Raw genomic sequence first — 230,686 nt, 5'->3', positions numbered from 1 at the left:
CACGAAATATCTTTCCAGAACCCAAGAATACGGTGATGCAAACCCGGAAACCATCAAGCTGAAAAGGGAAGAAACGAATACTGCCTATTATGCATTAAGGGACAGGATTGATGCGCTTCATCTCCTGGTGGAAACTCCGCCTTCGCCATATGCTACCGTTATCAATCAGCTTAACGCATTAACGGATCAGTACAATAAGCTTTTGGTGAACAGAACGGAAAGCTCCAATTTAGGGAATGCGGAAAACCCGTCTGTTTAAATACATTCGCCAAATCTCGTGATGTATATTTTCAAACTTCTTATTTTTTGACTTTATTCGTCGCTTCGAATAGATTTTGAAAAATTGTATTGAGAAGTTTATTGAATGAAGAACGTCATCTGTTCACTGGTTCTCGATACATCCCGATTTCATCGGACACCCAAACTGACGTTCATGTTTTCAAACAAATTGACATAAAAAAAGCTCCGCCCGCATCGAAGATGCGGGCGGAGCTTAATAATATACAAAATTAAATTACTTCAATTTCTTCTTAACAGCTACTTCTTCGTAAACTTCCAGAATATCACCGGTTTCGATGTCGTTATATCCTTTCAGGTTCAATCCACATTCGTATCCTTTTGTGACTTCTTTCACATCGTCCTTGAAACGTTTTAAACTTTCAAGCTCACCATCGAATTTCACAATGCCATCTCTCAGTAAACGTACTTTGGACTGTCTCGTAACTTTTCCTGTAAGAACCATACATCCTGCAATAGTTCCCACTTTGGAAATTTTGAATACTTCACGTATTTCCACATTACCGATTACCTGCTCCTGAATTTCCGGAGAAAGCATTCCTTCCATCGCTTCTTTTACCTCATCGATAGCTTTATAGATTACAGAATAGGTTCTGATCTCGATTTCTTCTCTGTCTGCAAGATCTTTGGCATTAGCACCGGCTCTTACGTTGAATCCGATAATAATCGCATCAGATGCTGCCGCTAAGTTAATATCAGATTCTGTGATCTGACCAACCCCTGAGTGAAGAATTTTAACACTGATCTCTTCTGTAGATAATCTCTGTAACTGGTCAGAAAGTGCTTCTACCGAACCGTCCACATCACCTTTAAGGATAATATTCAATTCTTTGAATTCTCCTAGAGCAATACGTCTGCCTAATTCTTCAAGAGTCGTATGTTTTTTAGTTCTGATTGATAGTTCTCTCTGTAGCTGTTCTCTCTTGTTGGCAATGGCTTTACCTTCACTTTCATCAGCATAAACCCGGAATTTATCACCTGCTGTAGGTGCTCCATCCAGACCTAAAATAGTTGCCGGAATGGAAGGACCTGCTTCAGAAAGATTTTTACCCCTTTCATCAAGCAAAGCTTTTACTTTACCGTGATTTTTACCTGCCACCACATAATCTCCAACTCTTAAAGTTCCGGTTTGCACCAACATCGTTGCTACATAGCCTCTACCCTTATCAAGAGAAGCTTCAATAACCACTCCGTTTGCAGAACGATCAGGATTTGCTTTTAATTCAAGTAATTCGGCCTGTAATAAAACTTTCTCAAGCAATACATCCACATTGTTACCAAATTTAGCTGAAATTTCCTGTGCCTGAACATTTCCACCCCATTCTTCTACCAGGATATTCATCCCGGAAAGCTGCTGACGAATATTATCAGGATTTGCATTCGGCTTATCAACTTTGTTGATGGCAATAATCATTGGTACCCCTGCAGCCTGTGCATGGGAGATTGCTTCTTTTGTCTGAGGCATTACATCATCATCGGCAGCAATTACGATAATTGCAATATCAGTAACCTGTGCACCTCTCGCTCTCATCGCCGTAAACGCTTCGTGACCCGGTGTATCTAAGAATGTAATTCTCTGTCCGTTTTCCAGTTTCACATTATAAGCACCGATGTGCTGCGTAATTCCTCCGGATTCACCGGCAATTACGTTGGTTTTTCTGATATAGTCAAGTAAAGATGTTTTACCGTGGTCAACGTGACCCATTACGGTTACAATCGGAGCTCTTGGAAGAAGATCTTCTTCAGAGTCGATTTCCTCTTCTGCATCAGATTCTCCAAGATCAGCATCTGAGAATTCAATTTTATAACCGAATTCGTCTGCTACTAATAATAAGGTATCAGCTTCCAGTCTCTGGTTCATCGTAACCATAACTCCTAATGAGAAACATGCAGAGATTACTTCTGTAGGAGACACGTTCATTAAACTTGCCAATTCACCAACCGTGATGAATTCAGTTACCTTTAATGTTCTGTCTGCTGCATCAATTTCCTGCTGACGTTCGTCCTGCTCTCTACGGAAGTTCCTTTTATCTTTTCTGTGTTTTGCAGATTTGGATTTACCTCCTTTATTCGTAAGTTTTTCAAGGGTTTCCTTGATTTGGTTTTTTACTTGTTCATCAGTTAATTCAACAGGCATTGTTCTTTGACCAGGTCTGTTTCCGCCTTGTCCGCCTCTGTTGAATCCACCTCTGTTTCCTCCTTGGCCTCCTTGTCCTTGAGGACGGTTTTGACCACCTTGATTATTGTTTCCAAAACGGTTTCCACCTTGGCCACCTTGTCCCTGAGGACGGTTTCCTTGTCCGCCACCCTGGTTATTGTTTCCAAAACGGTTACCGCCTTGTCCACCCTGACCCTGGTTACGGTTTCCACCCTGACCTCCTTGACCTTGCGGACGATTTCCCTGACCTTGGTTATTACCTCCCTGTTGGTTATTGTTTCCACCTTGTGGGTTTTGTCCCGGCTTCTCAATTCTTTTTCTCTTCTTTTTAGCACCTGCGCCTTGTTTAGGAGCAAACTGCGTTAAGTCGATTTTTTCCCCAACGATTTTAGGTCCGTCAAGCTTTTGGTAAACGGTTTCAATTTTCTGAGGTTCCTGTTGATCATCATCCTGCTTTGGAGCTTCCACTTTCGTTTCTACAGGTTTTGGAGCCACTTCCTCAGCTGGTTTAGGTGTTTCTTTCACCGCTTCAGGTGCTTTTTCCACAGGTTTTTCCTCTTCTTTTTTATCTTCTGTTTTCGGTTTGTCTTTTTTCACGGGTCTGTTTCGGGACTCGATCTGAGACAAATCTATTTTATCCAGAACTTTGAATTCCTGCTTTTCAGGTGTTGCTTTAACTTCAGGAGCAACTTCTTTTTTCTCTTCAGCCACAGGTTCCGGCTTTGGAGCAGGAGTTTCTTCCACTTCAGGTTTTTTAGCCTCTAAGTCTATTTTCCCTAAAATTTTAGTTTCCGGTTTATTAGCTTTAGCTCTTATTACTTCAGGGGTTTTCTTTTCTTCAATTTCCAGTTTTTCTTCCGGAACTTTTGTGATCACCACCTCATGGGAAGCCTTGCGCTGTTCGCCGTCCTTGGCAAACTCAGCCTCCAATGCAGAATATGCCGCTTCTTCTAATTGAGCGTTAGGATTGCTTTCAACCTCAATGCCTTTTGACTGTAAAAATTCTACTAATCTGGACATGGAAATGTTGAATTCCTTAACCGCTTTATTTAATCTAATTTTTGGCATCTATATTATTTACTGTTTTTTAATTCTTAAAATTAAAGTATTTCTTTTTTACTGTTTATTAAAATTTATTTACAAATCTTAATCTTCAAATTCTTCTCTCAGAATACGTTTCACTTCTTCAATGGTTTCCTCTTCAAGATCTACCATATTCAATAAACTTTCGGTTTCTTTATCCAAAACCGATTTTGCAGTGGTAAGCCCCACTTTCTTGAATTCATCAATAATCCACTGATCAATATCGTCATTGAATTCTTTCAGTTCAACATCATCATCTTCACTGGCTTCTCTGTGTACATCGATCTCATAACCTGTCAGCCAAGAAGCAAGTCTGATATTCTGACCTTGTTTTCCGATTACTTTGGAAATCTCTTCAACCGGAGTGTATACTAACGCATACTGTTGTTCCTCGTTGATGTCAATTTTATTGATGGTAACATTTCCTAAAGCTCTCTTTACCAAAATTTCAGGGTTTTTAGACCACTGGATCACATCGATATTTTCATTTCTCAATTCTCTTACCACACCGTGAATTCTTGATCCCTTCACCCCTACACAAGCTCCTACCGGATCAATTCTGTCGTCGTAAGCATCTACTGCAATTTTTGCTTTCTCACCAGGAATTCTCACTACTTTTTTCAAAATAATCGTTCCGTCCTGGATTTCAGGAATTTCCAGTTCTAATAATTTCTCAAGAAATTTAGGTGCAGTTCTGGAAATAATAATCTGTGGTTTTGACCCTTTGAAATCTACTGTTTCTACAATAGCTCTGATATTTTCTCCTTTTTTAAAGAAATCGGAAGGAATCTGATTTTCTTTGGGAAGTATAAATTCATTTCCTTCATCATCAAGCAGAATTACGTGCTTGTGGCGAATATGGTGAATTTCTCCTACAACAATCTCTCCGATTCTGTCTTTGAACTGCTCATACAGCATAGCATTGTTGTGCTCCTGCAATTTCGTAGCCAAAATCTGCTTCAGGGTAAGAATATTTCTTCTTCCCAACTGTGCAACAGGAATTTCCATGGTAAAATCTTCTCCTACTTCAAATGTTGGATCGATCTTTTTAGCTTCGGAAATTTCTATTTCAAGATCATCGTCTTCAGACATCTCGTCTTCTACAATGGTTTTATTTAAAAATATCTGAAAATCTCCTTTATCAGGATTCACAATCACATCAAAATGATCATCCGAATCGTATCTCTTTCTTAAAAGAGTTTTCAGTGAATCTTCAATAATTGCCATAAGATCAATCTTACTGATTCCCTTTTCGTCTTTAAAATCACCAAAGGATTCAATCAACGCTATATTGTCCATGTATTCTTTTTTCTTTTAAAATTTAATTGTTACTAATGCTTTTTTAATGTCTGAGTATGGAATTTCCTTTTCCTCCTCTACATCTACTTTACCTTTACCAATATCTTTTGGTTTGCGATACCGCAGGATAAGTGTAATCTTTTCTTCGTCTGCTTTTACCAGCTCTCCTTCAATTTTTGAAGAGTCATTCATTAAAACTTCAATCTCTCTTCCGATATTTTTAGCAAACTGTCTCTGAGTGGCAAGCGGCTCACTCAGACCGGCAGACATTACCTGAAGACTGAAATCATGTTCTTCACGGTCCATATTGAATTCTATTGCACGGCTTGCATCAAGGCAATCCTGCAGAGAGACTCCGTTGTCGCCATCCAAAATCACTGTAATATCATCTCCGGGAGAAATTTTCAGATCTATAAGAAATAAATCTTTTCTGGTTTCCAGAAAATCATTTAATAATTCTTCAATTCTTTTTCTAAACTCCATATGTTATTTAAAATGATGATTTACCCGTACGAAAAAAGGCTTTCTTCCGAAGGCCTTCCCATTTTTTTCCGTAAATCCAATGCAAATATACGAATATTTCTCAGAAATGCAAAATATCTTATTATCAATACAATAAGTTAATTATTATTTAAAACATTACCATGATGGTATTTTTATTACTTTTGTACTAATTTTAAAAATACATTTACTTTGAATATTACTATTGTAGGAACAGGTTATGTAGGATTAGTCACAGGAACGACTTTAGCAGAACTTGGAAATTCAGTATACTGTGTAGATATTGATGAAAAAAAAGTTGAAGGGATGAAAAACGGCATAGTTCCCATTTATGAGCCGAATCTTGAGGAGATGTTTTTAAGAAATATTCAATCCGAAAGATTATTTTTCACAACCGATTTAAAAAAAGCATTAGACAAAAGCGAAGTAATCTACCTTGCTTTGCCAACCCCGCCGGGAGAAGACGGATCTGCAGACCTTTCTTACGTTCTGAAGGTTGCTTCCGATATCGGAGACATGATGACCGGTTATAAAGTTATTGTAAATAAAAGTACCGTTCCTGTAGGTACTGCCGATAAAGTAAGGGAGGTTATTGAATCTAAAACCCAAATTCCTTTTGACGTGGTTTCCAATCCGGAGTTCCTGAGAGAAGGTTTTGCCGTTGAAGATTCTATGAATCCTTCAAGAGTGGTTGTAGGCTCTAGTTCGGAAAAAGCAAAGGATATTATGGCAAAAATCTATCAGCCATTTACCAACACCGGGATTCCTATTATATTTATGGATGAAAAATCATCCGAACTCACAAAATATGCAGCCAATTCATTTCTTGCCGTAAAAATTACCTTCATGAATGAAATTGCCAACTACTGTGAAAAGGTGGGAGCAGATGTAGATAAAGTTCGTCTGGGAATGGGAAGTGATGACAGAATAGGCCACAGATTCCTGTTTCCTGGAATCGGGTATGGTGGCAGCTGTTTTCCAAAAGATGTAAAGGCTCTGATAAAATCAGGAAAAAATGAAGAGTTTGACTTTCAGATTCTGGAGGCAACTGAAAAAGTGAATGCCGCACAAAAAGTAATCCTAGTTGGAGAAATTGAAAAATATTTCGGCGGAAGCATTGAAGGAAAAACAATTGCAATGTGGGGCTTGGCTTTTAAAGCAAATACCGACGACATCCGCGAGGCGTCTTCACTTGATAATATTTCCATTTTATTGCAAAAAGGCGCAAAAATTGTTGCGTATGATTCCGTTGCAGAAAATAATGTAAAAAAAATTCTTGGGAATAAAATTCATTTTGCCAAAACCATGTACGAAGCAGTGGAAAACGCAGATGCCTTATTCATTGCAACGGAATGGCCCGAATTCAAAAATCCTAATTTTGAACTCATGGCTAAAAAAATGAAAAACAAAGCTGTTTTTGACGGAAGAAATATGTATCCTTTGGAAATTCCCGAGCAAAACGGATTCTATTATAAAAGCATTGGCCGCAAAACCATTATAAATTAAAAAAATGAAAAATATAATCATTACAGGCGGTGCCGGATTCATCGGTTCGCATGTGGTAAGAGAATTTGTAAAAAATAATCCTGAGATTACCATTATCAATCTGGATGCGCTTACTTATGCAGGAAATCTTGAAAACTTAAAGGATATTGAAAATGAGCCTAATTATGTTTTCGAAAAAGCAGATATTACCAATCCTGAAGAATTAAGAACAGTTTTTGAAAAATATAATCCTGATGCGGTTGTACATCTGGCAGCAGAAAGCCATGTAGACAGAAGCATCACGGACCCAATGGCATTCATCAATACCAACGTAAACGGTACGGCGAATCTTTTAAATTTATGTAAAGAATTCTGGACACTTAATCCCGACCACACCCATGGAAGATTCCCGAATGAACAAAGAAAAAATCTTTTTTATCATATTTCTACCGACGAAGTGTATGGAAGTTTGGGTGAAACCGGATTCTTTTTAGAAACAACGCCGTACGATCCACAGTCTCCTTATTCAGCTTCAAAAGCAGCATCCGACCATCTGGTGAGAGCTTATGGAAACACCTACGGAATGCCTTTTATCGTATCAAACTGTTCAAATAATTATGGTCCCAACCATTTTCCTGAAAAGCTTATTCCACTTTGTATTTCAAATATTATCAATGAAAAACCTTTGCCAATTTACGGTGACGGTAAATATACCAGAGACTGGCTTTTTGTAATTGATCACGCAAAAGCAATCCACCAGATTTTCAATAAAGCCAAAACGGGAGAAACCTACAATATCGGAGGATTCAACGAATGGCAGAATATTGATCTGGTAAAAGAACTTATCCGACAAATGGATGCAAAACTGAACAGACCGGAAGGTTATTCTGAAAAGCTGATCACGTTTGTAAAAGACAGACCGGGCCATGATAAACGCTATGCTATCGATGCTACGAAACTGAATAAAGATCTGGGATGGAAGCCGTCGGTAACTTTTGAAGAAGGATTGGCCAAAACCATCGACTGGTATCTGGAAAATAAAGAGTGGCTGGAAAATGTAACAAGCGGAGACTATCAGAAATACTACGAAAAACAATATCACTAAACACAATACAATGAAAGGTATTATTTTAGCAGGAGGTTCAGGTACCAGACTTTATCCTCTTACCATTGCAGTCAGTAAACAACTGATGCCTATTTATGACAAGCCGATGATTTATTACCCGCTGTCTACTTTATTATTAGCCGGGATAAAGGATATTCTGATTATTACAACACCCCATGATCAGGAAGGTTTTATCAAGCTTTTGGGTGACGGCTCACAAATAGGATGTAACATCCAATATGTAGTGCAGCCAAGCCCGGACGGACTGGCACAGGCCTTCATTCTGGGCGATCAGTTCATTGGAAACGACGCCGCGGCGTTGGTTTTGGGTGATAATATTTTCTATGGCTCCGAGATGGGAACTTTGCTTAAAAATAAAACTAACCCGGAAGGTGGGGTTGTTTTCGCATACCACGTCTCAGATCCTGAACGGTATGGAGTGGTAGAATTTGATGATGATTTTAAAGCGGTTTCCATTGAAGAAAAACCACTGAAACCAAAATCCAATTATGCTGTTCCAGGATTATATTTTTATGACAATGAGGTTGTTGAAATTGCAAAAAACATACAGCCTTCCACGAGAGGTGAACTTGAAATCACCGATGTAAATAACGTTTATCTTAATAAAGGAAAGCTTGAAGTAGGCGTTTTAGACAGAGGTACTGCATGGCTTGATACCGGAACTTTTGAGTCTCTGAATGATGCGTCGGAATTTGTTCGGGTAATTGAAAAAAGGCAGGGATTTAAAATCGGTTGCATTGAAGAAATTGCCTTCAGAAACAAATTCATCAATGAAGAAAAGCTGTTGGAAACAGCGGTAAAATATGGAAAAAGTGGCTACGGCGAGTATTTAAAACAGCTGGTAAATAAATAAACGGAATAAGTCCACCAAAAACAGCATTTTAATTGGTTTTCACAATATAATATGTTCCCATATTGAAGATAACCTTTAATTTTTTTAACCTAATAATAAATTTTTAAGAATAAATATACTACATATAAGAAAATAATATAAATTTGCAATAAACATAACACAAATGAATGAACCACAAAAAAAGTGGACCGAAATAATTGAAGCCCGGCATTCTCTGCTCGATTTAAAATTAAAAGAGGTATGGAATTACAAAGATCTCGTTTACATGTTTGTAAAAAGAGATTTCATATCTGGTTTTAAACAGACAATTTTAGGTCCCATCTGGTTTTTTATAAACCCTATCTTTACGACAATTACTTTTCTCATTGTTTTTGGCAAAATAGCACGGCTGCCTACAGATGGCGCACCACCTTTGTTATTTTATCTTTCGGGGGTCACCCTCTGGAATTATTTTTCTTCGTGCCTTCTGGGTACATCTTCCACTTTCGTAGGAAACGCAGGCATTTTCGGAAAAGTATATTTCCCAAGACTTGTAACGCCTGTATCTATTGTTATTTCAAATCTTATGCGTTTCGGGGTACAGTTTCTGTTATTCCTTATGGTCTGGATATATTATTTATTTAAGGGAGCAATTCATCCCAATATATGGATGCTGGCAACACCATTCCTTATTATTCTTATGGCGTTTTTTGCATTAGGCACAGGAATGATATTCTCTTCCCTGACCACAAAATACAAAGACCTCAGCATGCTTTTGGTATTTGGAGTGAGCCTGTACATGTATGCAACTCCTGTAATCTATCCTACGTCATCCTTACCCGGATTTTTTAAAAAGCTGGCTTTTTACAATCCATTAACAGGGATTTTTGAGTGTTTTAAACATGCATGGCTGGGAACAGGAGACTTTTCTCCTCTAATGCTTGCAGTAAGCACATGTATTATTCTTTTACTTTTGATGGCGGGAACCCTTATATTCAATAAGGTGGAGAAAACTTTTATGGACACCGTTTAAAAAAATTTTATTAACATTCCCAATACTATTATTATGCTGGCTTTAAAAGCAGAAAATATATCGAAACAATACAGATTAGGACAGGTAGGCACCGGGACTCTCTCTCATGACCTCAACCGTATGTGGTACAAAATCAGAGGAAAGGAAGATCCTTATCTAAAGATCGGCGAGGCAAATGACAGAACTATACAAGGTGAATCTGACTATGTATGGTCTCTGCAGGACATCAATTTTGAAATTGAGCAGGGCGACGCTGTAGGTATTATCGGAAGAAACGGTGCCGGCAAATCTACTCTTTTGAAATTATTAAGCAAAGTCACCAAACCTACAACAGGAAAAATATATACCCATGGTCGAATTGCATCGCTGTTAGAAGTAGGAACAGGTTTCCATCCTGAAATGACAGGCAGAGAGAATGTATTTCTGAACGGCGCCATCCTCGGAATGACCCGAAAAGAGATTTGTAGAAAATTTGATGAAATAGTGGATTTCTCCGGAGTGGAAAGATATATTGATACTCCCGTAAAAAGATATTCGTCCGGGATGTATGTACGCCTTGCTTTCGCAGTTGCTGCACATCTGGAATCTGAAATTCTGATTGTAGATGAAGTTCTGGCAGTAGGAGATGCAGAGTTTCAAAAAAAATGCCTTGGGAAAATGGGAGATGTAACGAAAGGAGAAGGAAGAACCGTACTTTTTGTAAGCCATAACATGACGGCCGTGAAGCAGCTTTGCACATCCGGAATATTGATGAAAAACGGCAAGATAGCTCATCGGGGAGACATCAACAGTGTATTAGAAAATTATATTATCAATGAACTGTCCCCTAATATTGAATTTAGATACATAGAAGACCTTAGCAAAAAAGCCCAGATTAAAAGAGTTAGGATATATAATAATAAATCTGTAGAGACAACGGAGTTTGGCCATAATGAAGATATTAATCTTGATATAAGCTTCATTAACAGGGATGTAAATAAAGGCATTAGAGTAAATATTGCCATTTTAGATAAATTTGAAAATGTAATATTCATTACAAGAAAAGTTTTCGAAGAAAAAAATGAAAACAATTTTATTTTAAAAATAGAAGGCGGCAAATTAATCCCAAATACTTATCTGCTTTCCTTGGCAATAGATACCCCTTCAGTAGAACTTTACGATATTGTAGAGGGAGGTATCCAGCTTAATATCATCGAAACAGGACATGAAAATTTTCTTGCCGGAGACACAGACAATGGCATTATAACTCCCCCTGTAATATGGATGTAATAGCAATGGATAAAAAAAATATATTAATACTTTCAACAGGTGATGTAAATGGCGCATATGAAGCCGCTTATAAAGTTGCCCATATTATCAAAAATATGGGACATGATGTCGTCATGTGTGTAAAGCATAAAACAAAGAATGAAAATTTCATAAAGCAATACAGGCATTTATCTCTTTCATCAGCGAAGGCCAATCTTGTTATGAGAATTGTGAATAAAATCAAAAATAAGATCAGTCCTGTAGAGCCATCAAAAGTCATCAGTACAGATATGAAATACTCCTTTTTGAGCAAAAATGAAGCATCAGAAAATATACATATTGAAAGTATGCTGAAAATTGTAGGTTTTACACCTGATTTTGTCTTTACAGGAATGACAATTGATTTTCTCAACAGTACAGATATGCTTAATATATATAATGCGACCAAAGCGAAAATATACAATATTACGGTAGATATGAATCATTTTACAGGAGGATGCCACTATTCCTGGGGATGTGAAGGCTACATCAAAGGATGTGGTAAGTATTGCCCTGCAATTACAAAAGAACATGAAAAAATAACAGCCAAAAATAATTTTGAAAGAAAATATGAAAATGCTCAAAAAGCCAATTTTCAAATTATCGCTGGTTCAGGGCTAACCTTACTCCAAGCCCAAAATTCAAAAATATATAAAAGCCAGAAAACAATTCATAACATTAATAGCCTGATTGATACAAAACTGCTTAACAGTAAAAATAAATCCATTGCCAAAAAAGTATTTTCTCTATCCAATGATTGCTTTTATATTTTAACAGGAGCTCAAAATATGGAAGATCCAAGAAAAGGATTTTCTTATCTTCTTCAGGCGCTTGAAATGCTAGACATAGAACTGCCAATGCAAAAGAAAGAAAAAATAGTGCTTTTGGTGGTTTCCAATAGTGTAAATGAAGAATTTGGCAGAGTTACCTTTAAAAAACAGAAAATAGATTATATAAAAGATTACAGACTATTATCCTTATTATATCAGGCTGCTGACCTTTTTATTAACACATCTATTGAAGATTCAGGCCCTATGATGGTATCTGAAGCTCTCGCCTGTGGAACACCTGTAGTAGGCTTTGATACAGGAATTCTTACCAACATGGTGATAGATGATTATAACGGGTATAAAGCTCCTGTAATGGACAGCAGAAAATTAGCAGAAGGAATAAGAAAAGTCTTTGAACTCAATAAAGATGATTATGAAAATTTTTCTAAAAATGCTGTAAGGCAGGTTGAAGAATTTTCTTCTTACGAATATGCTGAAGAGATTTTCAAGCAAATTCTTGAACAATAAAAGATGAAAAAGGTATTAATTTTCGGAGCTAACAGTTTGCTTACAGCCTATCTTCTAAAACAACATTCGGAAGATCATGTTTCTGTTGTTTATCATAGTCAGCCATCTCGATTGACAGATAAAAACCATCCACTTTCTGATTTTAAAAAAATTGATCAGAATCAAGATGTTGTATACATTTTAAGCGCGTTGATATCCAATGATCCTGAACAGCTGGATAACATATTAAATATTAACATTCTTCTCATTAAAAACATTACAGAACATTTTGCGAATTCTAAAATAGTGTATTTTTCGAGCGTTGCTATATATGATGGAATACATAGTGGCACCATAAATAATGGTACTACTCCATCACCATCATCATTATATGGCTTAAGTAAGCTTTTTGCTGAAAAAATAGTTGAAAAATGTTCAAAATATGCTATTCTCAGAATTTCATCGATATATGGCTTATCCATGAAAGAAAATACTTTTTTACCAAAAATTGTTACTTCCGCAATAGAAAACAATAAAATTGAACTTTTAGGTAAAGGCGACAGAAAGCAAAACTATATTCACGCAGAGGATGTTGCTCGTTTGGCAAAAAAACTATCGCTTGAAGATAAAAATAAAATCATATTGGCAATATCACCCGATAATTATACGAACCTTGAAGTTGCTGACTTTATCAAGGAACTAACAGGCTGTAAAATTACTTTTCATGGGAAAGACTTTTCAAGATCTATAGAATATTTTGAAAATGACCTCAGTGTCAGCAGTCATGCATTTATACCAATAAAACAAGGATTAAAGGAATTAATTGAATGGAAAAAAAAATAGTTTTAGTTACAGGGATCGGAGGAAATGTTGGCCAGGGAATTTTGAGAAACATTAAAAAAACTCAATTTCCCATAAAGATTATTGGTTGTAACGTCACTGATTTTTCTGCCGGCAATTATCTTTGTGATACCTTCTATAAAGTACCTTATGCAATGGATGAGGATTATATATCCGCCATTAACTCTATTGTAGAAAATGAAAAAATTGATCTGATCATTCCTTCCACGGATTATGAGGTTTATTATCTTTCTTTATACCAAAATAAGCTAAAGACTAATGTGGTTGTAAGCGGCCTAGAAACTTCAAAAAATTATTTAGATAAGTATTTAACATTTCTGCATCATAAAAAAAACAATCTCCCTTTTGCGCAGTCATATCTGCCTGGTGATTATGAAAAAGGAAAATTTGAAAATTATATTATAAAGCCCAGAGAAGGCAGAGGTTCAAGAGGAATCCACATCAATCCTTCTGATATCAAATCTTTTGATGACAGTTACGTTGTGCAAGAATTAATAACAGGGAGAGAGATTACCACCGCTTTTTATGTTTCGAAAGAAAAAACTTTACATGGATTTATTACTCTTGAAAGAAAATTGGAAAACGGTGCTACAAATGAATGCTTTGTAAACCGGATGTATGATAAGCAACTTCAGGATATTTTAGAAAAAATGATTTCCTGCAATCACTTTATAGGAAGCGCAAATCTTCAGTCTATGGTAAGGGAAAACGGAGAAATTGTTCCTTTTGAGATTAATTGCAGAATATCCGGAACCAATTCTATCCGTTCTAATTTTGGCTTCGAAGACATTAAATATACTTTAGAAGAGCATTTGTATCAGATTCCCCCTTCTGAACCAAATATTACCGATGGTAGTGCCATAAGAATCATGTTGGATATCATTTATCCTCACAACAGTAATATTAGCGAATTAAAAGACAATTCATCACAACATTATATTTTTTAAATGAACAAAATAACCCGAATAATTCTTTTTGATGCAGCCAATACGCTAATTTACAAACCTACCCTGTATTATAAAATACAAAGCGTTCTGGCAAAGTATTCATATGAAATTGAAGAAGCAAAACTTCAGTATCATCATAAGCTTTTATCGGAAATTATAAACTTTCCCGACAGAACGTCAAAAGAATTTTATAAAGACTTCAACACAGAACTTTTGTTATCGTTAGGTATTATTCCTTCAGAAGAAATATTAAATGAGATTTTTACTGCATGTTCATATTTAGAATGGAAAGCTTTTGATGATTTATCCATATTGAATGAGCTTCCGATAGAAAAAGCCGTTTTATCCAATTTCAACAGTAATTTAGGCAGTATACTTGATCAGTTGATAGGCCGGAACATCTTTTCTGAAATAATAATTTCTGAGAATGAAAATTATAGAAAGCCTTCTTTAGAGTTTTACGAATTAGCTCTAAAAAAGTTAAATGTGAATCCAGAAGAAGTTCTTTATATCGGAGACTCTTTAAAATTGGATATTATTCCTGCCAAAAAACTGGGTTTCAAAACCTTATTAATTGACAGACAACATATATTTTCCAACTTTACGGATAGAATAAGCAATATGAAAGATATTATTAATTATTTATGAAACAGATCGCAATCATAGGTTCAGGGCATTTAGGCCAGCAGATTCTGTATCACATACATTCTGATACAGAGCATAAAGTTGTTGGCTTTTTTGATGATTTTCAGGAAAAAGGAAGCACCATAAAGAATATCCCAATATTAGGAAACACTAATGATGTTGAAGATATTTTTAAACAGAATATTTTTGATGAACTGATTATTGCCATTGGTTACAAACATCTAGAATTTAAAAAACAACTCTTTGAAAATTTCAAAAATAAAATCCCTTTCCACACTTTTATACACTCAACAAGTATCGTTGATCCTACAGCCAAAATAGGTCAGGGAACCGTTATATATCCTAATTGCATGATTGATCAGGATGTTGAAATAGGTGACAATGTCATGATCAACATTTCATGCTCTGTTGCCCATGATTCGGTGATAAACAAACATTGTTTCTTATCTCCATCAGTAAGCATCGCCGGTTTTGTAAATATCTCAGAACTTTGCATTCTTGGGATCAACAGCACCGTTATCGACAATATAAACATCTCAGAAAAAATCCAGCTGGGAGGAGGCACCGTAGTAATAAAAAATTTAGATACACTAGGATTGTATGTTGGTAATCCTGCAAAATTTATAAGATAGATATGATCCCATTCAATAAGCCATTTATCATAGGCAAAGAGCTTTCGTATATCGAAGAAGCGGTAAAAAGCGGTAAAATATCCGGTGACGGAATATTTACAAAAAAATGCCAAAATTTTTTTGAACAGAAATATGGCTTCCCGAAAGTGCTGATGACGACATCCTGTACAGATGCACTGGAAATGGCCGCTATTTTATGTGATATAAAGCCGGGTGACGAGGTAATTGTGCCCAGCTATACATTCGTCTCTTCAGCCAATGCTTTTGCCCTTCGTGGAGCCAAGATAATTTTTGTAGACTCTTACCCAAACAATCCTAATATAGATCCTACAGAAATAGAAAAGCATATCACCGAAAAAACCAAAGTGATAGTGCCCGTACATTATGCAGGGATAGCCTGTAATATGGAAAAAATTATGACTCTTGCGCATAAATATAATTTATTTGTAGTGGAAGATGCAGCACAGGCAATTGATAGCTACTATACATTTTCGGATGGAACCAGAAAAGCTTTAGGCTCTATAGGTCATTTTGCCGCTTTTTCTTTTCATGAGACCAAAAACATCATTGCCGGCGAAGGAGGAATGCTCGTCATTAATGATTCCCAATATTTTAACCGTGCTGAGATCATTCGGGAAAAAGGCACCAACAGAAGTGCATTCTTTCGGGGAGAAGTTAATAAATATGGCTGGGTAGATCTTGGTTCATCATTTTTACCATCCGAAATTATTTCTGCTTTTTTATATGCTCAGCTTGAAAATCTGGAGATTATCCAGAAAAAAAGATTAGAGATATGGAATAGATACAAATCCGGACTCATTTCTTTACAGCAAAAAGGATTTATTTCTTTACCTGACTTGCCTTCTTACGCAACAAATAATGCTCATATGTTCTATATTGTTTTTAACAATTACGAAGAGAGAACCCGTGTGATTCAGTATTTAAAAGAAAAAGATATTCATCCCGTATTCCATTATTTAAGTTTAAATAAAAGCGACTTTTTCCTAGCCGATAACCCTGAAATGGACATTCCTCATTCGGATCATTTTACAGATTGTCTTCTGAGGCTTCCCTTTTATTATGAATTATCGGAAACTGAGCAGGATAGAATTATAGAACTGATAAACAGCTATTTTATAAGATAATCGAAAAAAGCATCATTACAATATCATAAATATGAATTTATTAAAAAAACATATTATCAATTTTTTATTTGATGTACTGAATTCCGGTGCATATAAAAGGCATGTACAAAATAAAATAAATGAGTGGGCAAAGAAAAGCTTTAAAAGTTTCGGAGCAAATTCCATATTACCGGAAGAGCATTGGATAAAAAACCCAAAATACATTTCAATAGGTAAAAATTTCAGTTCATTATATCATCTGAGGCTTGAAGCCTGGGATCGATTTATGGGAGAAACTTTTACTCCAGAAATAACCATTGGTGATGATGTAATTTTCAATTCTGATGTTCATATTGGAGCTATAAATAAGATTGTTATCGGTAATAATGTTCTTATGGCAAGCAGAATATATATCTCCGATCATTCCCACGGAGATATAACCGTAAATGACCTTGAAAACTTCCCGGCACAAAGACCTTTATATTCTAAAGGTCCTGTCGTTATCGAAGACAATGTATGGATAGGTGAAGACGTATGTATTCTTCCAGGCATTACCATTGGCGAAAACAGCATTATCGGGGCCAACTCGGTCGTCAATAAAAGTTTTCCGAAAAATTCAGTCATCGCGGGGATTCCTGCAAGACTTATTAAAACACTTTAAAAAACAAATGATGAAAAAAATAAAGCCCCTTGCTTTTTACCTCCCTCAATACCATCCTGTTCCCGAAAATGACGAATGGTGGGGTAAAGGTTTTACAGAATGGACCAATGTCACAAAAGCGAAACCTCTTTTTAACGGCCACGAACAACCCATATATCCGGCAGATCTGGGATATTATGACCTGCGTGTTCCGGAAGTAAGAGAACATCAGGCGCAGATTGCAAAAGAACATGGAGTTTATGGGTTTATCTACTATCATTACTGGTTTGGCAACGGAAAACAATTACTGGAACGTATTGCTAATGATGTCCTTACATCCAAAAAACCAGATTTTCCTTTTTGTTTCTGCTGGGCAAACGAAACATGGTCCGGTATATGGCATGGTCTTGCAGAGAAGATTCTGGTAGAGCAAGTCTATCCGGATGAACAGGATTTAATAGATCATTTCAACTACCTTCTTCCATTCTTTAAAGACGAAAGATATATCAAGGTAGACAATAAGCCTCTTTTTATAATTTACCATCCAAACCATTTACATGAAGGAGATCCTCACTACATTTCAAAATTTAGGGAGTTAGCAAAAAAGAACGGATTTGATGACTTATATATCATGGCATCCAATAAACTCCGAGATGATACTGATTTAAAATCAATGGGGTATGACGGCAAAATATCCAATGCATTTCAGAAAGCATGGATCCCATATATTAAGAAAGGAGAATATATTTCCCATTACCAATATTATAAAAATAGAATAACAGAACTACTCGGATTTAAGAAAAAAATTAAACCGAAAGTCCTGACTCAGGATGCCAAAGCTATTGTTAATGATCTACAGTTTGTAGAAAGCAATGTTGCTACTTACCCATGCATTCTACCTAATTGGGACAACACGCCCAGAAGTGGCTATAGAGGAGTTGTACTTACTGATACATCACCGGAATTATTTGAAAAGCAGATTGAAAAAGCGATTGATTATCTTGAGGATAAAAATGATTATCCCGAACAGTTATTGATTATCAAATCATGGAATGAATGGGCAGAAGGTAATATTCTGGAGCCAGACAGAAAGTATGGCTTCGGATACTTGAATACATTAAAAAGTATATTGGATAAATATAATAAATAAGAACATATTTTAGGTCTTATTTATTATGTATAAATTAAAAACCCTGAGGAATGATAAGTAAAATTTCAATTATAGTTCCCTGCTTTAACCATGCTCTGTATTTAGAAGAATGCATCGCCTCTATTATGGCTCAATCCTATACAAATTGGGAATGTATTATTATAGATGATGGCTCTACAGATAATTCATCAGAGGTCGTTCAAAGACTCATTAATCATAAAATAAGATATATATATCAGAAGAACAAAGGAGTATCCTGTGCCAGAAACAATGGAATAAAGCACGCAAAAGGAGACTATATTTTGCCTCTTGATGCAGATGATACGCTAAACCCTTTAGCACTAGAGAAAATGTTAGAAGTGTTTACTAAAAATAAGGAAACAATGATTGTTTTTTCAGATACGATAATGTTTGGTCATATCAATAATAAATCAAAAGTAGAGGAAAGATTCAGTATCAAGGAATTATTACTGCAAAACAAATTATTTTGTACTTCCATGTTTCCAAAAAAATATTTCGATCAGGGTATAATGTATGACGAAAAACTTACATATGGTCTTGAAGACTGGGAGTTTTGGATACAGCTTATTTCTTCTCATCGCAATCTTCCTGTTACCAAAATAGAATACCCGGTTTTCAATTATAGATCTCATCCCGGTAGTTCAAGAAACAATGATGTTTTTAGGGATGATCATAAAAAAGAAATTATCTATCAAATGATTTACGAAAAGCACAAAGCTCTTTTTCATGAATTTTACCCAAGCTATATCTCACTTTTAAAAAGAAAAACCTTTTATGAAAAAAAACTAGAGAATATATACAACAGTAAACTATACAGGATATATGACTTTTTAATCAATTTATTTAGATAAATCTGTTTATACAGGCAAAGTGCCCCTCTGTAATGAATTTTGTGAAGGATATTGAAGAATTAAAAAAAACAAAGCCTCAAATTAAAGGTTGAAAAATGGTTAAAATAATTATTGTAAATTATAATTCCACCAAATGGATTGATCGTTGTTTATCATCCATTGATCAGGCGGGATTAATTGAGCACACTATTATCGTTGATAATGCTTCTACCGATGATAGTATTCTTATCATTGAGCAAAAATTCCCACAGGTAGAGCTTATTAAGCTTCCTGCCAATTCAGGTTTCGGAAAGGCAAATAATATCGGAATTAAAAAAGCGTACGAACAGGGTTTTGATTATATATTTTTAATGAATCAGGATGTTTATATAACACCCGGTACTATTGACTATTTGGTTAAAATCGCAAAAAAAAATCCTGATTTCGGCATTCTGAGCCCGATGCACCTTAATGGAAATGGCTCCGAGCTGGACTTTAGTTTTTCAAATTACATCATTCCTTTAAAATGTGAAAAATTATATTCGGATATATTTTTACAAAATTTAGCGCCACTGTATGAATTACCTTTTGTAAATGCCGCTGCCTGGTTGTTGACAAGACGTTGTATTGAAAAGGTTGGCGGTTTCAGTCCTTCATTTTACCATTATGCAGAAGATGACAATTACTGTCAGAGGGTATTATTTCATAATCTGAAAATAGGTGTTGTACCAGAAGCAATTATCTTCCATGACAGAGAAAAAAGAACTGAAAATAAGTATTTTGATAATACCGCTCTGCTTTATGAAAGAAAATTAATTATGATGCTTTCAGATCCTTTTAATAATAAACTGTCGATAAGGGAAATATATATTAATTCTTGTAAAATGATGATAAAATCTCTATTAACATTCAGGCTGAAATCGCTTGAAGAGCATTACATCAAAATTAAGATCTGTCATTCATTGAACTGGAAAATGATTTTTCATAACAAAAAACAATCTCTTAAAGAAGGAAAAAGTTTTTTATAAACAATCGGATTATCCGAAAGCTGATCTGTCGTAATCAGATTATAGGTGTGATAATCTTAGGTGGTTAAAAGAACTGGAAAAAACAGACCTGGATTATTAAATTTAAAGTATCCTGCCTTTTTTAAGTCTTAAATAACAAATGATGAAAAAAAATTATGATTATAGGTAATGGAATTATGGCAAATGCCTTACAATTTTATGATAAAGAAGATGTTGTTTTCTTTGCATCAGGAGTTTCCAATTCTCTTGAGAAGAAATTATCTGAATTTGAGAGAGAAACTTCACTTCTGAAATCTGTTATCAGCCAGAATCCTGACAAAAAACTTGTCTATTTTTCTACCTGCAGTATTTATGATCCTACGAAAACTGAAAGCTATTACGTAATTCATAAATTAAATATTGAAAAACTGATTGCAGAACTCTGCAGCAACTTTATCATCTTCAGAGTAGGAAATGCAGTAGGACATGGCGGCAATCCTAATACATTAATCAATTTTCTGAAAAAATCAATCCTTTCAGAAAATAAGCTTATGCTGCACAACAATGCAAGACGAATCCTGATCGGCACAGAGGATATTGCATCATTTATTAACCGGTATTTGAAAGATTTTAATAATGAGATTGTTAATCTGGCATATCCCTATCAATTTACATTGTATGAAATTTTATCACACCTGGAAAAATATCTGGGCAAAAAAGCATGTTATGAAATAATAGAAGAAGGTTCTTTTTATAGAATAGAATTCAACAGGTATACTGAGGATTTTTTCTCAGAAATACCGCCGGGAGAATATCTAAAAAAACTGTGTTCATCGTATCTATAAATGAATTGCCAATACCTCTTTTTATTAATTAAAACACATATCAAATGAAAATATCAGTCATTATTCCCGTATACAACGCAGAGAAATATGTTTCCCAGGCTGTAGAGTCTGCACTTCAGTTCGAAGAAGTATTTGAAGTCATATTGGTAGAAGACAAATCTCCCGACAATGCACTGCAGATATGCCGGGAACTTACTAAAAAATACAGCCGGGTAAAGCTTTATCAGCATCTTGACAAAGGAAATCATGGAGCAGGAGCCACCAGAAACGTAGGAATAACTATGGCAGAAGGTGATTTCATTGCTTTTCTCGACGCGGATGATTATTATCTCCCCAACCGTTTTGAAGCAGAAAAGAAGCTATTGGTGAACGAAGACGTAGAGGGAGTTTATGGAGCAATAGGTGTTCATTATTATTCAGAAAAAGCAAAAAAACAATATTATAAAATATTCGGTGACCGGCTGACTACCGTTTACCAAAAACATCCGCCGGAAGATGTTTTTCCCGGGCTGCTGAACATGAAAGGAACATTCGGATTGTTCAGCATTGATGCACTTACCATACGGAGGAGCGCGCTAAAGAAGGTAGATTGCTTTTTTAAAACTCATTTAAAACTTCATCAGGACACCGAATTTTTATTCCGTATCTCCTATTATCTCAATCTCCATCCCGGAATACTCGACAAGGCAGTTGCCGTACGTGGTGTTCATGAGAACAACAGGATCACCAAAGTAGATGCAAGAGAAATCAGGCCCGCCTCAACAAGGGTTATTTTATGGGAGGAAGTTAACAATTGGGCAAAGACCGAAAGCAGCATTCCCGATGATGTCAAACTGCATATTACAAGAGTATACCGAAGCTTCCGTATTGCAAATTCGCATTTTCTGAAAAAATGGGGAATGATCGTAAGGTATCTCTTTACCGACTACCAAAGCATCTGCTCCGGATTGTACAATATAAATTTCCGGAAGGATCTTTTTTGATATTCCGGTTTAATTGAATTTATTTTTAAACTAAATTTATCGGTAAGCTAATTTATCGCTTTAAAAAACTTGCTTTCCTCAGATAATCACGCATTGGCTTTTCAATAAACTGATAAAAGCCAGCCGAAACGACCATTAAAACCGGCATGTAGATCCAAAACAATGTATTATTTTCAGATATTTGGAAATAATCCCATAAAACCGATCTTACAATATATAAAACAGGGATATGGATAATATAAATGGCATAACTGATTTCTCCAAGAAATTCCAATGGCTTAAGGGCAAAAACTTTAGTTATAATACCGTTATTACAGGAAATTAGGTAAATTACAGGAACAAAGAAAACAGCCATTAGCCCATTATGAAAATTCAACGGAATGAAAATTAAAGACAGGATAATTGCAATAAAAAATACAACAACTGCCAGATCATAATTCTTTTCTTTACGGTTTTTCACAAAGAGTAAACCTGCTATATTTCCTATTAAGAACTCGTTGATATGCCAAAGCGGGAAATAATGACTGAATTCATGGCTCTCAGTATGCGGACCTTTATACGCAGGAGAATTAATATACAAATTGGAGAATACCTGAGTCCCGATCCAGATCAAAACGGCAATAATCCAAATGCTTTTATTTCCTTTAGAATATAAATAATTATACAGCCAGGGAAAAATCAGATAAAACAAAAACTCTACAGAAATAGACCAGCCCGGAAAATTCAGAATTAGGGCTTTTCCGGGAATCCAGCTCTGAATGCCGAAAAGATATAAAAAAGTTTTATAAAAACTGACGTCAGAATATCTGGTAAAAAAATAAAGCAGCAAGCCGACAATATATAAGGGATAAATCCTGGCTACCCTGTTTCGGTAAAAATCCAGATACTCTATTTTTTCCTTTCTGTGATAGGCGACAATCATTATAAAACCGGAAAGAATAAAAAAATAACTCACCCCCACGTTGGCGCGGAGAAAAATATCCGAAATAAACCTGATCTTATATAGAAACAAATCTTTATTAAAATGAGAAATAACAATCGCCATTGCAGCGATAAAACGGGTAAATGTAATCTGACTAATCTTCACAGAATCGCAACATGCTTTACTTTATTCAAAAGCGCTTTCATATTCGAAAACTTGATATAAAGTGTTAATTTTAAGGCACAAAAATAAGATTTATTCTTATAATTATGTAAAACAAATTATATTTGTATGATACAAATGAGAAAAAAATTATTATGCTTAATGAAATTTTAGCAAAAATCCAGAGAAGGAATCAAATTTCTCTCCTCAAAAGACATCCTAATGTTTCTTTCAAAGAAATAAGGCTGGGAATCAATGACCATTTCATACTCCATGAAAATTTAAATAAAGTTACCATAGGAAGCGATGCTAACTTTAGAAATTATGTACATATCCTTGTAGAAAAGAATTCCACATTAGAAATCGGGGATCATTTTTTCATGAATAACTTCTGTTCCATCAATTGCCTGGAACATATTTCCATAGGCGATCATACGTTGTTCGGAGAGAATGTAAAGCTGTATGATCATAACCACCTTTATCAGGCTCAACCGGAATTTAAACTGTTTCATTCAGAGTTTACCAAAGCGCCGATCAGAATTGGCAGCAATTGCTGGCTCGGCAGTAATGTTACGGTATTGAAAGGAGTCACCATTGGTGACAACAGTATTATTGGAGCAGGATGTGTTATTTACAAGGATATTCCAGCCAATACAACTGTAGTCAATCATCAGGATTTAATGTTAAAAGAACAGTCATGAAGTTTTCCATTCTTATTGCACATTATAACAATTCTCATTTCTTCAGGGATTGTTACGAAAGTATAATTCAGCAGACATACACAGATTGGGAGGCGGTTATTCTGGATGATGCTTCTTCAGAAAACGAGAAAAATAAAATACGGGAAATCATTTCAGGAGATTCCAGATTTAAGTTTTTTGAAAATGATAAAAATTCCGGCGTAGGCGTCACTAAAAGTAAGCTTATTGATCTGGCTGAAGGAGAAATCTGCGGATTTGTAGATCCCGATGATGCCATTACTCCCACTGCTATCCAAAAATCAATAGAATTGTTTCAGAAACAAGATACCGTACTTACTTATTCCAGGTTTATGACCTGTGATCAACATCTTAACCCAATTGCACCCTTCAGATCTGCCATGCAGGTACCGAACGGCAACCCCTATTTTTTTAACTTTCCCATTCAGATTGCACATTTTGTAGCATTCAGGAAAACAATTTATAACAAAACGGAGAAAATAAATCCGGAATTAAAAATAGGTGAAGATCAGGATCTGTACCTGAAAATGTATGAAAAAGGAAAAGTGCGGTTCATTGATGAAACCAATTATCTTTACAGAACCCATGAAGGAGGAATTTCACAAAATGAGAACAAAAAGAAATCTCACGAATATTTTGCAAGGGTCATTTTCAATACGATGAAAAGAAGAGGACTTACAACCATCAACGGAAAAAAAATCCCTGAATTTTACAACAGTGCCGACGAAATATTTGATCTGCTTCAATATCAGCATCAAATGCCTTTCAGAATCAGAAAAAAAATACAGATTACCTTACAATCAATCTTCGGATAATGTCAGAAAAAAAAATTAAAATATTATTCAGGCACCGTTCCATGGAAATGGGAGGGGTAGAAAAAGTATTGCTGAGCTTACTTAACAATCTCGATCCTGATAAATTTGAAATGACTGTATGTCTTACGCTCAACCAGGGTAAACTGCGTGATGAAATTCCCGGACACGTAAGAAAAATACATCTTACCCCGGGAAAAGAAGATTTCTCCCGCAATTCCCTGTTGAAAAAAATCCAGCTTGCAGGAAGAAGGTTAAAACTGAAAAAGCTGAAAAACAATCCCGTCATTGCAGACAGAATTATCAATGATATTTTTGACGTGGAAATTGGCATGGATTATAGAGATTATGATGCAATACTTAATTCAACCAACAAAAATTCAAAGAAAATAGGATGGTTTCATTCCGAAATTAATGTTCCTAAATTTCAGCCTTTGGTACCGGAAATATTAAAAAGTTTCCCCAAATTTGATCATATGGTCTATTGTTCTCATAAAATTAAGGATATGATGCATCATTACTATCCCAATCTTAAGTATCCGGCCGAAAGTGTAATTATCAATCCTATCCCTGTTGAGGAAATTAAACATAAGGCAAAAGAAGAACCTGATGTATTTCCGGAAGGCCCCGTTTTTGTTTCGATCGGCAGGCTGCATTCAAGAAAAGGATACCATAAACTTATTGAAGCCCATAAAAAACTTATTGATGAAGGATTTCAACACAGTATCATTATCATAGGTGATGGCGATGAAATGAAGAACCTGACTTCACAGGCAGCAAAATACAATGTTGAAAAAACCTTTATTTTAAAAGGAAATCAGATGAATCCTTATCCTTACATCAGAAAAGCAGATTACTTTATTCTTCCCTCAGAATCTGAAGCCTGGCCTCTTGTAATCGCGGAAGCATTAATCCTCAGGAAACCTATTATTGCTACCAATGTTGGCGATGTGGGACTCATGATCAAAGACCGGAAAACAGGATACCTCATCAGTTATGAAACGGATGAAATGTATTCTGCAATAAAAACGTTCCTTACTGATCCTGAACTTGTTGCTGAGATCAGAGCAAATCTTACAGATATTGAAAGCCAGTTTGATAATCAAAGAATATTTAACATGATTGAAGAAATGATCACTACAATCTGTAAAAGCTGATTACTGAACAGAATATCCTCCGTCAACCACCATATTTGTTCCAGTGACCCACTTTGAAGCATCAGAAAGCAGGAAAATACAGGCATTTGCCACGTCTTCAGGATTTCCTATTCCCAAAGGATGTTTCCTGATAATTTCCGAAGAGGCTTCTTCGCCGATCTCTTGAAACATCTTTTCTAAAATCGGGGTATTTACCATCGCAGGGCTTATACTGTTGACACGTATATTGCTTCTACAGAGCTCCATCGCCAAAGAGCGTACACCGGAAATTACCGCTCCTTTACTTGCCGAATAGGCTGCTTTTCCCGGCTCTCCCACTATTCCGGCAACCGAAGAAATAAATACAAAGCTGGAAATTTCATCTTTATACTTTTTTAGGGATAAAATTTTAGCAATTTCAAAGCCGGCTATAACATTGATCTCAAATATATCGCGATATAGTGTCGCACTGTGCTTTTTTAGCGGCAATGTCTTTTCAATTCCCGCGCAATGTATAAATCCTGATATTTTGCCTAAGTCCGCAACCTTATCTGCTATCATCGCTTCCAGATTTCCAGTTTGTGTAATATCTGCAGCAATAATCTCGGCTTTAGTTTCGGGAGCAAGCAGGGATACCGTTATCATCAGTTCGTTATGGTTTCTTCCCACAAGAATAAGATCCGCTCCTCTTTTGCTGCATTCCACAGAGCAGCTTCTTCCAATGCCGGAAGAAGCTCCTGTAATAAGAATTACTTTGTTTTTTAATGAAAAAGGATCCATTAATCTTCAAAATTTTCTTTCCCGATAACATTCATAAGATCCGAAACCTTTTCTATATCTTTAAAATGTTTGGTATCAATTTTCTTATTGAAATTTTCATCCACAAAAGCAATAATGGAAAGCAGGCTTATTGAATCGTAGCTTTCTAAAGATTTAAGGTTGGTCTCTGTAGTTAAGGTTTCATCTTCTTCGAGTTCCTCCTGTAGTTTTTCTAAAAAAACAGATGTTTTCATTGGGTATAATTTAAAATTTGTTTTACATTTCCATGACGGTGGCTCCCCAGGAATATCCTACACCAAAACCAGCCATAAGGATTTTATCTCCTTCTTTTAAGATTCCTTTATCCATCATATTTTTCAGGGCAATCGGAATAGTAGCAGATACGGTGTTTCCTGTTTTTTCCATATCAATGTAGAATTTATCCGCCGGAATTTTCGTTTTTTTCCGTAAATAATTCAGCATAAAAGAATTTGCCTGATGAAAAACAAAATGGTCAATATCATCCATGTCCATTCCGTTCACCATCAAGGTCTCTTTTACCAGCCCGGGAATATTTTCAATCGTAAAATTAAAAATTTCAGGACCATTCATGTATATATTTTCAGGATTAAATTCATGTTCGGGGTTGAGTTCAAAATCTTTTTTAAACGCTCCTTTTTTTACAATAAGATTTTCAGCACCGCCTCCGTCCGTGCCCAGGCAAAACTGGTAATCACGGGAATTTTCTGCCTTTTCTACAATAACCGATGCGGAGGCGTCCCCGAATATGCTCCGATTTCCCTTATCTTCCGGATGAATATGTTTACTGTAGGTTTCTGAGGTTACTAGAAGAATACTTTTGGCAATTCCTGCTGAGATCAGGCCTTTGGCAAAAGCCAGTCCGTAAACAAAACCTGAGCAGCCGAGATTAAAATCAATAGCGCCAATATTTTTTCTCAGTTTCAGGCGGTCCTGAAGAAGGCACGCGGTTGTTGGAAGAAAATAATCAGGGCTTTGGGTACAGAATAAAATAAAATCTACCTTGCTGCGGTCGTAATTCTCAAAAATTTTTTCAGAAGACTTTACAGCCATATCCAAAACCGTTTCATTATCAGAAGAAATGTGGCGTTGCGAAATTCCTACTTTTTCGTGGATTCTTTCCGAACTCCATTCCGGAAACAGTTTTTCAAGATCATCATTAGTCAACACAGACTGAGGAAGATAATATTCTATTTTAGAAATTTTTATCATGTTAATAAATTTTCTTTCTTTGCAAAAGTAACAAAACAAATGTACACTTGTGATGATTTTTTTATTTAGAGTTTTAATAAAAACGCATGCCCTCTGCCATTCCCTCCTCAATAGAGCCAGTCTTGCGGTTGCCAGATATAAAGGGATGAAGGTGGGCCGGAATTTCAACATGCCCGATAAAGTTTTTTTCGGAACCGAACCCTACCTTATTGAAATTGGAGACCATGTAAATATTGCTGCCGGCGTCAGGTTTGTAAATCATGGCGGAACCACTACCTTACTGAGAAAACTTCCCGGCTATGAAGATGCCAGAATCCTGGGAAGGATAAAAATAGGAAACAACTGCACCATCGGCCTGAACTGTGTGATTATGCAGGATGTGCAAATTGGAAACAACTGTATTCTGGGAGCCAATTCCGTCTTGTCGCAATCGATGCCTGATAACACGGTATTTATCGGAAATCCTGCACAGTTTCTCTGCACAATAGAAGATTACGGAGACATCGTTTTAAAAAACAATCCGGAATATCCCAGGGAACTGGAAAAGGACAGAAAAAAACTTGATGCTTACATCAAAGAAAATCTTCCTCATAAGTACAAGAAAGCGAGAAAAATTAAATAACTTAGTTCTTGTAAACACAAAAGAAAAAAAACAAATTGAAAAAGAAAAAAATCCTCATTCGAATAGGCTCGCTGCGTCATGGCGGCGCAGAAAAAGTATTGGTTAATTTCCTGAAAAACCTTCCCCCGGATAAATACGAAATTGATCTTCTCCTGAATCTATACTCGGGACTGTACATACAGGAAATTCCTTCATGGATAACGCTGCACTACCTCATAAAAGGAGAGATGATTACTACCAACAGACCGAAAGATATTCCCGTAAAAGCATTCAGGGTACTTTATGAGAAAATGTTTCTTTGGTTTCCTGTTCTGCTCTACCGGTTTATTTTGAAAAATAAAAAATATGATGTAGAAATTGCAGCCATCCATGCGATGTACAGGGAAATACTTTCAAGTCCGCAGAAAAATTCAAAGAAAATTATCTGGGTACAGAATGATATTTTCAACGTAAAAGGCTATACATCAAAGGTAATCCGTGAATTTTTCAGGTTTGACAAAATCCTCGTAATTTCCAATAAACTCCGTGACGGAATGTGCGACCTGGCAGAAAATGAAACAGAAAAAGCTTCTGTTATCAAAATATTCAATCCGATCGACAGGAATGATACGCTGAAAAAAGCAGACGCTGAAATCAATGATTATCCTTTTACTGAAAATCTTCCAACATTTGTCACCGTAGGTACGGTATATCCGCAGAAAGGCTATGACCGGCTGCTGAATGTTCATAAAAAACTTATTGATGAAGGATTGAAACACCAGCTGCTAATCATTGGTGACGGTTATGATTTTAATAATATTAAGGATCAGCTAAACGAGCTTGGCCTTCAGGAAACGGCAAAAATGTATGGTTTCAGCAGTAACCCTTACCCTTATCTGAAAAAAGCAGATTTTTATATTATGTCATCGAGGCATGAAGGGTTCCCTACCATTATTGCAGAAGCGCTTATCCTCAACAAACCTGTTTCAGCAACCGATATTTCAGGGATACGGGATCTTCTTCAGGACGGCAGGCTGGGAACCATCACTCCAAACTCCGAAGAAGGAATTTATGAGGGAATGAAAAAATTTCTTACCGATCCAAACATTGCTGAAGAATATAAAAACAGAATTGCAAAGACTGAGCTTCCGTTTGTTTTGGAAAAATCGGTGGAACATCTTCAAAAAATTATTGACGAAGTCTAAAAGCAAATATCATGGCAGATCACTCCATCATTCAGAAAGATTTTTACCGGGAAAGCGGAAAGTGGCTCTCCAGAATTGAAATCTGGAAAAAATGCATCAATCCCAATCTTCACTTTATTTATATTTTGAGGATGGCTCAGAAATATCAGAAAATAAGATTTTTAAATATATTTTGGAGAATGGTTTTACGGCATTATCAGATTAAGTATGGTTTTCAGATTTATCCTGAAACACAAATTGGGGAAGGTTTCTATCTTGGCCATTGGGGAAGCCTGGTCATCAATCCGGATACGATTATCGGAAAAAACTGCAATATTGCCCAAGGTGTTACCATCGGGCAGCAGAACCGCGGTAAGAATGAAGGCTCTCCCGTTATCGGCAATGAAGTGTGGATCGGTACTAATGCGGTTATTGTAGGAGCAGTGACGATTGGAAATAATGTACTGATTGTTCCCAATTCTTATGTCAACTTTGATGTTCCTTCCAACTCCGTTGTACTTGGAAACCCCGCTAAAATCATTCCGGCAGAAAATGCTACAGAAGAGTATATCAACCGGAAAGTATAGATTTGAAAATTTACCAAACAAAAGAAAACACAATATCATGCTAAAAAAAATAATTCCCGCACTTATCATTTTACTTTACCTTACAGGTCTTTTACTTTCTTTTCAGTTTATTTTTCAAAAACTTTTCGATAAGGAAAGGTTTGAAAGTATCCGGAATATTCTGGAATATGGAATCATGTTCTTATCTTTTCTTGTCTTTAATGCTCTTCTATTCAAAAATAAATATAGTGCTGTATTATCAGTCATATTATGCTTATTGCTAAGTGTTAACTTTCTTATTTCCGTATCCTGTTTTTTTGTTTATCATTCAGGGTTCAATGTGGGAATGGCCATAAGTATCCTGGAAACGAATATGCACGAGGCTTTCAGTATGTCTTACATGTTTATTCTTCCAGGTATCCTTTTTATCATTTTTTTCGGATTGTTATTGTATTCTGTTATTTATCTTAAAAACAGTACCGTCAGATTCAACGGTAAATTTATTTTTATTGCTTCGTTATGGATTATAATGCCATTTGCTTTTTATCTTAAACACCGATATATAAGCAATAAGGGAGGCGGAAAAATGATTAAGAACGTGTATTATCATCTATCTGATTTTAATGTGGCAATGAAATTACAGCAGGATATTGATGCCATTAAAAAAAATACTCCTGTATTTAACAGCAGGAAAATACAGCAGGGAGTAAAAAATGTAATTCTCATCATAGGAGAATCCGAAAGAAAACAGAATATGTCTTTATATGGATACGGAAAAAAACGACTCCAAATGCAGAACAGCAGGCCAAGGATATGATGATTTTTGACCATGCCGTTTCCCCCGCGGGAATAACCAACCTTAGTGTTCCGCTGATGCTCTCCAGTATCCATCCGGATGAATTTAAACAACGCTATGACAAGCTTTCATATAATGTTATTAACCTTGCCAATCAAAGCGGATACAATTCTTTCTGGCTTAGTACTCAGGCCAGCTCCAGAGGAATAACGGCAATTGCTTCACTCTCTAAAAATAAAAAATGGATCAACGGATATGATGAGGTTATTATTCCGGAACTTAAGAAAGTTATTCACGGTTCAGAAAATAAATTTGTGGTTCTGCATATCATGGGAAGCCACCCTAATCCGTGCAACAGATTACCTTCAACCTGGAATTCCGAAGGATTGAACTGCTATGACAGCTCTGTAAAATATACGGATTATGTTCTCGGAAGTATTTTCAACATGCTAAAAAATACAAATTCAGTTGTCATTTATGTTGCCGATCATGGGCTGAAAGTACAGGGCAGTAAGCTGTTGCACATAGACTCTAAAGAATCTACCCAGGTTCCTTTTTTTATCTGGTTCGGTGATAAAGTACCTTCGGTTTACAAAATTACAGGCCGGGAAGCTTTGCAGACGCAGACCACCTATATTTATCCGTTAATTATGAAATATATGGGATTGGAAGCACCTTCCACTTATAAAAACCAAGAAAATAAATATTTAAATCTGGAAATGGAAAGTATCAATTACAGTAAACTTCCGGAGTAAAAAAAATTAATTTATGATTGAATTTTTTAAAATGATTTAAGCTTAAACATTTTTCAACATTAGTACTAATTTTCTGATTTTTACTTTGTAATTTTATTTAATCTAAATTATTTGTATGAATCGTGGTAATGTCACATGATTTTAAGCATATTTTAATATTAAACTTTGTTAAAAATCGTTGATTTTTCACTAAAAATTCTATTTTTGTAGCATTATTGATTTAGTCTATTGATTTTAAAAATAATTTACACGAAATAAATAATTATACCAATAAAATTATGTCACAATCGTACGAAGTTATTTTTGAAAACAACAAAAAATGGGTAGCGTCTAAACTGTCAGACAATCCGGAATTCTTTCATGATCTTGCAAAGACCCAGAATCCAGATTATCTGTACATAGGATGTTCAGACAGCAGGGCAACCGCTGAAGAGCTGATGGGAGCTAAACCCGGCGAAGTTTTTGTCCACAGAAATATTGCCAATATTGTTAATACATTGGATATGAGTTCAACAGCTGTTATTCAATATGCTGTAGAACATCTGAAAGTAAAACACATTATTGTCTGCGGCCATTATAACTGCGGTGGAGTAAAAGCAGCCATGACACCTGAAGATCTCGGATTACTGAATCCATGGCTCAGAAATATCCGTGATGTTTACAGACTTCATCAAAGCGAGCTGGATTCTATTGAAGATGAGAGCCGACGTTATGACAGGCTGGTTGAACTGAATGTTCAGGAGCAGTGCATCAACGTTATCAAAATGGCCTGTGTACAGGAAAGATACATTCTTGAGGAGTATCCTGTTGTCCACGGCTGGGTGTTTGACCTTAGAACAGGTAAGATTATTGATCTGGAAATTGATTTTGAGAAAATCCTCAAAGACATCCAGAAAATTTACAACCTTACGAGTTCCGACTGGGTTATGAGCAGAAAAACCAAATAGTTTTTCTTAAAAAAATGTGAAATGAAACTTTGGAGTATTATTACATTACTGTTTTTTCTGAACTTCACGGCTTTACCGGGTATAGCTTCGGTAGTGGGCTGGGATCTCACGAGGACCAATGTTGTAATTAATGAAGAAGAACCACATTCTCATCCTTCATCTTTTATTGTTTACGAAAAGACCCTTCCCAAAACTCTGGATGTATTTGATTATCTGAAGTTTTTCGAGCCTTCTCTGGAAGAAAAATCTTTTGTACCTGTGGATGATTCCTTTCATCTGTCGCCTTTATTATCTATATTTTCTCCGCCTCCGGAAGCTTAATTTTTTAGTTAATTTTTTATCACTATTCATATCATTTGATATTGAACAGGATGTACTATTTATAAAATTAAATTTCCAATTTTTTGTAATTGATTATTAAAGAATAATAATCAGTTCTATTCACAGCAGTTTATCATGAAAAAAACATCATTAATAGGAGGAATAAAGGAGAATTTCCCTTCAGGACTCGTAGTATTTTTAGTAGCGCTTCCCCTTTGTTTAGGGATTGCTCTTGCTTCAGGAGCACCCCCTTTATCCGGAGTCATTGCGGGTATCGTGGGAGGCCTGGTCATAGGATCAATCAGTAATTCCAATATTTCTGTATCGGGTCCGGCAGCCGGATTAACAGCCATTGTACTTACCGCGATCACAGACCTTGGTGCATTTAATATTTTTCTTTGTGCCGGAATCATTGCCGGAATTATTCAATTAGTTTTAGGGTTTATACGAGCAGGAAGTATTTCAAATTATTTTCCCAATAACGTTATTGAAGGAATGCTTGCAGCCATCGGGATCATTATTATTTTAAAGCAGATCCCGCATGCTTTAGGATTTGATAAAGATTACGAAGGTCATCAGTCGATTTTTGATAACGGACTGAACTTCGGATATTTTTCAGAGTTATTCGGAGCCATTCATCCGGGAGCCATTATTGTAACGCTTGTTTCTATATCTATATTAATCACCTGGGATAAAGTTCATTTTTTAAAAAGAATAAAAATGCTACCTGGAGCGCTTGTAGCAGTAGTTGCAGGTATAGTCCTGAATGAAATTTTTAAAATGACAGGCAGCTCACTGGCAATACAAACCCAACATCTGGTGTCTCTTCCGGTACCACAGTCGCTGGATGATTTTAAAAACCTTATTACCACTCCTGATTTCAATGGCTTTATGAATCCGAAAGTCTGGATTGCCGGAGCAACAATTGCTATCGTAGCTTCTATCGAAACGCTGCTTTGTATTGAAGCTTCCGACAGACTGGATGTACAGCGAAGAATTACAGATACCAATCTGGAATTAAAGGCCCAGGGAATAGGAAATCTGGTAAGTTCATTTATCGGCGGACTTCCAATGACCTCGGTAGTAGTCCGAAGCTCTGCGAATGCCAATGCAGGAGCAACTTCGAAAATGTCAACCATTATCCACGGGATCCTCCTGTTAATTTGTGTTTTATCAATTCCTGTTATTTTAAATCTTATTCCTTTATCAACATTGGCGGCGGTATTGATTATGGTTGGATACAAGCTTGCTAAACCGGCCACTTTCAAACATTTCTGGCAATTGGGAAAATTCCAGTTTATTCCTTTCGTGGCAACTGTAGTTGCCGTTGTGGCAACGGATTTGCTGAAAGGAGTAGGAATAGGTCTTGCGATCTCCGTTTTCTATATTCTGCAGGGAAATATGAAACGAGCTTACTATCTGAGCAGAGAGAAGCTTGATGATGCAGATGAAATAACGATTAAACTTGCCGAGGAAGTTTCATTTTTGAATAAAGCAGCCATTAAAAAAACATTGAAAAATATAAAGCCGAATTCTACCGTTACCATTGACGCAAGAGGAACCTCTTATATTGCCACCGATGTCTTGGAGATGATTCAGGATTTTGCTAATATCAGAGCCAAAGAAGAAGACATTAATGTAGAACTTTTAGGATTCAAAACTTCATACAGAGACTATGAAAGAGACGAAAATTCTCATATTGTAGTCACTCATAAAAGAGCTATGTAAGCTCAATTTAATAATTTTTTTAACTTTAAAATATAAACAGATTATATGAAAGCACACACTCACGAAACTCAGTCTACCATCACCCCTGAAAAAGCATTAGAGTTTTTAAAGGAAGGAAACCAGAGATTTGTAAATAACCTTAAAGCCAACAGAGACCTTCTGGAGCAGGTAAATGCTACCCGTGAGGGACAGTGGCCATTTGCCGTAGTGTTAAGCTGCATAGACAGCCGTACTTCCGCCGAACTTATTTTTGATCAGGGTCTTGGGGATATTTTCAGCATCAGAATTGCCGGAAATTTTGTAAATCAGGATATTCTGGGTTCTATGGAGTTCGGATGTAACGTAGCGGGTTCCAAACTGGTGGTCGTATTGGGACACACCAAATGCGGAGCATTGAAAGGCGGACTTGATGCAGCACAAATTGAAGGTCTTGGAATGGATAACCTGAACCATCTTATCAATCACTTCGACCCGATCATTAAACAGGTAATAGAAGACGGCGAAGAGCGTTCTTCAAAAAACAGCGATCTTTTAGAAAGATTAAATCATCAGAACGTAAAAAGCGCTATTGAAGATATTCGCAAGCAGAGTTCAACACTCAGAAAACTTGAGGAAGAAGGCAAGATTAAAATTGTAGGCGCTAATTATGATGTGGAAACTGGAGCCGTAAGCTGGTTGTAAGCATCTCTATCTTTCAGTCGCTTGGCGGAAAGACAATCAATCAATATGTTATAGTTAGATAGATCGGAAATTAAATTTTAAAAGTACATCAGAAGGCCATCAAATTCGATGGCCTTTTTATTGTAGATTACCAGAAGTAAATATCTTTAATAATAAAACATACATAGATCAGTCAGATTATTCCGGAAATTCTTACTTTTGAACAGTAAAATCCTGAAATCAACCATGCCTGTATCAACAAAATTGCTTCTTTGTGTATTTCTCTGCCTCCTTAATGGTTTCATTAAATCTCAGGAAACGTCCGGGAAAAAGGCGGTATCGGATACGCTGTCTTATGTTAAAAAATTTGAAATCAATAAAGAAAAATACATCGGGAAACCTTTTTCTCTCCTGCTAAAGGATATGACTCAGATGCAGCCTAAAAAAAATAAATCCGAGTTTAGAGAAGACACAACGAACCCTCTCCCGAGCACTTCTTTCTCATTTTCGGATAAAGACATCAATTCCGTAAACAATGTTACAATGACCATCAAATGGAAGGCTGATGACAGAGCAACAACTCCGTTGGAATTTTTTGAGCAGGAACACGATTACCGGTTTACGCCCAATGAAAAGAATTTTCTTGAGAAAAAAATTGTGATGGACATTACGGTATATAAGCGTTAATTGTTTAAAAATCCTGCCTTGTATATCATTTCCCGTTGAAAGCAGACATGGTGTTATTGATTCCGGCAAATACAAATGACAAACTTGCTTTGGAGAACTTTTCAATTCTTTCCGGAAGTGTTGCGTTTTCTTCTTCAGTCCAGGTTCCAAGGACATAATCTACCTGCCGCCCTTCGGAAAAGTCTGCCGAAATCCCAAAACGAAGCCTGGCGTAATTCTGTGTCTGAAGAACTTCATTGATATTTTTAAGTCCGTTATGCCCTGCATCAGATCCTTTTCCTTTCATTCTTAATGTTCCGAAAGGAAGTGCAAGATCATCCGTTACGATCAATATATTTTCCAAAGGAATATTTTCTTTTTGCATCCAGTATCTCACAGCATTTCCCGAAAGGTTCATATACGTATCCGGTTTTAAAACCAATACTCTTCTCCCTTTGTACTTCCCGTCTGCCATCCATCCGAAGTTGGTGCTGTTAAAAGGAGCTTCCAATGTTTCAGCAATTTTATCCGCCACTTTAAAACCTATATTGTGGCGAGTATTTTCGTACTCTGAGCCTTTATTTCCGAGGCCTACTATCAAATATTTCATTGAGAAATTTTTTGCAAAATTAAGGTATTAAAAACAAAAAACTCAATCTGTAACAGATTGAGTTTAGTAATATTTAAAGATTATTTTTATAGCGGTTTGTAAATGTAGTTTACGCCGTATCCTTTTCTCATATACGTTTGGGCGTCATAATTGTAATCTGTAGATACAACTACTGGTACCGGTACCGGCTGCATCAGATCAGAAACGGATTTTCTTTTAGGACTGTTTGGAGATAGGATCCAGCTTTCCATGTCATTTTGCTCAGTGGATAACAATCTGGAAATTTTATAAGCCAGTGGCAATAGCGTAAACGGATTGATCTGGGCATCATAATTGGAGTACTCATAGCCATATTTTGTGTTTACTGCACCGAATACACCTCCTGCGATAGGTCCGTAACCTCTTATTACTTTTGTTACATTATCTCCCGAATATTCATAGGTTGTTTCTGAAAAATTGCTGTACGCAAAAGGAACACCTATTGTTTCGTTTCCGGTCTGCATAACAATCTTGGCAAGTTTTGATGTTGTAGAATTGTATGTAAGATTATAAAGTGTTTTTGATTTTCTAAGAATCGTCCAAGGTCCCGGAGTTGTTGATGGCGGAACCGGGGCTGTTCTGTTGTATACGGAACGTGTCTCGGAAATAATTTCTAATCTTCCCGTATTGCCATAAGTGAACTGTTGTTCGTATGAGGTACTGTCTGCATCAGGTGTACCGTTATTATCAGCATCCAGAAAACCTTTGAAGGTTACCCTGCTTATCTTATCCCCACTATACTGTACATCTGTTACTGAAGCCTTTCTCGTATCCACTCTGGACACCTGGAGGCCATTATAATGATAGGTTGCCAGTGTATCAGCATCAGTGATTTCTCTGTAAAGTGCACGTGCACCGATAAGTCCGGTATTATTGTTAATATCCAGCAAAGGATTTCCGTCTTCATCCGATAAATCTTTACAAGAATGAACTGCAGAAATACCTACTAAAAGCAAAACAAAATAAAAAAGTCTTTTCATTCCAAGGTGGGATTATTTATTTTTCCACAAATATAGTTTTTTTTTGAATAAAAATCATGTTTTTATTCCTTTTCAAACAAAACTAATAAAGATAAAATGTAGTTATAAAGGCTTATACACATATTTAACAATCTGTCCGGGATCTGAAACCGGATAATTTTGAGCATCATACAGATAAGATTTCGGCACGCTGGTCTGCGGCGCACCCGAGCTTATTAAAGTGATCTTTCCCGTATTATTAGATGACAATGCATTAAAATTAATCGGGAATAAAGTACCCGTAACCATAAAATATTCTTTCGGTAGAGTGGTATAAGGATTTATTTTGTTATCATAATTATCATATGCATATGACATGGTAGTTGAGGTTGAAGGATCCGGATTTCCACCATTCATGAGCATTGTTGTATAATCAAGCTTTGCCACGTTACCTGCAGCGAAGGTAAACTTATTTTCCACGTAATGGGTATAAGTGGCACTGCCTCCCATTTTTTTCTTCTCTACAATTCTGTATAACTGTCCGTTTGCATCATAATAGACGGTGAAATCACTGTGGTTTGCGGAAGAAACCAACGTTTGGTCCATTGTTATTTCAGACAATTTTCCTCCGGTGTATGAGAGCGTATAGAGATGATTAATAACATGAGGATTTACATTATCCAGATATTTGATTTTTGAAATCTTGTCGCCGGAATAGGTAACCGTAGCGGTAATGGTATTGTTGCTTCCCGCATCTCTGATCAGCGCCTGAGAAAGAACTCCTGCATTCGTAATATACTCTTCCTGGTCAATATTTCCGTTTGTGATTTTACTCAAAATCCTTGGGCCTGTAATGGTTGTTCCACCCGAATTATTATTATTTTGGTTAGGAGGATCTTCTGTAGTGTTATCACAGGAAACAGAAAAACTTAATGCCAAAAGAGCAAGAGATGAAATGAAGTATTTCTTTATCATACGTTATTAATTTTTAAGCTCTCAAATATAATTGAATTTCTTTGATCGGAAAACTAAATTTCGAGATAAATATTAAAGCAAAAATCTAAAAAAGCTGTTTTCTTTAGATTTAATTACATTTCATACCATCTAATAAGGCTGCAATACTGAAGTTGTAAATACAGATTGTGCCATTGCAGCATTAAGAAAAGAAGTATTAACAGGAAAGCCTATTCCCAACGTTCCTGAATTTATATTCCTTTTAGTACACGCTACTTTTACAGAATAATTGTTTTTAGGAACAATATCAGTAAGTGTTGCATTCAGGTTGAAAATTTTGTAAGTCCCATCCGTACCCAGTACGACATCTGTTCTTACAGCCTTTAGTTTATCATCCAGAAAAACACCACATGCAAATCCTGATGAAGAATTGCCATTTCCTGTTTTTTGTGCAGTTGTCTGAAATGAAAATACGACTTTGTTAGTAGGTTTACTGATTGAAAAAGTATCCTGCGTTCCGGATAGTACGGTCCAGGTATTATCAATTACAGAGTCTTCCGTATATGGAGTGGTAGCGCCGTTGGATCCGTTAAACGTTGCCCCGGACTGATCTATTAAAGTATTGATGAAGAAAATAGACATGCTGCCTTGTCCGTCAGCAATTTTTATATTTTTCCAGTCGTTTACCGTAAGATCGGAACTATTATGAAAAATCATCCCCGCTGTGCCTGCGTTTCCCTTTACAGTATTTGTTCCTCCTGTTCTCAGCTCATTTCGTACGTTAAGATCTCCGTTAATATCCAGGGTACCCACCGGAGTAGCCATATTTATACCCACCTGGGCATATGAGCCAACCGAAGATAGTGAAATTATGATGATAAATATTTTCTTCATGATTTAGTTTGTTACTGGGTTAAATACTTCAGGAACTTCATAAGCGTCCACTTTAAGGGATGACTGGGCAATAAAGCTGTCAATATTGGAGGCTACATTAATTCCTATACCAAGTGTTGCCGTAGAATTATATGATTTTAATCTAGCACAGGCTACGCTTACCGTATGATTACCTTTTGAAAGATTTTCTGAGATACCTATCTGATTGTGAGTGATAAATGTATTGGTTCCGGAGCTTGCCTTAATATTTCTTTGTCTTAAATTGACCAGTTTATCATCAACAAAAATTCCGCATGCATAATCTATGGAGATATCCGGATTGCCATTGGAAGGGAAATCTGCCTGCACCACAGTTTCAAACTGAAAATACATTTTGCTTGTAGCACTATATAAAGTAAACGGCTGAGATAATGATGAAATTTTTCTGAACAAGTTTAATGTACTGATGTTTACATTTTTTACAAAGGTAGTCGATATTGTTGCAGCATTGGAAGATTCTTCCGAAGAGGTGAATTTTACGCCTGTCCTGTCTGAAAATGAGCTGCTGAAAATGAGATAAAACTTATTCTGTTCATAGTCAGGAATACGTAAAGTTTTCCAGATGGGAGGATACCCTTCACCCTGAGAAACAAGTACCTGATCATTGATCCCGGTAGTGATCTGGTTATTGGTGGTATTCAATACAGATAATTTTCCTCTTAGATTCACATCTCCGTTTACATCAAGAACAGATTTGGGAGATCTTGTATTGATCCCCACCTGAGCACAAAGATAAATTTGGGTTACTGATAACAAGATTATTAATAGTTTTTTCATAATTATATTTAGTAAGTTACAAATTCAATGATATCTAATTTAAATACAGATTCTAAAGTAAATGCATTGGAAATTGTATTGCTATTAGAAATATTCCTACCTATTGTGAATTCAGTAGTCAGACTGGAAGAATCTATCTTACGACAGGCTATTTCTATTTTCTGATTACCTGCAGGAATATTCTGTTCCGTGTAATTAAGTGTGAAAATATAATCCTGAAGCCCTTGCTTGGTGCTATTATTATTGGAAGAAATTTTATCGGGTCTTACTGCTACAAGCTTTCCGTTTCTGAAAACAGCACATGTAAAAGTAATATTTTGCGAAGTTGTTGCAGCCGGCGCTTTCATTTCAACGCCTGTCTGAAATTGGTAATTCAGCTTATTTTTACTGTTTTTAATGACAAAGTTGTTTTCCAGACCTGTAATTTTTACCCATTTTCCTTTAGTAATATCTGTAATATCATCTCCTATATTGCTTTGATATATTCCATCAGCAGCAACATTGGCAGAAAGACTTGTTATACCAACCTGATCTGTAGACAAATATGAATTAATTAACTTATACTGTCCTTCTTCCACAAAAGACACGTTCAAAGACTTCCAGACTGGAGGCAGACCCTCGCCCTGAGAAACCAAAACCTGGCCATTAAGCCCGGCGCTACCCACTTGACTGGCAGTGCCTCCAACTCTGAGTTCTTTCCTTAAGGAAGCTGTTCCATTAACATCCAGCACAGCATTTGGATTTTGTGTTTTTATTCCAACCTGTGCGTTAAGCGTCACATAAAAAAACAACCCGGCTATACATTTGTGTTTATTTTTTTTCATGGATACAAATATAAAAAAAATTCACACCGAGTTGATATACTTTAAAAAAAATAAAAAAACAAACTGTCTAAAATATGATATTAAAGAATTAACCTGCCTTAAGCATTGATTTTAAAAGAGAATTTACCTCATCAACATTCCTTACTTTATCCTTCCGCATCATCAGTTGGTTGCCTTCTTTACCGGTTTTTTCTTTAAGCTGTGCTTCTGCCGGGTTTTGGGTAAGATAACTGATGATATGTCTGAATTTGTCTGTCTGATAAAATTTATCCTGTGGGTTACCCGGGAAATACCCCAGAAATACACCGTTCTTCATAACAATTTTCTCAAATCCGATTTCCGATGCCAGCCATTTTAAACTGACACTTTTAAGCAAATTCTTTGCTTCCTCGGGCAGATTTCCAAAACGGTCTTTCAATTCAGATTCAAATTTCTCGAGGTTTTTTTCGTTATCAATATCAGCAAGCTTCTGGTAGAGTAATAATCTTTCTTCCGTATTGGAGATATACGAATCCGGCAGCATCAGCTCAAGATCCGTATCAATATTAATATCTTTTGTTGTTTTAAAGAGCTTATTTCTTTCCTCCTCATTTTCAAATAAATTTTCAAATTCCTGGTCATCTTTCAGCTCCTCCAGTGCTTCCTGCATTAATTTCTGATAGGTCTCAAATCCCATTTCATTAATAAATCCACTTTGTTCAGCTCCCAATAGATCTCCTGCACCACGGATTTCAAGATCTTTCATAGCAATCTGGAAACCACTTCCCAAATCAGAAAACTGTTCGATGGCCTCCAGCCTTTTCCTGGCATCAGAGGTCATCATATCATAAGGCGGTGTAATGAGATAACAGAATGCTTTTCTGTTGCTTCGTCCTACCCTCCCTCTCATCTGATGCAAATCTGCCATTCCGAAACGTTGTGCATCATTAATGAAAATAGTATTGGCATTAGGAACATCCACTCCACTTTCAACAATCGTCGTAGAAACCAGCACATCATATTTTCCTTCCATAAAATCAAGGACATTTTTCTCCAGCTGCTTCCCTTCCATCTGCCCATGTCCCGTAATAACCTTTGCATCCGGTACCAGACGCTGTATTAATCCCGCAATTTCTTTCAGGTTTTCAACTCTGTTGTTGATAAAATATACCTGGCCGTCACGCTGGAGCTCATAGGAAACAGCATCCCGGATTATTTCTTCATTAAAGCCTACCAATTGTGTTTCCACAGGTTGTCTGTTCGGCGGTGGAGTCTTGATTACCGAAAGGTCTCTTGCAGCCATTAATGAAAACTGTAATGTTCTCGGAATAGGTGTAGCCGTAAGCGTGAGCGTATCAACATTGCTTTTAAGCGTTTTTAATTTATCTTTTACGGAAACTCCGAATTTATGTTCTTCATCGATAATCAGCAATCCCAGATCTTTAAACTTCACGGAACTGCCCGCCAGCTGATGCGTTCCGATAACAATATCAACCTTACCGTTTTTAAGTGCTTCCAGAGTTTCAGATTTTTGCTTGGCCGTTCTGAAACGGTTGATATATGATACATTTACCGGAAAATCTTTAAGTCTTTCTTTAAAACTCCTGTAATGCTGAAAAGCCAGAATTGTGGTAGGAACCAATACGGCAACCTGCTTTCCATCTGTTGCCGCTTTAAATGCAGCCCTGATCGCTACCTCCGTTTTCCCGAAACCTACATCCCCGCAAACCAGCCTGTCCATTACCATATCTGCCTCCATATCTTTTTTCACATCAATGGTTGCTTTCTCCTGATCCGGAGTATCTTCATAAATAAAGCTCGCTTCCAGCTCGTTCTGCAGATAAGAATCCGGAGTGTAGGCAAAACCTTTGGCTGTCTTTCTTTGAGCATAGAGTTTTATAAGATCAAAAGCAATTTGTTTTACTTTCGCTTTTGTTTTCTGTTTTAAAGATTTCCAGGTTGGTGATCCGAGCTTACTCAAAACCACTTCACGTCCTTCAGGACCATTGTATTTTGAAATTTTATGAAGTGAATGAATGCTTACATACAAGAGATCCCCGTTTTTATAGGTAAGTTTAAAACATTCCTGAATTTTACCGTCATTATTTACCTTTACCAACCCCATAAACTTTCCGATTCCGTGGTCGATATGGGCAATATAATCTCCTATTTTCAGAGACATTAAATCTTTTAAGGTAAGCTGTTCCGATTTTGCAAATGTATTTTTTGCCTTATAGCGCTGATATCGGTCGAAGATCTGATGATCTGTATATACAAGCAATTTATGGTTATGATCTACAAATCCTTCATGAAGTTCAGATTTAAAACTTTTAAAAGGAAGCTCATGCTCCAGTTCTTCAAATATAGATTCAAGCCTTTCTTTCTGCTTTTCTCCCGTAAATGAAATCCAGGTATCAAAACCGTTACTCTGTTTTTCTTCAAGATCTTCTATCAGCAGTTCAAAATTTTTATGAAACGACGGCTGTGGAATCTGATCTATTTTGATCTCCTCCAGATCAATAAGACCTTCAATAGAAACGCTTCCGAAATCTACCGTGGTAAATTTTTTGTAATCGAATAAAAATTCCTGATCGGAGATAAAAAGTTCCTGAGGCGCTCTGTGGGCAATATCCTTACTTAAAGTATCATATTTTTCCAACGCTTTCTCATAGAACGTTTTAAGCTTCTGCATTCCGATAATCCCGTTTTTGGAAACCACCATACTTTCCTTTGGCAAGAGCTGAAGAAGAGAAACCCGGCTTCCGGTTACCGTAAAATTCATATTGGAAACCAACTGGAAATCCTCAACCTTATCTACAGAAAGCTGTGTTTCGATATCGAACGTTTTGATGCCTTCAATTTCATTCCCGAAAAAAGTAATACGGTAAGGCTTTTCATTAGAGAAAGAGAAAACATCTACAATCCCTCCTCTTACAGAAAACTCTCCCGGTTCAGAAACAAAATCGGTCTGTTGGAAATTATAATGGTTCAGAAGTTCATCCACAAAATCAAAATCAAGCTGATCGCCCACTTTTATATGATGGGAAATGGCTTTAAAATCCTCCTTTTTAAGCACCTTTTCCGAAAGCGCACCAGCGTAGGCCACAATTACTTTCGGAGATTTCCCCGATGTAATTTTATTAATAGCTTCTGTTCTTAAAACAAGATTTGCATTTTGGGTTTTCTCCACCTGATAAGGCTCAAGATGAGTTGCTGGAAAATACAGCACTTTATCTTTTCCCAGAAGGTCTTCCATCTCCGTATTGACATACAGTGCGTCTTCTTTATCATCAACGATATAAAGAACAGTCTTTTTACGGGTGAGAAAAAGTTCGGCCACAACTATAGAAACGGCTGATCCTGCACTGCCTTTTACGGATATATGTTGATGGTTTTCCAGGTGAATGAAAATTTCTTTCCCAAATTCCTTCTGAAGGAGATCCGGAAGGAATTTTTCGTTAATGGTTTTTAATTGCATAAAAAATGGTATAAACGACAAAAGCGATTTCGGGAGTTTTCCGAAACCGTTTGATCTTTACAAAGATACAACTTAATTTCCATTCCAGAATCACGCCAATTCTTCGTAAACAAAGTGTTTAAAGATAAAAATCTTAATTTTTTATTAAAATCTCAAACAAAAAGTTAAAATGAACAATCATTTTCCAAATGGCACATTGTTTGGAAATTCAAGACTACCAAAATTAAAGAATATTATTATGAAAAAAACAATCAAAATTTTAGGAATGTTCGTGTTATTATTTTTTGTAGTCACGACAATTACATCATGCAGCGACGACGACGATCCTGCCAACAATGATTTTTTTGCAGGAACTTACAGAGGTAGCGTAGGCTATACAGATGGAGACAACAACATCAGCTCGAATGACGGGAGTGTATTCGTAACAAAAATTGCAAGCGGAACCAAATACAACTTCGCTTTCTCAAACGGAATTCCTGATCTTAACGGAGTAGAATTTAACCAACAGGGCGATAATACTCTGGTAATGGTAGGATCTACAGCGACATCTTACATCAGAATTGATAATAATGAACTAAAAATATTATATTTAAAGGACGGAAAATCGTGGACGGCTAACTGTACCCGATAACCAACTTTTCATACATTATGTTAGAGCCTGCTTTTCTTTATTAAGGAAAGCAGGTTTTGTATTCTAAAAGACTTCTCTGAAAGGATGTTTAATGTTTTTTTAAGCTGTGATAAACTTTAGTTAAGGTTCTGAAATTGAGTTTTTTCAGTAAAAATTTTATATACCTTTGATTCAAGAAACAAGAAAAAAAAGTTCTTATGAAAAAATTCTTATCCGCAATGTCAATCGCACTTGGACTTGGCCTTGCAACCGCTCAGCAAACTGCTCCGGCAACTGCCGCCAATAATCACCAGCCAGCAAAAACAGCACAGGCTTCAAAGCCGGCCAAATCTGCAGCAACGGCTACACCAGCCAAAGCTGAAGCAGCTCCGGCAGCTGCGAAAATGAAAAAGGACGGAACACCGGACAAACGTTATAAGGAAAACAAAAAAATGAAAAAAGACGGTACCCCGGATAAGAGGTACAAAGAAAACAAGTAATACTCAACAATAGTTGTTATTTTCATAATCAAATTTCGAGAACCGATGACCACTCATTCATCGGTTTTTTGTTGGATATTGCTCATAAAGTTTCAAAGATTCTTCAGTTATTTATAAATTTGAAGAATGATAAACTTTCTTAAGAAAAATATCGCATTGCTTTGGGCAAAAAAACATGTGCGCAAAGCTGAAGAATTCAAAAAAAATGCTGAACAAAACCAGGAGAAATTATTACTTTCCCTTGTGGATACTGCTAAAAAAACGCTTTTCGGAAGAGAACATGATTTTGAAAACATCAGATCCGTTAAAAATTTCCAGGATAAGGTGAAAATTTCGGATTACGAAGACCTAAAACCTTATATTGAAAGGGTAAAAAAAGGACAGGCAAACATCCTTTGGACTGATGTTCCGGAATATTTTGCAAAAACTTCAGGAACAACTTCAGGCTCAAAGTATATTCCTATTTCCAAGGAAGGAATGCCATTTCAGGTGAAAGCTGCCCAAAGCGCTCTTTTTCATTACATTGCTAAAAAAAACAATGCCGATTTTGTAAACGGCAAAATGATCTTTCTTCAGGGGAGTCCTGAACTTGAAGAAGTGTTCGGGATTAAAACCGGCCGTCTTTCAGGAATTGTAGCCCATCATATTCCCAAATACCTTCAAAAAAACAGGCTTCCGAGCTGGGAAACCAATATCATGGAAGACTGGGAGGCCAAGGTTGACAAGATTGTAGAAGAAACGGAGAAAGAAAATATGACTCTCATTTCCGGGATTCCGCCATGGCTGATTATGTATTTTGAAAAGCTAGTGGAAAGACATAGCAAAAAAATCAAACAGATATTCCCAAATCTTCAACTGATTGTGACAGGAGGCGTAAATTATGAGCCTTATCGCGACAAAATGGAAGAACTTCTCGGAGGAAAGGTAGATATCGTACAGACATTTCCGGCATCTGAAGGTTTTTTTGCCTTTCAGGATGACCATACAAAAGAAGGACTGTTGCTTTTAACCAACCACGGAATATTCTACGAATTTGTTCCTTTGGAAGAATATGGCAAGCCTGATGCGAGAAGATTAACTTTAAAAGATATTGAGCTTAACAAAGACTATGCTTTGATTTTAACTACGAATTCAGGATTATGGGCGTATTCTATCGGCGATGTAGTGAGATTTACCGGTAAAAATCCACACCGGATACAGGTAAGCGGCAGGACGAAACATTTTACGTCTGCCTTTGGCGAACACGTTATTGCGTTTGAAATAGAGGAAGCAATGAAAGCAGCCATAGAGAATTGCCCTGCACAGATTACCGAATTCCATCTTGCCCCGCAGGTGAATCCTGAACATGGCCTTCCCTATCATGAATGGTTTATTGAATTTGAAAAACAACCTGAAAATCTTGAGCTGTTCCGGGATGAACTGGACAATCAGCTTAGAAAACGCAATACTTATTATGATGATCTTATTTCAGGAAATATTCTTCAGAAACTTTATATTACGGTTTTAAAGAAAAACGCTTTTCAGGAATATGCAAAATCACAGGGAAAACTGGGCGGACAAAACAAAATCCCCCGACTTGCCAATGACAGAAAAATTGCAGATTTATTGAAAATATATAAACTTTAAGCACATTTTTTCAATTCCGGAAACATATATTCGAAAAAAATTATAAATTTGGAAAACTAAAAAATAATAATGAAAGCATCTGTACTTTTAAAATCATCTTTATTAACGTCGTTATTTGTAATTTCATCTTGTGCAACCACAAAATATAGTATGGATACTGCTAAAAATGATTATTCCAATCTGGAGGCAGGAAGAACGTATACTGTAATGATGAGAGACGGTTCAGAAAATCAAAAAATATTATTCCGTAATGTAGATGGAGATAATATCATTGGGACTGCCGGCAAAAAAGACAGTACAGTTGTAACAATACCGAAGGCCAATGTTGCTGCCGTGAAAGACAGCAGAAAAGCAAAAACGGTAATAGGAGCTTCAATCATCGGAGCCGCTGGCGTTGCAGCCTTAGTGATCAGTGCATCACGTGCAGACAACTAAATAGATTTTATCTTTTAGGAGTCATTCAATTTTTCATTTAAAAATTTACCATATACATAGCCTTAAATCCATATTTGAGGCTATTTTTGTGGAATGATTTCTTTGACCCCGCTACAGACATTAAAAAATGTCGAGTTCAGAAACCTTCTTACGGGAAGATTTTTTATAGTTCTAGCATTCAGAATGCTCGCCACTTTATTGGGATGGTGGGTGTACCAATTAACAAAAGATCCGTTTTCAATAGGCCTCATCGGTTTCTCAGAGGTAATTCCGGCAGTAAGCTGTGCACTCTATGCCGGCCATGTGATTGATATGAACGAAAAGAAAAGATTATTACTGATTTGCAATTATGCTTATATTTTTTTAATCGGACTGCTGCTAATTCCCGCTTTTTTTAATGTAGAAATGCATTTTACGGGACATCAGATTACTTATTTTATCTATGGTGTAATTTTTTTCACCGGTATTGCAAGAGCTTTCATAGGACCTATCGTCCCCTCTATGATTCCTAAAATTGTAAAAAAAGACAACCTCCCGAATGCGGTTACTTTAAATCAGGCAACATTCCTCATTTCCTCTGTTTGCGGTCATGCAGCAGGCGGATTTCTCATTGGCTATTTTGGAGTAAAATGGACTCTTGTTGTAATTATTTCACTCATCTTTTTGGCATCATTATTTTTTTTCCAGCTAAATAAACAACATTCCGAATACAAAAAAGAGAATATTAACGTTATAGAAAGTATGAAAGAAGGAATTTCTTATATATTAAAAACAAAAGAAATTCTTGGTGCTCTTTGTCTTGATATGTTTGCCGTACTCTTTGGTGGTGCCGTTGCCATGATACCGGTGTACGCTACCGATATACTTAAAGTTGGTGCTGAAGGATTCGGATTGCTGAATGCAGCTTCAGACATTGGTTCTATGTGCATCATTACCATTTTGTCCGTAGTTCCGCTGCGAAAAAATCAGGGTAAAATCCTGCTGGCGGTGGTTACAGGGTTCGGACTTTGCATTATCGGTTTCGGATTGTCACGATTATACTGGCTTTCCTTTCTGTTTTTAATGATGAGCGGAATGCTGGATGGCATCTCTGTTGTGATCAGAGGAACCATTGTACAATTGAAAACCCCGGATAATATAAGAGGAAGAGTGCTTAGTGTGAATTCAATATTCATCATGTCAAGTAATGAAATGGGGCAATTTGAAAGTGGGCTGATGGCTAAATTGCTAGGAGTTGTACGCTCTGTGGTGTTCGGCGGAACAATGACTGTTTTAATTGCACTAGTCGTAGGAACCACCAATAAAAAATTGAGAAAAATGCAATATTAAGACAATAAAGATCAATTTATTAAATTAATTTTAAAAACTTTAATTTAAATTTAATAATTTTTTATATTTGTGATATAAAATTCCCTTACATGAAAAAAACTCTACTTATTTGTTTTTTGGTAATTGGTTTTTGCCTAAATGCTCAGAACTATACCGAAAAAGACTTCAAACAAACTGTTTCGCAGGTAAATAATGCTAAAACAGAAAACGACTTCGACAATGCTTTTCAAAAGCTTTCCAGGTACACTTCTACAAAACCTACGGAAAAATGGGAAGCGTATTATTATGCGGCAGTAGCCATGTATATGAAAGCAGAACTGCAGCTTAAAAAAACGCCATCCCAGGATGTTTCTGAAATCAATGCACTTGCCAGAAAATATGGAAAAGCAGCTTATTCAGACAACAAGCAGAACAATGCAGAAGCAGACATACTGCTAGGTTTGATCGCGCTTCAAAGATCTCAGATCAGCGGAACAGATGCTAAAAAAGATCTGGAAGCGGCTTCGCAATTCATTGCAAAAGCTGAACCCAATGCACAGAACAATCCCAGACTGGCTATATTGAAAGCCAAATTTCAGGAAAGATCCGGCAATAAAGGAAATGCCGAAAAACAATTTCAGAACGCATTGAAAGCATTTGAAAATAAAAATGCTTCTACCGGCTCAGCAACATGGGGCAGAATACTGATTCCATCTATGAATTAATCTAGCATTGCAAACTTTAAAACAACTAAAATGAAAAAAGCTCTATATATTTTTTTAATTTTAATTTCCCAGACCATTTTCGCACAATCCAGTTCAGATTGCGGCGGAAACGTACAGGTTTGCGGAAATACACCTATTTCTTTTACACCAACAGGTCCTGGTAGCGTAATGGAAACCCTTGGAGGATGTTTAGGCACTGAACACTTCTCCATTTGGTACACTTTTACCATTGCGACATCAGGTACATTAACGTTTGTTATCAACCCGAATAATTTCAGTGATGATTATGACTGGGCTGTATATGGGCCTAATGTTACTTGTGGAAATTTAGGAGGACCTATCAGATGTAATTATTCTGCTGACGATGGCCCAACAGGACTTAACACAACCGCAACCAATACCTCTTCAGGCGCAGGAGGCTCTGCATTCTGTTCCAGCATGAACGTAGTAGCAGGACAAACCTATTATCTCCTTGTAGATAACTTCTCATCGAGCGCTAATGGTTTCGTATTGTCATGGGGAGGTACTGCTACACTGGTCTCACCTTTCAACAGTGCATTCCAGCCATATCCTTTCATGGAGCCGGGAACTCCAGGACCTACACCAAACTCTCCAAGAGAAGTTGTAGTATGTTCAAATCCTGCTGTTTTTGATTTTACAACGCTTTCAGCCGGTATTGTAAACAATAACCCGAACTTTAATGTATCATATTATTATAATCAAAATGATGCGATCTCGGGAAACAACCCTATTACGACACCTATTACCGTAAATACTACCAGTACCTATTTCTATGCAATTACCTATTCGGTTCCGGGGGCTCCGGCTACCGCTATTAACAGATGTAGAATTCCGGGTAGTTTCAAATTCATACAAAAAGCCATTACCGGGACCAATGTAACGCTAACGAAGTGTAACAATAATAACCAAGGGACTGCTGTTTTTGATCTTACGACGGCTAACGTAAATGCCGATCCTACGGTAACCCGAAAATATTACCCGACATTAGCGGATCTTAATGCCGGAACCAACGAAATCACAAACCCTTATCAATATGTTTCCGCTGGTGGTAGCGTGTATGTATTGCTCACTTCACCATTTGACTGTAAAGCAACTGCAATAATTACATTAGCATTCTTCCCGGTAGTAACGGTAACAGAAGCAACGCTTAGATCTTGTTTCATCGAAACAAATCCTGCTACGGCTTCATTCGATCTTACAGTAGCACCAGTTACGACACAAACAGGAGTTAAAACGTATTATCCGTCAATGGCTGATGCAGTAGCAGGAACCAATCAGATTGCCAACCCAAGCACCTATATCTCTCCGAACGGCGTGGTATTTATAAAAGTAACGGATGGAAACGGATGTTACGGAGTCGCTAAAGTAAATCTTGTTGTTTTACCACCGGTATATTCAAATACGCTGGATGATAAGATCATTTGTATAGAAGATACAACAACGCTGGATGCAGGACCAGGATTTACAGGATATAAATGGAGCACAGGTGCTACAACACAGACCATTAATAACGTAACTGTAGGTACTTATTGGGTAGAACTGAAAACAGGAGACTGTATTACAAGACAAACCGTAAAAGTATATCCTTCTGATCAGCCTGTCATTTCCGGTATTGATATTGCCAATAATAGCGTTACTGTGAATGTTGTAGGTGGAACCGCACCTTACAAATATTCTCTTGACGGAATCAACTGGCAGGATTCTAACATTTTTACAAATGTTCCAAGAGGTGACAATTCAATATATGTAAAAGACGGATATGACTGCGATCCTATTACAGTTACTGTAGTTGTTCCGAATCTCGTAAATGTTATTACTCCTAACGGAGACGGTGTGAATGACGTAATTGATTATTCCGCATTGGCAAGTAAGCAAAATCTAATACTAAGTATTTTTGACAGATACGGTGTAAAAGTAGGACAAGCCGATAAATTCAACGGATACAAATGGGACGGAACCACAGGTGGCAAGAAAGTACCTACCGGAACTTATTGGTACACCGTAACATGGAATGAAAATGACAAGAAAAATACGCCATTCAAATTCTCCGGATGGGTGATGGTGAAAAATAGAGAATAAAGTAATAAAGAAAACCGCTTTCTTAAGCGGTTTTTTTCACATGTAAAAAATAATAAATTATAAAAATCATTTCTAATGAAGAAAGTACTATTGCTGACTGTTTTATTTTTCTCACAATTATTTTTTTCACAGTCGGATTGTATTACTGCTATTCCGGTATGTGGAAATTCAAATATTTCCTATGATCCTACGGGCCCCGGAACAGTTACTGATATCCCCAATCCTGCACCGGACTGGCTATGCCTAAAAGGTGGAGAACACTACTCTGTATGGTACAGCTTTACGGTAGCAACTTCGGGTACATTAACTTTCGAAATAACACCCAATGTAGATTTAACCCTTCCTGCTACCGCACCGGGAAACTCAGCCGATTATGACTGGGCAGTATGGGGACCAAGCCCTACATGCGGAAACTTAGGAACGCCCGTAACCTGTAATTATGCAGGAATGACAGGAACCTGGCCAAACCCAACCGGGCTATCCGCCAACCCGCCAAATGCACCGAATGCAGGATACAATCCACCTATGAATGTAACTGCCGGCCAAACTTATGTTTTATTGGTAGATAACTTCAGTCATAATTCTTTAGGATTTTCTTTAACCTGGGGAGGAACTGCAACCCTTACTTCTGCATTTACAGACCCTGCATTAACACCGAATCCATTTATTGCACCAGGTTCTCCGGCTGCAAACCCTGCAGATCCGAATGAAATTTTAAAGTGTGCTCTGCCTACCATGTTTGATTTCAGTACTCTATCTACAGGAATTATCAACGGTAACCCGAACTTTACGGTATCTTACCATTTAACAAGCAATGATGCCATCACGGGAAATGCGCCAATTACGACGCCTATTATGGTGAATGCAACAACCATCTATTATTACAGATTAAAATATACCGATCCTGCCAACCCGAACAATCCTATAAACGGATGTTTCCAAGTTGGTAAATTCAAATTCAGATCAGGTAATATTGTAGTACAGGACGCAACAATATCTTCATGTAATTTCGATAATACCGGTATCGGGTACTTCGATTTAAATTCTGCGAATGTCTACAACCCTACCAACGTTACTAAAAAGTATTATCCTACCATGGCCGATCTGAACGCAGGAACCAATGAGATTACCAATCCTTCTTCCTATGCGTCTGCCGCTCCGAAAACAGTATTCGTAAAAGTTACAACTTCAGAAGGATGTGTAGGAACAGCCCAGATAACACTGCAGTTCTTACCTGCTCTTGATGTAGTTCCTACTACTGTAAAGGCTTGTAATAACAATAATGCAGGAACCGGAGTTTTTAATTTGACGACTGCAAATTCTTATCCGACTTCAACGAATGTAACCAAAAAATACTACCCTACCCTTGCGGACCTGAATGCAGGAACCAATGAAATTACAACCCCTTCTGCATATACCTCTGTTGCTCCAAAAACAGTATACGTAAAAGTAAGAACGCCGCAGGGATGTACAGGATACAACCAGATTACTTTACAGTTCAATCCTGTTGTTGTAGTAAATGATGCCTCTATTGAAGAATGCTATATAGCTACAAATGTAACAACAGCTTCGTTTGATTTGACACAAACAGTAGTAACGTCTCAGACAGGAACTTCCAAAAAATATTTTAAAACAGAAGCCGATGCTGTAGCAGGAACAAATGAAATATTAAATCCCGCAGCTTACATTGCAACAACAAGTGTGGTATATGTGAGAGTAATTAATGACACGAATTGTTATGCTATTGCAAAAATTAACCTGAAAGTTTTACCTCCGGTAACATCTTCCATTCTTAAAGATAAGATCATCTGTATAGAAGATAAAACCACTTTAGATGCAGGTCCTGGATTTGACGCTTACGAATGGAGCACAGGTGCTACCACACAATCTATTTCCAATGTGTCTGCAGGTGTTTACTGGGTTAAATTAAAAACAGGAAAATGCTGGACATTACAGCCAGTAAAAGTTAGCGCTTCCGTACAACCGGTTATTACCAATATTGAGATCACAAACGATTCTTTTACCGTAACCGTAAACGGAGGAAAAGGTCCTTACCAATACTCACTTGACGGTACGAACTGGCAGGATTCAAACGTATTCTCCGGGCTTCCGAGAGGCGAAAATACAGTATATGTGAAAGATTCTTATGATTGTAACCCTATCAGCGTTCAGGTAACGGTTCCTAATCTGATCAATGCCATTACGCCAAACGGGGACAACAAAAATGATTATATAGATTATTCAGCACTGTCATATAAGAAAAATGTTGTTTTCACCGTGTATGACAGATACGGAAACATGCTGTACCGTGCCGATAAAATCAGGAACTATACCTGGGACGGAACTTCCAATGGCAAGAAAATCGTAACCGGTACATACTGGTATACCATAACGTGGACTGAAAATGATAAAAACAATACCGAAACCAAATACAGCGGCTGGGTATTGGTAAAAAACATCGATTAATCAACCCGTTAATTTTCAAATATTTAAATCACCTCTTAACAGAGGTGATTTTTTTATGCACATCAACACAAAACCGCATTCTTATTATATTTTAACAATGCTGTGTTCATAAATTGTTGAATACTATTTTTTAATTGCTTTTCAAAAAAACTATCTTTGCAGAACTATGGCGCAGAAAGAAACATTATCTTCATTGACGAACGGAAACTTTGCAAAAGAACTCTCCATTGCTGACGGAAAAATGCCGCCAAATGCTCTGGATTTCGAAAGACTGGTTATCGGAACCTTTTTAATTGACAAAAAGGGTCTGGACCATTCTATTGATTTACTTACACCGGAAGTTTTTTATGATCCGAGACATCAGGTAATTTTTTCTACCATTTTAAAACTTTACGAAGGAAACCAGCCGGTTGACTTAATGACCATCATACAGGATCTGAAGAAGGAAGGCAGATTGAATCTTGCCGGCGGAGACAGCTATATCATTGATCTTACGATGGGAGTAAGTTCGTCTGCACATATCGAATATCATGTTCGTGTTATTCTCGAAAAATATATTTTACGAAGTTTAATTAATGTATCGGCGAACGTTATTGATGCCGCCTATAAAGAATCAACCGACGTTTTTGAATTGTTGGATAAAGCCGAACAGTCATTTTTCGAGATCACCAACGGAACGATCAAAAAAGGGTTTGATACCGCTAATTCATTAGTAAAGCAGGCCATTGACACCATTAAATCTTTAAAAGACAAAGAAGGTCTTTCTGGGGTACCTTCAGGATTCCGTGATGTGGATAAAGAAACCGGAGGATGGCAGAATTCCGACCTTATCATTATTGCGGCACGTCCGGCAATGGGAAAAACCGCATTTCTTCTTTCCATGGCAAGAAATATCGCTGTAGGACACAAAATTCCGATGGCTCTGTTTTCCCTTGAGATGGCTTCCGTACAGCTTATCACGAGGATGATTGCGTCCGAAACAAGAATTTCTTCCGAAAAATTAAGAAAAGGAACACTGGACGATGAAGAATGGCAAAGACTGTTCTCCAATGTATCAGAACTTGAAAATGCTCCGCTCTATATTGATGAAACTCCTTCTCTTTCTATCTTTGACTTCCGTGCAAAATGCCGTAGATTGGTAATGCAGCATGGTGTACGATTGATTATGGTCGATTATCTTCAGCTGATGACAGCCGGTGGCGGCGGAAAAGGAACCGGAAACCGTGAACAGGAAATTTCCATGATCTCAAGATCACTGAAAGCCATCGCAAAAGAACTTAATGTTCCTGTTATTGCTCTTTCGCAGCTTTCGCGTAGTGTGGAAACACGTCCCGGAAAAAGACCCCAGCTTTCCGACCTTAGGGAATCCGGAGCAATCGAGCAGGATGCGGATATCGTATCCTTTATCTTCAGACCGGAGTATTATAAAATCACCGTTTGGGATAATGATGAAGAAGGCCAGGAAACCTCAACGGAAAACCAGGCAGAGCTTATTATCGCCAAGCACAGGAACGGCGCAACTGCCGATGTTCGCTTATCCTTCCTGAAACATTTTGCTAAATTCGGGGATATTGAAGCAGCTTTTGATGGCGGAATGGGTGGCGGATACCCTTCTAATTTTGGGTCTGCCGAACCAAGTGGCTTTGATAAGATTAAAACAACCATACAGCCCGGAGCAGCATTTGATCTTCCGAATAATTCCCAGGTATCAGGATCTTCTATGAATGATTTTGATGATGACGATGATTTTCCTTTTTAAAATAATTGATAGTTAAATCATTCCTTATTTTTTTAAACTAAATCTTAGCCTCAGCCTCAATCTGATATGAGAATTGAAATATACACCGACGGCGCATGCAGCGGAAATCCCGGAAAAGGCGGGTATGGAATTCTCATGCGGGTCCCCGAAAAAAACTACCAGAAAACATTCTCAAAAGGTTTCAGGAAAACTACCAACAACAGAATGGAACTTCTCGCCGTAATTACTGCTCTGGAAAAACTGAAATCTCCTGAAAATGACATTCATGTTTATACCGACAGCAAGTATGTTGCCGATGCCATCAATCAGAACTGGCTTGCCGGATGGATCAAAAGAGGCTGGAAAAATGTAAAAAATCCTGATCTTTGGCAAAAATTTGTGGTATTGTACAATCTTCATAAGCCAAAAATGCACTGGATTAAAGGCCATGCCGGCCATTTTGAGAATGAACTATGCGATAAACTTGCCGTAACTGCCGCAGCATCAGCAGATTTAGCCATTGACACTTACTTTGAAAATATGGAAAAGAATTCTCTTTTTTAATTTATATTCAAACTAAATACAAGTAATAACCTTTCAGTATTTACTGATATAACTTATCATTTATTATAAAATAACCATCTATTTCGGTAAAATTAACATTAAATATATATTTATTGATTAGGATTTAATATCTTTGACACGTCTAAATCTAAGTGTCTAATAAATGAGTAAAAAAATCTACCTCTTTTTATTGGTAAATGCATTGCTTCTTTTTCCGAAATATGCTTTATCCCAAACCTATCAGCTTACAGGAAATCCCGTAAATACAACAGGATGGACCATGGTCGCCCCCACTGTCGTTAATACAGATTTTGTACAGCTGACTCCGGACACCAACAACCAATCCGGATCAATCCGCTTAAACGATCCAATTAATCTTAAATATTGTGACAAGTGGCGCGTGGAGTTCGATTTCAGAATGGATTCCAACCAGACGGCCAATGGAGACGGTATTGCTTTCTGGTACCTTGCCAACCCGCCGGTAGCCAGCGTTTTAGGTTCAGGACTTGGTGTATCACAGAATGCGGTAGGATTTATCGTAGGATTCGACACCTACAACAATACCACTACTGCCGTAATGAGCAAAGTGCATGTTGCCTATGGACAAGTTGCCAACACTACCGATAATAATAATGTTGAATTTTTTAACATTCCGGGAAGTTCTTTCCACTCACCGGACATGAATACCACGCTTCCTTTTCAGGGAACAACATATAAACATGTTGAAGTGACCGCACAGGTAGACCCCGCGGCTCCCGCCAACTGGATTGTAAAAATTACCATCGATGGAAATCAAATCTGTAACCAATCTTTTGCTCCATCAGGAACAGCAGCGGCAATGACGATAGGTTATTTCGGATTTTCAGCTTCCACAGGAGGAAACAGATCAAGACATTCCATTAAAAACGTAAAGGTTTACATTGACAAAGTAGCCCTTAATCAGACAACAGTAACCGATACTTTTTGTCCGAACCCGACTACGGGACAGGGAACGGTAAATCTAACGAGTTACCAGAATCAGTTTGTAGCTAACCCTTCAAACTACACTTTCTCGTACAGTGTATCAGGAACCCCCATCACAAACCCTACGAATTACCAGTTCAGCGCCAATACCACTGTTTCGGTATTGGTTAAAGATAATTCAGGATTACTCTGTGACAACCCGGATGGTAAAATACAACTCAATCTATCACCATTTACTGCAACTCCGGCCACGCTTACTGCATGTAATAACAATAACGCCGGAACAGCAACCTTTAACCTTACTTTAGCAAATGTAAATGAACCCGCAGGCTCTACAAAAAAATACTATAAAACATTAGCAGACCTTACTGCCGGGCTTGAAATTTCAAATCCTGCAAATTATGTTTCTGCAGCGGGCACGGTATATGTAAAAGTAACCACACCGTTAGGATGTGTGGGTTCAGCACCAATTACGCTGGCATTTTTCCCACCGATCGTGTCAAATGATGCCACGATAGAATCATGTTTTATAGAAAATGCTCCTACAACAGCATCATTTGATCTTACACAGGCAAATGTGACTTCAGCATCAGGCATTACAAAAAAATATTATAAAACCGAAGCTGACGCACTTGCTGATACCAATGAAATTGTGCCGGCAAACAATTATATTTCGACATCGTCTACAGTGTATGTAAGAATCACCAATCTTGCCGGTTGTTTTGTGATTGTTAAAATAACACTTAAAGTTTTACCTCCTGTTTATTCTTCAGTATTAAAAGATCAGACGATCTGTATTGACGATAAAACAACACTGGATGCAGGCCCGGGGTTTGATACCTACTTATGGAGCACGGGAGCCACGACACAATCTGTTCAGGATATTACACCAGGCTTGTATTGGGTACAGCTAAAAACAGGAAGATGTATAACAAAGCAGATGGTAAGGGTAAATCCTTCACCTCAGCCTGTTATTGCTACGATCGACATTACAAACAATACCATTACCGTAAACGTAAAAGGAGGAAAAGGCCCTTATCAATATTCCCTTGACGGTGTAAACTGGCAGGATTCTAATGTATTCACAGGACTCGCGAGAGGTGAAGTAAAAGTATACGTGAAAGATGCTTATGACTGTACACCAATTCAGATACAGATTACGGTTCCAAATCTTATTAACGCCATCACCCCGAACGGCGATAATGTAAACGATGTGATTGATTATTCTGCGCTTGCTTACAAAAAAAATCTTGTTTTCACCATCTTTGACAGATACGGAAATAAGCTTTATCAAGCTGACAAAATCAGAAATTATAAATGGGACGGAACAACCGGCGGTAAAAAAGTAATCACTGACACATACTGGTACACCATTACATGGAACGAAAATGACAAAAATAGTACGCAGACCACTTACAATGGCTGGGTATTGGTAAAGAACAGAGAATAATAATTTACATTAAGATCACTTCGGTTTGCGGAGTGGTCTTTTTTTAAGCAATACTAAAACCAAAAACATAAATGGCCAACTAAAAAAACTCAATAATTAATAACCAATCACTTCATGAAAAACAATCTGCTCTCTTATTTTCTCCTGATTTTAATCTGCTTTTCCGGCAAAATTTCTGCGCAGACCTATCAGCTTACGGGCAACCCTGTAAATACTTCCGGGTGGGATCTGGTTTCCAGCGCCTCTGTCAGTACGGATTTCATACAACTCACCCAGGACATCGGAAACCAATATGGAGCGATAAAGCTTCAGGATCCTATCAACCTGAAGTATTGCGATAAATGGAAAGTTGAATTTGATTTCAGGATTGACGGAAACGGAACTGCACAATATGGGAGAGGCGACGGATTTACTTTTTGGTACCTGGCCAATCCTCCTACGGGATTTGTTTCGGGAGGAGGTCTCGGAATTCCTGCTAATGCCAGCGGACTGATGGTAGGATTTGATATTTTTAATAATTCTACAGAAGGCCAAATGAGCAAAATCCACGTTCTGTACGGAACAAATAACGGGCTGAATAACAATATCGAGTACAATAATACCGCAGGAAGCACTTTTCATTCAGCAGACCTGAATCCTACACAGCCTTTTGTGGGATCAACATATAAACATGTAGAAGTAAACGGAGAAACAGATCCGGCCAACCCTGCCAACTGGCTTATCAAAATAAGAATAGATGGCGTACTGATTGTTGACCAGTCTTTTGCTCCTTCAGGAGGAGCCACAGGCATGACGACAGGTTATTTCGGATTCTCTGCAGCAACAGGCGGAGCAAGTGCAAGACATTCCATTAAAAATGCAAAGATCTATATTGATAAAGTGCCCATCTTAACAAATACAATCAACCCTTTTGTATGTGTAAATCCGGCAACAGGAAACGGAAGTGTGGATCTAACTTCATTCCAGAACCAGTTTGTAACAAATCCGGCCAATTATACTTTCTCCTATTTCGGACCTGGGGGAACACCAATTGCCAATCCTGCCGATTATCAATATTCTGCAGGCACAACTACTATTACCGTTGTAGTAAAAGATCCTTCTTCCACATTATGTGACAACGGGGACGGAACTATTGTACTTACACCAAGTCCTTTTGCCGCCAATGATGTAACGCTTACCGGATGCAACAACAATAACGCCGGCGGAGCAGTGTTTGATCTTACATCAGCAACATTATCATCCGTTCCGGGAAGTACCGCTGTATTTTATAATACAATGTATGACCTCAATAATCATATCAACCCGATCACCAATTCTTCTGCTTTTCTTTCTCCTGCGGCTACTATTTATGCTCAGGTCACTACTCCACAAGGATGTACCGATGTAGCACAGATTACATTAGCATTATTTCCTGTAGTGGAAGTTCAGGAAGCAACTTTAAGAGCATGTGCTATTGAAAGCAATCCTTCAACAGGATTATTTAACCTTACAACAGCCCCTGTAACGACTCAAAACGGAGTTGTGAAACAATATTATCCTTCCCTAACCGATGCCCAAAACGGAACAAACTCAATTTTAACATTTAATTCTTATATCTCGCCAAACGGAGTCATTTATATTAAAGTTATTAACGGAAATGGCTGCTATGCCATCGCCAAGGTTAATCTTATCGTTATCCCTCAGGTTTTCTCAAACACTCTTGAAGATAAGATTATTTGTATGGAAGATACAACAACCCTTGATGCAGGACCCGGATTTACCGCATATGAATGGAGCACCGGCGCAACAACCCAAACAATTTCAAATGTCGGGGTGGGTACCTATTGGGTAAAGCTGAAGACAGGCGATTGCGAGGCAACCCAGACCGTAAAAGTCTATGCTTCTGACCAGCCTGTTATCTCAAGTGTTGATATTTCAAACACGACCGTTACAATATATGTGAACGGCGGAACCGCACCTTATCAGTATTCTACGGACGGAATTAAATGGCAGGACTCTAATGAATTCAATAATATACCCAGAGGAGACAACCATATTTTTGTAAAAGATGCATACGACTGCAATCCTATTGACATCAATATTGTAGTTCCGAATATCATTAATGTAATAACACCGAATGGAGATGGCATCAATGACGCTATTGACTATTCTGCACTTTCAGGAAAACAGAATCTCATATTCAATGTATATGACCGTTACGGGGCCAAAATCCACCAGGCAGATAAATCCAACCAATACCGATGGGACGGAACTGCAGCAGGAAGAAAAGTTCCTACAGGAAGTTATTGGTATTCCGTTTCCTGGAATGAAAATGACAAGAAAAATACGCCTATAAAATATTCCGGATGGATCCTTGTTAAAAACCGGGATTGAGAATAAAATATCTTAAAGCTCACTTCAATATGAAGTGAGCTTCCATTTCAGCAGATTATGATACACATTATCTACTCACAGACACTTTACAACAGCAATACACCGTACATGCCTTTTAAATTTAATTACATTTACAATCATAATTAATACGACTAGCATATGAAAAAAAACTACCTTTTTTTATTTTTTATCTTCACACTTTCTTTTTACAATACCCTTTTCTCCCAAACCTATCAGCTTACAGGAAATCCCGTAAATACAACAGGATGGACAATGGTAGCCCCCACTGTAGTCAATACAGATTTTGTACAGCTTACTCCGGATACCAATAACCAATCCGGATCAATCCGCTTAAACGATCCAATTAATCTTAAATATTGTGACAAGTGGCGCGTGGAGTTCGATTTCAGAATGGATTCCAACCAGACGGCCAATGGAGACGGTATTGCTTTCTGGTACCTTGCCAACCCGCCGGTAGCCAGCGTTTTAGGTTCAGGACTTGGTGTATCACAGAATGCGGTAGGATTTATCGTAGGATTCGACACCTACAATAATACCACTACTGCCGTAATGAGCAAAGTGCATGTTGCCTACGGACAAGTTGCCAACACTACCGACAACAATAATGTTGAATTTTTTAACATTCCGGGAAGTTCTTTCCACTCACCGGACATGAACACCACGCTTCCTTTTCAGGGAACAACATATAAACATGTTGAAGTGACCGCACAGGTAGACCCGGCGGCTCCTGCCAACTGGATCGTAAAAATTACCATTGATGGAAATCAAATCTGCAATCAGTCTTTTGCCCCATCAGGAACAGCAGCGGCAATGACGGTAGGTTATTTCGGATTTTCAGCTTCCACAGGAGGAAACAGATCAAGGCATTCCATTAAAAACGTAAAGGTTTATGTTGATAAAATTCCTTTGCTGCAGACTGCAATCACAAAAAATATTTGTCCGGACCTTACAGGAATGGCAACAATTGACTTAACAGAATTAAACTCCCAGCTTACTGCAGTTCCAAGCAATTATAATTTTGCGTATTATATAACAGGCAGCGGAACTCCAATAACTAATCCAGCCAATTTCCAGTATAGCACAGACACAAATATTTCTGTAGTCATCAAAGATCCAACTTCAATTTTATGTGATAATAATGACGCAACCATTTCCCTGAAAGTAGCACCTACAGTCACCACAACAGACGCTACCCTGAGAACATGTTTCCTGGAAACCAATCCATCAACAGGGCATTTTGACCTTACCACAGCTCCGGTAATTACAACATCAACAGGTATTACAAAAAAGTATTATCCTTCTCTTACAGATGCTCAGAATCAAACCAATGAAATTTTAAATCCTACAAATTACATTGCTCCAAATGGTGTTATTTATATCAGAGTGAGCAACACATTCGGATGTTTCGATATTGCTAAAGTAACCCTTCAGGTAATTCCTCCGGTTTTCTCAACTGTTCTTCAGGATAAAATCATCTGTATAGAAGGCACCACCACCCTTGATGCCGGAGCAGGATTTACATCCTATGAATGGAGTACCGGTGCAACAAGCCAGACAATTTCCAATGTGGGAGTCGGCACCTATTGGGTAAAATTAAAAACAGGCGATTGTATTGCAACCCAGAAAGTAAAGGTGTATGCTTCTGAACAGCCTGTAATTTCGAGTGTCGACATTTCGAATAATGTTGTTTCGGTATATGCAATCGGAGGGACTGCACCTTATAAATATTCCATTGACGGAATTAACTGGCAAGACTCCAATGAATTCAAAAATATTCCCCGTGGTGATCTGAAAATTTATATAAAAGATGCTTATGACTGCCAGCCAATTGATATTACCGTGGTGGTTCCAAATATCATCAACGTGATTACGCCTAACGGAGACGGTGTAAATGACGGCATCGATTATTCAGCACTTGCGGGAAAACAAAATCTTGTTTTCAATGTTTTTGACCGATACGGAGCATTGATTCATAAAGCAGATAAAACCAACCGATACCGATGGGACGGAACTATGGGAGGAAGAAAAGTTTCCACCGGAAGTTATTGGTATTCTGTTTCCTGGAATGAAAATGACAAAAAAAACACACCTATTACCTACTCAGGATGGGTGCTTGTAAAGAACAGGGATTAAATTATCAACCTTATTAAAAGCTTACGGCGGCCTTTCAGGCCGCCGTAAGCTTTTGTATCAACACGTGCCCAAACCTTCAAGGTTTTAAAAACCTTGAAGATTACTTAACATCTATAATAATCACGCAGTAATAATTTCGCATATTTCGTGTTAAAACCGAATTAATTCACGTTCAATCCTTAAATTTGTGATATGAATTATTTGGAAGCTTTAAGCAGAAGATATTCTGTGAAAAAATTTAACACCGAGATTATTCCCCGGGAAATACTGCATAATATTCTGGAATCAGGAAAGTTATCTGCAAGCTCTCTGGGTCTTCAGCCTTATAAAATTCTTGTCGTGGAAAGTAAAGAGATGAAGGAAAAACTAATTCCGGCATTTTACAATCCGTCACAGATTTCCACCTGCTCGCATCTGATTGCTATTATTTCAAAAAAGAAATTGGATGAAAGCTACATCAACGGATATTTCAGACACCTTTCGGAAGTAAGGGAAACTCCGGAGGAGAAACTGGACCTCTTCCGAAAAAGCATCAATCAGCATATTAATCAAAAAACTCATGATGAAATTTTCAACTGGGCAGAAAAGCAGTCTTACATTGTATTGGCAAACCTCATGTACGCTGCGGCTATTGAAAACATAGACACCTGTCCCATGGAAGGCTTTCGCCAGGATCTTATCGAGGAAATTTTAGAAATAAATCCCGAGTCAGAAAAGGTAACCGTTACCCTTGCTTTAGGCTACCGTTCGGAAGAAGATCATTTCCAGCACATGAAAAAAGTAAGAAAACCAAACGAAAAATTGTTTAAATTTATTTAATTATTTAGACGATTGTCTTAAACTAAGGATATGATAAAAGCGGATGTACTAGTAATCGGTTCCGGGATTTCGGGGCTTTCCTATGCCATAAAAGTTTCTGAGCAGCTTCCTGATGCCAAAATAATTATTGTAACAAAATCTGATGAAGACGAAAGCAATACCAAATATGCACAGGGTGGACTTGCCGTGGTTACGGATTCTAAAAATGATAATTTCGACAAACATATTGAAGACACCATGCGTGCCGGAGACGGTGAAAACAAACGTGATGTTGTAAAGATGGTCGTCACCGAAGCTCCTGCAAGATTCAATGAAATCGTGGAATGGGGCGCTAATTTTGATATGAAAAATGGTGAATTTGCTTTAGGAAGAGAAGGCGGCCACACGGAAAACAGAATTGTACACCACAAGGATATCACAGGTTTCGAAATCGAAAGGGCATTACTGGAAACAGCCAATAAAAGCAGCAATATTGAAATTCTTGACCATCATTATGTTATAGACATTATTACCCAGCACCATGTTCCCGGAAAAGAACTGAATGAAGGCGACATCCACTGCTACGGCGCTTATATTTTAGATGAAAAGTCTAAAAAAATAAAAAAAATCACCTCAAAAATAACTTTGGTAGCCACAGGAGGTGCCGGACATGTTTACAAAAATACTACCAATCCCACTATTGCTACAGGAGATGGAATTGCATTCGTTGCCAGGGCCAAAGGAAAGGTTTCCAATATGCAGTATTACCAGTTTCACCCCACCGCTTTATACAGTAAAATTGACGGAATGCTGTTTCTGATTTCCGAAGCTGTGCGTGGAGACGGAGCAAAATTAAGAACAAAAAGAGGCGAAAAATTCATGCAAAAATATGATGAACGTGAAGAACTAGCCTCCAGAGATATTGTGGCACGAGCTATTGATGCCGAAATGAAAATTACAGGTGATGAATATGTAGGACTGGACTGCCGTGAAATGAATCATGAAAAATTCCTTGAACATTTCCCGAATATCTATAAAAAATGTAAAGATGAAGGAATTGACCCCTTCAAACAGCTTATTCCCGTAGTTCCGGCATGCCATTACCTCATGGGAGGAATTGAAGTAGACAAAGACGGACAATCTTCTATAAGAAATCTTTTTGCGGTAGGAGAATGTACCAATTCGGGACTTCACGGAGCGAACCGGTTAGCATCCAACTCACTACTTGAAGGATTGGTCTTCGGGCATAATGCAGCCATTAAAACGGTTGAGCTTTTAAATGAAAACCATTTTAATTTCGATGATCTCAAAGCTGTTCCCGAATGGAATGAAGAAGGAATGAAAATCATGGATGAAATGGTGATCGTCTCTTATCTCAGAAAACAACTTCAGGAAATGATGAGCGATCTTGTAGGAATTGTACGCAGCAACCGCCGTCTGAATATGGCACTTCAGAAACATCAGGAAATTGCTGCTGCCGTGGATGAAATTTACCACTATTCTATTTTATCTCCACAGCTTTCAGAATTGAGAAATCTAACAACCGTTGCTCACCTCATCATCACCCAATCAATGGAAATGAAGGAGAACAAAGGAGCTTTTTACAATAAAGATCTGGCTTAATATTTTAAAATTATTAAAAAAAATAATTTTTTACTTTTTATAAATCATGATCTTTCATTTGGAAAAAGATCTTGCTTTACTAATAAAATATGAAATATGAAAAAACCACCATACGTTACCGATAAAGCTTTAAAACAGTTTATAAAAAATGCTTTGGAAGAAGATATCCGGGATGGAGACCACTCTACCCTTTCTACGATCCCTAAAGACCTGGAACAAAGTGCCAAACTTCTGGTAAAACAGGATTGTATTATTGCGGGAGTAGAACTGGCAAAAATTATCTTTAAAACTTTTGATAAAAATTTAAAAATTGAAGCTTTTGTGAAAGATGGTGAGGCCGTTAAAATTGGCGATGTCGCTTTCATTGTAACAGGAAGCGCAAGATCTATTCTTTCAACGGAAAGACTGGTTTTAAACTGCATGCAGAGAATGAGCGGAATTGCTACCCTTACACATGACTGGGATTCCCGTCTTGTCGGCACTAAAACCAAGCTTCTGGACACAAGAAAAACAACACCGAATTTCAGGATCTGCGAAAAATGGGCCGTTGCCATAGGCGGCGGGACAAATCACCGCTATGGCCTTTATGATATGATCATGCTGAAGGATAATCATATTGATTATAACGGCAGCATTACCAATGCTGTAAAAATGGCAAAAGATTACATCAAAAAAAATAAGAAAAAACTCAAAATTGAAGTTGAAACCAGAAATCTCGAAGAGGTTCGTGAAGCGATTAACGCAAAAGTTGACAGAATCATGCTTGACAATATGGATATTAAAATGATGAAAGAAGCAGTTAAGATGATCAACGGCTCATGCGAAACCGAAGCATCAGGCGGAATTACGCGCGATCAGCTGAAAGAAATAGCTTCTACCGGGGTCACCTATATATCTGCAGGAGCTTTAACACACTCCGCCGAGAATATGGATCTTAGCCTTAAAGCTATAAAATAAAGTTGAATTTTTAATAAAAACCACAGCCTTTTGTTAAAAATTCAATAATGTGATTTTTTTCATGTGAAAATCCAATTATTATTCAATACATTGTAAATCAGAATTATAGAGCTTATTAAGATTGAGTAAAAATTAACATAAAGTTAATATTGGTTAAAATTTATTTCCCGAATTTTGCAGAAAATTTAAATCTAACTATTACTAACGATTATGAAATTAATCAACAAATCAATGCTAACTGCGATAATCACATTATCTACAGCTAGTGTTTATTACGCTCAACAGGTTCAGGATTCTGCATCAAAATCCACAGACATTGAGGAGGTAATTTTACAGGGTGTAACAGATATCGCAAAGGATAGAAAGACACCGGTTGCCGCATCAACTATTAAGGCAGCACAGATTATAGAAAGATTAGGAAATCAAGAAATTACCGAAATCTTAAACACCACACCTTCAGTATACGCTACAAAATCAGGTGGTGGTTTTGGAGATGGAAGTATTACCATGAGAGGTTTCGAATCTAGAAACATCGCTGTAATGGTAAACGGTATGCCAGTAAATGATATGGAAGGTGGTACTGTATACTTTTCTAACTGGACCGGTTTACAAGATGTAACAAGCACTATTCAAACACAAAGAGGTTTAGGTTCATCCAAATTAGCTATTGCTTCTGTTGGAGGAACAATTAACTACCTTACTCGTTCTGCTGACATGAAAAAAGGTGGCGTTGTAAGATTAGGAGTTGGAAACAATGACTATTTAAAAGCTTCATTTGCTTATAATACAGGAAAAACCGATAAAGGTTGGTCTTCTTCAATTTTAATGAGTAGAATCTCAGGAGGAACATATATTGAAAATACAGATTTTGAGGCATATGCTTATTATTTTGCATTAGGTTGGGAACCAAATAAAAAACACAACTTCCAATTTACATTAACTTCTGCACCACAATGGCATGACCAGAGAACATTTGCTCCAACAATAGGAAACTATATAACATATAATCCTGATAAAGACGGTACTCCATACAGACAATACAACTCAGATTTCGGATACTATACAGCTCCAAATGGTGAGAGAGTAGCATTGGCAAACAGATCAAATTACTATGCTAAGCCTGTAATGATGGTAAACTGGGACTGGACTATAAGTGAAAAGTCAAAATTAAGTACAGTACTTTACATGTCTAATGGTAGAGGCGGAGGAACAGGTGATCTGGGCAGAGTTGGAGGAAAATCTTTAACGAGCTTCTATGATAACACGGGTCATTTTAACTACGATGCCGTATTTGCAGCCAATGCAGCTGTAAACCCTTATGCCGCAAATGCTGCAAACGGAGGAACTCTTATCAGAAGAGCAAGCATCAATTCTCATAACTGGTATGGTATCTTAGCAAATTTCCAACATAAAATTAATGAAAACTGGAATTTTTCTGTAGGTACAGATGACCGATATTATTATGGCTATCATTATCAGGTAGCATCTGATTTATATGGAGCTACTGGTTATAGAGAAGGAGGAAATGCAAATGTTGCACCTTACGTAGTAAACAAAGTGTACGATTACAAAAAGCTATCTTGGAATCCTTTCGGAGGATCTACTGCTCCGCTTAATGAGCAAATAGGTTATAGTAACGACGGAGAGGTTTTATGGTACAGCGGATTTGGTCAGCTTGAATATACAAATGATAAGTTATCTGCATTTGTACAAGGTTCAGTATCAAATCAAAGTTATCAAAGAATTGATAATTTTGTAAAAGACGGAAGTACTCTTAAAGGACAAACGGTAAACACAAAGACAGGATTTAAAGATCTTATCGGATATAATATTAAAGGAGGTGCAAACTACAATATCAATGAATACCATAATGTTTTTGCAAATATTGGGTATTACAGCAGACAGCCATTCTTAAATTCAGTTTATCCAAACAACCAGCAACTACTTAACCCTAACCTTACTAATGAAAAAGTATTTTCTACGGAAATAGGTTACGGATTCAGATCTCCTAAACTGAGCTTTAATGTCAATTTATATAGAACTGAATGGTCTGACAGATGGCTAAGAAGATCAAACATCCAATTCCAGATTCCAGATGCAACATCTCCTACAGGTACCAGCATTGTAAATGGATATACTGAGATTAACGGAATTACACAGCTTCATATGGGAGTAGAATTTGACGGAGTATATAAACCTACTTCTTTCCTTGATATTAACGGAATGATCTCTATAGGCGATTACAAATACAAAGGAAATGCTACAGGTACAAACTTTGATGACAACAACAACCCTATCGATGGAGCCGCAAATACAACATTATACCTTGATGGTGTAAAAGTAGGTGGAAGCAGCAACAACAGTATCCCGCAACTTACTGCATCTTTAGGAGCAACAATAAAGCCTGTAAAAGATCTTAATGTGTATGGAACATGGAGATATGTTGGAGAAGTTTACTCTACTATTGATGCACAGACATTCATGAATCAGGCAAATCAGGAAAGAGGGACACTTAAATTACCGGATTTCAACCTTTTTGATGTAGGAGCTTCTTACAAAATCAGATTGAGAAATCAGGATCAGTATTTTACTGTTGGATTTAACATTTACAACTTGTTGGATACGACGTATATTTCTGATGGAGCTACGAATATTTTTGGTAGTGATACCATAACTGCTAATAATGATCCTGATAAAGGTAAAACTTATGAGCAGGCAGGAAGAATGTATAAAGGAATTGCTGACGGCAACAGAGTATTCTTCGGATTTGGAAGAACTTGGGCAGCTAATCTTTCTTTCAACTTCTAATCAAATAAAAACATTAGATTTTCTCAATATCAATCCCGGCTTTTCGCCGGGATTTTTGCTATATTTGTGTACTTTAAAAAAGAAAAAATTAGGATATGGATTTTTACAAAATTTTCCTTAGTGCCCATAAAGGCTTTGGGTATTTAGAATTAGTTTTAGTCGCTTTATTTACTGTTGCCCTTTTAACGGTCATGTTTGGGTTTAGCGGTAAAGTGAACAAATTCTTAAAGAAAACAACGCTTTTCACGATGATTTTCTTTCACATTCAGTTTTTAGTGGGAATTTGCTTGCTGCTAATTTTTTCTCCAGGCTTTAAAGCAGCTTTGGATTCAGGAACTTTAATGAGTGATTCTTACGCCAGGTTCCAATATGTAGAACATCCGTTTTCTATGCTGATCGCAGCCGTTTTAATGACAATCGTAAACAAAAAAGTAAAAGCCAACCCTACCATCTCTTTAGGAGTGGTGATTATGGGACTGATCGCAGTAGGTTTATTTGCATTCGCGTTCCCGTGGACAAGAGTCTTCGGGGCATAAAATATATTAACAAAACATTTTTTAATTAAATCAATGAAAGTAGCTGTAGTAGGTTCAACAGGAATGGTTGGACAAGTTATGCTTAAAGTTCTCGAGGAGAGAAACTTCCCTGTCACAGAATTAATCCCGGTAGCATCCGAAAAATCTGTTGGTAAGAAGGTGAAGTATAAACAGGAAGAATTTACGATTGTAAGCATGAAAGACGCTATAGCTGCCAAACCTGATATTGCTATTTTTTCTGCCGGAGGTTCTACATCACTTGAGTTTGCACCACTTTTTGCCGAAGCGGGAACAACCGTGATCGACAACTCTTCTGCATGGAGAATGGACCCTGATAAGAAACTTGTCGTTCCAGAAATCAATGCAGATGTGTTGACGAAAGAAGATAAAATCATTGCCAATCCAAACTGTTCTACAATTCAGCTGGTGATGGTTCTAGGGCCTTTAAATAAAAAATATGATCTGAAAAGAGTAGTCGTTTCTACATACCAGTCTGTAACCGGTACCGGTAAAGCAGCCGTAGATCAGCTGAACTCTGAGATCAGCGGAGATGAAACCATCGCCAAAGTATATCCTTATCAAATCTTCAAAAATGCTCTTCCTCACTGCGATGTTTTTGCAGATGATGATTATACGAAAGAAGAAATCAAGCTGATGAAAGAACCTAAGAAAATTTTAGGGGACGACACTTTTAACCTTACGGCAACTGCAGTACGTGTTCCCGTTCAGGGAGGACACTCGGAAAGTGTGAACATTGAGTTTGAAAATGAGTTTGACCTTGATGAAGTAAGAAAAATCTTATCCGAAACTCCGGGTGTTGTGGTGGTAGACAACGTTAAAAACAACGAATATCCGATGCCTCTTTATTCAGAAGGAAAAGATGAAGTTTTTGTAGGAAGGATAAGACGGGATCTCTCGCAACCCAAGACCCTGAATCTCTGGATTGTGGCAGACAATCTGCGGAAAGGCGCTGCAACCAACGCAGTACAGATCGCAGAATATCTTGCAGCCAACAACTTAGTATAAACTAACAAACATAAAAAGAGTCTCAGAATTGAGATTCTTTTTTTTATCAAACCTGTGAACGTTCAGAAAAATAATAATAAAGATAAATTAGCCTTTCAAAAGCTAATTGCCGCCTTTGGAATCATCCTTTTTATAGGAAAGATCATCGCGTGGAAACTTACGGATTCAGATTCTGTATTTTCCGATGCCATGGAAAGTATCGTTAACGTAATCAGTGCGTTCATGGGATTGTACTCCTTATATTTGGCAGCAAAACCTAAGGACGAAGACCATCCCTACGGACATGGAAAAGTAGAGTTTGTAACATCAGGAATAGAAGGTGCCCTGATCGCCATTGCCGGTATGATGATTATCTACGAAGGAATCAACAGCCTTATCACCGGTAAAATACTGCAGAAGCTCGACTGGGGAATTGCCATCATTGCAGCAACAGCTATTATCAATTATCTTTTAGGCTATATTTCTATTAAGAAAGGTAAGCACGAAAATTCGCATGTCCTGATTTCATCCGGAAAACACCTTCAGTCCGACACCATTACCACATTGGGAGTGGTAATCAGCTTAATTGTTGTTTATTTTACCAAAATTTATTGGCTGGATTCGGTTGTAGCACTACTATTCGGGTTTTATATCATCTATATAGGCTATAAGATCATCCGCAAATCACTAAGCGGAATTATGGATGAACAGGATCCCGATCTGTTGAATCAGATCATTAAAGTACTTGAAGAAAACCGCCGTACGGAATGGATTGATGTTCACAACATGAAAATCCAGCAGTTTGGCGCCAACCTCCATATTGACGCCCATATTACTTTACCCTGGTATTACAGCCTTCGGGATGCACACAATGAAATGGAGAAAATGATCATCCTTCTTGCAAAAAATACCAAAAGAAGTGTAGAGTTCAATTTCCATATGGACGACTGCAAACCCATCTCATGCCCTATTTGCCAGATTGCCGACTGCCCCGTTCGGGAACGGGATTTTGTAAAAAGAGTAACCTGGACCCCGGAAAATGTAACCTGCATTGATAAACATACGGCAGAATAAAAAATCTCCGTGGCAAAAAGCTTACGCTTTTATTCCTAAAGCAGCTTTATAAATTGCAATCTCTTTTTCCATATCTGCTATTCTTTGTTCTTTTTCAGCAAGTTCTTTTACAATCTTAGCATCCTCGTTGAGAGGTAAAGATGGAGGATAGTAATCGGTAAGCGCTGTCAGAAAATCATACCCTATTGCCATACTGAGGTTCCACAGGATACCGAACTGGAGAGAGGGCTGACGGAAATATTTGGCAATGGAAGAAGGAGTGAGTGCCATGCGTCTGGCTACCTCAGCCTGAGTAATTTTCTTTTCCCGCATTACCCTTTTTATTAACTGCCCGATATGAGGATGGGGATGTTGGCTTTTCTGCAGGTACTTTCTGTTAATCATCATAGTATTTTTTTAAGTTATTGTGTTCGAAAATCTACCTAAGATATATATTTCTACGTCTTAGACCTATATTTTTACGTCTTAGATATATCCGTATACATGTTACATATATAAAAATACATCTTAAATATCCAGCTATACGCTTTATATAGTACCATACATGTATTACATATATATTTATACATCTTAGGTATATCTAAATATATCTTAAACGCCTAAGTATTATTTTCAAACGTATACCGGCGGTAATAGAACAGAGGAATAATCAGCAATAGAATCAAAGGCTGGATCACAAACCTTCTCATATAAAAAGAAAAGAGGTAACCCAGCTCAAACCGGTCAGAAATGCAATACAGGTAAATTGGAAAAGTAATGGCAAAGACAATGACCATTAAAAGAGCTCCCTGTATAGTCCAGCGTTTATTGTTGAACCAGAAATGAATGATTAAACAGGAGAAAAAAAGATTCAGAAAAAACCTGAACAGATGACCGGCCATCAGCTTCCCCCATACAAAATCCGGAAAATGCTGGTTTTTATTGGCTTCATGAAAATAATCAAGAAAAGGATCATAAAAAAGCCTATCCTCGAAAACACGTACGGCAATAAGGCCGAAAACGCCTAAAATAACAATAAACCAGCTAAGAATTTTCATTTTTTAAAGCAAAGAATTTTATCCAGATCAGCCACAGAAGCACAACAGTTCCATAGATTACGGCAGGAAAAATAAAATCATGAAAAACTTTACCATATTCCTTATGATCGGTCATTACAATATTTAATCCCACAATTCTGAAAAGGTTCATTATATAAAGTAAAACAAGTCCCGCCAATATAAAAATAAAAGTTTTAAAACCTTTATAAAAGGCTATTACAAATGCAACAAAAAGGATCATTACCGATATCGCATTACATCCTTCCACCATTCGGGTCGGATAAAAATTTCTTACATAAAAATATACCTGCTCTCCCTTTACATCATCATAAAGCTGAGTAGGATACCCAAGATAATTCTGAACATCCTTTACCTGTTCCGTAATGAGACGCGAGAAAGGATCCAGACCTCCATAGCGGAAACTGTTCAGGTAATATTGGTAAGCAAGGAGTAACACTACGTATACAATAACGAAGCGTAACAAAATGTTTAACACCGGTTTAAAATCCTTTAACATGTAACAAAGATAGAAATTAGACTGTAATTTACTATATTTGTTTTGCCTATGAATGTTGAGAACGCAAAACGGTTTTTTGAAAATATTACAGGAAAAAAGTCTTCTGAGTTTATCACGTTAGCTCAAAGTGGCTCTTCGAGAGTAAATTTTTTCGCTAAAGCCGATAGAAAGTTTATAATTACTTACAATGAAAATATTACGGAAAATGAAAGTTTTCTGTATTACTCGAAAATATTTTCTGATCTAAAGCTCAATACACCTGCGATTTTTGCTGTTTCTGAAGACCGAAAAATGTATATCCAGGAATACCTTGGAGAAAATACCCTTTCCGATATTATCACAAAAGAAGGATTATCTGAAAATGTAAAAAACTTAGTTCGGCAGACATTGGAACAGCTTTATCAGCTGCAGATACTCACGCAGGATAAAATCAATTTTACAAAAGCCTTTGAATACGAAAGCTATGATGAACTTCCTGTAATTCATGATCTTTATTATTTTAAAAATTTTGTGGCCGATGTTCTCGAACTGGAATATCACAAATCTGCCTTGCTCAAAGAATTTAAAAAAATAGCTTTATTGATAGAGAATCTTGGGCCCAAGGGCTTGATGATCCGCGATTTTCAGTCCAGAAATATTATGGTAAATGAGCGAAATGAGGTCTCATTCATTGATTATCAATCTGCTATGAAAGGACCTTTCATGTATGATGTAATCTCATTTTTATTTCAGGCAAAAGCCAATTTTCCGGAAGACTTTAAAAATGAGATGCTTAATTTTTATATCCATCAATTTGAGAGTGAAACGACAAAACAGGATTTAGGACAATCCATAAAACCGCTCCAGATGATGCGATTTCTGCAGGTACTCGGAGCTTACGGCTTCAGAGGTTTGATCCAAAGGAAATCTCATTTCATCGCAAGCATCGAAAAAGGAATTGAAAATATTACAACATTTGCAGACAGTTGGGAGAATATGAAAGAGTACCCTGAACTTAAGAAAGTGATTGAACAATTACAATTGCCAAAAACAAGTTTAAAAATTAAGGATATCTTGAACCATTAAGATTTTTTCAGAAGTTAATGGTTAATTAAAATAAATTAAAAAATAAAATGCTACACATTGACATACACAGTTTCTCCTACAAAAAAGGAGGAATTCCGAAAGACATAACAGGTAACGGAGGCGGTTTTACCTTCGACTGCCGTGGTATTCTGAATCCCGGAAGAATTGAAGAATATAAAATCCAGACCGGCAACGATATCGGTGTTCAGGAATTTCTCGAAACAAAAACCGATATGCCTAAATTTTTAGACCTTATCAAAAGTCTTATTTCCATCAACATAGACAATTACCTGGAAAGAGGATTTGAGAACCTGCAGATCAATTTCGGGTGTACCGGAGGACAGCACAGGTCCGTATATTCCGCCATAAAGATAGCTCATTTCATTGAAGAAAAATATGCTGATAAAGTGGAAATAAGCCTGCATCACGATGAGCAGCACCAACTTAATCATAAGTAATGAGTAATGTGCAATAAGTAATATTTTTAAATTCGTTGATATTTTATTATTTATTGTTAACCATTTATTACTCATTACCAATTACTCATTACTCATAAAATATGAAGGCTCTAATTTTTGCGGCGGGAAAAGGAACCCGGTTGAAACCATTCACTGATCATCATCCGAAAGCATTGGCGAAAGTGAATGATATTCCGCTTTTGGAAAGAAATATTAAATATTTAAAAAATTTCGGGATAAATGATTTCGTCATAAACATTCATCATTTTGGAAATCAAATAATTGATTTTTTAAACCGGAATGATAATTTCGGGTGTAAAATTGAAATTTCAGATGAATCTGATGAGCTGCTGGAAACAGGAGGCGGCTTAATTTTTGCTAGAAAATTCCTCGATCATGGGGAAGATTTTCTTATTATGAATGCTGATATTCTTACCGATATGAATATCACACAATTTGTAGAATATCATAAAAAGATAAAAGATTTTGCTACATTAGCCGTTTCGGACAGGGAAAGCTCCAGAAAACTGCTTTTCAATGATGAGATGATTTTAAGAGGCTGGCTTAATGTACAGACCGGTGAACAAAGGCTTGCAGAATTCAATAAAGGCTTCAGAGCATTGGCTTTTAGCGGAATTCACTGTATTAATCCTCTGATGTTTGACAAAATAAAAAGAACGGGCAAGTTTTCCGTGATGGAAGAATATCTTGACCTTATGCAGACGGAACAAATTCATGGATTTGTACATGAAAGCATATTGATAGATGTAGGAAAGCCGGAATCTATAAAACGAGCCGAAAAATATTTTAAATAAGTTGAAATGGGAATTGAAGGAACCAGAGATGAGAGTTTGGTAAATCCTGAACTTGATAGTAATGACGTAAAACTTCAGAACAGTCTTCGACAGAAAACGTGGGATGAAACCATCACCAAAGACAGTTGGATGGTCTTTAAGGTAATGGCTGAATTTGTGGATGGGTATGAGAAACTGGCCAAAATTGGTCCGTGCGTTTCTATTTTCGGATCGGCAAGATTAAAACCGCAGAGCAAATATTATAAAATGGCGGTGGAAATTGCAGAAAAAATCACAAAGCTAGGTTTCGGAATTATTACCGGTGGCGGACCCGGCATTATGGAAGCAGGAAATAAAGGCGCTTTCAATGTTGAGGGCAAATCTATCGGACTTAATATTGATCTTCCTTTTGAACAGCATTTTAATCCTTATATTAATAAATTATATTCCATGAACTTCGATTATTTCTTTGTGAGAAAAGTGATGTTCGTGAAATATTCACAGGGTTTTGTAGTAATGCCCGGAGGATTCGGCACGCTGGATGAGCTTACGGAAGCATTAACATTGATTCAGACCAATAAGATCGGAAAATTCCCGATTGTTTTGGTGGGATCTGACTTCTGGAGTGGTTTGCTGGACTGGTTTAAAGCCACGTTACTGAAAGAAAAAATGATTAATGAAGCAGATCTTGATCTTTACCGTGTGGTAGATACAGCCGACGAAGCAGTAGCACATATTAAGGCATTTTATGACAAATATTCTGTAAATGTGAACTTTTAATTGGCATATTATTTGTCACTTTTAATAAACAATCATGATTGTAAAGCTATTATCTAAGATGAAAAATTATTTTTATATATCAGGAATATTAACACTTTTTGTGTTAATGAGTTTCATGAATGTAGACTTTTTCTCTTCAATGACAAAAGTGGACTATATCGAGGGAAGTAAAACCTTGAAGTTCACCACAAAAATGAATACAAACCATATTTCAGACGCTATTAAAATAAACCCTAATACGGCAGCATTTGAAGCAGAAGTAAAAAAATATGTAAACAATAATTTTGATGTGTATGTCAATGGCTCTCCTAAAACAATAACGTTCACAGGAAGCCAGGTAAGTGGAGAAACAGTATGGGTATACTTTGAAACGGGGGGCGTTTCAGATATTAATACCTTAAGAATTAAAAATACCATACTCCTCAGTGCTTTTCCTAAGCAGATTAACCTAGTAAATATCGCTTATAAAGGAAATCAGAGGACCATGAATTTCCAGCGGGGAAAAGAAGTGAATGAGGTTTCCTTTTAATTTAAAAACATAATATTAATATGGCCACTGCAGATGCAGTGGCTTTTATTTTTCATTTAATCTTAATTACTTAAAATATCATCATTAAGGGATTTATTGCGTAAAAATACCAATTATGAAATTTCAGCATTTATACTCTATCTTTCTCATTTCCAAACATATAAATTTACTATGTAATATTACAAAACCAAAGTGGAGATCAGAAACCACTATAAATAACGAGGCGATTTCCGAAAAGCCAAAAGAGTAGGAAAACCAAAAACAAAATTAATACAATGGACTTAGAATTAAACTCATCGAGCCAAGAGATTGACATCTTGGTAGTTATTGACACCGACTATGTAAAGTCAAATTACCCCAATCCAAGTCAGGATCCAAATAACCCGACAGGAATTGATCACAACAGTCAGCATATGATTGTATCAAACACAAATGCAATTTCGGGACAGGGTACAGCAGATTTAAATTTCAGTGCAAAGGCAGGAGATGAAGTGTCTTTCAGGAGCACTTCAATATCACAAAATTCAGATGATGCAGTAATTATATACAATATTAAATACTGGTCCGGCGATCAGGTCTTTAACACCTTTGTATATGATGCTGTAACAAGACAACAGGCCGTAGTTCCCAATTATAATTCGGCAAACGGACTGCCCGCAAATACTGCCAATATTACATTCTCAAGCTTCGATTCTAAAGTAAGAAGCACCGGAACTGAGAATTTCTATGTACAATTTGCACTCTATCAACTAGACCCAAATAATAGTAATAATCAGATATTATTTGGTTATTATTACTGGGATCCAACGATTACAGTTAAATAAGTCATATTTGAGATTCTTACAATGAATTTAAAAATTCACTGAAATAAAAAAGACTGTCTTTTGGACAGTCTTTAAATATTTAAATTTTAAAATCTTACTGAACCTGAATATTATCCAGCTGAATGGTAGTAGTGACACCACTTCCGTTTCCTGAATATTCAAATAAGATAAATCCGTTACCTGTTAAAGTAGTTGGGAACGTATAGGTTCCTGCCGGAGCTAATGTTCCGTATCCGCTTGTAGGAAGCACAGGAATGGTAAATGCAGAAGTAATATCTGTTTTGGTAGCCTGTGTAATATCTCCCAGCGGAGTATAGTTGGTAGTGTAATATACTTTTAAAGCATTCCCGTTGAAGAATCCTACATTGACATCAAACTTTAAATTATTTGCAGCCGTAAAATCAACAGGCACCGCAAAATATGTTACATATGGTCCTGAACCTGAATTTGCACCAAGCTGAATATATTTATTGTTACTGAAAGTTTTCAGCTGCCAGTATCTGTTTCCTAAAACAGGATCGTTTACATATTTAGGATATACTTCAAGATTGGTAGGATTAGTAGGATAGCTTTCAAAATTTTCAAGGAAAGATCCTGAATAGGTGATAGCCGTACCCCCTTTTGGCGGTGTAGCATCTACTCTTGTTCCTGTAAATTTAATATCCGAAATACTTCTGATAAGCATCTGCCAGGTTGAATTATAACGGCTTACGACAAAAGTAATGTTTCCGTTTCCTGTAGGAAGAAGCTCTCCTCCTGTTTTAAAGAAGCCCGAATTTCTGATCACTGCAGAATTTCCTAATTTATCTTCGATGTTTCTGTCTGTATCCAACCCCTGTCCTCCAGCATCATAATCGATATATTTTTTTACAGTAGGATAAATTTCAGCAATATTAAACTGAACATCCGGTACTGTAACCAGAGTGTTGATTAAAGCGGGATTTTTAGCCTCAGCCAAAGAAGAAAGCTGCTTAGGAACAATAGTCTGGATATCCAAACCGTTTCCGTTACAAACTCCTGACATATATCTTCCTACAAGAGCCTGAGGAACTCTTCCGATAGCATAAACAGGATCTTCAGAACCTAATTTAACAGTTCCTCTGTCTAAACCAAGACGCAACCCTTTTGCATTAATTCTGATGTGTGCTCCTACCGGAAAATCAGCAAAATTACTTGCCTTATCCACTTCAATCTGCAGACCCACAGTAGGATCTGATGTCTTATCCTGAAAAGAAATGGTTTTATAGAAATTTCCCTGCTCATCAGATGACACAATATAACCGTCGAAAATTTGATCCGTAGTAATTAATTTATATCCTGTAGAAGGAGTTTGGGCAACGAAGTCAGCCATTGCAATAGTAGGCTCCGGAAATTTATTTGAACACTCGATAGGTGGTGTTTCCCACTCGTCGTTCTTCACGCAAGAGGACACTGCAGACAATACTCCTACTGTCAGAAATGCCGTTTTTAAAAAATTAGTGATATTATTCATAATTGTTTTATTTTTTATTAGAATCTGAATTGTAAGTTAACAAAATAGGAACGTCCCTGATTGTACCAGTATTTTGGTCCGAAAGAAGGCGTCGGGCTAAGATAATCTGTGGCAAAATCAACAGCTTTAGTTTCTCTTGTCTGCTCAAAGCCTCCAGTGATGTATTTTTTATTATCTAAAATATTATTAACAGATGCTGTGATTAAAAGATAATACTTTCCGAAAACGAAAGATTTTCCGACATTGGCATTTAAGAAAAATGCGGAAGGAAGTTTTACCGGTTTCAGCAAATCTCTTACATCATCATTCGTAAGACCGAGATATGGAGTACTTGAATAAGCATTCTGAATAAAATTATTTGTTCTTAATGCCGGAGCCGGATCCAGGTAATTATCATCCAGATAATTCCAGTTGGCACCTACCCACCAATATTTCGGGCTATTATAACGGAAGCCTAAAGAGAAAGCCTGCTGAGGAGTACCTCCCTGCTTGTAGTTTTTAATGTAAGCTTTCCCGAATGAAGTAACACTGCTTCCAGAAGCATCGGAAACAAGATATACATCCGGATTGTTTCTGTATACAAACTGTCCGTAGCTGGCCAGACCCTGCAAGGATAATGTTGGTAATACTTTAACATCAACACCCAATTCGGCACCCATGTTTCTTTTCTCAACATTAGACATTACCTGCGTTACAAAAGCACTCTGAACCTGAGAAACGGTTCCGTCCGGATTCGTGTTATTCAGCTGAATACCATCAGCAAAAAATCGCTGTACATTCGTCTCATTTTGGGTATCAACCAAATAAGCTGTAGCTCTTACTTTCACAAAAGGGGTACTTACCACATAGCTTAAATCATTTGCCGTATACACCGTACTTCTGATGGTAGGATTTACCAGAGCATTAATTCTCGGATTAATAAACAAATCTTCAAGGAACGGCGCCTGATTGAACATTGCTCCGTTATACACCAGGAAGTTTCTACCATTGATTCGGTAAACAACCTGTCCTTTCAGACCAAAATTCCAGAAGTTATAATCTTTACTTTTCCCGTAAGAATTTTCATATAAATAATGTTTGAACAATCCTTCTCTGCTTGAAGAAGAGTAACCCGCCAACGCAGAAACGAAAACATCAAAATTCCCAGTTGAAAATTTCAGACCCGGATTTACTTTTGCTTCCTGTCTTCTGAGAATATAGTTGTACATCATACGATCTCCCACCTTTACTTCAACATTGGAGTCCAGGGTATTGTAGAATCCGGTAGATCCAGGTTTTGCGGTTTCTTTGAAAGGGTCTACATTGATCGCATAATCTCCGCCCAAAAGATCTTTCATTTCACGATAAAGCTCAGATCGGTAATTCTGATAAGAAACGTTTAAAATAAACTTGGTACGGTCATTAAAATTATAAGTATAATGCGTTCCTGCATTAAATATTTTATCGTCGCTTACATCATCAACCAGATATATTTTCGAGCGTTTTCCGTTTAACCCGTAAAGTCGGGACATTTCAGCCTGATCTACAACATCAGTCTTCATATTGTTTCTGTAAATTCTGTCCCAGTTAATCTGCGTAACTTCCGGATCTCCGTTTGCCCAGCTGTTTAAGCTCGTATTATATCCATCAATTAAAGATGTAAATTGAGCGGGTGTGAATTGCGGATTATTTGTTGCGTTATAAATAATGCTGTTGAGATAATAACTCGGTAAATTCCTGTAGTATGTAGGAGACGGATTGGTTACACCATTCCAGTCTAAGCGGGAACCCCTGTCTTTACCAAGCTGATAAGAAACAGTAGTCCAGAGATTTGAGTTTTTATTGATCTTCCAGAAATCCTGTACCTGAAAGATCGGCTGGAAGCCTTTTCTTACTCTTTCACTTCTCTTTTCTCCATCCTGCCATCCCCAGTAAGAATTGTAGTGCACACCTCTGTAGTCATACACTTCCTGAGTACTCGGGCTAGCGGTAGATCTTCTGTATGGAGAACCGATGAAATTGAAAGTCATCGTATGTTTATCACTGAATCTTTTTTCAACACCAAGATAGGTTCCGTAGGCATCATAGAACGTTCCTTCCTGAATTCCTTCTTCAGCCCATCTTCTTGCGCCCATCAAAGTGAACGCCCATCCGCTCTTGCTCATTCCTGAGCTGTATCGCAGGGAAGTTCTGTTTCGGTAGTTTCTGTTGGTTAACGATTGGGTAAACTGAAACCCTTTTCTGTATTCACTGGCTTTCGTATTTTTATAAATAACCCCACTATTGCCACCGAATGCATATTCTGACGGAGAATGGTTGGTTGCGATTTCGGGATATCGGGTGATTTCATTAAGTCCGCCCCAGTTACTGAAGTCCACATTACCATTATCTGATTTTACCATGGACACGCCATTCATCATTGTTTCACCTGTTCTGCCATCAATACCTCTCGGACGGAACCAGTAAAACCCTAAATCAAACGCCGCAATCCTGTTGAATACATCCTGTGAAGACTGCAGCAAGCCTACTGTGGAAACTTGGTTGCTGTTTTCATCGCTCTCGTCATCACTGTCAATGATTGCTAAACCCTGATCCGCGTTTGTTAGCGTAGAATAAAGGGTAATTACTCCTAAATCCTTTTTCTTCTCATTGTCCATTACATCAAACTCCATTACTTTGGTTTCATAATTCGGTTTGGTAATTACAATCTGGTAATGTCCCGGCATAATGTCTACAAACTGGAAATATCCTATTTTGTCCGCCGTTACATCATTGTCCTTCCCTTTTAGATCTACTTCTGCCCTTTCAACAGGCTTTCCATCAGCATCTTTCAGATACGCAGAAACAGTGGTCTGCGCAAAATAATATGAAGCTGGAAGCAGAGTAAATAAAGAGACTAATGATAGTTTTTTAATCATGAGTATATTTATTTTTAAATACTTTTCTTGTTAATTCTCAACAGTTTAAAAGTTGGGGAGGCAAATTTAGTCAAAATTTATAATCTACAATGTTTTTCAGGTTATTTTTTCTTAACATTGCAAACTTTTAAGAATCATTATAAGTAAAAATGCAACCTTCACATTTTAAATTTACAAATATTTAAAATGCCATCAATTAAAAAAAAGTAAATTTGCAGATTAAATTAATATTAATAATAACTCTAAGATAATGAAGAGATTTTCGAGTTTCCTGGCCATCTTTCTATCAGTGATGGCATTCTCTCAGAAACAGGGAAAACTGAGAAAGGTAGCAACAGTAGGATTTCTGAATGTAGAAAACCTTTGGGACACTATACGTTCGGCAGATTATATCGACGGAACAAAAGACATCAAAAATCCGGCGTTCCACAGAAGCATTCCGATGGATTCCATCAAATTTTTAGAAGCCGAAAAATATGACGGCGTATGGAGTGACGGCGCATTAGTGGGTAAAAAAGCAGTAAGATACCAAAGCGGCTCTGAAGAATTTACGCCACAAAGCCCCAAAAATTACAACACCAAAATTTATAAGGCAAAACTTGCCAACGAAGCAAAGGTGATCTCAGAAATGGGCGCTCAATATACAAAGACAGCTCCTGCAGTAGTCGGACTTATTGAGGTAGAAAACAGACAGGTTATTGAAGATCTTATAAAAGAACCAGCCTTAAAGAAATACGATTACGGCATCATCCATTATAATTCTTATGATTACAGAGGAATTGACGTCGCGCTTATTTATCAGAAGAGAAGATTTACGCCCACCAATTCATTGAAAAAAGAATTGAAAATCTTCGGTGACAACGGAAAAAGGGAATATACAAGAGATATCCTTGTGGTTACCGGTTTCCTTGATAACGAAAAGGTGGCATTTTTCATGAATCACTGGCCTTCCAGAAGGGGAGGCGAAGCAGCTTCACTTCCTAAAAGGAATGCCGCAGCAGCTTTATTGAAACAGCAAATGGACAGTGTAAGAGCTGCGGATCCATCTACAAAACTTTTTGCGATGGGTGACTTTAACGATGATCCGGTAAGTTCAAGCCTAAAGAATTATCTGAAAGCTCAGCCAAGCCCGAAAGATCTTAGTGAAACCACACCGTATCTTAATTTAATGTATCCTTTGTACAAAAAAGGAGTTGCTTCTTTGGCTTATCAGGATGCTCCCAATTTATTTGACCAGATTATTGTTTCTAAAAATGTAATCTCAGATCAGGTGACAAAAGAATATTCGGTGTATAAGGCAGAAATTTTCGCGCCTCCTTATCTGGTGAACAAAGAAGGAAACTATAAAGGATATCCCTTCAGGTCCTGGAATGGCGATCAGTTTACAGGAGGATACAGTGACCACTTTCCGGCATTTGTAGTTCTCCAGAAAGAACCATAAACCTATAGCACTCATTTCGAGTGCTTTTTTTATGTACCTTTATCTGTATGAAAAATTTAGTATTCCTAATAATCATTATTCTTTTACCATTCAATTGTCTGGCTCAGGATAAGTCTAAAAAAGACAAAGAGAAATCCGAAATGAAACCATCTAAAAACGATGATGGCGAATGGGATCTCACAGTAATTGACACCCAGTTTGATTATTTCATGAGTGCCGTTGCAAAACCTATCAGTCAATATTCTGAATCTTACCTCAAAACGAAGAATACAATTTTAGTAAACGAATGGAATTCTTATTATTTTTCAGGCCGATACAGAAATATTATAGAATCTTCTATAGATTATGATCCTAAAGAAAATTACGGGATAAAATTTGAATATAAATTATATCAGGTTTTTGCATATGTTAATTGGAAATATGGATTGAGGATGAGCGGACTCTCGGGAAGTGATACTACTAGATATTAAAAAAGGTTCAGAATTGTTCTGAACCTTTCTTTTTTATGAATAGTTTTAATTATTTGTTGAATAATTCCTCCACTTTATCCCAGTTTACTACATCGAAAAACGCAGCTACATAGTCTGGCCTTCTGTTCTGATAGTTTAAGTAATAAGCATGCTCCCAAACATCAAGACCTAACACCGGAGTTCCTTTTACATCCGCAACAGGCATTAAAGGGTTATCCTGGTTTGGGGTTGAGGTTACAGAAACAGAACCGTCAGCATTTTTTACTAACCAAGCCCATCCTGAACCGAATCTTGTTTTAGCAGCATCAGAGAAATCAGTTTTGAATTTCTCAAAACCGCCATATGTTTCAATAGCAGCTTTTACATTTCCTACCGGTTCTTTGCTTCCTCCCGGAGTTAAAATTTCCCAGAATAAAGTATGATTGAAATGTCCTCCTCCGTTATTTCTTACAGCCGGCTTATCAGTTCCTGTCTGGCAGATTTCTTCGATTGATTTTCCTTCAAGATCAGTTCCTTTAATTGCATTATTCAGATTATCGATATATGCCTGATGATGCTTGGTATGGTGGATTTCCATTGTTTTTGCATCAATTGTCGGCTCCAATGCGTCGTAAGCATATCCTAGTTTTGGTAATTCAAATGACATAATTTTATTTTTAATGTTATTAACCCAAATTTAACCATAAATAAGCCTACATTCAAAAAACAGGCATTACTTTAATAAATCTTTAACATTGATATATTGATTTAGAATGAATTGCAATAGTAAAAAGTTAGAAGAAAGAAGTTAGAGTTTAATAAAATGACTAAAAACAAAAAAGCACGAATCAAGTGATCCGTGCTTCTATTTAACAAAATAAATTAATTTATTATTTATTCATGGACATCAGGAATTCTTCATTATTAAGAGTTCCTTTGATATTTTTATCAACAAATTCCATCGCTTCTATAGGATTCATTTCAGAAAGATACTTTCTTAAAATCCACATTCTCTGCGAGGTTACCTCATCAAGAAGTAAATCATCTCTACGGGTGCTTGATGCTACAAGATCAATAGCAGGATAAATTCTTCTGTTGGCAATTTTTCTGTCCAGCTGAAGTTCCATATTTCCTGTCCCTTTGAATTCTTCAAAGATCACTTCATCCATTTTAGACCCTGTATCAATAAGTGCCGTTGCAATAATCGTTAAAGATCCTCCGCCTTCAATTTTTCTTGCCGCTCCGAAAAATCTTTTCGGTCTGTGCAGCGCATTGGCATCCACCCCTCCGGAAAGTACTTTTCCTGAAGCCGGTGTTACCGTATTGTATGCTCTTGCCAATCTTGTAATGGAGTCTAACAGAATCACAACATCATGACCACATTCTACCATTCTCTGAGCTTTTGCCAGAACAAGGTTGGCTACTTTCACGTGCTTTTCTGCCGCTTCATCAAAGGTTGAAGCAATAACTTCCGCATTGACACTTCTTTCCATATCGGTTACCTCTTCAGGCCTTTCGTCAATAAGAAGTACCATCATGTAAACTTCAGGATGGTTTGCCGCAATAGAGTTGGCGATATCTTTCAGAAGCATTGTTTTACCGGTCTTCGGCTGGGCAACAATCATGGCTCTTTGTCCTTTCCCGATAGGCGCAAACAAATCGACAACTCTTGTAGAAATTGTAGATCCTTTTCCTGCCAGATTAAATTTTTCTTCCGGGAAAAGCGGAGTTAAATATTCAAAAGCAACACGGTCTTTAATGAACGCCAAATCACGTCCGTTAACTTCCGTTGGTCTTAATAAAGAAAAATATTTTTCGCCTTCTTTCGGTAATCTTACGATGCCTTTTACGGTATCCCCTGTTTTTAATCCGAAATTCCTGATCTGGGCAGTAGAAACATACACATCATCCGGCGAAGAAATATAGCTAAAATCTGATGAACGAAGGAAGCCGTAATTATCCGGTAAAATTTCCAGTACCCCTTCAATACTTACCATACCATCGAAACTGAACTCCTTTTTTTGTTCCGGGTGTTCATCATTTCTTTCAGAATGTTGCTGCTGTTGCTGCTGTTGCTTATTCTGATTATGGTTTTGATTATGGTTCTGGTTTTGGTTTTTATTCTGATTTCCGTTATTGTGCGGATTGTTGTTGTGTTGTCCTTTTTGGGATCTGGCCTGAGTTTGAGGGTTGTTTGGCCTTTCTTCTGCCGGAGCAGGTTCTGGAGATTCTGTGTTTTTATGGGCTTCCGGTTTTTCCTGTGGTGTTTCTGTTACAGGTGCATTTGCTGTGGAAACTCTTTTCCTTTTTTTCTTTGCAGCCGGTGCTGAAGTATCTTCTGTTATTTCTGCCGGTTCTGCTTTTACCTCTTCCTGGATAGGCTCCTGTAAAGGTTTCTCTTCTGTTTCTGTTTTTTCTTCAGCCTTTGGGGCTTCTTCGGCTTTAGCCTCTGTTTTAGGCTTGGCTGCTGTTTTTTTCGGAGCAGCTTTTCTGGCAGGAGCTTTAGCAGGTTTTTCCGTGGCTTTCTCTTCGGCAGTTATACTGCTTTCTGTGGCGTTGAAATATTCTTTTGCCACTTTGGGATTCGATGCCTGAAAGTCAAGAATTGCAAAGATTTTGTCATTGTCAGTGCTATTTCTTGCAACTTTAACGCCCAAATCCTTTAAGATTTTAGTCAGCTCCGTTACGGATTTTGACCTTAACGTTTCAATGTTAAACATATTTAATGTAAAAAATGTAATTAATTGTGAGTAAGAAAAGTAAGTCCGGTGACTTTGGTTTTCAAGTACATTTGTATAATGCAAATCTACACTTATTTTTGAATTGTGCAAAATTTATGCTATTTTTGCAAGCAATTTAATTATAATGATACAAAGGATACAGACAATATGGACATTCCTGGCAGTTTTAGCCGCTGTGTTCCTGTTCATTACAGGTCAGGATGTAATCATTTCAGAGAGTCTGCCTGTGCTGGATACAGCGTGTGTAGTCCTTGTTTTGACTGGATTATTAAGTGTATTCAGTTATAAAAACAGAAAAAGACAAATTTTGCTGAATAACATCAGCATCATTATAAACGCTTTGTTGGTTGGTGTATTGATTTACTGGTTACTCAACTTATCCGGAGGAATTCAGTTTCCTGAGAAGGGTATTGAGCCAATATTTCCATTAATTGCGATTATATGTTTGTTTATTGCAAACCTATATATCAAAAAAGATGAAAGGCTCGTAAAATCTGTAGACAGACTTCGATAACCGTACAACGATTTTTTGAGTGAGAACAGCTTCTTTTACAGGAGCTGTTTTTTTTATTTAATTGTCCCTTGTACACAGATTTATTTTTTCGGCTTTTCAATGCAAATAATGCACAGTGATGTGCAACATTTTTATTTAAATTGCGACAGATTATCTATAAATTGTATACATGAAAAAACTTACTTACCTTACCTTTTCACTTTTTTCAGCATTTTCGTTCGCTCAGGAAGTTTCTAAAGAAAGGATTCAGACCGTCCTTTCAACGCTAGCTTCAGACGAAATGAAAGGACGCGAAATCGGAACCCAGGAAAATGAAAATGCAGCCAATTATATTGCAAAGCTTTTTAAAGAAAACAATCTGGAGTACTGCACAGGAAATTCTTACCTTGTACCTTTCAACTACAAAGGCAAAACGGTGTATAATGTTTGCGGGATTAAAAAAGGTAAAACAGATAAATATTTAGGCTTTTCCGGGCACTTTGATCACATCGGAACCAGTAATAATTCCAAAGACAATATTTATAACGGAGCCGATGATGATGCCAGCGGAATCACAACACTTGTAGGAATTGCAGACTATTTTAAGAATAAAGACCCGAAATTCTCCCTGGTTTTTATGGCCTTTAACGGTGAAGAGAAAGGAATGCTGGGATCGAAAGCTATTTCAAACGATAAAAATCTGGATAAAATTTATAATAACCTGACAGCTCTTTTCAATTTTGAAATGGTGGCAACAGAATCCGCATTCGGGAAAAATGCACTTTTCATGACCGGTGATGAATTTTCTGACCTGGATGAGCTTTTCAATGAAAACGCAGCAAACGGACTCAAAATTAATCCGGATCCTTACGCTGCACAGCAGCTGTTTTACCGTTCGGATAATGTAAGTTTTGTGAAAAAGAAGATCATTGCCCATTCTTTTTCCACTGTGGATATGACAAAAGCCAGCCATTACCACAACGAAAGCGACGATATCAGTGTTGTAGATTTTGATAACCTCACTGAGATCATCAATAATTTGGGAAAAACGCTTGAAAAATTATCCCCAGACAATTTCAGTCCGAAATACAATAATTCTGTACGGTTTTAATCTTTCAGAAGCCACAGAGAAATCTGTGGTTTTTTATTTTTCATAAAATATTTGTAACAAAACCAGAGCCAGCAAAACATATTAGAGAAAGTAAAAGGTCTTTAAAAACGTCTTATCATTTAAATTTCCTTATTTTTGTAAATTAATCTAAAATTTAATGAGTTATTATAAACGAGCGATAGATAACATACTTCCCTATAAAAAATCAATTGCAGCCGGAATTTTCTTTAATATTTTATACGCACTGTTCAATATTATTGCCATGCTTTTCTTCATGCCGGTGCTGAATATCCTTTTTGATAAAGAAACAGAAAAGATTAACAGACAACCTACTTATGAAGGAATTTCAAAGGCAGGAACATTTTTAAAAGAAAGCTTCAATTACCAGATCCAGCAGGTGCAGATTGAGAAAGGACCGGAATACATCCTTCTTATAACTTGTATTCTGTTTATCACCATGTTTTTCCTGAGAAATATTTTCAGTTACCTATCGGAGTTTTACCTCACATTTTCACGAACCGGAGTTTCCAGAGATTTCAGAATAAAACTGCATGATAAAATTTTAGATTTACCGGTATCGTTTTTTACAAATTCCAGAAAAGGCGATGTCTTTGCCAGGATAACTTCTGATGTAAGTGAAGTAGAAGGCAATATTCTGAACAGTTTAATTGACCTTATCCGTTCTCCTATCGTAATCATCATTACCATGGGGTATCTTTTGTATTCTAATTTTGAGCTTACTATTTTTACACTTGTGGTTTTCCCGATTATGGGGACGCTAATTTCAATGATTGGAAAAAGCCTGAAAAAAGATACCGGAGAAGCCCAAAACGAATTGGGAAAAATGTATTCTTTTGTTGATGAGACACTGGTAGGACTGAAGATTATTAAAATCTTTGATGCTTCACCACAGATTAAGAAAAGATTTGATGACGTTCTCAATAATATAAGAAGACTCTCCTTAAAACTTTTTAAAAAGAAAGCGCTCGCTTCGCCGGTGAGTGAACTTCTGGGTGCTATTACTATTGGGATGATCGTTTACTTCGGAGGAAGGCTTGCCATTCAGGGAAAAGGCTTATCCGGAAGTGAATTCATTACTTACATTGCTTTATTTTACACGATTCTTCAACCTTTGAAAGCTTTATCTTCAGCGATCTCCAATATTCAGAAAGGAGAAGTTTCTGCCAAAAGAATTTTTGAAATTCTGGATGCGGACTATCATATCAAAGAACTGAATCACGCTAAAGAAATTAAAGATTTTGAAAGAAATGTAGAATTCAGAAATATTACATTCGGATATGAAGACCGTGAAGTCCTAAAGGATTTTTCATTATCCATTCCGAAAGGTAAAACGATAGCGTTGGTAGGACAGAGCGGCAGTGGAAAAAGTACACTGGCAAATCTGATAACCCGTTTCTATGATGTTAATGAAGGTGAAGTTCTTATCGACGGAGAAAACATCATCAATATAAAATTATCCAGTTACAGAAAATTATTCGGGCTTGTAACACAGGACAATATATTATTCAACGATTCTATACGCAACAATATTTCTCTGGGTAAGCCTGATGCTACTCTAGAGGAAATTCAGGCGGCAGCAAAAATTGCCAATGCCCATGATTTTATCATGGATCTTCCCAAGCAATACGACACCAGCATTGGTGAAGCGGGAGGAAAACTTTCAGGAGGACAGAAACAGAGGATTTCTATTGCCCGGGCGGTACTGAAAAATCCACCGATTATGATTCTTGATGAAGCAACTTCCGCGCTGGATACAGAATCTGAAAGATTTGTGCAGGATGCTCTGGAAAAAATGATGCAAAACAGGACTTCTCTTGTCATTGCCCACCGTCTTTCAACTATTCAGAAAGCCGACTGGATTGTAGTGATGGAAAAAGGAAAGATTATAGAACAAGGCACACACCATGATCTTATCGCAAAGAAAGGAATGTATAACAAGCTGGTGGAGCTGCAAAACTTCGATTAAATTTAATTTCAATAATGAATCCCATACAAGAGTATTTCTACAGACTGGAAGAGCCTGCAAGAAGTACTCTTCTTTTTTTACGCGAAAAAATCCTGAAATCCGACACGGAAAATATCACCGAAACGTTCAGCTTCGGATTGCCTTTTTTCAAATACAGGAAGAAAATGCTGTGTTATTTTAATTTCAGCAAAAAACATAAGAAATATTATATCAGCTTTTACCACGGCGACAGGATTGATCATCCGGAACTTCTTCAGGAAGGCAGAAAGAAATTCAAAATACTGTTAATTGATCCGACAGAAGATTTATCCCTTGAATTAATTTTAAGTTTGATTGATAAGGTTAAAAAGGTTTATTAATTACATTAAGCTTGTTTTCAGAAAATGGTTTCTGTACATTTTTAAATTTTGAACTGATGATAATTAAAGTGAACTTCCATTAATAAAAAGATCCCAACGTTTTAGAACATCGGGATTTTTATAATATTTTAAATACTTAATTTATATATCGAAGTTGATCTTTATTTTTTTATTATTTTATGCTTAAACTGAAGTCCGCCTTCAAGAGTAATATCCAATATATAAACTCCAGCAGGATAATCTGAAAGATCTACTTTTGAATCTCTTACCTCATTTAATTTTCTTGCTTCTGCAGAATAAACAGCAATACTATTTATCTTTTTATCTGAACAGATATTCACAAAATCCGCTGTTGGATTCGGAAAGACAGAGACATCAACCGTAGAAACATCCTTTACAGATAATTGCTGGCTATTGCTCTGCATATACATTGAAAGGACGATTCTTCCATCCTGCCCATAAAAAACAGCTGTGGGTACTTCGTATTTTATTGTATGATTTCCTGCCGATAAAGAACCTGCGGTAAAGCTCCTGATAGGCACAGCATCACCCGGACACCAGTTATTCCAGGAAGTCCACCATGAATCTGGCTTTGGGCTGGCCCCGTAAATTCCGTTTCCTTGGGTATTATACATCCGGTAAGGCTCACATGAGGTTCCTCCGGGAGTAAAGGTCAAAACCTGACTATTGTCCAGGGATATAAAGTTTTGCCTTCTTACATATTCTTCTCCGTTGGTATTCGCTCCGTGAGGGGTTGAAACAATAAAGAACTTAGCATCAGTAGCACTTTGTGTAAGATTAAAATTAATAAGCCTTACGGTTTGACCTGCCTGATCTGTATTATTATAATTATTGAGTTCATTAGAATCTAAAAGTGGAATCAGAGTATTGAATGTTTCTGTAACAGAAGGATCAGTATACGTCATAAAGTTAAGCGTTCCGGTAAATACATCGTTTCTTCCTGCACATCCTGCAACTTGAGTATTGGCAGCATAAGGAACCCCGAAAACGTCCAGTTCAATCCAGATATCATACGCATTGCGGATTGCCATATTGCTGAATATAGAATAAAGATTATCCACCTGAAAAGAATAAGGGACTTCTGTTGGAGAAAGATTTTTGTTCATGAAAGGAGTAATATACCTTGCAATTTCTAATCTCTTTACAGAAGTATCGTTTAATGTATAAGAATTCTGACCTTTCGGGACCATTGCCAGATGAACACCCCCGATTCTGTCATAATTATCGCAAAGTGTTCCGATGGTTACGTTCATCTGAATTTTGTTTTCAAATGAATTCAATTCAACATTTGTTAATTTTTTTGCATATCTGAAATTAGCCAGCTTGATGGTGTTTGTTGGTACCGGCACAACAATATTGGAAGCGTAACCATCGTAAAATACAATTTGTGAAAATACATCTATTGGTGTTTGAGCTGCAATTTTGCAAAGTCCTGTAAAAATTATTAAAGAAAGTAAATATTTTTTCATGAATATTAAAATTATTTCATCAAAAATACAAAATTAACCCCCTCGAAATACCACAAAGTATCAAATAAGTATCAAAATAACCACTATAATATTATATTGATGCAAATCTGCTAATGAATTTAATGATATTAATAAAGAAGACCGCTCCATCAGAAGCGGCCTTACCGTATTTTTAATAATTAATTAGTCTTTCATTCTTGCAATTACATCCAATCCTCCTTTTGTAATGTCGCCGATCTTACAGATAATCTCAGTATCCAGAGGAAGAAAAACATCCATCCGCGACCCAAATTTAATAAAGCCGAACTCGTGGCCTGCTTTCGCCTCATCCCCTTCATTGCAATAGAAAACAATCCTTCTGGCTACATATCCCGCAATCTGACGGAAGACTACCTGATGATTGGTAAGGCTCTCCACCGCGACGGTAGTTCTTTCGTTTTCCGTAGAAGACTTCTCATGCCATGCTACAAGATATTTTCCGGGGTGATATTTTTTGTAAATTACTTTTCCTGAAACCGGATATCTGCAGATATGAACATTAAGCGGAGACATAAATATAGAAACCTGAATTGCTTTTCCTTTTATAAATTCATCTTCTTCCACTTCTTTTATCATTACTACCTTTCCGTCTACCGGAGCAATTACATTTTCCCTATGATCAAGGATATCACGGTTTGGCACCCTGAAGAACCAGAATACAAGACTGTAAATAACCAATAAAGGCAGAATGATCACCAGTGACCACATTTCAAGGAAATAAATGGCCAATGCACTCAAAATGATAAACAATAAGGAGGCAACGGTGATTGTTCCTTTCGATTCTCTGTGTAATTTCATGAGATTAAATAAATTTTTCTAATATAAAGTACAAATATACGACAGGAACGCAGATTAAAAAACTATCAAGCCGATCTAATACTCCACCATGTCCCGGAATGATGTTTCCGCTGTCTTTAACACCAAAATTTCTTTTGAGCTGGCTTTCCACAAGATCTCCTACAGGAGCGAATGCGGCCACCAGAAATCCTACTACCATCCAGTTTCCACGAAGATCAGAATGATAATATTCGATAAAATAAGATAATACCAAAGTAAGCACAACACCACCGATATATCCTTCCCAGGTTTTTTTAGGAGAAATTTTAGGAGCCATTTTATGTTTGCCAAAAAATTTCCCTGTTAAATAAGCAAAAGTATCACTGCTCCATATTAAAACAAAAAGGAAAAAAACTTCCAGTGTGAATCTATCATCAAATCTTGAAAATTTAGGAAGGCCTAATGCAAAACTGAATGGCAAAGCCACATAAATAACCGCAAAAATAAGTTTTCCGCTGTCATAATATAATTCATTAGGATATTTGAATAAAGTGACCACAGCGATGACTATTAAAAGCAGAGCCAGAATTTCACTGAACCTGAAATCAAAATAAAAATCAAAGCTGAAATATCTTTTAGAAAAAATATAGAAAATAAAGATGATCAGTGGAAGAACCACCCATCTTTCGTACCCGTTGCCAAATTTCAGGATTTTAAAGCATTCCCATGAGCTTGCTCCTAAAAGAAACGTAATCAGTCCGTAGTAAAGATATTCCTGTTTAATAAGATCGGGACTTATATTATTGATGAGCTTTGCTCCAAAAGGAGTTGTACAAAGAATGATGATTGCTACATAAACAATTCCTGACAGGGTTCTTTGAATAAGGTTTTTGTCCAAAATTTTAAAAATTTATACGTTGATGCCTAATCTTCAAGCAACAATAAAAAAAGTTTGGTGTTGCTGTTGGAAGAAGTATCCAGTTTCGACTGTGCTCCGCTGATAGAAGTAAGGTTTTTGATATTCCCGTTTCTTTTGATTTTCCCCATCGCGTCATTGAGATTATTCACGATCTGTGAAACGTTAGCCATTACAATAATCTTGTTGGGCAGTCTTGAAGAGTGGTAATGCAAAATATTATTATGGGAAAGCATAATTCTCCCATCGTAGGCAATAAGATATTCACAGGTGATAAAACTTGCGTCATTATTACCCTGAAGTTCTTCAGTGTAAGGAGTTTTTACAACATTTAAAAAATTCTGGAGATCTTTATCCCAGCAGAAAACATTGCTGATTCCCTCTATTTTGATAATCTGGTGTAGTGTTTTTAATGCCTCTGCTTCATCCGCACAGTAATTGAAAAATCCTCCTGAATGAGTAAACAATTGGGCAAATTTATAGTCAAGATCCGCATTTTTAAGCGAATCTCCGAGCTTTTCCAGACTTGGCTTTTCTTCTTCTTCAGGCTGGTTGGTAAGTTTGCTTACAATCCTCTTGAATAAATTCAATTTAATTTATTTTTTTAGACACTTATACAAAAATATAAAATTATCATATAGAAATCTAAAAACGTGCCGATAAATATGAAAAAACCTGACAAATCAGAGACTGTCAGGTTTTTCTAATCTATTTCAAAAGATTTTTAGATTTGTGTAGGACTTTCAGGTGCCTGAATTTCACTATCTTCCTCTTTATCTTTAATGATAATTTCATTCGGCTGCTGTGAGGCAGGAATCGTATTGGTAACCGGTTTTTCCGTTAATTCCGGGTCCCAAGCCCTTTTTCCGAATACTTCTTCAAGATCTTCTCTGAAAATTACTTCTTTTTCCAGAAGTTTATTGGCAAGCGCATCGAGCTTATCCTTATTTTCAGTCAGAATCTGAACGGCACGGTCATACTGAGTTTCAATAATGCCTTTGATCTCTATATCGATTTTTTTTGCTGTTTCCTCAGAATATGGTTTTCCGAAATTGTATTCAGACTGACCTGAACTGTCATAATAAGATATATTACCGATATTCGGGCTTAATCCGTAGATCGTAACCATTGCCTGTGCTCTTTTCGTAACACTTTCCAAATCAGAAAGAGCTCCTGTCGAAATATTGTTAAAGATTACCTGCTCTGCAGCTCTTCCCCCTAAAGTAGCACACATTTCGTCGAGCATTTGCTCAGTAGTCGTCAGCTGTCTTTCTTCCGGAAGATACCATGCTGCTCCTAAAGAACGTCCTCTCGGAACAATCGTTACCTTTAAAAGAGGTGAAGCGTGTTCTACCAACCATGAAATGGTAGCATGTCCTGCTTCATGATAAGCCACTCTTTTCTTTTCAGAAGGTTTAATCGCTTTATTTTTCTTTTCAAGACCACCGATAATACGGTCTACCGCGTCAAGGAAATCCTGTTTTGTAACTGAAGTATGGTTGTTTCTTGCCGCAATTAATGCCGCCTCATTACATACATTGGCAATATCTGCACCGCTGAAACCAGGGGTTTGTTTTGCTAAAAACTCTCGGTCTACATTATCATCAAGCTTGATTTTCTTTAAATGAACATCAAAGATCTGTCTTCTTTCATGCAATTCAGGAAGATCAACATAGATGGAGCGATCGAAACGCCCTGCTCTCATCAATGCCTTATCAAGAATATCCGCTCTATTGGTTGCAGCCATTACGATGACGTTGGTATCTGTTCCGAAACCATCCATTTCCGTAAGAAGCTGGTTTAATGTATTTTCTCTTTCATCATTTCCGCCTGAGAAGTTGTTTTTCCCTCTGGCACGACCGATCGCATCAATCTCGTCGATAAAAATAATTGCCGGTGATTTAGCTTTAGCCTGAGCAAATAAATCTCTTACTCTGGAAGCTCCTACTCCCACAAACATTTCCACGAAATCTGAACCTGAAAGTGAGAAGAAAGGAACCTTAGCTTCCCCTGCCACTGCTTTTGCCAATAGCGTTTTACCGGTTCCCGGAGGCCCTACCAAAAGTACTCCTTTAGGAATTTTACCTCCCAGTTTCGTATATTTTTCTGAATTTTTAAGGAAATCCACTACTTCCTGTACTTCTTCTTTCGCCCCTTCTAATCCTGCAACATCTTTGAATGTAACCTGAATTCTTTCTTTCTCATCAAAAAGTTTTGCTTTGGATTTACCGATGGAGAAAATCTGTCCTCCGGGGCCGCCTCCACTTCCCATTCTTCTGAAAAGAAGGAAATAAAATAGTCCTAAAATAGCGATCCAGATTAATGCCTGAATCAGAATACTCATCAACGGGCTTTCACCTTCTGCATAATCTTTAGATGTGGTAATCTGAGGATTCTGTTGTTTTAAAGCATCGAATTTTTCAAGAAATAATCTCAGGTCTCCATATTTAAGCGTGTAATCTGCTTTTGGTGCCATCGAGAGGCTTGAAAAAGGGTTTGCTTTATCGTCTTTTTTTACGGTAGCTGTCTTGGCAGCCTGTGTTAAAAACACGTCAGCCTTCTGGGCTTGTTTATCTATTAAAACTCTCTGGATTTTTCCTGCCTGCATTTCTTTAAAGAAACCATCTTCGTCGATTGTCTTTGCTCCGCTGTCACCCATGGAATTAACCACAAAGAACAGCACGAGTGCCACAATCATGATAGGAAAAAACCAGTTAAATCCTTTATTGTTCATTGATACTTTTTAAAATTAAAATTCATTTTCGATTTTGGTAATGACAGCGTCACCCCAAAGCTCCTCTATATCGTAATACTCACGTACCTGTTTCTGGAAAATATGGACAACTACTGAAACATAGTCTACCAGCACCCACATTGCATTTTCAGTCCCTTCTACATGCCAAGGTCTTTCTTTAAGCTCGTTTCTCACTTTCTTTTCAACACTACCTGCGAGTGCGGCTACCTGCGTGTTTGAGTTTCCGCTGCATATCACAAAGGTCTCTGCGACAGAGTTTTCAATGTTTGAAAGATCGAAGATCATGATATCTTCTCCTTTTACATCCTGAATTGCCTCAACGATTTTATCTAATAATTCTTGTTTTTCTGCTGTTTTATTCATTAAAAAATACTATAATCTGCAAATTTATTGTTTTTCTTTCACTTTAGCCTTACTTTTAGCCCCCGAAAGTCTTAAAGTTTTCTTAAATGAGTCAACTCTTCTATTTAAAAGAATCCTCTTCTACTAATGACGAAATTTCCAAGTTTTTACTTTATGAAAATTCTGATTTTGTTGCGCTTCACACTTTTAATCAAACCCGGGGCAGGGGTCAATACGGAAATACATGGTCATCAGCCGCTGAAAAAAATTTAGCCTATACTCTAGCGATAAAGGCGGAAAATTTTTCGTTGTCCGGTTTCATGTTCAATTATTATACCGCAATTCTTATTCATGATTTCCTGGCCAATTTGACTGGAAATACCGTAAAAATAAAATGGCCTAATGATATCATCCTTAAAAATAAAAAAATCGTCGGAATTCTGATTGAAAAGAAAAAAATTAATCAAAATAATTATTTTATCGTTGGCGCAGGCTTTAATATCCTTCAGGAAAAATTTGATGAAATATCAAATGCAGGCTCTATTTTAACACAAACAGGACAATATTTCAATCTAAATGACTTCACGCAAGGTCTTCATGATTTTCTCGTTGAAAACTTTAATAAATTCCCCTCTGAAGATGAAATAATGAGCCGTTTCAATAACAGTCTGTTCAGAAAAAATGAGATTTCTGTATTTGAACTTAACGAAAAGAGACAAAATGGCATTATTAAAAATGCTGACAGAAATGGAAATCTATGGATTGACCTGGAGAATGATGGTTTACATTCATTTTATCACAAAGAAATAAAACTGCTTTACTGATTGGCTCTTTTCAGGTATAAGTATAGGGCAAGAGGAGAAAAAACAATGTTCGGAAACCACATCGCAAGAACCGGAGACATACTTTTATTCTCTGAAACCACTTTCAGGGCTTCAAATGAGAATACAAATACAAAGGCAAGCGAGATCCCTACCGCAAGGTTAATTCCCAGCCCTCCACGTTTTTTTTGTGAAGAAAGCGAAAGCGCCAGAAAGGTAAGTATTACAATAGAAACAGGCATAGAAGTTCTCTGGTAAAGCTCATTCAGGTGGGCATTCAGATTGCTGTTTCCTTTTTCGGTTTCTCTTTGAATGAACTTGAGAAGTTCCGGAGTTGTTTTATTTTGTCCTAACAATTCATTAGGAAAGAGCTCTTCGGGATCATGACCGAAACTTTTCTTTATATCAAATCCATTTGACAGTTTTTCGGTGTCATCTTTATTGATGGTTTTTTCTGTATAAGAATTCAGTACAAAAACTTTTTTATCCTTATCCCAGGAAGCATCCGAAGCTTTAATCACCATCTTTCGGGAACTTCTGGCAGATCCTCTTTTCTCCAGGAATTGATAAAAATATATTCCGTTTTGCTGAGCTGTGCGGAAACCGGAGCTGTCCCCAAAACTTTTTCTTTATTGGCAGCATTATACGTATACGCTTCGAGCTGATTTTTCTGAATATTTGCCCAGGGCAATACAAAATGGTTAATTCCTAAAGAAATTACAGCGATAAAAAGCGAGGTAAGCAAATAAGGCCTTGCAAACCTGTGGAAACTTGCCCCACTACTGATAATAGCAACAATTTCCGTGTTGTTTGCCATTCTGGACGTAAAATAGATCACTGAAATAAATACCAGAATAGAAAGAAATGTCATCACAAGATTAACAATCCAGAACGGATAAAAATGAACCAGAAAATAGGTAAGGTTTAATTTCGGATCAATAGCGGTAGCGTTTTCAATTCTGGGAATTTTCTGCTGAACATCAATCACCAGAACAACTACAGACAGCAATATCAGCATGAAACTGAAGGTTCCAAGGTACTTTCTTACAATATATCTGTCTATAATTTTCAGCATTATTTTATTTTTTAATGCGTTATAAATTGGTTTTATGTTTGATAGGATTGCATCCTAATTTAGGTCGTCCCTTCGGGACTTCTATTTTGATATTTTTAAATTTACAATCGTTGACGAAGAACCGGAACAACCGAATTTTTCCATTCATAAAAATCTCCCGCTAAGATATGTTCTCTAGCAACTTTCACCAAATCCAGATAAAAAGCTAAGTTATGAATAGAGGCAATCTGTTTGGCAAGATATTCTTTAGAAACAAACAAATGCCTTACATATGCTTTTGAATATTCTCTGTCTACGAAACTTGTTCCAAACTCATCCAGCGGCGAAAAGTCTTTTTTCCACTTTTCATTCTTCATATTCATTACCCCTTTCCATGTGAAAAGCATGGCATTTCTTGCGTTTCTTGTGGGCATTACACAATCCATCATATCGATTCCCAGGCCGATTGATTCCAGGATATTCCATGGAGTTCCTACTCCCATAAGGTATCTTGGCTTCTCTTTTGGTAAAATATCGGTAACCTCATCGGTAATCCTGTACATTTCTTCTTCAGGCTCACCTACGGAAAGTCCGCCAATGGCATTTCCTTCAGCACCGGCTTCTGCGATTACCTGTGCGGATATTTTCCTTAAATCAGAATAGGTTGATCCCTGAACGATGGGAAACAACCTTTGTTTGTGTCCGTATAATTCGGGATTATTTTCTGTCCAGTCAATACATCTTTTCAGCCAGCGGTGCGTAAGCTCCATGGATGATTTGGCCTGGTTGTATTCGCATGGATACGCAACACATTCATCAAAGGCCATAAAAATATCAGCACCGATCTGTCTTTGAATTTCCATGGATTTTTCTGGCGAAAACATGTGGTAACTTCCGTCGATGTGAGATTTGAATCTTGCGCCTTCTTCAGACATCTTTCTGCTGCTTGCCAATGAAAACACCTGAAAGCCCCCGGAATCCGTTAAGATCGGAAGATCCCAGTTCATGAATTGATGAAGACCTCCTGCTTCCTGCATGGTGTCCATTCCCGGACGAAGGTATAAATGATAAGTGTTTCCCAGAATAATCTGGGCTTTGATATCTTCTTTTAATTCTCTCTGGTGAACTGTTTTCACACTTGCTACCGTTCCAACAGGCATAAAAATCGGGGTTTGGATCTTACCGTGATCTGTAGTAAGCTCTCCGGCTCTTGCCTTTCCCTGAGAGGTTTTTTCTATGGTAAAAAACTTTTGCATTTTATAATTATCTTGATAAAAGAGGAAGATTTTCAGTATTCCCGGTCTTACTCATTTTATCCTTTACATATTTTTCCGCCTTCGGATCTTTTTTCAACAATATTTTCTGCGCATCTTCAACAATCCCGTTCATTTTCTCCTTCACCACATAATATTTAAAGCTTTCAATATAATCCGCTGAGTTTACATGATGGGTTTTGAGAACATATCTTGTTCCTGCCTCAAGATTTGAATTCGGATACATGAAAGTTGCCTGATCGTTGATGGCCAGATCTGCCATAATTTCAGCCATTTTATCCTGTGAAACAAGATTTTTTGGCTTATCAATATAATCTCCGCATGAGAATAAAGATATCAGTACGAAGAAGAAGATCAATTTTTTCATCAGTTAATTTTTATCTGTTTTGATGAAATTCTGCAGACACCTATTCTGAGCGAATATTTATACCGCATCATTTTCATAATCTGTTGATGATTGATTTCCATTTTAAATTTAAAACTCCAAAAACCGCCTCATGAATGATTCCGCCATTCATTTTGCTTTCTCCCAGGATCCTGTTGGTAAAAATAATAGGTACTTCTACAATTTTGAATCCTTTTTTAAAAGTTCGGAATTTCATTTCGATCTGAAACCCATATCCTTTTAATCTCACATTATCCAGTCCGATTTCTTCCAATACGTTTCTTGAAAAACAGACAAAACCTGCTGTTGTATCATGAATAGGAAGTCCCAAAACAAATCGCACGTATTTTGAAGCAAAATAGGAAAGCAAAACCCTTCCCATTGGCCAGTTCACAACATTTACCCCTTTAGAATATCTTGATCCGATGGCCATATCAGCATTCAGACACGCCTCATAAAGCTTCGGAAGATCAGCCGGGTTGTGGGAAAAATCCGCATCCATCTCAAAAATATAATCGTATTTATTTTCAATGGCCCATTTAAACCCGTGAATATATGCCTTTCCTAATCCGTCTTTCACTCTTCTTACTGATAAATGCAAAAAGTGGGGATGTGTTTTCTGCAATTCTTTTACCTGCTCTGCGGTGCCATCGGGAGACGAATCATCTACTACCAGAATATGAAAGTCATCTTCCAATGCAAAAACTGCGGAAATAATATTTTCAATATTTTCCTTTTCGTTATAGGTGGGAATGATGACGAGCTTTTTCATTTCAGTTTGCAAAGATAGTTTATTTAACCTTTTTATTTTATACAAAATAATCTATAATTTTGCAAAAAAATACCCTTTGCCGTTATCACAACATTTTACAAATCACATAAGAATACCTGAGAACAACGATTGGGTGATCTTTATATTGTTGGGCTGCATCTTTTTGTACCTTTTTATGATGAATATCATTGAGAGGGGAGCCAATTTAAAAGACTTTCTGCTACAGAAATATTTTGATGCGAGTAACAATCTTCCGAGCTGGGCGATCACTTCGTGCGTTACCGCTCTTACTTTATCCGTACTGATTTCGCAGTATATTCCTACTGTCCCAAAGTATATTGCCGATCTTCAGGTCTTGGGATATCAGCTGAACAAATTCGGATTCTGTTTACTTGCAGTGATCTTTTTTTATATGATTAAATCCGGTTTGGGATTTTTATTTTTTCAGAGTACGGGTGACGGAAAAAAGTGGACTGTTTTTTATTTTACTGCGACAAAATTTTATTTTATACTGTCTTTCATCCTTATTGTTTTATGTGTAACTCACTATTATTTCCCGCTGGACAGAAATAAAATGTTTTTGTATTACTTCTACTTTTTTTCTTTTGTATTCATTTTCAAGGTTTTTTTCTATTTATTTCACAAGAATAACATCTTACCTGAAAAATGGTATTATAAATTTTTGTATATTTGCACCCTCCAAATTGCACCTCTTTTGTTGCTTTGGAAATTATTATTTTTTTAATAACTGTCAATGATGAGAATAAAGTCAATATTGGTTTCTCAACCAGCGCCAAGTGAGTCGTCTCCGTACCTGGATATTGCAAAGAAGGAAAAGATAAAAATAGATTTCCGCCCTTTCATCCACGTAGAAGGAGTTGACAATAAAGAATTGAGAACACAGAAGATCGATCTTACGCAATATACCGGAATTATTTTCACGAGTAAAAATGCGATTGATCATTACTTCAGATTAGCAGAAGAGCTGCGTTTTGCGGTTCCTGACACGATGAGATACATCTGCCAGTCTGAAGCAATTGCCAATTATCTTCAGAAACATATTGTGTACAGAAAAAGAAAGATCAGCTTCGGAGAAAAGAATTTTTCGGATCTTCTTCCTTTATTCAAAAAATTCCCGACAGAGAAATACCTTTTGCCATCTTCTGATGTATTGAGCCCTGATATTGTGAAAACAATGGAAGCCTCCAATGTAGACTGGAAAAGAGCCATCATGTACAGAACGGTTTGCAGCGATCTTACCGATATCAATGTAAAAGATTACGACATGCTGATATTCTTCAGTCCGCAGGGTATTAAATCATTACAGCAGAATTTCCCGGACTTCAAACAGGAAGAAACAAAAATTGGCGTTTTCGGAACCACAACGTTGGCTGCTGCTGAAGAAGCAGGGCTGAAAGTAGATCTTATGGCGCCTACAAAGGAAACTCCGTCTATGACAATGGCTCTGGAAAAGTTTATCAAATCGCTTCACAAGTAAGTTTTACGATAAAATATAAAGCAACCGTCTTTTCATACAGAAAAGATGGTTTTTTTTTAACTAAATTTGAACAAGAATTAATATTGAATGGAAGCTCCAAAGGCAAAAAAAATAGAAAAAATCCTTGAAACACACAGTGATAAAAGAATTGACAATTATTTCTGGCTTAATGAAAGGGAAAATCCGGAGGTCATAAAATACCTTGAAGAAGAAAATGCCTACGCTGATTTCGTCATGAAAGATACGGAACCACTGCAGGAACAACTTTTTGAAGAAATGAAAGCCCGTTACAAAAAAGATGATGAATCATTACCTTATTTTTTCAACGGGTACTGGTATATTGTTCGTTATGAAGAAGGAAAAGAATATCCTATTTTCTGCAGAAAGCAGAAAAGCTTAGACAACAATGAAGAAATAATTCTTGATGTTAATATTCTGGCGGAGGGCGAAAGCTATTTCGAAGTGGGAAGCGTTGCCGTTTCTCCGAATAATGAACTCGCTTCCTTTTCAACGGACAATGTAAGCCGTAGAATTTACAGCATCAATTTTAAAGATTTAAAAACAGGCAAAATCCTTTCGGATAAAATTGAAAATACCACTGGAAAAGCAGTCTGGACCAATGATAATGAACATGTTTTTTATATCAGAAAAGATGAAAGCTTAAGAGCTTTTCAGGTATTCAGGCATAAACTTGGAACGGATACTTCAGAAGATGTTTTAATTTTCCATGAAAAAGATGATACTTTTGATGTGAATGTTTTTAAAACAAAATCTTTAGAATATATTTTTATCGCAAGCTCCAGCACCATTTCGGACGAACATCGATTTATTCCTTCGGATAACGTTTTTGCAGACTGGACAATTATTCAACCGAGAATCGACGACCTGGAATATTCTGTGGAGCACTATGAAGACGAATTTTATATCATCACTAATGCTGACGATGCATTTAATTTTAAAATCGTAAAAACAAAGATCAGCAACTGCGGCATAGAAAACTGGGTTGATGTTATTCCTCACCGCCCGGAAGTTCTCCTCGAAGGTTTCGAGATTTTTAAAAACTATCTTGTTCTGGAAGAAAGAGAACAAGGACTCCTGCAGATTAAGATCATTGATGAAAAAACGCAGGAATCTCATTATCTGCCTTTTTCAGATCCAACATATACGGCCTATATCGGAGTGAATCTTGAATTTGACACAGAAGTATTACGCTATGGCTATACTTCCTTGACGCAACCAAGCTCAACATATGAATATAATATGAAGGAAAAAACCACCAAACTTCTTAAGCAACAGGAAGTTTTGGGCGGAAAATTCCTTGCAGAAAATTATATCTCCGAACGAATCTGGGCAGACTCAAGAGACGGAAATTCAAAAGTTCCGATTTCTTTGGTTTATCATAAAGACACAAAAAAATCTGCGGATACTCCTTTACTTTTGTATGGTTACGGAAGTTATGGACATACCGTAGACGCAAGTTTTTCGAATGTGAGGCTGTCAATTTTAGATAGAGGTTTTATTTATGCCATTGCTCATATCAGAGGCGGAGAATACCTTGGAAGAGAGTGGTACGAGGAAGGGAAAATGCTATTCAAAAAAAATACATTCTTCGATTTTATTGATGCCGCCAAATTTTTAGTGAAAGAAAATTATACGTCTGCGAAACATTTGTACGCGATGGGCGGAAGTGCGGGAGGTTTGCTTGTAGGTGCGGTTATGAATTACGAGCCATCTCTATTCAACGGTATTGTTGCTCAGGTTCCTTTTGTGGACGTGGTTACCACCATGTTGGACGAAACCATTCCATTAACGACTGGGGAATATGATGAATGGGGAAATCCAAACGATGAAGAATACTATCAATACATGAAGGAATATTCACCTTACGATAATATAGAAGCGAAAGAATACCCAAATGTACTGATTACAACAGGCTTGCATGATTCTCAGGTACAATACTGGGAACCCGCGAAATGGACTGCAAAGTTACGTGAGCTTAAAACCGACAATAACATTCTCATTTTCAAGACCGACATGAGCGCAGGCCACGGCGGAGCAAGCGGAAGATTTGAATCTTTAAAGGAAGACGCTTTAGAATATGCGTTTTTATTAAAATTAGAAAACAAAAATGATTAACGAAGCAGAATACTGGCAGAAAATAGAACAATTTTTCGTTGAAAATTTTGATACGGAAAAGAATGCACCGATAGAAACGTATCTGTTCCTGATTGGCCTTCAGGAACTGGGCAGCGGTCAGCAGAAATATACAAAAGACGACAAGGTGAATCTCATTCATATCGCAGTATGCAGATTACTGGAACCTTTCGGATACTATAAATTTTCTCACTACGATGATGACGGCTATCCCCATTTTGAAAAACTGGAAGATCTTCCCGAGCTGAAACCGAATGAACAGCAGCTTTTAATGAAAAAAGCGATCATTCAGTATTTTCAGGATGAAGAAATTGTTTAAATTAAAATGAAATAAAAAATGGAAAGTAAATACTTTCCATTTTTTGTGCTTTAATTTTGATTAAAGCCTGTGAAATTTTACATTAAAAAACGGACTAAAGTCCGCTCTTATTAATATTTAAATATCATAACTACTGAGAATACTTTCCAATTGATTTAAACCCGCTTTGAAACCTTGTTCAAATCCCATCTCCAAAAGCTGGTTCATCGCTTGTTCAGATGCAAAATGAATATTTACCGTTACTTTCGTACCCTCTTCCACTCCTGTAAATCCGAACAGCCATTTTGTTTCTGGAAAATCCGGGTTTGCATTTCCGTTTTCATCGCAGAAAGAGTCTGTCCCGTCGAAGCTCCGGTGTTCCGTTATTTCTCCGTACTTTACTTTAGCATAATGCCTTTCTCCTTCAGGACCTAGCATTGAATACAGCCAGGTTCCTCCTTTTTTAAATTCGTGAGTTTTTGTTTCACATTGCCATGGTTTTGGAGCCCACCATTGATCAAGCAATTCGGATTTCGTGAAATAATCCCAAATTACAGAAACTTCAGCATTATACATTTTCATGACATAAATACTGGCAGATTCCGGATCTCTGTTAAAAATGATTTCAGATTTCATATTATTTTATAGATACAAATCTAGTTTTTATTTAGAGAACACTCTTTTTCTATGATAAAGAATTAAAAATTTATAAATAAATGTTAAAAAACGCATTTTTAAGAAAAATTACACAATTTTATGGCTCGTTTTTTGTTTATGAACTCATAAAATATTTAATTTTAACATTCTGTTTTTTAAATTTATTAAGTAATGAATAATAAATTCATCCCAATAATATCGGTGTTTATGACGATTTCACTGATTGTATTCGTCACGCTCCAGTTTTATTGGCTGAAAAGATACTATGGTGCATTGGATCAGGATTTTTCTTCCAAAGTTTACTCTGCACTGGAAAATACATCAAAAATTATTGGTGAGGCTGAAGTGGATAAGTACCTGAATGTTGAAAATAAAGATTTCAGAAATACCATTCTTGCTAACAATAATCAGCCTTCTCTTACCACCATACAGCAGGTAGAAGATTCCGGAACACAGAGACAAATTGTCTACTCCAAAAGTATTATTGAAAAGAACCAGCTTCCCATTTCGCCAAAAGGAGACTCCCTGAATCTCACCAAACTGTATTCAGATGAAGCATCCTACAAAATAAAAAGAGATACTACTAACCGCGAGCTTCTCACGGCAGATATCAACCGTGATATTGAAAATGGTGATTATGCCATGAAAGAATTTGTGAAAGTAAGTGGTAATAACCTGCCGATTACTAAAAGAGTAGATGAAAAAACATTGGATTCCGTGATTACCAAAGAATTGAGGATAAGAGGAATTTCGGCGACTTTCGGGTATGGAATTATCGATAAAAGCAATAAGCTTACAAGTGTTGCCAACAAACTGTACAAGGAAAAAAATAACAATAATACGTACAGCTATCCATTATTTACAGATTCTAAAGAAAGAACATTATATACACTGGCGCTGGTTTTTCCTAAAAAGGAATATTCACTGGCAATGAACAACTGGCCGATGCTGCTTGGAACTTTCCTGTCTTTGCTTACGATTCTGGGAATTTATATTATCTCCATCAATTACATGATGAGACAGAAAAAACTGGCAGAAGTAAAAACGGATTTTATCAATAATATGTCTCATGAGTTTAAAACGCCGCTGGCAACCATTTCCGTAGCTACCGACTCTCTGGCAAATGATAAAATCGCAACCAATCCGGATAAGGTAAAATACTATTCCGAACTGATAAAACAGGAAAACCTGCGCATGAAAAAACAGGTGGAGAATGTATTAAACATGTCGAAGCTTGAACGGAATGAGGTAAAATTATTCTTAAAAGAAACCAATGTAAGAGAGCTCATTAAAAGGACAACAGAATCTTTTAATCTCATTATTCAGCAAAGAAACGGAACGCTGATCCAGGAATTCAATGCAACGGAATATAATTTTAAAATTGATGAATTTCACATTTCCAATATGCTGGTAAATCTTCTGGATAATGCCAATAAGTATTCTCCTGAAGCACCCGAAATTTCTATAAAAACAAGAAATGAAGGACATTGGTATGTGATAGAAGTTTCAGATAAAGGAATGGGAATGGAAACCCAGAATAAAACGAAAATTTTCGAAAAATTCTTCAGAGAAGAAACAGGAAATATTCATAATGTAAAAGGACAGGGGTTAGGACTTTCTTACGTGAAAAAGATTGTAGAACTTCATAAAGGTCAGATCCTGGTAGATTCCCAAAAAGGAAAAGGGAGCATATTTACCATTAAGCTGCCGATGAATTAAATAGAAATCAACCAAATAAACAAATATAAGGAGAGAGTGACATGTTCATTCCAGTTGTTAAACATTAATAAGTCAAACTATGAGCAACAGAATATTATTAGTAGAAGACGACCAGAGTTTCGGGGCAGTACTGAAAGATTATTTAACCATCAATAACTTTGAAGTTACTCTGGCCACAGATGGAGAGCAGGGATTAAAAGAGTTCACCGAAAATGAATTCGACATCTGTATTTTCGATGTGATGATGCCTAAGAAAGACGGATTTTCACTAGCTGAAGACGTAAAAAAAATTGATAAAAATACACCTATTATTTTCCTGACTGCAAGAAATATGAGGGAAGACATCCTGAAAGGATACCAGCTGGGGGCAGATGATTATATCACCAAACCTTTTGATACGGAGTTGCTTCTGTATAAAATAAAAGCGATCCTTCAGAGAAGTTCAACGCTGGAAAATGAAGAACAGGAACAATTCAAAATCAGTAACATCTTCTTTGATTCCATGCTGAGACAGCTGAGAGTGGGAGACAATGAATATAAGCTTTCCCCTAAAGAAAACGAACTGCTGAAACTTCTGTGCATTCACAGAAATGATTTTATGCCAAGAGATCTTGCCCTAAGAAAAATCTGGAAAAAAGAGAACTACTTTACAGCAAGAAGTATGGATGTTTATATTGCAAAATTACGTAAGCTGCTGAAAGATGATGAAGGATTGGAAATCATCAACGTACATGGTGAAGGATTCAGGCTTTTGGTTAAAAATTAATTATAAAAATCCTTATGATAAATATAAATTAGCAAAACAATTCAAAATGTTTTGCTAATTTTGTTTTTATATGAAGAATATAATTTTTAGCGTAATTGCTATTTCTATAGTAACAGTTTCTTGTAAAAAAGACGAAAGGGCTACTTATATTAAAGAAGAAGCCGGTGTTCAGCAGCCTGCCATGATGGCAAATCAGGCTCCCAAAGCTTCATTGCTGGACCAGGCCGGAATCCAGCCTGCACAAACCCCTTCTGCTACAGCAGCAGTGACAGCTCCCGGAATGAATCCTCCTCACGGACAGCCGGGCCACAGATGCGACATTCCTGTAGGACAGCCTCTGAACAGTAAACCTGCACAGGCTGCGACAGCAACAACTAATCAGGCACAAGCCATCCAGATTGATCCCAATTCTTTACAGCCCGGAAAATTCTCTGTGGAAAATGGAAAAGCTCAAAATATTAAAACAGCAAAAGGAATGAATCCGCCGCACGGAGAACCGGGCCACAGATGTGATATTCCCGTAGGACAGCCATTAAACAGCAAGCCTGCCGCCCCTCAAGCCGTACCGCAGAACATTGCCCAAAATACGCCTGCTCCTGTGCCTACTCCCGCACCAACAGGTCCAAAACCTGCTTTAAACCCGGCTCATGGAGAAGCCTGGCATAATTGAAGCGTAAAAGTTGGTGATCCTTTACCATAATTTTTGTATTTTTGCATTGATGAAACTCATTCAGATCATAACAATTGTTTTTTGTTTAGGAATTTTCCTGATTCCTAAGGATAACTTTTATGCTCAGAATAAGCAGGAAACATGCTGCAAAGAATCTTCGAAAAACTCATGCTGTAAAAAACAGCATACAGAACATTCTAAAGAAAATCACAGCAATAAACAGAAAAGTTCTTGTAATGATGATTGCTGCTCTTATTGCGCAATGTGTTACAGCTTTATAGAAACACCTTTTTCCAGAAGTCTTAAACTGGATATTTCATATTATAAATCCAACAAAAATCTAAATTTCCAGTACTCCGACCCTTATCTTTCTGGTCGTCTGAGAGAAATCTGGCAACCCCCGAAATTAGGTTAATTAATAAGAAATAACAATGTACCAGTTATCAGTCTATTAATGATTGTTAGACAATTAAATTGTTAATGGCTACATTAATTTAATTAATCTAAATCTTAAACAACAATGAAATTATATATTTCCAGGATTATTCTTGGTCTATTCTTATTATGTTCACCTTTCGTATTGGCACAGCATCTTTCTAAAAACCAGTTTAAAGTTAAAGGAAACTGCAACTTGTGCAAAGAAAGAATTGAAACAACCGCAAAAAAAGCAGGGGCAAAAACAGCAAACTATTCTGTAGACTCACAGATTTTAACAGTAGAAACGGATGATAATGTTTCCCCAAACGAAATTTTAAAAGAAGTTGCAAAGGCCGGGCATGACAATGAAAAATTTCAGGCCGATGAAGCTTCTTACCAAGCACTTCCGGCCTGCTGTCATTACGAAAGAAACAGTACACAAACTTCCGAAGAGCATCACATGCACGCAAAGGCGGAAAATGAATTTTATGTAAAAGGAAACTGCGAATCCTGCAAAGCAAGAATTGAAAAGGCAGCAAAAGATGCCGGAGCAGATTCTGCAGAATGGAATGCAGAAAAACAAACTGTCGCTTTAAACTTTAATTCCCAAAAAACTTCAGCAGATGCCATATTAAAAAAGATTGCGGAAGTAGGACACGACAATGAAAAGTATAAAGCCAACGACAGCACTTACAAAAATCTGCCGTCATGCTGCTTATACGATAGGGAAATTCCGTTTGGAGAGACCAATCCGAAAGTCCATACTGAAGAAACTGCAGAAGCCGCTCACAACCATAATGCAGGAACCAGTCATGAAAAAAACATTGAAGGCGTTACCGTAACAGCATCAAAAGCATCCACTTCACTTAATAAAAAAGAAGCCGGATTAATTTTTAATATCGATAAAAAAGAATTATTGAAAGCCGCGTGCTGTAATTTATCCGAAAGTTTTGAAACAAATGCAACAGTAGATGTTTCTTTCAGTAATGCGGTAACAGGTACCAAACAGCTGAAAATGTTGGGCCTGGATCAGAAATACACCAGCCTAACCAAGGAATTGCTTCCGGAGATCAGAGGACTTGCTTCCGCTTACGGATTAAATTTTATTCCCGGAAGATGGATTGAAAGCATTCAGCTTACAAAAGGAGGAAGCACTGTAACAAACGGTTATGAAAGCATAACAGGACAAATCAATACAGAATTACTGAAAAATTCTGAAAAACCTGAAACTTCGCTAAACCTTTTTGCAGATTTTAACGGAAGAACTGAAGCTAACATCACCAGTATTTCCAAGATCGACGACAAATGGTCACAGACTTTTCTCCTTCACGGAAATGGAACTTTCGGTGATACGGATATGAATGATGACGGCTTTTTAGACAGGCCGAAAGGCACACAGCTGAATGCCGCGTACTTACTGAATTACAACGATCTGGAGAAATCGGGATTCGGTTCTCATTTTGGAATTAATTTTATTAAAGATGAAAGAACTGCAGGCCAGGTAGGATTTGATAAAAAAATTCCACAGGACAAACAATCTCTTTACGGTGTAGGCATCGATATTTCAAGATTTCAGGTATGGAATAAAACAGGCTATGTTTTTAAAGGGAAACCTTACCAAAGCCTTGGCTGGATGAATCAATATACTTTTCATCAGCAGGACAGCTTTTTCGGATTGAGAAATTATTCCGGAAAACAGCATACCTATTATTCAAATTTAATTTTTGAAAGTATTCTTGGGAACACGAATCATAAATACAAAGCCGGTGCAAGCTTCATGTATGACGGATATGACGAAAACTATTTAACGCAAAATTTTAAAAGAAACGAAATTGTTCCGGGAGCATTTGCAGAATATACTTTAACAGGATTAAAATATACATTGGTTGCAGGAGCAAGAATTGATTTTCATAATTTAGCGGGAACACAATTTACCCCGAGATTGAATTTCAAATATGATATTACTCCACAGACTATCTTAAGACTGTCTGCAGGAAGAGGCTTCAGAACGGCTAATATTTTTGCGGAAAGCCAACAGTATTTTGCCTCCAACAGAACGGTTCAGATTCTTGAAAATGGCGGTAACATTTATGGCTTGCGACCTGAAATAGCCTGGAATTACGGAGCCAGCCTTCAGCAGGAATTTAAACTGTTCGGAAGAAAATCTTCGATTATAGCAGATTTTTTCAGGACAGATTTTCAGGATCAGGTGATGGTAGACCTTGACCGCTCACCTCAACAGCTAACCTTTTATAATCTTGAGGGAAAATCTTTTGCCAACTCATTCCAGACCCAGTGGGATCTAATGCCTTTCAAAAACTTTGAATTGAGATTTGCCTATAAATATTATGATGTGCAGGCCGATTACCTGAACGGAAGAAGAGCAGTTCCTTTTATGGCAAAACACAGAGGCTTTGTAAATGCAGCCTATTCAACCAATAAAAATGATAAAGGCGGCTTCTGGAGCTTTGACACGACTTTAAATATCGTAGGAAAACAAAGGCTTCCGGATACTTCATCCAATCCTTCACAGTTTCAGCTTGCAGCATATTCACCATCATACAGTGTTCTGAATGCACAGATTTCAAGAAATTTCAACCAGAAAATAAGAGCTTATCTGGGTGGCGAAAACTTAACTTCGTACTCACAAAGCAACGCGATTGTCGATTTTAAAAATCCTTTCGGAAATTATTTTGACGGCGGAATGGTTTACGCTCCTATCATGAAAGCCAATTTTTATGTAGGACTGGATGTAACATTCTAATCTTTACAAATATTTAACCTTAAATTAAATAGCATGGTTTCAATCGTAACAAAAGAAACCATGCTTTTTTGTATCTTTAAAGTAAAGTAAAATCATGTCGCAAACGCTTATTTTTGAAGATCAGTATAAAAGACTCGGTATTGAAAATTTTTGGGAAAATAACCTTGAAACCATTAATGGTAATAAATTTCGTTATGACATTAAAATCATGTTTATTCCGGCGGGTTATGAGATATCGGTAGATTTTAATTACTTTGAGATTACTCAGCCCAGCCTTTTTTTCTTAACGAATCAGCATGTCAAAATTATAAAAGCGCAGGAAAAGGCAAAATTACTATACTACAATCGTGATTTTTACTGTATCCAAATCCATGATAAAGAAGTTGCTTGTGACGGACTTTTATTTCATAATATTTTCGAAATTCCTTTTGTAGAGCTTGATAATGAAGAAAACATCATCATTCAGCAGCTTTTTCAAAATATAGAGCACGAGCTTGAATCGAAAGATTCTTCTGCAGAAGAAATGATCCGGACGTATGTGAAGCAGATCATCATCCGCGCTACCAGAAAATGGAAAAAACAGAACCTTGACAAGGGATCTATAAAAGTCCCCAGTAATGAAGTCGACATTTTCCGGGATTTCAGCAGGCTTATGGAAATCCACTTCAGAGAAAAACATAATGTATCTGAATATGCAGAGCTTCTGCATATAGCTCCCAAAACATTAACCCATAAATTTAAAAGTCTACAACTAGAATCTCCCAATCAGCTAATCATCAACAGAATAATTCTTGAAGCCAAAAGACTTCTTATTTATACCGATAAAACCGTAAAAGAAATTGCCTATGATTTGGGATATGAAGATCCGGCATATTTCAACCGCCTCTTTACGAACAAAACAGGAAATACTCCTGCGCATTTCAAAAAAAGTTATACATCGGGAAAAAAGTACAACATTTAAGGTCTTTTATGTATTTATCCAGACAAAAACACAATATATCTTTGTAACATCAAAAATAAACAATAGTAACAATAAAAAAATTAAAGTATTATGAGACGTAACGCTACAGCCGTTTGGAACGGTAACATCAAGGAAGGTAAAGGACATTTAACTACCCAAAGCACAACCTTAAACGAAACGCAATATTCATTCAACAGCCGTTTTGCGGACGGAGTAGGCACAAATCCTGAAGAATTGCTGGCTGCAGCTCATGCAGGATGTTTTACCATGAAATTAAGCGCAGAACTTTCCCAGGCAGGATTTACCCCTGAAGAATTAAAAACAACTTCTGTAATTACCCTTGATCCTAGTGTAGGAAAAATTACAAAATCAGAGCTTACTTTAACGGCAAAAGTTCCGGGAATTTCAGAAGAAGAGTTCCAGAAATATGCTAAAATTGCAGAAGAAGGATGCCCTGTAAGCGCTGCATTTAATTTTGAAATTACCCTAAACGCAACTTTAGAAAATTAAGATCCCATAGTTGCTACGATTAAAAATCAATAGGAGCGGGCTTTAGCCCGCTTTTGTTTAGTATACCTTGGCTTTAACCAAAAATTATGAATAAAGAATTTAATTGTATCCTATTTGATGCTGACAAACTATACAGATATTATTTAAATTTAATCATAAATTAAAATATACCGATTGGTATATTTTCTGTATATTTGTATAAAATTCTGATCTAAATGTCTAAAGCTGAAAAAACAAGACAGTTCATCATTGAAAAAACGGCATCTCTTTTTAACACCAAGGGATATACCTCTACATCACTTTCAGACATTACAGCAACTACCGGGCTCACAAAAGGAAGCATCTACGGAAATTTTGAAAATAAAGATCAGGTCGCTTTAGAAGTATATAAATACAACGCCGGTCTTTTAAAACAAAGCATGTCCCGGTCTTTCGGTGATGAATTTCCCTCTACGATGGATAAGTTAAATGCATTTGTTGCATTCTACAGAAAAAACTGGCAGTCGGTTTTTTTAAACGGAGGTTGTCCGCTGATGAACGCTGCCACCGAAGCTGATGACACTTTTCCTTTACTTAAAAAGCAGGTAACTCAATCTTTCACAGAATGGATCTCCAAGATTTCGGAAGTAATTATAGAAGGTCAGAAAAGCGGAGAGTTGTCTGCCAATGCTGATTCGGAAGAATATGCTTCACTTTTTATTATGCTGATTGAAGGCGGAATCTTATTATCTAAAACAACCGGAGAAGAAAAATTTTTAAACCAGGCATTAGACAGAGTTTTACATATCATTAACAAAGAACTGAATATACATCCATCATAAATATCACCCTATGGAAACAAAAAGAGTGGCCATCGTAGGATACAACAGAATCCCGTTTGCCAGAATTAATACTGCTTATACGGAGAAGAGCAATCAGGATCTGCTGACTGCCGCACTGAACGGGCTGATCCACCGCTGCAACCTTCAAGGAAAACTTTTGGGAGAAGTTGCCGGAGGCGCTGTTATTAAACATATTTCCGAAAGCAACCTTATCCGGGAATCGGTGATGGAAACGGCTCTTGATCCCGCCACTCCCGGATGTGACCTTCAACAGGCCTGTGACACAGGAATTGAAGCAGCAATTTATATTGGAAATAAAATTGCTTTAGGCCAGATCGAGAGTGGTATTGCCTGTGGCGTTGAAGCGATGAGCAATATTCCATTCGAAACCTCTGTCCGATTGAGAAAAGCTTTACTAAAGGCCAATAAAGAAAAATCTGTTTTCAGTAAAATCAAACAACTATTAAACCCGAAATTGAAAGACTGGATGCCGGTTCCATACAAAGGACAGGAACCTAAAACGGGGCTTGTGATGGGTGGACATACGGAAATTACTGCAAAATATTATAAAATTTACCGTGAAGATCAGGACCTACTGGCATTTAAAAGCCACCAGAATATGGCAAAAGCATACGATGAAGGTTTCTTCGATGATATGATCTCTCCTGCTTTCGGATTGAATAAAGACAACAATCTCCGCCGCGACACAAGCCTTGAAAAACTGGCCCAGCTAAAACCCGCCTTTGATAAACAAAACGGAACTTTAACAGCGGGAAATTCCACACCGTTTACCGATGGCGCTTCTGCCATTTTACTTGCCAGTGAAGAATGGGCAAAAGAAAATAATCTTCCGGTTCTGGCCTATATCACATATGCTGAAGTAGCAGGAATAGAATACGTCGAAAATAAGCAGAATTTATTGCTTGCTCCGGTTTTTGCCGCCGACAGAATGCTGAAAAAAGCAGGAATGAACCTTGAAGATTTCGATTATTATGAAATTCATGAAGCTTTTGCTGCACAAGTTTTAGCGACATTAAAAATCTGGGAAAACGATGATGTGGCCAAAAAATTCGGACTTGAAAAGTCATTAGGAAAAATTGACCGGAATAAACTGAACGTGAAAGGCGGAAGTCTTGCTGCCGCACATCCTTTCGCGGCAACAGGGGGAAGGATCATTGCCACTCTGGCAAAACTTTTAGATGAAAAGGGCAGCGGAAAAGGTTTCATTTCCATTTGTGCAGCCCGCGGGCAGGGCGTTACCATGATATTAGAAAAATAAATAATGGACAGACTTGCGCAATTAAAACAGTTTATAGGAAAAGAATTCACCCAATCGCCATCCCCTTTTATGAAATGGCTGAATCCTGTAATTCTTTCCGCAGAAGAAGGACAATTGGAATTTCAATACACCATACGACACGAATGGCTTAATCCTGTGGGAAATCTCCATGGTGGCATCACAGCCGCAATTATCGACGATATCATTGGCGCTACTATGTTTTCGTTAAATGAAAAATCTTTCATAACTACCATCAATAATGTCATTGATTATTTTTCTACCGCCAAAGAAAATGATATTATTGTTGCAGAAACAAAAATCATTAAAAGAGGAAAGCAATTCATAAATGTACAGTGTGAAATCTGGAATGCAGACAAATCACGGATTATTGCAAGAGGAACTTCCAATTTATTCAAAATAAACAATTAAAAATATCATCGTTTTATAGATTGATGATACATACCCAATAAAAGATAAATATCTATCAATGAAAAGAGTAGTCATTACAGGTCTCGGCGCAGTAACACCTTTGGGAAACAACGTAGGAGAATTCTGGAAAAACAGCATCAACGGAGTAAGCGGAGCCAACAAAATCACTCATTTCGATACGGAAAAATTTAAAGTGCATTTTGCCTGCGAAGTGAAAAATTTTGATCCTAAAGCTCATCTAACGCACAACGAAATCAAAAGAAGTGATCTTTTTTCACAATACGCCATGTATTCAACAGCTGAAGCGCTGAAAGATTCAGGGCTTGAACTGGAAAATATGGATCCCTTTGACACCGGCGTGATCTGGGGAACCGGACAAGGCGGAATGTGGACCTTTGAAAGTGAAGTCATGAATTTTGCGGCAGGCGACGGGACACCAAGGTTCAACCCCTTTTTCGTTCCGAAGTTCATCGCCAATATGGCTTCAGGAATGATTTCAATGAAATTTGGACTGCAAGGAATCAACTATACAACGATTTCAGCATGTGCTACAGGGAATACGGCATTGATGGATGCTTTTAATTATATAAGGCTTGGAAAGGCAAAAGTTATTGTGAGCGGAGGATCCGAAGCAGCCATTACACCAGCTTCCATCGGAGGATTTTCCATTATGAAAGCAATGTCTACAAGAAATGATGATTTTGCAACTGCAAGCCGGCCTTACGATGCAGACAGAGACGGCTTTGTTATGGGAGAAGGGGCAGGTGCTTTAATTCTTGAAGAATATGAACATGCAAAAGCAAGAGGCGCAAAAATTTATGCAGAACTTGTGGGAGCTGCCATGACTGCGGACGCCTATCATATGACCGCGCCTCATCCGGACGGTATCGGAGCCATTAAAGCCATGCAGCTTGCATTAAAGGAAGCTCAGATCAACACGGAAGATATTGATTACATTAATCCTCACGCAACCTCAACCCCGATGGGAGATCTTGTGGAATTGAACGGAATAAACAAATTATTTAAAGGAAGTAAAAACCTCGATATCAGTGCAACAAAGTCGATGACAGGGCATTTGCTGGGGGCAGCAGGAGCCGCCGAAGCGATTTTATCCATTAAAGCCATCGAGACAGGAATTATCCCGCCAACTATTAATCTTCACAACATAGATGAAAATATTCCCAGAGATATCAATATTGTTTTTGGAGAGGCTAAAGAGAAAACCATCAATTACGCTCTGAGCAATGCTTTTGGTTTCGGTGGCCATAATGCAACATTGATTTTCAAGAAGTTTTCATAATAAATATTCTTATCAAAAAAGCAGTCTGCTATTCAGACTGCTTTTTTATTTAATCAATTAAAATAATTCTAATGATGATCAGAAATGAAGAAACTGTCGCCATGATCAGGAATAGGAATATAAAGCCTTTCCCATATTTCTCCTTCTTCAAATTCCCAGCTGTGCCCTTTTCCTTCTACGTCTTCAGCGAGTAGAATAATTCCGGGTTCAATAAGAAATGTATTTCCGTTACTCACTTTAAACCGGATTTTACCCTTTACGGTTACCACATATTGTTTTCTGGGTGCAGGATGATCAGATTTCTCCCATTCTTCAACGGTATTGCTAATGCGGAAAGAAGTTGTACTGATTGTTTTCAGAACAGGAAGTTTTCCCGTTTCAAAAGTACTGCTTCCGTCAGGAGTGTTCATTAATCGTATTGCTGGAATAAATTCCGAAGTTTCATTCATTTATATTGACGTTTTCAGCCATTCTGATTTAGAAAGATAATTTTGGTCAGGATAATAGATAAAAAGAAGATTTCTCCCTTTGATCGTATTAATGATTGGCTGGGTAAGATCTCTGGGTACAGCCGGACAACCCCAGCTTCTTCCGATTCTTTTGTGCATTGCTGCAAATTCATCACTTACATAATCTGCGCCATGCATTACGATTGCTCTTCTGTACGCCGCATCATTAAATCCTTTATCCATTCCCAGCAGTCTCAGGGAAAATCCATTGTCCCCATTGTATGTTGCATCCGTAATATAAAAACCTAAACTGCTCTGAAGTGAGCTATCGGTATTAGAAAAATTCGTTGCAAACTCTTCTCCGGTATTTTTACCGTGCGCTACCAGTGAGTTGAACAATACCTTTCTCTCATTCATATCAATTACCCAAAGTCTTTTCGTATTTGAGGACATGGAAAAATCGCATACCGTAAGTAAATGCGAATCCTGATTAAGCAAACCAGCTTTCTTCAAATTCTCAAACCCTGTTAAGGCTTTGAAGAAAACTTCTTCGTTAAGCTCATGCCCTTGTTCAAATGCGATAGACCTGTATAACTCTTCTGAGGATGATACTGTTTTCTCTGTGGTGTTCTCCGATTTTTTGTCGGCTACTCTTTCAATCTTTTTTGTACTGATTTCATTCTTTGTCTCTTTTTTTTCTGGTGACAGGTAGAATGAAGTAGTGACCATGTAAACAATACTTAATAAGCTATAAAATCCTTTCATTCAATAATATGTTAAATCCAATTGAGTCAGCAAATGTATAAAAACATACCTATCTGGAAGAATAACTCCACTAGTTTAACTCAAATTTAAGAAACTTTAACTTACTGATTTCGTGAATAAAAACTATTTTATATCTGTTCATCCGAAACAAACTCCAGGCTTACGGAATTCATACAGTACCTTAATCCGGTAGGCTTCGGCCCGTCGTCAAAAACATGCCCAAGGTGGGAATCACATCTTTTACAAAGTACTTCTACCCTATCCATTCCGTAGGTTACATCTCTTTTATAATAAACCCCTTCTTTATCTGCTTCAAAAAAGCTCGGCCAGCCGCAGCTGCTGGAAAATTTTTCAGTAGACCTGAACAGATGATTTCCACATACCGCACAATAATATTCTCCCAGTTCATCAAACTCATTGTATTTTCCGGTAAAGGCTCTTTCGGTTGCCGCTTCTCTTGCTACAGCATAGAGTTCCGGCGAAAGTATTTTTTTCCATTCTTCGTTGGAAATATTCACCGCTGTTCTGTCTGTTCGTGAGTAGTATGGATTGTTTTTTGCTTCGTTTTGCATAAGATTTACTTAAAGATTTAGGTAACTAAAAATTGAACCACAAAAATTATAAAAGTTTTTAGCCAAAATTGATCCTGGTGAATTTCACAGTATATAAAAATCTAGTGTGTACTTTAGCAGAAACATTTCAACTTTAATCTTGAAAATTCTTTTGTGACTTTTGTGGTAAAAAATATATACCAAATGTACTAAATTTGAGAATATGAATGATGAGGCCAAAAGAAAACAATTAAGAAAATACAAAGCATTTGCCACAGGACTGTTCCTTTTGATGGCGGCCATTTTTATTGCCACCACTCTTCTCCAAAAAAACGTAGATTCCGACTGGGTAGGTTACGTACGGGCTTTTTCTGAGGCAGCCATGGTAGGTGCGCTTGCCGACTGGTTTGCGGTTACTGCGCTTTTTCGTCATCCGTTGGGATTACCCATTCCTCACACCAACCTTATTGAAAACAGCAAGGAGCGACTGGGTGATAATCTCGGCAGTTTCGTGGTGAGCAATTTTCTTTCTCCACAGAATATCAGACCTTACATGATGAAGCTGAAAATTTCAGGCTTTGTGGGTGAATGGCTTTCAAAGGAAAAAAACCAGGAGATCCTCATTAAAAATCTTTCGGATATTGTTCTGGATATTCTCAATAAGCTTGACGATACTGCCGTAAGCCAGTTCATCAGTAAAAAAGTTCAGGAAATGACCGATGATATCAAACTTAATAAAATCGTAGGAAACGGGATTGGTTATATTATTGAGAAAAATGACCATCAGAGAATGGTAACCAATCTTTCGGCACAGATCAAAAATTATATTCTTGAAAATGATGAACTCATTAAAGAGCGGGTAAAAAAAGGAAGCTATACTTTTATTCCTTCTTTTGTTGATAATAAAATTGCTGATAAAATCGCCACAGGACTTTCAGACTTTTTCAGGGAAATTGAAGAAGATCCGCGACATGAAATCAGGAACCTGATTACCCAAAAAATTCATGATTTTTCCGTTGACCTGAAAGAAGACCCGAAATGGGAGGAAGAATTTAAAATTATTAAAAACGATCTTCTGAAAGGCGATAAATTGAACGAATACTCCAATGACATTTGGGTTTCCATCAAAAATACATTGAAAAACGAACTTCAGGAAGAAGATTCTTCTTTAAAAAAATATATTTCTAAAAACCTGGATGAATTCTCCGAAAATTTGAAAACGGACGCAAACCTTCAGAATAAGATTGATGACTGGATTCGGGTAACGGCTTATAAGTATATTCTTAGAAATACGCATCAGTTTGGAAACCTCATCAGTTCCACTGTAGGAAACTGGCAGGGAAAAGAGCTCAGTGAAAAACTGGAACTGGAAGTGGGGAAAGACCTTCAGTTCATCCGGGTGAACGGAACTTTAGTGGGAGGACTGGTCGGACTGGTTATTTATACGATTGCACATTTTTTTCTTTAAAACAATAAAAAAGAGAGTTCATAAACCCTCTTCTTAATTTTATCTTGAAATTCTGCTTGCCCGTGTTAAAAGCGCTTTATTAATATCATTGATCAATTCCGGTCCTTCATAAATAAATCCTGTATACAGCTGCACCAGCGTTGCTCCAGCATCCAGTTTTTCCAGGGCATCTTTTGCAGAATGAATTCCTCCAACACCAATAATCGGGAAAGATCTGTTGCTTTTATCGGAGAGATATTTAATCATTTTCGTACTTCGCTCGCGAATCGGTTTTCCGCTGAGACCACCGTTTCCGATCTGTGCCAACACTTCCGGTGATGTTTTCAAACCTTCCCTGTTAACCGATGTATTGGAAACTACAATTCCGTCAATTTTCGTTTCTGCGATCAGATCAATGATTTCATCAAGTTGATTGTTATTCAGATCCGGAGCAATTTTCAGTAATATAGGTTTTTGTACAGCTTTTGACTGATTAATTTTTTTAACTTCGGTAATTAACTCCCTCAGATACTCTACATCTTCCAGCTTGGCGTGGCTTCCTACATTCGGACAGCTTACATTCAGCACAAAATAATCTACATAAGGATGAAGACCTTCAAAACACTCCAGGTAATCTTGGGTATAGTTTTCCGGTGTGGTGTCTGTATTTTTACCGATGTTCCCGCCGATAATGATTTTCCCTTTGTTACCTTTCAGTTTTTCGATGGCAGCTTCCAGTCCGTCGTTATTGAAACCCATTCTGTTGATGATTCCGCCATCTTCTATTAAACGGAAAAGCCTCTTCTTAGGATTCCCAGCTTGTGCTCTCGGCGTAACCGTACCTATTTCTACAAATCCGAAACCCAGATCTCCCAATTCATTAAATAAAACAGCATTTTTATCAAAACCGGCAGCCAGTCCTACGGGATTTTTAAATTTTAATCCAAAGACTTCTCTTTCCAGACGTTTGTCTTCAATAGGTTTCGGTAAAAATAATTTAGTGATAAATCCGAAATTTTTCAGCATTGCAAAAGTAAAATGATGAACTTCTTCAGGATCAAATTTGAAAAGAATCGGGCGAATGAGCGATTTGTACATTGAAAAAAAGTTTTACAAAAATACTCATTTTAAAATTAATGTTCCATTAACCTGTGATATTAATGAAAAAAATATATAATATATACTGTCTATAACAGCTGCTGGATTTATTTTAATCTGGAATTCGTAATCAACGAAATATTAACAATATATTTAAACACTTTTAGTACAATAAAGTTGTCAAATAATTTTTAAGAGCTATTTCCCGCTTTCCATTACAATCTTTTTTTCAAAAAGGATTTTCATTGCAATCGGGGCTAGGGTTGCAGTCGTTTATTCAATAGTATGAAATTAACCCAATTTGTGACTCCATAGGAACTGAAAGCATTAATGCTTTGTGTAGATCCTTCCAGGATGACAAACTGCATGTTAAGAATAGGCACTCAAATCCAGATTCAGAATATCTCCAATTTTTTTAAAATCATTATCTATTGTAGCATTAATTGTTATTTTTTCGCCGGAAATCGGATGATTAAATGCCAGCTGATGGGCATGCAACGTCATTTTGCTGATGCCAAATGTCTGAAGCCACAACTTATTCTGCTTATTACAGCCGTGTTTCCGGCAGCCTAAAATAGGATGTAAAATATGTTTAAAATGCTTCCTCAACTGATGGAACCTTCCTGTTTCAGGAGTTGCTTCAACCAGACAGTATCTTGAGGTCTGATGTTTTAGAAAAGGCAAGTCTATTTCCGAAGTCTGCAGGCGACGGTAGTAGGTAACAGCATTCTGCGTCACTTCATTTTCATTTACCAAGTCATAATCAATGGTTTCTTCTTCTTTGGCCCAGCCCCGCAGAATTGCAATATATTTTTTCTCTACTTCCCGCGTGGCAAACTGATCGCTCATGATTCTCAATGTCTCTCTATCCAAAGTAAACAGCAAGACACCCGAAGTTTTCCGGTCTAAACGGTGTACCGGATACACTTTTTGCCCGATCTGCTTTTTTAATTCCTGAATGGCATAGGTATCCGCTTCTCCGGAATAAAAAGATTTATGAACCAATAATCCGCTGGGTTTATTGATGGCAATAAGATGTTCATCTCGGTAAAGAATTTCTAGCATCCGGCAAAAGTAGAGAATTTCTATTAATCCTAACGGGTTTTAAAACCTGTGAGGGTTGTTTGAAGTTTGCGATCCTAGTCCTGATTGAGCGGCATGTCTGAGCTCATTTTCCGGGATTTTGGCGGCGCGGCTTCGCCGCCCCCGGAAAATAGCGAGTAGCGAAAGCAGGTTCCCGACTCCTAAAATCCTGCGTTATAAAAACTTCTGTATTCTCACCTCCAACTTCCGGGTTTTTCACTATTTTTGCAACTTCAGACGTTAAAAATATGGCAAAGCAAGAAGATGTTTTCAAGAAAGTGATTTCTCACGCTAAAGAATATGGTTTTATTTTCCCTTCGAGTGAGATCTACGATGGTTTATCCGCTGTTTACGATTATGGTCAAAACGGTGCCGAACTCAAAAATAATATCAAGCAGTACTGGTGGAAAGCCATGGTACAGCTTAATGAAAATATTGTCGGCATTGATTCTGCAATTTTGATGCACCCTACAACATGGAAGGCATCGGGCCACGTAGACGCTTTTAACGATCCGTTGATTGACAATAAAGATTCTAAAAAACGTTTCAGAGCAGACGTTTTAGTAGAAGATTACTGCGCTAAAATTGAAGATAAAGAGAACAAGGAAATTGAAAAAGCAGCCAAAAGATTCGGAGAGGCTTTTGATAAAGATCAGTTTGTGGCTACGAATCCAAAAGTTTTGGAATACAGAGCCAAAAGAGAAGCCATTCTTTCAAGATTAGCAAAATCCTTGGAAAATGAAGACCTTGCCGATGTAAAAGCGTTAATTGAAGAGCTGGAAATTGCCGATCCCGATACCGGTTCTAAAAACTGGACGGAAGTGAGACAATTTAACCTGATGTTCGGGACGAAACTCGGTGCTTCCGCAGATTCTGCGATGGACCTTTATTTAAGACCGGAAACCGCTCAGGGTATTTTCGTGAACTTTTTGAATGTTCAGAAAACATCACGACACAGGCTTCCTTTTGGGATTGCACAGATCGGTAAAGCATTCAGAAATGAGATCGTTGCAAGACAGTTTATTTTCAGAATGCGTGAATTTGAACAGATGGAAATGCAGTTCTTCGTGGCTCCGGGAACAGAATTGGAATTCTACGAACAATGGAAGCAAAAACGTCTGAACTGGCACTTAGCTTTAGGATTAGGTGATGAAAATTACAGATTCCACGATCACGAAAAGCTGGCGCACTATGCGAATGCTGCGGCTGATATTGAGTTTAATTTCCCTTTCGGTTTCAAAGAACTGGAAGGTATCCACTCCAGAACGGATTTCGATTTAAAGGCTCATGAAAAGCATTCAGGAAGAAAATTACAATTCTTCGATCCGGAAAGAAATGAAAACTATGTTCCTTACGTAGTAGAAACTTCTGTAGGTCTGGACAGATTATTCCTTTCCATTTTCTCTCATTGCTTAAAAGACGAAGTATTGGAAGACGGTTCCGAAAGAACAGTTTTATCATTACCACCGGCTTTAGCACCGATTAAAGCTGCTATTCTTCCGTTAATGAAGAGAGATGGTCTGGCAGAATATGCTGAGAAAATTTTCAACGACCTGAAATACGATTTCAACCTGTTCTACGAAGAAAAAGATGCCATCGGAAAACGCTACAGAAGACAGGATGCCATAGGAACGCCTTACTGTATTACGATTGATCACGATTCATTAACTGACCACACCGTAACGATCAGAGACAGGGATACGATGCAGCAGGAACGGGTTCCTGTTTCAGAGTTGAGAAGAATCATTGATGAAAAGACCAACTTCAGAAATTTACTTTCAAAAATATAAATGAAAGCCTTGAGAAATCAGGGCTTTTATTTTTTGTTAAAATGTCATTCTATGTGATATTTCAAATTTAGCTTACATTTGTTTTAAGATCTATTGATATGACAATTCTTATTTATTTTGTTACATTTATTGTAATTGCCGCAGTACTTTTTTATCTTTTAGGATACAGTTATATTTTTAACGGAATTTCAAAAACCTATCTGAAAGGGAAAATGAGCGCCCATATTGATGATGGCAAATTTTTCTCCTACAATCTGATTGCGGCCGGAAATCCTGTTCCTTGGGAAAAACATCCGGAATACAATAAAACCCCATTACCGAAAAATATAGTTGATGATTTGATTCACTCCAATACTGCTTCTTTTCTTGTTGTAAAAAACGGCAAAATCATCCATGAACAATACTGGAACGGCTACAATGCATTATCAAAAACCAATTCTTTCTCCATGGCAAAAGCAGTTACCGTGATGCTTTTAGGAAAAGCGATTGAAGAAGGGAAAATCAACAGTATTGACAATAAATTTTCTGATTATTTTGATGAATTCAGAAATAAGGAGTTTACAGAAAGTTTGACACTGAGAAATCTGGCACAAATGGAATCCGGACTTAACTGGGAGGAAAACTATAAAAATCCATTTCTGCCAAACGCAAAAGCATATTATGGGAGAAGTCTTATAAAAGCTACCTTTTCAAGAAAATTCAAGCAACATCCCGGAGAAAAGTTTGAATACCAAAGCGGTTCTACCCAACTTTTGGGTTTCGCTGTGAAAAAAGCGGTCAGCCAGACTCTTGCGAGCTATTTATCTGAAAAAATATGGACTCCGCTGGGGATGGAACAAAACGCAGAATGGAGCACCGACGAAAGCGGAATGGAAAAAACCTACTGCTGCATCCACGCTACCGCAAAGGATTTTGCAAAGCTCGGACAGTTATTCCTGAATGACGGAAAAGCAGGAGACCAACAAATCCTGAATCCTGATTTTATTAATCAGATGCGCACCCCGACGAAAAAATCTGAAGAAATTTACGGAATGGGATTCTGGATCAATGATGACAATCCCATTAAACACTATTATTTTTTAGGGCTGCAGGGACAATACATCATCATGGTTCCTGAACACAATATGGTTATCGTAAAAACAGGAAGCTACAACAATCTTCCGAAAAATGACCGGGGAAGACCGGATCAGGTAAAGTTCCTTGTGAATGAAACCGTACAATTATTTGCTGACTAATGGAATCTGAAATTGGCTTCCGTAAAAGTATTGTTCTTAAGAAAAGCCTCATATTCCGGGGATAACTGCTTTCTTCCGTAAGTATTTTCTCCGCTCATGCTTCCCAGTCGTACTTTATCTTTCCCGAATTTCTTATTCATCGCATCCATCGCTTTCATAACCGGTAAATGTTGGTTTTGGGTGTCTTCTTCGAATAAGTTAATCAATCTCTGGTCTTCAGGGACAAAATCATTAACGATCACGCCCGCTTTTTTATAATGAAATCCTTCTTTGAAAACAGCCTCGAATAGTTCATTTACCACTCTTCCTATCAAGATAGAAGAATTGGTAGGATTGGGAAGAACCCGTCTGATGGCATTTTTGTATTCCGGCAAATCTTTTCGGAAACGGTTGGTCTGTACAAAAACCGTTACCATTTTACAACATGTGTTCTGCTTCCGCAATCGTTCCGAACAGTACATCCCGAAGGTTTCCACCCTTTCGCGTACATCTTCCTTTTTGGTGAGCATCTCCATAAAGCTTCTGGTTACGGCAATAGATTTTTTCGGAGATGGAGCATCCAGTTCCAGCTGTCGGATTCCTTTAAGCTCATTGATCATTCTTACGCCGTGAATTCCCATTATTTTACGCACCCACATTTCCGGTTTCTGAAGCAAATCCCATGCTTTATGAACGCCGTTATCATGCATCTTTATGGCAAGCCTGCGGCCGATTCCCCACACATCTCCAATATCTAACCACTTTAAAGCTTTCTCTATTTTTTCGGGTGAATCCATTATAAACACACCATCAAAATTATCCGGATATTTTTTTACAATTCTGTTGGCGACTTTGCATAAAGTTTTTGTAGGAGCAATGCCAATACTTACCGGAATATTCGCTTCCTTCCCGATCCTGTTCTTGATTTCAATACAATAATCATGGATATTGATGTATTTAAACCCTGTAAAGTCTAAAAATAACTCATCAATACTGTATACTTCATAATCCAGTACATATGATTTTGCAATCTCAATAACCTGCTGGCTTTTAAAATTATATAATTCAAATTTTGCAGAAAAACTTTTCACGTCATGCTCTTTGAACAGTTCTTTATATTTAAAAGCCGGCGCAGCCATAGGAATGCCCAGATCCTTGGCCTCTCTGCTTCGGGACACCACGCATCCGTCGTTGTTGGAAAGCACAACAACGGGCTTATTTTCAAGCGCCGGATCCAGGGTTCGTTCGCAGGAAACAAAGAAATTATTACAGTCTACCAGAGCATACATAATGAAAAACGGGACAATTCAATACGCAAAATTATAACTTTTAAATCATAATATTATGTTTAATATAAATTTTAACATTAAATTTAAATTGCTGACAAACAGACGTTTAAATTTATTTTAATACGTCAAGTTTTGTCGCTACAAACCTATAATTTTGTTTCCCAAAACGCTAAATTATTAATATGGATAAAGTAACATTACAAAGAATTGAAAAACTCCATCCTTTCGTGCGGGAAGAAGTAAAACAGATTATTAAAGATTGCAATGAGGCCTTAACCGGGAGAGCAAAAGTAAGAATTACGCAAGGGCTGAGAAGTTTTGAAGAACAGGAAAAACTCTACGCCATTGGAAGAATTACCTCAGGAAAAAAAGTGACCAATGCCAAAGCCGGACAAAGCATTCACAATTACGGACTGGCCGTTGACATCTGTATGATGATTGATGGTAAAACAGCCAGCTGGGATACAGCCAAAGACTGGGATAATGACAAGGTAGCCGATTGGTACGAATGTGTGAAAATTTTTGCTAAATACGGCTGGGAGTGGGGTGGTAACTGGAAGACCTTCAAAGATCTCCCACACTTTGAAAAAAAAGAAATTCTTACCGAAAAAGGAATTATAAAAACAAGCTGGCGAAAACTCATTAAAATGAAGCGCGATAAAGAGGACTATGTGGCATTTTAATTCTCCTTTGTTTGAAAAATTATTTTAACACGACAAGTTCTGTCGCTTTCCCGTACTACTTTTGCCTTGAGAGAAACACCAAACCATCTCTAAATAATAAAAAAAACCAATAGCCATTTTTAAAAGTCTATTGGTTTTTATTGTCTTTAGCTGACTGGTTTTCTCCAAAAAAAGTAAAATCAAATGAAAAAGACAACCATTCTTTCTTTGGACGGGGGCGGAATCAGGGGAATTATCACCTGCATTATTCTGCGTTACATAGAAGAACAGCTGCAGATTTATGATAAGCCGGGAGCCAAACTCGGTGATTATTTTGACTTTGTTGCCGGAAGCAGTACAGGAGGTCTGATTGCATCTATTATTCTATGTCCCAATGAACACCGAAAAGCAAAATATTCCATCCAAAAAGGGCTGGAACTTTATGCTGAAAAAGGTGGCGACATATTTCAGGTTTCTTTTTGGGAAAGGCTGGTCAATCCCTTTGGATTGATTAATGAAAAAATCTCCCAGGAAGCACTTGAAAAAAACCTTAATGACTTTTTTGGAAGTTTAGAATTAAAGGAACTGATAAAACCGTGTTTAATAACGAGCTATGATATCGAAAACAGAAGAGCGAAACTCTTTAACTCCTGGAAAGCCCGGATTAATACAGATAATTTTTATGTAAAAGATGTCTGCAGGGCAACCTCAGCGGCGCCTACATATTTTTCACCGGTTCAGATCAAGTCTTTATATGGACAAATTTTCAGCCTGATTGATGGCGGCATGTTTGCCAATAATCCATCGCTCTGCGCTTATGCGGAAGCCCGGAAAATTCCTTTTGCAGAGATTTTAAAGGATCAACAGAAAACCAATCATCCTGCGGTGAATGATATGATCGTTATCTCCATCGGGACAGGTATTGAGTCAAAATCTTATTCCTTCAGAAAATTGGAAAAGGCAGGAAAGATAAGCTGGGTAAATCCTATCATTGATATCTTAATGTCTGCCAATGCAGAAACAGTAGATTATCAGCTTTGCCAGATGTTTGATACATTGGAACAGCAAAACCAGAAAAACTACTACCGGCTTAATCCCTCATTGAAAAATGCTTCTCCGGCAATGGATAATGTAAGGAGATCCAATATTGAGAATCTGATACAGGCAGGACTCTGCTTTATTGATGATAACCGTGATATCCTGAATGAAATTGTTCAGAAACTGATCTTACACAAAACATAAGCTTTTTACCTTATAAAAAGGAAAAATAAGCTATTTACCTTATAAATTATTTAAAAAAATAATTTTATACGTCAAGTTTTGTCGCTTTCACCTGGTATTTTTGAATCAAGATTAAAAACAATAACCAAAAAACGAAATACCATGAAAAAAATCCTACAAATTGTAGTTTTGATTTGAAATTTCAATAGCCGACCCGGACTATAGCTCCCAAACGTATCCGACAACGATATTATTCAGCTTCCTGCTGAACAGGATATGTATTTACCCATGAATATCAGTTTGCTAGCACTGCTATATAATCAATTTATTAACCATTCAAACCATTAAACATTATGGCAAATTTAGTACAAGAATTAAACAGTTTAGATTTCAGCGTTTACATCGGCGGTCCGTTACAGGCTGCAGTGAAAGCACAGCATGACGCTTCCATTTCACAGGTCAATTTTATTAAAGAAGTAGGTTTTATTCCTTCTGAAGAAGAAGACGAGCCGGTTGCTTTAAGATATGTGGATTTTAATTACAAAAAGTCGGTTCCTAATCCTGATTATGATCCAGATGCTACCACAGAATCGGCAACAGAGCGATTTACTACTGCAGAAGTTAGCCTAAAGGTCCCTTTTCTTACCATGCTTACGATTCCTGCTTTAAGAATTGATGAGATGACCATTGATTTTAACGCTAAACTAAACTCAGTGGAAACCCAAAATGTTTCCAGCGAATTCAGCGGTTCTGCAAGCCTAAGCGCAAAAATCTGGAAGGTGAAGTTTAATGCATCCGCATCGTACAAAAAGACTTCATCCAGCACTTCTACAACCGAAAGAACGTATACTCTGGGAGTTCATGTGAGAGCGGTAAATGACGAATTGCCGGCCGGCCTTGCTAGGGTTATGGATATGTTGGAAGACAGTATTTCCGCAGTTAACTATTAATTTTTCCGGATGGCTGCTCTGGTGGCCATCCTTTTTCCAACCATTATTATTTTAAACAATTAATCATGCCAAAATTAAATGAATATCTGGGAGGCATTGTATCTGAAATTGCCAATTCCCGAAAGATGGCCGATCTTCAGACCCTACAGATCGCAAAAGAATATGCACAGGATGAAATGCTGAAAAATTTTTCAATCCCAAGAATGAAAATAGGAACAGTAGATCTTACCATTCCTTTTGCACAGGGAGGAAAACTGCCCATTCTCAAACTTAGAGATTTCGCTTACGACGAAATTACCAAAGTTTTGAAAACAGGCTACAACGCTGCTGATACTTCAAGTGATCAAAAGCTCAGGGTTTTCCTGGCAGACATGGAAATATATTATGATGATCTTATTTATCAAATGAAAAAAGACAATATACAGATCATCACTCCAGAAAAAGAAAAAGACTTCTATATCATTCCCGATTATATTACAGATTATTGTTTAACGCTTCCCAATTTCACCTGGGGCGAAGTAAAGTCGGAAACGCTTAAAAACAGCATCAAAAACCGCACGCTTCTTGAGGCTAAAAAAGTGCTTGAGAATGTAGAGGAACATGATATTATAGTAGAAGCCGGCAAGCTGATGAGCATTGATCCCAAATATCTTATTTATGCAAAAATGAGCGTGAGCGAATCCGGAATGGAATGGTCAAGATATGAAGACATTAATGGAAATATCATTGAAACCCTAATTCCTGAATAATGAGAAAATCGCAATTTATTCTGGTAAACCTACTTAAGGAGAAGCTGCAGGAATTCCCGGGAATTGTTTCTTCACTTGAAAAAAAAGATCATCATTTTATTGATAAAATTATGCTCTGGCTGAAAGCTTCGGAAGATATTTTATCCACTTACAACATCAGTGAAGTTTCTGAGATGGCAGGTTTCAGAAGTAAAATATTAGCTGCAAAAATGACAGAAGGCAGAGGAAACAATATCAAGAAAAACCAGACCAAGGCAGCAGCAGATGCTCTTTATAACATTCAAAATACCATACTTACCGTGCTGAGTCCTTTCGAAAGAAAAATGAATGACTGCCGGGAGATTGTAAAACAGCTGTTGGTGCTTACGGCTCAAACACACACCCAGATGTATGATCAAAGTATTCCTTTTGAAGATTTCATCCGGAGTGTATGGCTGTATATCCTGTCTGAAAATGACCTTAAAATGGGAGCCATAAAACTAAAATCAATACTTTCTGAAATAGATATCCTTATGCTCATGGGTGACGAAATTGAACTAAGTGATTTCACTTAAATATAATTTTAATGATAATCCAGGGTAATTCAAATAACCATTGAAATTAAATTAATAACCATGAAAACTTAAATTATCATCATCTGAGCTTCAGAAATTTATCATTAACTATAACCAATCTCATGTATACTATGGAAACACCAAATCAACATTACGATACTGTTTCTGATGACCCCCTTTATACCATTGACTGGAGCGACATCGAGAATGCAGAAAACGATTATGAAAACTACCTTGATGCTATTGAAACATTTTTCAGGGATGACTTTGAAAACGACACTCTTGAAGATGAAATATAAAAACTACCTAACCTTTCACATAAACAGCATAAAACTCCGCAGCGCCTGCTACTGCAGAGTTTTATGTTTTTAGATTAAAAAATACTAGCCTCTTGCTACAATTTTAATTTCTACCATCTGTCCGGGCAAAGCAAGCGCACTTACAGCGACTATTGTACTGGCAACTATACATGCTTCACCATAAAATTCTTTTCCGGTAACTTTTCTTGCCTCGAAGCCCTGCTGCATGTCCGTCACATAAATAACTTCTTCCGTTACATCATCTGCAGTCATTCCAAACCCGGAAAGTAGTTTTCCAATGTTCTCAAAAGTCTGCCTGAACTGATTTTCCATACCGTCAGTAAGTACGCCGTCCATATTATGACCTAGCTGACCTGAAATCCATACCGTGTCTCCTTTCTTAACTGCCTGAACATATCCATATACTGCTTCCCAGGGCATATTGAACGTTTTAAACTCTTTAGTAGTCATATTTTTTATTTAAATCATAACTACTTTTACAACTTCAGCACCCTCACGTTAAAACACTGGTTTCAAGCAATTTAAAATATAAACCCTTGAATAAATTTTATCGAAATATCGTAAATTAGTCTGAAAAATTATGATTGACAAAAAACTTTTCAAGCAATGCTGACTTTTAAAACTTATCCACAAAAATAAAACACGACACATTTTGTCGCATTAAGCATTTATATTTGTCTCAGAGAAGGTAACCATGAACGCAAGCGTTCCATGAAATTAATAACCGTAGAAACTGCATCATAAATTATATCCGAATGAAAAAAGATTTTTACCTGACAAGATATGCTTTGATCATTAAAAGATTAGAAAGCTCTCCTGCTACTTATCCTCAACTGGAAGACTATCTGCTCAATTCTTTTGAATTTCAGGATGCAGGAATCAAAAGCTATTCGATACGGACTCTACAGCGGGATATAAGGGAAATTTCCGATCTGTTTAACCTTTCCATTCACAACAAGAAGAAAGGTGACAACAGATATTATATTGAGAGCCGCCCGATCATGGAAGTGGATGAATACAACCAGAAATTACTTGAATCTTTCCAAGTAAGCAATGCTCTGAATCTTCATCCGGATTTTTCAGATTTTATCTTTTTTGAAAGCAGAAAGCCTACAGGAGTTGAGCATTTTTATGATCTGTTTTTTGCCATCAGAAATAAAAGAATCGTTTCTTTTGAGCATTATAATTATAAAAATAAACTGATGACTTCAAGAAAGGTACACCCGCTGGCATTAAAAGAATCTAAAGACCGGTGGTACCTCATTGCCATTGACACAAAGGATAAAATGCTGAAATCTTTCGGGCTGGACAGGATTAATTATCTTGATGTGAATGATAAACAATTTAAAGAAAAGTACAAATATAACTTCAGGGAACATTTTAAAAATGCTTTCGGGGTTATGAATCTTACTGCACAGAATCCTCAGAAGATTGTTCTGAAATGCAGCAGACATCAGGGCGAGTACATCAAAAGTTTTCCGCTTCACCAATCCCAGAAAGAAATAAAGGAAACGCCGGAAGAAATCTATTTTGAATTCTTTCTTCATCCTACCTATGATTTTATGCAGGAAATTTTATCGTACGGAAAAGAAGTTCAGGTTTTAGAACCGAAGATTTTAGTTGATGAAATACGCAACCATCTGCAGGAGTCCCTGAACAGCTATCTGAAAGAGTAAACAATGTATTGTATTTTTGATTACATTTACATAAATATATCACAGTGAAATTCCTGCTTCCATACTTTTTCTTCTTAATTTCTTCTTTTTGTTTTTCCCAGCAGACTGAAGATTTCAGGCTTGTTAAACAATACTACAATCAGCATCGTTCTATGCTGGGACAGGAATTCAAGAAAAAATTTGATGCGGAAACAAACCAATTCCATAAAGCTTCCATAAAAAGCGATTATCAGCTTTTCATGCAGAAAATGGATAGTATAGAAAATGTTGCGCTTACCGGCGTTTTATTAAAAACAAAGAACCTGGAAGATCTGGGAAGACTGCACCTCATAAAAACAAATACATCTTCCCAGGCTTCGGCTGTAGCCACTGTAATTACCGATAAAGCAGCAGACTATCCCGGAGGCATTAATGAACTCAGAAAAGAAGTTTCCGATCTGTTTTATCTGGGAGGTGTTCATTCTGAGGTTAAAACGATTAAAACCATTGTTGCTTTCATTGTAGAAATTGACGGCACGATAACAAATGTTGAAGCACAGGGAGAGAATTTTACTTTTAACAGACAGGCTGAAATTGCCCTATATTCTGTTCCAAAGAAATTTTTCCCGGCTGTTGTCAATGGAAATCCCGTACGATACCGTTTCCGGCTTCCTTTAACAATGAAACTTGAAGATTAACATGTTTACCGACGAATATTTTATGAAAATGGCGCTCAGCGAAGCGCATCTCGCCCTTGAAAAAGATGAAGTTCCGATTGGCTGTGTGGTGGTTTCCAACAACCGGGTCATTGCAAGAGCACATAACCTCACCGAAACATTGAATGACGTTACTGCCCATGCGGAGATGCAGGCCATTACTTCCGCCGCTCATTTTCTTGGCGGAAAATATCTTAAAAACTGCACGCTGTACGTCACGCTGGAACCCTGTGTAATGTGTTCCGGAGCCCTTTCGTGGTCACAGATCTCAAAAGTAGTAATCGGCGCAAGAGACGAGCAGCGCGGTTTCATCAACAAACATCTTACCCTCCATCCTAAAACGGAAATCGTAACCGGAATTATGGAAAATGAATGCTCTTCTATTGTAAAAGAATTTTTCAGATCAAAGAGATGATGAATTAAGATTAAGGCTTAGAGTTAGGTCTTCAAAAACTTGTATATAAATTAAGCATACACTTACCAGACTTAACATCAGCCTTACAGATCTTTTCCTAAAAAATAAAGTCCTTTCAGCGTATGAAGCCTGTCCATCACATGGATTTTATCCGTTAAAGGTTTATAAACATGGGATACCCCGCCTGTAGCTACTACAAAACAACTATCCTGTACCTCATCATTAATCCTGTCTACAAAACCTTCCACCATTCCTAAAAATCCGTATACCATTCCGCTCTGCATACAGGTAACAGTATCCAATCCTAAAACGGTTTTCGGTTTCACCAGCTCAATTTCCGGAAGCTGGGCAGTCTGGCTGATGAGTGAGTTGAGAGCAGTAATAATCCCCGGAGCAATAATCACGCCTAAGGTTTCGCCATCTTCAGCAACACAGCTTGCTGTAAGCGCCGTCCCGAAATCCAGCACAATCTTCTTCCGATCCGGGTACATATTATGGGCCGCTACCAGATTGGCATAAATATCAGTTCCCATCTGTTTGGATTTTGCCTGAACTCCGGATGGAGTATTTCTGTCGACAATCACCGGATTGATCCCATGGATCTTCCTGATGGCCGAACTCATTATTTTTGTGAGCTGAGGCACTACAGAACCCATGATGATCTTATTAATTTCTTTTGGCTGAATTTTATAGGTCTGGTATAGCATAAGCATCTGAACATAAAGCTCGTCTGCCGTTCTGTAAGGCTTAGTATTGATGACCCACGAAATATCGCAGTTATCTTCATTAAAAAGACCGAATCTGATATTGCTGTTTCCTACATTAATTACTATTGAATTCATTTATTTGGTCTAATGGAATCACTAATTATTTAAGGCTTTAAATTTAATGATTTTATATAAGCCTGCTTACAATCTTCAAAATAAGTTTTATGGTGAAAGGAAATGCTTTAATAAAAATCCCTGCAGAAAAATTTCTGCAGGGATTTTTTATCTATGTTAAAACGTTATTTCACTTCAACAAAATTATCTTTCATATTCACATCGGCCATTCTTTCACTGAAATCTATTCCTAAAACAGACAACTGCGATTTTGTGTAAGGAACGGTAATAACGTATTCCTTTTGGGTCCAAGGCCAATAAGGCATTGTCTTGAATTCTCCGTAAGCATCTTTTTCTTTCCAAGTGTGGGTCATGTTCATCGGAATCTGATAGGTGATCACTTTTTTATCAGACGTTATTATGCTAAAATCAACCGGCATTGGAACCTGACCGTTATTTACCAGGGTAATGGTTGTAGATTTTGCTTCGTATTTCACATCTTTGATTCCGTAATCTATTGTTTTGGTTGTATTGATCCAGTAATGATGAAACCACTTCAGATCCATTCCTGAAACTTTTTGGGCAATATGCAGAAAATCTCTGTCGGAAGGATGTTTCAGCACCCATTGATCGTAATACTGCTTCAGGGTTTCCGTTAAATTCTGTTCACCCATAATATACCCCAGCTGCACAAGATACAGCTCCCCTTTTACGTAAGAAGCATAAGTATAGGAAGTACCGTTGTCATGATGATCTCCCAGCCATACTGCAGGCTCTTCAATTCCTTTTTTAATAAAATTCCTGTAGCCGTTGATTGAATTCACGAAAGGGTTTGGAAGTTCCTGTGCCGGTGGAAATAACTGATTCATCACATATCCTTCTGCATAGCTCGTGAAACCTTCATCCATCCACGGACGCATCGGTTCGTTGGTAGCCAACATCTGCTGGTACCAGGAATGAGCCCCTTCATGGGCCATTAATCCCATCAAGCCTTCAATATCCTGAGCTTCACCTAAAATCATGGTACACATGCCGTACTCCATTCCGCCATCACCACCCTGAATGAAGGCATATGTTGGGTAGACATATTTCCCGAAACGCGCATTCATCAGCTGGTAGTATTTTGTAAGATAAGGCTGCGCCTCTTCCCAGACCTTTGTTTTATCGTTATTCTGATACACCAGGAAGACTTTTGGACCTTGCGGAACGTCAAAGCTTTTTACAATGTAGTCTTTATCTGCAGCCCAGGCGAAATCCAGAATGTTTTTAGCAGTCCACTTCCATGTTGCTTTATTTTTATCTGCTTTAATTTTTGCATTCGGATCATACCCTTTTACATCTTCTGGATTTTCCAGAATTCCTCCTGCTCCGATTACATAATCTTTATTGATTTTAATGGTAACATCAAAATCCGCGAATGGTGCATGAAATTCTCTTCCGATATAATCAAAGGTTGCCCAGCCGTCATAATCATATTCTGCAATTTTCGGGTACCACTGGGTCATGGTCATATCCACCCCTTCCCTGTTGTTTCTTCCACTTCTTCGGATCTGCTGCGGAATCACGGCATCCCATTCTAATGTAAAGGTTGTTGAAGAATTTGGCTTAATAGACTCGGCCAGATATACTTTCATTACCGTTTCCTGAATTTCATATTTCAGCGTTTTGCCGTTTTGTTTAATCCAGTGAATATTCTGAGAACCTTCCTGATCTTTCGGAATGGAAGCAAGTCTGGAAATTCCGTCTTTCTGCAATCTTGAATCGCCGTTTTTTCCTTGTCCGGCAACTCTCTGATCCATCATCGAATTAGGCTTAAAGGCATTCCAATACAGATGAAAATACACTACATTAAGTTCGTCCGGAGAATTATTTTTATAATCCAGTGTCTGTTTGCCTTCATAAGTGAATTTTTCAGCATTAACATCAATATCCATTTTGTACTTCGCATTCTGCTGATAATAAGGCCCCTGCTGAGCCTGAAACTGAGAAATGACAAACGCAAACAGGATTGCAAAAGATCTTTTCATTTAAATTTTTTATTTTCTAAAGATATGTATTTAAATAAAAACCTCAAAAATTGTAATTATTGTTGAGGTTTTATTCTATTCATAAAGTTTAGATTAAAATTATTTAAGTTGTTAAATTTTGTCCGCTGATTTACATATTATGCAGATTCTTTTTGTTGAAGCAGTTTTTTAATTAAAGTAATCTGACCTAAATGATAATAGCAATGTTCAATCATTCCATCAATATTCCTGAGATACGTACCGTATTTTTCATCAACGAATCCTTCATTCATTTTAGAATCGGGCATCTGCTCCAGCAAGACTGCAAATTTTTCGGCATCTTTCCATAATTTGCTCTTCAGACTTTCCCATTGTTCTTCAGATTTTACCGGAGGAAGATCAAAACTGTACTGATCCCTGATTTCCAGATTTCCGCCTTCAAAAACATGGATAAGTCCGGCAATATAATAATCAATATGAAAAGTAAGCATGGCAATGGTATTCAGAGAACCTATTTTAGCGGTAGCCTGTTCCATATTTACATTGGATAACTGGTCTTTAAAATTGGTATTGGCAATCCATAAACCATCCAGCAACACTTCACGGAATCTTTTGGCTATTTGTGATGTTGAGCTCATTTGTTTTAATTTTTTTAAAGATAAGTTTTCTAAACACAAATTTCTCAAATAAAAAACACAATTTTAAGCACAAAATTTTGTAATTCGTGGTAAATAAAAAATCCCCCAAGGTTTTTAGAAACCTTGAGGGATTTAGATTCTATAATAAAAATTATTTTTTCACAGAAACTTCTTTTTTTCCGCTTTGTAAAATCTTTTCTAATATTCTTAATGTAATAAGATAAGTAGGCTTCACTCCTGTTAGTCCTAAACCGCCTGAAGAAAGCGTACTCCCTGTTTCCAACGGATTATCCGAAGCGTAATAAGCATACATCACAAAAAGATCCGGTGTAATATGATGCCTGATCTTAGACGCCACCTGAATAGCTTTCTGGTAATGTGCTCCTTCCATTTCAAGTCCGATGGCTTTCCACGAGGTATTCATAAAATAAGAAAGGATATCCCTGTTTTGGAGTGAAGTTCCCAATACGGTAATCATTGGTCCTTCAAAAGCCTGCAATTCATCATCTTTAAAATCTTCCGCTTTTAAGGCATTTTCAAATGGATAATTATCTGCTGTTCCTTCAAAAATATGTGAGGTCGGGATCATGATATCTCCTTTACCTCCGGCGAGAATTCCTGCTTTCCCCATAATGGAAACGGACTTTACTTTCATCATATAGACTTCGCCTTTATGCTCAAAAGGTCTAAGTAACTCATCCATTACTTCAAAAGCCTGCTCTCCGAAAGCATAATCAAAAACCATGATCACATCATCGCCTCCGAATTTAATATCCTGAAACGGCGTATTTTTAAGTTCGGCTTTGCTGAGGTCGATGATCTGAACATCAATATTACTTCCGCTCTTATCATTAATATAGATCATCCCTTGTTCAAGCGCATATTTCGAAACTTTGTCGCGAAGCTCTTTTTTATCAGAAATTTCTCCGTAAAGTTTGTAGTCGACCTTATGATCTTTCTTTTTGAGGGCTTCATTGGCATACAGCATATTTTTCACCGAATGCATATTGGCTGAAATAATATGGAGCGGACGCATGTGAAGATCGTTTTCATACAAAACCTCTTTTACTTTTTGAGCCCACTTTTCACCGAAATAATGATGCCCTACTCTTTCTTTCAATATGGCACTGAAATGGATTTCACGCTCTCTGGTTTGTTTTGCATCCTCAAGACTCACTTTAGCGAGATTATAGATGATTTTGAAAAGACGGTCCGGATTATTATCTTCACCGAAAGTATTATAAGCATTTAAAGTTTCATCAAAAGTCCGTCCTATAAGAGAAGACAGGTGAATGAGCGCAACTTCTTTTTCTTTTCTGCTGAATTTCTTTTCTCCTTTTACTACTTCTTCAATGATTTTGAAAGCACGTGTCGGCTTCCAGTTTTCATCCTGAATGAAAGCCAGGTTTCTTACCTTATCCGCTTCTATAAATAAGAAAGTTAAATGCGTAAGAATATCATAGATCTCGGAACGGCCCAAAAGCACTTCGATATTCATCTGATGTTCATCGATCCTGTAGCAGTTTCTTCTTCTCTTTTTGGGAACAATCGGTTCGAAACTTCCTTTATCAAACCCTTCATCCGAAGTAAGATGAATAAAAGCACATTCTTCAATTCCTTCCGGAAGCCTGTCCAGCACATACATCAAACCGTTCAGTTCGAGTTTACTCGGCACGTTCATACTTCCGTAGATTTCCGGATTGATGGTCTTTAACAAACTTCTGATCGTCTCCCCCGAAACACCGGCAGGTTTAAAAAAACCTCTGTAAAAGAGGTGTCTCATAGAAATATACAATCTTTCAATTGCTTCCGTTGTTTCTCTAGCTCTAGAATTTGTCATAAAATAAATTTCACACAAATATACAAAATCTCCGTCTAAATTATTTTAAGTGTCTTTTAATAAATGGCTTAACATAATATAAAAGAATGCTATCTATTTGCATTTTAACCCGAAAGTATTCGAAACACTCAAACCTTATCATTCTAAAATCTCAGAAGTTAATCAGGAGCTTTTTCCCGCTTTCTGCTGTATCTTTTTTGTCCTCCGATTTTTAAGACCTAAGCAGACAAAAAAGGATGTCGCGGCAATCGGGGCTAAGAAAAACCGGAGGCTTCGAGTCCCTCAGCCTCCGCTTTAATCATAATTAATAAAATAAATGAAAACTTTTAGTAATGCTTATGGGATAAATTTATAAATTGTACTTATCTAATAATAGAGTTGTTGCCAGCAGTTCACAAACAGACTAGGTCTTTTATTTATAACTCTACTTTAACAAAACCCCTCTTAAAGCTTACATCCCCATTTAAATTTTCATTAATTTTACAATTACCCCTTAATTTTTTAGGGTCAAAATATTTTTTATTTATTTTTTTCGTAAATTTGCATCGTAAAAATCAAACCTAATATGTCAACTTTAAGATTCAAAGCGTTAGAAACTTTACCATTTAAGGACTTTAGAAGAGATAATTCTGTAGAAGTTCCTGTAAAACTATCCGAATTGTTTTGCCAAAATGTTTTCTCAGAAGAGACAATGAGAGAATATTTAACAAAAGAAGCATTCAATTCTATTATGGATGCAGTAAAAAAAGGAACTAAAATCCAGAGACACATTGCAGACCAGGTAGCTGTAGCAATGAAAGACTGGGCCATGAGCAAAGGCGTAACCCATTACACGCACTGGTTCCAGCCATTAACAGGAAGCACTGCTGAAAAACACGATTCTTTCTTCACCCCGATTGAAGGCGGAAGAGCCATCGAAAGATTCAGCGGAAATTTATTGATCCAGCAGGAGCCGGATGCATCTTCTTTCCCGAACGGTGGTATCAGAAACACTTTTGAAGCGAGAGGATACACAGCATGGGATCCTACATCTCCGGCATTCATCATGGGAACAACTTTATGTATTCCTTCCATTTTCATCTCTTATACCGGAGAGACCTTAGATTATAAAGCGCCTCTTTTAAGAGCACTTAACTCTGTGGATGAAGCTGCAACCAATGTAATGCAGTATTTTGACAAAAACGTTACCAAAGTAACGCCTACTTTAGGTTGGGAACAGGAATATTTCCTTGTAGATTCAGCATTATACCAATCCCGTCCGGATCTTGTATTAACCGGGAAAACTTTATTAGGACATTCTCCCGCAAAAGGACAGCAATTGGACGATCATTATTTCGGTTCTATTCCTACGAGAGTAATGAACTTCATGATGGAATTAGAAGTGGAGTGCATGAAACTGGGAATCCCTGTAACAACGAGACATAATGAAGTAGCACCAAACCAGTTCGAGCTTGCACCAATGTTCGAAGAGGTAAACGTTGCCGTTGACCACAATTCTTTATTGATGGATGTAATGGCAAGAGTTGCCCACAGACACCATTTCCATATTTTATTCCACGAAAAGCCATTCGCAGGCGTAAACGGAAGCGGAAAGCACAATAACTGGTCTTTAGCAACCGATACCGGTGAAAACTTATTAAGCCCTGGAAAAAACCCTAAGAAAAACTTACAGTTCTTAACATTCTTCGTGAATACCATCAAAGCGGTTCATGAATATGCAGACCTTTTAAGAGCAAGTATAGCTTCAGCAAGCAACGATCACAGATTAGGTGCCAACGAAGCTCCACCGGCAATTATCTCCGTATTTATCGGAAGCCAGCTTTTCAGAGTACTGGAAGAGCTTGAAAAAGTAAAGGAAGGAAAACTTTCCCCGGACGAAAAAACAGATTTAAAACTGAATGTTGTTGGAAAAATTCCTGAAATTTTGTTGGATAACACCGACAGAAACAGAACTTCTCCTTTTGCATTTACAGGAAATAAATTCGAAATCAGAGCGGTTGGATCTTCTGCAAACTGCGCAGAATCTATGACGGTAATGAATACCATCGCAGCAAAACAGCTTCGTGATTTCAAAAAAGAAGTGGATGCATTAATTGAAAAAGGTCTTAAGAAAGACGAAGCTATCTTCAACGTATTAAGAGAGTACATCAAGCAGTGTAAAAACATCATGTTTGAAGGTGACGGATATTCTGACGACTGGGCAAAAGAAGCTGAAAAGAGAGGATTAAATAATTTAAAAACCACTCCTGAAGCTCTTAAACAGGAAATGGATGAGAAGTTTTTATCGCTTTATGAAGAGTTGGGAATTTTTACTCACAGAGAAGTTGAAGCAAGAAACGAAATCAAATTAGAAAAATATTCAACGGTTATTGATATTGAAGCAAGAGTATTAAGTGACATCGCAAGAAACCATATTATTCCTTCTGCTTTAAATTATCAGAACAGACTGATTGAAAACGTAAAAGGCCTTAAAGAAATCTTTGGAGATAATGAGTTCAAATCTCTGGCCAAAGAACAGATGAGCTTAATCACAAGTATTTCTGAGAATGTATCTAAAATAAAATTAGGTGTTGAAGATCTTATCAAGGCAAGAGAAGAAGCTAAAGCAGTTACTGAAAGCCAAAAGCAGGCGGAAGATTACTGCAATAAAGTGAAGCCGCTATTCGACGATATCAGAGAAGCATCAGATGCTCTTGAAATGATGGTGGATGATGAGCTTTGGCCAATGACAAAATATAGAGAAATGTTATTTACAAAGTAACATCTGTAAAGTTCCATATTAGTTAAACTCTCCGGTATTTCCCGGAGAGTTTTTTTTATCACACTTTAGGAATGCATTCCAATTCAATATTAACAACAATCTGGATTTCAGCAGGATATTATTTAAAAATACTTCTAAAAAATACTATTGATCCAATTCTTAAAATTAGAGTTATTCATCAGATACCACAGATTCTGAAGCATATATGTTTTTATTTTGTTAAAGAATCTTAATAAAAAAAACCGCTAACATACCCAAAATAGGCCGTTGCGGTTTATTTTTCTTTAACATACTTAAATAATATGTTAAAATGTGTTAAAAAAAGAACATGATAATATTCATACCAAAGCTCTTTTGTAGGGAATACATATTTTTGTATTGCTTTTGAAAAATACTTATTCCTTTAACACGGTAATCAAATATATATGAAGAAAAGAGTTTTGTTTTATTTAGTTGCTTTAGTTTCTACAGTATCGTTACAATCATGTGTTACAAATTATGTAGTATCAAAACCAGCAACTTACGCTAAAGAATACAAAACAGATGCCAAACTAGCTTCTATTGACACTCACAAAATGGAGCAGGACAAGCAACAACTGATTAATTCATTTCTTGCAGAAAAGGCAGCTTCTTTAGCAAATGCTAAAAATTCCATTAAAAATTCTGAGATTGCAAAAGCAATCATGCACAATAAAACCATCGACAATATTTTAACAGAAGCACAGACTTACCTGGGAACTCCTTACCGATACGGAGGGATGACCAGAAACGGGATAGACTGCTCAGCTTTTGTTCTTTCCGTTTTCGGGGCAGCAGCAGGGCTTAGCTTACCAAGAGTAGCAGCTTCCCAGTCTCAGGAGGGAGAAAAAGTAGAAAAAGAAAATCTTCAGAAAGGAGACCTGATTTTCTTTTCTCACGGAAGAAGAATTTCTCACGTAGGTATTGTAGAAAGTGTATCGGAAGATGGTGAAGTGAAGTTCATTCACGCTGCCACCTCAAAAGGAGTAATGGTTTCTTCACTGAACGACTCTTACTGGGGTCCGAAGTACAGATTCGGAAAAAGAATAATCAATGAGAACGGAGAAGCAATCAACAATCTTGCAGCAACAACTCCCGCATCAAACGGAACAAATTTTTAATTTTAAATAATTGATTTAAATAATGAAACCATCAAAATTTTTGATGGTTTTTTTATTGCTGAACTTTTTTGCTTTGCAAATCCACCCCTAAAGGAAGAAAATTGCTTTTCTTTAAATTAAATGTAATAAAAACTTATATAAACAACTATGCGTTTTTATCAATTTCTATATTGAATTGAAGCAATAGTCCATGAACTTGAGAAAGTGAAAATCTTGCCTTTTTAAGCTTATTTTGGGAAGGATCAATGGAATAATTAACCGATGTTCTGAAATCAGCTTTTTCGAGATTTGTATTGTCAAATACAGCGCCGGACAGATCACAGTTATTAAATATTGCAAGTGAGAGATCAGCATCAGAGAAATCGACTTCAATCAATTTTGAATCTTTAAATAATGTCTTTTTAATGCTTGTTTGTAGAAAACAGAATTATTTAAATAACATCCGTCAAACCTAAACGACATTCCAAATTCATTGCATTCGTTAAAATGAAGGCCGAACATCTTACATTCTTTAAAGATAACTTCCCGGAAGGCGGTTCTACAGAGTTTTGCCATGCTTAGATTACAGCCTGTAAATTCACAGTTATTAAAACTGAAACCAGAAAGATCAGCATATTCAAGATTACAATTCCGAAAGATACAGTGTTCATATTCTCCTCTTTGAATTTGTGAAAAATCTGCATTTTCGAAAGTTTGATCTAAAATGTACACTTCTTCCATAGATTATGATTGAATTAAAAAATTACCTCTTGCTGAGATGCAGAGATTTTGATACTATTCGAGACTTACCGCTTATACCAAGCTATTCTTATCCGAATAATTTAATTTAAAGAAAATAAAGGTCATCATCGAAAAGGCAAGCAGAGAACTTCCTCCATAACTGAAATAAGGCAAAGGAATCCCAACCGTCGGAAACAAGCCCATAACCATGCCTAAATTAATAGTAAAGTGCATTAAAAGGATCGAAGCAAAGCAGTATCCAAAAACACGGTTAAACCCCGATTTCTGTTGTTCTGCCAGATAATAGATTCTTCCAATGTAAACCATGTAGCAAAGGATCAACAATGCACTTCCTGCAAAGCCCCATTCTTCGCCAACGGTGCAGAAAATATAATCGGTTTCCTGTTCGGGAACGAATTTACCCTGGGTAACAGAACCTTCACGATATCCTTTCCCCCACAGTCCGCCAGATCCGATCGCTGTTTTTGAATACAGCAAATTGTATCCCGATGTATCTCTGAACGCTTTTTCACCTTTATAGAGTACTTCAATTCTTTCTCTCTGGTGCTTTGGAAGTTTTTCTAAAATATATGGCGAACCGAAGGCCAGTCCGCAAAGTAAAACAACCGATCCTACAATTCCCGAAATGGAAATAATGTTCCATGACATTTTGTAGTAATTCATGGCAATCCACCCTCCTACGATCAAAACAATGGCAAGGGCAACCCAAATAGGATTAACAGCCAGGGAAATGAGGAAAACTGCAGCAAAAAGAAATCCTACTCCAAATAATAATCCGCTAAGTCCTTCCCTGTATAATGCAATGAAAAATGCGATAAAAACCAACATGGAACCCACATCAGGAATAGCCAGAACCACCACTGCAGGAATCCCGATAATAGCTAATGTAGTCCAAAATGATTTTTTATTCTTTAAATTAAATTCAGGACCGGAAACATAATTGGCAAGCATTAATGCGGTCCCGATTTTGGCAAACTCCACAGGCTGCATCGTAAAACTACCGAACTTGTACCAGTTTTTCTGTCCGAGAATCTCTTTACCGAAAGGAAATAACCCAATCAGTAACAAGACGCCACCAATATAAATAATCCCTGACATATTTTCAAAGAACTTACTTCTTCCCACGAAAATTACCAGCCCTACAAAAAGTGAAATACCAAAGAAAATCAATTGTTTTTCTCCTAATTTCTGATCTACACTGTAAATATTTGCAATGGCAAAAGCACAAAGCAGAAAATACAGACCGAGACCTAATTTATCTATTCCTTCTGCCCATTTCATTGCTTAGCCGGTTTTGTTTTATTTACATTCTTTTTTTCCTCTTCTGCCTTTTTCTGCATTTTAGCCTTCTGTTCCTTTATCAATTTTAAGCTGTCCAGAATTCTTTTTTGCTTTATAGAATCCTCACTTGGCTTGTAAAGGCCTTTACGCTTGAGATCGGCAATCCATTGTCTTTTGTATTCAGGCATAAAACTGGAGGTCACCATTTTCTTATAGAGGTGTTCACGTTTGATGTCTCCTGTAATATATTTTTCAGCAATAATTGTCGCTGCCGGACCAGCCCAGGTTGCTCCGAATCCTGCATGTTCCATAACGGCTGCTACTACAATCTTCGGTTTATCTGCAGGAGCGATCAATACAAAAATCGAATTGTCCTTTCCCTGAGGCACCTGCGCAGTGCCTGTTTTCGCAAGCTGGGTAAAATCACTTGATTTTAAGCCTCGTGCCGTGCCATTCAAAACAACAGCTTCCATACCTCTTAATACAGGATCAAAATGCTTTTTATCAACTAAGGTCTGATGTTTCTTTTTGAATCTTGGATCAGGATTTGGTTTTCCGTCAATTGCTTTAACGATATGAGGAGTATAATACCATCCTTTATTGGCAATAGCAGAAACATAATTGGCAAGCTGAAGCGGCGTTACCAGTACATCCCCCTGTCCCATTCCGTTGTAGATGGCACCGGTGGACATCTCGTCCCAGTTTTTAAAGTCTGTTCTTTTAGAACCACTGGCTTTCATAATGGCTTTAAATCTATTTTCATAGAAATCACCAGAAGGGATTCTACCTCTGGCTCCTACTGCAAAATCATTATTTAAAAATTCACCTACCCCAAAGCTGCTCATGATTTTTTTCCACTCATCAACACCTCTGGAAGGATTTCCGGGATATTTTTTAATGATCGCAATAAAAGCATATGTAAAGAAACAGTTACTCGAAACCTGAATAGAAGGGATTAGAGGATCTGCACCGCCGTGACCTTTAATTCTTTTTCCTTTATAATAAAACCCGCCACCGCAGGGAAAAATTGTCTTCTCATCCATTACGCCCATCTGCATTGCCGCAAGAGCCGTTAACAATTTAAAGGTAGAACCCGGCGGATATGCAGCCTGAAGTGACCTGTCAAAGGTTGGTTTATTTTCGTAAATCGTATCTTTTGAAAGAGCGTAGAGATTCCTTGATTTATTTGGGCCTGTAAATAGATTGGGATCAATATCAGGACCTGTTGCGGCCACCAAAACTTCGCCGTTATTGGGATCAATAGCCACAATTGCACCATGCTTGTTGACCATCATTTCCTCTGCAATTCTTTGGAGGTCATAATCAATAGTAAGGGTGATATCTTTCCCGGTAACCACATCTTTATCAAGAGATCCGTTTTTGTAAGGTCCTACATTACGAAGCTTAATATCTTTCTGAATGTACTTCATTCCCTTAATCCCCCGCAATTCTTTTTCATAAGCCTTTTCAATTCCCGTTTTACCGATGAAATCTCCGGGCAGATAATAGGCAGAATCTTTTTTGATCTCTCTTTCGTTTACTTCACTCGTATATCCCAAAAGATTTCCGGAAGTTGAAACCTCATACTGGCGCTGTGGCCTTGACACAATACTAAATGCCGGATATTTAAATATAATCTCCTGAACCCTCGCAATATCTTCCCTGCTGAGATTTTTCATGAAAGTCATCGGCGTCAGTTTGGAATAATATTTTTCTTTCTTAATGGCATCAATGGTTCTGATAAAATCGTTTTTAGAAATTTTCATCAGATTACAGAAGGCAATTGTATCAAAATCAGGTCTCATGAGAGCCTGTGTAAAAGAAATTTCATAGGCAGGCTGGTTTCCCACCATAATCTTCCCGTTCCTGTCAAAAATAACTCCACGCTGTGGGATGACATATTCTATTTTAATGGAAGTATTGGCGGCATTAAGCGCATACCTATCGGTAAAAAGCTGTAAATAAGCCAATCTCGCTATAAAAATCATAGCGATTATCAGAAGAACGGAAAAGATTTTTAAATAACGTGTGTTCAAACTTTTTGTTTGATTTTAAATATTAATGCGTAGATAACTATAAATATAAATGAAATTATACTCGTTACCAATACATTAAATAATATTTCAAAAAATCTGCTCAGCTTAAAAAACTCTATATATTGTACTAAAAGCTGATGCAAAAAGATGCTCGTAAATAAAAACAGCAAAAACTGCGCCCACTGTAGGGACTGAAACGAGAAGAAATCTGTAGAAGTATCTGTAGAAGTTCTAAAAATCAATGTCCTGAAATAGGCAATCAGGGTTGTCGCAAAAGCATTGATTCCCCAGGAATAGAGGAATGCGTCAACCGACAGTCCAATCAGAAAACTCAATGCTAAAAACTGGAACTTATTTCTGAAAAAAGGATAAAACATAACAAATACAGGATAAAGCACCGGCGTATACTTCCCGAAAATGGTAATCCTGTTCAATACAAAAATTTGTAATGCAACCAGGAAAATCATGATTAATATGTCCGTAAATAAAGTTCTGCTAATCATCTTCCTTTTTTATTACAGATTGCATCGTATCCTGAATTTTTTGTACTTCCGCTTTTTTAAGGTTTTTAACGACATAAACTTTACTCAGTGCTCCCATTTTCTCACTCAGCTCAACCGAAATATCCCAAAACCCTGTTTTATTATCAACGGAATATCCTGCTACAGTACCAATCATTACACCTTTAGGAAAGATTGCTGATTTACCATCGGTTACTACAGTATCACCAATTTTCAGGGCTACGTATTTTGGAATATCAGCAAGATGCATCACTCGGGAATTGTCCCCGTTCCACGTAAGCGTTCCGAAATACCCCGAATTTTTAAGAGCAGCATTGATTCTGATTTTATTTACACTCAACACCGACTGTACTAAAGCATAGCTGTCTGTAGAGTTGATCACAATTCCTGCAATGCCTTTAGGAGCCATAACTCCCATTTGCGGAAATACGCCATCTCTTCTTCCCCTGTTGATGGTAAAATAATTATTTCTTCTGTTGATACTGTTGAAAACGATTTCACCATCTACAAATGTATAGATCTGTCCGCCTCCCAGCGTATCATGAACTTTCCTGAACTGAGGATTTTTAGCGCCCTGTTTTCCGTAAAGTTCCATCATTAAGGCTTTATTTTGCGTAACAAGGTCTTCATTGATCTGTTTAAGCTTCAGATAAGAAACCCCTTCATCAATATATCCCGAAACCCAGGAATTCAGTGCAGCAGACTGTCCTGCGATCCAGGATTTCTGCATGGCATTTTTAGAGAATATCAGAATAAGAGCAATAATTTGCAGAAATATAAAGAAAACAAAAAGTGCATTCTTCGAAAATAATCTCAGCAAAAATCCCATTCAGATATATGTCGTAAAAAGTTAGAATTATTTTATTAAGAAATTGAATTTATCCATATTCTTAAGTGCGATTCCTGTTCCGCGAACTACAGCTCTCAACGGATCTTCTGCAACGAAAACAGGAAGACCTGTCTTTTTGTGCAATCTGTCCGCCAAACCTCTCAATAAAGCGCCACCACCAGCAAGATAAATACCTGTTTTATAGATATCAGCAGCCAATTCCGGAGGAGTAAGGGAAAGCGTTTCCATTACCGCATCTTCAATTCTGATGATGGATTTGTCTAAAGCTCTTGCGATCTCTTTGTAGCCAACCATGATTTCTTTAGGTTTTCCTGTAATCAGGTCTCTACCCTGTACCGGAATATCTTCGATATCAACATCAAGGTCCTCAACGGCAGAACCCACTTCAATTTTAATTCTTTCCGCAGTTCTTTCCCCGATGTAAAGGTTGTGATGAGTTCTTAAATAGTATGCAATGTCATTGGTAAATACGTCGCCAGCAATTTTCACAGATTTGTCGCAGACAATACCTCCCAGCGCAACTACTGCAATTTCCGTAGTACCGCCGCCTATATCGATGATCATATTTCCTTCCGGTTTCTGAACATCAATTCCTACTCCAATTGCAGCTGCCATTGGCTCATAAATCAGACGTACTTCTTTTGCGTTTACTTTTTGTGCAGAGTCTCTTACCGCTCTTTTTTCAACTTCCGTAATTCCTGAAGGAATACAGATTACGATTCTCAAAGCCGGCTGGATAAATTTACCTTTAATTCCTGGAATTTTTTTGATAAATTCTTTAATCATGTGTTCAGAAGCATGGAAATCGGCAATTACACCGTCTTTAAGCGGACGGATTGTTTTGATATCTTCATGAGTCTTACCCTGCATATGTTTCGCCTGTTCACCGACAGCAATCGGTCTTCCTGTTGAACGTTCAATAGCAACAATCGAAGGCTGATCTATAACAATTTTATTATTATGGATGATAAGGGTGTTGGCGGTACCCAGGTCTATCGCAATCTCTTGCGTAAACATATCGAATAAACTCATACTTTTACTTCTGATTTTTTAAAGAGTTACAAAGATATAAATTTAAGACGTCTAAAGAAATTTAACATGCAGATAATTTGGTTAAAATTTTATTAAAATTTATAATCACTTATTAACTTTTACTTTAAGTATTTACAGACTTTAATTTAAACCAGATTTAAGATAACACAGGCCTAATAAGGCATCACAGGAATTGAACTATTTTTTTTATTGCACACAGATGTGATTTGATTCGTATTATTTTGATTTTTTTAATTCTAAAATCTTATTTCCCATTAATTTCAGAAACCAATATTATGTTTTGCTATTATTTAGAATCATCCCAAAATAGTTTTTTACGATAATTATCATATACATTATAAGAAAGCGTTTTATCAAAAAAAACGTAAATTTGCCACGCTTATGTTACAGTATTCCAACATACATCAGACATCTAATTTTGCCGTACTTTCCATTAGCTATGAAAAAGCTGATGTAGAAACAAGAGGCAAATTTGCATTCTTTGACGAAAATATTAAAAATTTTGTCACCCGGATTCATAATGAAAATTTAGGGGACGCCTTTGTTGTCTCAACCTGTAACAGAACCGAAATTTATACTACCACATCTAATTATCTGCTGGTTGCTGAAGAATATTGTAAAACAATCGGGGTTAATCTGATGGATTTTCTTCAGTTTGCCAACATTCTTACCAAAGAAGAAGCTTTGGCCCATCTTTTCAGAGTAGCGGCCGGACTGGAAAGCCAGATCATCGGTGATTTTGAAATTATCGGCCAGATTAAAAAAGCATACAGCAGATTCAGAAAAGAAAGACAGAATTCCAATCCTTATCTTGAGAGGGCTATCAATGCAGCCATTCAGATTTCAAAAAGGATTAAAAACGAAACCGGAATTTCCAATGGTGCGGCTTCCGTATCATATGCGGCAGTTCATTATATTCTTAACAACCAGAAAAGACTTACCGAAAAAAACATTCTTCTTCTGGGAGTAGGAGAAATAGGCCAGAATACGGTGGAGAATCTCGTAAAGCACGTATATCAGCCTAAAATAAAAATCGCCAACAGAACACAGGAAACTGCTGAAAAAATTTCAGAGAAATATCACATTCCTCATATTGATTATACTGAATTTGATCAGGAGCTGAAGCAAACAGACATTCTCATTGTAGCAACCGGCGCAAGACATCCTATCGTCAATAAATCTCATTTCCCAAACGGAAAAGAAACACTGGTCATCGATCTGTCTATTCCGAATAATGTGGATAAGGACGTTACGGAAAACAAAAATGTAACCCTGATTGATGTTGATGAACTTTCAAAGCAGATCCAACAGACGATTCAGCAGAGGGAAAAAGAGATTCCGAAAGCTGAAAAAATTATCAAGGAACTGATGAAAGATTTTCTTGAATGGGAAAAAAAGAGAAAGCTCGCTCCCAATATTCATCATTTCAAAGCCGTTCTCAAGAACATGGAACGCAATGAAATGCATAATTTTTACAAAAAAAATAAATACATAAACATCACGGATATGGAACTTTCTGATAAAATGATCCAGAAAATTACCAACCGCTTTGCAAAATATATCATCGATAATCCGTTAAAAGCCGAAGAAATTAGTAAATTAATGCACGAAATATTAGTTGAACAACCAAACAACGAATTCAATGAAAAGCATTAGAATCGGAACCAGGAATTCCGCATTGGCACTTTGGCAGGCAAGAGAAGTTGCGAGACACCTTCAGAACAATAATTATTTAACGGAAATCGTTCCTATTGTATCATCCGGCGACAAAAATCTTACTCAGCCTCTTTATTCCCTGGGAATTACCGGCGTTTTTACAAGAGACCTTGATGTTGCCTTATTAAACGATGAGATCGATATTGCTGTACATTCTTTAAAAGATGTTCCCACGAATCTTCCTCAAAATCTTGAGATCGTATCTTACCTGGAAAGGGATTTCCCTCAGGATGTTCTGATCCGTAAAGAATCTGCAAAAAACAAGGAACTTCACGAGCTTAAACTGGCAACAAGCAGCTTGAGAAGAAGAGCTTTTTGGCTTAAAAATTTTCCTAATGCTGAATTTTCAGACATCCGTGGAAATATCCAGACCAGACTCCAGAAACTGGAAGATGGTGATTTTGATGCTACCATTTTATCTTTGGCAGGAATTAAAAGAATGAAAATGGACATCGATTATGAAATGCTTCCGTTTTTAATCCCGGCTCCTTCACAAGGGGTAATTGCAGTTGCGGGTCATGCAGACAAAACAGAAATCAACGAAATCGTAAGACGGTTTACCAATCATACAAACACCCAAATCTGCGTGGAAATGGAAAGAAATTTTCTTAATACACTGGAAGGTGGCTGTACGGCTCCCATCGGAGCTTTTGCCGAAATTTTTGAAGATCAGATCCGTTTTAAAGCGGCACTTTGTTCTTTAGATGGTAAAAATTGTATTTCAACCGATGAAAATTTCGTGTATAACAACGAAGAAAACTTCGGAAAAAATTTCGCTAAAGTTGTTTTGGAAAACGGAGGAAAAGAACTGATGGCAGAAATTAAAAATCAGATTTAAAATTCCATTATTCTTCAGGCTTAAAGCTAAAAAATGAAAATCTTATTTACCAAAAATATAGACCGAACGATTATATCCAAAGAATTAGGAGATGATATTGCGGTTGATTGTATTGAGGTGATAAAAACAACTCCTGTACAAATTCATCCTTTTGACCTGAAAGATTATTCAATCATTTTTACCAGTGTAAACGGCGTGGATTCATTTTTCAGAAATGGCTTTAGACCCGATGAAGATTTTACTGCAAAAAACTACAACAAGATTTACTGTGTAGGGGAAAAGACGAAAAAAGCGGTAAGGAAATACGGGTTCGGAACTTTCAAAGTACTGAAAAATGCAGATACCCTTTCAAAATTTATTACCGCAAAATGCCAGCATGAACGTTTTCTCCACTTCTGCGGAAACCTGGCCATAAGTGTTTTAGACAATGATCTTCCGCTGCAAAATATTAAATACAAAAAAGTTATCGTTTATAACACCGAAGAAATTAATCCGGTAATAACTGAAAAATATCATGCTGTCGTATTTTTTAGTCCGAGCGGAGTTCGTAGTTTTGCAAAGCAGAATTCACTGGAAAATATAACGCTGATATCCATTGGTGAAACCACATCCCGTGAAATCAGAAAACACAGTTCAGTAGCAGTTTTAACGGCTGAAGGTAATACTCTCTTATCTCTTTTTAAGCTGATACGAAAAGAAATTTTAAACAAAAACTGATATACAATTGTTCATTACCGACAATTTTATTTAATAGATTATGATTAAAAACGACCTATATTTAAAAGCGCTTCGCGGAGAAACCGTAGAAAGACCTCCTGTATGGATGATGAGGCAGGCAGGAAGATATTTGCCGGAATTTATTGCCCTTCGCGACAAATATGATTTCTTCACAAGATGTCAGACTCCCGAGCTGGCTTCCGAAATCACCGTACAGCCGATCCGAAGATTTCCGCTGGATGCAGCCATTTTGTTTTCGGATATTTTGGTGGTTCCGCAGGCGATGGGAATCGATTTTAAAATGAAGGAATCAGTAGGTCCGTGGCTTGATACGCCGATCAGAACGATGGAACAGGTTCAGAATGTTGCCGTTCCTGATGTGAATGATACGTTAGGCTATGTTTTTGATGCTATTGAACTGACTTTACAGAAATTAGATAATGAAATTCCGTTGATCGGTTTTGCAGGCTCTCCCTGGACTATCCTTTGCTACTGTGTGGAAGGAAAAGGAAGCAAAGCTTTTGATATTGCCAAATCTTTCTGTTTTACACAACCGGAAGCAGCCCATTTGTTACTTCAAAAAATTACAGACACTACTATTGCTTACCTGAAAAGAAAAGTTGAAAAAGGAGTGTCTGCCGTTCAGGTTTTCGATTCCTGGGGCGGGATGCTTTCTCCGGCAGATTATCAGGAATTTTCATGGAAATATATTAACCAGATCGTTGAAGCATTAAGTCCGCTGACGCATGTTGTGGTTTTCGGAAAAGGATGCTGGTTTGCACTGGAAGATATGGTACAGTCTCCTGTTTCCGCATTAGGCGTTGACTGGACGATTAAGCCTGAGTTTGCAAGAACGTTAACCAATCACACAATGACGCTACAGGGAAATTTTGATCCTGCAAGATTGCATTCAACTCCTGAAACAATCAAAAAAATGGTGACTGAAATGATCAACCGTTTCGGGAAAGACCGATATATTGCCAATTTAGGCCACGGAATTTTACCAAACATTCCTGTTGAAAATGCAGAAGCGTTTATCAGAGCGGTGGTGGATTGGAAACCAAATGCTGAGTTTTAAACTCCCACAGATTCTCACTGATTAACACAGATTTTACAGTGTTATTCCGGAGAAATTCAAATAATAAATAAAACACCCTTTCAGCAATTGAAAGGGTATTTTTATGAGTAAAATAATTAATAATTAGTTGATTTCTGTAACGAAATCTTCTTTCGGTTTTCTTATTTTGGTAAGGTTTACCAGCCAGTCGTTCGAAGGATCTCTATATCCCAAAGGCAGTAAGAGAACGCTTTTTAACCCTTTTTCCTGTAGATTTAAAATTTTATCCACTTCTTCCGGAACAAAACCTTCCATTGGTGTAGAATCTACTTCTTCAAAAGCCGCTGCGATAATCGCTGCACCAAACCCGATATAAGCCTGTTTTGCGGCATGCGTAAAGTTTTCTTCAGCAGGTCTTTGCGGATACATTCCCAACAGCATCTGTCTGTAGTTTTCCCATCCTTCATTTTCAAAACCTCTGATTTCATTTGTCAGATCAAACATCCTGTTGATTCTTTCTTCGGTATAATTATCCCAGGCTGCAAAAACCAAAAGATGTGAGCAATCCGTAATTTGCGGCTGGTTCCATGCATGAGGTTTTATCTGTTCCTTAATTTCCTGATTGGTAATGACAATAATTTCGAAAGGCTGCAGACCGCTTGATGTAGGGGCTAGTCTTGCCGCTTCCAATATTTTATCCACTTTTTCCTGTGGCACTTTCTGACCGTTCATTGCTTTGGTAGCATATCTCCAGTTCAGTTTTTCAATTAATTTCATAAATTAAATTTTAGCAGAACAAAATTAATTCATGTGCCATAAATATGGATAAATGATTTTTAAATCTGAAATATTGCTAATATCTATTAAACAGGACTATTCGCACTTTCTGCCGGACTTGAAATCTGGTCTGCAAAATACTGCTCGAGATCTCTCAACGTTTCCGGATTGGTCTGGATATCTTTTACCAGCTGGCCTTTATTTACCACAACAATTCTGTTGCAGACTTCCGTTGTGTGCGAAAGATCATGACTGGAGATAAGGAAAGTAACACCCTCCTGTTTTGATAATTCTTTAATGAGGTTTTTAAGCTTAATCTGCGTGGAAGGATCAAGGTTGGCAAAAGGCTCATCGAGAATGATGATTTCAGGATTTCCGATAATGGCGCCAACAATTCCCACTTTTTTCTGGTTCCCTTTAGAAAGGTCACGGACATATTTCCCGGAATTTAAAATTTCACCGTTGAATAGATCATGAAACTGTTTTAAAAACTCATCAACAGAAGCTTTGTTTTGGCCTCTTAGCTCCCCGATAAAGTAGAAATACTCTTCCGGAGTAAGATAACCGATCAGGAAAGAATCGTCCACAAAAGCAGAAACTTTGTTTTTCCACGCTTCAGATTCGTGTACTTTTATTCCGTCGATGCTTACGAATCCTGTTGTTGCCTGAATCAGATCAAGCATCAGGCTGAAAAGAGTGGTTTTTCCAGCACCATTATTTCCTACCAAACCGAAAGTTTCACCATTCGGAATTTCAAGATGTTCTATATTTAAAACGGTTGCTTTGCCGTATGTTTTTGTTAAATTATTAATTGTGATCATATTAGTCTTTATTTTTGAATGCTTCTAATGTACTATATTTTTCTACCTTATAATGTTTTACGATAATATCGAATATTTTTTCTCTTAATAAAAATCCTATTAATCCCAAAACAGCAATGCTTATCACGCCGGCCTCAATTCCGAGAGAATATTTTACGATTGCAAATACAACCATCGGTAAGAATAATTTAGGAATCAGCAGCAGCAAAGATTTCATATTAAAGCTGTTTTTCTGCCCGAACCTCTTTTCTTTTGCATTCAGGTCAATCTGCATTTTGTTGAATGCCCCAGACCAGAGTGTAAACTGAGAATTGACCCCAATATTATAAATTCCTGCCGCAAAAAAAGTAAGGTACATATCCCATCCGAAATAGACGTAACACAACGCCAGAATGATAGAAAAGCCTGTTACGATATTCATCAGCCACCATTTTGCTTTTAAATATTCTTTGTAAGGAACATTCAGGGTCATCATTAATGGATAATATGAACTGTCGAAAGCAGGAACCCGCTGTCCGAACATAAACTGAAATCCTCCCGTTACAAACAATCCCATAAACATCATCATGGCCGGTGTTTTATAAATAGGTGAAGAGAACATCAGTAATCCGTAGAAAAGAAACAGAAAACTGCCCCATACAATTCCTTTGGTAACTTTATTCCGTTTTAGTAATTTAATATCATTGTTGATGAATGTTCCAATGGCTCCGTATTTATTCAGGAACATGATATTTTCTGTTTTCCCGACCTCTTTTTTAACCTCCAGTCCCTGATCCAGATAAAATACTTTTCGGATATGACTGAAGCAGATTTTCCATAAAGCAGAAAACAATACAACGGAAATTACTACAAAATAAGGTCTTTCGTAAAAATTAAAGAAAAACTTTTCAGAATAATCCAGAACAGGAACAATATTATAATAACCTAATGCTGCCACTCCCGTAAAAATACAGCCGACAATAATGGCAACAATCTCTTTATCATTAAAAAGAATATTGATAAAATTGTTCAGATAAAATAACAGGGAAATTCCTACCAGCCATGCCACGACACCCGATGCATTATATCCATTGAACAATGCGATAATGGCAAAGGTGATCAGAAACAGGGAATTCAGCCAGCTGAAAGCAGACAGAAAAGTTTTACCCATCATATAATTGACCAGCGTTTTCTTAGGAATATTAAGGGTAAGAAAAGGCTTGATGTTTTGTGTGGGTAATTCCTGCCAGATGTATTTCACAATAAGATCTACCGCCCAGGCCGCGATCATAAACCTGGAAACCACTTGTATCGGGTTCTGATGCATTTCCTCCTGAATGTAAAAGAATGCACCAAATGCTCCTCCCACCAAACATGCCATAAAATAGAGAATTCCGATAAAGCGAAGAATTTTCATCGCGAGGTTGATTCCTAAAGAACTTCCTCTAAAAAAACTTTTGAACTCTAATTTCAGGAATTTTATAAACATAGTTATCTTTTATTACATTAGTTCTTATAAAGATATAATTGTTACAATTTTTAACTTTTAATCAAGATGTATTTTACAGTAATCAAAATAACCCTGCTTAGAATCACCCGACACCTACGGAAGTTCCTAACAGTCTGCGTAGGTCTTCAGCAGTTCTCCGTTTGTTTAAAACATTTTGCAGGGAACCAACGGAGGTCTCCGGAAGTCTCCCGCAAGTTGCAGGAAACCAAAGAACCTCTCCGGAGGTTTCAAACATGCTGTTGGTAAGCTCAGGAGATTTTAGCTATAAAAAGAGATACAGACTATCATTCTTCAAGAGTTTAAACGTATGATTAAAATGTTGATACTATATTTAGACCCTTTCAGGATGACAAACTAAATTAAAAAAAAGACCTCTGAAAAATTCAGAAGTCTTTATATTTTAAAATAAATTCAAATTTATCCGATTAATTCTTTAGCCTGCGCCAACGCTGCTTCTGTAATTTTACTTCCGGAAAGAAGCTGGGCTATTTCGTTGAGCTTCTCTTCATCACTCAAAGAAACGATGGTGGATTGTGTTCTTCCGGCCACATCCTGCTTCACCACTTTATAGTTGTTGTTTCCTTTTGCAGCCACCTGAGCGAGGTGAGAAATGACGATCAGCTGCATATCGGCAGACATTTCGCGCATCAGGTTTCCGATCTCTTCCGCTACTTTTCCGGAAACGCCGGTATCGATTTCGTCTAAAATTAAGGTCGGAAGCTCATCACTCTCGGCAATAATTTTCTTTACAGCCAGCATCACTCTCGATCTTTCACCACCGGAAATGGCGGTCTGAATAGGTTTTAAAGGAAATCCGGAATTTGCCTGAAACAACAGCTGAATATTTTCTTTCCCAAATTGATTGAAATCAGCGGTATCCTGCAATTCAATATCTACTCTGGCTTTCTCAAGGCCTAATTTTTTGAGTAAAGCTTCTGTTTTCTTAATAAAGACAGGAATATATTTTTTCCTGTTTTTTGATAATGTGCCGGATAACGTCTGAAGTGATTTTTCTTTTTTAGCAATATTCTTCTGAATATCTTCAATCTGGGATTCCAGTTCCGATGCTCCCTGCTGCTCTCCTGACAGCTGATCCCTGATCTCTATTAATCCGGAAACATCTGTAACATTATGCTTTATAAAAAGGCTGTTGATCCTGTTATTTAACTCAATTAATAAGACCAGATTTTCCGGGTTCACTTCAATGTTTTCTGCTTCATCCTCCAGTTCGGAAATGATATCTTTTAATTCCACGAAGGAAGTTTCCAGCCTTTCATTAAGCTCGTTAAAACTTCCTGACACTTCCGCAATCCTGGAGAGTTTGTTTTTAGCTTCATTAAAAAATGAGAGAATTCCTACTTCTTCCTGATGAAATCTTGATAACACCTGAGCAAGATTATCGGAGATCATTTCTGCATTTTCCTGGATGGAAAGCTGGTTCTGAAGCTCTTCATAATCAACATCGTCCAGGTGGAGCTCTTCAAGCTCATTCAGTAAAAATGTTTTATAGTCGCTTTCCTTATTAGCCTCTGAAAGTTGTGTCTGAAGTTTTTTAAGCTGTATTTTAAGACTTTGAAAATCCGAAAATTCATTCTGATAATCGTGAATAATTTGTTTGTTTTCAGAAAGTCCGTCAATAATTTTAAATTGGTATTCTGCTGTAAAAAGGTTGGAAGTTTCAAATTGGGAATGAATATCGATCAATTGAGAAGACAACTCTCTTAAAACATCCAGAGTGACCGGAACATCATTAATAAAAGCCCTAGATTTTCCTGAAGGCAGAATCTCTCTTCGGATAATGGTCTGATGTTCATAATCCAGATCATTTTCGATAAAGAATTTTTTAAACTGATTATTTAAAGCAAATTCGGTCTCAACAATACTTTTTTCTTCTGCTTTTGAGATCGATTTTACATCTGCCCTTTCTCCAAGGATCAGTCGCAAAGCACCCAAAATGATAGATTTTCCGGCACCAGTTTCCCCGGTAATCACCTGAAGACCGTTATTTAAAGACACTTCAAGGGTGTCGATAAGGGCAAAGTTTTTAATGTATATTCTCGAAAGCATTGATAATAGCGGTTACTTTAGCTATTGCAAATATAGAACATTAGATTTCAGGATTCAAGTGAAGATTACTGTTTCCATTTGTTCCAGCGGGATTCTGTGCTTTTAGGAGAAAGTATGATCAATTCGTTTTTCAGATCTGCCAAAACGATCCCTCCATTGTTCCCGGAATTAAAAATATTAAAGATCTCATCAGCCTTCGTATCCATAAAAAGATTAAAAAAATAGGCCTGCTGGAAAGAATTTTCGTATTGCCTTAACTGCATTAAAGCATCAAAAATCACTTTTTTAGCTGCAGTCTGGTCCTGATTAAAGAGATTATCAAGTCCTGCTCTGTGATAAGAATAGATGGTTGCACGCAGCTGGTTCCAGTTCGGGCTCATTATTTCTTTGATTAAAATAGAACGGCTTCTCGGTTCATTAATCTGCTTCCACCCATCGTACGTATTCTGAGACTCTCCGTTCTGGGCAATTTGCTGGGCTTTCTGAAACCATTGCGTTCCTGCCATCGACTGAAAACTGTCTGCATCAACTCCTAAGATTACATAAACATAAAAGCTGATCACATCAATAAGATTTTTCCCGGAAAATTGTCTTTCGTTGAAAATAAGATTTTCATTTTCCACGTAATCAAAAGAAAAACGCTGATCCTGAAGATTGAGAAGCGGAGATTCATAAGTGGTATTATACACCGGGCGAACTGCCTGTACGACAATGCTTCCCCTAAATCTGTTTCCGTCTCTTTCGCTGATAACAATCGCAAAATTTGATTTTATCTTTTCAAAATTCTGAAGCCTTTTTCCTGTCCAGCTTGTGTTGTTAATGAAATCCCTGAGGCTTTTTTCCAGCGCTTTGTATGCCGACTGGTTACTTCCGCCCAGCTGTTGGGCATTCACCTGTACGGTAGCCAGCAACTCCTGGGAGAAACTTTGGCTGAATAAAAACAGAATTAAAAATATGCTTAAAAATTTTTTCATTTTTATAGTAAAGATTGAGAACGGAAATTTATTAAAATTATTTTAAAATTTGAGCTTCAATACAATCCAGAATATCTTTAGCGACATCTTCTTTAGATTTCAGATCAAATTCTTTCTTTTCCGTTCTGGTAAATATTTTTATTTTATTGGTATCGTTCTTAAATCCGGCACCTTCATCACGCAAGGAATTCAAAACAATCATATCCAGATTTTTCTTTTCAAATTTTGCTTTGGCGTTTTCTTCTTCATTCTGGGTTTCAAGCGCAAAACCAACTAAAAACTGCCGCGTTTTCTTCTCGCCCATGGTCTTAAGAATATCCGGATTTTTAACCAGCTCTATCGTTAAATTTTCATCATTTTTTTTAATTTTTTCCTTAGCAACTTCCTTAGGAGCATAATCTGCAACTGCTGCACTGGCAATTCCAATATCAACAGTATCATAAAATTCAAAAACTTTTGCCAGCATATCTTTTGCCGAAGTCACTTTATGCAGTTCAATACTTTTATTGATCGGTTTCTCAGAACTTGGTCCCGAAATCAAAATGACTTTTGCTCCTCTTTTTGAAGCTTCCTCTGCAAGGGAAAATCCCATTTTTCCCGAAGAATGATTCCCGATGAATCGTACGGGATCAATCGCTTCGTAAGTAGGTCCCGCTGTAATTAAAACGGTTTTGCCTTCGAGTGTTTTTTTAGTATTTACATCAAAAAAATCTTCTATTGTCCGGGCAATGGTTTCAGGTTCAGACATTCTTCCCTGTCCGCTCAGTCCACTTGCCAGTTCGCCGGTTTCGGCAGGAATTACAATATGCCCGAAGCTTTCCGCCAGTTCGAGATTTCTTCTGGTTGAAGGGTGTGCATACATATCGAGGTCCATTGCGGGAGCGATAAAAACAGGACATTTCGCTGACATATAAGTCGCAATGACAAGATTATCACACATCCCGTGAACCATTTTGGAAAGAGTACCCGCGGTACAGGGTGCAACAATCATCACGTCTGCCCAAAGTGCCATTTCCACATGGCTGTTCCAGGTTCCGTTGTCACTGTAAAAATCTGAATATACCGGTTTTTTGGAGAGGGTGGAAATGCTAAGCTTGGTTACAAAATGTTCAGCATCAGGTGTCATGATGACCTGTACTTCTGCTCCTTTTTTAATAAAATCCCTGATCAGAAAGTGAATTTTGTACGCTGCAATTCCTCCAGAGACCGCGATGAGAATTTTTTTCCCGGAAAGGCTCATTCAATTTAATTTTAAGAATACTAAATTACTTATTTTTTCTTACAAACCTGTTCGAACAACAAAGGTCATAAAGAAAAGATTTCCTTTATGACCTTTATTTATAAAAATATACTGATTTTTATTTTCTTTCTTCAGTTTTTCTGAAGTAAATATCTTCGTTCAGCCATTCTTCAATAGCAATGGAAGTTGGCTTCGGAAGCTTTTCGTAATGCTTTGAGATTTCGATCTGCTCTCTGTTTTCGAAAACTTCTTCCAAGGTAGAATTGTGAACCGCAAACTCATCAAGCTTATTGTGAAGTTCCGTACGGATTTCAGCATTGATCTGCTCTGCTCTTTTTCCCATGATAACAATCGCTTCGTAGATTGAGCCTACTTTGTCTTCAATCTTATCCTTATCGTAAGTAATGGTATTAACTTCTGCTTTTGTATCTTTTACACTCATTTTGAGAATATTATTTTTATTTAAGTTCGCAAATTTACGAATTATCTTTGAATTTTGAAAGTGGCTGCCGGCGGAGGTGTATTAATCGCTGCACTATCTCTTCGGATTTGTGTTGCTTTCTTCTCTGCCTCTACCTGATCTTTCATCTGCTGCTCTGTTTTTGTCTTTTCATCGTTCTGAGCCTGAAGTTTTTTCTGTCTTTCCGTTAATGCGGCAATTTTTGCTTCGGTTTGCTTTTTAACAACTACAAAATCTTTCTTTTCTTTTTCAAGTTTTTCTCTGATATCAAGTGCTGTTTTGGCAAGTTCCGTATTTGGCATTTCTTTTTCAATCTGTCTTGTAAATGCCAATGCGCTTTCAATTCGCTCATCTTTCAGGTCATAAACAGACTTTGTAGCCAACTCATATCTTGATTTTATGATATAATCATAAATCTGCGGACGAAGTTTTGTACTCGGGAAGTCTTCAAGAACATTTTCCAAGGCTACGTTAGCCGCTTTATATTCTCCCATTTTGAAGTACTGTCTTGCGTTTTCATAGGCTTTGAATTCAAGCTTATAAGATAGTTCATCAATCAGGGTACTGATATTTTTGGATCTTTCCGAATTCGGGTAATTATTCAGGAATTCCTGAAGTTCTGTGATGGCAGACTGTGTGGTAGACTGATCCAGGTTATAATCCATGGAACCTTCATAATAACACAAAGCGGCCATATATGCTGCTTCTTCAGCTCTCGGATCTTTCGGGAAATTCACCGCAAAGTTTTTAAACTGATTTCCTGCTAATCTGAAATTCTTATCGTAATAATTGGCATAAGCTGTATTAAATGCAACATTTGGAAAGTCATCCGTTCCTGCCACTAAATTGGCAAGCCTGTCATAAAGAGCCAATGCATTTTTCCATTTCTTTTTAGCGAAATTGTCATTGGCGGTTTTTAAGATGAGATTTTTATCCGCACTTTTCATTGCTCTTTCCTGATTGCTTACGCACGATGCTACTACCGCTACAGCAAAAAGACCTAAAATATATTTTTTCATATAAAAAATTCAACAGTTTTCGGATTATACAGCCGATTTACTAATTTGCAAAAATATAACTTTTTTGTCAATAGATTTTTTTTTATGATTATTTAACGTAAATTTAGTCTGCTGCGTATCCTAAAATTGCAAAAACACTCATTAAGAGATTCATTCTGACTTTTTTTTCTGCCTCTTTGGAATAGGTTTCCTCGCTTTTATTCGGAACATAGAGTTCATAAAAATTCCGGTTCCGGATTACAAATAAAGTGGATCCGATAATGGTGGTGAGAATATCTTCCGGTTTAGGAGTAAAAGTGAATACACCTGAGGTAACTCCTTTTTTTATTACCTCATCCAGTTTTTTGACAAAAAGCTGATAAAAATCCATTAATTCGTCTTTGAGATTTTCCGTATGGCGGAGTTCCTGGGTAACGAATCCGTGAAAGTAATTGTATTTAAACAACTGTGCGACAATGTATTTAATAATTTCTTTCATCTGCATTTCCGGTTTCCCTTCTTTAATAGTATCTGCAAACTCGGAAAAATTTTCTCTTGTTTTCAGCACCCGATACTGATAAAGATAAGACATCATTTTTTCTTTAGACCCGAAATAATAAGAAATCATCGCAACATTGATATTTGCTTTGGAACAGATGTCTCTTACGGATGTGCCTTCGTAGCCTTTTTTTGCAATCAGCTCTTCGGCAATGTCTAAAATGTGTATTTGTTTTTCTGTAAATTTTTTCTTCATGCAATGCACTTTGAAGTAAAGTTAAGAAATTTTTAACAGATTTTATAAACGTTCGTTTAAGAATTTACGCAAGATGTAAATTAATAGTATTTTTGAATATGGAATTTTTTGATTTTCATCATCATAAGAAAAATATTTCTTTCGGAATTTACAACCTGGACCTGAATAGTGTTCCGACTGATATTCCGTACTCCATTGGGATTCATCCTAAAGCTATTAACATCAGAACCCTAGAAGAGCAGTTTCAGTGGATTGAATCTACTATTACAGAAAACTGTATTGCCATTGGAGAATGCGGATTGGATTCTTTTGCAGAAGCTGATCTGAAAATGCAGGAAGATGTTTTTCTGAGGCAGATCACAATCGCCAATGAGATTAAAAAACCTGTCATCATTCATTGTGTACGAAAATTTTATGAAGTGATTTCTTTTAAAAAGTATGCCGAACAGCCCATGATCATTCATGGTTTTAATAAAAAAGAAAGCATTGCTGAAGATTTGCTTAAAAATAATTTTTACCTGAGTTTTGGAAAAGCGCTTTTGTATAATTTATCTTTGCAAAATACTTTAAGAATTACTCCTTTAGATAAAATCTTTTTAGAAACCGATAATGATGATTTTGATATCAGAGATCTGTATCTAAAAGTTGCAGAAATAAAAGCTATTTCGCCCGAGGATTTACATCAACAAGTTTTAGAAAATTTAGAGACAATAAAAAATGGATAAATACTGGCTGGAAAGAACGGAACTTCTGATCAAAGAAGAAGGTCTGGAAAAGCTAACGAAGGCAAATGTACTGGTTATAGGTTTAGGAGGAGTCGGTTCTTTTGCCGCAGAATTCCTCGCAAGAGCCGGAGTCGGCAATATGACAATTGTAGACGGCGATACGGTAGACATCACGAATATCAACAGACAGCTTCCTGCGCTGCATTCAACCGTAGGAAAACATAAAGTGGAAGTGGTGGCAGAAAGACTTTTAGACATCAATCCCAGGCTTCATTTAACCAAAATCAATGAATTTCTTAACCCGGAAAGGATGGACCAGGTTCTTGATGAAGGAAAATTCGACTATATCCTAGACTGTATCGACAGCGTAACGCCTAAGCTAACCTTGCTAATTGCTGCGAGAAGGAGAAAAATAAAAGTGGTAAGCTCGATGGGAGCCGGCGGAAAAACAGATCCCAGTAAAGTTATGGTGCGGGATATCAGCAAAACCCATAACTGCTACCTTGCAAAACAGGTACGGAAAAGACTGAAAAAGGAGAAAATCAACAAAGGAATCCGTTGTGTTTTTTCAAATGAAATTCAGAATGAGGAAAGTTTAAAGATGACTGACGGGAGCAATTATAAGAGATCTTTTTACGGAACTATCAGCTTTATTCCTGCAATTTTCGGATTGTATGCGGCAGCAGAGGTAATTAATTACCTGGTGAAAAAAGATTAAATTCTCTTATATTTACGTCGTAAATGACAAACTTTAAATATCCCAGAGCTGAAAAGCTTAAAAAAAACACCGAGATTTCTTTACTTTTTGAAAAAGGTAAATGGCGAAGCAATGGGAACCTGAGAATTATTATTCTGAAAGATAAGACTGCCGCGCCTGTTGAACATACGAAGTTTGCGGTATCGGTTTCAAAAAAATATTTTAAAAGAGCGGTACACAGAAACCGGGTGAAAAGGCTGCTCAGAGAATGTTACCGTCTTCATAAAGATCTTTTTAAAGAAAGCTTCGGGAATAAAACAATGGCCATGCTTTTCTGGATATCTCCTGAAATGCCTGAGAAGTTTCAGGATGTTGAAGAGCAGTTTATAAAGCTTTGCCAATCGATGAAAAAAGATTAATAACCGAGAGTAATTCATTATCAGCATAAATAATTGGGGCGGAAAATTTCCGCCCCAATTATTTTATTTTTTTTGTATAATTTCCTACAATAATTCCCAAAGGACCGATTAACGGAAAAAGAATCAATGCCAGATAAGGCAAAATACCGGATCTGTTTTTAAAAAGAACTGCTATGGCTGTTGCATACAATACAGCGACGAATATAGCAACAGTTAGTATCTGAAAAGCATTTATGGATAGTATATTCATAGATTTATCCTTTGGTTCTGAAGTCTTTTATTTCCTGAATCCTGTTTTCATAATATTCCTTCTTTTCAGGTGTTTTTTTAATGAGGGTTTCGAAAGCCTTAATGGCTTTTGTGTAAAGCTTTTGTTCAAAATAAAGGTTGGCCAGTGTCTCCGTCATCAAATGAGAAATATCGTCTCCTTTTTCCTTTATGATAAAATTACTTTCCTCCTTCAGCTGGCTGATTTTAGGATTATTCTCGATAAAAGTCTCAATGACCTTATTTTTGACTTCTGTTTTATCTTGCTTTGTTTCCGAAGATCTGTCAATCTTAAGCCAGCTTTGCCATGTATTGATGAATCCCGGAACATTGCTGTCAAGAAGACTGGATTTTTTGTTTTCCACTACATTTTCAACAGAAGAGGCTGTTTCTGCTGCTTTCTGTGCATTTTCCTGCTGTATTTCCAATTTTTGTTCTTTCTTTTCAGGCTGAGGAATCGTCCATCCTGAGCTAAAGAATGACACATTCATCACCGGTGCTTCCTCTTTATTCTCCTTCTTCATTTCCACAGCTGTATCTTCATCTTCTGATTCTGTAAGTTCTTCCGGCTTCGCAGGTATATTTTCAACAGGTTCGATAATTTCCGTTGTCGCTAATGAGCCCGTTTCTTCAGAAATTTCTTTTTGAACAGCTTCTGCTTTGGATTCAGCAGGAATTTCAGGTTGCGGCTGAACATTTTCTACAGATTTACTTAATAAAGAATCAGGAAGATTGGATTCGAGTGACATTGGCTTCCATGCAGTATTTACTTCCGGAGCCTGTTCAACCGCTGCTTTATTTTCTTCTGAAATTTCTTCCACCTGTTCTTCTGAGGCTTCGAGCTGAACGTTGTTTTCAATAACGCTTTCTTTATCTGTTTCTTCAGATTTCGGTTCTTCAGTTTTCACCTCAAAACTTTGTGTTTCCGAAAAGCTAATGTCGTTTCCTGCATTTTCCGGCTCTTCCTCTATTTTAGGAGTTTCGGAAGCTGCTTTCTCTTTCATTTTTTTCTCAACCTCTTCAATCAGTCTGCGCATTTCATCTTCATGCTTGCTGAAACCCGGCTGGGAAATTTCCTTTATTTTTTCATCCGTGTTCGGTTGTATTTTCACTTCCGGCAGGAAAGATTCCATTCCGTGGAAGCTTAATTCGGAATCATCATGAAGGGTTTCTTTTTCCTCAGACGATGAAAGCCTGTCTTCATTAACAATTGTTTCCGTAGTGAAGTCGGCTACTTCTTCTGTATTTTCATATTCAGATTCATTTTCATTTTGAGTGATCTGAACATCCGGAAGAAATGATTCAGTTTCATGGAAACTTAATTCAGAATTGTTTAAAACCTCTTCTTTTTCGGATTCGGACTTTATTTTTTCTTCTTCAATAATGGTTTCCGGTGTATAATCCTCAGCTTCAATAATTTCAGGATCTTCATCCTCCTGAAGAAATTCCTGATCTTGTACTATTTCTTCTTTTTTATCAGGTTTTTGAGTAATAATAGAACCGGATTCCAGTGTGGATTCCAGATCAATCACCTCAACATTGTCATCTTCAAGAAAATTCTCTTCTCCTTCAAATAAAATTCTGTTTCTTTCCCCGTTTACAAAAACTTCTTTGGCTTCAGGCTTTGGCTCCGGAGGTATTCCAAAACTATTTTCGTCGTCAGCAAGTATTTCTGCCGTCTCTTCAACTGTTTCAGGATGATCTTCCGAAACGGGTTCTTCTTCTCTTTTTAAAGGAAAAACAGAAGCTTTAGACCGCAATAAAAGCTGAAGCGGATTTTCCATAGGAATGATTTTTTCCTGTATTGTTTCCGCAGGAGTTTCTGTCTTAGGTTTCTGTTGGATTTTACCGTTAATCAGCTGATAAAGGATTTTTTTATCCGTGGTATATGCTGCTGTGGTAGAGAGCACTTTCTGATAATTTTCTTTATCATACAGATGAACTCCATACAAGTACAATGCTCTGATATTTTGAATATAGGGAAAAGAATTAATTTCCTCTTTCAGAAGATTGAGATCTTCCGACTGAATGCTTTTTGGGGTCTTTAATAATTCTAAAACTCTATGATTCATCTTACCAGTTCGCTACAATGTCGTTAAATATCTTATTAATAATCCTGTCGGTCGCAATTTTCACCTGAGAGCTTTCGATATCAGATTGCGATAAATTACTATTGAATACCGCTTCATCAGAATATGACCTGTCGAAGCTTAGTTCAGGATGAAGTCTGTTTTCATAATGCACTTTCACTGTAATGGTGAGTTTATTCTGTGACTCCTGAATTACTCCTCCCGTATTTTGATTGGTTACGGTATTAGAGCTGATCGTTGTAGGTGTGATTGAATAATCCGTAATTTCACCTTCCACCAGAATATCCGGGTTTTCTTTTGTTCCTTTTAACGTTGTTCTTTGTAAAAACCTGTTCTGAATGTCTGTAGAGAACTGCTGCGAGAGCGTAGGATTTACTAAGGGCGCGTTGTTCGGGAACTCATTAATCTGAATGGTCTTTTCATCTTTAAGAGATGAGCCCGTGAAAGTGTAGCATGAATTCAGCACCGACAAACACAACAGCAAAAGCCAAAATTTTGGCTGCCCGATTTTAATATTTTTAATTTTAAAGTTCATTTTTAATTCCAATTTCCTGAATTTCATCATAGGTAACCTGCTTCAAAGCATCTTCATACGCAAAGTAATGCGCAGCATACAAAAAAGGCATGGTAAAAATCAAACCAATAAAGCATGCAATAATCCCCAACTGCGATAAGACTCCTACAGCCAGTGAATATAAAAAGATTGACAATAGATTTCCTTTAGTCATTACGGAAGAGATCTTCCATGCTTCTTTAATATCTATAATTCTTCCTAGAGAAATTAAAGCAGGCATATAGAATCCTTTCAGACAAACGATTAAGATCGCTATATAAACGAAGATCATATAAATAATAAAAAGAGCTGGCGGACCTGCGGAAGGATCTCTGTCTGCCATCATCGGGATCATAAACAGCATCGGAATATAGATTACCATCATCCCGCCCAGCAAAACCAGTTGTATCAGAAAGTAAGGCGTAAAATCATCAAAATTGAAAATATCCCCTGCACTTACATTTCTTCCGGCTCTTAAATCGCGGCAATATTTATAAAAATTCCCTATCGCCAAAAGCCCGCAGAAAGGGATAATGGACATGATCATGGCAAGCAGAAAAGCTCCCAGCAAACTTCCGAAATTTGCTTTGTAAAACTCATATCCGTTGCTGATGTATTCTCCCATTTTAAAGTTGACCGGTTTTGCGTTAAGTTTAATCATGATTATTATTCTTCTAAGTTATATTGTTTTATTTTCCTGTACAGGGTTCTTTGGGAAATCCCCAATTCATCTGCCGCTTTGTTTCTTCTGCCTTTATGTTTTTCCAATGCTTTAATAATGAGATCCTTTTCATTGTTCTGAAGTGATAAGGATTCCGGTCTGTGCTCTTCAATTTCTATATCTTCCACATCTTCATAGCTGTCGTCCTGTCCGGAAATAATGGTAGGATTCTGGATTACCGGTGCATCATTATTTTTATTTTCAAAATACAGCAATGAATTTGGCGCTACATTCTGCTGGCTTTCAGGGGTATAAATCCTATTGATCAGATTTTTTTCATGATTGCTCAGATCAGATGTACCGCGGTTTTTAATCAATTCCGAAGTTAAGGATTTTAAATCATTAATATCGTTTCTCATATCGAAGAGAATTTTGTACATGATTTCCCTTTCACTGCCGAAATCACTTTGTTTTTGAGCATTCGGTGTATTTACAACCATCGGAAGATGAGACTCCATCGGAATATACTCTGCCAGTTTCTCCGGGGTAACATGCCTGTTCCTCTCTACAACAGTCATCTGCTCAACAAGATTCCTGAGCTGACGTACATTTCCGGGAAATGTATAATTTTCGACATAATGCACCGCTCCCGGCTCAAGTTCCAGTTCCGGCATTCTGTATTTTTCGGCAAAATCGATGGCAAATTTTCTGAATAGTAAATGAATATCTCCTTTTCTTTCTCTCAAAGGCGGCATATCGATCTGCACTGTATTTAAACGATAATAAAGATCTTCCCGGAATCTTCCGTCCTGGATGGCCTTCATCATATTAACATTGGTTGCTGCAACAATTCTCACATTGGTTTTCTGGACCTGTGAAGATCCTACTTTCATGAATTCCCCGCTTTCCAGCACTCTTAATAAACGAACCTGAGTTTGCAAAGGCAATTCCCCTACCTCATCAAGGAATATGGTTCCGCCGTCTGCCACCTCGAAATATCCTTTTCTGGTTGCCGTAGCTCCGGTAAAGGCTCCTTTTTCATGCCCGAATAATTCTGAGTCGATGGTTCCCTCCGGAATCGCTCCGCAGTTCACCACAATATAAGGCTGGTGTTTTCTTTTGGATTCTGAATGAATAATTTTAGGAATAAATTCTTTCCCGACACCACTTTCCCCAATGACAAGGACCGAAATATCTGTAGGTGCTACCTGGATGGCTTTTTCCAAAGCACGGTTTAAGGCCGGAAAATTCCCGATAATTCCAAAACGGTTTTTTATATTTTGAAGCTCATTGCTCATACGTAAAGTTTTTAGATTATTTTTTTACAGTTTTTGCTGTAAGTTTAGTTAAATGTTTGACTCGTCTGAATAATTAACCAATTGTACTTAAATAATCTTTGTTCCTGACTTTTGAAACTTTAGTTTTAAAATATAAATTGATGGTAAAGAGATTTTCTTTACTGTTTTTTTCAAAATTTTTAAGGAGCAGCTGATGTTTTTGCTTTTCGGCAATATCTGCTCCGGACTTATTTTTAAAAGAAAATTTTTGATCCTGATCAGGATAGCTTCGCCCAATAAGATCAGCAGCATTTTCTTTATGACTGATTACAAAATTCCGTACGGATCTTTTAAGAACACTTAATTCTTTAGAAACTCCATGATCCTGCTGCAAAATCTTGCTGTATAGCCTGTACAATTGTTGGCAATCGGTGTTTTCCACAGAGCCATTGCTGACCTGCGCCGAGATGTTAGTACAGATGATTACTAACAATACACTTAGGCAATATTTATGAAGTTTTTCCATTGTCTGAGTTTAAAATGTTAATAAAATCTTGTTTTCAGTTTCATAAAATTTTCTTTCATTAGAATCTTTTATCCTTCTACAATTATTTTTCCTATTACAGCTACAGCAACTTTTTTTCTTGCATTATCAAGTAATGAAGAAATATTTTGCAGAAGTTGTGTATTTTGTAAATCTTTCATTGAAAGAATATATTCTAAATTTTATTTTATCATTGAATTGCACGCAGCCCGACTTGAGTGGAGCTCTTTTATTTTTCAAAAAATAAAAAAGCGGGAACGGAAGGCGGAAAAGCTGCCCAAATAATCTACTTCACTGTTTCCCCTAAAAGTGTACCCTGGGTGTTGTCAAAAACAAAAACATCCACCAGGTCACCAATTTTCTGACCCTCCAGCTTATCGAATACACAAACCGCATTCTGGGAATTCCTTCCTTTCCATTGGTTTTCATTCTTTTTGGAAGTTCCTTCGATTAAAACCTGATGCACTTTTCCGACATAAGACTTCATTCTATTCCTTGACAATTCTCCCTGTAAAGCAATTACTTCCGCAAGACGCCGCTGTTTAACATCTGCAGGAATATTGTCCTCCATTTTCTTGTGAGCAGGCGTTCCCGGTCTTTCTGAATAAGCAAACATATAACCGTAATCATATTCCACTTCTCTCATTAAGCTCAATGTATCCTGGTGATCTTCCTCTGTTTCATTGCAGAAACCAACGATCATGTCCTGAGAAAAAGCGACTTCCGGAACGATTTCCTTGGCTTTTTTAATTAAATCCAAATATTCTTCACGGGTATGTTGTCTGTTCATTGCTTCCAGCATATTGTTGCTTCCGCTCTGAACCGGTAAATGAACATATTTGCAGATATTTTCGTGATTTGCCATCATTCTGAAGACATCAATGCTCATATCCTGAGGATTTGAGGTTGAAAAGCGGATTCTCATCTGAGGAACTGCTTTCGCTACTAAATCCAGCAATTGGGCAAAATTCACAGCAGTTGCTTTCTGCATTTCAGATGCTTTGATAAAGTCTTTTTTCGGGCCGCCTCCGTACCAAAGGTAAGAGTCTACATTTTGCCCCAAAAGTGTTATTTCCTTATATCCGTTTTCCCAAAGACCTTTACATTCTTCTAAAATTGAATGCGGATCACGGCTTCTTTCACGACCTCTGGTGAAAGGAACTACGCAGAATGTACACATATTATCGCATCCTCTGGTAATGGTAACATAAGCCGTAACACCGTTTCCTCCCAAACGGACAGGATTGATGTCTGCATACGTTTCTTCTTTAGAAAGAATGACGTTGATGGCATCTCTTCCATCTTCGGTTTCTTTTAAAAGATTCGGTAAATCACGGTACGCATCGGGACCCACTACAAGATCTACCAATTGTTCTTCTTCCAGGAATTTTGTTTTCAGCCTTTCCGCCATGCAACCCAAAACTCCAACTGTCATATTGGGTTTTTCTTTTTTTAGGTTTTTGAACTGGGAAAGGCGCATTCTTACGGTCTGTTCTGCTTTTTCACGGATAGAACATGTATTCAGAAGGATAAGATCTGCTTCTTCTACCTTAAGCGTGGTATTGTATCCCTGCTCATTAAGGATGGATGCAACGATCTCTGAGTCGGAGAAATTCATCTGACATCCATAGCTCTCAAGAAACAATTTCTTTGAGTTACCATCTTTTTCGGCAATAGCAAAAGCTTCTCCCTGTTTTGTTTCGTCTATATATTTTTCCTGCACGATAATCTTATTTAAGGTTTAAAATTTAAGGTTTGTAGCTCTACACATACAGATTTGAACTCAAAACATTAAATACTTAACTTATTGAATTTGCAAAGATACAAAATTGTGACAGAATGTCAGGAGTTAATCATTTCTGAATTTTATTTTAACTACATTTCTTGAAGAAATATTTTGCCCTCTGAATTTTGCAGCTGTCCATTTATTCTTCATCCTTTTGGTAACTGTATTAATATCACTCACAAACTGTTCAGATGAAGGAGATCTGGGAAAAATATCAAAATTGGATGCTTTACCATTTTCATCTACTGTGAAAGATAATTCAAAAATTCCTTCCGGCTTATACAAATCTGAAAGATATTGCTCTATTAAATAAACAAGCTCTTTTCTGAAAGCATCAGTCCCTCCTTCATAGGCTGCTTTTTCAGTCTGCTCTTTAGCATTGTAGCCTGTTTTATAATTATCTCCGATCAAATCATTAGGAAAAAAAGGAAACTCATAGAGTTTACCATCAAAAGATGTCACATTCTTATCGGGAAGCCAATCGTGAAGTTCTCCGAGTGTTTTAACAACGTAATCATAAGCACAAGGTGATTTTTGTATAAACTCTTTGGTTCTCTTATCGTTTATAAGTCCCGGTTTTCCTGCATCATTTATTTTAAGTCTAACATAAAAATATTCGTTTTTATCACATTTCTGAAGATTTTTTTTAATCATAACATCATGTATATCCTGATACATCTTTTCAGCACCTCCTTTGTAAGCTTCTTCTCCTGCTGAATAATATGCATTGTTAATCTGTGCACAAAAAGACGAATAATATAATAAAGCAAGTAAAGGAAATATCTTAATCATGATCATAAGTGTTATTGGTGAAATTCATGTTTATTACAACCTGTCCCTTAATCGCATACATGTCTGTTTGCTGTGAAAAGCCTTTATGACCTAAAAGCAATAAAGGCAGTATTAAAAAATAATATTTCATGGTTAAAGTTTGTTTACACATCAGTTGCGATGGTAGATAAATTCATTTTGATTTTTATTTGCGAGGTCACCGGTTTTCCATTGCAGACAGCAGGAATCCAGTTTTTCTTTATTCTTCTTACGATATATTTCATATCATCAAAGAATATACGGCTGTTGGCAACTTTGGGAGACCCTTCAATATCGGTAACTTTCCCATTTTGGTCTACCGTAATGGTAAATGTAAAATCTCCGTTCAGAACATAAAAATCGGTATTGAGATAGACATACATATATTTTCTAAGAATTTCTTTATAAGCTGGAATTCCACCTTCAAAAGAAGCGGCCTGAAAATCACTGCAGTTCTTTACGGCAACCTGAAGCAAGGGTTCTTTAATATCTATTTTTAAAATACTCCTGTTATTTTCCGTAATAAAATTATCATCCCTGTCTTCTACATCAAACTGAGCAGATGCAAAGCCTGAAATCAAAAGTGCTGATAAAAACAAAATAGCTTTCATAGGATATTTAGAATTAATAAACAAAGATAATACTTCTTCTGTTGAAAGAAAACAGCTCCATACAAAAGTAAAGTATGAAGCTGCTTTTTTACAATATGTCTTTTATGTGTTTATAATTGCTTTTCACAGTGTCTAACGCTTCTTCCATTTTTCCACCAAGCATCAGCTGAGCCATTGATTTCGTCATCCCAAGAATCTGGTCGAATTCAATTTTCGGAGGCAAGGCCAGCGCATTAGGATTGGTAAAAATATTCAGGAGATAAGGTCCGTTGTAATCGAGACATTCTTTAATAGCAGTCTCCACTTCTTCAGGTTTGTGAACATTATTTCCGGGATATCCCATGGCGTGAGCAATCATTGCAAAATCCGGGTTCACCATATCCGTTTCATTATCCGGCATACCTCCTACTTCCATCTCCAGCTTTACCATTCCCAGAGATCTGTTATTGTATACAATAATCTTTACAGGAAGTTTATATTGAAAAATGGTTGCCATATCTCCCAAAAGCATTGAAAGTCCCCCATCTCCACACATCGCGATAACCTGTCTTCCCGGATAAGCCAGAGAAGCTCCAATCGCCATCGGCATAGCGTTCGCCATAGAACCATGATTAAAAGAACCCAGCATTTTTCTTGCGCCCGTTCCGGTAATATATCTGGCTCCCCAAACACAACACATTCCTGTATCCACCGTGAAAACCGCATCTTTTTTTGCTAATTTATCTAAAGTATAGGTAACAAACTCCGGCTGAATTCCGTTTTCCGTTCCGGGGTCTTTTACATAGGTTAACTGATCTTCTTTAACCTTTTCATAGAATTCCAGTTGTTGCTTCAGGAAATTTGCATCTGTTTTTTCTTTTAACAAAGGCAATAAAGCCTTGATCGTTTCCTTTACATCTCCCGCCAGTCCAAGTTCAAGCTTGGCTCTTCGTCCTAATCTCTCAGGACTTTCATCAATCTGAACAATTTTATTTTTAACGGGCATGAATTTCTCATATGGAAAATCGGTACCTAAAAGAAGTAACAGATCCGCTTCATGCATTGCGTGATAAGCAGAAGGCAACCCTAAAAGCCCGGTAAGCCCTACTTCATTTGGGTTATTCGGCTGGATGGCCATTTTTCCACGGAAAGAATACCCCACCGGTGCTTTTAGATGTTTTGATAATTCCACAACCTCCGGATTGGCATCTTCTGCACCGATACCGCAATAAACCGTTACTTTTTCGCTTTCGTTGATCAAACTGGCCAACTGGTTTAATTCTTCATCTGACGGACGAATTATAGGATTTGTCTTAAAAATCTTGTTAGACGTTGTTGCCTCTTCCGCATCCAGCTCAGATACATCGCCGGGAAGACCGATTACTGCCACTCCTTTTTTGGAAATTGCATGCTGAATGGCTGTCTGCACCGTTCTCTGTACCTGCTCCGGCCTTGTGATCATCTGGTTGTAATGACTGCAGTCATCAAAAAGTTTTATGGTGTTTGTTTCCTGGAAATAATCCATTCCCATTTCATTGCTCGGAATCGTGGAGGCAATCACCAGCATCGGAACGTGCGAACGATGGGCTTCATAGACTCCGTTGATGAGATGCACATGTCCCGGGCCACAACTTCCGGCACATACAGCAAACCCGTCCAGTTCAGCTTCGGCGGCAGCGGCATATGCTCCGGCTTCTTCATGCCTTACGTGGATCCATTCGATACTGCTTTTTTTAACAGCGATATTTAGATGATTGAGACTGTCTCCGGTAACAGCGTAGATTCTTTTAACATTGGCTTCTTCGAGCATTTCTACAATCTGCTCTGCGATGTTTTTGGCCATAATTAATATTTTTTGGTGTTATTATTTGAACGTGAAGTGGAATGGATCAAAAAGCTTAATCCTGTAAAGATTATGCCATTAACAAATGTAAGGATTATAAAATCTGAATAAGAAGTTACAAATAAAAAAACTCTACGTTTCTGTAGAGTTTTATATAAATATTAAATTACTTCAATCTGATTTTTTAGAAGATCTTCAAATTCATCTCTTTTTCTGATGAGATGCGCTTTTCCGTCTAAGAATAATACCTCGGCAGGCTTAAGTCTCGAATTAAAATTAGAACTCATTTCAAAGCCGTAAGCTCCCGCATTGTGGAATGCCAGAATATCGCCTTCTCTTACTTCATTCAGTTTTCTGTCCCAGGCAAAAGTATCGGTTTCGCAGATATTTCCTACGACGGTATAAATCCTTTCCGCACCTTTCGGGTTGGATAAATTCTCAATAACGTGGTAGGAATCGTAGAACATCGGGCGGATCAGATGATTAAAACCGGAATTCACCCCTACAAAAACCGTTGCCGTAGTCTGTTTAATAACATTGGCTTTCACCAAAAGATAACCGCTCTTTCCTACCAGAAATTTCCCCGGTTCAAACCAAAGCTCAAACTTCTTTCCAGTGGATTTTGAAAATTCGGCAATTACCTTTTCTACTTTTTTACCCAGCGTTTTTACATCCGTTTCTTCTTCGGTATCCTGATATGGAATTTTAAAACCGCTTCCCATGTCCAGATATTTTAAATTCGGGAAGTGTTCAGACAATTCCAGCATGATGTCCAAAGCCTGAAGAAATACATCCGGATCTTTGATCTCGCTTCCGGTGTGCATGTGCAGCCCTTCTACATTCAGGTTGGTAGACTTCATCACTCTTTCGATATGGCGTACCTGATGAATGGAAATTCCGAATTTGCTGTCGATATGCCCTGTTGAAATTTTATAGTTTCCTCCAGCGAAAATATGCGGATTGATTCTTACTAAAATCGGATAGGTATTGCCGTATTTGTTGCCAAACTGCTCAAGAATGGAAATATTATCAATATTAATGTGTACTCCGAAGGTCATTGCCTCTTCAATTTCGGCAAGATCCACACAATTGGGGGTGAACAATATTTTTTCTTTGGTAAACCCAGCCTTTAGCCCGAGTTTCACTTCATTAATTGATACACAATCCAAAGAAGCACCCAGGTTCTTGACATACTTAAGGATATTGATATTGGTCAACGCCTTTGCAGCATAGAAGAACTTCGTGTGTTTAAGAAAAGATGATGTAAGTTTTTCGTATTGGGTTTTAATCGATTCAGCATCGTAAACATACACCGGTGTACCAAACTCATTGGCAATCTTCAGTAATTCTTTTGGATTCATAATTAATTAAGTAAAACTTATTTATGTTATTAAGAAAGTACAAAGGTAATAAGAAATTGTTTACCATTTAAAATCAAATACATAGAACATTATTCTTTTCTTTTAATTTTAAAAGAAAAAAAAACTTAAAAACCACAATAAAAAAGTATTTTTCACTTTGAAAAAATCTACAAGCTTTAAACATATTGCTGAAAGATCAGACAGCAGCAGAACGCGCACATCTCCGAAACTCCCTCGGTTAACGGAAAATATGCGTGTTTTATCTTTTTAAATCTTGCTAAATTATTGATAAGTAAAAATCAGTTACTTAGGTAACGGCAGTGTTTCAAAATCTCCCCGCAAAAGCGCAAGTTGCAGTTCATTTACCAAATCTCCCGATTGGTATTGCAGATCGATTTTTAATTTTGAAATTTTACTCAGCGTCTGGATCTGTGTAAAAAGCTCGTAAAATCCATAAGAAGTCACCTTTCCGTTTTCAACAAGAAGAAAAAGTTTTTCACCCAGTCTTCTGCCGGATCCCAGCCAAAGCTCATTGCGTTTTTTAAAATCAATTTTCTTTTTAAAAACTTCAACATCCGTATATTCTTCCAGTTTACTGATGAATTCAACAGCCTTTGCACCCTGGGTAAAAGACCTAAATTTCAGGATTGGCTTTTCAGCTTTGTTAAGCTTGTTTTTTTCAACCACATATTTTTGATTTCTGTGATAAAGGCCGAAAGGTAATATTTCCTTTTTTCTGATGCCTTTTGAATTCAGGATTAGTTTGGCAATAATATCGGTTCCAGTAAGTTCATAATTGATCTGCTCAACCGCTTTCTGAATTTCTTCCCATCGTTTGGATTTGGAATTGAAAACCTTTTTGGAAAACTTGTTGATATCCTGAACGTAATCTGAAAGAATAATTTTACCCTCTTCATTCTGGAAATACACAAATCCTTTATCGTTCGGAAGATCCTGAGTAAGTACCTTTATCTTATTGATATAGGTTTTTGCGTTAGATTCCTCGTGCTGCTTCTGAATAATCTCGTTTTCAGTATCTTTTGAAATCAAGAGTTTGAAAAGCTCAAGCGTCGCACGTGCATCTCCATCCGCTCTGTGGTGGTTCGTAAGAGGAATACCTAAAGATTTTACCAACTTCCCAAGTGAATAGCTCACCTCATCCGGAATGAGCTTTTTAGCCAGCGGAATAGTATCTAAAGTATTGATTTTAAAATCATAACCTAATCTTTGAAATGACTGGCGAAGCATTCTGTAATCAAAATCAATATTATGCCCCACCAAAGTAGTATTGGCCGTAATTTCCACAATCCTGCGTGCAATTTCATGGAATTTCGGAGCTGTTTTTACCATTTTGGGAGTTATATTGGTGAGTTTCTGCACAAAAGGCGTGATATCGCTTTCGGGATTTACAAGAGAGATGAACTGGTCAATAATTTTTTGCCCATCATACCTGTAAATAGCAATATCTATAATGCATTCTTTTCTGTAACCTGCACCATTGCTTTCTATATCAATAATTGAATACATTTAAACTTTATACAACTTTCTTTTAGATTAATTATAACGTGTACAGACTGTACTTATCTTAAATAACACAATACATGCCATATCTTCATTAAGACAATCCTGCTAAAATAGGAAAAATTCTATCAATCTTATCAAAATTGTGCATGAATACCCTACAATAGTATTACAAAAAACATCGATTATCTTCTCCTACCGCCGAGACCCAGCATCCCTAAGATGGCCTTTGCTCCTTCCCGCATCAGCGTCCCGGTAAAAGTGCGTGCTGCTTTACTTTGCAAAATCTGCTCAACCATTCCCGGCTCTTCTTTTGCAGGCTTTGTTTTTTGATTTACAGGAGCTTCCGCTGCTGCCTGCTCCATTCTTCTTACCAGCATTTCGTACGCCGAATCACGATCAACCACGTTTTCATATTTAATAACCAAAGCAGATTGGCCTGTCAGATCTGAAATTTCCGCATCATTAAGAACATCCATTCTTGATTCAGGAGAAATTAAATAGGTATGTACCAAAGGGGTAGGAATTCCTTTTTCGTCCAGAGCAGTCACAAAAGCCTCGCCAATTCCGAGATTCTGAATTAAAGTGGCAGCATCATAAAATTCCGTTGTGGGATAATTTTCCACTGCCTTTGTAATTTCTTTTTTATCTTTTGCCGTAAAACCCCTCAGCGCATGCTGAATTTTTAACCCTAATTGCGAGAGCACAGCCTCCGGAACATCTCCGGGTATCTGGGTAATAAAGTAAATTCCGACACCTTTGGAACGGATCAGCTTTACCATTGTTTCAATCTGCGAAACCAGGGCTTTGGAAGATTCATCAAAAATAAGATGCGCCTCGTCTATAAATAATACCAGTTTCGGCTTGCCGGTATCGCCTTCCTCAGGGAATGTCATATAAATCTCTGCAAAAAGCGAAAGCATAAATGTAGAAAATAGTTGAGGTTTGCTCTGAATATCTGCTACCCTTAAAATATTAACCACCCCTTTCCCGTCTCTTGTCTGCAGCAAATCATGTACATCAAAACTTAATTCACCGAAAAACTTTGACGCTCCCTGCTGTTCCAGTGCTACGATAGACCTCAGAATTGCTCCCAATGAAGATGATGCGATTGAACCATAATCAGCCGAGAGTTCCGCCTTTCCCTGCGGGTTTTCGGTAACATACTGAAGAACCTTTTTAAGATCATTCAGATCAATGAGAGGCAGTCCTTTGTCATCACAATATTTAAAAACAATGGCCATGATACTTTGCTGTGTATCGTTCAGCTGAAGGATCTTACTCAGCAGTACCGGCCCGAATTCCGTTACGGTAGCCCTCAGCTTTACGCCTCTTTCTCCCGAAATCGTCATTAATTCTACAGGAAAAGCCTGCGGACTGTACGGAAGCTGTGTTTTGGCATAACGTTCCTGAATAACCGGATTTTCTGTTCCTGCTTCTGCAATTCCCGAGAAATCTCCTTTTATATCCAGAACCAAGGAAGGAATTCCTTTGTGGGAAAGCTGCTCAGCAAACACCTGTAAGGTTTTGGTTTTCCCGGTTCCCGTAGCTCCTGCAATAAGTCCGTGACGGTTGATCGTCTTTAAAGGAATCGCAACATTTACTTCAGGAACCACTTCTCCGTCCAGCATGCCTTTGCCTAAAATAATATATTCTCCTTTTGATGTATACTTTGCACTCAGTTCTTCAATAAATTGTGTTTTGTCTGCCATTTGATTTTTTACATAAATATAATTTTTTTTTAAAATATGAACCGGCTAAGTTTTCATTATGATTAATTTCATCCGCAAAATATTAACAAATATGCCTAACTTAGTACCACAGAATCATGTATGACTATGATAACTACCGCATATCGAGAAGGTCTGGACTTTATAGATTTATTCTATTGGCATAGATTTTTTTATTTTGCCTTTTTTCAGAAAATAAACACGATTTTTGCAGATATTAAAAAAAACTTAAAAAGTTACACCACATAATGAAAGTCGAACAAATATATACCGGATGTCTGGCTCAGGGTGCCTATTATATCGTATCCGAAAACGAGGCAGCTATTATTGATCCTTTAAGAGAAGTAAAGCCCTACCTTGATCGTCTGGAAAAAGACAATGTAACGCTAAAATATATTTTTGAAACCCATTTCCATGCAGATTTCGTTTCAGGCCATCTTGATCTGAGCAAAGCAACAGGCGCTCCTATCGTCTATGGGCCTACAGCGCAACCTGAATTTGACGCTATTATCGCGGAAGACAATCAGATTTTTGAGATCGGAAATGTAAAAATTAAAGTTCTCCATACGCCCGGCCACACGATGGAAAGCAGCACCTATCTCCTAATTGACGAAAACGGAGTGGAAACTGCTATTTTCACTGGTGACACTTTATTCCTCGGAGACGTTGGCAGACCTGATCTTGCACAGAAAGCAACCAGCCTCACCCAGGAAGATCTCGCAGGAATTCTATATGAAAGCCTTCAAACGAAAATTATGCCGCTTGATAACAGCATTACCGTATATCCTGCGCATGGAGCAGGTTCTGCCTGTGGAAAGAATATGCAGAAAGAAACCGTTGATCTATTAGGAAATCAGAAAAAAACAAATTACGCACTCAATCAGCCGGATAAGGAATCTTTTGTAAAGGAAGTTCTTGACGGGCTTACAGCACCTCCCAAATATTTCGGGATGAACGTTGCCATGAATAAAGGAGGTTATGAAAGCCTTGACGTAGTAATGAATAAAGGATTGACCGCAATTCCTGCTGAAGATTTCGAAGCATATGCCGAAGAAACCGGTGCCTTGATTTTAGATACGAGAAACCCGGCAGAGTTTCATAAAGGATTCATCCCTAATTCTATCAATATCGGACTGAAGGGAGATTTTGCACCTTGGGTGGGGGCATTAATTGTTGATGTAAAACATCCTTTATTATTGGTAGTAGAAAAAGGTACTGAGGAAGAAGCCATCACCAGATTAAGCAGAGTTGGATTTGACCATGTTGTAGGCTATCTGAAAGGAGGTTTCGAATCATGGAAGAACAACAGTAAAGAAACCGACGAAATAAAAAGAATTTCTCCGGAAGAATTTGCAGAGCAGTTTGATAAAACCTCTAAAGTGATCGATGTCCGTAAAATTTCGGAATATTCTGCCGAACATATTGACAACGCCTACAACAGGCCTCTGGATGAAATCAGTGAGTGGATAAATACCATTGATGATGCTGAACATTTTTTCCTGCATTGTGCGGGAGGCTACAGAAGCATGATCGCCGCAAGCATTCTTAATTCACACGGAATCAGGAATTTCACTGAAGTGGAAGGAGGTTTTAACGGAATTAAAAAAACAGGGAAGCTTCCTACTTCTGATTTTGTATGCCAGTCTAAAACCCTGTAAATAATGAAAAGCTTCTACGGATTTTTTATTGTATTAATTTTTATATTGAACTCATGCAAAACACGCTCTTCTGCAACGCTTCCTGATAAAAATATCAAAGACGTGGTGAACAGCCCGAATGTAGTTCTTGTAGATGTAAGAGTTGCTGAACAGTATGAAGAAGGATCGGCAAAAAATGCGATTAACATTCCTTTAGCTGAACTATCTGAAAACACACAATCTCTGAAAGGAAAAAAAGTAGTTGTTTTCTGTAACAAAGGAATCCAGGCGGATCAGGCGATGGAAATCTTAAAGAAAGAAGGTATTGAAGTTTATGATGGTACAACGTGGAAAAATGTAAAAGCCATCCAGGACGAAAAACCTTCTAAAAACACTAATTTAGACTAATAAAACCCAAAACAATGTCACAAAAATTCCAGGAAATTATCAATTCTGAAAGACCTGTTTTAATAGATTTTTTTGCAACGTGGTGTCAGCCCTGCAAAGTACAGTCTTCGGTTCTTAATACCGTTAAAGAAAATGTAGGCGAAAGCGCGAGAATCATTAAGGTTGATGTAGATCAATATCCTGCTTTAGCAGCACAATATGGTGTGCGCGGCGTTCCTACGCTGGCCGTATTCAAAAACGGGGAAATGCTCTGGAAGGAGAGCGGCGTTCATGATGTGAATACGCTGACACAGCTTTTAAAACAATATGCTTAAGATTAAGGCTAAGGTTGAGACCAAGATTAATACAATGTGCCTCGACCTTAACTTTAGCCTTCATAACTTAATTTCAAAAGAATCGCGGTCATTTAAAAACTGAAAATGGCCCCTGAAATCTTTTAATTCTTCTAAATGCAATTCTGCAGTAACAAGATTTCCTTCTTTTATAGAAATTTCCTTTCCGTCAGCAAAAAAACAATGGGAACTTTCCTTATAGAAAAGATTATTTCCATCGGTCCCGATCCTGTTTAGCCCGAAAACAAAGGAAAGATTTTCGATAGCCCTCGCTTTCAACAGATGCTCCCAGGCGTCCACTCTTTTTTCAGGCCAGTTGGCGACATACAAAATTATATCATAATCGTCATTATTTCTTGCAAAAACGGGAAACCTGAGATCATAGCAGACCTGCAGCAAGATCCTAAAACCCTGATAATTAACAACAATCCGTTTCTTTCCCGGCGTATAAACCTTATCCTCTCCCGAAAAGGAAAAAAGATGACGTTTGTCGTAAAAATCCACATTTCCCTCCGGATGAACAAAATACATCCTGTTGTAAAACTTACCATCTTCTTGCACAGAAGCACTTCCGCAGAAAGCCGCATTTTTATTCTTTGCCATTTCTTTCAGGAATGCAAGAGATTCCAGATTCCTGTCTGCCACTTCTGAAGCATCCATACAAAATCCTGTAGAAAACATTTCCGGTAAAAGAAAAAGATCCGCTTCCTGAAGATGCAGTTCATTTTTGATCAATTGAAAATTCTTTTCTTTATTTTTCCAGACGATATCTAAATTCAGTGCTGTAATTTTCATAAACTATGTTAAAAAACTTCACTAAAAATACGATTTTCGGATGATTTCGGTTCTATCTTTGTTGCAGATATTTTTTAAATAATAACATAAAAAGATACTATATGAAGAAATTGTGTTTTGTGCTGATGCTTATTTTTGCAGGAGCAACTGCCAGTGCGCAGGCCTGGACAGGAAAAGGAGATCAGAAAATCAATGCAGGACTAAGCGCATGGGGCTACGGAACAGGAATTACAGGAACGTATGATTACGGACTGAACCAGCTTATTTCTGTAGGCGCCGGAATCAACGGCTATTTCAGTAATTACAAAGACAATGATGACGACAACCGTGTTTTCGTTTTTGGAAGACTGAACTTTCACTTGAAAGACGCACTGCAACTTCCCGAGAAACTGGATATCTATCCGGGAATTGATGTAGGCGTTGTAGGAAGAGATTTCGGACTGGGAGCACATATCGGAGCCAGGTATTTCTTTACGGAGAGAATCGGGGTTTTTGCGGAAGTCGGCAACAATGGCAGTCTTGGTGTTTCTATTAATTTATAATAAATCATCATATTATATGACAAAGCTTCTCGTTTCGGGAAGCTTTTTTATTTGGCATAGTTTTGAGAATTGTTACCTTTGCAAATTAACATACAAAAGCATTAATGGAAATAGCAATCAAACTGTTTCAATTTATATTGAGCATTTCTATCTTAGTCCTTCTTCATGAGCTTGGGCATTTCTTACCCGCAAAGTGGTTCAAAACCAGAGCAGAGAAATTTTTCCTGTTTTTTGACCCGTGGTTCTCAATTTTTTCAATGAAAAAAATCAATGGAAAATGGCAGTATAAATTTCTTTCCAAAAACCTTCCGGATACCGAAATCATTGAAGTGAACGGCGAAAAGAAAGAAGTTCCCATCGATATATCAAAACTTCCGGACAGTGACTGGAGAAAACATCCCGAACAGACAAAATACGGTATCGGCTGGCTGCCTTTCGGAGGATATGTGAAAATTGCCGGAATGGTTGATGAAAGCATGGATATCGAACAACTGAAGAAGCCGGCACAGCCTTGGGAATTCAGATCGAAACCGGCATGGCAGAGACTGATTATCATGTTGGGAGGTGTTACCGTGAATTTTTTCCTAGCCTGGCTCATCTACACCTGCCTTTCTCTTTTTAATGGTGAAACATACACCGACCTTACGAAATTCAACAGCGGAATTGGCGTAACGGAAGCCGGGAAAAAAATGGGATTCCAGAATGGCGATAAAATCATAAACATCGACGGAAAACCTGCCGAAAGGCTGGAAAATGCTTCCATCAATATTTTATTGGGAGACCATGTAACCGTTTTAAGAGATGGAAAAGAAACCACTTTCCCGATTAATAATGACGGTGTTGCGGATGTTCTGAAGCAGAAAGAAGCGAAATTATACATCCTACCAAGATTCCCAATGATTATTGATTCATTGGCAACACCATCAGCAAAAGCTTCCGGACTGGTAAAAGGAGACAAAGTAATTGCTATTAACGGACAGCCAACGCAGTATTTTGATGAGGTAGGAACTGTTCTGAATCAAAATAAAGGAAAAACAGTACAAATTGAGGTTCTGAGAAACGGCAATTCTGAAACGGTTTCTGCAGCGGTTGATAAAAATGGTAAATTAGGAATAAAAACTGCTCAAAAGACCCTTTCGAATGTAACTACCAATAAAAAATATTCTTTCGGAGAAGCGATTCCAAGAGGTTTTGTAAGAACCATTGAAGCGCTTACGATGCAGGTAAAGCAGTTTAAAATCATGTTTAATTCAAAAATTCAGGGATATAAAAACGTGGGCGGCCCGATTGCCATCGTTAAAAATATGCCTGTTGACAAAGATGCGAACGGTAATATTTCTGTTAACTGGGTTGCATTCTGGAGTTTTACGGCCATGTTTTCGGTTTGGCTGGCTTTCCTGAATTTAATTCCGATTCCGGGGTTAGATGGTGGCCATGTGCTTTTTACTTTATATGAAATTATTGTTGGAAAACCGGTGCCTCAAAAAGTTCTTGAAAATGCCCAGATGATCGGTGTAATCTTCCTTTTAGGCTTAATGATCCTGATTTTCGGAAGCGATATATTCAAGATAGTTGCAGGAAAATTGTAATATTCAAATTTTTTAAAAAAATATTTGCAGGGTATAAATATTCGTCCTATATTTGCACCACTTAAAACAAAGGACATTCCTCCTTAGCTCAGTTGGTTAGAGCATCTGACTGTTAATCAGAGGGTCGCTGGTTCGAGCCCAGCAGGAGGAGCAGAAAGACTTACAGAAATGTAGGTCTTTTTTTATTTACCTATTCTGAAAATAAAATTTCTGATAAGACAAATTTAATCATCTGAAAAATAATTATATAGCTCACATTGCCCATTATTACAGGAAAATTCTCATTATTTTTAAACCAAAAATTTGTTTGATATTAATATTCCTTTTATATTTGCACCACTAAAACAATAGGAAATTCCTCCTTAGCTCAGTTGGTTAGAGCATCTGACTGTTAATCAGAGGGTCGCTGGTTCGAGCCCAGCAGGAGGAGCAAAAAGACTTACAGCAATGTAGGTCTTTTTTTTATTTTATTAAGCACCAATCACTTTAACAAAATAATAACAGCACAGCAACTTATCAATCACGTTATTTCATTACATTTGCAGTTTTGTATTTATTTACTTGAAAAATTAAATACTATTGAACCATTACAATAAATCTGCATACTTTTTGTTTATGCAATAGCTTGAAGAACAACAAATGTTAATTAACAGACCGCGATATTATCCCTTTTTAATTTTTATCCTCCTTTCCCATTTTGTATATGCCCAAAATGCTGCCAGCGGAAAAATTACAGACGCCAAAACGAATAAAGAAATCAGCGGTGTCGATATCTTTATTAATGAAAGCAATAAGGCTGCATTAACAACAACTTCGGGAAACTTTGCCGTTCAGTCGGACAGCATTATTTACAAGCTGAAGTTTTTAAGAAAAAATTACGCTCTAGAAACCGTAGATGTTACTCCTGAGAATGCCAACAATATTTTTGTAAAACTTTCGCAGGAAAAAGTAAGCAACATCGAAGAAGTAGTGATCCACAACGAAAAACCGAAATATAAAAATAAAAAGGAAAACCCGGCGTATGCCATCATGCAGAAAGTCTGGGCCAGAAAAAGAAATAACGGATTGGATAAATTCGATACGTACACCTATAAAGAGTACGAAAAAATCCAGTTTGACGCAAACAACCTTGACAGCGCCTTTATGAAGAGAAAAATTTTCAATAAACTTGAATTTATTTTCGATTATAAAGATTCTACCGCCAGTGGTAAAATAGGACTTCCTGTATTTCTTAATGAAGCGGTGTATGAAAATTACGGCGAAAACAGACCTTCAAAAAAAACAAAAAGACTGTTGGTCGCACAAAAAACATCCGGGTTTCAGGACAACCAGATCGTAACACTTACCGCCAAAAACCTTTACCGGGATATTAATATCTATGATAATACTTTAAATTATTTCGATATCGGTTTTCCAAGTCCTGTGGGAGAAACAGGTTTCAGCACGTATGATTATAATTTAATTGACACCGTTTCCGTTCGCGGAGAAAATGCTTTTAAGATCAGGTATCAGCCGAAAAGAACGGAGGTTCTGGCTTTTCAGGGTTATCTGTATATTGATACAGACAGTTATGCCGTGCTGGGAGCCACTTTAAAATCCACCCAGAAAATCAATGTTAATTTCATCAACGGGATCTCTACCGAACTGGAGTATGATAATCCCGACGAAAATACTTTTTTACCGAGAAAATTTGTTACCGAAATTGAAATGACGCCGTTTTCCAAAAAGAAAACCGCAAAAAGCATTGTTGCCAAACGGTCGGTCGATTATTCCGAATATGAATTTAACAAACCTTTGGAAGATCAGGTTTTCAAACGAAAAGAAGAAGAATATTCTGATAGCTTCACAGACAAAGATGACGCCTACTGGCTTAAAGCAAGACCCGACTCTTTATCTAAATCCGAGCAGGGAATTTATGATATGCTTGATAAACTTCAGCAGACTCCGAAATTCAACAGAATCGTAAAGCTGTATGAAACGTTGGGTTCAGGATATTATAATGTAAAAAAATTAGGTATTGATATTGGTCCTATTTTCTCTGTTTACGGTAAAAATGAGGTAGAAGGAGACAGAATACGTTTGGGCGCAAGAACTTATTTCACAAGAAATGATCCGTGGAGGGTTCAGTTTTATACGGCTTACGGTTTCAAAGACCAGCAGGTAAAATACGGAGCCGAAGCAAGATTCATGTTCAACAGGGTAAACAGGTTTACCGTAGGAGCCGGAACCCGGAGAGATATACTTCAGCTAGGAGTACAGCTTACCAATGATGACGGGATTATGGCCAGGACTTTTGCCTCTTCAACCATTTTTGCAAGAGGAGAAAACGCATCTTTAAGCTCGCTTAATCAGACAAACGTCTTTACCTCAATCGAACCCTGGAAGAACTTCCAGATCAGGCTCGACGGAACGATGCAGAGCATTAAATCTGCCAATCCGGATGGTTTCAGCCTGATGTACTATAAAGATGGCGCTTTAAGGAAAACCACAAACGATTCGCACTTTACGCTTAGCCTGATCGCAAGACCGGGAGCGAAATTTTCCCAGACCGGGATCGATCGTTATGAGCATGGAACTCTGGCTCCGACCATTGTCTTAAAATACACGAAAGGAGTGGAAGGATTATTCGGATCTGATTTTAATTATAATAAACTACAGTTCCTTTTCTACAAGCCGTTTTTAATTGGCAGCTGGGGAAAACTGCAGGTCAACTTTGAAGCCGGAAAGAACTTCGACACTGTTCCTTTGGCGCTGCAGAATGTGATTCCCGGAAACCAGTCGTACAGTCTTGCACAGAATACTTTTGCACAGCTGAATTATTATGAATTTGTAGCAGACACTTACACAACACTACATCTGGAACATCATTTTAACGGTAAGATTCTTTCCTTTATTCCGTTAATTAAAAAACTGAAATTAAGAGAAATAGCCTTTATCAGAGGAGCATACGGTACATTGAGCGACGCTTCTAAAGCCATTAACGTGGAAGGCTTTAAATACTCTGCTCCTACTGATCATATTTATTACGAATATGGTTTCGGAATCGAGAATATAGGTTTTGGAAACCTGAGAATTTTCAGGGTAGACTTTAACTGGCGAGGAAATTATCTTGACCGACCTGATATTTCAACCTTTGGCATAAAAGCCGGATTCCAGGTAAACTTTTAACAGAAAAAATAAATCTCCTTTCACGAAGGAGATTTTTGTTTCTTAGGACTCAGCAGGATAATCTTTACATCCGTTGCAATGTGCTACAATATAAACAATATTACACGGAGGCCTTTCTCCTTCCGGGATACTGCAATAAATATTGCATGGTAAACATTCTTTTACAGGAGCGATACCTCCCGTAACTTCTTTAAGATCCTGTCTTGTGATTTTCTTTAAATTTTTCATATCAGTTAAATTTTGTTTGATTTGATGTTAAATATAAGAAATATATTCATTCGTGATTGGAATTTGATAAAATAAAAAAACCTCAGCAAATTGCTGAGGTTTTATTTTTATGAAACGCTTAAATTATGCGTTTGCTTCTACAGATACGAAAGATCTGTTGTTTGCTTTCTTTCTGAAAACTACTTTACCGTCTACTAGAGCGAACAAAGTGTGATCTTTACCAATTCCCACGTTTGCACCTGGGTGGTGTTGTGTACCTCTTTGTCTAACAATAATGTTTCCGGCAATAGCTTCCTGACCACCGAAAATCTTTACCCCTAATCTTTTAGAGTGAGATTCTCTACCGTTTTTGGAACTACCAACTCCTTTCTTATGTGCCATTTTATTTTAAGGTTTTTTGGTTTAACAATTATTCTGCACTTTCAGCAGCTTCAGCATCTGCCTTTTTTGTTGTTTTTTTAGCAGGTTTTTCTGCTTTCTTAGCTCCTTCAAATCCTGTAATACCAGTGATCTGAATTTGAGTTAATGATTGTCTGTGACCGTTTTTCACTTTGTAACCTTTTCTTCTTTTCTTTTTGAAAATGATTACTTTATCAGCTTTTACGTGGTCTAGGATCTCTGCTTCTACAGTGATTCCGCTTACAGCTGGGGCGCCTACAGTGATTGCTCCGTTTACAGTAAGAAGTACTTTATCGAAAGATACTTTACCTCCTTTGTCTCCTGATAAACGGTTTACAAACAACTTCTGGTCTTGCTCAACTTTGTATTGAAGCCCTGCTATTTCTACAATTGCAAACATTGTTTATAAAATTTTTAGTTATTTCGAGGTGCAAATATAAGAAATATTTTCTAATCTCCTCAAATTCAATCCAATCTTTTTTAATTAAAATTTTAACTATGTTTTGAATAATTTATCACAATAAAGTGATATTATTTTCCGTTAAATAATATATCTTCGCTAAACCAAAATATTTTATATGAAAAGAAACTTTAATTTCCGCATCCTGGCGGGAGCAATTGCTGCACTTTCTATGTCAGCATGTAACGACGACACACTGGAAACTCCGGTACAGCCAGAACAACAAACCGAAAGTCAAAGAATCGAACAACCCAATGCTTTAGAGAAAGTATGTTATTATGTAGACCAAAACTGGAGCTCATCTGCCGTTTTACTGACATCTTTACAGAATTCTACAGACACTAACTTCATGAATTCGCAAATGACAAAAATTGCGAGCCTTTGGGGAAGAAGCAATCCAACACTTCGTTTTGTAAACGATCCGTCGAATTATAATTCTACATATAATGCGATTTCGTATTCAACGGGTAAAATTTATTACGGATATGCCATTTATTATGATGCCAAATCCAAAGGCGGAGATATTGTTAACGCTATGATTTTAGCCCATGAATATGGACACCAGCTGCAATACATCTTCGGACTTCCTTCAGTAAACGAATCTACGGCAAGACCTAATGAACTGGAAGCAGACGGATTTGCAGGATATTATTTAAGAAGACCGAACGGTTATAACCAGACAAGTTTTACACAAATCGCAGCGGCCTATGAATTTGCACAAAGCATCGGAGATTACCAGACGAACAGTCCGGGTCATCACGGAACACCGCCACAAAGAAGATCTGCTGTACGTTTAGGTTTCCTTTTAGGACAATATGATCTTACCGCATCTGCATTTGATTATAATTTCTTTTACTATTATCAGGGCGTTTTAAACGGAACTTATAAAACTGCAAAAAATGCTCAATATCCTGAGCTTGATGCTTACATGAGCCAATATCTTGATGAATTGAAAAAAATTCAGACGGGAGAAATCTCTGCTGAAGATTTCAAAAATTTAAAGTAACATTCATTTTCGATATATCTTTCTTAGAGACAGGCCAATATTCCTGTCTCTTTTCTTTTTAAAAATATTTCATAAAGTTTATTTACTTTTGATGCATTATCTATATATAATGAAAAGAGATCTCTATATTGATTTTGCAAAAGGGCTGGCAACACTCTCTATCATATTTATTCATACGGCATTTTGGTCCGGACAATTTTATATTCCGGCAGAAGTGAGAGTATTTTCTCTGGTTTTTGATGTTGCTTTATTTTATGCTTTAAGTGGAATAACCTCGGGCTCCAATATCGAAAAAACCCTTTACAGATTACTGAAACTACAGATCACATACATGATTTTCGTGACTTTTCTGTTTTTTATGGATTATTTCTTTAAAATTTTTGGCCTGAATTTTTTCTCTCTTGAATGGCTAAAGAACTTTTATTCCACCTTTGGATCGAAATATACAATTAATAGTATTTCAACATCGCCACAATGGGAAAATCTTGGAAATTGGTACCTGCATCAATATACCAATGCCGACACTTTCCCGGTAGTCATGGGAAGTTTCTGGTATCTGAAAGTATATTTTATTCTGACGGTTTTCGGAGTCTTGATTTTACGGTTTTTTCCTAAACATATCAATTGGTTTATCGCTCTATGTGTTGTTTTAACACTGCTGTTTAATATTTTTCCTGAAATATATCCGGACGGACAGGTAGGATACGTAGCATTTTATCTTGCAATTTTTCTGATCGGAAATAGAATGAAAGGCAAAAAAATACCTGGTAAAATGATTCCGGCTTTGTATACTTTGGTAGCTGCAGCGTTAATATGGATGTTTTGGTATTATGGAAATGAGATCTTTTATAAGATCAACAGAAATAAATTTCCACCTAAAATTCCGTACATTATCTGGACGATGTTTTCTCTGGTAACATTATTCGTATTTTATAACCGGTTAAAAATCTCAGCAGAAAGCTTTATAACATACATTGGTAAAAATGCCATCTTTTTTTATTTCGCCCAGGGAATAAGTTCTTCGCTCGTTTATTTTTTGGTAGTTCCCTTAAAAGAAAAAATGCCTTGGTGGATTCTAATGATATTAATTTATATCATTAATGTTTTTCTGGCATTTGGGATTTCAGCTGTATTAAAGAAAGTAGACAGCATTGGATGGAATATCCTGGAAATATTGCGAAAAAAAACTGCTATTAAATAGCAGTTTTTTATTGTTTATTAATCTTTTCTTCCGCTCCTCGCTATCAATGCTATAATGATAATGAGAACAATAGCCCCTCCAATAATATACACCGGATTGGCATACCATTCTGTGGTGGTTGTGGTATTGTTTTCTGTAGTAACTACCCCACCGGCAGTATCTTGTGCAAACGAAAAAATAGACATGAATACTGAAAATGCAAATGCAAGTAAGGCATTCATTTTACTTTTAATAGCTGTAATTGTTTCCATAATGTTTATATTTTTAATTGGTTTTAAAACAATAACAAAAAAAGTACCATCAAGTTTACATAATTCATAAAAAACATGAATTTAAATGAAAATTTTCAAACAAAATAAAACTTCTGTCATATCACAAAATATTTTAATTTTACACAAAATTTGAAACATGTTTAAGTTGAAACTTCCTACCGATCCCAGGTGGGCAAATATTGCAGAAGGAAACATTGAAGAAATTTTAACGGATCATGCCTGGTGTGAGCAAAAAGCGGCTACCAATGCTATCGGGCTGATCACAATGCTTCCTGAATATCCTGAAATCGTAACCGAACTTCTTGCCATCGCGCAGGAAGAGCTGGAACATTTCAGACAGGTTCATGAGATTATTAAAAAGAGAGGATACATATTTGGCCGTACCCGAAAAGATGATTATGTGAACGAATTGGTCAACTTCATCCAGAAAGGAGGCAACAGAGATGATCTTATTGTTGATAAGATGCTTTTTGCGGCCATGATCGAAGCAAGGAGCTGTGAACGATTCAAAGTGCTTACCGAGAATATAAAAGATGAAGAGCTTAAAACGTTCTACAGAGAATTAATGATCTCCGAAGCCAATCATTACACCACATTCATAGGATTTGCAAGACAATTGGGCGATGAGCAGAAAGTAAATGCAAGATGGGAAGAATGGCTGGAATATGAAGCAAAAATTATCCAGTCTTACGGAAAAGGAGAAACCATCCACGGATAAAACTATATTTTAAAATTGAAAAAGCTGACGTTTGAAAATATTGCCAATTTTTTCCTGAAAAACTTCTTTCAGGGACTTGTCATTATTGGTCCTATCGGACTGACGATGTTTGTCATCTGGTATGTAGTGACCTCCATTGACAATATTATTCCTTCGGTAGCCAAAGAGATTCCCGGGCTGGTTTTTATTTCAACCATCGTATTTACAGCAATTTTAGGATATTTAGGAAACAAATTTGTAGTCGGACGGTTCTTTTTTGATGCCATGGATCGTCTTCTTGAAAAAACTCCGGGCGTTAAGCACATTTATACCCCTACAAAAGATGTCATGTCTTCATTCGTAGGAGATAAGAAAAAATTCAACGATCCTGTCTGGGTAAAAACCAATGAACATCCTGAAATCTGGAGAATAGGCTTTCTCACCCAGAAGGAAATGGCAGACGTGGAAAAACATAATTATGTAGCGGTTTACCTGCCGCATTCTTACGCCATTTCAGGATGGGTAATTGTTACGGAAGAAAAAAACATCAAACCGGTAGTGGGCATGACAGCGGCTTCTGCAATGAAATTTGCGGTAAGCGGTGGCGTTGCAGGATTCCACTCCGATGATAATATCTTTAAAGCTCCAGAGTAGTAAAGCTTTAAACACATTATCCTTTGATGAATTTGAAATTATTTCAAATAAAAATTCTTACAAACAATCTAATAAATACTATCATGAATTTACCGTACGCGGAACCTTTCCGCATTAAAATGATTGAGGAAATCCGTCAGTCTACAAGAGAAGAAAGAGAACAGTGGCTTAAAGAAGCAAACTATAATTTATTTAATCTAAAATCTTCACAGGTTTTTATCGACCTTCTTACCGATTCCGGAACGGGAGCAATGTCTGACAGACAGTGGGGCGCTTTAATGATGGGGGATGAAAGCTATGCCGGATCACGTTCTTTTGAGCAGCTTCACCAGACTGTACAGAATATCACAGGCTTTAAATATCTTTTACCAACTCACCAGGGAAGAGCTGCAGAAAATGTTCTGTTTTCCGTTTTGGTAAAAGAAGGAGATGTAGTACCCGGAAACTCTCATTTTGACACCACAAAAGGGCATATTGAATTCAGAAAAGCTCACGCTATCGACTGTACGATCGATGAAGCTTTTGACATTAATGATCTTCACCCATTCAAAGGAAATATCAATATTGAAAAACTTGAAGAAGTTTATAAAAAGTATCCAAAAGAAAATATCCCTTTCTGCCTGATTACCATTACCTGCAATTCATCTGGGGGACAGCCTGTATCCCTGGAAAACATGAAAGCGGTGAAAGAACTTTCTGATAAATATGGAGTACCTGTATTTTTTGATTCAGCGAGATTTGCTGAGAATGCCTATTTCATCAAAAAAAGAGAAGCCGGACAGGAAAACAGAAGCATCAAAGAAATCTGTAAAGAAATTTTCTCTTACGGTGACGGGATGACGATGAGTTCTAAAAAAGACGGATTGGTAAATATCGGAGGTTTTATCGCTTTAAATGATGAAGAAGTTTTCAGAAAAGCTTCTAATTTTACCATTATTTATGAAGGTTTCATTACCTACGGTGGAATGGCCGGAAGAGACATGGCCGCTTTGGCAGTTGGTCTTGATGAAGCGACAGAATTTGCTTATTTAGAAAGCCGAATTTCCCAGGTGGAATATCTTGGAAATAAATTAATCGAATACGGAATTCCGGTTCAAAAACCTATTGGCGGACATGCTGTTTTCATTGATTCTTTGAATTTCCTTCCAAAAGTTGACCGCTCGGAATATCCTGCACAAACATTGGGACTTGAAATCTATAAAGAAGCCGGAATCAGAACCGTAGAAATCGGGACATTATTGGCCGACAGAGATCCTGAAACAAGAGAAAACCGCTATCCGAAGCTTGAGCTTGTACGTCTGGCCATCCCAAGAAGAACGTATACCAATAACCATATGGATTATATTGCTGCTGCTATCAAAAACGTTTATGAAAGACGTGACGAAATTGCAAAAGGCTATAAAATAACCTGGGAGCCGGATCTGTTAAGACATTTCACGGTTCAGCTTGAGGAAGCTTAAAATCGGTTCGGGCTCAAAACTTCGTTTTGAGCCCGAACCTTTATATAAAAGACTACAATAAGATTATTTTTTTGAAATTCTGTATAGTTTTCCGCTGTCGGTTACCGCATACAAATTGCCATCACTTCCGTTCAGCACATCACGAAAACGTTCTTTCTCGTCTGACAAAAGCCTTTCTTCTCCAACTACTTTATTATCCTTCATTACAATTCTGTTGATATGTTCTCCGCTGAGACATCCGATCATCAGGTTTCCTTTCCATTCATCAATATTTCCGGTGTAAAAAGTAACACCACTTGGAGAGATTACCGGATCCCAGTAATATACCGGCTGCTCAGTTCCTGCTTTTTGAGTCGTTCCGTTATTTATTTTTTCACCGGAATATTCAATTCCGTAGGTAACATCGCCCCATCCGTAATTTTTTCCGGCTTTAATTAAATTAATTTCGTCACCACCTCTCGGTCCCATTTCCACATCCCAGAGATTTCCGTTGGGATCAATGGCCATTCCCTGAGGATTTCTGATTCCATATGCATAAATTTCGGGTTTAAACCCTGCTTTACCGATAAATGGATTACCGGGAGCAGGCTTTCCTTCTTTTGTGATTTTTAATATTTTACCTAAATAATTATCTGTTCGCTGTGCGTACACTCTTGTCTGCTTATCGGACCGTTCTCCTGTGCTCACAAATAAATTTCCATCTTTATCGAAAGCCAGTCTGCTTCCGTAATGTTTATCTCCATCATAGGTTGGAGTTGCACGGAATATAACTTTCACCTCAGAAATAGTTTTAAAATCAGGAGACAATTTTCCTTTTCCTACCGCCGTATGATTTCCCTTTTCATAAGGTTCTGAAAAACTAAAGTAAATAATATTGTTGGTAGCGAAATCCGGATCTAAAGCGACATCAAGCATTCCGCCCTGACCTTTGGAATCAACTTTCGGGAATCCATCAATTTTTGAGATTTGCTTTCCGTCAGTGGAAACAATATTCATATATCCCCTTTTATCCGTAATCAGAAGTCTTCCGTCCGGAAGGTTAATAATTCCCCAGGGCTTCCCTAAATCTTTACTCAAGACTTCAACATTGTAAGGTGTTGAAGTTTTTACTGCTTTAATTCTCGTCTGTCCGGTAAAGGCAGGTTTATATTCCGGAGAATTCGGTGCTTTTGTTTCAACACTTCCGTCGCTTCCCGCCTGCTGAGCATTAATTTTGCCTTCTTTACATGATGCCAGAATAAGAAACAAACTGACCGCTGAAATATAAAATTTATTGGTTTTCATATGATTAAGATGGATTATTTTGCTGAAGAATGGAAAAATAGTGCCACAAAAATTTGCCGGTTTAAATTTTTATTCTACATTTGTAGAAACAATTACAAATCTGTAGAATATGAAAGAAATAAAACTAACCGATTCTGAAAAAGATCTTATGGAAATACTCTGGGAAAAAGAAAAGGTTTTCATGAAAGATATTTTAGAATCTTATCCGGACCCTAAACCTGCAACAACAACAATCGCGACACTCCTGAAAAGAATGCAGAATAAAGATTTTGTGGGGTATACACTGTATGGAAATTCTCGCGAATATTATCCGAAAGTCGCAAAGGGAGAATATTTTAAGGAAGAAATGTCTTCCATGATTGACCGTTTTTTTAATAATTCCGTGACGCAGTTTGCCTCTTTTTTCACGTCTAATGCTAAACTTTCACAAGAAGAATTGAAAGAACTCAGAGAAATTATTGACAAGCAAATTGATGAAAAATGATGATTATTTTAAAAATAATTTTAGGGTCTTCTATGCTTCTGGCCGTATACTATGTGTTGTTACAAAAGGAAAAAATTTATCGGTTCAACAGGTTTTACCTAATGTTTTCTATTCTGTTTTCTTATGCCGTTCCATTTATTTCTATTCAATCGGAAAACTTAAAACCGAGTAACCGAATTCAAACGACCGTTGAAACAACACAACAGGTTTTAGACATTACTAAGGTACAGGAAAATTTTAACTTAATTAACTGGCTCTGGATTATTTACGGAACTATTACCCTGATTTTTTTAATAAAGTTGATCCATTCATTTTTAGCAATTAAAAAGATGAAGGGCAAGAGGATAAAGTATCACAACCAAAATATCCTGATTACCAAAGAGCATACCTCTCCTTTTAGCTTTTGGAATACTATTTATTTAGGGGAAAATTATCTCATTGACAGTAAAATAGATCCACGGATTTTTCTGCATGAAAAAAGCCACCTCGAACAGAAGCACAGCGTCGATGTTATAATTATTGAAATCCTGAAAGCCTTTACCTGGTTCAATCCTTCGATATTTTTTTACCGAAAAGCCATTATTACCAATCATGAATTTCTGGCAGATGAATCTGTCTTAAAAAATGATTTCAACATAAAAGATTATCAGAATTTAATTCTGGACGAAATTATTTTAAATCAAAACTATAACCTTACCCATACATTCAATTTTAATAACACCAAAAAAAGATTTATTATGATGAACACTAAAAAGTCTAAAATGACCATCATCAAAAAAGTAATCAGCATTCCTGTATTACTTATCGCTTTCGGATTATTTGTACAGAAAACATATGCCGGAAACGTAGAAAGCGCAGCCAAAACATTCCCGGAAATGCCAGAAAAAGATTCTGAAAACAAAGCAGAAAATTTTGCAGAAGAACACATAAAATCTTCAGCGAAAGATAGTTCAACAGTCGAAAAAACAAAAGATAATCCTGCCAATAACTTTCTTCCTTCAGGCAAAATGAGCCTGGAAAAAGAGAAAAGCACCGATAAATCTTCGGAAATACAACCGAAAATCGACAGCAATTTACAAAGTACTACTACTGTTGCAGAATATCCCGGAGGCCAAAATGAGCTAAGAAATAAAGTAGCCAGCTTATTTGACGCATCTAAAATCACACATGGAAAAGAACAAAAAATGATGAAAACAGACATTACTTACACGGTTGATGAAAATGGACGTGTTACCAATATCAACCCTGCCGGCAATAACAAAACCTTTAATGATGAAGCAGTTTCTGCATTTAAGAAAGCCAATGAAAATGTGGTCTGGAAACCTGCAGAAAAAGATGGAAAAGCTGTTCCATACGGAATGAAAATGTCACTAACAATGTCTTTCGAGTAAATTAAAAAAAAGCACTCCAAAGGAGTGCTTTTGTATTTTACAATATTTCTGTAATTAAAAACATTTTTCAGTGAGTGAATACTTTAAATGACAAATATATCTTTCGTATTTTTGTTAGATAAGATCACAATTATCTATGCAATTCAAACTTCAATCAGAATATAAACCTACCGGAGACCAGCCACAAGCTATTGAAAAACTTACCGAAGGTATTAAAATTGGTGAAAAATACCAGACCCTTTTAGGAGTTACCGGATCCGGGAAAACTTTTACGGTAGCGAACGTCGTTCAGAATGTTCAGAAACCAACGCTGGTTCTGGCCCATAATAAAACACTGGCAGCACAGCTTTTCATGGAATTTAAAGAATTTTTTCCTGAGAATGCCGTTGAATATTTCGTCAGCTACTACGACTATTATCAGCCGGAAGCCTACATTGCCACTACCGGAACTTATATTGAGAAAGACCTCAGTATCAATGAAGAAGTCGAAAAATTAAGGCTTTCTGCTACGGCAAGTCTGCTTTCGGGAAGAAGAGATGTTTTAATTGTAGCTTCGGTGTCATGTATTTACGGTATCGGTAATCCTACGGAATTTCATAAATCTCTTATTTCGATTGCTATCGGAGAGAAAGTAACACGCACGGCACTTCTTCATTCTTTAGTTAACGCTTTATATTCCAGGACATTGAATGAGTTTCAAAGAGGAACATTTCGTGTAAAAGGAGATGTTATTGACGTTTTCCCGGCGTATGCCGATAATGCGGTGAGAATTCAGTTTTTCGGAGATGAGATTGAAAAAATTCAAAGCTTCGACCCTGTTTCCGGAAATGTAACTTCCAGTTTTGAACAGATTCAGATTTATCCTGCCAATCTTTTCGTAACCTCAAAAGAAACATTGAATGGCGCCATCCGGAATATTCAGGATGATCTCGTAAAACAGGTTGATTTTTTTAATTCAGTAGAAAAACCTCTCGAAGCCAAAAGATTGCAGGAACGTACCGAACTGGATCTTGAAATGATTAAGGAATTAGGCTATTGCTCGGGAATTGAAAATTATTCGAGATATCTTGACGGAAGATTACCGGGAACAAGGCCTTTCTGCCTTCTCGACTATTTTCCAAAAGATTATCTGATGGTAATTGATGAAAGCCACGTTACGGTTCCCCAGGTACATGCGATGTACGGCGGAGACCGAAGCAGGAAAGAATCTCTGGTGGAGTATGGTTTCAGGCTTCCTGCCGCAATGGACAACCGACCTTTAAAGTTTGAAGAGTTTGAAGCGATTCAGAACCAGGTTATTTATGTTTCCGCCACGCCTGCAGACTATGAACTTGAAAAAACCGGCGGAGCATATATTGAGCAGATTATTCGTCCGACCGGTCTTTTGGATCCCATTATTGAAATCAGACCTACAATTAATCAGATTGATGATTTAATGGAGGAAATCCAGAAAAGAGCTGATCTTGACGAAAGAGTTCTGGTAACGACCCTCACGAAGAAGATGGCCGAAGAATTAACTAAATATTTTACAAAATTCGGAATCAGAACAAGATACATCCACTCTGATGTTGAAACCCTTGAGCGTATTCAGATCATGCAGGACCTGAGAGTCGGTCTTTTTGACGTTCTTATTGGAGTTAATCTATTAAGAGAAGGGCTTGATTTACCGGAAGTTTCACTGGTTGCCATTCTAGATGCTGATAAAGAAGGAATGCTCAGAAGCCGCCGGTCTATGATCCAAACAGTAGGCCGTGCCGCAAGGAACCTTAATGGTAGAGCTATTATGTATGCCGATAAGATCACCAAATCCATGCAGGCCACCCTGGATGAAACCGAATATCGTAGAGCTAAGCAAATGGAATACAACCAACAACACGGAAAAGTGCCTGTTGCTTTAAATAAAAAGATTTCTGAAAGCTTAGTGGGAAGAACGAAAGATTTCCCCGATGAAAAGTATACCCAAAAAGAGATCCTTCAGAAAGTTGCAGAGGCCAAAGCAAGCTATACCAATGAAGATATTGAAAAGGTAATCGCCCAAAAACAGAAAGAAATGGAATCTGCGGCGAAAAACCTGGATTTCATTAAAGCCGCAAAATTAAGAGATGAAATTGCTGCTTTGAAAGGATAAAAGTTTCGGCGGCAGCTTCGCTGCCGCCGAAACTTCAACAGAACTTAACTAACAATAACATATGAAAAAAGTAACAGGCATCGGAGGTATATTCTTCAAATGCAAAGATCCGAAGGCTTTGAAAGAATGGTACAAAACCCATCTGGGAATTGATGTGAATGAATATGGCGCAACTTTCGACTGGAAAGGCATGGCAGATTCAAATTCGAAAGGTTCGCTGACGTGGAGTCCTTCTCCTGAAACAACAACGTATTTCGAGCCCTCAACAAAAGAATTTATGATCAACTACACGGTTGATAATCTGGAGGATTTGGTTCAGGAACTGAAAAAAGAAAATATTGAAATTTTAGACGAAATGGCAGTGTATGACTTTGGAAAGTTCATTCACATTCTTGATCCTGAAGGCAATAAGATTGAACTCTGGGAACCTATGTAATTCAAAAACTTTAAAGCTAATATAAATTTGTAAATCTTCTTAGATTTATTTCCTTAAAAGACCCGAACGAATTGGAGCTAACAAATCCATCAAGCCATTTACCTTTATTTCGTAGATGGTAGACAGCTGCATTCCTAATTTACCTTTAGGCATTCCTTGCCGTTGAAACCATTCAAGATAACTTACCGGTAAATCTGCCAATATTGTTCCCTGATACTTTCCGAAAGGCATTTTCACCTCACAAATTTCTTTTAATATTTCGGGGTTTATTCCGTACTCCATTTTATACAATTAAATTAATTTTTTCCTCCAGCTCATCATCTTTATCAGGAAGCTTAAGATCCGGAGTATCATCATCCGAAAATTCATTTCTGTATACCTGAATCAGCAGCAATGTCAAAGATATAAGAATTGGTCCGAAAACCAATCCCATGAACCCGAAAAGATTCATCCCCATTATAATTCCAAAAACAGTATTTAATGGGTGAATATCTTCCAGTTTTTTTAAGAGCGTGAAACGTAAAACATTATCCGTTAATCCTACAATTACCATACAATACGCAGCCAGTCCGAGCCCGGTTCCTGTATCTCCTTCTGCAATCATGTAGATACAGATCGGTACATAGATGATTGCCGCACCTACTACAGGGATCATGGAGGCTGCAGCCGTTAAGGCGAACAGCAGTATGGGGCTTGGTGCACCAAAAATGAAATATCCTACCAGAGCAACAATTCCCTGTCCAAGCGCTACAACGGGGATTCCAATCGCATTCGCCATAATAAGCTTTCTCATTTTTTCGCCTATCAAAGATACATTCGATCTTTTCAGCGGTGCAGAAGATGACAGTATTCTTTCAAAAAATCTTGGTTTTTCAAGCATGAAATAAAGGATAAAATACATGGACATCACTACAGTTAGTGTATTGAATGTACCACTCAGTGCTTTTGTAGAAAATTGTCCGACATTGTTTTTAAGCTTATCCATATTTTCTTTACTCAAAATATCAAATCCTATTTTAGAATAGATGTAGGTATGAATTTTTTCAAGAAAAACATTAAACTTATCCATATAAGCCTGGGCATTCCCGAGCTTTTCAATCAATAGGTCACCAATAAAATAAACAGGAAGAATAAGAACAATAAGACTTGCAAACATTAAAGCCAGGGAAGAAGCCCAGGGTTTCCACTTTTTTTCTTCCTGAAGATAAAAATTATACTTTCTGCAAACCACATAAATGGTGATAGCGCCTAACACAGACGGAATGAAAAGTGCAAGATTAAAACAGATCAAGCCTGCCAAAATGAGAATTATAGCAAGCAGCGCGACCTGTTTTATTTTTATACTGCTTATTTGTTCTTCTTTATTCATTATTTGTTTAATAGTATTTGTCTTGGTTTTCCGAGGTAAGCACAATAGGCTGAATACATTACTGCAAGGATAAAAGGAGCCGTAACAATAATTCCGATGCAGCATAGGATTAATCCGGCAGCACTAATCAGAATCCCCAAAAGTGATGTACCTAAAAATGTACCATAATTGTCTTTTGCAATATTGTATGTTTTACTGAGTGCATCCATCGCCGTAGCATTTTCAAACAAGAGGATGGGATAACCCAAAAAGAAAAGAGGAAAAACAAAGAAAAAAGGAAGTCCGCATAGCGCTATGGAAATTCCTAAAATAATATTTGTAATTAAACTGTAAATAATAATATTGCCAAGATTTTGCCTGTAGCCGATAAAAAGATCCGAGAAATCAATACCAATCTTGCTATTGTATTTATTAGCAATATAGATGAGCCCTACATACAATGGAGACAATAAAACATTTAGAATAAATGAAAATGAATAATAAAAAGGAGCTCCTGGCCCGCTCCAGTAATCATATTTATAAAAACTGTTATCATCAAAATCATTGAAACTTCTGAAATCTCTGAACCCTCCCCAGGAATTATACCCTGTAACTGACTGTACAATAGTATCGGCAATTATGCATATAATCATCACTACAATCGCATAAAGAAAGATTCCTTTATACATCTCGAAAGCATGAGAAATAATAGAGCCTGTATTTCTTTCCGGAACCGAGCCCTGCTGATCAAATTCATTAAATTCTGACATGGTGTTTATGTTTTAATGTTGTTTCTACCAAATTTAATTTTTTTTGGCAGAAATTCATTAAAAAACTATGCGAAATTAATTTTTCTCTGAAAAAATAACTTTATAAAGCGAATAAATCATTGCATTCCAGAAAGGAAATGTAAATAATCCACCGATGAAAAATAACATGAATCCGATATATTTAAAGAGCACTGCTACGATGATACAAACGAATATCTCCACAAAAAACATCTTCAAAGCTTTAAAATTTAAAGAAATTGATTCCAGAATCGTGCGGTTCATGAAAAACATAATCGGAGCTACAAAAATCGTAATACAAACCCAGATTACAGGCAGAATGATGGTATTGAAGATCATTCCGTAGATCAGAAACCAAAACAGACCGTAAGAGATATATCTGAAAAAATTTGTTCCGTTGTAACCCGCCAGTAAATCTCCGATCTCAATTTTTTCTTTTAAATCGATCTTTCTGAAAATTTGAAAAAGTCCAAGATTTAAAGGATAAAGAAAAACCAGTGTTCCCAGAAATGCAAAGCTGAAATATCGTGAATTATCCGTTTTTCCAAGTTCCGCTGCTTTTGCAAGATAAGCATCCATTCCGTTTTTGTATGCTTCCAGAAGTTCCTGCTGCTGATCCAGTATTCCGAATTTTCCGGCAAAGAAAAACATAGAAGTAAAAAATATAGCAAAGTAAAGCACCGAAAACATTAGCTGAAAAACCAATGTTTTATTCCAATAGAAAAATGCCTGCTTCAGTATAAAATCAAGACCCGGTTTCTGTGGATATTTATTTTCCATTTAAAAATTTTGTGCAAAAGTAAACATCAATAATTACTTTTGCGGAATGTTTTCAGCGAATCATCAAAAATTTATGGAAATGGACGAACTTTCACTCAACAAAGTTCCCTATTTTTTCATTGTCGACTTCCCAGCCCGGAATGTTGAAATATTTAAAGAAAATGAAATTGAAAAATCTGGTTTATTAATTGATTTCCAGAACTTTTCAAACACAAAAAAACAACAGACCCTATCTAAAAATATACAATTGAAATCATTTCCCGAAACCCTGGAAAGTTTCAAAATTGGCTTTGATAAAGTACAGAAAAATATTCGCTTCGGAAATTCTTACCTTGTAAATTATACCCGGAAAACAAAAATTGAAACAAATTTAACTCTTGAAGAAATTTTTTATCATTCTTCTGCCAAATACAAAGTTTTTTATAAGGATTTTTTTGTATTTTTTTCTCCTGAAACTTTCATAAAGATTATTGACGGAAAAATATTCACTTATCCTATGAAAGGGACCATTGATGCATCGGTGGAAAATGCTGCAGAAGTTTTAAGAAATGACATCAAGGAAAAAGCAGAACACTACACGGTTGTGGATCTTCTCCGGAATGATCTCAGTATGGTTGCTGATGATGTGAAGGTGGACAAATTCCAGTATATTGATTTCATTAAGACTAAGCAGAAAGATTTGTATGCCATGAGTTCTGAAATATCGGGAACCTTAAAACCTGAATTTTACGGAAAGCTGGGCAGCATCATGGAAAAGCTGCTTCCCGCCGGTTCTATTTTAGGCGCTCCCAAGCCGAAAACCCTGGAAATTATCCTCGATGCGGAAGGATATGACAGAGGATATTATACCGGAGTATGCGGCTGGTTCGACGGTACAAACCTGGACAGCTGCGTGATGATCCGTTTTATTGAAAAGGAAGGCACTCAGATGTATTTTAAAAGTGGCGGCGGAATTACCCATATGAGCAGGCTTGAAGACGAGTATCAGGAAATGAAAAATAAAATTTATGTACCAATTCATTGAAAGTATAAAGATTGAAGACCAGAAAATCTTCTTATTGGAATTACATCAGAAACGTGTAGACGCAGCTTTCGCCCATTTCGGGAAAGAAGGAACCCTTGATCTGGCTAAAATTTATAAGCATCTGGAACATGACGAGGATGGCCTTTTTAAATTTAGAATTGTATATGATCTGGATAAGAAAATACGAACCCAGATGATTCCATACGCCATCCCGGAAATTGAAAGCTTTCAGCTGGTGGAAAATAACAGTTTCGATTATTCTTTTAAGTTTGAAGACCGAAAGGAACTCGAAAGAATGAAGATGAAAGCCAAAGCTGAAGAAATCATCATCGTTAAGAACAATCATATTACCGATACCTCTTATTCAAACATTCTTTTTTTAAAGGGAAAAGACTGGTTTACACCCAATTCTTATCTCCTTAACGGTGTGCAGCGACAGCATCTTTTAAGAAAAAAAGAAATAAAAGAAACAGAAATCAGCCTTCAAAATATTAAAGAATTTTCTCATTTCCAGATTATTAACGCTCTGAATGATTTTGATGAAAATTTCATTTATCCTATTGACAGAATCATTAATTTACCCGGAAATGAAGAATATGAAGATCTTTAACTCTCCTTTAAGTAATTGAAATATGCTTTCTGTATATCTGCATTGTTTTTACCGTGCGTATTGATTTCCAATATTTTAGGCTGACTATCAGGTTTGAAGAAATTTTCAAGAACTCGGTCTAAGGTAATATCGTCATCCACTTTTGTATAAGAGAACCCGAAATGCTTTGCCAAAAATTCCGCATTTTTGTGGTGTTTGGTTGCAATAAACTCATCCAGTGTATTAGGATTTGCATTTCCCGGACCCGGAATAATTTTAAAAATATTTCCTTCACCATTATTAAAAATCATGATTCTTACAAATGGTGGAATATATTGATTCCAAAGTCCGTTGATATCGTAAAAGAAACTGAGATCACCGGTGATTAATAAGGTAGGGTTTGTATTTTTTATGGCAAATCCCATTGCGGTAGAGGTTGATCCGTCAATTCCACTTGTTCCTCTGTTACAGTAAATTTTCCTTTTACCGTAATCAAAAAGCTGAGCATAGCGTATTGCAGAACTGTTGCTGAAGTGCACATTATAATTTTCAGGAATCATCTGCGAAGTTTTATGGAAAAAATAAAAATCTGAAAAGTCTACCGTACTCAGAAATTTTTCATGCTTTGCGTCTTTTTTGTCGCGCAGAACATCCCAGAGATTAAAATACGGGCTGGGTTCCAGGTTAATAAATTTCATCAGTCTGGTGAAAAAAACTTCAGGTTTCACTTCCACCTTTTCCGTAAGCGCAAAATACGTGTCCGGCTGCCATACTTCATCCAGATGCCAGTGCTGTTTCGGGTGTGCTTTCCTCAGAAACTGCTTTACTTTCTTAGAAACAACATTCTGCCCTACCGTAATCAGTAAATCAGGTGCATAGGTTTTAAAATCTTCTTCGGTAAAATTAAAAACATATCGGTCGATATGCCTGAAAAATTTTTCATGATGAAGATTAGAATTTGCTTCACTTAAAACCACAACAGAATGATTTTTAACAAGCTGGGTAAGCTGATTTTCCAGCTCAGGACTGTAATCTCTTGTTCCTACCAGAATCATGATTCTTTGGGAAGTGTTCCATTCCGCCACTAAATTAGAAGGAATTTCATATTCTTTCTGTCTGATTGTTTTCTCAACCGTAGGAAAGGTCGGAAGCTCTGAAACCAGCTCATACAGAGGCTCTTCCAGAGGAATATTGATATGAATCGGGCCCTGTTTTTCAATACACAGTTCAATAGCTTTCTTTATCGTGTCAAAATTGAGGTCTTCCGCGTTTTCTTTACTGTCTTCCAGCAATTGGAAATCCCCGTAAGAATGTTGATGAAAAAGATTATTCTGTCTGATCGTTTGTCCGTCAAAAATATCCACATAATCCATTGGTCTGTCGGCCGTTAAAACCAAAATCGGAATATTGGAATAAAAAGCTTCCGTGATGGCAGGATAATAATTAGCCGCCGCCGAACCACTTGTACAGGTTATGGCCACAGGTTTTTTCTCGCTCATTGCCATTCCAAGCCCGACAAAAGCAGCACTTCTTTCATCCACGATGCTGTAACAGTTGAAACTGTCTGTTTCGGAAAAATGGATTGCCAAAGGGGCGTTTCTGGATCCGGGGGAAATAATAATGTCTGAAATTCCGTACTGCTGAAGAAGATGCGCCAATATCTGAATACTTCTTTTGGAAGAATATTTTTTCATATGACAAATTTAATTGATAAATAATTAACTGTAAAAAGATTTCATTTAAAATCTGTAATTTAGCCATTCGTTAAATTTCTAAAAATGGATAAAATACCTAGTGTAGACCTGCGTGATTTCCTTTCGGGTGACCCGGAACGCAAACAGAAATTTGTAAATGAAATCGGAAAAGCTTATGAAGAAATTGGTTTTGTTGCTTTAAAAGGCCATTTTCTTGATGACAAATTGGTAGATGAATTGTATGGAGAAGTGAAAAACTTTTTTGACCTACCCACGGAAACGAAACAAAAGTATGAAATTCCGGGAATCGGTGGACAAAGAGGCTATGTAGGATTCGGTAAAGAAACTGCAAAAGGCTTTAAAAAGGGAGACCTGAAAGAATTCTGGCATTTTGGGCAGTACGTAGCTGAAGATTCCAAATATAAGGATGAATATCCGGATAATGTAATCGTTGAAGAACTTCCAAAATTCAACGAAGTGGGTAAGGAAGCTTATCAGATGCTGGAAAAGACAGGACAGTATGTGCTTAGAGCTTTAGCTCTTTATCTTGGTCTTGATGAATTCTATTTTGATGATAAAATTGCTGAAGGAAACTCTATTTTAAGGCCAATCCATTACCCTCCGATCACACAGGAGCCGGACGATGCAGTGAGAGCTGCCGCACACGGAGATATCAACCTCATTACATTATTGATGGGATCTCAGGGAAAAGGGCTGCAGGTTCAGAATCATAAGGGAGAATGGATTGATGCCCTCGCAGAACCGGATGAACTGATGATTAATGTAGGAGATATGTTGTCCAGACATACCAATAATAAGCTGAAGTCTACCATTCACAGGGTCGTAAATCCGCCGAGAGAATTGTGGGGAACTTCAAGATATTCAATCCCTTTCTTTATGCACCCGGTAAGTTCGATGTCATTAAATGCACTGGAAAACTGTATTGATGAAAATCATCCGAAACTGTATGAAGATACAACAGCAGGAGAATTTCTTCATGAACGCTTGATCGAATTGGGATTGATCAAAAAATAATTAAGAACCGGGCAATGTGTCCGGTTTTTTTTATTCTAAAATTTTAAAATAAAACAAATTTATATTAACATAAAAATAATATACCACAATTGTTTGACTTATTCATTTTTTATTTATCTTTACAGAAGTATCAAATTTTTAACGAAAACAATATGAAAAATTTAAAAAAACTAAGCAAAGGCCAATTAAAAAGTATTACAGGAGCTGGAATTAAACTTCCTGAGCCGGAATTTTGTATGTATGCATGTGGTAATGTGATTATCTGCGCAACATGCAGTAAAGATTTCAAATGTCCTGATGATACGATGTAATTCAATCAGAAACATTTTTTCATAAAAGAAGCCGTTCCTTTTGGGAGCGGTTTTTTTATTTAATCAAATAGTTTTAACTGCTGATCCTTCGAGCCGGTAAAATTTTTTGTAGTGAGTTTCGGAAATTCCTTGCCGTCAAAAAATTTCTTTCTTCCGATTTTAAAAGTATTGTGAATCATTTCCGCAATGTTCCCTTCTCCTTTCTGGCGGTCAAAAAACTTTTTTTCACCAAGCTTTCCACCACGCATCGAACGGATTAAATTTAAAACTTTTTGCGCACGGTCCGGAAAAGCATTTTCGATCCAGTTTACAAAAACAGGCTCTACTGTATCATTCAGCCTTACCAAAGTATAACCAAAACTTTGTGCTCCCGCCTCTGAGATTGCTTTTAAAATAGAAAGAGGCTCATCACTGTTCAGTCCGGGAATAATTGGGGCCACCATGACATTAACCGGAATTTTATTTTCCGAAAGGATTTCTACAGCTTTTAGTTTATTTTTTGCAGAGCTTGTCCGTGGTTCCATCTTTCTTCGCAGCTCTTCATTAATGGTTGGAATACTTAAGGAAACACTGATAATATTCTGTTCTGCCATCGGTATTAACAGATCAAGATCCCGAAGAACCAAAGCATTTTTTGTAAGGATATTTACCGGATGTCTGTAATCAAGGCAAACCTGAAGAATTTTTCTTGTAATCTCGAACTGCCGTTCTGCGGGCTGATAGCAATCCGTATTCCCGGAAAGTAAAATAGGCTCCGGTTTATACCCTCTTTTCTGAAAGAATTTTTCCAGTAGTTCAGGAGCATTTTTCTTTACCATAATTTTTCTTTCAAAATCGATTCCCGCACTATAGCCCCAATATTCATGTGTAGGCCTTGCAAAACAGTAGGAACAGCCGTGCTCACAACCCTGGTAAGGATTCATGGAATATTCCATCGGGAGATCTTCGCTTTTCACCTGATTTACAATAGTTTTCGGGAATACTTCGGTAAAAGATGTTTTCAGGGCTTCATAGTCTTCATCTTCCGGCTCATAGGTATATCGGTCGAAACGGTTGATTATGTTTCGCTGAGCTCCCTGTCCTTTTATGATATTTTCATTCTGCATGATTTTGTAAAATTAGAATGGAAATCCTGGAAAATAATAAGTTTTAACATGAAAGTTTTCCACAAAAAAAACCGGCAGCCTAACGGTACCGGATTACAAAAAATTGGATATATCGTGTTTTATTATTTTAGAGCATAAAATTCAATACCGTGATAGTCTTCTTCCACATTTCTATTATCAAAATGTCTGTGATAATCAGAATAGGAATCACTGTATCTTTTATCTTTTCTGTGTAATATTTTTTTAATTCCGATGATACTTAATACTGCCAGAAGACCAACACCTCCCGCCAGTAAAACGCCAACTTCCTTTTTCATATTTCGTTTGATTTATTACGGTGATTACTGCAAAAAGTATACCCAATATAAATTGCCAAATATAAATTTTTGTTAATACGATTTATCATTTTTATAAAATACCATAATAAGATGATTGGTTTAATTATTGCATCTTAAAAGAAAAATATTATTATGGAAGGCACAGGAAATATTGACAAAATGACCACACTAAGTCAGGTTATGACAAGACTCACTCAAAGAGGTATCCACAGAGAATTCAGAATGAATGAAGAATGTGAAATGAAACTGGAAAACTCTGAGAAAGTATATCAGCCAAATGAACTTACTATCATAAAAACTTATCGTTTCGAAGGCCCAAGCAGTCCTGATGACAACGCCGTTTTGTATTTGGTAAAAGATACTGAAGGGAATATCGGAATGATTATCGATTCTTATGGTGCAGGAAGCAATTATCCAAAAGAATTTGATAATTTCCTTCGTGAAGTTCCTATTCTGGAAAGCGACGAATTTGATTTTGATTAATATAAAAAGTCCGAAACTATTCAGTTTCGGATTTTTCTTTTTTCCGGAAGACTCCTTTTAGAAATCCTTTCTTTTCTTTATCATTTTCTTTTACCTTCTCTGTTTCGGGATTCTTCTTAATAGCTTGTCCAACTTCCTTGGCAGACGCTTTCATCTCTTTTACATCCTGTTTTACATTCTTTACAGCGGCAGCCGTTTTATCAACCGTTTTCTTGGCCTTATCAATATTGATTCCTATTAATGTTTTCTTTAACCCCTGCTCAATACCTTTCCAGAAAAGATTGAAAAACGACTTAGTAGGATCTCTTTCCACATCTTCCACATCCACGTCTTCCGGAAGCTTCCCGGAATCAGATTTCACCAGCAGGTTGGCAACCACCGTAAGAAAACCTTTTTTATCCTTATTTTCTTTATCCAGAATGGTTACTTTAAGATCTTTATGTTTAAGATTAAATTTTCCGTCCAGTCCTTTTGGATTTCCTCTGAAATTAAAAAGCATTTCCTGAATAGTCCCGGTAGCCGTTACATGAAGATAAGGTCGGATAAACGGATTAATTCCCGTAGCCGGAAGATTGGTGGTTCGTCCCGAAATAGCAAAACGGTCACCTTGGTCTGCCACATCAAAATTCCAGTTTACCGAAAGCGGTGCAAGATTCATAAAAGAACAGTTGATTTTAATATCAACCCGCGTTGGATTTCCTTTGATTTTGGCAGAATTTAAATTTTTAACATTCATATTAAAATTACTGAAGGTCAGTTTCCCGGGACCGGCACTTTCCGGCGTATCTTCCTCATAGACCAATTTTGAATCTTTAAGGTTAAGATTATTGACAACCATCGGGATTTTAATAGATCTCAGCATTCTTGAATACAAGGGTTTTTCTTTCGGATCATCTTCCGGAATTTTACTTCTGAAAATATTGGCATCTGCATTACGGATTGTAACGTTTGAAGCGCGGATTAATTTCTGATCAGAAAATAAATCCCAGGTTCCGTTCGCTGTAATCTGGTTTGCCGTGATATCATACAAATCACTTTCCACAGGAATCATTTTGATAAACTGCGCTCTCGAAACCAAAGGCTTCATTGCAAATGCTGTTACGTTTATCGTATTCTGGTCCAGCTTTAAAAATCTTGCCGTCATATTGTAGAATTTCGCCTTATAACCGAAGTTTTTAGTTGAAACAGCATATTTACTTATTTTTGCTTCAATTCCCGAATTATCCTTTTTATTAATGAGCTGAATATCATTTACGGTTGCATTAAGATCCTGAAAACTGAGCGGCTGGTTATTTTTAGAGTAAATAATATCCGAATTCTGCAGTACAACTTTCCTGATTATTATGGGAAATTGGATCCCGTTAAAATTCTGCTTTTTGCGATTAACTGTTTTACCTGTTCCGGCAGTAATTTTTCCTTTGACACGGCTCATGAGAACCTCATTGACATCAAGATTCATCTTTTTATCAGTAAAATCCCATTTATTAATTGTAAACCGGATATAATCTGTTAAGAGATTCATTGAGGTTTTTTCAGGAGCACTTCCATTAGGAACGACAGAAATATTCCTTAATTCTCCTTTTTTAGGATTCAGGCTGATGTTTCCGATTGTAAAGTCCTGGTGATTGGAAAATAAGACATCTCTGCCTGAAATCTGAAAGTTTTTATATCCTACGGGGATGAGCTCTTCTCTGGTTTCTTTATCAAATCTCAGCTGGTTGACATCAACGTTAAGGTTTTTAGCATATAAAAGCTTATTACCATCAGGCTTCATGACCTGAATGGTTGCATTGCTCATTTTTATATTTTCCAGATCCAGCTCAAAGTCGGAAGGTTTCTTTACCCTTACAGGAACAACATCCGTAGTGTACATCAAGAGATTGGGTTCGTAAAAACTTGCATTGGAAAGAGACAACTTATTCTTTTTCAAAACAAGATCTTTGAATTCCATTTTTTTAATGGCAAATTGGAAAAGCTTATTTTTTTTCGGATAATATTTTTTAAACTGTTCAAAATCCAATACCGGAACCAACTGAAAGTTGTCGACCGTCATTTGCCCGTCTGATGTCCTGATAGCATCTATCTTAAGAGCATATACATCATCGGGACGAATAAAAAAATTCTTCCCTTTAATATCGTAGGCATCAAAAACAACAGGAAGCTTATCTTCCACCGATTCTTCAGTTAACTGAAGATTTTCCACATACAGATCAAGATCCTGAACCGAAAGAAATTTTTGTTTAGTATGCCTGAAAACACTGACATTCCCATCATTGATCCTGATATTTTCAAATTTTACAGGATTTCTCTTTTTCCCGGTTTTATCATCTACCGGCTTGGCGAGAATTACGTTGAGATTTGGTTTGGAAAGTAAAAGATCCGATGAGCTGATCTGCTTATTAAATAACGCATCATAAATCCCGAACCGGCTTATTTTGAGTGTATCTATTGTTCCCTGAAGACCAATTACATTATTATTTTGGGGATTTTTATTATTAACTGATATTTTTGTTGCAAGAATATTTCCTGACAGCAGATCTACTTCCAGGCTTTTATAGGAAACCTTATAATCGGTATTGTTTTTAATGTAATTCGGAAGCTGGGTTTTAAGCCAGATGTTAAGTCCGAAATTCGCTAATAAAATAATCACCAACAAAATTCCCAGACCAACAAACAGCTTTTTAACCCATTTTTTCATGATTGTCAAATTTTATTATTCTGTATTCTCTTTATATTCTTTTTCCGGAATTTCCTTTTGCACTTCTCCCCGCAAAGTGATCAGGAAAAACCGACCTCCTTTTTTCGAATAAAAACCTATGTTTTCCCCACTACGGTAGCCGAAATATTTATGCGGCTTTACTTCATCAAAAACAAAAGGACATATTTCTTTATTATCAATATCCAGAATCCCTGCTTTTTCTCCTTTCTTTACAAAGATCATATTTCCTCTTTGTTCCATCTGGTTATAAACCGGAGGAACAATGGTCTTAAACGTTTCATGATCTATCAGCCCGTATTTGCCATTCTTCCTGATAAAATGCCTTTTTTCCGGACCATACTCAACCCAATTCGATATCTCATCGTATTCCAAGGGCAAAAGGGTTTTTTTATTAACATCGACAATGCCGAATTTTTTATTTCTGGAAACAATAAGCTTATCGTGATTATAATAAACCGGCATTATCGAATCATATTCATCCATAATGACTTTATTGTTAATATCAATCAGCGTTCCATCTGCGATAAATAATTTTTTTTCCAGTTGGTCTTTATCATCAAATTTATCGTAAACCGAATATAGAATTTTGTATTTTACAGGGATTTTAATATGTCCCTGGTTACTAATAATACCACTCAGTTCTCCTTTCCTTACCCATAAAAACGATGTACTTTCTATTTTCCGTAAATCATCATAGTCAAACGGAATTAAAATATTTCCTTGCCAGTCGACCATACCGGTTTTCTCTTGTAAATTTCTAAAGATCAGTGTCGGATTGGAATTTGAAAAATCATTATAAACCGCTTGATGTGATTCCCCGATTTTCTTTAAATCCCTATTGAAAATAGAATAAATTTTCCCTTTTCTCGCATTGTAATATTCTGAAAAGGCATGATTAGTATCAAAATATTCGATCAGATCATAAATTAAAGGGACTTTAAAAGTTCCGTCTGTTTTTATAATGCCATATTTGCCATTTCTTTTCACCACCGCATTTTTAAAAGTATCAAATACACTGGCTGAATCAAATTTGTTGTCCGGAAAAGCTGCCAGGGCTTTGACGTCGATAAATTCGTATTTCCCATTAACAACTCCCAATGCTGCTCCGTTTTCAAAAAAGGTGGATTCATCCCTGTCGAAAATATCTTTGGAAAAATCTGTTATGTATGCTCTCTTTAGCTCAGCATATTTAAATTCGGAAAGCTGTTTTCCTGTACTATCAAAAACGGCCCATTTACCGCCTTTCTTTACGATGACATTCCGGTCTTTCATTTCCTGCAAGGCATCCTCATAAATAATAGGAATTACTTCTTTGCCCTGCTTGTCTATAAAGCCGGACTTGCCGTTTCTGGTTACTTTGCACAACCCGCTCACCCTGAAATAATCCACTGCATTATACTGCATCGGAATAATTAAGCTCCCTCTATTATCGATGAATCCCCATTTGTTGTTTTTTCTTACAGCAGCAAGTCCTTCCGAAAAAATACGTACTTCATCATAGTCTCCTTTGAGTTTAAGATTACCGCTGGTAATAAAGAATTTCTTGTGATCGTTTTCGGCATAGGCCAGTCCGTCTTTAAACGGATTCAGAAAATCATATTCAAAAGGAATAACAACCAAACGGTCTTTATTGATATATCCCCATTTGCTGGGGTTTTTCAAATGAATCCTCAGCCATCCGGTTTCAGCATCAACTTCTTTATAAGAAATATTATTTTCCGAAAAATCCGGACTGTTCTGACACTGTACACGACATGAAATAAACAGAATCCAGAAAAAAAAGGTAATTGGATGCTTCATTCTAAGAAACTGTAAGTTCAATCACATATCCCTCATGGCCCCTGATATTAATGAAGTCCCCTCCATCAAAACCCAGATACTGCCCTTTTATGCCTGTAAGCTTCCCGGTAAACTCCGGTCTTTTATCAAGCGTAAAAGATGTTACTTTTTCAGGCTTTTCGAAAGGATAATCAAATCTCCAGAGCGTTTCGCCTTCACTGTAAAATTTCTGGAAGTCATCAGGAAAATATTCTTTAATTTTCTGCTGGAAATCCGCCAGATCAATTTCATCCTCCAGGTCATCCTTGAGCATTTTCTTCCAGCTGGTTTTATCAGGAACATGCTGTTTGAGAGCAACTTCAATCATCCCTGCTTCATACCGGTTTTCGGTTCTCGCAATAGGCAGAGCAAAAGTCGCGCCCTGATCAATCCATCTTGTAGGAATCTGCGTATTTCTCGTCACCCCCACTTTTACTTCTCCCGTGTAAGCCAGATACACCGTATGAGGCTGAAGCTGAATTCCTTTTTCTATCTCCAAATCCCGTTCCGCAATTCCGAGATGTGCAGTGGAAAGTTCGGGACGGATGATGGTGTCGCTTGCATAAGGACTTTCAAAAAAACAGTTTTTGCAGAAACCCATTCGGTAAATCGGTTTGTTTTCCTGACAGTTCACACATTGAAAACCAATATGCTTTATCGTTAATTCTTTTCCGAAAAGTTCATTCATATGAATAAGATCGCCGGAAAGATTAAGATAATATTGAATCGGTTCTTCGTTGAAGCTTGTCATTTTTAAAATTTGTCCCTGAAACTGCATATTGTATATATTACTTTATAAAGTAAAAGTAATGATTATATTTTCAAAAAATAAATTTATATTTTTGCTTCAATAAAAAGTCACAAATGGTCTATCTTATAACGGGCGGAAGCGGATTCATTGGTTCTCACCTTGTAGAACAATTATTAAAAAAGGGACATTCTGTCATAAACATTGACAATTTTGATGATTTCTACAATTATCAGATAAAAATTAAGAATACTTTAGATTCAATACAGAATTTTTCGGATTTTGAATTTGTGGAAAAGCAGGAAGATATTACCAAACTGATTTCCATTACCAAATCAGACTGCTATACTTTATATTATCAGGACATCCGTGATAAAGAAGGACTTGAAAAAATCTTCCGCGAGCATACTATTGATATGGTGATCCATCTGGCAGCTTTGGCAGGAGTAAGGCCTTCCATCGAAAGGCCTTTAGAGTATGAAGAAGTAAATATCCGCGGAACCATGAACCTTTGGGAACTGTGTAAAGAATTTAACATTAAGAAAGTTATTGCAGCCTCTTCATCAAGCGTTTATGGGAACAATGAAAAAATTCCTTTTTCCGAAAGCGACAATGTAGATAATCCTATTTCACCTTACGCAGCAACTAAAAAATGTGGTGAAATTTTAGGCCATGTATATCATGATCTCTATAAAATCGATATGATACAGCTGCGATTTTTTACGGTGTATGGCCCCAGACAAAGACCCGATCTTGCCATTCATAAATTCACAAAACTAATTTTAGAAGATCAGGAAATTCCTTTCTACGGCGACGGTACCACCGCAAGAGATTATACTTTTATTGATGATATCATCTATGGAATATTAAAATCAATTGATTATCTGGAAACACATTCCGGCATTTATGAGATTCTTAATCTTGGAGAGAGTGAAGTGATAACACTTAATGAAATGCTGTCAACTATAGAAGCTGCTTTAGGAAAATCTGCCATCCGGAAAAATCTGCCAATGCAGCCCGGAGATGTCCTGAAAACCAATGCAGATATTACAAAAGCTATGACATTAATTGGCTATAAACCTGACACAAACTTCCAAAATGGCATAAAAATTTTTGTGGAATGGTTTTTGAGAAAATGACAGCAAACATGCTGGCATCACACCTGAACAAAGGTGTATGATGCAGAATGAACAAAAATTAATAAAAAGAATTGAAAATCAGGTGTAAAAAAGCATATAATATAAGCTATTTTTATACTTTTGCAAAAAAATTAGAAAATTATGTACTGGACATTAGAATTAGCTTCATATTTAAGTGACGCACCTTGGCCAATGACAAAAGCAGAACTTATTGATTATGCAATCAGAACTGGTGCACCAATGGAAGTAGTGGAAAACCTTCAGGCGATTGAAGATGAAGGAGAGATTTACGAATCAATTGAAGAAGTTTGGAGTGATTATCCTACCGATGAAGACTTCCTTTGGAACGAAGACGAATATTAAATTAAAAGCAATCAGGCTTTAGGCGTCGCTTAGAGCTTTTTTGCCCTTTTTTATATATCAATTTTACACGAAAAGCGTGTTATTAAAAACGCTTAAAGCATACGCTTTAGGCATAAAGCAAAAAATTTATGAGTTTTTTAAATAAAGTTCTTAAAGGGTTTTTGGGAGACAAGAAAGCGCAGGACCTAAAAGAAGTAAAAAAAGTTGTAACAAAAATCAAAGCTGTTGAGCCCAATATTCAACAGTTGTCTGACGATGGACTGAGAGAAAAAACTGCTGAGTTTAAAGAAAATATTAAGTCTGCAACCGGCAAAATCACAGCTCAGATAGAACAGATACAAGAGCAGATAAAAAATTCGAAAAACGTTGATGAAAAAGAAGCGCTTTTTTCAAAAATTGAAGCTCTTAAAAAGGAATCATACGAAATTGAGGAAAAAGTCCTCGGCCAGATTCTTCCTGAAGCTTTTGCCTTGGTAAAGGAAACAGCAAGAAGATGGGCACAAAACGGAGAAATCCGTGTAACAGCAACCGACTGGGACAGACAGCTGGCTGCAGCAGGTAAGGACTTCCTTGAAATCCAGGGAGATCAAGCCGTTTGGAAAAACTCATGGAATGCTGCAGGAACACCGGTAAATTGGGATATGGTACATTATGATGTACAGTTCATTGGAGGGGTAATTCTTCACAGCGGTAAAATTGCCGAAATGGCAACCGGGGAAGGTAAAACCTTAGTGGGTACGCTTCCTATTTTCTTAAATGCACTTCCGGGAAGAGGCGTTCACGTAGTAACAGTAAACGATTACCTTGCCAAAAGAGACTCGGCGTGGATGGGACCATTGTACCAATTCCACGGAATGTCAATCGACTGTATCGACAATCACCAGCCGAACTCAGACGGAAGAAGAAAAGCATACAATTCAGACATTACTTACGGAACCAATAACGAATTCGGGTTTGATTACCTGAGAGACAACATGGTAACTTCACCTTCAGAACTGGTACAAAGAGAACTAAACTTTGCGATCGTAGATGAGGTTGACTCCGTATTGGTAGATGATGCAAGAACACCGTTAATTATTTCCGGTCCGGTTCCGCAGGGAGACAGACAGGAATTTGATGTTCTGAAACCGTCTATCGACAGAATTGTTGAAGTTCAGAAAAAAACTGTTTCTGCCATTTTTAATGAAGCAAAAAAATTAATCGCAGCAGGAAATACCAAAGAAGGAGGTTTCAAATTGCTTCAGGCTTACAGAGGACTTCCTAAAAACAGACAATTAATTAAATTCTTATCGGAAAGCGGAAACCGTGCATTGCTTCAGAAAGTGGAAGCACAATATATGCAGGACAACAACCGCGATATGCCGATTGTAGATAAAGATCTTTACTTTGTAATTGAAGAAAAGAACAATCAGGTAGACCTTACTGACAAAGGTGTTGAGTATATGTCCCAAGGGAATTCTGATCCGAACTTCTTCGTTCTTCCTGACATCGGAACTGAAATTGCAGAACTGGAAGCTAAAAATCTTTCGAAAGAAGAAGAATTTGAGGCTAAAGAAAAACTTTTCTCCGAATTTGCCGAAAAGTCTGAAAGAGTTCATACCATGAGCCAGTTGCTTAAAGCCTATACTTTATTTGAAAAAGATGATGAGTATGTGGTGATTGACGGTGAAGTAAAAATCGTTGATGAGCAGACAGGCCGTATTATGGAAGGAAGACGTTATTCAGACGGTCTTCACCAGGCAATTGAAGCGAAAGAAAGTGTAAAAATCGAAGCAGCTACCCAAACTTTTGCGACCATTACCCTTCAGAATTATTTCCGTATGTACAACAAACTTGCGGGAATGACAGGTACTGCTGAAACGGAAGCCGGTGAGCTTTGGGAAATTTACAAATTAGACGTTGTGGTAATTCCTACCAACCGTCCTATTTTAAGAAATGACAAACAGGATTTGGTTTACAAGACCAACCGTGAAAAATATAATGCTGTAATTGAAGAAGTTGAAAAACTAACAGCTGCAGGAAGACCTGTTCTAGTAGGTACAACTTCAGTTGAAATTTCTCAGTTGCTTTCAAAAGCACTTCAATTAAGAAAAATTAATCACCAGGTTCTTAACGCGAAACTTCACAAAAAAGAAGCGGAAATTGTTGCAGGAGCAGGACAGCCGGGTGTGGTAACTATCGCTACCAACATGGCCGGTCGTGGTACGGATATTAAGCTGAGTAAAGAAGTAAAAGAAGCCGGTGGTTTGGCCATTATTGGTACAGAAAGACACGATTCAAGACGTGTTGACAGACAGCTGAGAGGTAGAGCAGGACGTCAGGGAGACCCGGGAAGTTCTCAGTTCTATGTATCTCTTGAAGATAACTTAATGCGTCTTTTCGGTTCTGAAAGAATTGCTAAAATGATGGACAGAATGGGTCATAAAGAAGGTGAAGTGATTCAGCATTCCATGATCTCTAAATCTATCGAAAGAGCTCAGAAAAAAGTAGAGGAAAACAACTTCGGAACAAGAAAAAGACTTCTTGAATATGATGATGTAATGAACAAACAGCGTGACGTTATCTACAAGAGAAGAAAGAACGCTTTGTTCGGAGACCATTTGAAGTATGATATTACGAATATGATTTTCGATGTTTCCAATTCAATTGTTGCTAAAGGAAAAGCATCAGGAAATTATAAAGATTTTGAATACGAGATCATCAAAACATTTACGATGGAATCTCCGGTTTCTGAAAATGATTTCAAGAGCAAAACCATTCAGGATCTTACGAATATTCTGTTCAAGGCTGCTCAGGAAGATTATCAGATGAAGCTGAATTTACTGAAAGAAAAATCTTTCCCGATTATTGAAAATGTGTATCAAAACCAGGGGTCAATGTTTAAAATGATCCAGGTTCCATTCACAGATGGTCACAAAACAATGACTATTGTTACCGATCTGAAAGAAGCTTTTGAAACGCAATGCGACAGCTTAATCAACGATTTTGAAAAGAACATCACTTTATCTATCATTGATGAAAACTGGAAACTTCACCTTCGTGAAATGGACGATTTAAGAAGATCTTCGCAGGGTGCTGTTTATGAGCAGAAAGATCCACTGGTAATCTACAAACAGGAATCTTTCCACTTATTCAGTGAAATGATCGACAAATTGAATAAAGAAATTATTTCATTCTTGTATAAAGGAGAAATTCCGGCATAAGAATAGTAGTTTCGAAATAATACAAAGCCGCTCCAGATAGTTCTGGAGCGGCTTTGCATTATTACCGTATATTAATTTTATGACAAATATCAAGTCAATTATTTATTTAGAATAATTAAAAACAATATATTTGCAGGAAATTTGAATTTCATGAAAAATATGCTGATCTGTGCGTCGATGTTAGGTTCTATGCTAACTTTTGCTCAGGAGAACGATACGATTAAGTCGAATGATATTGAGGAAGTTGTTGTAAATGGAAAATATTACAAAAAATATGTAGAAAAAGAAGGATCTTCTTCTATGCGTTTGGACGAAGAGTTGATTAAAATTCCTCAGAATGTATCTATCATTACCAACAGAGCATTAGAAGATCAGCAGGTGACAACATTAAGCGACGGTGTTTTAAGAAACGTTGCAGGGGCACAGAGATTAGAACACTGGGGAGACATGTATACCAGAGTAAACATGAGGGGTTCCAGAGCTGCAGCTTTTATGAACGGAGTAAACGTTACTTCAAACTGGGGGCCGCTAAGTGAAGATATGAGTTATGTAGATCATATCGAATTTATAAAAGGTCCATCCGGTTTCCTAATGTCAAACGGTGAACCAAGCGGTATTTACAATATTGTAACCAAAAAGCCGACAGGACAATCTTTGAATGGTTCCGCAAGAGTAACTTTAGGAAGCTTCAATATGTACAGAGGTGAAACGGATATTGACACAAAAATTACAGATAAAGTTGCCTTCAGACTGAATCTCATGGCTCAGAATAAAAAAAGCTTCAGAGATTATGAATTCAACGACAGATACATTATCAATCCGTCTTTAAAAGTAAATCTAACAGATAAAACAACCTTAACGGCAGAATATATTTATCAGAAGGCAAAAATGTCTGAAGTAGGTTCTGCATATGTTTTCAGCTACGAAGGGTATGCTACCAAACCTGTAGAATATACAATGACAGATCCCGGAATTGATCCTACTAATGTAGATAATAATACCGTAAATGTTAATCTTCAGCATAAATTCAATGAAAACTGGAAACTGACCTCCCAGCTTACCTACGTTAACGAATATACCTTAGGAAGCGATATCTGGCCATCCAAATTTTTACCAAATGGTGATATGATCAGAACTCTTTATTTCTGGGAAGCAAGCAATGTAATGAAATTCGGACAGGTTTTCTTAAACGGTTATGTAAAAACAGGGGCGGTTTCTCATAAAATATTAACAGGACTGGATTTAGGCTCAAAAAAATATATGGCAGACTGGAATCAATCTCATAATCTGGATACAGATGCCAATCCTTTCAATGTAAATTCAACAACATATACTCCTCCGGCAAACGGATATGCTCAATTTGACACCAGTACCTCATTGCAAAGCAGAGCTACTCCTTACGGCACTATCGAACAAAACTATACCGGATTATATGTTCAGGATGAATTAGGCTTTTTCAATGATGCTCTAAGACTGACCCTTGCAGCGAGATATACAAATGTTAAGGAAAACTCATACGGAACCAACGCAGAAGCAGATAAAATAACACCGCGTGTGGGAATAAGCTATTCTATTAACGAAAATACCTCTGTATACGGTTTGTACGATCAGTCATTCGTACCACAGGCCGGATTCTTCAGAACAGGAGGTATACCCAAACCTATTACCGGAAACAATATGGAAGTAGGTGTAAAAAGAGACTGGTTTAACGGAAAATGGAATACAACTTTATCGTTATATAACATCATCAAAAGAAATGCTACTGTAAATGATCCTGCTAACAGCGCCCTGGAAAACTTTGTGATCGACCTTGGTAAAACACGTGTACAGGGAATCGAATTTGATCTGAAAGGAGAAATTACAAGAGGATTTAATGCTATTATCAATTATGCATTCACAGAAAACAAAGTGACCGAATCAAACGATCCGGTAAATAACCCTGTAGGAATGAGAGTGCCTGGTTATGCTAAACATACGGCAAACGGATGGCTGAATTATACATTTACAACAGGTGCATTGGAAGGATTCGGACTTTCATTCGGAGGAACATACCTTGCCGACAGAAGCAGCTGGAACTGGGCAAGCTCCGGAGATCAGAAAGATATGGATGATTATCTGAAGTTCGATGCCGGCTTATCTTGGGAAAATACCAAATTCAGAGTGGGACTGAATGTATTCAATGTATTTAACAGGTTCCTTTATTCAGGATCACCTTACGGAGCATATTACTATTATCAGGCAGAAGCTCCGAGAAACTTCAGACTTTCAGTAGGATACAAATTTTAAATAATTAAAAGTTAACCCCTCAAAAGGTTAACTTTTTACTATGAGGAAGCGACATCACCATAAAAAGAAACCTTCATTTATAAAAAAATGGTCTGCCAAACTGCACTTGTGGTTCGGCTTGGCCGTTGGGATTATTGTTTTTATTGTTTCACTGTCAGGGTCTCTGTATGTTTTCAAGGACGAAATTCAGGGCGTACTTAGAAAAGATGTTATTTATGTGGAAGCTAAAACGATTACGCATCAACCCCTTTCAATTGAAACTCTGAAGGAAAAAGTTTCTTTGGAAATTAATGAAAAGCTTCCGATCAGTTCTGTTGAAATTCCTTTAGACAAAAACAAATCTTACGAATTTTTATACTACGAAAAAGATAAAAAAGCCTGGAATTATTTCGATGAGGTGAAAATTAATACAGTGGTATATGTTAATCCTTATAATGGAGAAATTCTTGGTGTATATGATGAAAAATATGACATATTTCCAATTTTGAAATCCATTCACTGGAGTTTATTATTAAAAACAGACTTGGGAAAATATGTTGTAGGAATTCCTGTTGTGCTCTTCATTATGATGCTCATTACAGGAATCATTCTTTGGTGGCCAAAAAATAAGACTGCAAGAAAAGGCCGGTTCCGGTTTAGCTGGAAAAACATTACCACATGGAAAAGGAAGAACTACGATCTTCATAATATTTTAGGATTTTACGCTTCATTCATTGCTTTGATATTAAGTTTATCCGGTATTTATTTTTCATTCCCCTGGGTTAAAAATGCTTTCCATTTTGCACTATCAGGATCAGCAGAGCTGCCGAAAGAAAAAGAAATTAAATCTCCCGACTCATTATTATCAGCTAAAAAATCTGTTTTCGACCTTACCGCAAAGGAAACAAAAGAATTATATGTGTCTTCATCAAGCTTTAGAATTCCGCTGAACGGAAAAAATAAAAAAGGAAAAGATCTGAAAAATATTCCGGTTACCGTATATGGTGAAGACGGCAAATTTGCCATTCGGAGCCAGCTTGTTTTTGACAAATATTCTGGAAAATTATTGATGAACAAACCGCACCAACAATTAACCACCGCCGAAAAATACGCCAATGCCAATTATGACATCCATGCAGGATCTTATTTTGGGATTTTCGGAAAAATAATCTGGTTTATTACAGGTCTTATATGCACGTCATTGCCTGTAACAGGCTTTTTAATATGGTGGGGTAAAAGAAAGAAAAAAGGAATTAGAAAATTATCATGAAAAAAACCATTTTAGCAGCTGCTGGTTTAGCCTCTGCAACGATTTTTGCTCAGCACAGCGACACATTACGGGTAAAAGATGTGGATGAAGTTGTAATGACTGCGTCGAGGAAAAAGGAAAATATTAAGGAAATTCCGGGGTCTGTAACGATTGTCAATCAAAAGCAGATCCAGTCACAATTAACGGTAAATTCAGATGTTACAAGCATTTTACAATATACCGTCCCGAGTCTGGCAACGAGTTCCGGGCAAACCTCCAATACCGGACAAACGTTAAGAGGACGCCAGGTTTTGGTGCTGATTGATGGTATTCCGCAGTCTACCCCACTTCGAAACGGCGCAAGAGACCTCAGAGTGATTGATCCTTCCGTTATTGAAAGAATAGAAGTGATCAAAGGTGCTTCATCCATTTACGGGAACGGTGCAGACGGCGGTATCATTAATTACATCACGAGAAAAAGCAGTGGAGAAAAGAAAATCTCAGGAATTTCCCAGGCAGGTATTACGGGTCAGCCATACGGTGGAACATTAGGATTCAGAGCGAGCCAGCTTTTATCAGGAAAAATTACCAAAAATTTCGACTATGTAGCATCTTTCGCTTATGAAAGAGCGGGATACATGAAGGATGCAGATGGAATAAACCTCAGCCCAACCTACAGCACCGCAAAAATGGATAATTACAACGGAATGCTGAAGCTGGGATACAATTTGAATGAAAATAACAGAATTGAAGCCTCCTATATCGGATATGCCTCCAAATCTGATCTTAATTTAGGCCTTAAAACCGGAAAATACGGATTGATCCCGACGATTGGAGAAGGCCAGGGAAAAGGATTGGAAACCACACCGCAGGGAACGCCCAGAAATCACAATCTGAAATTAAGCTACGACAATAAAAGAATCTGGCAGGGAACTTCATTAAATGTAAATCTTTATCTTCAGGATTTCAGAACGGTATACGGATACAGCGATACCTTCTTCAATGGCGGACAATCGAATGTAATTTCAAAAAAATACGGCGCCAGAGCCAATTTTGACACCCAACTCTGGAATACGCGTAATTCACAAGCTGAAATGATTTACGGGGTTGATATCCTGAATGACCAGACCGTTCAGAAACTGGAAGACGGCCGTTACTGGACGCCGGATATGAATATGACAAATATTGCCCCTTTTATGTTGGTTAAAATTGATCTCATGAAAAAATTAACCATTAAAGGAGGACTCCGTTATGAAAACATCAGAGTAAAAGTTGGTGATTTCAATACCTTGTCAACCATTAAAAATGACGGAACATTCACCCAAAGCATCTTTGTAAAAGGAGGAGATCTTGAATACAATGCGGTAGTAGGAAATGTGGGAATTCGTTATAATATCAATCAGGCAATCAATATTTTCGGGAGCTTTTCTCAGGCATATTCTATTAATGAATTGGGAAGAATTTTAAGGACCTCAACTTCAGAAACGATCAATAATCTGGAAACAAAACCGATTATTGTTAACAATTATGAATTTGGGGCAACAGGACAAATCACCAAATGGCTCAATTATGAACTCACGTCTTACGTAAGTACTTCAAAATTGGGAGCGACTTTCATACAAAGTCCGGATCGTGCATTGACAATTCAGAGAGCTCCTGAAGTAGTGTACGGAGTGGAAGGATTTCTGCATTTTTCTCCCACACAATGGATCAGTTTCGGGGGAAGCTACAGCTGGATGGAAGGTATTACCTCACCTAAAGATGACGGCGACTACTCTACCAGGATCAATAACAGCAGAATTTCCGCGCCTAAAGTTTTAGCCTATATTCAGGCAAGACCCGTTGATAAATTATCTATAGGACTGGATATGCTTCACGCGTTCGAGCAAGACAGATTTCAGCCAAATGTTAAAACCGGACTTTTTGTATATGGTGAAGGAAAAGTTCCTGCTTATACAGTATTCAATTTTAAATCCAGCTACGATCTCAACAAAAACTGGAAACTGTCATTAGGAATTGAAAATCTTTTTAACAAAATGTATCAGCCGGCAATTGCATGGTGGGCGGCCCGGGACAGTGATTTTACCAATGCATTGGGAATGAGGGGCACATTCATCATCGAATATAAATTTTAAATTAATTCCGATTTAAATTAAAATAAAGCGTTTCACTAGTAATTGAAGCGCTTTCTAATTTACATTTAAAATTAAAAAAACCTGATGAAAATCCTTAATTGTAAATATTCTAAATAAAAATTAAATATTATCTTTGCGGCAATTAGGATGAATATGAGGAAAAAACATCACCATAAAAAAAAACCAAGCACTTTTAAAAAATGGATCGGCAAGCTGCATTTGTGGCTTGGATTAGGCATCGGTTTTCTGATCTTCATTATCTCGATTACCGGAGCATTATACGTTTTTAAAGATGAAATTGAAAATTTCACCCGCAAAGAAGTAATTTATCATAATGAGCAACAAATTGATCAGAAACAGGTTCTCCCGATCCGTGTTCTGGAAAAAGCCGTTGTAGAACAGGTAAAAGAAAAATATCCTGTTCATTGGGTAAATATTCCGATTGATAAAAAGATGTCTTATCTCTTTTACTGGTACGAACACGATCCCAAAGGCTGGAATTATTTTGATGAATTTCCGATCTATAAAGTAGCATATGTAAATCCTTATAATGGAAAAGTCTTGGGTACTTACGACGAGAAAAACGGATTTTTCCAGATTGTAAAAATGATTCACTGGAGCTATCTTCTGAAACAGTCCTGGGGAACGTATCTGGTGGGCATTCCCGTGATCATATTCATTATCATGCTCATTTCAGGCATCATCCTTTGGTGGCCGAAAAATAAAGCCGCCAGAAAACAGCGTTTTTCTTTTAAATGGCAAAACGTAAAAGGCTGGAAAAGAAAAAACTACGATCTTCATAATGTTCTTGGTTTTTATGCTTCGATCTTTGCGCTGATCTTTTCCATAACCGGGTTATTTTATGCTTTCTTTGTCGTTCAGGCTGCGATCTATTTTATTTTTTCCGGAGGTGAAACTGCTTATCCTGATTTTTCTTCCATTAAAACCAAAGCTCCGATTGAAATGAGAACGGAAGGAACTTTAGATAAGATCAGTAATACCGTTAAAGCAAAATACCCGGATTCTTACGGGTTCTCCATTGATCTCGGCCATGAGCATATGGACGATCATGAACACCCGAATTTTGAAGTCTACGTGAAACATTTATCCTACTCTTATCATAAAAGCAGCAGCCTCATTTTCGATGAAAATTCAGGAGAATTGCTTCATACCCACGATATGAAAGATAAAAATTTTGGTGAAAAAGCGGTGGGCGCCAATTATGATATTCACGTAGGATCTATTCTGGGACTCCCAACCAAGATCATCGCTTTTATCGTAAGTCTCATATGTGCTTCATTACCAGTAACAGGCTTTATGATATGGTGGGGAAGAAGAAAAAAGAAAAAGGTAAAAACAACATAATATTTTTTTTAAATAAAATGCTGCTTAATCGTCTAATAATAATATCTTTTTTATAATTTTAGCCTTTTAGAATTATTAAGAATAGAAATGTCATTAGTAGATTTGTCAAAACATGTTGCGCTGGGAATTGATATTGGCGGAACAAATACAAAATTTGGAGTGGTAAACCACAGAGGTGAGGTTTTGGAAAAAGGAAATATCCGGACCGATGCCTATCCTACCGTAGAAGAATATATTGATGCTTTATACGAGGCTGTTCATCCTTTGATTGAAAGCCACGGAAAAGAGAAAAATTTTGATGGGATAGGAGTAGGAGCTCCAAATGCCAACTACTATACAGGAACCATAGAGCAGGCCCCGAACCTTCCCTGGAAAGGAATTATTCCTTTTGCGGAACTGATGAAAGCCAAATTCGGACTGCCCTGTACCATAACCAATGATGCCAATGCTGCAGCCATCGGAGAAATGCTTTTCGGGGCAGCAAGGGGAATGAAGGATTTCATTATGATCACTCTTGGAACAGGTGTAGGAAGCGGCATCGTTGCAGGCGGTAAGCTTATCTACGGACATGACGGATTTGCCGGAGAGCTTGGACATACCATTGTAAAACCTGGCGGAAGAAAACACTGGAGCACAGGTTCCGAAGGAAGCCTTGAAGCGTATGCCTCTGCTACAGGAATTGCCATTACTGCAAAAAAAATGCGTGCTGAGTTTCCGGAGTCTCTGCTCAATCAATATCCTGAAGAATCCATAAATTCTAAAACCGTACACGAATGCGCATTGAAAGGTGACCCGATTTCCATTGAGGTCTTCCGGTACACCGGGCAGAAATTGGGCGAAGCCTTGGCTAATTTCGTGATGTTTTCGTCTCCTGAAGCCATTCTTCTTTTTGGCGGAGTGATCAAAGCGGGTGATTTTATTTTAAAACCTACAAAACTTCATATGGAAAGAAATTTACTTCCTATTTTCAGAAATAAAGTGAAACTGGTTTTCAGTGAACTTGATGAGGCAGATGCTGCTATTCTGGGAGCAAGTGCTTTGGTTTGGGAGAAATAAATTGAACGTATACATAAACATGAGCATCCTTTTTAAGGGTGCTTTTTTATTGATAAATATTTTCACGCAAAGATAAATTGCTGTCTCGCTGATTTTAGAAGACAAAGGCAATAAATTGCTGCGCGAAGCGAGCGTCAGCTTCATCAATCAGCTTGCTGATACTTCTTTGTCTTCCCGAAATAATATGCTGTGAAAATAAATTCTTTGCGTCAAATAAAATCACGCTGATTTAGCAGACTTTTGTTTTAGAAATTCATAGTTTTACTGTTTTATATGCTTAAAAGAACGTTTTAATCTTAAAGTCAATTATTCTTACTTGCTGCAAAAAATAATTTGTCTGATCTATCATCATCATTTAGATTTGAATCGGATGATGACGCAAAAATTGAAAAACTTTTCCTTATTTTTGATTAGTTTTTTCTCCATTATTCTTTAACGAGAAAATATTCAAATACAATAATCAACTTACAATGAATAACATTAATTTAGAGCAAATTACTTTCGGTGGCGGATGTTTCTGGTGTGTGGAAAGCTGTTTTAACATGCTGAAAGGCGTGCAGTCTGCTATTTCAGGGTATTCAGGAGGACATAAAGACAATCCCACTTATGAAGAAGTATGTACGGGAGAGACAGGGCATGCTGAGGTAGTACAGATTACCTATGACCCTTCCATTATTTCCTATGAACAGTTAATGGATGTCTTCTTTTTCCTTCACGATCCTACACAGCTGAACAGACAGGGTAATGATATCGGTACCCAATACCGTTCGGTAATCTATTATAAAGACGACGCCGAAAAAGCAAAAGCCGAAGAAGCTATTGAAAAATCTAAACAGTCCGGAAGATGGCAGGGAACCTATGTTACGGAATTGACGAAATTCGAGAAATTCTGGCCGGCAGAACAAT

The 230,686-nt window shown here is 37.1% G+C and carries 215 protein-coding genes, 2 tRNA genes and 2 pseudogenes (2 of these 219 only partly in view); 131 read left to right on the top strand and 88 right to left on the bottom strand.

Features of this window, described 5'->3' with window-relative positions:
* On the top strand, nucleotides 1-259 hold the 3' end of the coding sequence (locus M0D58_RS12815) for a DUF6261 family protein (protein WP_248389997.1). 482 nt of this gene lie to the left of the window's left edge; 259 of the gene's 741 nt are visible here — the last part of the coding sequence; its start codon lies beyond the left edge, outside the window; it ends in the stop codon at nucleotides 257-259.
* A 255-nt stretch (nucleotides 260-514) separates the two neighbouring features.
* Here the strand turns inward: M0D58_RS12815 and infB are convergent, their stop codons facing one another.
* From infB to rimP, 3 genes are all read right to left on the bottom strand, one after another.
* Nucleotides 515-3,523 carry a translation initiation factor IF-2 gene (gene infB / locus M0D58_RS12810; RefSeq protein ID WP_248389994.1) on the bottom strand — a complete coding sequence of 1,003 codons (3,009 nt, stop codon included), beginning with the start codon at nucleotides 3,521-3,523 and terminating at the stop codon, nucleotides 515-517.
* 78 nt (nucleotides 3,524-3,601) lie between these two features.
* The gene (gene nusA / locus M0D58_RS12805) at nucleotides 3,602-4,837 is read right to left on the bottom strand and encodes a transcription termination factor NusA (protein WP_248389991.1); all 1,236 of its coding nucleotides are present in this window, start codon (nucleotides 4,835-4,837) and stop codon (nucleotides 3,602-3,604) included.
* A 15-nt stretch (nucleotides 4,838-4,852) separates the two neighbouring features.
* Nucleotides 4,853-5,320 (bottom strand): ribosome assembly cofactor RimP, encoded by a 468-nt coding sequence (rimP, locus tag M0D58_RS12800; RefSeq protein ID WP_248389988.1) that lies wholly within the window; start codon nucleotides 5,318-5,320, stop codon nucleotides 4,853-4,855.
* A gap of 210 nt (nucleotides 5,321-5,530) precedes the next feature.
* Between rimP and M0D58_RS12795 the strand changes: the two genes are divergently transcribed.
* The 17 genes from M0D58_RS12795 to M0D58_RS12715 all read left to right on the top strand — a co-directional run bounded on the left by M0D58_RS12795 (nucleotide 5,531) and on the right by M0D58_RS12715 (nucleotide 22,063).
* Nucleotides 5,531-6,844: a UDP-glucose dehydrogenase family protein gene (locus M0D58_RS12795; protein WP_248389985.1), complete on the top strand. Its 1,314-nt coding sequence runs from the start codon at nucleotides 5,531-5,533 to the stop codon at nucleotides 6,842-6,844.
* 4 nt (nucleotides 6,845-6,848) lie between these two features.
* The gene (gene rfbB, locus M0D58_RS12790) at nucleotides 6,849-7,928 is read left to right on the top strand and encodes a dTDP-glucose 4,6-dehydratase (RefSeq protein ID WP_248389982.1); all 1,080 of its coding nucleotides are present in this window, start codon (nucleotides 6,849-6,851) and stop codon (nucleotides 7,926-7,928) included.
* A 10-nt stretch (nucleotides 7,929-7,938) separates the two neighbouring features.
* Nucleotides 7,939-8,802: a glucose-1-phosphate thymidylyltransferase RfbA gene (gene rfbA / locus M0D58_RS12785; protein WP_248389979.1), complete on the top strand. Its 864-nt coding sequence runs from the start codon at nucleotides 7,939-7,941 to the stop codon at nucleotides 8,800-8,802.
* A 163-nt stretch (nucleotides 8,803-8,965) separates the two neighbouring features.
* Complete coding sequence (locus tag M0D58_RS12780) at nucleotides 8,966-9,814, top strand: ABC transporter permease (protein ID WP_248389975.1); 849 nt, start codon at nucleotides 8,966-8,968, stop codon at nucleotides 9,812-9,814.
* 33 nt (nucleotides 9,815-9,847) lie between these two features.
* Entirely contained in the window at nucleotides 9,848-11,083 is a 1,236-nt protein-coding gene (locus M0D58_RS12775; protein WP_248389971.1) for an ABC transporter ATP-binding protein, read from the top strand.
* Complete coding sequence (locus M0D58_RS12770) at nucleotides 11,074-12,399, top strand: glycosyltransferase (protein ID WP_248389968.1); 1,326 nt, start codon at nucleotides 11,074-11,076, stop codon at nucleotides 12,397-12,399. Before M0D58_RS12775 ends, M0D58_RS12770 begins: the two co-directional genes overlap by 10 nt.
* A 3-nt stretch (nucleotides 12,400-12,402) precedes the next feature.
* Nucleotides 12,403-13,221, top strand: a complete 819-nt coding sequence (locus M0D58_RS12765) for an SDR family oxidoreductase (protein ID WP_248389965.1) — start codon at nucleotides 12,403-12,405, stop codon at nucleotides 13,219-13,221.
* Nucleotides 13,206-14,186, top strand: coding sequence for an ATP-grasp domain-containing protein (locus M0D58_RS12760; protein ID WP_248389962.1), 981 nt, complete (start codon nucleotides 13,206-13,208; stop codon nucleotides 14,184-14,186). Before M0D58_RS12765 ends, M0D58_RS12760 begins: the two co-directional genes overlap by 16 nt.
* Nucleotides 14,187-14,834, top strand: coding sequence for an HAD family hydrolase (locus tag M0D58_RS12755; protein WP_248389959.1), 648 nt, complete (start codon nucleotides 14,187-14,189; stop codon nucleotides 14,832-14,834).
* Nucleotides 14,831-15,463: a NeuD/PglB/VioB family sugar acetyltransferase gene (locus M0D58_RS12750; protein ID WP_248389956.1), complete on the top strand. Its 633-nt coding sequence runs from the start codon at nucleotides 14,831-14,833 to the stop codon at nucleotides 15,461-15,463. The genes M0D58_RS12755 and M0D58_RS12750 overlap by 4 nt, the downstream gene beginning before the upstream one ends.
* A gap of 2 nt (nucleotides 15,464-15,465) precedes the next feature.
* On the top strand, nucleotides 15,466-16,608 hold the full coding sequence (gene rffA, locus M0D58_RS12745; protein ID WP_248389943.1) for a dTDP-4-amino-4,6-dideoxygalactose transaminase: 1,143 nt from the start codon (nucleotides 15,466-15,468) through the stop codon (nucleotides 16,606-16,608).
* A 31-nt stretch (nucleotides 16,609-16,639) separates the two neighbouring features.
* Nucleotides 16,640-17,248 carry a DapH/DapD/GlmU-related protein gene (locus M0D58_RS12740; RefSeq protein WP_248389941.1) on the top strand — a complete coding sequence of 203 codons (609 nt, stop codon included), beginning with the start codon at nucleotides 16,640-16,642 and terminating at the stop codon, nucleotides 17,246-17,248.
* Nucleotides 17,249-17,255: 7 nt separating this feature from the next.
* On the top strand, nucleotides 17,256-18,377 hold the full coding sequence (locus M0D58_RS12735) for a glycosyltransferase WbsX family protein (RefSeq protein WP_248389938.1): 1,122 nt from the start codon (nucleotides 17,256-17,258) through the stop codon (nucleotides 18,375-18,377).
* 50 nt (nucleotides 18,378-18,427) lie between these two features.
* A complete protein-coding gene (locus M0D58_RS12730) occupies nucleotides 18,428-19,249 on the top strand; it encodes a glycosyltransferase family 2 protein (RefSeq protein WP_248389935.1) in 822 nt (273 codons plus the stop codon).
* A gap of 95 nt (nucleotides 19,250-19,344) precedes the next feature.
* Nucleotides 19,345-20,256: a glycosyltransferase family 2 protein gene (locus M0D58_RS12725; protein ID WP_248389932.1), complete on the top strand. Its 912-nt coding sequence runs from the start codon at nucleotides 19,345-19,347 to the stop codon at nucleotides 20,254-20,256.
* Nucleotides 20,257-20,411: 155 nt separating this feature from the next.
* Entirely contained in the window at nucleotides 20,412-21,080 is a 669-nt protein-coding gene (locus M0D58_RS12720) for an NAD-dependent epimerase/dehydratase family protein (RefSeq protein ID WP_248389930.1), read from the top strand.
* Between the two features lie 44 nt (nucleotides 21,081-21,124).
* Nucleotides 21,125-22,063 (top strand): glycosyltransferase family 2 protein, encoded by a 939-nt coding sequence (locus M0D58_RS12715; RefSeq protein ID WP_248389927.1) that lies wholly within the window; start codon nucleotides 21,125-21,127, stop codon nucleotides 22,061-22,063.
* 52 nt (nucleotides 22,064-22,115) lie between these two features.
* Here the strand turns inward: M0D58_RS12715 and M0D58_RS12710 are convergent, their stop codons facing one another.
* Nucleotides 22,116-23,150 carry an acyltransferase family protein gene (locus tag M0D58_RS12710; RefSeq protein ID WP_248389924.1) on the bottom strand — a complete coding sequence of 345 codons (1,035 nt, stop codon included), beginning with the start codon at nucleotides 23,148-23,150 and terminating at the stop codon, nucleotides 22,116-22,118.
* 152 nt (nucleotides 23,151-23,302) lie between these two features.
* Here M0D58_RS12710 and M0D58_RS12705 point away from each other — a divergent pair, with 152 nt between their 5' ends.
* Genes M0D58_RS12705 through M0D58_RS12695 form a run of 3 tightly spaced genes read left to right on the top strand, consistent with a single transcriptional unit; the run spans nucleotide 23,303 to nucleotide 25,835 of the window.
* The gene (locus M0D58_RS12705) at nucleotides 23,303-23,848 is read left to right on the top strand and encodes an acyltransferase (protein WP_248389907.1); all 546 of its coding nucleotides are present in this window, start codon (nucleotides 23,303-23,305) and stop codon (nucleotides 23,846-23,848) included.
* Nucleotides 23,845-24,681 carry a glycosyltransferase family 2 protein gene (locus M0D58_RS12700; protein ID WP_248389905.1) on the top strand — a complete coding sequence of 279 codons (837 nt, stop codon included), beginning with the start codon at nucleotides 23,845-23,847 and terminating at the stop codon, nucleotides 24,679-24,681. The genes M0D58_RS12705 and M0D58_RS12700 overlap by 4 nt, the downstream gene beginning before the upstream one ends.
* Nucleotides 24,681-25,835 (top strand): glycosyltransferase, encoded by a 1,155-nt coding sequence (locus M0D58_RS12695; protein WP_248389902.1) that lies wholly within the window; start codon nucleotides 24,681-24,683, stop codon nucleotides 25,833-25,835. The genes M0D58_RS12700 and M0D58_RS12695 overlap by 1 nt, the downstream gene beginning before the upstream one ends.
* On the opposite strand, the gene M0D58_RS12690 is transcribed toward M0D58_RS12695, so the two are convergent.
* Genes M0D58_RS12690 through M0D58_RS12680 form a run of 3 tightly spaced genes read right to left on the bottom strand, consistent with a single transcriptional unit; the run spans nucleotide 25,836 to nucleotide 27,824 of the window.
* The gene (locus tag M0D58_RS12690; protein WP_248389899.1) at nucleotides 25,836-26,594 is read right to left on the bottom strand and encodes an SDR family NAD(P)-dependent oxidoreductase; all 759 of its coding nucleotides are present in this window, start codon (nucleotides 26,592-26,594) and stop codon (nucleotides 25,836-25,838) included.
* A complete protein-coding gene (locus tag M0D58_RS12685; protein ID WP_248389896.1) occupies nucleotides 26,594-26,827 on the bottom strand; it encodes a hypothetical protein in 234 nt (77 codons plus the stop codon). Before M0D58_RS12685 ends, M0D58_RS12690 begins: the two co-directional genes overlap by 1 nt.
* A 22-nt stretch (nucleotides 26,828-26,849) precedes the next feature.
* Nucleotides 26,850-27,824, bottom strand: coding sequence for a 3-oxoacyl-ACP synthase III family protein (locus M0D58_RS12680; protein WP_248389893.1), 975 nt, complete (start codon nucleotides 27,822-27,824; stop codon nucleotides 26,850-26,852).
* Between the two features lie 52 nt (nucleotides 27,825-27,876).
* Here M0D58_RS12680 and M0D58_RS12675 point away from each other — a divergent pair, with 52 nt between their 5' ends.
* The 10 genes from M0D58_RS12675 to M0D58_RS12630 all read left to right on the top strand — a co-directional run bounded on the left by M0D58_RS12675 (nucleotide 27,877) and on the right by M0D58_RS12630 (nucleotide 36,069).
* Nucleotides 27,877-28,446, top strand: a complete 570-nt coding sequence (locus tag M0D58_RS12675; protein ID WP_248389891.1) for an acyltransferase — start codon at nucleotides 27,877-27,879, stop codon at nucleotides 28,444-28,446.
* 35 nt (nucleotides 28,447-28,481) lie between these two features.
* Entirely contained in the window at nucleotides 28,482-29,630 is a 1,149-nt protein-coding gene (locus M0D58_RS12670; protein WP_248389889.1) for a glycosyltransferase, read from the top strand.
* Nucleotides 29,631-29,641: 11 nt separating this feature from the next.
* Entirely contained in the window at nucleotides 29,642-30,196 is a 555-nt protein-coding gene (locus M0D58_RS12665) for a serine O-acetyltransferase (protein ID WP_248389887.1), read from the top strand.
* A gap of 37 nt (nucleotides 30,197-30,233) precedes the next feature.
* Nucleotides 30,234-30,992: a hypothetical protein gene (locus M0D58_RS12660; protein WP_248389885.1), complete on the top strand. Its 759-nt coding sequence runs from the start codon at nucleotides 30,234-30,236 to the stop codon at nucleotides 30,990-30,992.
* Nucleotides 30,989-31,726, top strand: coding sequence for a phosphoethanolamine transferase (locus tag M0D58_RS12655; RefSeq protein ID WP_248389883.1), 738 nt, complete (start codon nucleotides 30,989-30,991; stop codon nucleotides 31,724-31,726). Before M0D58_RS12660 ends, M0D58_RS12655 begins: the two co-directional genes overlap by 4 nt.
* Nucleotides 31,727-32,004: 278 nt before the next feature.
* Nucleotides 32,005-32,673, top strand: a complete 669-nt coding sequence (locus M0D58_RS12650; RefSeq protein WP_248389881.1) for a carbonic anhydrase — start codon at nucleotides 32,005-32,007, stop codon at nucleotides 32,671-32,673.
* A gap of 21 nt (nucleotides 32,674-32,694) precedes the next feature.
* Nucleotides 32,695-32,994 (top strand): hypothetical protein, encoded by a 300-nt coding sequence (locus tag M0D58_RS12645; protein WP_248389879.1) that lies wholly within the window; start codon nucleotides 32,695-32,697, stop codon nucleotides 32,992-32,994.
* A gap of 135 nt (nucleotides 32,995-33,129) precedes the next feature.
* Nucleotides 33,130-34,722 carry a SulP family inorganic anion transporter gene (locus M0D58_RS12640; RefSeq protein WP_248389876.1) on the top strand — a complete coding sequence of 531 codons (1,593 nt, stop codon included), beginning with the start codon at nucleotides 33,130-33,132 and terminating at the stop codon, nucleotides 34,720-34,722.
* Nucleotides 34,723-34,767: 45 nt separating this feature from the next.
* On the top strand, nucleotides 34,768-35,403 hold the full coding sequence (locus M0D58_RS12635) for a carbonic anhydrase family protein (protein ID WP_072883844.1): 636 nt from the start codon (nucleotides 34,768-34,770) through the stop codon (nucleotides 35,401-35,403).
* 198 nt (nucleotides 35,404-35,601) lie between these two features.
* Entirely contained in the window at nucleotides 35,602-36,069 is a 468-nt protein-coding gene (locus tag M0D58_RS12630) for a hypothetical protein (RefSeq protein WP_248389873.1), read from the top strand.
* A gap of 25 nt (nucleotides 36,070-36,094) precedes the next feature.
* Here the strand turns inward: M0D58_RS12630 and pth are convergent, their stop codons facing one another.
* The 7 genes from pth to mfd all read right to left on the bottom strand — a co-directional run bounded on the left by pth (nucleotide 36,095) and on the right by mfd (nucleotide 44,601).
* Nucleotides 36,095-36,658, bottom strand: coding sequence for an aminoacyl-tRNA hydrolase (gene pth, locus M0D58_RS12625; RefSeq protein WP_248389871.1), 564 nt, complete (start codon nucleotides 36,656-36,658; stop codon nucleotides 36,095-36,097).
* 86 nt (nucleotides 36,659-36,744) lie between these two features.
* The gene (locus M0D58_RS12620; protein ID WP_248389868.1) at nucleotides 36,745-37,677 is read right to left on the bottom strand and encodes a hypothetical protein; all 933 of its coding nucleotides are present in this window, start codon (nucleotides 37,675-37,677) and stop codon (nucleotides 36,745-36,747) included.
* 102 nt (nucleotides 37,678-37,779) lie between these two features.
* Nucleotides 37,780-38,631: a hypothetical protein gene (locus M0D58_RS12615; protein ID WP_248389865.1), complete on the bottom strand. Its 852-nt coding sequence runs from the start codon at nucleotides 38,629-38,631 to the stop codon at nucleotides 37,780-37,782.
* Nucleotides 38,632-38,760: 129 nt separating this feature from the next.
* Nucleotides 38,761-39,504, bottom strand: coding sequence for a hypothetical protein (locus M0D58_RS12610; protein ID WP_248389862.1), 744 nt, complete (start codon nucleotides 39,502-39,504; stop codon nucleotides 38,761-38,763).
* 3 nt (nucleotides 39,505-39,507) lie between these two features.
* Entirely contained in the window at nucleotides 39,508-40,320 is an 813-nt protein-coding gene (locus M0D58_RS12605) for a hypothetical protein (RefSeq protein WP_248389858.1), read from the bottom strand.
* An 8-nt stretch (nucleotides 40,321-40,328) separates the two neighbouring features.
* Entirely contained in the window at nucleotides 40,329-41,144 is an 816-nt protein-coding gene (locus tag M0D58_RS12600; RefSeq protein ID WP_248389855.1) for a hypothetical protein, read from the bottom strand.
* A gap of 88 nt (nucleotides 41,145-41,232) precedes the next feature.
* Nucleotides 41,233-44,601, bottom strand: coding sequence for a transcription-repair coupling factor (mfd, locus tag M0D58_RS12595; RefSeq protein ID WP_248389852.1), 3,369 nt, complete (start codon nucleotides 44,599-44,601; stop codon nucleotides 41,233-41,235).
* Between the two features lie 238 nt (nucleotides 44,602-44,839).
* Between mfd and M0D58_RS12590 the strand changes: the two genes are divergently transcribed.
* The 20 genes from M0D58_RS12590 to M0D58_RS12495 all read left to right on the top strand — a co-directional run bounded on the left by M0D58_RS12590 (nucleotide 44,840) and on the right by M0D58_RS12495 (nucleotide 72,414).
* Nucleotides 44,840-45,232, top strand: a complete 393-nt coding sequence (locus M0D58_RS12590) for a hypothetical protein (protein ID WP_248389849.1) — start codon at nucleotides 44,840-44,842, stop codon at nucleotides 45,230-45,232.
* A gap of 197 nt (nucleotides 45,233-45,429) precedes the next feature.
* The gene (locus M0D58_RS12585; RefSeq protein ID WP_248389847.1) at nucleotides 45,430-45,711 is read left to right on the top strand and encodes a hypothetical protein; all 282 of its coding nucleotides are present in this window, start codon (nucleotides 45,430-45,432) and stop codon (nucleotides 45,709-45,711) included.
* Between the two features lie 126 nt (nucleotides 45,712-45,837).
* A complete protein-coding gene (locus M0D58_RS12580) occupies nucleotides 45,838-47,337 on the top strand; it encodes a GH3 auxin-responsive promoter family protein (protein WP_248389845.1) in 1,500 nt (499 codons plus the stop codon).
* A gap of 69 nt (nucleotides 47,338-47,406) precedes the next feature.
* Entirely contained in the window at nucleotides 47,407-47,772 is a 366-nt protein-coding gene (locus M0D58_RS12575) for a hypothetical protein (protein ID WP_248389843.1), read from the top strand.
* 93 nt (nucleotides 47,773-47,865) lie between these two features.
* The gene (locus M0D58_RS12570; protein WP_248389841.1) at nucleotides 47,866-49,101 is read left to right on the top strand and encodes an MFS transporter; all 1,236 of its coding nucleotides are present in this window, start codon (nucleotides 47,866-47,868) and stop codon (nucleotides 49,099-49,101) included.
* Between the two features lie 89 nt (nucleotides 49,102-49,190).
* On the top strand, nucleotides 49,191-49,805 hold the full coding sequence (locus tag M0D58_RS12565) for a hypothetical protein (protein ID WP_248389839.1): 615 nt from the start codon (nucleotides 49,191-49,193) through the stop codon (nucleotides 49,803-49,805).
* A gap of 30 nt (nucleotides 49,806-49,835) precedes the next feature.
* A complete protein-coding gene (locus tag M0D58_RS12560; RefSeq protein WP_248389837.1) occupies nucleotides 49,836-51,905 on the top strand; it encodes a T9SS type B sorting domain-containing protein in 2,070 nt (689 codons plus the stop codon).
* A gap of 75 nt (nucleotides 51,906-51,980) precedes the next feature.
* Nucleotides 51,981-54,371 (top strand): T9SS type B sorting domain-containing protein, encoded by a 2,391-nt coding sequence (locus M0D58_RS12555; protein ID WP_248389835.1) that lies wholly within the window; start codon nucleotides 51,981-51,983, stop codon nucleotides 54,369-54,371.
* Nucleotides 54,372-54,537: 166 nt separating this feature from the next.
* Nucleotides 54,538-56,130 carry a replicative DNA helicase gene (gene dnaB / locus M0D58_RS12550; RefSeq protein WP_248389833.1) on the top strand — a complete coding sequence of 531 codons (1,593 nt, stop codon included), beginning with the start codon at nucleotides 54,538-54,540 and terminating at the stop codon, nucleotides 56,128-56,130.
* Between the two features lie 66 nt (nucleotides 56,131-56,196).
* Nucleotides 56,197-56,673: a ribonuclease HI gene (gene rnhA, locus M0D58_RS12545; RefSeq protein WP_248389832.1), complete on the top strand. Its 477-nt coding sequence runs from the start codon at nucleotides 56,197-56,199 to the stop codon at nucleotides 56,671-56,673.
* A 163-nt stretch (nucleotides 56,674-56,836) separates the two neighbouring features.
* A complete protein-coding gene (locus M0D58_RS12540; protein ID WP_248389830.1) occupies nucleotides 56,837-59,086 on the top strand; it encodes a T9SS type B sorting domain-containing protein in 2,250 nt (749 codons plus the stop codon).
* Between the two features lie 114 nt (nucleotides 59,087-59,200).
* Nucleotides 59,201-61,459 carry a T9SS type B sorting domain-containing protein gene (locus M0D58_RS12535; RefSeq protein WP_248389828.1) on the top strand — a complete coding sequence of 753 codons (2,259 nt, stop codon included), beginning with the start codon at nucleotides 59,201-59,203 and terminating at the stop codon, nucleotides 61,457-61,459.
* Nucleotides 61,460-61,618: 159 nt separating this feature from the next.
* On the top strand, nucleotides 61,619-63,613 hold the full coding sequence (locus M0D58_RS12530; protein WP_248389826.1) for a T9SS type B sorting domain-containing protein: 1,995 nt from the start codon (nucleotides 61,619-61,621) through the stop codon (nucleotides 63,611-63,613).
* A 192-nt stretch (nucleotides 63,614-63,805) separates the two neighbouring features.
* Nucleotides 63,806-64,432, top strand: a complete 627-nt coding sequence (locus M0D58_RS12525; protein WP_248389824.1) for an NAD(P)H-dependent oxidoreductase — start codon at nucleotides 63,806-63,808, stop codon at nucleotides 64,430-64,432.
* Nucleotides 64,433-64,462: 30 nt separating this feature from the next.
* Nucleotides 64,463-66,034 carry an L-aspartate oxidase gene (gene nadB / locus M0D58_RS12520; protein ID WP_248389810.1) on the top strand — a complete coding sequence of 524 codons (1,572 nt, stop codon included), beginning with the start codon at nucleotides 64,463-64,465 and terminating at the stop codon, nucleotides 66,032-66,034.
* Nucleotides 66,035-66,130: 96 nt separating this feature from the next.
* Nucleotides 66,131-66,991 carry a carboxylating nicotinate-nucleotide diphosphorylase gene (gene nadC, locus M0D58_RS12515; RefSeq protein WP_248389807.1) on the top strand — a complete coding sequence of 287 codons (861 nt, stop codon included), beginning with the start codon at nucleotides 66,131-66,133 and terminating at the stop codon, nucleotides 66,989-66,991.
* A gap of 210 nt (nucleotides 66,992-67,201) precedes the next feature.
* Nucleotides 67,202-69,799 (top strand): TonB-dependent receptor, encoded by a 2,598-nt coding sequence (locus tag M0D58_RS12510; protein WP_248389804.1) that lies wholly within the window; start codon nucleotides 67,202-67,204, stop codon nucleotides 69,797-69,799.
* 95 nt (nucleotides 69,800-69,894) lie between these two features.
* Nucleotides 69,895-70,335, top strand: coding sequence for a hypothetical protein (locus M0D58_RS12505; RefSeq protein ID WP_248389801.1), 441 nt, complete (start codon nucleotides 69,895-69,897; stop codon nucleotides 70,333-70,335).
* A 33-nt stretch (nucleotides 70,336-70,368) separates the two neighbouring features.
* Nucleotides 70,369-71,361, top strand: a complete 993-nt coding sequence (locus tag M0D58_RS12500; RefSeq protein ID WP_248389798.1) for an aspartate-semialdehyde dehydrogenase — start codon at nucleotides 70,369-70,371, stop codon at nucleotides 71,359-71,361.
* Between the two features lie 54 nt (nucleotides 71,362-71,415).
* Nucleotides 71,416-72,414 (top strand): cation diffusion facilitator family transporter, encoded by a 999-nt coding sequence (locus tag M0D58_RS12495; protein ID WP_248389795.1) that lies wholly within the window; start codon nucleotides 71,416-71,418, stop codon nucleotides 72,412-72,414.
* Between the two features lie 21 nt (nucleotides 72,415-72,435).
* Here M0D58_RS12495 and M0D58_RS12490 read toward each other — a convergent pair whose 3' ends face one another.
* From M0D58_RS12490 to xrtF, 3 genes are all read right to left on the bottom strand, one after another.
* The gene (locus M0D58_RS12490) at nucleotides 72,436-72,801 is read right to left on the bottom strand and encodes a helix-turn-helix domain-containing protein (RefSeq protein WP_248389792.1); all 366 of its coding nucleotides are present in this window, start codon (nucleotides 72,799-72,801) and stop codon (nucleotides 72,436-72,438) included.
* A 212-nt stretch (nucleotides 72,802-73,013) separates the two neighbouring features.
* Nucleotides 73,014-73,451 carry an exosortase F system-associated membrane protein gene (locus M0D58_RS12485; RefSeq protein WP_248389789.1) on the bottom strand — a complete coding sequence of 146 codons (438 nt, stop codon included), beginning with the start codon at nucleotides 73,449-73,451 and terminating at the stop codon, nucleotides 73,014-73,016.
* Nucleotides 73,438-73,968, bottom strand: a complete 531-nt coding sequence (gene xrtF / locus M0D58_RS12480; RefSeq protein ID WP_248389787.1) for an exosortase family protein XrtF — start codon at nucleotides 73,966-73,968, stop codon at nucleotides 73,438-73,440. Before xrtF ends, M0D58_RS12485 begins: the two co-directional genes overlap by 14 nt.
* Nucleotides 73,969-74,016: 48 nt before the next feature.
* Between xrtF and M0D58_RS12475 the strand changes: the two genes are divergently transcribed.
* The 6 genes from M0D58_RS12475 (at nucleotide 74,017) to M0D58_RS12450 (ending at nucleotide 78,418) form a co-directional block, all read left to right on the top strand.
* Entirely contained in the window at nucleotides 74,017-75,033 is a 1,017-nt protein-coding gene (locus tag M0D58_RS12475; RefSeq protein WP_248389784.1) for an aminoglycoside phosphotransferase family protein, read from the top strand.
* Between the two features lie 47 nt (nucleotides 75,034-75,080).
* Nucleotides 75,081-75,491, top strand: coding sequence for a RapZ C-terminal domain-containing protein (locus M0D58_RS12470; protein ID WP_248389781.1), 411 nt, complete (start codon nucleotides 75,081-75,083; stop codon nucleotides 75,489-75,491).
* 101 nt (nucleotides 75,492-75,592) lie between these two features.
* The gene (locus M0D58_RS12465; protein ID WP_248389778.1) at nucleotides 75,593-76,306 is read left to right on the top strand and encodes a nucleotidyltransferase family protein; all 714 of its coding nucleotides are present in this window, start codon (nucleotides 75,593-75,595) and stop codon (nucleotides 76,304-76,306) included.
* Nucleotides 76,307-76,312: 6 nt separating this feature from the next.
* Nucleotides 76,313-77,065, top strand: a complete 753-nt coding sequence (locus M0D58_RS12460; protein ID WP_248389775.1) for an LOG family protein — start codon at nucleotides 76,313-76,315, stop codon at nucleotides 77,063-77,065.
* A 115-nt stretch (nucleotides 77,066-77,180) separates the two neighbouring features.
* Entirely contained in the window at nucleotides 77,181-77,594 is a 414-nt protein-coding gene (locus M0D58_RS12455; protein WP_326988558.1) for a DUF6702 family protein, read from the top strand.
* 275 nt (nucleotides 77,595-77,869) lie between these two features.
* Nucleotides 77,870-78,418 carry an inclusion body family protein gene (locus M0D58_RS12450; protein WP_248389768.1) on the top strand — a complete coding sequence of 183 codons (549 nt, stop codon included), beginning with the start codon at nucleotides 77,870-77,872 and terminating at the stop codon, nucleotides 78,416-78,418.
* 94 nt (nucleotides 78,419-78,512) lie between these two features.
* Here M0D58_RS12450 and M0D58_RS12445 read toward each other — a convergent pair whose 3' ends face one another.
* Nucleotides 78,513-79,910, bottom strand: a complete 1,398-nt coding sequence (locus M0D58_RS12445; protein WP_248389766.1) for a M949_1556 family lipoprotein — start codon at nucleotides 79,908-79,910, stop codon at nucleotides 78,513-78,515.
* Between the two features lie 17 nt (nucleotides 79,911-79,927).
* A complete protein-coding gene (locus tag M0D58_RS12440; protein ID WP_248389755.1) occupies nucleotides 79,928-82,807 on the bottom strand; it encodes a carboxypeptidase-like regulatory domain-containing protein in 2,880 nt (959 codons plus the stop codon).
* Between the two features lie 250 nt (nucleotides 82,808-83,057).
* Between M0D58_RS12440 and M0D58_RS12435 the strand changes: the two genes are divergently transcribed.
* Together M0D58_RS12435 and M0D58_RS12430 are read left to right on the top strand one after the other, a co-directional pair.
* Nucleotides 83,058-84,248 carry an endonuclease/exonuclease/phosphatase family protein gene (locus tag M0D58_RS12435; RefSeq protein WP_248389752.1) on the top strand — a complete coding sequence of 397 codons (1,191 nt, stop codon included), beginning with the start codon at nucleotides 83,058-83,060 and terminating at the stop codon, nucleotides 84,246-84,248.
* 47 nt (nucleotides 84,249-84,295) lie between these two features.
* Nucleotides 84,296-84,718 carry a DUF6146 family protein gene (locus M0D58_RS12430; protein ID WP_248389748.1) on the top strand — a complete coding sequence of 141 codons (423 nt, stop codon included), beginning with the start codon at nucleotides 84,296-84,298 and terminating at the stop codon, nucleotides 84,716-84,718.
* A 49-nt stretch (nucleotides 84,719-84,767) separates the two neighbouring features.
* Here M0D58_RS12430 and M0D58_RS12425 read toward each other — a convergent pair whose 3' ends face one another.
* The gene (locus M0D58_RS12425) at nucleotides 84,768-85,364 is read right to left on the bottom strand and encodes a superoxide dismutase (RefSeq protein ID WP_248389745.1); all 597 of its coding nucleotides are present in this window, start codon (nucleotides 85,362-85,364) and stop codon (nucleotides 84,768-84,770) included.
* A gap of 223 nt (nucleotides 85,365-85,587) precedes the next feature.
* Nucleotides 85,588-87,417, bottom strand: a complete 1,830-nt coding sequence (gene rho, locus M0D58_RS12420; RefSeq protein ID WP_248389742.1) for a transcription termination factor Rho — start codon at nucleotides 87,415-87,417, stop codon at nucleotides 85,588-85,590.
* A gap of 145 nt (nucleotides 87,418-87,562) precedes the next feature.
* On the opposite strand from rho, the gene M0D58_RS12415 reads away from it, so the two are divergent.
* The 4 genes from M0D58_RS12415 (at nucleotide 87,563) to M0D58_RS12400 (ending at nucleotide 91,388) form a co-directional block, all read left to right on the top strand.
* Complete coding sequence (locus M0D58_RS12415) at nucleotides 87,563-87,952, top strand: DUF4293 family protein (protein WP_248389740.1); 390 nt, start codon at nucleotides 87,563-87,565, stop codon at nucleotides 87,950-87,952.
* Nucleotides 87,953-88,121: 169 nt separating this feature from the next.
* On the top strand, nucleotides 88,122-89,042 hold the full coding sequence (locus tag M0D58_RS12410) for a M28 family peptidase (protein WP_248389737.1): 921 nt from the start codon (nucleotides 88,122-88,124) through the stop codon (nucleotides 89,040-89,042).
* 157 nt (nucleotides 89,043-89,199) lie between these two features.
* The gene (locus M0D58_RS12405) at nucleotides 89,200-91,029 is read left to right on the top strand and encodes an ABC transporter ATP-binding protein (RefSeq protein ID WP_248389734.1); all 1,830 of its coding nucleotides are present in this window, start codon (nucleotides 89,200-89,202) and stop codon (nucleotides 91,027-91,029) included.
* A 14-nt stretch (nucleotides 91,030-91,043) separates the two neighbouring features.
* Entirely contained in the window at nucleotides 91,044-91,388 is a 345-nt protein-coding gene (locus M0D58_RS12400) for a DUF1801 domain-containing protein (RefSeq protein WP_248389731.1), read from the top strand.
* Nucleotides 91,389-91,549: 161 nt separating this feature from the next.
* On the opposite strand, the gene M0D58_RS12395 is transcribed toward M0D58_RS12400, so the two are convergent.
* From M0D58_RS12395 to rsfS, 6 genes are all read right to left on the bottom strand, one after another.
* Complete coding sequence (locus tag M0D58_RS12395; RefSeq protein WP_248389728.1) at nucleotides 91,550-92,878, bottom strand: peptide-N-glycosidase F-related protein; 1,329 nt, start codon at nucleotides 92,876-92,878, stop codon at nucleotides 91,550-91,552.
* A 183-nt stretch (nucleotides 92,879-93,061) separates the two neighbouring features.
* A complete protein-coding gene (locus M0D58_RS12390; protein WP_248389725.1) occupies nucleotides 93,062-93,715 on the bottom strand; it encodes a phosphatidylserine decarboxylase family protein in 654 nt (217 codons plus the stop codon).
* Nucleotides 93,716-93,719: 4 nt separating this feature from the next.
* Nucleotides 93,720-94,592 carry a phosphatidate cytidylyltransferase gene (locus tag M0D58_RS12385; protein WP_248389722.1) on the bottom strand — a complete coding sequence of 291 codons (873 nt, stop codon included), beginning with the start codon at nucleotides 94,590-94,592 and terminating at the stop codon, nucleotides 93,720-93,722.
* Nucleotides 94,593-94,618: 26 nt separating this feature from the next.
* Complete coding sequence (locus M0D58_RS12380) at nucleotides 94,619-95,200, bottom strand: LUD domain-containing protein (RefSeq protein WP_248389719.1); 582 nt, start codon at nucleotides 95,198-95,200, stop codon at nucleotides 94,619-94,621.
* A gap of 134 nt (nucleotides 95,201-95,334) precedes the next feature.
* The gene (ftsH, locus tag M0D58_RS12375; protein ID WP_248389716.1) at nucleotides 95,335-97,344 is read right to left on the bottom strand and encodes an ATP-dependent zinc metalloprotease FtsH; all 2,010 of its coding nucleotides are present in this window, start codon (nucleotides 97,342-97,344) and stop codon (nucleotides 95,335-95,337) included.
* A 15-nt stretch (nucleotides 97,345-97,359) separates the two neighbouring features.
* The gene (rsfS, locus tag M0D58_RS12370) at nucleotides 97,360-97,728 is read right to left on the bottom strand and encodes a ribosome silencing factor (RefSeq protein WP_248389713.1); all 369 of its coding nucleotides are present in this window, start codon (nucleotides 97,726-97,728) and stop codon (nucleotides 97,360-97,362) included.
* A gap of 86 nt (nucleotides 97,729-97,814) precedes the next feature.
* On the opposite strand from rsfS, the gene M0D58_RS12365 reads away from it, so the two are divergent.
* Nucleotides 97,815-98,531, top strand: coding sequence for a biotin--[acetyl-CoA-carboxylase] ligase (locus M0D58_RS12365; RefSeq protein ID WP_248389703.1), 717 nt, complete (start codon nucleotides 97,815-97,817; stop codon nucleotides 98,529-98,531).
* Here the strand turns inward: M0D58_RS12365 and M0D58_RS18150 are convergent.
* The 4 genes and pseudogenes from M0D58_RS18150 to M0D58_RS12345 all read right to left on the bottom strand — a co-directional run bounded on the left by M0D58_RS18150 (nucleotide 98,525) and on the right by M0D58_RS12345 (nucleotide 102,013).
* A pseudogene (locus M0D58_RS18150) lies at nucleotides 98,525-99,600 on the bottom strand (LptF/LptG family permease). The gene M0D58_RS12365 and the pseudogene M0D58_RS18150 overlap by 7 nt on opposite strands.
* 104 nt (nucleotides 99,601-99,704) lie before the next feature.
* Nucleotides 99,705-100,838, bottom strand: coding sequence for a tRNA guanosine(34) transglycosylase Tgt (gene tgt / locus M0D58_RS12355; RefSeq protein ID WP_248389701.1), 1,134 nt, complete (start codon nucleotides 100,836-100,838; stop codon nucleotides 99,705-99,707).
* Between the two features lie 7 nt (nucleotides 100,839-100,845).
* Entirely contained in the window at nucleotides 100,846-101,223 is a 378-nt protein-coding gene (locus M0D58_RS12350; RefSeq protein WP_248389699.1) for a DUF4296 domain-containing protein, read from the bottom strand.
* 73 nt (nucleotides 101,224-101,296) lie between these two features.
* The gene (locus tag M0D58_RS12345; RefSeq protein WP_248389697.1) at nucleotides 101,297-102,013 is read right to left on the bottom strand and encodes a polyprenol monophosphomannose synthase; all 717 of its coding nucleotides are present in this window, start codon (nucleotides 102,011-102,013) and stop codon (nucleotides 101,297-101,299) included.
* Here M0D58_RS12345 and M0D58_RS12340 point away from each other — a divergent pair.
* The 4 genes from M0D58_RS12340 (at nucleotide 101,994) to M0D58_RS12325 (ending at nucleotide 105,984) form a co-directional block, all read left to right on the top strand.
* Nucleotides 101,994-102,758, top strand: coding sequence for a DUF4271 domain-containing protein (locus M0D58_RS12340; RefSeq protein ID WP_312172512.1), 765 nt, complete (start codon nucleotides 101,994-101,996; stop codon nucleotides 102,756-102,758). The genes M0D58_RS12345 and M0D58_RS12340 overlap by 20 nt on opposite strands.
* Before the next feature lie 12 nt (nucleotides 102,759-102,770).
* Nucleotides 102,771-103,511: a uroporphyrinogen-III synthase gene (locus M0D58_RS12335; protein WP_248394978.1), complete on the top strand. Its 741-nt coding sequence runs from the start codon at nucleotides 102,771-102,773 to the stop codon at nucleotides 103,509-103,511.
* Between the two features lie 87 nt (nucleotides 103,512-103,598).
* Nucleotides 103,599-105,647: a S9 family peptidase gene (locus tag M0D58_RS12330; RefSeq protein ID WP_248389695.1), complete on the top strand. Its 2,049-nt coding sequence runs from the start codon at nucleotides 103,599-103,601 to the stop codon at nucleotides 105,645-105,647.
* Nucleotides 105,640-105,984 (top strand): hypothetical protein, encoded by a 345-nt coding sequence (locus M0D58_RS12325; protein WP_248389692.1) that lies wholly within the window; start codon nucleotides 105,640-105,642, stop codon nucleotides 105,982-105,984. Before M0D58_RS12330 ends, M0D58_RS12325 begins: the two co-directional genes overlap by 8 nt.
* Before the next feature lie 117 nt (nucleotides 105,985-106,101).
* Here M0D58_RS12325 and M0D58_RS12320 read toward each other — a convergent pair whose 3' ends face one another.
* Entirely contained in the window at nucleotides 106,102-106,599 is a 498-nt protein-coding gene (locus tag M0D58_RS12320) for an SRPBCC family protein (RefSeq protein WP_248389674.1), read from the bottom strand.
* Between the two features lie 192 nt (nucleotides 106,600-106,791).
* Between M0D58_RS12320 and M0D58_RS12315 the strand changes: the two genes are divergently transcribed.
* The 11 genes from M0D58_RS12315 (at nucleotide 106,792) to fabF (ending at nucleotide 118,256) form a co-directional block, all read left to right on the top strand.
* On the top strand, nucleotides 106,792-108,339 hold the full coding sequence (locus M0D58_RS12315; protein WP_248389671.1) for a sensor histidine kinase: 1,548 nt from the start codon (nucleotides 106,792-106,794) through the stop codon (nucleotides 108,337-108,339).
* 79 nt (nucleotides 108,340-108,418) lie between these two features.
* Nucleotides 108,419-109,105, top strand: coding sequence for a response regulator transcription factor (locus M0D58_RS12310; RefSeq protein WP_027380477.1), 687 nt, complete (start codon nucleotides 108,419-108,421; stop codon nucleotides 109,103-109,105).
* 70 nt (nucleotides 109,106-109,175) lie between these two features.
* Nucleotides 109,176-109,775, top strand: coding sequence for a hypothetical protein (locus M0D58_RS12305; protein WP_248389668.1), 600 nt, complete (start codon nucleotides 109,176-109,178; stop codon nucleotides 109,773-109,775).
* Nucleotides 109,776-109,824: 49 nt separating this feature from the next.
* On the top strand, nucleotides 109,825-110,190 hold the full coding sequence (locus M0D58_RS12300; protein WP_248389665.1) for a hypothetical protein: 366 nt from the start codon (nucleotides 109,825-109,827) through the stop codon (nucleotides 110,188-110,190).
* Nucleotides 110,191-110,295: 105 nt separating this feature from the next.
* Nucleotides 110,296-112,956 carry a TonB-dependent receptor domain-containing protein gene (locus M0D58_RS12295; RefSeq protein ID WP_248389662.1) on the top strand — a complete coding sequence of 887 codons (2,661 nt, stop codon included), beginning with the start codon at nucleotides 110,296-110,298 and terminating at the stop codon, nucleotides 112,954-112,956.
* A gap of 94 nt (nucleotides 112,957-113,050) precedes the next feature.
* The gene (locus M0D58_RS12290; RefSeq protein ID WP_248389659.1) at nucleotides 113,051-113,917 is read left to right on the top strand and encodes a helix-turn-helix domain-containing protein; all 867 of its coding nucleotides are present in this window, start codon (nucleotides 113,051-113,053) and stop codon (nucleotides 113,915-113,917) included.
* 90 nt (nucleotides 113,918-114,007) lie between these two features.
* The gene (locus tag M0D58_RS12285; protein WP_248389656.1) at nucleotides 114,008-114,427 is read left to right on the top strand and encodes an OsmC family protein; all 420 of its coding nucleotides are present in this window, start codon (nucleotides 114,008-114,010) and stop codon (nucleotides 114,425-114,427) included.
* Nucleotides 114,428-114,642: 215 nt separating this feature from the next.
* Nucleotides 114,643-115,248, top strand: coding sequence for a TetR/AcrR family transcriptional regulator (locus tag M0D58_RS12280; RefSeq protein ID WP_248389654.1), 606 nt, complete (start codon nucleotides 114,643-114,645; stop codon nucleotides 115,246-115,248).
* A 10-nt stretch (nucleotides 115,249-115,258) separates the two neighbouring features.
* A complete protein-coding gene (locus tag M0D58_RS12275) occupies nucleotides 115,259-116,527 on the top strand; it encodes an acetyl-CoA C-acetyltransferase (protein WP_248389651.1) in 1,269 nt (422 codons plus the stop codon).
* 3 nt (nucleotides 116,528-116,530) lie between these two features.
* A complete protein-coding gene (locus M0D58_RS12270) occupies nucleotides 116,531-116,956 on the top strand; it encodes a PaaI family thioesterase (protein ID WP_248389648.1) in 426 nt (141 codons plus the stop codon).
* A gap of 58 nt (nucleotides 116,957-117,014) precedes the next feature.
* Nucleotides 117,015-118,256 (top strand): beta-ketoacyl-ACP synthase II, encoded by a 1,242-nt coding sequence (gene fabF / locus M0D58_RS12265; protein ID WP_248389645.1) that lies wholly within the window; start codon nucleotides 117,015-117,017, stop codon nucleotides 118,254-118,256.
* Nucleotides 118,257-118,324: 68 nt separating this feature from the next.
* Here fabF and M0D58_RS12260 read toward each other — a convergent pair whose 3' ends face one another.
* From M0D58_RS12260 to msrB, 3 genes are all read right to left on the bottom strand, one after another.
* Nucleotides 118,325-118,705, bottom strand: a complete 381-nt coding sequence (locus M0D58_RS12260) for a cupin domain-containing protein (RefSeq protein ID WP_248389642.1) — start codon at nucleotides 118,703-118,705, stop codon at nucleotides 118,325-118,327.
* On the bottom strand, nucleotides 118,706-119,470 hold the full coding sequence (locus M0D58_RS12255) for a murein L,D-transpeptidase catalytic domain family protein (protein ID WP_248389639.1): 765 nt from the start codon (nucleotides 119,468-119,470) through the stop codon (nucleotides 118,706-118,708).
* A 128-nt stretch (nucleotides 119,471-119,598) separates the two neighbouring features.
* Nucleotides 119,599-120,042 carry a peptide-methionine (R)-S-oxide reductase MsrB gene (gene msrB / locus M0D58_RS12250; RefSeq protein ID WP_248389636.1) on the bottom strand — a complete coding sequence of 148 codons (444 nt, stop codon included), beginning with the start codon at nucleotides 120,040-120,042 and terminating at the stop codon, nucleotides 119,599-119,601.
* 202 nt (nucleotides 120,043-120,244) lie between these two features.
* Here msrB and M0D58_RS12245 point away from each other — a divergent pair, with 202 nt between their 5' ends.
* A complete protein-coding gene (locus M0D58_RS12245) occupies nucleotides 120,245-121,489 on the top strand; it encodes a DUF445 domain-containing protein (protein ID WP_248389633.1) in 1,245 nt (414 codons plus the stop codon).
* Nucleotides 121,490-121,528: 39 nt separating this feature from the next.
* On the opposite strand, the gene M0D58_RS12240 is transcribed toward M0D58_RS12245, so the two are convergent.
* Together M0D58_RS12240 and M0D58_RS12235 are read right to left on the bottom strand one after the other, a co-directional pair.
* Nucleotides 121,529-122,566, bottom strand: coding sequence for a quinone-dependent dihydroorotate dehydrogenase (locus tag M0D58_RS12240; RefSeq protein WP_248389625.1), 1,038 nt, complete (start codon nucleotides 122,564-122,566; stop codon nucleotides 121,529-121,531).
* Nucleotides 122,567-122,935: 369 nt separating this feature from the next.
* A complete protein-coding gene (locus M0D58_RS12235; RefSeq protein ID WP_248389622.1) occupies nucleotides 122,936-123,631 on the bottom strand; it encodes a pseudouridine synthase in 696 nt (231 codons plus the stop codon).
* Between the two features lie 266 nt (nucleotides 123,632-123,897).
* Here M0D58_RS12235 and M0D58_RS12230 point away from each other — a divergent pair, with 266 nt between their 5' ends.
* Entirely contained in the window at nucleotides 123,898-125,439 is a 1,542-nt protein-coding gene (locus M0D58_RS12230) for a glycine--tRNA ligase (RefSeq protein ID WP_248389619.1), read from the top strand.
* A gap of 98 nt (nucleotides 125,440-125,537) precedes the next feature.
* Nucleotides 125,538-126,674 carry a serine hydrolase domain-containing protein gene (locus tag M0D58_RS12225; RefSeq protein ID WP_248389616.1) on the top strand — a complete coding sequence of 379 codons (1,137 nt, stop codon included), beginning with the start codon at nucleotides 125,538-125,540 and terminating at the stop codon, nucleotides 126,672-126,674.
* On the opposite strand, the gene M0D58_RS12220 is transcribed toward M0D58_RS12225, so the two are convergent.
* Nucleotides 126,671-127,942: a Y-family DNA polymerase gene (locus tag M0D58_RS12220; protein WP_248389614.1), complete on the bottom strand. Its 1,272-nt coding sequence runs from the start codon at nucleotides 127,940-127,942 to the stop codon at nucleotides 126,671-126,673. The two genes, M0D58_RS12225 and M0D58_RS12220, sit on opposite strands and share 4 nt — an antisense overlap.
* A gap of 182 nt (nucleotides 127,943-128,124) precedes the next feature.
* On the opposite strand from M0D58_RS12220, the gene M0D58_RS12215 reads away from it, so the two are divergent.
* From M0D58_RS12215 to M0D58_RS12190, 6 genes are all read left to right on the top strand, one after another.
* Nucleotides 128,125-128,625 (top strand): M15 family metallopeptidase, encoded by a 501-nt coding sequence (locus tag M0D58_RS12215; protein WP_248389612.1) that lies wholly within the window; start codon nucleotides 128,125-128,127, stop codon nucleotides 128,623-128,625.
* A 183-nt stretch (nucleotides 128,626-128,808) separates the two neighbouring features.
* Nucleotides 128,809-129,846, top strand: coding sequence for a patatin-like phospholipase family protein (locus M0D58_RS12210; RefSeq protein WP_248389610.1), 1,038 nt, complete (start codon nucleotides 128,809-128,811; stop codon nucleotides 129,844-129,846).
* A 332-nt stretch (nucleotides 129,847-130,178) separates the two neighbouring features.
* Nucleotides 130,179-130,775, top strand: coding sequence for a DUF2589 domain-containing protein (locus tag M0D58_RS12205; protein WP_248389608.1), 597 nt, complete (start codon nucleotides 130,179-130,181; stop codon nucleotides 130,773-130,775).
* Nucleotides 130,776-130,840: 65 nt separating this feature from the next.
* Nucleotides 130,841-131,524: a hypothetical protein gene (locus tag M0D58_RS12200; RefSeq protein WP_248389606.1), complete on the top strand. Its 684-nt coding sequence runs from the start codon at nucleotides 130,841-130,843 to the stop codon at nucleotides 131,522-131,524.
* Nucleotides 131,524-132,078 carry a hypothetical protein gene (locus tag M0D58_RS12195; protein ID WP_248389604.1) on the top strand — a complete coding sequence of 185 codons (555 nt, stop codon included), beginning with the start codon at nucleotides 131,524-131,526 and terminating at the stop codon, nucleotides 132,076-132,078. The genes M0D58_RS12200 and M0D58_RS12195 overlap by 1 nt, the downstream gene beginning before the upstream one ends.
* Before the next feature lie 131 nt (nucleotides 132,079-132,209).
* Nucleotides 132,210-132,377, top strand: a complete 168-nt coding sequence (locus tag M0D58_RS12190) for a hypothetical protein (RefSeq protein ID WP_248389602.1) — start codon at nucleotides 132,210-132,212, stop codon at nucleotides 132,375-132,377.
* An 84-nt stretch (nucleotides 132,378-132,461) separates the two neighbouring features.
* Here the strand turns inward: M0D58_RS12190 and M0D58_RS12185 are convergent, their stop codons facing one another.
* Nucleotides 132,462-132,848 (bottom strand): Rid family hydrolase, encoded by a 387-nt coding sequence (locus tag M0D58_RS12185; RefSeq protein ID WP_248389600.1) that lies wholly within the window; start codon nucleotides 132,846-132,848, stop codon nucleotides 132,462-132,464.
* A 305-nt stretch (nucleotides 132,849-133,153) separates the two neighbouring features.
* On the opposite strand from M0D58_RS12185, the gene M0D58_RS12180 reads away from it, so the two are divergent.
* The 3 genes from M0D58_RS12180 to M0D58_RS12170 are packed head-to-tail and all read left to right on the top strand — an operon-like array spanning nucleotide 133,154 to nucleotide 135,184.
* Nucleotides 133,154-134,074 (top strand): helix-turn-helix transcriptional regulator, encoded by a 921-nt coding sequence (locus M0D58_RS12180; protein WP_248389598.1) that lies wholly within the window; start codon nucleotides 133,154-133,156, stop codon nucleotides 134,072-134,074.
* A gap of 44 nt (nucleotides 134,075-134,118) precedes the next feature.
* On the top strand, nucleotides 134,119-134,751 hold the full coding sequence (locus M0D58_RS12175; RefSeq protein ID WP_248389596.1) for an energy transducer TonB: 633 nt from the start codon (nucleotides 134,119-134,121) through the stop codon (nucleotides 134,749-134,751).
* Between the two features lies 1 nt (nucleotide 134,752).
* Nucleotides 134,753-135,184, top strand: a complete 432-nt coding sequence (locus M0D58_RS12170; protein WP_248394977.1) for a nucleoside deaminase — start codon at nucleotides 134,753-134,755, stop codon at nucleotides 135,182-135,184.
* Between the two features lie 83 nt (nucleotides 135,185-135,267).
* Here M0D58_RS12170 and M0D58_RS12165 read toward each other — a convergent pair whose 3' ends face one another.
* The 4 genes from M0D58_RS12165 to M0D58_RS12150 all read right to left on the bottom strand — a co-directional run bounded on the left by M0D58_RS12165 (nucleotide 135,268) and on the right by M0D58_RS12150 (nucleotide 140,489).
* Complete coding sequence (locus M0D58_RS12165) at nucleotides 135,268-136,026, bottom strand: type III pantothenate kinase (protein ID WP_248389594.1); 759 nt, start codon at nucleotides 136,024-136,026, stop codon at nucleotides 135,268-135,270.
* 164 nt (nucleotides 136,027-136,190) lie between these two features.
* Nucleotides 136,191-138,032 carry a M1 family metallopeptidase gene (locus tag M0D58_RS12160; RefSeq protein ID WP_248389592.1) on the bottom strand — a complete coding sequence of 614 codons (1,842 nt, stop codon included), beginning with the start codon at nucleotides 138,030-138,032 and terminating at the stop codon, nucleotides 136,191-136,193.
* A gap of 137 nt (nucleotides 138,033-138,169) precedes the next feature.
* On the bottom strand, nucleotides 138,170-138,649 hold the full coding sequence (locus M0D58_RS12155) for a DUF1572 domain-containing protein (RefSeq protein ID WP_248389590.1): 480 nt from the start codon (nucleotides 138,647-138,649) through the stop codon (nucleotides 138,170-138,172).
* Between the two features lie 151 nt (nucleotides 138,650-138,800).
* A complete protein-coding gene (locus M0D58_RS12150) occupies nucleotides 138,801-140,489 on the bottom strand; it encodes a DUF6909 family protein (RefSeq protein ID WP_248389588.1) in 1,689 nt (562 codons plus the stop codon).
* A gap of 565 nt (nucleotides 140,490-141,054) precedes the next feature.
* On the opposite strand from M0D58_RS12150, the gene M0D58_RS12145 reads away from it, so the two are divergent.
* Both M0D58_RS12145 and M0D58_RS12140 read left to right on the top strand, forming a co-directional pair.
* A complete protein-coding gene (locus tag M0D58_RS12145) occupies nucleotides 141,055-143,250 on the top strand; it encodes a glutamine synthetase III family protein (RefSeq protein ID WP_248389586.1) in 2,196 nt (731 codons plus the stop codon).
* A gap of 425 nt (nucleotides 143,251-143,675) precedes the next feature.
* Complete coding sequence (locus M0D58_RS12140) at nucleotides 143,676-144,389, top strand: C40 family peptidase (protein WP_248389576.1); 714 nt, start codon at nucleotides 143,676-143,678, stop codon at nucleotides 144,387-144,389.
* A 145-nt stretch (nucleotides 144,390-144,534) separates the two neighbouring features.
* Here M0D58_RS12140 and M0D58_RS12135 read toward each other — a convergent pair whose 3' ends face one another.
* The 7 genes from M0D58_RS12135 to M0D58_RS12105 all read right to left on the bottom strand — a co-directional run bounded on the left by M0D58_RS12135 (nucleotide 144,535) and on the right by M0D58_RS12105 (nucleotide 150,850).
* Nucleotides 144,535-144,765, bottom strand: a complete 231-nt coding sequence (locus tag M0D58_RS12135; protein ID WP_248389574.1) for a pentapeptide repeat-containing protein — start codon at nucleotides 144,763-144,765, stop codon at nucleotides 144,535-144,537.
* Nucleotides 144,762-145,109, bottom strand: a complete 348-nt coding sequence (locus M0D58_RS12130; protein ID WP_248389572.1) for a pentapeptide repeat-containing protein — start codon at nucleotides 145,107-145,109, stop codon at nucleotides 144,762-144,764. The genes M0D58_RS12135 and M0D58_RS12130 overlap by 4 nt, the downstream gene beginning before the upstream one ends.
* A 72-nt stretch (nucleotides 145,110-145,181) precedes the next feature.
* On the bottom strand, nucleotides 145,182-146,411 hold the full coding sequence (rodA, locus tag M0D58_RS12125; protein ID WP_248389570.1) for a rod shape-determining protein RodA: 1,230 nt from the start codon (nucleotides 146,409-146,411) through the stop codon (nucleotides 145,182-145,184).
* Nucleotides 146,408-148,399, bottom strand: a complete 1,992-nt coding sequence (locus M0D58_RS12120; RefSeq protein WP_248389568.1) for a penicillin-binding transpeptidase domain-containing protein — start codon at nucleotides 148,397-148,399, stop codon at nucleotides 146,408-146,410. Before M0D58_RS12120 ends, rodA begins: the two co-directional genes overlap by 4 nt.
* Before the next feature lie 44 nt (nucleotides 148,400-148,443).
* The gene (locus M0D58_RS12115) at nucleotides 148,444-148,950 is read right to left on the bottom strand and encodes a rod shape-determining protein MreD (protein WP_090000063.1); all 507 of its coding nucleotides are present in this window, start codon (nucleotides 148,948-148,950) and stop codon (nucleotides 148,444-148,446) included.
* Nucleotides 148,943-149,797 carry a rod shape-determining protein MreC gene (gene mreC, locus M0D58_RS12110; RefSeq protein WP_248389566.1) on the bottom strand — a complete coding sequence of 285 codons (855 nt, stop codon included), beginning with the start codon at nucleotides 149,795-149,797 and terminating at the stop codon, nucleotides 148,943-148,945. The genes M0D58_RS12115 and mreC overlap by 8 nt, the downstream gene beginning before the upstream one ends.
* 27 nt (nucleotides 149,798-149,824) lie before the next feature.
* Nucleotides 149,825-150,850 carry a rod shape-determining protein gene (locus tag M0D58_RS12105; RefSeq protein ID WP_027381028.1) on the bottom strand — a complete coding sequence of 342 codons (1,026 nt, stop codon included), beginning with the start codon at nucleotides 150,848-150,850 and terminating at the stop codon, nucleotides 149,825-149,827.
* A gap of 402 nt (nucleotides 150,851-151,252) precedes the next feature.
* Between M0D58_RS12105 and hemA the strand changes: the two genes are divergently transcribed.
* Genes hemA through hemE form a run of 4 tightly spaced genes read left to right on the top strand, consistent with a single transcriptional unit; the run spans nucleotide 151,253 to nucleotide 155,220 of the window.
* Nucleotides 151,253-152,527: a glutamyl-tRNA reductase gene (gene hemA / locus M0D58_RS12100; RefSeq protein WP_248389564.1), complete on the top strand. Its 1,275-nt coding sequence runs from the start codon at nucleotides 151,253-151,255 to the stop codon at nucleotides 152,525-152,527.
* A complete protein-coding gene (hemC, locus tag M0D58_RS12095) occupies nucleotides 152,514-153,425 on the top strand; it encodes a hydroxymethylbilane synthase (protein ID WP_248389562.1) in 912 nt (303 codons plus the stop codon). Before hemA ends, hemC begins: the two co-directional genes overlap by 14 nt.
* Before the next feature lie 33 nt (nucleotides 153,426-153,458).
* A complete protein-coding gene (locus M0D58_RS12090) occupies nucleotides 153,459-154,142 on the top strand; it encodes a uroporphyrinogen-III synthase (RefSeq protein ID WP_248389560.1) in 684 nt (227 codons plus the stop codon).
* A gap of 40 nt (nucleotides 154,143-154,182) precedes the next feature.
* Nucleotides 154,183-155,220: a uroporphyrinogen decarboxylase gene (gene hemE / locus M0D58_RS12085; RefSeq protein WP_248389558.1), complete on the top strand. Its 1,038-nt coding sequence runs from the start codon at nucleotides 154,183-154,185 to the stop codon at nucleotides 155,218-155,220.
* Nucleotides 155,221-155,343: 123 nt separating this feature from the next.
* Here hemE and M0D58_RS12080 read toward each other — a convergent pair whose 3' ends face one another.
* The 9 genes from M0D58_RS12080 to M0D58_RS12040 form a co-directional block, all read right to left on the bottom strand.
* Nucleotides 155,344-155,976: an NAD(P)H-dependent oxidoreductase gene (locus tag M0D58_RS12080; RefSeq protein ID WP_248389556.1), complete on the bottom strand. Its 633-nt coding sequence runs from the start codon at nucleotides 155,974-155,976 to the stop codon at nucleotides 155,344-155,346.
* An 86-nt stretch (nucleotides 155,977-156,062) separates the two neighbouring features.
* Entirely contained in the window at nucleotides 156,063-156,797 is a 735-nt protein-coding gene (locus M0D58_RS12075; RefSeq protein ID WP_248389554.1) for an ABC transporter ATP-binding protein, read from the bottom strand.
* 1 nt (nucleotide 156,798) lies between these two features.
* Nucleotides 156,799-158,265, bottom strand: a complete 1,467-nt coding sequence (locus M0D58_RS12070; RefSeq protein ID WP_248389552.1) for a DUF5687 family protein — start codon at nucleotides 158,263-158,265, stop codon at nucleotides 156,799-156,801.
* 438 nt (nucleotides 158,266-158,703) lie between these two features.
* A complete protein-coding gene (locus M0D58_RS12065; protein ID WP_248389550.1) occupies nucleotides 158,704-160,353 on the bottom strand; it encodes a DNA repair protein RecN in 1,650 nt (549 codons plus the stop codon).
* A gap of 65 nt (nucleotides 160,354-160,418) precedes the next feature.
* Entirely contained in the window at nucleotides 160,419-161,327 is a 909-nt protein-coding gene (gene porD, locus M0D58_RS12060) for a type IX secretion system protein PorD (protein WP_248389548.1), read from the bottom strand.
* A 37-nt stretch (nucleotides 161,328-161,364) separates the two neighbouring features.
* Complete coding sequence (gene coaBC, locus M0D58_RS12055) at nucleotides 161,365-162,567, bottom strand: bifunctional phosphopantothenoylcysteine decarboxylase/phosphopantothenate--cysteine ligase CoaBC (RefSeq protein ID WP_248389546.1); 1,203 nt, start codon at nucleotides 162,565-162,567, stop codon at nucleotides 161,365-161,367.
* A 118-nt stretch (nucleotides 162,568-162,685) separates the two neighbouring features.
* Nucleotides 162,686-163,009 (bottom strand): DNA-directed RNA polymerase subunit omega, encoded by a 324-nt coding sequence (locus M0D58_RS12050; RefSeq protein WP_027378789.1) that lies wholly within the window; start codon nucleotides 163,007-163,009, stop codon nucleotides 162,686-162,688.
* Nucleotides 163,010-163,050: 41 nt separating this feature from the next.
* The gene (locus M0D58_RS12045) at nucleotides 163,051-164,046 is read right to left on the bottom strand and encodes an outer membrane protein assembly factor BamD (protein WP_248389544.1); all 996 of its coding nucleotides are present in this window, start codon (nucleotides 164,044-164,046) and stop codon (nucleotides 163,051-163,053) included.
* A 103-nt stretch (nucleotides 164,047-164,149) separates the two neighbouring features.
* Complete coding sequence (locus tag M0D58_RS12040) at nucleotides 164,150-164,779, bottom strand: TetR/AcrR family transcriptional regulator (RefSeq protein WP_248389542.1); 630 nt, start codon at nucleotides 164,777-164,779, stop codon at nucleotides 164,150-164,152.
* Between the two features lie 98 nt (nucleotides 164,780-164,877).
* On the opposite strand from M0D58_RS12040, the gene M0D58_RS12035 reads away from it, so the two are divergent.
* The 3 genes from M0D58_RS12035 to rnpA are packed head-to-tail and all read left to right on the top strand — an operon-like array spanning nucleotide 164,878 to nucleotide 166,620.
* Nucleotides 164,878-165,504 carry a TatD family hydrolase gene (locus tag M0D58_RS12035; RefSeq protein ID WP_248389540.1) on the top strand — a complete coding sequence of 209 codons (627 nt, stop codon included), beginning with the start codon at nucleotides 164,878-164,880 and terminating at the stop codon, nucleotides 165,502-165,504.
* Nucleotides 165,497-166,222, top strand: a complete 726-nt coding sequence (locus tag M0D58_RS12030) for a tRNA threonylcarbamoyladenosine dehydratase (protein ID WP_248389537.1) — start codon at nucleotides 165,497-165,499, stop codon at nucleotides 166,220-166,222. Before M0D58_RS12035 ends, M0D58_RS12030 begins: the two co-directional genes overlap by 8 nt.
* 23 nt (nucleotides 166,223-166,245) lie before the next feature.
* Complete coding sequence (gene rnpA, locus M0D58_RS12025) at nucleotides 166,246-166,620, top strand: ribonuclease P protein component (protein ID WP_248389535.1); 375 nt, start codon at nucleotides 166,246-166,248, stop codon at nucleotides 166,618-166,620.
* Nucleotides 166,621-166,678: 58 nt separating this feature from the next.
* On the opposite strand, the gene M0D58_RS12020 is transcribed toward rnpA, so the two are convergent.
* The 13 genes from M0D58_RS12020 to M0D58_RS11960 form a co-directional block, all read right to left on the bottom strand.
* Nucleotides 166,679-166,870 carry a hypothetical protein gene (locus M0D58_RS12020; protein WP_248389533.1) on the bottom strand — a complete coding sequence of 64 codons (192 nt, stop codon included), beginning with the start codon at nucleotides 166,868-166,870 and terminating at the stop codon, nucleotides 166,679-166,681.
* A gap of 4 nt (nucleotides 166,871-166,874) precedes the next feature.
* Nucleotides 166,875-168,959, bottom strand: coding sequence for a hypothetical protein (locus M0D58_RS12015; RefSeq protein ID WP_248389531.1), 2,085 nt, complete (start codon nucleotides 168,957-168,959; stop codon nucleotides 166,875-166,877).
* A 1-nt stretch (nucleotide 168,960) separates the two neighbouring features.
* Nucleotides 168,961-169,512: an LptE family protein gene (locus M0D58_RS12010; protein ID WP_248389529.1), complete on the bottom strand. Its 552-nt coding sequence runs from the start codon at nucleotides 169,510-169,512 to the stop codon at nucleotides 168,961-168,963.
* Nucleotides 169,502-170,191, bottom strand: a complete 690-nt coding sequence (locus tag M0D58_RS12005) for a DUF2189 domain-containing protein (protein WP_248389527.1) — start codon at nucleotides 170,189-170,191, stop codon at nucleotides 169,502-169,504. The genes M0D58_RS12010 and M0D58_RS12005 overlap by 11 nt, the downstream gene beginning before the upstream one ends.
* Nucleotides 170,192-170,196: 5 nt before the next feature.
* Nucleotides 170,197-171,489 carry a sigma-54 interaction domain-containing protein gene (locus M0D58_RS12000; protein ID WP_248389525.1) on the bottom strand — a complete coding sequence of 431 codons (1,293 nt, stop codon included), beginning with the start codon at nucleotides 171,487-171,489 and terminating at the stop codon, nucleotides 170,197-170,199.
* A gap of 73 nt (nucleotides 171,490-171,562) precedes the next feature.
* Nucleotides 171,563-171,994: a hypothetical protein gene (locus tag M0D58_RS11995; RefSeq protein WP_248389524.1), complete on the bottom strand. Its 432-nt coding sequence runs from the start codon at nucleotides 171,992-171,994 to the stop codon at nucleotides 171,563-171,565.
* A gap of 304 nt (nucleotides 171,995-172,298) precedes the next feature.
* Nucleotides 172,299-173,735 (bottom strand): tRNA (N6-isopentenyl adenosine(37)-C2)-methylthiotransferase MiaB, encoded by a 1,437-nt coding sequence (gene miaB / locus M0D58_RS11990; RefSeq protein ID WP_248389523.1) that lies wholly within the window; start codon nucleotides 173,733-173,735, stop codon nucleotides 172,299-172,301.
* Nucleotides 173,736-173,861: 126 nt separating this feature from the next.
* Nucleotides 173,862-174,590, bottom strand: coding sequence for a hypothetical protein (locus tag M0D58_RS11985; RefSeq protein ID WP_248389522.1), 729 nt, complete (start codon nucleotides 174,588-174,590; stop codon nucleotides 173,862-173,864).
* A gap of 143 nt (nucleotides 174,591-174,733) precedes the next feature.
* Nucleotides 174,734-175,219 (bottom strand): hypothetical protein, encoded by a 486-nt coding sequence (locus tag M0D58_RS11980; RefSeq protein ID WP_248389520.1) that lies wholly within the window; start codon nucleotides 175,217-175,219, stop codon nucleotides 174,734-174,736.
* A gap of 88 nt (nucleotides 175,220-175,307) precedes the next feature.
* Nucleotides 175,308-177,041, bottom strand: a complete 1,734-nt coding sequence (locus M0D58_RS11975; protein WP_248389518.1) for a thiamine pyrophosphate-dependent enzyme — start codon at nucleotides 177,039-177,041, stop codon at nucleotides 175,308-175,310.
* A 161-nt stretch (nucleotides 177,042-177,202) separates the two neighbouring features.
* Nucleotides 177,203-178,402, bottom strand: a complete 1,200-nt coding sequence (lysA, locus tag M0D58_RS11970; protein WP_248389516.1) for a diaminopimelate decarboxylase — start codon at nucleotides 178,400-178,402, stop codon at nucleotides 177,203-177,205.
* Nucleotides 178,403-178,705: 303 nt separating this feature from the next.
* The gene (locus M0D58_RS11965; protein ID WP_248389506.1) at nucleotides 178,706-179,929 is read right to left on the bottom strand and encodes a 3'-5' exonuclease; all 1,224 of its coding nucleotides are present in this window, start codon (nucleotides 179,927-179,929) and stop codon (nucleotides 178,706-178,708) included.
* Nucleotides 179,930-180,108: 179 nt separating this feature from the next.
* Nucleotides 180,109-181,635 carry a helicase HerA-like domain-containing protein gene (locus tag M0D58_RS11960; protein WP_248389504.1) on the bottom strand — a complete coding sequence of 509 codons (1,527 nt, stop codon included), beginning with the start codon at nucleotides 181,633-181,635 and terminating at the stop codon, nucleotides 180,109-180,111.
* Between the two features lie 266 nt (nucleotides 181,636-181,901).
* Between M0D58_RS11960 and M0D58_RS11955 the strand changes: the two genes are divergently transcribed.
* The 3 genes from M0D58_RS11955 to M0D58_RS11945 are packed head-to-tail and all read left to right on the top strand — an operon-like array spanning nucleotide 181,902 to nucleotide 184,012.
* Nucleotides 181,902-183,311 carry an MBL fold metallo-hydrolase gene (locus M0D58_RS11955; protein WP_248389503.1) on the top strand — a complete coding sequence of 470 codons (1,410 nt, stop codon included), beginning with the start codon at nucleotides 181,902-181,904 and terminating at the stop codon, nucleotides 183,309-183,311.
* Nucleotides 183,312-183,314: 3 nt separating this feature from the next.
* Nucleotides 183,315-183,698: a rhodanese-like domain-containing protein gene (locus M0D58_RS11950; protein WP_248389501.1), complete on the top strand. Its 384-nt coding sequence runs from the start codon at nucleotides 183,315-183,317 to the stop codon at nucleotides 183,696-183,698.
* A 14-nt stretch (nucleotides 183,699-183,712) separates the two neighbouring features.
* Nucleotides 183,713-184,012 carry a thioredoxin family protein gene (locus tag M0D58_RS11945; protein ID WP_066438885.1) on the top strand — a complete coding sequence of 100 codons (300 nt, stop codon included), beginning with the start codon at nucleotides 183,713-183,715 and terminating at the stop codon, nucleotides 184,010-184,012.
* A 60-nt stretch (nucleotides 184,013-184,072) separates the two neighbouring features.
* Here M0D58_RS11945 and M0D58_RS11940 read toward each other — a convergent pair whose 3' ends face one another.
* On the bottom strand, nucleotides 184,073-184,825 hold the full coding sequence (locus M0D58_RS11940; protein WP_248389499.1) for a nitrilase-related carbon-nitrogen hydrolase: 753 nt from the start codon (nucleotides 184,823-184,825) through the stop codon (nucleotides 184,073-184,075).
* Nucleotides 184,826-184,926: 101 nt separating this feature from the next.
* Here M0D58_RS11940 and M0D58_RS11935 point away from each other — a divergent pair, with 101 nt between their 5' ends.
* The 5 genes from M0D58_RS11935 (at nucleotide 184,927) to M0D58_RS11915 (ending at nucleotide 190,124) form a co-directional block, all read left to right on the top strand.
* Nucleotides 184,927-185,367, top strand: coding sequence for a DUF6646 family protein (locus M0D58_RS11935; protein WP_248389497.1), 441 nt, complete (start codon nucleotides 184,927-184,929; stop codon nucleotides 185,365-185,367).
* Nucleotides 185,368-185,471: 104 nt separating this feature from the next.
* A complete protein-coding gene (gene rseP / locus M0D58_RS11930) occupies nucleotides 185,472-186,956 on the top strand; it encodes an RIP metalloprotease RseP (RefSeq protein ID WP_248389495.1) in 1,485 nt (494 codons plus the stop codon).
* Between the two features lie 77 nt (nucleotides 186,957-187,033).
* Nucleotides 187,034-187,107: transfer RNA gene (locus tag M0D58_RS11925), tRNA-Asn, on the top strand.
* Between the two features lie 205 nt (nucleotides 187,108-187,312).
* Nucleotides 187,313-187,386: transfer RNA gene (locus M0D58_RS11920), tRNA-Asn, on the top strand.
* Nucleotides 187,387-187,595: 209 nt separating this feature from the next.
* The gene (locus M0D58_RS11915) at nucleotides 187,596-190,124 is read left to right on the top strand and encodes a DUF5686 family protein (RefSeq protein ID WP_248389493.1); all 2,529 of its coding nucleotides are present in this window, start codon (nucleotides 187,596-187,598) and stop codon (nucleotides 190,122-190,124) included.
* Nucleotides 190,125-190,166: 42 nt separating this feature from the next.
* Here M0D58_RS11915 and M0D58_RS11910 read toward each other — a convergent pair whose 3' ends face one another.
* From M0D58_RS11910 to rplU, 3 genes and pseudogenes are all read right to left on the bottom strand, one after another.
* Complete coding sequence (locus M0D58_RS11910; RefSeq protein WP_072884877.1) at nucleotides 190,167-190,352, bottom strand: bacteriocin-like protein; 186 nt, start codon at nucleotides 190,350-190,352, stop codon at nucleotides 190,167-190,169.
* Nucleotides 190,353-190,475: 123 nt separating this feature from the next.
* Nucleotides 190,476-190,733: a 50S ribosomal protein L27 gene (gene rpmA, locus M0D58_RS11905; RefSeq protein WP_100076262.1), complete on the bottom strand. Its 258-nt coding sequence runs from the start codon at nucleotides 190,731-190,733 to the stop codon at nucleotides 190,476-190,478.
* 55 nt (nucleotides 190,734-190,788) lie between these two features.
* Nucleotides 190,789-191,151 (bottom strand): annotated as a pseudogene (gene rplU, locus M0D58_RS11900) (50S ribosomal protein L21); the annotation flags it as partial.
* Nucleotides 191,152-191,329: 178 nt separating this feature from the next.
* Here rplU and M0D58_RS11895 point away from each other — a divergent pair.
* Nucleotides 191,330-192,217, top strand: coding sequence for a neutral zinc metallopeptidase (locus M0D58_RS11895; protein WP_248389491.1), 888 nt, complete (start codon nucleotides 191,330-191,332; stop codon nucleotides 192,215-192,217).
* 109 nt (nucleotides 192,218-192,326) lie between these two features.
* Nucleotides 192,327-193,418 (top strand): acyltransferase family protein, encoded by a 1,092-nt coding sequence (locus M0D58_RS11890; RefSeq protein ID WP_248389489.1) that lies wholly within the window; start codon nucleotides 192,327-192,329, stop codon nucleotides 193,416-193,418.
* Nucleotides 193,419-193,435: 17 nt separating this feature from the next.
* Here M0D58_RS11890 and M0D58_RS11885 read toward each other — a convergent pair whose 3' ends face one another.
* Nucleotides 193,436-193,669, bottom strand: coding sequence for a hypothetical protein (locus tag M0D58_RS11885; protein ID WP_248389487.1), 234 nt, complete (start codon nucleotides 193,667-193,669; stop codon nucleotides 193,436-193,438).
* A gap of 157 nt (nucleotides 193,670-193,826) precedes the next feature.
* On the opposite strand from M0D58_RS11885, the gene M0D58_RS11880 reads away from it, so the two are divergent.
* The 3 genes from M0D58_RS11880 (at nucleotide 193,827) to tnaA (ending at nucleotide 196,501) form a co-directional block, all read left to right on the top strand.
* Complete coding sequence (locus tag M0D58_RS11880) at nucleotides 193,827-194,408, top strand: MiaE family protein (RefSeq protein ID WP_248389485.1); 582 nt, start codon at nucleotides 193,827-193,829, stop codon at nucleotides 194,406-194,408.
* Nucleotides 194,409-194,423: 15 nt separating this feature from the next.
* On the top strand, nucleotides 194,424-195,041 hold the full coding sequence (locus tag M0D58_RS11875) for a DUF502 domain-containing protein (RefSeq protein WP_248389483.1): 618 nt from the start codon (nucleotides 194,424-194,426) through the stop codon (nucleotides 195,039-195,041).
* Nucleotides 195,042-195,124: 83 nt separating this feature from the next.
* Entirely contained in the window at nucleotides 195,125-196,501 is a 1,377-nt protein-coding gene (tnaA, locus tag M0D58_RS11870) for a tryptophanase TnaA (RefSeq protein ID WP_248389482.1), read from the top strand.
* A 63-nt stretch (nucleotides 196,502-196,564) separates the two neighbouring features.
* On the opposite strand, the gene M0D58_RS11865 is transcribed toward tnaA, so the two are convergent.
* A complete protein-coding gene (locus M0D58_RS11865) occupies nucleotides 196,565-197,785 on the bottom strand; it encodes a PQQ-dependent sugar dehydrogenase (RefSeq protein WP_248389481.1) in 1,221 nt (406 codons plus the stop codon).
* 109 nt (nucleotides 197,786-197,894) lie between these two features.
* Between M0D58_RS11865 and M0D58_RS11860 the strand changes: the two genes are divergently transcribed.
* The 4 genes from M0D58_RS11860 to M0D58_RS11845 all read left to right on the top strand — a co-directional run bounded on the left by M0D58_RS11860 (nucleotide 197,895) and on the right by M0D58_RS11845 (nucleotide 202,224).
* Nucleotides 197,895-198,269, top strand: coding sequence for a BlaI/MecI/CopY family transcriptional regulator (locus tag M0D58_RS11860; RefSeq protein WP_248389480.1), 375 nt, complete (start codon nucleotides 197,895-197,897; stop codon nucleotides 198,267-198,269).
* Complete coding sequence (locus M0D58_RS11855; RefSeq protein WP_248389479.1) at nucleotides 198,266-199,660, top strand: M56 family metallopeptidase; 1,395 nt, start codon at nucleotides 198,266-198,268, stop codon at nucleotides 199,658-199,660. Before M0D58_RS11860 ends, M0D58_RS11855 begins: the two co-directional genes overlap by 4 nt.
* Before the next feature lie 136 nt (nucleotides 199,661-199,796).
* A complete protein-coding gene (gene uvrB / locus M0D58_RS11850; protein ID WP_248389478.1) occupies nucleotides 199,797-201,788 on the top strand; it encodes an excinuclease ABC subunit UvrB in 1,992 nt (663 codons plus the stop codon).
* A 61-nt stretch (nucleotides 201,789-201,849) separates the two neighbouring features.
* Nucleotides 201,850-202,224: a VOC family protein gene (locus tag M0D58_RS11845; protein WP_248389477.1), complete on the top strand. Its 375-nt coding sequence runs from the start codon at nucleotides 201,850-201,852 to the stop codon at nucleotides 202,222-202,224.
* Nucleotides 202,225-202,269: 45 nt separating this feature from the next.
* Here M0D58_RS11845 and M0D58_RS11840 read toward each other — a convergent pair whose 3' ends face one another.
* From M0D58_RS11840 to M0D58_RS11825, 4 genes are all read right to left on the bottom strand, one after another.
* A complete protein-coding gene (locus M0D58_RS11840) occupies nucleotides 202,270-202,494 on the bottom strand; it encodes a DUF3820 family protein (protein WP_248394976.1) in 225 nt (74 codons plus the stop codon).
* A gap of 13 nt (nucleotides 202,495-202,507) precedes the next feature.
* A complete protein-coding gene (locus tag M0D58_RS11835) occupies nucleotides 202,508-203,593 on the bottom strand; it encodes an AI-2E family transporter (RefSeq protein WP_248389476.1) in 1,086 nt (361 codons plus the stop codon).
* Nucleotides 203,593-204,342 carry a beta-carotene 15,15'-monooxygenase gene (locus tag M0D58_RS11830; RefSeq protein WP_248389474.1) on the bottom strand — a complete coding sequence of 250 codons (750 nt, stop codon included), beginning with the start codon at nucleotides 204,340-204,342 and terminating at the stop codon, nucleotides 203,593-203,595. The genes M0D58_RS11835 and M0D58_RS11830 overlap by 1 nt, the downstream gene beginning before the upstream one ends.
* A gap of 75 nt (nucleotides 204,343-204,417) precedes the next feature.
* Entirely contained in the window at nucleotides 204,418-205,140 is a 723-nt protein-coding gene (locus M0D58_RS11825) for a hypothetical protein (protein ID WP_248389472.1), read from the bottom strand.
* A 46-nt stretch (nucleotides 205,141-205,186) separates the two neighbouring features.
* Between M0D58_RS11825 and M0D58_RS11820 the strand changes: the two genes are divergently transcribed.
* Together M0D58_RS11820 and M0D58_RS11815 are read left to right on the top strand one after the other, a co-directional pair.
* Nucleotides 205,187-206,164 carry an aminodeoxychorismate synthase component I gene (locus M0D58_RS11820; protein WP_248389470.1) on the top strand — a complete coding sequence of 326 codons (978 nt, stop codon included), beginning with the start codon at nucleotides 205,187-205,189 and terminating at the stop codon, nucleotides 206,162-206,164.
* Complete coding sequence (locus M0D58_RS11815) at nucleotides 206,148-206,774, top strand: aminotransferase class IV (protein ID WP_248389468.1); 627 nt, start codon at nucleotides 206,148-206,150, stop codon at nucleotides 206,772-206,774. Before M0D58_RS11820 ends, M0D58_RS11815 begins: the two co-directional genes overlap by 17 nt.
* Here M0D58_RS11815 and menD read toward each other — a convergent pair.
* Nucleotides 206,771-208,447, bottom strand: coding sequence for a 2-succinyl-5-enolpyruvyl-6-hydroxy-3-cyclohexene-1-carboxylic-acid synthase (gene menD, locus M0D58_RS11810; RefSeq protein WP_248389466.1), 1,677 nt, complete (start codon nucleotides 208,445-208,447; stop codon nucleotides 206,771-206,773). The genes M0D58_RS11815 and menD overlap by 4 nt on opposite strands.
* A gap of 84 nt (nucleotides 208,448-208,531) precedes the next feature.
* Here menD and M0D58_RS11805 point away from each other — a divergent pair, with 84 nt between their 5' ends.
* Nucleotides 208,532-209,482 (top strand): isopenicillin N synthase family dioxygenase, encoded by a 951-nt coding sequence (locus M0D58_RS11805; protein WP_248389465.1) that lies wholly within the window; start codon nucleotides 208,532-208,534, stop codon nucleotides 209,480-209,482.
* A gap of 152 nt (nucleotides 209,483-209,634) precedes the next feature.
* A complete protein-coding gene (locus M0D58_RS11800) occupies nucleotides 209,635-209,793 on the top strand; it encodes a bacteriocin-like protein (RefSeq protein ID WP_169231564.1) in 159 nt (52 codons plus the stop codon).
* A 59-nt stretch (nucleotides 209,794-209,852) separates the two neighbouring features.
* Here M0D58_RS11800 and M0D58_RS11795 read toward each other — a convergent pair whose 3' ends face one another.
* Nucleotides 209,853-210,899 carry a PA0069 family radical SAM protein gene (locus M0D58_RS11795; protein ID WP_248389464.1) on the bottom strand — a complete coding sequence of 349 codons (1,047 nt, stop codon included), beginning with the start codon at nucleotides 210,897-210,899 and terminating at the stop codon, nucleotides 209,853-209,855.
* Nucleotides 210,900-211,021: 122 nt separating this feature from the next.
* Entirely contained in the window at nucleotides 211,022-211,216 is a 195-nt protein-coding gene (locus tag M0D58_RS11790) for a hypothetical protein (RefSeq protein WP_248389463.1), read from the bottom strand.
* A gap of 153 nt (nucleotides 211,217-211,369) precedes the next feature.
* On the opposite strand from M0D58_RS11790, the gene M0D58_RS11785 reads away from it, so the two are divergent.
* On the top strand, nucleotides 211,370-211,720 hold the full coding sequence (locus tag M0D58_RS11785; protein WP_248389462.1) for a hypothetical protein: 351 nt from the start codon (nucleotides 211,370-211,372) through the stop codon (nucleotides 211,718-211,720).
* A 16-nt stretch (nucleotides 211,721-211,736) separates the two neighbouring features.
* Here the strand turns inward: M0D58_RS11785 and M0D58_RS11780 are convergent, their stop codons facing one another.
* Genes M0D58_RS11780 through M0D58_RS11770 form a run of 3 tightly spaced genes read right to left on the bottom strand, consistent with a single transcriptional unit; the run spans nucleotide 211,737 to nucleotide 217,035 of the window.
* Nucleotides 211,737-214,418 carry a hypothetical protein gene (locus tag M0D58_RS11780; protein WP_248389461.1) on the bottom strand — a complete coding sequence of 894 codons (2,682 nt, stop codon included), beginning with the start codon at nucleotides 214,416-214,418 and terminating at the stop codon, nucleotides 211,737-211,739.
* A gap of 15 nt (nucleotides 214,419-214,433) precedes the next feature.
* A complete protein-coding gene (locus M0D58_RS11775) occupies nucleotides 214,434-216,239 on the bottom strand; it encodes a WG repeat-containing protein (protein ID WP_248389460.1) in 1,806 nt (601 codons plus the stop codon).
* 1 nt (nucleotide 216,240) lies between these two features.
* On the bottom strand, nucleotides 216,241-217,035 hold the full coding sequence (locus tag M0D58_RS11770) for a DUF2797 domain-containing protein (RefSeq protein WP_248389459.1): 795 nt from the start codon (nucleotides 217,033-217,035) through the stop codon (nucleotides 216,241-216,243).
* Between the two features lie 86 nt (nucleotides 217,036-217,121).
* On the opposite strand from M0D58_RS11770, the gene M0D58_RS11765 reads away from it, so the two are divergent.
* The 9 genes from M0D58_RS11765 to msrA all read left to right on the top strand — a co-directional run.
* The gene (locus M0D58_RS11765) at nucleotides 217,122-218,144 is read left to right on the top strand and encodes a GDP-mannose 4,6-dehydratase (RefSeq protein ID WP_248389458.1); all 1,023 of its coding nucleotides are present in this window, start codon (nucleotides 217,122-217,124) and stop codon (nucleotides 218,142-218,144) included.
* Between the two features lie 141 nt (nucleotides 218,145-218,285).
* Nucleotides 218,286-218,507, top strand: coding sequence for a DUF2795 domain-containing protein (locus tag M0D58_RS11760; RefSeq protein ID WP_002662059.1), 222 nt, complete (start codon nucleotides 218,286-218,288; stop codon nucleotides 218,505-218,507).
* Between the two features lie 128 nt (nucleotides 218,508-218,635).
* Nucleotides 218,636-221,710 (top strand): preprotein translocase subunit SecA, encoded by a 3,075-nt coding sequence (secA, locus tag M0D58_RS11755; protein WP_248389456.1) that lies wholly within the window; start codon nucleotides 218,636-218,638, stop codon nucleotides 221,708-221,710.
* A gap of 150 nt (nucleotides 221,711-221,860) precedes the next feature.
* On the top strand, nucleotides 221,861-223,996 hold the full coding sequence (locus M0D58_RS11750; RefSeq protein ID WP_248389454.1) for a TonB-dependent siderophore receptor: 2,136 nt from the start codon (nucleotides 221,861-221,863) through the stop codon (nucleotides 223,994-223,996).
* A 40-nt stretch (nucleotides 223,997-224,036) separates the two neighbouring features.
* Nucleotides 224,037-225,245, top strand: coding sequence for a PepSY-associated TM helix domain-containing protein (locus M0D58_RS11745; protein ID WP_248389452.1), 1,209 nt, complete (start codon nucleotides 224,037-224,039; stop codon nucleotides 225,243-225,245).
* On the top strand, nucleotides 225,242-227,359 hold the full coding sequence (locus tag M0D58_RS11740; RefSeq protein WP_248389450.1) for a TonB-dependent receptor: 2,118 nt from the start codon (nucleotides 225,242-225,244) through the stop codon (nucleotides 227,357-227,359). Before M0D58_RS11745 ends, M0D58_RS11740 begins: the two co-directional genes overlap by 4 nt.
* A 153-nt stretch (nucleotides 227,360-227,512) precedes the next feature.
* Entirely contained in the window at nucleotides 227,513-228,724 is a 1,212-nt protein-coding gene (locus M0D58_RS11735; RefSeq protein WP_248389448.1) for a PepSY-associated TM helix domain-containing protein, read from the top strand.
* A gap of 87 nt (nucleotides 228,725-228,811) precedes the next feature.
* Nucleotides 228,812-229,780: an ROK family protein gene (locus tag M0D58_RS11730; RefSeq protein WP_248389446.1), complete on the top strand. Its 969-nt coding sequence runs from the start codon at nucleotides 228,812-228,814 to the stop codon at nucleotides 229,778-229,780.
* Between the two features lie 470 nt (nucleotides 229,781-230,250).
* On the top strand, nucleotides 230,251-230,686 hold the 5' portion of the coding sequence (gene msrA, locus M0D58_RS11725; protein ID WP_248389444.1) for a peptide-methionine (S)-S-oxide reductase MsrA. It continues 119 nt past the right edge of the window; 436 of the gene's 555 nt are visible here — the first part of the coding sequence; it begins with the start codon at nucleotides 230,251-230,253; its stop codon lies off the right edge, out of view.

Origin of the sequence: Chryseobacterium nepalense (assembly GCF_023195755.1) — a bacterium.
Taxonomy (GTDB): domain Bacteria; phylum Bacteroidota; class Bacteroidia; order Flavobacteriales; family Weeksellaceae; genus Chryseobacterium; species Chryseobacterium nepalense.
Note: the sequence above shows the minus strand (reverse complement) of the source record. Positions and strands in the feature narration are given on the sequence as shown.

Coding starts and splice junctions, on each gene's coding strand:
- tnaA (WP_248389482.1), top strand. CDS start 195,125: ATGAATTTACCGTACGCGGAACCTTTCCGCATTAAAATGATTGAGGAA.
- M0D58_RS12665 (WP_248389887.1), top strand. CDS start 29,642: ATGGCAGATCACTCCATCATTCAGAAAGATTTTTACCGGGAAAGCGGA.
- M0D58_RS12715 (WP_248389927.1), top strand. CDS start 21,125: ATGAAAATATCAGTCATTATTCCCGTATACAACGCAGAGAAATATGTT.
- M0D58_RS12245 (WP_248389633.1), top strand. CDS start 120,245: ATGAATGATGAGGCCAAAAGAAAACAATTAAGAAAATACAAAGCATTT.
- M0D58_RS12680 (WP_248389893.1), bottom strand. CDS start 27,824: ATGATAAAAATTTCTAAAATAGAATATTATCTTCCTCAGTCTGTGTTG.
- M0D58_RS12575 (WP_248389843.1), top strand. CDS start 47,407: ATGAAAGCATCTGTACTTTTAAAATCATCTTTATTAACGTCGTTATTT.
- M0D58_RS11845 (WP_248389477.1), top strand. CDS start 201,850: ATGAAAAAAGTAACAGGCATCGGAGGTATATTCTTCAAATGCAAAGAT.
- M0D58_RS12460 (WP_248389775.1), top strand. CDS start 76,313: ATGGGAATTGAAGGAACCAGAGATGAGAGTTTGGTAAATCCTGAACTT.
- M0D58_RS11935 (WP_248389497.1), top strand. CDS start 184,927: ATGAAGAAATTGTGTTTTGTGCTGATGCTTATTTTTGCAGGAGCAACT.
- M0D58_RS12230 (WP_248389619.1), top strand. CDS start 123,898: ATGGCAAAGCAAGAAGATGTTTTCAAGAAAGTGATTTCTCACGCTAAA.
- secA (WP_248389456.1), top strand. CDS start 218,636: ATGAGTTTTTTAAATAAAGTTCTTAAAGGGTTTTTGGGAGACAAGAAA.
- menD (WP_248389466.1), bottom strand. CDS start 208,447: ATGAAAAAATATTCTTCCAAAAGAAGTATTCAGATATTGGCGCATCTT.
- M0D58_RS12040 (WP_248389542.1), bottom strand. CDS start 164,779: ATGAAGAAAAAATTTACAGAAAAACAAATACACATTTTAGACATTGCC.
- M0D58_RS12295 (WP_248389662.1), top strand. CDS start 110,296: ATGAAATTATATATTTCCAGGATTATTCTTGGTCTATTCTTATTATGT.
- M0D58_RS12290 (WP_248389659.1), top strand. CDS start 113,051: ATGTCGCAAACGCTTATTTTTGAAGATCAGTATAAAAGACTCGGTATT.
- M0D58_RS12705 (WP_248389907.1), top strand. CDS start 23,303: ATGCTTAATGAAATTTTAGCAAAAATCCAGAGAAGGAATCAAATTTCT.
- M0D58_RS12740 (WP_248389941.1), top strand. CDS start 16,640: ATGAATTTATTAAAAAAACATATTATCAATTTTTTATTTGATGTACTG.
- nusA (WP_248389991.1), bottom strand. CDS start 4,837: ATGGACAATATAGCGTTGATTGAATCCTTTGGTGATTTTAAAGACGAA.
- M0D58_RS12200 (WP_248389606.1), top strand. CDS start 130,841: ATGCCAAAATTAAATGAATATCTGGGAGGCATTGTATCTGAAATTGCC.
- M0D58_RS12620 (WP_248389868.1), bottom strand. CDS start 37,677: ATGAAAAGACTTTTTTATTTTGTTTTGCTTTTAGTAGGTATTTCTGCA.
- mreC (WP_248389566.1), bottom strand. CDS start 149,797: ATGGGATTTTTGCTGAGATTATTTTCGAAGAATGCACTTTTTGTTTTC.
- M0D58_RS12450 (WP_248389768.1), top strand. CDS start 77,870: ATGGACTTAGAATTAAACTCATCGAGCCAAGAGATTGACATCTTGGTA.
- M0D58_RS12320 (WP_248389674.1), bottom strand. CDS start 106,599: ATGAAATCTGAAATCATTTTTAACAGAGATCCGGAATCTGCCAGTATT.
- M0D58_RS12140 (WP_248389576.1), top strand. CDS start 143,676: ATGAAGAAAAGAGTTTTGTTTTATTTAGTTGCTTTAGTTTCTACAGTA.
- M0D58_RS12605 (WP_248389858.1), bottom strand. CDS start 40,320: ATGAAAAAACTATTAATAATCTTGTTATCAGTAACCCAAATTTATCTT.
- M0D58_RS12525 (WP_248389824.1), top strand. CDS start 63,806: ATGAATTATTTGGAAGCTTTAAGCAGAAGATATTCTGTGAAAAAATTT.
- M0D58_RS12580 (WP_248389845.1), top strand. CDS start 45,838: ATGATAAACTTTCTTAAGAAAAATATCGCATTGCTTTGGGCAAAAAAA.
- M0D58_RS12280 (WP_248389654.1), top strand. CDS start 114,643: ATGTCTAAAGCTGAAAAAACAAGACAGTTCATCATTGAAAAAACGGCA.
- M0D58_RS12675 (WP_248389891.1), top strand. CDS start 27,877: ATGATTTTTTTATTTAGAGTTTTAATAAAAACGCATGCCCTCTGCCAT.
- M0D58_RS11865 (WP_248389481.1), bottom strand. CDS start 197,785: ATGAAAACCAATAAATTTTATATTTCAGCGGTCAGTTTGTTTCTTATT.
- M0D58_RS12105 (WP_027381028.1), bottom strand. CDS start 150,850: ATGAGTTTATTCGATATGTTTACGCAAGAGATTGCGATAGACCTGGGT.
- M0D58_RS12340 (WP_312172512.1), top strand. CDS start 101,994: ATGATGACGAGCTTTTTCATTTCAGTTTGCAAAGATAGTTTATTTAAC.
- M0D58_RS12190 (WP_248389602.1), top strand. CDS start 132,210: ATGGAAACACCAAATCAACATTACGATACTGTTTCTGATGACCCCCTT.
- M0D58_RS12020 (WP_248389533.1), bottom strand. CDS start 166,870: ATGAATATACTATCCATAAATGCTTTTCAGATACTAACTGTTGCTATA.
- rnhA (WP_248389832.1), top strand. CDS start 56,197: ATGAGAATTGAAATATACACCGACGGCGCATGCAGCGGAAATCCCGGA.
- M0D58_RS12650 (WP_248389881.1), top strand. CDS start 32,005: ATGTCACAATCGTACGAAGTTATTTTTGAAAACAACAAAAAATGGGTA.
- rodA (WP_248389570.1), bottom strand. CDS start 146,411: ATGAAATGGGCAGAAGGAATAGATAAATTAGGTCTCGGTCTGTATTTT.
- M0D58_RS12305 (WP_248389668.1), top strand. CDS start 109,176: ATGAAGAATATAATTTTTAGCGTAATTGCTATTTCTATAGTAACAGTT.
- mfd (WP_248389852.1), bottom strand. CDS start 44,601: ATGCAATTAAAAACCATTAACGAAAAATTCCTTCCGGATCTCCTTCAG.
- M0D58_RS12120 (WP_248389568.1), bottom strand. CDS start 148,399: ATGATTTTTATAGCGAGATTGGCTTATTTACAGCTTTTTACCGATAGG.
- M0D58_RS12735 (WP_248389938.1), top strand. CDS start 17,256: ATGATGAAAAAAATAAAGCCCCTTGCTTTTTACCTCCCTCAATACCAT.
- rffA (WP_248389943.1), top strand. CDS start 15,466: ATGATCCCATTCAATAAGCCATTTATCATAGGCAAAGAGCTTTCGTAT.
- M0D58_RS12300 (WP_248389665.1), top strand. CDS start 109,825: ATGAAACTCATTCAGATCATAACAATTGTTTTTTGTTTAGGAATTTTC.
- M0D58_RS12700 (WP_248389905.1), top strand. CDS start 23,845: ATGAAGTTTTCCATTCTTATTGCACATTATAACAATTCTCATTTCTTC.
- M0D58_RS12130 (WP_248389572.1), bottom strand. CDS start 145,109: ATGGAAGAAGTGTACATTTTAGATCAAACTTTCGAAAATGCAGATTTT.
- rpmA (WP_100076262.1), bottom strand. CDS start 190,733: ATGGCACATAAGAAAGGAGTTGGTAGTTCCAAAAACGGTAGAGAATCT.
- M0D58_RS12775 (WP_248389971.1), top strand. CDS start 9,848: ATGCTGGCTTTAAAAGCAGAAAATATATCGAAACAATACAGATTAGGA.
- M0D58_RS11735 (WP_248389448.1), top strand. CDS start 227,513: ATGAGGAAAAAACATCACCATAAAAAAAAACCAAGCACTTTTAAAAAA.
- M0D58_RS11915 (WP_248389493.1), top strand. CDS start 187,596: ATGTTAATTAACAGACCGCGATATTATCCCTTTTTAATTTTTATCCTC.
- M0D58_RS12455 (WP_326988558.1), top strand. CDS start 77,181: ATGAATGTAGACTTTTTCTCTTCAATGACAAAAGTGGACTATATCGAG.
- M0D58_RS11775 (WP_248389460.1), bottom strand. CDS start 216,239: ATGAAGCATCCAATTACCTTTTTTTTCTGGATTCTGTTTATTTCATGT.
- M0D58_RS12770 (WP_248389968.1), top strand. CDS start 11,074: ATGGATGTAATAGCAATGGATAAAAAAAATATATTAATACTTTCAACA.
- M0D58_RS11770 (WP_248389459.1), bottom strand. CDS start 217,035: ATGCAGTTTCAGGGACAAATTTTAAAAATGACAAGCTTCAACGAAGAA.
- M0D58_RS11790 (WP_248389463.1), bottom strand. CDS start 211,216: ATGAAAAAGGAAGTTGGCGTTTTACTGGCGGGAGGTGTTGGTCTTCTG.
- M0D58_RS11830 (WP_248389474.1), bottom strand. CDS start 204,342: ATGTCAGAATTTAATGAATTTGATCAGCAGGGCTCGGTTCCGGAAAGA.
- M0D58_RS12395 (WP_248389728.1), bottom strand. CDS start 92,878: ATGAAAAAATATTTACTTTCTTTAATAATTTTTACAGGACTTTGCAAA.
- M0D58_RS11880 (WP_248389485.1), top strand. CDS start 193,827: ATGTTTAAGTTGAAACTTCCTACCGATCCCAGGTGGGCAAATATTGCA.
- M0D58_RS12555 (WP_248389835.1), top strand. CDS start 51,981: ATGAAGAAAGTACTATTGCTGACTGTTTTATTTTTCTCACAATTATTT.
- M0D58_RS12030 (WP_248389537.1), top strand. CDS start 165,497: ATGGATAAATACTGGCTGGAAAGAACGGAACTTCTGATCAAAGAAGAA.
- M0D58_RS12285 (WP_248389656.1), top strand. CDS start 114,008: ATGAGACGTAACGCTACAGCCGTTTGGAACGGTAACATCAAGGAAGGT.
- rsfS (WP_248389713.1), bottom strand. CDS start 97,728: ATGAATAAAACAGCAGAAAAACAAGAATTATTAGATAAAATCGTTGAG.
- M0D58_RS12270 (WP_248389648.1), top strand. CDS start 116,531: ATGGACAGACTTGCGCAATTAAAACAGTTTATAGGAAAAGAATTCACC.
- nadB (WP_248389810.1), top strand. CDS start 64,463: ATGATAAAAGCGGATGTACTAGTAATCGGTTCCGGGATTTCGGGGCTT.
- M0D58_RS11765 (WP_248389458.1), top strand. CDS start 217,122: ATGGTCTATCTTATAACGGGCGGAAGCGGATTCATTGGTTCTCACCTT.
- M0D58_RS12585 (WP_248389847.1), top strand. CDS start 45,430: ATGAAAAAATTCTTATCCGCAATGTCAATCGCACTTGGACTTGGCCTT.
- M0D58_RS12430 (WP_248389748.1), top strand. CDS start 84,296: ATGAAAAATTTAGTATTCCTAATAATCATTATTCTTTTACCATTCAAT.
- M0D58_RS11800 (WP_169231564.1), top strand. CDS start 209,635: ATGAAAAATTTAAAAAAACTAAGCAAAGGCCAATTAAAAAGTATTACA.
- M0D58_RS12035 (WP_248389540.1), top strand. CDS start 164,878: ATGGAATTTTTTGATTTTCATCATCATAAGAAAAATATTTCTTTCGGA.
- M0D58_RS11805 (WP_248389465.1), top strand. CDS start 208,532: ATGGATAAAATACCTAGTGTAGACCTGCGTGATTTCCTTTCGGGTGAC.
- M0D58_RS12405 (WP_248389734.1), top strand. CDS start 89,200: ATGAGTTATTATAAACGAGCGATAGATAACATACTTCCCTATAAAAAA.
- M0D58_RS11740 (WP_248389450.1), top strand. CDS start 225,242: ATGAAAAAAACCATTTTAGCAGCTGCTGGTTTAGCCTCTGCAACGATT.
- M0D58_RS12195 (WP_248389604.1), top strand. CDS start 131,524: ATGAGAAAATCGCAATTTATTCTGGTAAACCTACTTAAGGAGAAGCTG.
- M0D58_RS12015 (WP_248389531.1), bottom strand. CDS start 168,959: ATGAATCATAGAGTTTTAGAATTATTAAAGACCCCAAAAAGCATTCAG.
- M0D58_RS12600 (WP_248389855.1), bottom strand. CDS start 41,144: ATGAAAAAAAATAAACACAAATGTATAGCCGGGTTGTTTTTTTATGTG.
- M0D58_RS12540 (WP_248389830.1), top strand. CDS start 56,837: ATGAGTAAAAAAATCTACCTCTTTTTATTGGTAAATGCATTGCTTCTT.
- M0D58_RS12045 (WP_248389544.1), bottom strand. CDS start 164,046: ATGAAAAAATATATTTTAGGTCTTTTTGCTGTAGCGGTAGTAGCATCG.
- M0D58_RS11995 (WP_248389524.1), bottom strand. CDS start 171,994: ATGGAAAAACTTCATAAATATTGCCTAAGTGTATTGTTAGTAATCATC.
- M0D58_RS12155 (WP_248389590.1), bottom strand. CDS start 138,649: ATGAGCTCAACATCACAAATAGCCAAAAGATTCCGTGAAGTGTTGCTG.
- M0D58_RS12210 (WP_248389610.1), top strand. CDS start 128,809: ATGAAAAAGACAACCATTCTTTCTTTGGACGGGGGCGGAATCAGGGGA.
- M0D58_RS11890 (WP_248389489.1), top strand. CDS start 192,327: ATGAAAAGAGATCTCTATATTGATTTTGCAAAAGGGCTGGCAACACTC.
- M0D58_RS12560 (WP_248389837.1), top strand. CDS start 49,836: ATGAAAAAAGCTCTATATATTTTTTTAATTTTAATTTCCCAGACCATT.
- M0D58_RS12610 (WP_248389862.1), bottom strand. CDS start 39,504: ATGAAGAAAATATTTATCATCATAATTTCACTATCTTCGGTTGGCTCA.
- M0D58_RS12335 (WP_248394978.1), top strand. CDS start 102,771: ATGAGAATAAAGTCAATATTGGTTTCTCAACCAGCGCCAAGTGAGTCG.
- M0D58_RS12780 (WP_248389975.1), top strand. CDS start 8,966: ATGAATGAACCACAAAAAAAGTGGACCGAAATAATTGAAGCCCGGCAT.
- M0D58_RS11960 (WP_248389504.1), bottom strand. CDS start 181,635: ATGGCAGACAAAACACAATTTATTGAAGAACTGAGTGCAAAGTATACA.
- tgt (WP_248389701.1), bottom strand. CDS start 100,838: ATGCAAAAGTTTTTTACCATAGAAAAAACCTCTCAGGGAAAGGCAAGA.
- M0D58_RS11885 (WP_248389487.1), bottom strand. CDS start 193,669: ATGGAAACAATTACAGCTATTAAAAGTAAAATGAATGCCTTACTTGCA.
- M0D58_RS12225 (WP_248389616.1), top strand. CDS start 125,538: ATGACAATTCTTATTTATTTTGTTACATTTATTGTAATTGCCGCAGTA.
- M0D58_RS12565 (WP_248389839.1), top strand. CDS start 49,191: ATGAAAAAAACTCTACTTATTTGTTTTTTGGTAATTGGTTTTTGCCTA.
- M0D58_RS12415 (WP_248389740.1), top strand. CDS start 87,563: ATGATACAAAGGATACAGACAATATGGACATTCCTGGCAGTTTTAGCC.
- M0D58_RS12145 (WP_248389586.1), top strand. CDS start 141,055: ATGTCAACTTTAAGATTCAAAGCGTTAGAAACTTTACCATTTAAGGAC.
- M0D58_RS12645 (WP_248389879.1), top strand. CDS start 32,695: ATGAAACTTTGGAGTATTATTACATTACTGTTTTTTCTGAACTTCACG.
- M0D58_RS11945 (WP_066438885.1), top strand. CDS start 183,713: ATGTCACAAAAATTCCAGGAAATTATCAATTCTGAAAGACCTGTTTTA.
- M0D58_RS12005 (WP_248389527.1), bottom strand. CDS start 170,191: ATGATTAAACTTAACGCAAAACCGGTCAACTTTAAAATGGGAGAATAC.
- M0D58_RS12760 (WP_248389962.1), top strand. CDS start 13,206: ATGGAAAAAAAAATAGTTTTAGTTACAGGGATCGGAGGAAATGTTGGC.
- M0D58_RS11940 (WP_248389499.1), bottom strand. CDS start 184,825: ATGAAAATTACAGCACTGAATTTAGATATCGTCTGGAAAAATAAAGAA.
- M0D58_RS11825 (WP_248389472.1), bottom strand. CDS start 205,140: ATGGAAAATAAATATCCACAGAAACCGGGTCTTGATTTTATACTGAAG.
- M0D58_RS12570 (WP_248389841.1), top strand. CDS start 47,866: ATGATTTCTTTGACCCCGCTACAGACATTAAAAAATGTCGAGTTCAGA.
- M0D58_RS12165 (WP_248389594.1), bottom strand. CDS start 136,026: ATGAATTCAATAGTAATTAATGTAGGAAACAGCAATATCAGATTCGGT.
- coaBC (WP_248389546.1), bottom strand. CDS start 162,567: ATGAGCCTTTCCGGGAAAAAAATTCTCATCGCGGTCTCTGGAGGAATT.
- M0D58_RS11815 (WP_248389468.1), top strand. CDS start 206,148: ATGTACCAATTCATTGAAAGTATAAAGATTGAAGACCAGAAAATCTTC.
- M0D58_RS12510 (WP_248389804.1), top strand. CDS start 67,202: ATGAAATTAATCAACAAATCAATGCTAACTGCGATAATCACATTATCT.
- M0D58_RS12240 (WP_248389625.1), bottom strand. CDS start 122,566: ATGTACAAATCGCTCATTCGCCCGATTCTTTTCAAATTTGATCCTGAA.
- M0D58_RS12485 (WP_248389789.1), bottom strand. CDS start 73,451: ATGAAAATTCTTAGCTGGTTTATTGTTATTTTAGGCGTTTTCGGCCTT.
- M0D58_RS12075 (WP_248389554.1), bottom strand. CDS start 156,797: ATGATCACAATTAATAATTTAACAAAAACATACGGCAAAGCAACCGTT.
- M0D58_RS11965 (WP_248389506.1), bottom strand. CDS start 179,929: ATGTATTCAATTATTGATATAGAAAGCAATGGTGCAGGTTACAGAAAA.
- M0D58_RS12750 (WP_248389956.1), top strand. CDS start 14,831: ATGAAACAGATCGCAATCATAGGTTCAGGGCATTTAGGCCAGCAGATT.
- M0D58_RS12050 (WP_027378789.1), bottom strand. CDS start 163,009: ATGAGTGTAAAAGATACAAAAGCAGAAGTTAATACCATTACTTACGAT.
- M0D58_RS11950 (WP_248389501.1), top strand. CDS start 183,315: ATGAAAAGCTTCTACGGATTTTTTATTGTATTAATTTTTATATTGAAC.
- M0D58_RS12315 (WP_248389671.1), top strand. CDS start 106,792: ATGAATAATAAATTCATCCCAATAATATCGGTGTTTATGACGATTTCA.
- M0D58_RS12695 (WP_248389902.1), top strand. CDS start 24,681: ATGTCAGAAAAAAAAATTAAAATATTATTCAGGCACCGTTCCATGGAA.
- pth (WP_248389871.1), bottom strand. CDS start 36,658: ATGAAATATTTGATAGTAGGCCTCGGAAATAAAGGCTCAGAGTACGAA.
- M0D58_RS12425 (WP_248389745.1), bottom strand. CDS start 85,364: ATGTCATTTGAATTACCAAAACTAGGATATGCTTACGACGCATTGGAG.
- M0D58_RS12475 (WP_248389784.1), top strand. CDS start 74,017: ATGAATGTTGAGAACGCAAAACGGTTTTTTGAAAATATTACAGGAAAA.
- M0D58_RS12390 (WP_248389725.1), bottom strand. CDS start 93,715: ATGAAATTACACAGAGAATCGAAAGGAACAATCACCGTTGCCTCCTTA.
- rseP (WP_248389495.1), top strand. CDS start 185,472: ATGGAAATAGCAATCAAACTGTTTCAATTTATATTGAGCATTTCTATC.
- M0D58_RS12220 (WP_248389614.1), bottom strand. CDS start 127,942: ATGTATGCTCTGGTAGACTGTAATAATTTCTTTGTTTCCTGCGAACGA.
- M0D58_RS11785 (WP_248389462.1), top strand. CDS start 211,370: ATGGAAGGCACAGGAAATATTGACAAAATGACCACACTAAGTCAGGTT.
- M0D58_RS12170 (WP_248394977.1), top strand. CDS start 134,753: ATGTTTACCGACGAATATTTTATGAAAATGGCGCTCAGCGAAGCGCAT.
- M0D58_RS11780 (WP_248389461.1), bottom strand. CDS start 214,418: ATGAAAAAATGGGTTAAAAAGCTGTTTGTTGGTCTGGGAATTTTGTTG.
- M0D58_RS12720 (WP_248389930.1), top strand. CDS start 20,412: ATGATTATAGGTAATGGAATTATGGCAAATGCCTTACAATTTTATGAT.
- M0D58_RS12070 (WP_248389552.1), bottom strand. CDS start 158,265: ATGTTTATAAAATTCCTGAAATTAGAGTTCAAAAGTTTTTTTAGAGGA.
- M0D58_RS12160 (WP_248389592.1), bottom strand. CDS start 138,032: ATGAAAAGATCTTTTGCAATCCTGTTTGCGTTTGTCATTTCTCAGTTT.
- M0D58_RS12655 (WP_248389883.1), top strand. CDS start 30,989: ATGATGATTTTTGACCATGCCGTTTCCCCCGCGGGAATAACCAACCTT.
- M0D58_RS11975 (WP_248389518.1), bottom strand. CDS start 177,041: ATGGCCAAAAACATCGCAGAGCAGATTGTAGAAATGCTCGAAGAAGCC.
- M0D58_RS11895 (WP_248389491.1), top strand. CDS start 191,330: ATGAAAAGAAACTTTAATTTCCGCATCCTGGCGGGAGCAATTGCTGCA.
- M0D58_RS12010 (WP_248389529.1), bottom strand. CDS start 169,512: ATGAACTTTAAAATTAAAAATATTAAAATCGGGCAGCCAAAATTTTGG.
- M0D58_RS12180 (WP_248389598.1), top strand. CDS start 133,154: ATGAAAAAAGATTTTTACCTGACAAGATATGCTTTGATCATTAAAAGA.
- M0D58_RS12000 (WP_248389525.1), bottom strand. CDS start 171,489: ATGAGCAATGAGCTTCAAAATATAAAAAACCGTTTTGGAATTATCGGG.
- M0D58_RS12185 (WP_248389600.1), bottom strand. CDS start 132,848: ATGACTACTAAAGAGTTTAAAACGTTCAATATGCCCTGGGAAGCAGTA.
- M0D58_RS12505 (WP_248389801.1), top strand. CDS start 69,895: ATGGATTTTTACAAAATTTTCCTTAGTGCCCATAAAGGCTTTGGGTAT.
- M0D58_RS11910 (WP_072884877.1), bottom strand. CDS start 190,352: ATGAAAAATTTAAAGAAAATCACAAGACAGGATCTTAAAGAAGTTACG.
- uvrB (WP_248389478.1), top strand. CDS start 199,797: ATGCAATTCAAACTTCAATCAGAATATAAACCTACCGGAGACCAGCCA.
- M0D58_RS12325 (WP_248389692.1), top strand. CDS start 105,640: ATGATTAACGAAGCAGAATACTGGCAGAAAATAGAACAATTTTTCGTT.
- M0D58_RS12345 (WP_248389697.1), bottom strand. CDS start 102,013: ATGAAAAAGCTCGTCATCATTCCCACCTATAACGAAAAGGAAAATATT.
- M0D58_RS12400 (WP_248389731.1), top strand. CDS start 91,044: ATGAATCCCATACAAGAGTATTTCTACAGACTGGAAGAGCCTGCAAGA.
- M0D58_RS12615 (WP_248389865.1), bottom strand. CDS start 38,631: ATGATAAAGAAATACTTCATTTCATCTCTTGCTCTTTTGGCATTAAGT.
- M0D58_RS11985 (WP_248389522.1), bottom strand. CDS start 174,590: ATGATTAAGATATTTCCTTTACTTGCTTTATTATATTATTCGTCTTTT.
- M0D58_RS12350 (WP_248389699.1), bottom strand. CDS start 101,223: ATGAAAAAATTGATCTTCTTCTTCGTACTGATATCTTTATTCTCATGC.
- M0D58_RS11750 (WP_248389454.1), top strand. CDS start 221,861: ATGAAAAATATGCTGATCTGTGCGTCGATGTTAGGTTCTATGCTAACT.
- M0D58_RS12260 (WP_248389642.1), bottom strand. CDS start 118,705: ATGAATGAAACTTCGGAATTTATTCCAGCAATACGATTAATGAACACT.
- M0D58_RS12215 (WP_248389612.1), top strand. CDS start 128,125: ATGGATAAAGTAACATTACAAAGAATTGAAAAACTCCATCCTTTCGTG.
- msrB (WP_248389636.1), bottom strand. CDS start 120,042: ATGCAAAACGAAGCAAAAAACAATCCATACTACTCACGAACAGACAGA.
- hemE (WP_248389558.1), top strand. CDS start 154,183: ATGATTAAAAACGACCTATATTTAAAAGCGCTTCGCGGAGAAACCGTA.
- M0D58_RS12205 (WP_248389608.1), top strand. CDS start 130,179: ATGGCAAATTTAGTACAAGAATTAAACAGTTTAGATTTCAGCGTTTAC.
- M0D58_RS11835 (WP_248389476.1), bottom strand. CDS start 203,593: ATGAATAAAGAAGAACAAATAAGCAGTATAAAAATAAAACAGGTCGCG.
- xrtF (WP_248389787.1), bottom strand. CDS start 73,968: ATGTTAAAGGATTTTAAACCGGTGTTAAACATTTTGTTACGCTTCGTT.
- rfbB (WP_248389982.1), top strand. CDS start 6,849: ATGAAAAATATAATCATTACAGGCGGTGCCGGATTCATCGGTTCGCAT.
- M0D58_RS12255 (WP_248389639.1), bottom strand. CDS start 119,470: ATGAAAGGATTTTATAGCTTATTAAGTATTGTTTACATGGTCACTACT.
- M0D58_RS12730 (WP_248389935.1), top strand. CDS start 18,428: ATGATAAGTAAAATTTCAATTATAGTTCCCTGCTTTAACCATGCTCTG.
- M0D58_RS11955 (WP_248389503.1), top strand. CDS start 181,902: ATGAAAGTCGAACAAATATATACCGGATGTCTGGCTCAGGGTGCCTAT.
- dnaB (WP_248389833.1), top strand. CDS start 54,538: ATGGCGCAGAAAGAAACATTATCTTCATTGACGAACGGAAACTTTGCA.
- M0D58_RS11760 (WP_002662059.1), top strand. CDS start 218,286: ATGTACTGGACATTAGAATTAGCTTCATATTTAAGTGACGCACCTTGG.
- fabF (WP_248389645.1), top strand. CDS start 117,015: ATGAAAAGAGTAGTCATTACAGGTCTCGGCGCAGTAACACCTTTGGGA.
- M0D58_RS12440 (WP_248389755.1), bottom strand. CDS start 82,807: ATGATTAAAAAACTATCATTAGTCTCTTTATTTACTCTGCTTCCAGCT.
- M0D58_RS12090 (WP_248389560.1), top strand. CDS start 153,459: ATGAAAATCTTATTTACCAAAAATATAGACCGAACGATTATATCCAAA.
- M0D58_RS12640 (WP_248389876.1), top strand. CDS start 33,130: ATGAAAAAAACATCATTAATAGGAGGAATAAAGGAGAATTTCCCTTCA.
- nadC (WP_248389807.1), top strand. CDS start 66,131: ATGAAAAAACCACCATACGTTACCGATAAAGCTTTAAAACAGTTTATA.
- M0D58_RS12235 (WP_248389622.1), bottom strand. CDS start 123,631: ATGCTAGAAATTCTTTACCGAGATGAACATCTTATTGCCATCAATAAA.
- M0D58_RS12275 (WP_248389651.1), top strand. CDS start 115,259: ATGGAAACAAAAAGAGTGGCCATCGTAGGATACAACAGAATCCCGTTT.
- M0D58_RS12725 (WP_248389932.1), top strand. CDS start 19,345: ATGGTTAAAATAATTATTGTAAATTATAATTCCACCAAATGGATTGAT.
- M0D58_RS12080 (WP_248389556.1), bottom strand. CDS start 155,976: ATGAAATTAATTGAAAAACTGAACTGGAGATATGCTACCAAAGCAATG.
- rfbA (WP_248389979.1), top strand. CDS start 7,939: ATGAAAGGTATTATTTTAGCAGGAGGTTCAGGTACCAGACTTTATCCT.
- rnpA (WP_248389535.1), top strand. CDS start 166,246: ATGACAAACTTTAAATATCCCAGAGCTGAAAAGCTTAAAAAAAACACC.
- infB (WP_248389994.1), bottom strand. CDS start 3,523: ATGCCAAAAATTAGATTAAATAAAGCGGTTAAGGAATTCAACATTTCC.
- ftsH (WP_248389716.1), bottom strand. CDS start 97,344: ATGAACAATAAAGGATTTAACTGGTTTTTTCCTATCATGATTGTGGCA.
- M0D58_RS11820 (WP_248389470.1), top strand. CDS start 205,187: ATGTTTTCAGCGAATCATCAAAAATTTATGGAAATGGACGAACTTTCA.
- M0D58_RS12435 (WP_248389752.1), top strand. CDS start 83,058: ATGAAGAGATTTTCGAGTTTCCTGGCCATCTTTCTATCAGTGATGGCA.
- M0D58_RS12445 (WP_248389766.1), bottom strand. CDS start 79,910: ATGAATAATATCACTAATTTTTTAAAAACGGCATTTCTGACAGTAGGA.
- rimP (WP_248389988.1), bottom strand. CDS start 5,320: ATGGAGTTTAGAAAAAGAATTGAAGAATTATTAAATGATTTTCTGGAA.
- hemA (WP_248389564.1), top strand. CDS start 151,253: ATGTTACAGTATTCCAACATACATCAGACATCTAATTTTGCCGTACTT.
- porD (WP_248389548.1), bottom strand. CDS start 161,327: ATGAAAAAATTTTTAAGCATATTTTTAATTCTGTTTTTATTCAGCCAA.
- M0D58_RS12530 (WP_248389826.1), top strand. CDS start 61,619: ATGAAAAAAAACTACCTTTTTTTATTTTTTATCTTCACACTTTCTTTT.
- M0D58_RS11860 (WP_248389480.1), top strand. CDS start 197,895: ATGAAAGAAATAAAACTAACCGATTCTGAAAAAGATCTTATGGAAATA.
- M0D58_RS12115 (WP_090000063.1), bottom strand. CDS start 148,950: ATGATTAGCAGAACTTTATTTACGGACATATTAATCATGATTTTCCTG.
- M0D58_RS12660 (WP_248389885.1), top strand. CDS start 30,234: ATGCTAAAAAAAATAATTCCCGCACTTATCATTTTACTTTACCTTACA.
- rho (WP_248389742.1), bottom strand. CDS start 87,417: ATGTTTAACATTGAAACGTTAAGGTCAAAATCCGTAACGGAGCTGACT.
- M0D58_RS12065 (WP_248389550.1), bottom strand. CDS start 160,353: ATGCTTTCGAGAATATACATTAAAAACTTTGCCCTTATCGACACCCTT.
- M0D58_RS12535 (WP_248389828.1), top strand. CDS start 59,201: ATGAAAAACAATCTGCTCTCTTATTTTCTCCTGATTTTAATCTGCTTT.
- M0D58_RS11730 (WP_248389446.1), top strand. CDS start 228,812: ATGTCATTAGTAGATTTGTCAAAACATGTTGCGCTGGGAATTGATATT.
- M0D58_RS11745 (WP_248389452.1), top strand. CDS start 224,037: ATGAGGAAGCGACATCACCATAAAAAGAAACCTTCATTTATAAAAAAA.
- lysA (WP_248389516.1), bottom strand. CDS start 178,402: ATGAATCCAAAAGAATTACTGAAGATTGCCAATGAGTTTGGTACACCG.
- M0D58_RS12765 (WP_248389965.1), top strand. CDS start 12,403: ATGAAAAAGGTATTAATTTTCGGAGCTAACAGTTTGCTTACAGCCTAT.
- M0D58_RS12150 (WP_248389588.1), bottom strand. CDS start 140,489: ATGACAAATTCTAGAGCTAGAGAAACAACGGAAGCAATTGAAAGATTG.
- M0D58_RS12590 (WP_248389849.1), top strand. CDS start 44,840: ATGAAAAAAACAATCAAAATTTTAGGAATGTTCGTGTTATTATTTTTT.
- hemC (WP_248389562.1), top strand. CDS start 152,514: ATGAAAAGCATTAGAATCGGAACCAGGAATTCCGCATTGGCACTTTGG.
- M0D58_RS12685 (WP_248389896.1), bottom strand. CDS start 26,827: ATGAAAACATCTGTTTTTTTAGAAAAACTACAGGAGGAACTCGAAGAA.
- M0D58_RS11855 (WP_248389479.1), top strand. CDS start 198,266: ATGATGATTATTTTAAAAATAATTTTAGGGTCTTCTATGCTTCTGGCC.
- M0D58_RS12330 (WP_248389695.1), top strand. CDS start 103,599: ATGGAAGCTCCAAAGGCAAAAAAAATAGAAAAAATCCTTGAAACACAC.
- M0D58_RS11980 (WP_248389520.1), bottom strand. CDS start 175,219: ATGAAAGCTATTTTGTTTTTATCAGCACTTTTGATTTCAGGCTTTGCA.
- M0D58_RS12470 (WP_248389781.1), top strand. CDS start 75,081: ATGCTACACATTGACATACACAGTTTCTCCTACAAAAAAGGAGGAATT.
- M0D58_RS12490 (WP_248389792.1), bottom strand. CDS start 72,801: ATGATGATTAACAGAAAGTACCTGCAGAAAAGCCAACATCCCCATCCT.
- M0D58_RS12690 (WP_248389899.1), bottom strand. CDS start 26,594: ATGGATCCTTTTTCATTAAAAAACAAAGTAATTCTTATTACAGGAGCT.
- M0D58_RS12465 (WP_248389778.1), top strand. CDS start 75,593: ATGAAGGCTCTAATTTTTGCGGCGGGAAAAGGAACCCGGTTGAAACCA.
- M0D58_RS12755 (WP_248389959.1), top strand. CDS start 14,187: ATGAACAAAATAACCCGAATAATTCTTTTTGATGCAGCCAATACGCTA.
- M0D58_RS12635 (WP_072883844.1), top strand. CDS start 34,768: ATGAAAGCACACACTCACGAAACTCAGTCTACCATCACCCCTGAAAAA.
- M0D58_RS12310 (WP_027380477.1), top strand. CDS start 108,419: ATGAGCAACAGAATATTATTAGTAGAAGACGACCAGAGTTTCGGGGCA.
- M0D58_RS12410 (WP_248389737.1), top strand. CDS start 88,122: ATGAAAAAACTTACTTACCTTACCTTTTCACTTTTTTCAGCATTTTCG.
- M0D58_RS12500 (WP_248389798.1), top strand. CDS start 70,369: ATGAAAGTAGCTGTAGTAGGTTCAACAGGAATGGTTGGACAAGTTATG.
- M0D58_RS12365 (WP_248389703.1), top strand. CDS start 97,815: ATGAGTCAACTCTTCTATTTAAAAGAATCCTCTTCTACTAATGACGAA.
- M0D58_RS11795 (WP_248389464.1), bottom strand. CDS start 210,899: ATGCAGAATGAAAATATCATAAAAGGACAGGGAGCTCAGCGAAACATA.